Origin of the sequence: Paenibacillus sp. FSL R5-0345 (assembly GCF_000758585.1) — a bacterium.
Classification (GTDB): Bacteria; Bacillota; Bacilli; order Paenibacillales; family Paenibacillaceae; genus Paenibacillus_AQ.
On the sequence record NZ_CP009281.1, the window covers coordinates 519,045 to 749,730 of the forward strand.

The 230,686-nt window shown below is 45.3% G+C and carries 197 protein-coding genes, 3 rRNA genes, 1 pseudogene and 6 riboswitches (2 of these 207 only partly in view); of the genes and pseudogenes, 161 read left to right on the forward strand and 40 right to left on the reverse strand.

The window, feature by feature from the left end; translation table 11 throughout:
- The 3 genes from R50345_RS02345 to R50345_RS02355 form a co-directional block, all read left to right on the forward strand.
- On the forward strand, positions 1-1,176 hold the 3' portion of the coding sequence (locus tag R50345_RS02345; protein ID WP_042123762.1) for a peptidase U32 family protein. 750 nt of this gene lie to the left of the window's left edge; 1,176 of the gene's 1,926 nt are visible here — the last part of the coding sequence; the start codon falls outside the window, past its left edge; the stop codon is at positions 1,174-1,176.
- A gap of 99 nt (positions 1,177-1,275) precedes the next feature.
- Entirely contained in the window at positions 1,276-2,562 is a 1,287-nt protein-coding gene (locus tag R50345_RS02350; protein WP_042123764.1) for an aspartate aminotransferase family protein, read from the forward strand.
- Positions 2,563-2,601: 39 nt separating this feature from the next.
- Positions 2,602-3,486 (forward strand): UbiA-like polyprenyltransferase, encoded by an 885-nt coding sequence (locus R50345_RS02355; RefSeq protein WP_042123767.1) that lies wholly within the window; start codon positions 2,602-2,604, stop codon positions 3,484-3,486.
- A gap of 981 nt (positions 3,487-4,467) precedes the next feature.
- On the opposite strand, the gene R50345_RS02360 is transcribed toward R50345_RS02355, so the two are convergent.
- The 4 genes from R50345_RS02360 to R50345_RS02375 form a co-directional block, all read right to left on the reverse strand.
- Positions 4,468-5,448 carry a polyprenyl synthetase family protein gene (locus R50345_RS02360; RefSeq protein ID WP_042123769.1) on the reverse strand — a complete coding sequence of 327 codons (981 nt, stop codon included), beginning with the start codon at positions 5,446-5,448 and terminating at the stop codon, positions 4,468-4,470.
- An 18-nt stretch (positions 5,449-5,466) separates the two neighbouring features.
- Positions 5,467-5,916, reverse strand: a complete 450-nt coding sequence (locus R50345_RS02365) for a hypothetical protein (protein WP_042123771.1) — start codon at positions 5,914-5,916, stop codon at positions 5,467-5,469.
- A gap of 245 nt (positions 5,917-6,161) precedes the next feature.
- The gene (locus R50345_RS02370) at positions 6,162-8,042 is read right to left on the reverse strand and encodes an FAD-dependent oxidoreductase (RefSeq protein ID WP_042123773.1); all 1,881 of its coding nucleotides are present in this window, start codon (positions 8,040-8,042) and stop codon (positions 6,162-6,164) included.
- Positions 8,043-8,090: 48 nt separating this feature from the next.
- Positions 8,091-8,981 (reverse strand): hypothetical protein, encoded by an 891-nt coding sequence (locus R50345_RS02375; protein ID WP_042123775.1) that lies wholly within the window; start codon positions 8,979-8,981, stop codon positions 8,091-8,093.
- A 437-nt stretch (positions 8,982-9,418) separates the two neighbouring features.
- On the opposite strand from R50345_RS02375, the gene R50345_RS02380 reads away from it, so the two are divergent.
- The 5 genes from R50345_RS02380 to R50345_RS02400 all read left to right on the forward strand — a co-directional run bounded on the left by R50345_RS02380 (position 9,419) and on the right by R50345_RS02400 (position 13,735).
- Positions 9,419-9,622: a CsbD family protein gene (locus R50345_RS02380; protein WP_042123776.1), complete on the forward strand. Its 204-nt coding sequence runs from the start codon at positions 9,419-9,421 to the stop codon at positions 9,620-9,622.
- Between the two features lie 169 nt (positions 9,623-9,791).
- On the forward strand, positions 9,792-11,204 hold the full coding sequence (locus R50345_RS02385; protein ID WP_042123779.1) for an ATP-binding protein: 1,413 nt from the start codon (positions 9,792-9,794) through the stop codon (positions 11,202-11,204).
- 95 nt (positions 11,205-11,299) lie between these two features.
- A complete protein-coding gene (locus R50345_RS02390; protein ID WP_042123781.1) occupies positions 11,300-12,571 on the forward strand; it encodes an MFS transporter in 1,272 nt (423 codons plus the stop codon).
- 24 nt (positions 12,572-12,595) lie between these two features.
- Positions 12,596-13,261 carry an oxidoreductase gene (locus R50345_RS02395; protein WP_156114708.1) on the forward strand — a complete coding sequence of 222 codons (666 nt, stop codon included), beginning with the start codon at positions 12,596-12,598 and terminating at the stop codon, positions 13,259-13,261.
- Between the two features lie 93 nt (positions 13,262-13,354).
- Positions 13,355-13,735, forward strand: coding sequence for a RidA family protein (locus tag R50345_RS02400; protein WP_042123782.1), 381 nt, complete (start codon positions 13,355-13,357; stop codon positions 13,733-13,735).
- An 83-nt stretch (positions 13,736-13,818) separates the two neighbouring features.
- Here R50345_RS02400 and R50345_RS02405 read toward each other — a convergent pair whose 3' ends face one another.
- Positions 13,819-14,595, reverse strand: coding sequence for a TspO/MBR family protein (locus R50345_RS02405; RefSeq protein WP_042123784.1), 777 nt, complete (start codon positions 14,593-14,595; stop codon positions 13,819-13,821).
- 500 nt (positions 14,596-15,095) lie between these two features.
- Between R50345_RS02405 and R50345_RS02410 the strand changes: the two genes are divergently transcribed.
- Positions 15,096-18,182: a DEAD/DEAH box helicase gene (locus R50345_RS02410; protein WP_042123786.1), complete on the forward strand. Its 3,087-nt coding sequence runs from the start codon at positions 15,096-15,098 to the stop codon at positions 18,180-18,182.
- 32 nt (positions 18,183-18,214) lie between these two features.
- Positions 18,215-19,018 carry a hypothetical protein gene (locus R50345_RS30055; RefSeq protein WP_052414438.1) on the forward strand — a complete coding sequence of 268 codons (804 nt, stop codon included), beginning with the start codon at positions 18,215-18,217 and terminating at the stop codon, positions 19,016-19,018.
- Between the two features lie 50 nt (positions 19,019-19,068).
- Here R50345_RS30055 and R50345_RS02420 read toward each other — a convergent pair whose 3' ends face one another.
- The gene (locus R50345_RS02420; protein ID WP_042131811.1) at positions 19,069-19,743 is read right to left on the reverse strand and encodes a GTP pyrophosphokinase; all 675 of its coding nucleotides are present in this window, start codon (positions 19,741-19,743) and stop codon (positions 19,069-19,071) included.
- Positions 19,744-20,048: 305 nt separating this feature from the next.
- Between R50345_RS02420 and R50345_RS02425 the strand changes: the two genes are divergently transcribed.
- From R50345_RS02425 to R50345_RS02440, 4 genes are read left to right on the forward strand one after another with little or no spacing between them, the layout of a single operon-like run.
- Positions 20,049-20,831, forward strand: a complete 783-nt coding sequence (locus R50345_RS02425) for a zinc ribbon domain-containing protein (protein WP_042123788.1) — start codon at positions 20,049-20,051, stop codon at positions 20,829-20,831.
- Between the two features lie 33 nt (positions 20,832-20,864).
- Positions 20,865-21,683: a TrmB family transcriptional regulator gene (locus tag R50345_RS02430; protein ID WP_042123790.1), complete on the forward strand. Its 819-nt coding sequence runs from the start codon at positions 20,865-20,867 to the stop codon at positions 21,681-21,683.
- Between the two features lie 22 nt (positions 21,684-21,705).
- The gene (locus R50345_RS02435) at positions 21,706-22,008 is read left to right on the forward strand and encodes a hypothetical protein (protein WP_042123792.1); all 303 of its coding nucleotides are present in this window, start codon (positions 21,706-21,708) and stop codon (positions 22,006-22,008) included.
- A 41-nt stretch (positions 22,009-22,049) separates the two neighbouring features.
- A complete protein-coding gene (locus R50345_RS02440; protein ID WP_042123794.1) occupies positions 22,050-22,643 on the forward strand; it encodes a xanthine phosphoribosyltransferase in 594 nt (197 codons plus the stop codon).
- A gap of 104 nt (positions 22,644-22,747) precedes the next feature.
- Here the strand turns inward: R50345_RS02440 and R50345_RS02445 are convergent, their stop codons facing one another.
- The 3 genes from R50345_RS02445 to R50345_RS02455 form a co-directional block, all read right to left on the reverse strand.
- Positions 22,748-23,704: a diacylglycerol/lipid kinase family protein gene (locus tag R50345_RS02445; RefSeq protein WP_042123796.1), complete on the reverse strand. Its 957-nt coding sequence runs from the start codon at positions 23,702-23,704 to the stop codon at positions 22,748-22,750.
- Between the two features lie 111 nt (positions 23,705-23,815).
- Positions 23,816-24,154 carry a DUF4870 domain-containing protein gene (locus R50345_RS02450; RefSeq protein ID WP_042123799.1) on the reverse strand — a complete coding sequence of 113 codons (339 nt, stop codon included), beginning with the start codon at positions 24,152-24,154 and terminating at the stop codon, positions 23,816-23,818.
- Positions 24,155-24,249: 95 nt separating this feature from the next.
- Positions 24,250-25,266 (reverse strand): serine hydrolase domain-containing protein, encoded by a 1,017-nt coding sequence (locus R50345_RS02455; RefSeq protein WP_042123801.1) that lies wholly within the window; start codon positions 25,264-25,266, stop codon positions 24,250-24,252.
- 469 nt (positions 25,267-25,735) lie between these two features.
- Between R50345_RS02455 and R50345_RS02460 the strand changes: the two genes are divergently transcribed.
- From R50345_RS02460 to R50345_RS02530, 15 genes are all read left to right on the forward strand, one after another.
- A complete protein-coding gene (locus R50345_RS02460; protein ID WP_042123803.1) occupies positions 25,736-25,924 on the forward strand; it encodes a hypothetical protein in 189 nt (62 codons plus the stop codon).
- 401 nt (positions 25,925-26,325) lie between these two features.
- The gene (gene coxB, locus R50345_RS02465; RefSeq protein ID WP_042123804.1) at positions 26,326-27,372 is read left to right on the forward strand and encodes a cytochrome c oxidase subunit II; all 1,047 of its coding nucleotides are present in this window, start codon (positions 26,326-26,328) and stop codon (positions 27,370-27,372) included.
- Between the two features lie 127 nt (positions 27,373-27,499).
- Positions 27,500-29,347 carry a cytochrome c oxidase subunit I gene (gene ctaD, locus R50345_RS02470; protein WP_042131812.1) on the forward strand — a complete coding sequence of 616 codons (1,848 nt, stop codon included), beginning with the start codon at positions 27,500-27,502 and terminating at the stop codon, positions 29,345-29,347.
- Positions 29,344-29,970, forward strand: coding sequence for a cytochrome (ubi)quinol oxidase subunit III (locus tag R50345_RS02475; RefSeq protein ID WP_042123806.1), 627 nt, complete (start codon positions 29,344-29,346; stop codon positions 29,968-29,970). The genes ctaD and R50345_RS02475 overlap by 4 nt, the downstream gene beginning before the upstream one ends.
- 5 nt (positions 29,971-29,975) lie before the next feature.
- Positions 29,976-30,302, forward strand: a complete 327-nt coding sequence (locus R50345_RS02480; RefSeq protein ID WP_042123808.1) for a cytochrome C oxidase subunit IV family protein — start codon at positions 29,976-29,978, stop codon at positions 30,300-30,302.
- Positions 30,303-30,381: 79 nt separating this feature from the next.
- On the forward strand, positions 30,382-31,302 hold the full coding sequence (gene ctaG, locus R50345_RS02485) for a cytochrome c oxidase assembly factor CtaG (protein WP_042123810.1): 921 nt from the start codon (positions 30,382-30,384) through the stop codon (positions 31,300-31,302).
- A gap of 26 nt (positions 31,303-31,328) precedes the next feature.
- The gene (locus tag R50345_RS02490; protein ID WP_042123812.1) at positions 31,329-31,793 is read left to right on the forward strand and encodes a DUF420 domain-containing protein; all 465 of its coding nucleotides are present in this window, start codon (positions 31,329-31,331) and stop codon (positions 31,791-31,793) included.
- 204 nt (positions 31,794-31,997) lie between these two features.
- Entirely contained in the window at positions 31,998-32,246 is a 249-nt protein-coding gene (locus R50345_RS02495; RefSeq protein WP_042123813.1) for a hypothetical protein, read from the forward strand.
- Positions 32,247-32,993: 747 nt separating this feature from the next.
- Complete coding sequence (locus tag R50345_RS02500; RefSeq protein WP_042123814.1) at positions 32,994-33,722, forward strand: hypothetical protein; 729 nt, start codon at positions 32,994-32,996, stop codon at positions 33,720-33,722.
- 60 nt (positions 33,723-33,782) lie between these two features.
- The gene (locus R50345_RS02505) at positions 33,783-34,178 is read left to right on the forward strand and encodes a GntR family transcriptional regulator (protein ID WP_042123815.1); all 396 of its coding nucleotides are present in this window, start codon (positions 33,783-33,785) and stop codon (positions 34,176-34,178) included.
- A 28-nt stretch (positions 34,179-34,206) separates the two neighbouring features.
- Entirely contained in the window at positions 34,207-35,127 is a 921-nt protein-coding gene (locus R50345_RS02510; RefSeq protein ID WP_331281352.1) for an ABC transporter ATP-binding protein, read from the forward strand.
- Between the two features lie 4 nt (positions 35,128-35,131).
- A complete protein-coding gene (locus R50345_RS02515; RefSeq protein WP_042123817.1) occupies positions 35,132-36,034 on the forward strand; it encodes an ABC transporter ATP-binding protein in 903 nt (300 codons plus the stop codon).
- Positions 36,027-37,316, forward strand: a complete 1,290-nt coding sequence (locus R50345_RS02520; RefSeq protein WP_042123818.1) for an ABC transporter permease — start codon at positions 36,027-36,029, stop codon at positions 37,314-37,316. The genes R50345_RS02515 and R50345_RS02520 overlap by 8 nt, the downstream gene beginning before the upstream one ends.
- Before the next feature lie 34 nt (positions 37,317-37,350).
- The gene (locus R50345_RS02525; protein ID WP_042123819.1) at positions 37,351-37,542 is read left to right on the forward strand and encodes a hypothetical protein; all 192 of its coding nucleotides are present in this window, start codon (positions 37,351-37,353) and stop codon (positions 37,540-37,542) included.
- Between the two features lie 233 nt (positions 37,543-37,775).
- Entirely contained in the window at positions 37,776-38,522 is a 747-nt protein-coding gene (locus R50345_RS02530) for a CPBP family intramembrane glutamic endopeptidase (RefSeq protein WP_042123821.1), read from the forward strand.
- 81 nt (positions 38,523-38,603) lie between these two features.
- Here the strand turns inward: R50345_RS02530 and R50345_RS02535 are convergent, their stop codons facing one another.
- From R50345_RS02535 to R50345_RS02545, 3 genes are read right to left on the reverse strand one after another with little or no spacing between them, the layout of a single operon-like run.
- Positions 38,604-39,056, reverse strand: coding sequence for a hypothetical protein (locus tag R50345_RS02535; RefSeq protein WP_042123823.1), 453 nt, complete (start codon positions 39,054-39,056; stop codon positions 38,604-38,606).
- Positions 39,057-39,095: 39 nt separating this feature from the next.
- Positions 39,096-39,617, reverse strand: coding sequence for a hypothetical protein (locus R50345_RS30060; RefSeq protein WP_052414439.1), 522 nt, complete (start codon positions 39,615-39,617; stop codon positions 39,096-39,098).
- Positions 39,618-39,633: 16 nt separating this feature from the next.
- Positions 39,634-40,125 carry a hypothetical protein gene (locus R50345_RS02545; protein WP_042123824.1) on the reverse strand — a complete coding sequence of 164 codons (492 nt, stop codon included), beginning with the start codon at positions 40,123-40,125 and terminating at the stop codon, positions 39,634-39,636.
- A 132-nt stretch (positions 40,126-40,257) separates the two neighbouring features.
- A riboswitch (cyclic di-AMP (ydaO/yuaA leader) is annotated at positions 40,258-40,423 on the reverse strand.
- A gap of 420 nt (positions 40,424-40,843) precedes the next feature.
- A riboswitch (cyclic di-AMP (ydaO/yuaA leader) is annotated at positions 40,844-41,034 on the forward strand.
- Positions 41,035-41,224: 190 nt separating this feature from the next.
- Between R50345_RS02545 and R50345_RS02550 the strand changes: the two genes are divergently transcribed.
- The 6 genes from R50345_RS02550 to R50345_RS02570 all read left to right on the forward strand — a co-directional run bounded on the left by R50345_RS02550 (position 41,225) and on the right by R50345_RS02570 (position 48,775).
- Positions 41,225-41,641, forward strand: a complete 417-nt coding sequence (locus R50345_RS02550; protein ID WP_042123826.1) for a hypothetical protein — start codon at positions 41,225-41,227, stop codon at positions 41,639-41,641.
- Positions 41,642-41,767: 126 nt separating this feature from the next.
- Positions 41,768-41,845, forward strand: a complete 78-nt coding sequence (kdpF, locus tag R50345_RS32385; RefSeq protein WP_076116927.1) for a K(+)-transporting ATPase subunit F — start codon at positions 41,768-41,770, stop codon at positions 41,843-41,845.
- Between the two features lie 12 nt (positions 41,846-41,857).
- Positions 41,858-43,534: a potassium-transporting ATPase subunit KdpA gene (kdpA, locus tag R50345_RS02555; protein ID WP_042123828.1), complete on the forward strand. Its 1,677-nt coding sequence runs from the start codon at positions 41,858-41,860 to the stop codon at positions 43,532-43,534.
- A 16-nt stretch (positions 43,535-43,550) separates the two neighbouring features.
- Positions 43,551-45,584: a potassium-transporting ATPase subunit KdpB gene (kdpB, locus tag R50345_RS02560; RefSeq protein ID WP_042123830.1), complete on the forward strand. Its 2,034-nt coding sequence runs from the start codon at positions 43,551-43,553 to the stop codon at positions 45,582-45,584.
- Between the two features lie 54 nt (positions 45,585-45,638).
- Positions 45,639-46,247 carry a potassium-transporting ATPase subunit KdpC gene (gene kdpC / locus R50345_RS02565; protein ID WP_156114902.1) on the forward strand — a complete coding sequence of 203 codons (609 nt, stop codon included), beginning with the start codon at positions 45,639-45,641 and terminating at the stop codon, positions 46,245-46,247.
- 203 nt (positions 46,248-46,450) lie between these two features.
- The gene (locus R50345_RS02570) at positions 46,451-48,775 is read left to right on the forward strand and encodes a histidine kinase (RefSeq protein ID WP_042123833.1); all 2,325 of its coding nucleotides are present in this window, start codon (positions 46,451-46,453) and stop codon (positions 48,773-48,775) included.
- A gap of 104 nt (positions 48,776-48,879) precedes the next feature.
- On the opposite strand, the gene R50345_RS02575 is transcribed toward R50345_RS02570, so the two are convergent.
- Both R50345_RS02575 and ytxJ read right to left on the reverse strand, forming a co-directional pair.
- A complete protein-coding gene (locus R50345_RS02575; RefSeq protein WP_042123835.1) occupies positions 48,880-49,119 on the reverse strand; it encodes a glutaredoxin family protein in 240 nt (79 codons plus the stop codon).
- Entirely contained in the window at positions 49,116-49,442 is a 327-nt protein-coding gene (gene ytxJ, locus R50345_RS02580; RefSeq protein WP_042123836.1) for a bacillithiol system redox-active protein YtxJ, read from the reverse strand. Before ytxJ ends, R50345_RS02575 begins: the two co-directional genes overlap by 4 nt.
- Positions 49,443-49,670: 228 nt before the next feature.
- Between ytxJ and R50345_RS02585 the strand changes: the two genes are divergently transcribed.
- The 7 genes from R50345_RS02585 (at position 49,671) to R50345_RS02615 (ending at position 56,158) form a co-directional block, all read left to right on the forward strand.
- Positions 49,671-50,393, forward strand: coding sequence for an SDR family NAD(P)-dependent oxidoreductase (locus R50345_RS02585; protein ID WP_042123839.1), 723 nt, complete (start codon positions 49,671-49,673; stop codon positions 50,391-50,393).
- 43 nt (positions 50,394-50,436) lie between these two features.
- The gene (locus R50345_RS02590; RefSeq protein WP_042123841.1) at positions 50,437-51,072 is read left to right on the forward strand and encodes a ThuA domain-containing protein; all 636 of its coding nucleotides are present in this window, start codon (positions 50,437-50,439) and stop codon (positions 51,070-51,072) included.
- Positions 51,073-51,215: 143 nt separating this feature from the next.
- Positions 51,216-51,608, forward strand: a complete 393-nt coding sequence (locus tag R50345_RS02595) for a MerR family transcriptional regulator (RefSeq protein ID WP_042123843.1) — start codon at positions 51,216-51,218, stop codon at positions 51,606-51,608.
- 38 nt (positions 51,609-51,646) lie between these two features.
- Positions 51,647-51,973, forward strand: a complete 327-nt coding sequence (locus tag R50345_RS02600; protein WP_042123844.1) for a thioredoxin family protein — start codon at positions 51,647-51,649, stop codon at positions 51,971-51,973.
- Positions 51,974-52,091: 118 nt separating this feature from the next.
- A complete protein-coding gene (locus R50345_RS02605) occupies positions 52,092-53,837 on the forward strand; it encodes a spore germination protein (RefSeq protein ID WP_042123845.1) in 1,746 nt (581 codons plus the stop codon).
- 27 nt (positions 53,838-53,864) lie between these two features.
- Positions 53,865-54,956, forward strand: coding sequence for a GerAB/ArcD/ProY family transporter (locus R50345_RS02610; protein WP_042123847.1), 1,092 nt, complete (start codon positions 53,865-53,867; stop codon positions 54,954-54,956).
- Positions 54,953-56,158 (forward strand): Ger(x)C family spore germination protein, encoded by a 1,206-nt coding sequence (locus R50345_RS02615; RefSeq protein WP_042123849.1) that lies wholly within the window; start codon positions 54,953-54,955, stop codon positions 56,156-56,158. Before R50345_RS02610 ends, R50345_RS02615 begins: the two co-directional genes overlap by 4 nt.
- Before the next feature lie 22 nt (positions 56,159-56,180).
- On the opposite strand, the gene R50345_RS02620 is transcribed toward R50345_RS02615, so the two are convergent.
- Positions 56,181-57,065, reverse strand: a complete 885-nt coding sequence (locus R50345_RS02620) for a CHAD domain-containing protein (protein WP_042123851.1) — start codon at positions 57,063-57,065, stop codon at positions 56,181-56,183.
- A gap of 178 nt (positions 57,066-57,243) precedes the next feature.
- On the opposite strand from R50345_RS02620, the gene R50345_RS02625 reads away from it, so the two are divergent.
- A complete protein-coding gene (locus tag R50345_RS02625) occupies positions 57,244-58,173 on the forward strand; it encodes a lipoate--protein ligase family protein (protein WP_052414440.1) in 930 nt (309 codons plus the stop codon).
- A 69-nt stretch (positions 58,174-58,242) separates the two neighbouring features.
- Here the strand turns inward: R50345_RS02625 and R50345_RS02630 are convergent, their stop codons facing one another.
- Entirely contained in the window at positions 58,243-59,022 is a 780-nt protein-coding gene (locus R50345_RS02630; RefSeq protein WP_042123852.1) for a carbon-nitrogen family hydrolase, read from the reverse strand.
- A gap of 163 nt (positions 59,023-59,185) precedes the next feature.
- Between R50345_RS02630 and R50345_RS02635 the strand changes: the two genes are divergently transcribed.
- The 8 genes from R50345_RS02635 to R50345_RS02670 all read left to right on the forward strand — a co-directional run bounded on the left by R50345_RS02635 (position 59,186) and on the right by R50345_RS02670 (position 66,004).
- Positions 59,186-59,614, forward strand: coding sequence for a MarR family winged helix-turn-helix transcriptional regulator (locus R50345_RS02635; RefSeq protein WP_042123853.1), 429 nt, complete (start codon positions 59,186-59,188; stop codon positions 59,612-59,614).
- 36 nt (positions 59,615-59,650) lie between these two features.
- Positions 59,651-60,292 carry a nitroreductase family protein gene (locus R50345_RS02640; RefSeq protein ID WP_042123855.1) on the forward strand — a complete coding sequence of 214 codons (642 nt, stop codon included), beginning with the start codon at positions 59,651-59,653 and terminating at the stop codon, positions 60,290-60,292.
- Between the two features lie 27 nt (positions 60,293-60,319).
- Complete coding sequence (locus R50345_RS02645) at positions 60,320-60,613, forward strand: putative quinol monooxygenase (protein ID WP_042123857.1); 294 nt, start codon at positions 60,320-60,322, stop codon at positions 60,611-60,613.
- Positions 60,614-60,785: 172 nt separating this feature from the next.
- A complete protein-coding gene (locus tag R50345_RS02650) occupies positions 60,786-62,354 on the forward strand; it encodes a phospholipase D-like domain-containing protein (RefSeq protein ID WP_042123858.1) in 1,569 nt (522 codons plus the stop codon).
- Between the two features lie 61 nt (positions 62,355-62,415).
- The gene (locus R50345_RS02655) at positions 62,416-62,793 is read left to right on the forward strand and encodes a hypothetical protein (protein ID WP_042123859.1); all 378 of its coding nucleotides are present in this window, start codon (positions 62,416-62,418) and stop codon (positions 62,791-62,793) included.
- 73 nt (positions 62,794-62,866) lie between these two features.
- Positions 62,867-63,193 (forward strand): ArsR/SmtB family transcription factor, encoded by a 327-nt coding sequence (locus R50345_RS02660; RefSeq protein WP_042123860.1) that lies wholly within the window; start codon positions 62,867-62,869, stop codon positions 63,191-63,193.
- 99 nt (positions 63,194-63,292) lie between these two features.
- On the forward strand, positions 63,293-65,071 hold the full coding sequence (locus R50345_RS02665) for a SulP family inorganic anion transporter (RefSeq protein ID WP_042123861.1): 1,779 nt from the start codon (positions 63,293-63,295) through the stop codon (positions 65,069-65,071).
- A gap of 231 nt (positions 65,072-65,302) precedes the next feature.
- Positions 65,303-66,004: a DUF1361 domain-containing protein gene (locus R50345_RS02670; protein WP_042123862.1), complete on the forward strand. Its 702-nt coding sequence runs from the start codon at positions 65,303-65,305 to the stop codon at positions 66,002-66,004.
- Here R50345_RS02670 and R50345_RS02675 read toward each other — a convergent pair.
- Positions 66,001-66,318 carry an MGMT family protein gene (locus R50345_RS02675; protein ID WP_042123868.1) on the reverse strand — a complete coding sequence of 106 codons (318 nt, stop codon included), beginning with the start codon at positions 66,316-66,318 and terminating at the stop codon, positions 66,001-66,003. The genes R50345_RS02670 and R50345_RS02675 overlap by 4 nt on opposite strands.
- 223 nt (positions 66,319-66,541) lie before the next feature.
- Between R50345_RS02675 and R50345_RS02680 the strand changes: the two genes are divergently transcribed.
- The 11 genes from R50345_RS02680 to galU all read left to right on the forward strand — a co-directional run bounded on the left by R50345_RS02680 (position 66,542) and on the right by galU (position 77,385).
- Entirely contained in the window at positions 66,542-68,092 is a 1,551-nt protein-coding gene (locus R50345_RS02680) for a spore germination protein (RefSeq protein ID WP_156114710.1), read from the forward strand.
- A complete protein-coding gene (locus R50345_RS02685; RefSeq protein ID WP_042123870.1) occupies positions 68,089-69,243 on the forward strand; it encodes a Ger(x)C family spore germination protein in 1,155 nt (384 codons plus the stop codon). The genes R50345_RS02680 and R50345_RS02685 overlap by 4 nt, the downstream gene beginning before the upstream one ends.
- Positions 69,244-69,251: 8 nt before the next feature.
- Positions 69,252-69,455 carry a hypothetical protein gene (locus R50345_RS02690; protein ID WP_042123872.1) on the forward strand — a complete coding sequence of 68 codons (204 nt, stop codon included), beginning with the start codon at positions 69,252-69,254 and terminating at the stop codon, positions 69,453-69,455.
- Positions 69,456-69,480: 25 nt separating this feature from the next.
- On the forward strand, positions 69,481-70,587 hold the full coding sequence (locus R50345_RS02695; RefSeq protein ID WP_042123873.1) for a GerAB/ArcD/ProY family transporter: 1,107 nt from the start codon (positions 69,481-69,483) through the stop codon (positions 70,585-70,587).
- A gap of 124 nt (positions 70,588-70,711) precedes the next feature.
- Entirely contained in the window at positions 70,712-71,338 is a 627-nt protein-coding gene (locus R50345_RS02700; protein WP_042123874.1) for a hypothetical protein, read from the forward strand.
- A 19-nt stretch (positions 71,339-71,357) separates the two neighbouring features.
- Positions 71,358-71,654, forward strand: coding sequence for an antibiotic biosynthesis monooxygenase family protein (locus R50345_RS02705; RefSeq protein ID WP_042123875.1), 297 nt, complete (start codon positions 71,358-71,360; stop codon positions 71,652-71,654).
- A 14-nt stretch (positions 71,655-71,668) separates the two neighbouring features.
- Positions 71,669-72,487 (forward strand): phosphotransferase family protein, encoded by an 819-nt coding sequence (locus R50345_RS02710; protein ID WP_042123877.1) that lies wholly within the window; start codon positions 71,669-71,671, stop codon positions 72,485-72,487.
- 25 nt (positions 72,488-72,512) lie between these two features.
- Entirely contained in the window at positions 72,513-73,058 is a 546-nt protein-coding gene (locus tag R50345_RS02715) for a DUF1697 domain-containing protein (RefSeq protein WP_042123882.1), read from the forward strand.
- Positions 73,059-73,264: 206 nt separating this feature from the next.
- Complete coding sequence (locus tag R50345_RS02720; RefSeq protein ID WP_052414441.1) at positions 73,265-75,394, forward strand: glycosyltransferase family 39 protein; 2,130 nt, start codon at positions 73,265-73,267, stop codon at positions 75,392-75,394.
- 78 nt (positions 75,395-75,472) lie between these two features.
- Positions 75,473-76,450: a glycosyltransferase family 2 protein gene (locus tag R50345_RS02725; protein WP_042123886.1), complete on the forward strand. Its 978-nt coding sequence runs from the start codon at positions 75,473-75,475 to the stop codon at positions 76,448-76,450.
- A 23-nt stretch (positions 76,451-76,473) separates the two neighbouring features.
- Positions 76,474-77,385: a UTP--glucose-1-phosphate uridylyltransferase GalU gene (gene galU, locus R50345_RS02730; RefSeq protein WP_042123889.1), complete on the forward strand. Its 912-nt coding sequence runs from the start codon at positions 76,474-76,476 to the stop codon at positions 77,383-77,385.
- 364 nt (positions 77,386-77,749) lie between these two features.
- Here galU and R50345_RS02735 read toward each other — a convergent pair whose 3' ends face one another.
- The 3 genes from R50345_RS02735 to R50345_RS02745 all read right to left on the reverse strand — a co-directional run bounded on the left by R50345_RS02735 (position 77,750) and on the right by R50345_RS02745 (position 80,727).
- Positions 77,750-78,316: an FAD-dependent oxidoreductase gene (locus R50345_RS02735; protein ID WP_042123891.1), complete on the reverse strand. Its 567-nt coding sequence runs from the start codon at positions 78,314-78,316 to the stop codon at positions 77,750-77,752.
- Between the two features lie 147 nt (positions 78,317-78,463).
- On the reverse strand, positions 78,464-80,047 hold the full coding sequence (locus R50345_RS02740) for a sensor histidine kinase (RefSeq protein WP_042123894.1): 1,584 nt from the start codon (positions 80,045-80,047) through the stop codon (positions 78,464-78,466).
- The gene (locus R50345_RS02745) at positions 80,044-80,727 is read right to left on the reverse strand and encodes a response regulator transcription factor (protein WP_042123896.1); all 684 of its coding nucleotides are present in this window, start codon (positions 80,725-80,727) and stop codon (positions 80,044-80,046) included. The genes R50345_RS02740 and R50345_RS02745 overlap by 4 nt, the downstream gene beginning before the upstream one ends.
- Before the next feature lie 464 nt (positions 80,728-81,191).
- Between R50345_RS02745 and R50345_RS02750 the strand changes: the two genes are divergently transcribed.
- The 3 genes from R50345_RS02750 to R50345_RS02760 all read left to right on the forward strand — a co-directional run bounded on the left by R50345_RS02750 (position 81,192) and on the right by R50345_RS02760 (position 86,111).
- Positions 81,192-82,355, forward strand: a complete 1,164-nt coding sequence (locus tag R50345_RS02750) for a glucose-1-phosphate adenylyltransferase (protein ID WP_042123898.1) — start codon at positions 81,192-81,194, stop codon at positions 82,353-82,355.
- 122 nt (positions 82,356-82,477) lie between these two features.
- A complete protein-coding gene (glgD, locus tag R50345_RS02755) occupies positions 82,478-83,581 on the forward strand; it encodes a glucose-1-phosphate adenylyltransferase subunit GlgD (RefSeq protein ID WP_042123900.1) in 1,104 nt (367 codons plus the stop codon).
- A gap of 97 nt (positions 83,582-83,678) precedes the next feature.
- Positions 83,679-86,111 carry a glycogen/starch/alpha-glucan phosphorylase gene (locus R50345_RS02760; RefSeq protein ID WP_042123902.1) on the forward strand — a complete coding sequence of 811 codons (2,433 nt, stop codon included), beginning with the start codon at positions 83,679-83,681 and terminating at the stop codon, positions 86,109-86,111.
- Between the two features lie 200 nt (positions 86,112-86,311).
- Here R50345_RS02760 and R50345_RS02765 read toward each other — a convergent pair whose 3' ends face one another.
- Positions 86,312-86,791: a GAF domain-containing protein gene (locus tag R50345_RS02765; protein ID WP_042123904.1), complete on the reverse strand. Its 480-nt coding sequence runs from the start codon at positions 86,789-86,791 to the stop codon at positions 86,312-86,314.
- A gap of 227 nt (positions 86,792-87,018) precedes the next feature.
- On the opposite strand from R50345_RS02765, the gene R50345_RS02770 reads away from it, so the two are divergent.
- The 3 genes from R50345_RS02770 to R50345_RS02780 all read left to right on the forward strand — a co-directional run bounded on the left by R50345_RS02770 (position 87,019) and on the right by R50345_RS02780 (position 89,559).
- A complete protein-coding gene (locus tag R50345_RS02770; RefSeq protein WP_042123906.1) occupies positions 87,019-87,291 on the forward strand; it encodes a hypothetical protein in 273 nt (90 codons plus the stop codon).
- 174 nt (positions 87,292-87,465) lie between these two features.
- Positions 87,466-88,026: a GNAT family N-acetyltransferase gene (locus tag R50345_RS02775; protein ID WP_042123909.1), complete on the forward strand. Its 561-nt coding sequence runs from the start codon at positions 87,466-87,468 to the stop codon at positions 88,024-88,026.
- 24 nt (positions 88,027-88,050) lie between these two features.
- Positions 88,051-89,559, forward strand: a complete 1,509-nt coding sequence (locus R50345_RS02780) for an MDR family MFS transporter (RefSeq protein WP_042123910.1) — start codon at positions 88,051-88,053, stop codon at positions 89,557-89,559.
- Between the two features lie 114 nt (positions 89,560-89,673).
- On the opposite strand, the gene R50345_RS02785 is transcribed toward R50345_RS02780, so the two are convergent.
- Positions 89,674-90,141, reverse strand: a complete 468-nt coding sequence (locus tag R50345_RS02785; RefSeq protein WP_042123913.1) for a MarR family winged helix-turn-helix transcriptional regulator — start codon at positions 90,139-90,141, stop codon at positions 89,674-89,676.
- A gap of 344 nt (positions 90,142-90,485) precedes the next feature.
- Here R50345_RS02785 and R50345_RS02790 point away from each other — a divergent pair, with 344 nt between their 5' ends.
- From R50345_RS02790 to R50345_RS02800, 3 genes are all read left to right on the forward strand, one after another.
- Positions 90,486-91,829, forward strand: coding sequence for an MFS transporter (locus R50345_RS02790; RefSeq protein ID WP_042123915.1), 1,344 nt, complete (start codon positions 90,486-90,488; stop codon positions 91,827-91,829).
- A 193-nt stretch (positions 91,830-92,022) separates the two neighbouring features.
- Positions 92,023-92,772 carry an ABC transporter ATP-binding protein gene (locus R50345_RS02795; RefSeq protein ID WP_042123917.1) on the forward strand — a complete coding sequence of 250 codons (750 nt, stop codon included), beginning with the start codon at positions 92,023-92,025 and terminating at the stop codon, positions 92,770-92,772.
- Positions 92,769-94,031: an ABC transporter permease gene (locus R50345_RS02800; protein WP_042123919.1), complete on the forward strand. Its 1,263-nt coding sequence runs from the start codon at positions 92,769-92,771 to the stop codon at positions 94,029-94,031. Before R50345_RS02795 ends, R50345_RS02800 begins: the two co-directional genes overlap by 4 nt.
- Before the next feature lie 67 nt (positions 94,032-94,098).
- Here the strand turns inward: R50345_RS02800 and R50345_RS02805 are convergent, their stop codons facing one another.
- Entirely contained in the window at positions 94,099-95,367 is a 1,269-nt protein-coding gene (locus tag R50345_RS02805) for a BaiN/RdsA family NAD(P)/FAD-dependent oxidoreductase (RefSeq protein ID WP_042123921.1), read from the reverse strand.
- A gap of 178 nt (positions 95,368-95,545) precedes the next feature.
- Between R50345_RS02805 and R50345_RS02810 the strand changes: the two genes are divergently transcribed.
- The 3 genes from R50345_RS02810 (at position 95,546) to nadE (ending at position 98,797) form a co-directional block, all read left to right on the forward strand.
- Positions 95,546-97,267, forward strand: a complete 1,722-nt coding sequence (locus tag R50345_RS02810; RefSeq protein WP_052414442.1) for a two-component system sensor histidine kinase NtrB — start codon at positions 95,546-95,548, stop codon at positions 97,265-97,267.
- Positions 97,268-97,383: 116 nt separating this feature from the next.
- The gene (locus tag R50345_RS02815) at positions 97,384-97,818 is read left to right on the forward strand and encodes a BrxA/BrxB family bacilliredoxin (RefSeq protein WP_042123923.1); all 435 of its coding nucleotides are present in this window, start codon (positions 97,384-97,386) and stop codon (positions 97,816-97,818) included.
- A 169-nt stretch (positions 97,819-97,987) separates the two neighbouring features.
- Positions 97,988-98,797 carry an NAD(+) synthase gene (nadE, locus tag R50345_RS02820; protein ID WP_042123925.1) on the forward strand — a complete coding sequence of 270 codons (810 nt, stop codon included), beginning with the start codon at positions 97,988-97,990 and terminating at the stop codon, positions 98,795-98,797.
- A 120-nt stretch (positions 98,798-98,917) separates the two neighbouring features.
- Here the strand turns inward: nadE and R50345_RS02825 are convergent, their stop codons facing one another.
- Positions 98,918-99,739 carry an alpha/beta hydrolase gene (locus R50345_RS02825; protein ID WP_042123927.1) on the reverse strand — a complete coding sequence of 274 codons (822 nt, stop codon included), beginning with the start codon at positions 99,737-99,739 and terminating at the stop codon, positions 98,918-98,920.
- Between the two features lie 208 nt (positions 99,740-99,947).
- On the opposite strand from R50345_RS02825, the gene acpS reads away from it, so the two are divergent.
- Together acpS and mutY are read left to right on the forward strand one after the other, a co-directional pair.
- A complete protein-coding gene (gene acpS / locus R50345_RS02830; protein ID WP_042123929.1) occupies positions 99,948-100,346 on the forward strand; it encodes a holo-ACP synthase in 399 nt (132 codons plus the stop codon).
- Positions 100,347-100,491: 145 nt separating this feature from the next.
- Positions 100,492-101,775, forward strand: coding sequence for an A/G-specific adenine glycosylase (mutY, locus tag R50345_RS02835; protein WP_042131817.1), 1,284 nt, complete (start codon positions 100,492-100,494; stop codon positions 101,773-101,775).
- A gap of 419 nt (positions 101,776-102,194) precedes the next feature.
- On the opposite strand, the gene R50345_RS02840 is transcribed toward mutY, so the two are convergent.
- Positions 102,195-102,803 carry a superoxide dismutase gene (locus R50345_RS02840; protein WP_042123931.1) on the reverse strand — a complete coding sequence of 203 codons (609 nt, stop codon included), beginning with the start codon at positions 102,801-102,803 and terminating at the stop codon, positions 102,195-102,197.
- A gap of 480 nt (positions 102,804-103,283) precedes the next feature.
- On the opposite strand from R50345_RS02840, the gene R50345_RS02845 reads away from it, so the two are divergent.
- The 5 genes and pseudogenes from R50345_RS02845 to folE all read left to right on the forward strand — a co-directional run bounded on the left by R50345_RS02845 (position 103,284) and on the right by folE (position 106,755).
- Positions 103,284-103,703, forward strand: a complete 420-nt coding sequence (locus R50345_RS02845; protein WP_042123932.1) for a GNAT family N-acetyltransferase — start codon at positions 103,284-103,286, stop codon at positions 103,701-103,703.
- 190 nt (positions 103,704-103,893) lie between these two features.
- The gene (gene lepB, locus R50345_RS02850) at positions 103,894-104,502 is read left to right on the forward strand and encodes a signal peptidase I (protein WP_042123934.1); all 609 of its coding nucleotides are present in this window, start codon (positions 103,894-103,896) and stop codon (positions 104,500-104,502) included.
- 36 nt (positions 104,503-104,538) lie between these two features.
- A pseudogene (queG, locus tag R50345_RS02855) lies at positions 104,539-105,729 on the forward strand (tRNA epoxyqueuosine(34) reductase QueG); the annotation flags it as partial.
- A gap of 135 nt (positions 105,730-105,864) precedes the next feature.
- A complete protein-coding gene (locus R50345_RS02860) occupies positions 105,865-106,116 on the forward strand; it encodes a YneF family protein (RefSeq protein WP_042123938.1) in 252 nt (83 codons plus the stop codon).
- A gap of 45 nt (positions 106,117-106,161) precedes the next feature.
- Positions 106,162-106,755 carry a GTP cyclohydrolase I FolE gene (gene folE / locus R50345_RS02865; RefSeq protein ID WP_042123940.1) on the forward strand — a complete coding sequence of 198 codons (594 nt, stop codon included), beginning with the start codon at positions 106,162-106,164 and terminating at the stop codon, positions 106,753-106,755.
- A gap of 120 nt (positions 106,756-106,875) precedes the next feature.
- Here folE and R50345_RS02870 read toward each other — a convergent pair whose 3' ends face one another.
- Positions 106,876-108,054, reverse strand: a complete 1,179-nt coding sequence (locus R50345_RS02870) for a Fe-Mn family superoxide dismutase (protein WP_042123942.1) — start codon at positions 108,052-108,054, stop codon at positions 106,876-106,878.
- Positions 108,055-108,247: 193 nt separating this feature from the next.
- Entirely contained in the window at positions 108,248-109,288 is a 1,041-nt protein-coding gene (locus tag R50345_RS02875; RefSeq protein ID WP_042123943.1) for an alpha/beta hydrolase, read from the reverse strand.
- Between the two features lie 273 nt (positions 109,289-109,561).
- Between R50345_RS02875 and R50345_RS02880 the strand changes: the two genes are divergently transcribed.
- On the forward strand, positions 109,562-110,305 hold the full coding sequence (locus R50345_RS02880) for an IclR family transcriptional regulator (protein ID WP_042123945.1): 744 nt from the start codon (positions 109,562-109,564) through the stop codon (positions 110,303-110,305).
- 480 nt (positions 110,306-110,785) lie between these two features.
- Here the strand turns inward: R50345_RS02880 and acnA are convergent, their stop codons facing one another.
- Complete coding sequence (acnA, locus tag R50345_RS02885; protein ID WP_042123947.1) at positions 110,786-113,527, reverse strand: aconitate hydratase AcnA; 2,742 nt, start codon at positions 113,525-113,527, stop codon at positions 110,786-110,788.
- 270 nt (positions 113,528-113,797) lie between these two features.
- Here acnA and R50345_RS02890 point away from each other — a divergent pair, with 270 nt between their 5' ends.
- The 9 genes from R50345_RS02890 to R50345_RS02930 all read left to right on the forward strand — a co-directional run bounded on the left by R50345_RS02890 (position 113,798) and on the right by R50345_RS02930 (position 121,586).
- Positions 113,798-114,829, forward strand: a complete 1,032-nt coding sequence (locus R50345_RS02890) for an amidase domain-containing protein (protein ID WP_081953979.1) — start codon at positions 113,798-113,800, stop codon at positions 114,827-114,829.
- Between the two features lie 22 nt (positions 114,830-114,851).
- A complete protein-coding gene (locus R50345_RS02895) occupies positions 114,852-115,943 on the forward strand; it encodes a D-alanine--D-alanine ligase (RefSeq protein WP_042123951.1) in 1,092 nt (363 codons plus the stop codon).
- A 47-nt stretch (positions 115,944-115,990) separates the two neighbouring features.
- Positions 115,991-116,308 carry a hypothetical protein gene (locus R50345_RS02900; RefSeq protein ID WP_042123954.1) on the forward strand — a complete coding sequence of 106 codons (318 nt, stop codon included), beginning with the start codon at positions 115,991-115,993 and terminating at the stop codon, positions 116,306-116,308.
- Positions 116,305-117,312, forward strand: coding sequence for a UV DNA damage repair endonuclease UvsE (uvsE, locus tag R50345_RS02905; RefSeq protein ID WP_042123956.1), 1,008 nt, complete (start codon positions 116,305-116,307; stop codon positions 117,310-117,312). Before R50345_RS02900 ends, uvsE begins: the two co-directional genes overlap by 4 nt.
- 241 nt (positions 117,313-117,553) lie before the next feature.
- The gene (locus R50345_RS02910) at positions 117,554-118,438 is read left to right on the forward strand and encodes an inositol monophosphatase family protein (protein WP_042123958.1); all 885 of its coding nucleotides are present in this window, start codon (positions 117,554-117,556) and stop codon (positions 118,436-118,438) included.
- A 15-nt stretch (positions 118,439-118,453) separates the two neighbouring features.
- Positions 118,454-118,714 (forward strand): hypothetical protein, encoded by a 261-nt coding sequence (locus R50345_RS02915; protein WP_042123959.1) that lies wholly within the window; start codon positions 118,454-118,456, stop codon positions 118,712-118,714.
- Positions 118,715-118,841: 127 nt separating this feature from the next.
- Entirely contained in the window at positions 118,842-120,134 is a 1,293-nt protein-coding gene (locus R50345_RS02920; protein ID WP_042123961.1) for a stalk domain-containing protein, read from the forward strand.
- Positions 120,135-120,233: 99 nt separating this feature from the next.
- Positions 120,234-120,785, forward strand: a complete 552-nt coding sequence (gene def / locus R50345_RS02925) for a peptide deformylase (RefSeq protein ID WP_042131818.1) — start codon at positions 120,234-120,236, stop codon at positions 120,783-120,785.
- A gap of 180 nt (positions 120,786-120,965) precedes the next feature.
- Positions 120,966-121,586: a hypothetical protein gene (locus R50345_RS02930; RefSeq protein ID WP_042123963.1), complete on the forward strand. Its 621-nt coding sequence runs from the start codon at positions 120,966-120,968 to the stop codon at positions 121,584-121,586.
- Between the two features lie 72 nt (positions 121,587-121,658).
- Here the strand turns inward: R50345_RS02930 and R50345_RS02935 are convergent, their stop codons facing one another.
- Both R50345_RS02935 and R50345_RS02940 read right to left on the reverse strand, forming a co-directional pair.
- Positions 121,659-122,975 carry a glutamate-1-semialdehyde 2,1-aminomutase gene (locus R50345_RS02935; protein WP_042123965.1) on the reverse strand — a complete coding sequence of 439 codons (1,317 nt, stop codon included), beginning with the start codon at positions 122,973-122,975 and terminating at the stop codon, positions 121,659-121,661.
- A gap of 122 nt (positions 122,976-123,097) precedes the next feature.
- The gene (locus R50345_RS02940) at positions 123,098-124,150 is read right to left on the reverse strand and encodes an LCP family protein (RefSeq protein WP_042123967.1); all 1,053 of its coding nucleotides are present in this window, start codon (positions 124,148-124,150) and stop codon (positions 123,098-123,100) included.
- Positions 124,151-124,255: 105 nt separating this feature from the next.
- On the opposite strand from R50345_RS02940, the gene bcp reads away from it, so the two are divergent.
- The 4 genes from bcp (at position 124,256) to R50345_RS02960 (ending at position 131,326) form a co-directional block, all read left to right on the forward strand.
- Positions 124,256-124,723, forward strand: coding sequence for a thioredoxin-dependent thiol peroxidase (gene bcp, locus R50345_RS02945; RefSeq protein WP_042123969.1), 468 nt, complete (start codon positions 124,256-124,258; stop codon positions 124,721-124,723).
- A gap of 123 nt (positions 124,724-124,846) precedes the next feature.
- Complete coding sequence (locus R50345_RS02950; RefSeq protein ID WP_231574025.1) at positions 124,847-129,130, forward strand: 2-hydroxyacyl-CoA dehydratase; 4,284 nt, start codon at positions 124,847-124,849, stop codon at positions 129,128-129,130.
- A gap of 235 nt (positions 129,131-129,365) precedes the next feature.
- A complete protein-coding gene (locus R50345_RS02955) occupies positions 129,366-129,818 on the forward strand; it encodes a MarR family winged helix-turn-helix transcriptional regulator (protein ID WP_042123971.1) in 453 nt (150 codons plus the stop codon).
- A complete protein-coding gene (locus R50345_RS02960; protein ID WP_042123972.1) occupies positions 129,815-131,326 on the forward strand; it encodes a DHA2 family efflux MFS transporter permease subunit in 1,512 nt (503 codons plus the stop codon). Before R50345_RS02955 ends, R50345_RS02960 begins: the two co-directional genes overlap by 4 nt.
- A 75-nt stretch (positions 131,327-131,401) precedes the next feature.
- On the opposite strand, the gene R50345_RS02965 is transcribed toward R50345_RS02960, so the two are convergent.
- Together R50345_RS02965 and R50345_RS02970 are read right to left on the reverse strand one after the other, a co-directional pair.
- A complete protein-coding gene (locus R50345_RS02965) occupies positions 131,402-131,713 on the reverse strand; it encodes a zinc ribbon domain-containing protein (RefSeq protein WP_042123974.1) in 312 nt (103 codons plus the stop codon).
- Between the two features lie 90 nt (positions 131,714-131,803).
- A complete protein-coding gene (locus R50345_RS02970; protein ID WP_042123976.1) occupies positions 131,804-132,754 on the reverse strand; it encodes a helix-turn-helix transcriptional regulator in 951 nt (316 codons plus the stop codon).
- Positions 132,755-132,902: 148 nt separating this feature from the next.
- Here R50345_RS02970 and R50345_RS02975 point away from each other — a divergent pair, with 148 nt between their 5' ends.
- The gene (locus R50345_RS02975; protein WP_042123978.1) at positions 132,903-134,192 is read left to right on the forward strand and encodes an MFS transporter; all 1,290 of its coding nucleotides are present in this window, start codon (positions 132,903-132,905) and stop codon (positions 134,190-134,192) included.
- On the opposite strand, the gene R50345_RS02980 is transcribed toward R50345_RS02975, so the two are convergent.
- A complete protein-coding gene (locus tag R50345_RS02980; protein ID WP_042123981.1) occupies positions 134,167-134,835 on the reverse strand; it encodes a DedA family protein in 669 nt (222 codons plus the stop codon). The genes R50345_RS02975 and R50345_RS02980 overlap by 26 nt on opposite strands.
- 107 nt (positions 134,836-134,942) lie before the next feature.
- On the opposite strand from R50345_RS02980, the gene R50345_RS02985 reads away from it, so the two are divergent.
- From R50345_RS02985 to R50345_RS03095, 24 genes are all read left to right on the forward strand, one after another.
- Entirely contained in the window at positions 134,943-136,355 is a 1,413-nt protein-coding gene (locus R50345_RS02985; protein WP_042123983.1) for a polysaccharide deacetylase family protein, read from the forward strand.
- 58 nt (positions 136,356-136,413) lie between these two features.
- The gene (locus R50345_RS02990) at positions 136,414-137,844 is read left to right on the forward strand and encodes a DUF58 domain-containing protein (protein WP_081953981.1); all 1,431 of its coding nucleotides are present in this window, start codon (positions 136,414-136,416) and stop codon (positions 137,842-137,844) included.
- Positions 137,813-140,191: a transglutaminase TgpA family protein gene (locus tag R50345_RS30065; RefSeq protein WP_052414443.1), complete on the forward strand. Its 2,379-nt coding sequence runs from the start codon at positions 137,813-137,815 to the stop codon at positions 140,189-140,191. The genes R50345_RS02990 and R50345_RS30065 overlap by 32 nt, the downstream gene beginning before the upstream one ends.
- Positions 140,192-140,351: 160 nt before the next feature.
- Positions 140,352-141,890 carry a glutamine-hydrolyzing GMP synthase gene (gene guaA / locus R50345_RS03000; RefSeq protein WP_042123987.1) on the forward strand — a complete coding sequence of 513 codons (1,539 nt, stop codon included), beginning with the start codon at positions 140,352-140,354 and terminating at the stop codon, positions 141,888-141,890.
- Between the two features lie 246 nt (positions 141,891-142,136).
- Positions 142,137-142,853 (forward strand): purine-nucleoside phosphorylase, encoded by a 717-nt coding sequence (deoD, locus tag R50345_RS03005; protein WP_042123989.1) that lies wholly within the window; start codon positions 142,137-142,139, stop codon positions 142,851-142,853.
- A 158-nt stretch (positions 142,854-143,011) separates the two neighbouring features.
- Positions 143,012-144,409 carry an MFS transporter gene (locus R50345_RS03010; RefSeq protein WP_042123991.1) on the forward strand — a complete coding sequence of 466 codons (1,398 nt, stop codon included), beginning with the start codon at positions 143,012-143,014 and terminating at the stop codon, positions 144,407-144,409.
- Positions 144,410-144,423: 14 nt separating this feature from the next.
- Positions 144,424-145,602: a phosphopentomutase gene (deoB, locus tag R50345_RS03015; RefSeq protein ID WP_042123993.1), complete on the forward strand. Its 1,179-nt coding sequence runs from the start codon at positions 144,424-144,426 to the stop codon at positions 145,600-145,602.
- Between the two features lie 128 nt (positions 145,603-145,730).
- Positions 145,731-146,474, forward strand: coding sequence for a GntR family transcriptional regulator (locus R50345_RS03020; RefSeq protein WP_042123994.1), 744 nt, complete (start codon positions 145,731-145,733; stop codon positions 146,472-146,474).
- 282 nt (positions 146,475-146,756) lie between these two features.
- Entirely contained in the window at positions 146,757-146,909 is a 153-nt protein-coding gene (locus tag R50345_RS32390; RefSeq protein ID WP_375105339.1) for a CPBP family glutamic-type intramembrane protease, read from the forward strand.
- Positions 146,910-147,075: 166 nt separating this feature from the next.
- Positions 147,076-147,540 (forward strand): hypothetical protein, encoded by a 465-nt coding sequence (locus R50345_RS03025; RefSeq protein ID WP_042123997.1) that lies wholly within the window; start codon positions 147,076-147,078, stop codon positions 147,538-147,540.
- A gap of 187 nt (positions 147,541-147,727) precedes the next feature.
- Positions 147,728-147,827: riboswitch (purine riboswitch) on the forward strand.
- 122 nt (positions 147,828-147,949) lie between these two features.
- Positions 147,950-149,350 (forward strand): NCS2 family permease, encoded by a 1,401-nt coding sequence (locus tag R50345_RS03030; protein WP_042123999.1) that lies wholly within the window; start codon positions 147,950-147,952, stop codon positions 149,348-149,350.
- Between the two features lie 156 nt (positions 149,351-149,506).
- A complete protein-coding gene (locus R50345_RS03035) occupies positions 149,507-151,096 on the forward strand; it encodes an ArnT family glycosyltransferase (RefSeq protein WP_042124001.1) in 1,590 nt (529 codons plus the stop codon).
- A 48-nt stretch (positions 151,097-151,144) separates the two neighbouring features.
- Positions 151,145-153,199, forward strand: a complete 2,055-nt coding sequence (locus R50345_RS31785; protein ID WP_042124004.1) for a glycosyltransferase 87 family protein — start codon at positions 151,145-151,147, stop codon at positions 153,197-153,199.
- Complete coding sequence (locus tag R50345_RS31790; protein WP_052414444.1) at positions 153,189-154,967, forward strand: phospholipid carrier-dependent glycosyltransferase; 1,779 nt, start codon at positions 153,189-153,191, stop codon at positions 154,965-154,967. Before R50345_RS31785 ends, R50345_RS31790 begins: the two co-directional genes overlap by 11 nt.
- A gap of 98 nt (positions 154,968-155,065) precedes the next feature.
- Positions 155,066-156,046, forward strand: a complete 981-nt coding sequence (locus R50345_RS03050; RefSeq protein ID WP_076116865.1) for a glycosyltransferase family 2 protein — start codon at positions 155,066-155,068, stop codon at positions 156,044-156,046.
- Entirely contained in the window at positions 156,036-156,440 is a 405-nt protein-coding gene (locus R50345_RS03055) for a GtrA family protein (protein WP_042124006.1), read from the forward strand. Before R50345_RS03050 ends, R50345_RS03055 begins: the two co-directional genes overlap by 11 nt.
- A gap of 34 nt (positions 156,441-156,474) precedes the next feature.
- The gene (locus R50345_RS03060) at positions 156,475-157,125 is read left to right on the forward strand and encodes a class D sortase (RefSeq protein WP_042124008.1); all 651 of its coding nucleotides are present in this window, start codon (positions 156,475-156,477) and stop codon (positions 157,123-157,125) included.
- A gap of 124 nt (positions 157,126-157,249) precedes the next feature.
- Positions 157,250-157,330, forward strand: a riboswitch (cyclic di-GMP riboswitch).
- A 108-nt stretch (positions 157,331-157,438) separates the two neighbouring features.
- A riboswitch (cyclic di-GMP riboswitch) is annotated at positions 157,439-157,519 on the forward strand.
- A 13-nt stretch (positions 157,520-157,532) separates the two neighbouring features.
- Complete coding sequence (locus R50345_RS03065) at positions 157,533-158,342, forward strand: transglutaminase-like domain-containing protein (protein ID WP_081389696.1); 810 nt, start codon at positions 157,533-157,535, stop codon at positions 158,340-158,342.
- A gap of 370 nt (positions 158,343-158,712) precedes the next feature.
- Positions 158,713-160,270, forward strand: a 16S ribosomal RNA gene (locus tag R50345_RS03070).
- A 260-nt stretch (positions 160,271-160,530) separates the two neighbouring features.
- Positions 160,531-163,458 (forward strand): 23S ribosomal RNA (locus R50345_RS03075).
- A gap of 128 nt (positions 163,459-163,586) precedes the next feature.
- Positions 163,587-163,703: ribosomal RNA gene (gene rrf, locus R50345_RS03080) — 5S ribosomal RNA — on the forward strand.
- The 16S, 23S and 5S rRNA genes sit together here, the layout of an rRNA operon.
- Before the next feature lie 238 nt (positions 163,704-163,941).
- The gene (locus tag R50345_RS03085) at positions 163,942-164,694 is read left to right on the forward strand and encodes an acyl-[acyl-carrier-protein] thioesterase (RefSeq protein ID WP_042124010.1); all 753 of its coding nucleotides are present in this window, start codon (positions 163,942-163,944) and stop codon (positions 164,692-164,694) included.
- 182 nt (positions 164,695-164,876) lie between these two features.
- The gene (locus R50345_RS03090) at positions 164,877-165,464 is read left to right on the forward strand and encodes an RNA polymerase sigma factor (protein WP_042124012.1); all 588 of its coding nucleotides are present in this window, start codon (positions 164,877-164,879) and stop codon (positions 165,462-165,464) included.
- A complete protein-coding gene (locus tag R50345_RS03095; protein ID WP_042124014.1) occupies positions 165,439-166,590 on the forward strand; it encodes a DUF4179 domain-containing protein in 1,152 nt (383 codons plus the stop codon). The genes R50345_RS03090 and R50345_RS03095 overlap by 26 nt, the downstream gene beginning before the upstream one ends.
- A gap of 66 nt (positions 166,591-166,656) precedes the next feature.
- On the opposite strand, the gene R50345_RS03100 is transcribed toward R50345_RS03095, so the two are convergent.
- A complete protein-coding gene (locus R50345_RS03100; RefSeq protein ID WP_042124016.1) occupies positions 166,657-167,583 on the reverse strand; it encodes an AraC family transcriptional regulator in 927 nt (308 codons plus the stop codon).
- Between the two features lie 54 nt (positions 167,584-167,637).
- Entirely contained in the window at positions 167,638-168,081 is a 444-nt protein-coding gene (gene tsaA / locus R50345_RS03105; protein ID WP_042124018.1) for a tRNA (N6-threonylcarbamoyladenosine(37)-N6)-methyltransferase TrmO, read from the reverse strand.
- A 127-nt stretch (positions 168,082-168,208) separates the two neighbouring features.
- Between tsaA and R50345_RS03110 the strand changes: the two genes are divergently transcribed.
- From R50345_RS03110 to ilvA, 18 genes are all read left to right on the forward strand, one after another.
- On the forward strand, positions 168,209-170,344 hold the full coding sequence (locus R50345_RS03110) for a DNA topoisomerase III (RefSeq protein WP_042124020.1): 2,136 nt from the start codon (positions 168,209-168,211) through the stop codon (positions 170,342-170,344).
- A 139-nt stretch (positions 170,345-170,483) separates the two neighbouring features.
- On the forward strand, positions 170,484-171,722 hold the full coding sequence (locus R50345_RS03115) for an MFS transporter (protein WP_081953984.1): 1,239 nt from the start codon (positions 170,484-170,486) through the stop codon (positions 171,720-171,722).
- Positions 171,723-171,834: 112 nt separating this feature from the next.
- Positions 171,835-172,098 carry a DUF1294 domain-containing protein gene (locus R50345_RS03120; protein WP_042124022.1) on the forward strand — a complete coding sequence of 88 codons (264 nt, stop codon included), beginning with the start codon at positions 171,835-171,837 and terminating at the stop codon, positions 172,096-172,098.
- A gap of 40 nt (positions 172,099-172,138) precedes the next feature.
- On the forward strand, positions 172,139-172,573 hold the full coding sequence (locus tag R50345_RS03125) for a universal stress protein (RefSeq protein WP_042124024.1): 435 nt from the start codon (positions 172,139-172,141) through the stop codon (positions 172,571-172,573).
- Positions 172,574-172,801: 228 nt separating this feature from the next.
- Positions 172,802-172,903, forward strand: a riboswitch (purine riboswitch).
- Positions 172,904-173,113: 210 nt separating this feature from the next.
- The gene (purE, locus tag R50345_RS03130; protein ID WP_042124025.1) at positions 173,114-173,599 is read left to right on the forward strand and encodes a 5-(carboxyamino)imidazole ribonucleotide mutase; all 486 of its coding nucleotides are present in this window, start codon (positions 173,114-173,116) and stop codon (positions 173,597-173,599) included.
- Positions 173,596-174,831, forward strand: coding sequence for a 5-(carboxyamino)imidazole ribonucleotide synthase (purK, locus tag R50345_RS03135; protein ID WP_081390081.1), 1,236 nt, complete (start codon positions 173,596-173,598; stop codon positions 174,829-174,831). Before purE ends, purK begins: the two co-directional genes overlap by 4 nt.
- A 5-nt stretch (positions 174,832-174,836) precedes the next feature.
- Entirely contained in the window at positions 174,837-176,132 is a 1,296-nt protein-coding gene (purB, locus tag R50345_RS03140; RefSeq protein WP_042124027.1) for an adenylosuccinate lyase, read from the forward strand.
- A 250-nt stretch (positions 176,133-176,382) separates the two neighbouring features.
- Positions 176,383-177,273, forward strand: coding sequence for a phosphoribosylaminoimidazolesuccinocarboxamide synthase (locus R50345_RS03145; RefSeq protein ID WP_042124030.1), 891 nt, complete (start codon positions 176,383-176,385; stop codon positions 177,271-177,273).
- Between the two features lie 133 nt (positions 177,274-177,406).
- Entirely contained in the window at positions 177,407-177,652 is a 246-nt protein-coding gene (gene purS / locus R50345_RS03150) for a phosphoribosylformylglycinamidine synthase subunit PurS (RefSeq protein WP_036680912.1), read from the forward strand.
- A 5-nt stretch (positions 177,653-177,657) separates the two neighbouring features.
- A complete protein-coding gene (purQ, locus tag R50345_RS03155) occupies positions 177,658-178,347 on the forward strand; it encodes a phosphoribosylformylglycinamidine synthase subunit PurQ (protein WP_042124034.1) in 690 nt (229 codons plus the stop codon).
- Complete coding sequence (gene purL / locus R50345_RS03160) at positions 178,325-180,571, forward strand: phosphoribosylformylglycinamidine synthase subunit PurL (protein WP_042124036.1); 2,247 nt, start codon at positions 178,325-178,327, stop codon at positions 180,569-180,571. The genes purQ and purL overlap by 23 nt, the downstream gene beginning before the upstream one ends.
- Positions 180,556-182,052 (forward strand): amidophosphoribosyltransferase, encoded by a 1,497-nt coding sequence (purF, locus tag R50345_RS03165; protein WP_042124038.1) that lies wholly within the window; start codon positions 180,556-180,558, stop codon positions 182,050-182,052. Before purL ends, purF begins: the two co-directional genes overlap by 16 nt.
- Before the next feature lie 384 nt (positions 182,053-182,436).
- A complete protein-coding gene (gene purM, locus R50345_RS03170; RefSeq protein WP_042124040.1) occupies positions 182,437-183,477 on the forward strand; it encodes a phosphoribosylformylglycinamidine cyclo-ligase in 1,041 nt (346 codons plus the stop codon).
- Positions 183,477-184,094 (forward strand): phosphoribosylglycinamide formyltransferase, encoded by a 618-nt coding sequence (gene purN, locus R50345_RS03175; protein WP_042124042.1) that lies wholly within the window; start codon positions 183,477-183,479, stop codon positions 184,092-184,094. Before purM ends, purN begins: the two co-directional genes overlap by 1 nt.
- A 161-nt stretch (positions 184,095-184,255) precedes the next feature.
- Positions 184,256-185,803, forward strand: a complete 1,548-nt coding sequence (purH, locus tag R50345_RS03180; protein WP_042124044.1) for a bifunctional phosphoribosylaminoimidazolecarboxamide formyltransferase/IMP cyclohydrolase — start codon at positions 184,256-184,258, stop codon at positions 185,801-185,803.
- Positions 185,804-185,826: 23 nt separating this feature from the next.
- Positions 185,827-187,092, forward strand: coding sequence for a phosphoribosylamine--glycine ligase (gene purD / locus R50345_RS03185; RefSeq protein ID WP_042124046.1), 1,266 nt, complete (start codon positions 185,827-185,829; stop codon positions 187,090-187,092).
- Between the two features lie 286 nt (positions 187,093-187,378).
- Positions 187,379-188,674 (forward strand): SEC-C metal-binding domain-containing protein, encoded by a 1,296-nt coding sequence (locus R50345_RS03190; RefSeq protein WP_042124048.1) that lies wholly within the window; start codon positions 187,379-187,381, stop codon positions 188,672-188,674.
- Positions 188,675-188,868: 194 nt separating this feature from the next.
- Positions 188,869-190,131, forward strand: a complete 1,263-nt coding sequence (ilvA, locus tag R50345_RS03195; RefSeq protein WP_042124049.1) for a threonine ammonia-lyase IlvA — start codon at positions 188,869-188,871, stop codon at positions 190,129-190,131.
- A 102-nt stretch (positions 190,132-190,233) separates the two neighbouring features.
- Here the strand turns inward: ilvA and R50345_RS30070 are convergent, their stop codons facing one another.
- Together R50345_RS30070 and R50345_RS03205 are read right to left on the reverse strand one after the other, a co-directional pair.
- On the reverse strand, positions 190,234-191,175 hold the full coding sequence (locus R50345_RS30070; protein ID WP_052414445.1) for a hypothetical protein: 942 nt from the start codon (positions 191,173-191,175) through the stop codon (positions 190,234-190,236).
- A 47-nt stretch (positions 191,176-191,222) separates the two neighbouring features.
- Complete coding sequence (locus tag R50345_RS03205) at positions 191,223-191,885, reverse strand: DUF1129 family protein (protein ID WP_042124051.1); 663 nt, start codon at positions 191,883-191,885, stop codon at positions 191,223-191,225.
- 182 nt (positions 191,886-192,067) lie between these two features.
- Between R50345_RS03205 and R50345_RS03210 the strand changes: the two genes are divergently transcribed.
- Positions 192,068-192,271 carry a hypothetical protein gene (locus R50345_RS03210; RefSeq protein ID WP_042124052.1) on the forward strand — a complete coding sequence of 68 codons (204 nt, stop codon included), beginning with the start codon at positions 192,068-192,070 and terminating at the stop codon, positions 192,269-192,271.
- Between the two features lie 167 nt (positions 192,272-192,438).
- Here the strand turns inward: R50345_RS03210 and R50345_RS31565 are convergent, their stop codons facing one another.
- Positions 192,439-192,672 carry a hypothetical protein gene (locus R50345_RS31565; protein ID WP_197069739.1) on the reverse strand — a complete coding sequence of 78 codons (234 nt, stop codon included), beginning with the start codon at positions 192,670-192,672 and terminating at the stop codon, positions 192,439-192,441.
- A 258-nt stretch (positions 192,673-192,930) separates the two neighbouring features.
- On the opposite strand from R50345_RS31565, the gene R50345_RS03220 reads away from it, so the two are divergent.
- The 7 genes from R50345_RS03220 (at position 192,931) to corA (ending at position 199,893) form a co-directional block, all read left to right on the forward strand.
- Positions 192,931-193,761, forward strand: a complete 831-nt coding sequence (locus tag R50345_RS03220) for an alpha/beta hydrolase family protein (RefSeq protein ID WP_042124053.1) — start codon at positions 192,931-192,933, stop codon at positions 193,759-193,761.
- 85 nt (positions 193,762-193,846) lie between these two features.
- Positions 193,847-194,623, forward strand: coding sequence for a DODA-type extradiol aromatic ring-opening family dioxygenase (locus tag R50345_RS03225; protein WP_042124054.1), 777 nt, complete (start codon positions 193,847-193,849; stop codon positions 194,621-194,623).
- 144 nt (positions 194,624-194,767) lie between these two features.
- Positions 194,768-195,865, forward strand: coding sequence for a DUF3048 domain-containing protein (locus R50345_RS03230; RefSeq protein ID WP_042124055.1), 1,098 nt, complete (start codon positions 194,768-194,770; stop codon positions 195,863-195,865).
- A 202-nt stretch (positions 195,866-196,067) separates the two neighbouring features.
- Complete coding sequence (locus tag R50345_RS03235) at positions 196,068-196,685, forward strand: DUF47 domain-containing protein (RefSeq protein WP_042124056.1); 618 nt, start codon at positions 196,068-196,070, stop codon at positions 196,683-196,685.
- Between the two features lie 13 nt (positions 196,686-196,698).
- Complete coding sequence (locus R50345_RS03240; RefSeq protein ID WP_042124058.1) at positions 196,699-197,691, forward strand: inorganic phosphate transporter; 993 nt, start codon at positions 196,699-196,701, stop codon at positions 197,689-197,691.
- A 102-nt stretch (positions 197,692-197,793) separates the two neighbouring features.
- A complete protein-coding gene (locus R50345_RS03245; RefSeq protein ID WP_197069740.1) occupies positions 197,794-197,991 on the forward strand; it encodes a hypothetical protein in 198 nt (65 codons plus the stop codon).
- Between the two features lie 942 nt (positions 197,992-198,933).
- On the forward strand, positions 198,934-199,893 hold the full coding sequence (corA, locus tag R50345_RS03250; RefSeq protein WP_042124062.1) for a magnesium/cobalt transporter CorA: 960 nt from the start codon (positions 198,934-198,936) through the stop codon (positions 199,891-199,893).
- Between the two features lie 105 nt (positions 199,894-199,998).
- Here corA and R50345_RS03255 read toward each other — a convergent pair whose 3' ends face one another.
- A complete protein-coding gene (locus tag R50345_RS03255; protein ID WP_042124064.1) occupies positions 199,999-200,568 on the reverse strand; it encodes a hypothetical protein in 570 nt (189 codons plus the stop codon).
- A 360-nt stretch (positions 200,569-200,928) separates the two neighbouring features.
- Here R50345_RS03255 and R50345_RS03260 point away from each other — a divergent pair, with 360 nt between their 5' ends.
- From R50345_RS03260 to rlmD, 4 genes are all read left to right on the forward strand, one after another.
- Entirely contained in the window at positions 200,929-201,219 is a 291-nt protein-coding gene (locus R50345_RS03260) for a YerC/YecD family TrpR-related protein (protein ID WP_019913624.1), read from the forward strand.
- A gap of 3 nt (positions 201,220-201,222) precedes the next feature.
- On the forward strand, positions 201,223-201,990 hold the full coding sequence (locus R50345_RS03265; RefSeq protein ID WP_042124067.1) for a sirohydrochlorin chelatase: 768 nt from the start codon (positions 201,223-201,225) through the stop codon (positions 201,988-201,990).
- A gap of 232 nt (positions 201,991-202,222) precedes the next feature.
- On the forward strand, positions 202,223-203,113 hold the full coding sequence (locus tag R50345_RS03270) for a diacylglycerol kinase (RefSeq protein ID WP_042124069.1): 891 nt from the start codon (positions 202,223-202,225) through the stop codon (positions 203,111-203,113).
- Between the two features lie 180 nt (positions 203,114-203,293).
- Positions 203,294-204,793 (forward strand): 23S rRNA (uracil(1939)-C(5))-methyltransferase RlmD, encoded by a 1,500-nt coding sequence (gene rlmD / locus R50345_RS03275; protein WP_042124071.1) that lies wholly within the window; start codon positions 203,294-203,296, stop codon positions 204,791-204,793.
- A 284-nt stretch (positions 204,794-205,077) separates the two neighbouring features.
- Here rlmD and R50345_RS03280 read toward each other — a convergent pair whose 3' ends face one another.
- On the reverse strand, positions 205,078-206,907 hold the full coding sequence (locus R50345_RS03280; RefSeq protein ID WP_231574026.1) for a flavocytochrome c: 1,830 nt from the start codon (positions 206,905-206,907) through the stop codon (positions 205,078-205,080).
- Positions 206,908-207,092: 185 nt separating this feature from the next.
- On the opposite strand from R50345_RS03280, the gene R50345_RS30075 reads away from it, so the two are divergent.
- From R50345_RS30075 to R50345_RS31570, 11 genes are all read left to right on the forward strand, one after another.
- Entirely contained in the window at positions 207,093-208,727 is a 1,635-nt protein-coding gene (locus R50345_RS30075; RefSeq protein ID WP_197069741.1) for a sensor histidine kinase, read from the forward strand.
- Positions 208,702-209,484, forward strand: coding sequence for a response regulator transcription factor (locus tag R50345_RS03290; protein ID WP_042124076.1), 783 nt, complete (start codon positions 208,702-208,704; stop codon positions 209,482-209,484). Before R50345_RS30075 ends, R50345_RS03290 begins: the two co-directional genes overlap by 26 nt.
- Positions 209,485-209,824: 340 nt before the next feature.
- Complete coding sequence (locus tag R50345_RS30080; RefSeq protein WP_156114714.1) at positions 209,825-212,845, forward strand: DUF4855 domain-containing protein; 3,021 nt, start codon at positions 209,825-209,827, stop codon at positions 212,843-212,845.
- 304 nt (positions 212,846-213,149) lie between these two features.
- A complete protein-coding gene (locus R50345_RS03300; protein ID WP_042124078.1) occupies positions 213,150-213,719 on the forward strand; it encodes an SF0329 family protein in 570 nt (189 codons plus the stop codon).
- Positions 213,720-214,203: 484 nt separating this feature from the next.
- Positions 214,204-214,353, forward strand: coding sequence for a six-cysteine ranthipeptide SCIFF (gene scfA, locus R50345_RS30635; RefSeq protein WP_076098734.1), 150 nt, complete (start codon positions 214,204-214,206; stop codon positions 214,351-214,353).
- A gap of 122 nt (positions 214,354-214,475) precedes the next feature.
- Positions 214,476-215,870, forward strand: a complete 1,395-nt coding sequence (gene scfB, locus R50345_RS03305; RefSeq protein WP_042124081.1) for a thioether cross-link-forming SCIFF peptide maturase — start codon at positions 214,476-214,478, stop codon at positions 215,868-215,870.
- 394 nt (positions 215,871-216,264) lie between these two features.
- A complete protein-coding gene (locus R50345_RS03310) occupies positions 216,265-222,267 on the forward strand; it encodes an S-layer homology domain-containing protein (RefSeq protein ID WP_042124083.1) in 6,003 nt (2,000 codons plus the stop codon).
- Positions 222,268-222,488: 221 nt separating this feature from the next.
- Positions 222,489-223,958 (forward strand): type I restriction-modification system subunit M, encoded by a 1,470-nt coding sequence (locus tag R50345_RS03315; protein WP_042124085.1) that lies wholly within the window; start codon positions 222,489-222,491, stop codon positions 223,956-223,958.
- On the forward strand, positions 223,951-225,111 hold the full coding sequence (locus tag R50345_RS03320) for a restriction endonuclease subunit S (RefSeq protein ID WP_052414448.1): 1,161 nt from the start codon (positions 223,951-223,953) through the stop codon (positions 225,109-225,111). The genes R50345_RS03315 and R50345_RS03320 overlap by 8 nt, the downstream gene beginning before the upstream one ends.
- An 80-nt stretch (positions 225,112-225,191) precedes the next feature.
- Complete coding sequence (locus tag R50345_RS03325) at positions 225,192-228,539, forward strand: DEAD/DEAH box helicase family protein (RefSeq protein WP_042124086.1); 3,348 nt, start codon at positions 225,192-225,194, stop codon at positions 228,537-228,539.
- 311 nt (positions 228,540-228,850) lie between these two features.
- Positions 228,851-230,686 carry the 5' portion of a YecA family protein gene (locus R50345_RS31570; protein WP_042124088.1) on the forward strand. The gene runs 357 nt beyond the window's last position, so the window shows 1,836 of its 2,193 coding nt (coding positions 1-1,836); the start codon lies at positions 228,851-228,853; the stop codon falls past the right edge of the window.

The window sequence follows — 230,686 nt, forward strand, 5'->3', positions numbered from 1 at the left end:
ATGCGTGATAAGGAATTTATGGTGATGCTGGCGAATAGCTACGGCGAAGCCATTGACCGCTATATCGATGATCCGATAGGTTTTGATCGCACGGTCGATACGAAAGAGCTCTATAACAACCGTAAACGTGACTTTTCCACAGCTTATGCTTTTGGTAAACCAGGATTAGCTAACATTAACCGTCGTTATGAAGGTACGGGCAAATTCTATAGCACTGGAAAAGTATTTAGTACACCAACTGCAGAGCGTGATCTGTCAGAGAAACGTGTTGAGCAGTTGCGGGAGAGATTGGCTGAGGTCGAGCAGCCGCAGAAGACAAAAGCTAAGTTAGCTGTACGTGTGAATAATATGGAACAGGCACGGATGGTCTTAGAGCTTGGTGTGGATAACCTGTACTTGCCGGGGGACGTTTTTGAACCGGATAGACCTTTTACAAAGCGCGACATCAAGGAACTTGGTGATCTGAAGGGCGATAGCAAAATCTACTTGGGTTTGCCACGTATGATGACCGAGCTGCATTTTGACCAATATGATCAATTGCTGGGCGGAGAACGCTTGCCGATTGACGGTCTTATCGTTACAAATTTGGGAGCCATTCGTCGTTACAACTCCACAGGATATCCGCTAATTGGGGATAGTAATTTAAATGTATACAATCATCTTTCAGCGCAATTATATGCTAAATTAGGTTTGACTCAGCTTTCAGTTTCACCGGAAATGACGTTAGAGCATTTTGCTACCTTTGCCTCTCGTTGTGAAACACCTTTGGAGGTTGTTGTTCATGGCACACCTGCACTAATGTATATGGAGCATGATCTTTATGAGAATACGGAGTTAATGGAGCCTGTTGCTGAAGAGGATAATCAATATGTGCACAATAATGTTTTGGTTCTAAAGACAGACAAAGGTGAGAATCCGGTATATCGTGATCAGCACGGCCGTTGCCATCTTTTATTCGCAAAAGAACTTTGTTATTTACCTTTATTGAATGAGATGAGTGGACTAGGGATATCAAGCTTCCGTATTGAAGGAGCAACCTATAGCGTCGAACAGCTACGTGAAATTATTGTTTCTTATCAACAGGCTTTGAACGGATCTGATATGAAAGATGATATGCTGGGTGGCCTTAAGCCGGTCTATGCTGGTTATACTTTGGGCTCACTACAGTTCAATTAAGTGTATTTTTATGGGAACTAGCTATCGCCGCGTGATAGGGTGGTGCACAGGACTCTATGAATAAGTTACTATTTTCACAAAAAGGAGAGAGAAGCCTTCATGGAACAACAAGACTATATCGGAAGAGAAGCGGTAGCATCCAAACGCAAGCAATATTTCTATCCTTGTACACAGCATTTTTACCGTGATGCTCCTCAGCTTGTTCGTGGTTCAATGCAGTTTGTTTATGATGAGAAGGGTAAGTCTTATACCGATTTCTTTGCGGGAGTATCCGTAGTTGCTTGTGGACACTGTAATCCTGCTATAACGGAACGTACAATTGAACAACTGCAGCAGCTGCAGCATACGACAACGATCTATCTGACTCAACCGAGTGTAGATTTGGCAGAACGTTTGGAAGAGGTTATGCCGGGTGGGCTGCGTCGGACCTTCTTTGTTAACAGTGGCTCTGAGGCTAATGAGGGGGCTCTGCTGCTCGCTCGGATGTATACAGGACGTAAAGGGTTTATTGCGCTGGAGAGTGGCCTGCATGGCCGTACCAATCTAACTATGAGTGTGACCGGTCTGCCTATGTGGCGTACCGATAAATACTTGGATCATGACGTTGAGTTTATTCCTCGCCCTTATCATCCGGATTTATCGCTGGAGGAAGCGGCATCGTTATCCCTGGAATCACTAGAGCGGGTGCTTGAAGAGAAGGGGAATACGATTGCTGCCATGATCGTAGAGCCAATCCAAGGCAACGGCGGAATGATAATGCCAACCCGAACCTACTTCCGTGATGTAAAAGCATTGTTAGAGAGATACGGTGTACTCCTAATCGCTGATGAAATCCAAACTGGCTTTGGACGTACTGGCAAAATGTTTGCTATGGAGCATTTTGATGTTGTACCCGATATTATAAGTATGGCCAAAGCACTCGGTAACGGAATTCCAGTTGCAGCCTTCGCTACCACCGATGAGATTGCCCTTGCCCTGAACCGCCCTTCCGCTTCCACGTTTGGGGGGAATCCGGTATCAGCTGCAACAGCCTTGGCTGTGCTTGATTATATTCGAGAGGAACGGCTTCCTGAACGCTCGGTACAGCTAGGAGAACGATTGAAGGCAGGTCTGGAGGCTCTACAAGTCCTTTATCCTTCGTTGATTGTTGATGTACGGGGAACTGGCCTTATGTTGGGGGCAGAGCTAGCTGGTGCAGATGCTGAGGGTGCAGCGGCGCTTACAGATCAAGTGCTGGAGGCGATGAAGGACCGAGGTTATCTAATCGGCAAAAATGGTATAGGACGCAATGTGCTAGCCTTCCAACCACCGATGATTATTACGGAAGAGGATATTGACGGGATGCTTAACGTCCTAAATGAAGTCCTTGCAGACCATAATGATTAATGGACTTAAACACAGTAGTGAAGAAAGAGGAATGCACGAATGGCGATTCTAAACATATGTAAAACTGCAGGTCTAAAACTTAAAATGTTCAGCGAACTGGTAATGTTCTCTCATACGCTTTTTTCGCTACCATTTGCTATTATATCGATGGTATGGGCCGCAGGGGGCTGGCCATCGGGACATGTGATGATCTGGGGACTGATTGCATTAATAGGCGCCCGTAATGGCGCCAATGCATTCAATCGGCTGGCGGACCGTACGTTCGATGAACAGAATCCCCGTACCGCACATCGACATCTGCCTCAACGCTTACTGGCGGAAAAAGAAGTTGTTGTCTTTGTTATTGTTAACTATGCCATTTTCATTGTGGCTTCAGGCATGCTTAATTTGCTCTGCTTGATCTTATCGCCGGTGGCGATCGTATTGATATCAACCTATTCTTACACGAAGCGGTTTACCTTTCTCAGTCATTTATATTTAGGTTTTGTTATTGCTTCTGCACCGATTGGTGCATGGTTTGCTGTAACCGGAAATATCGCATTTACACCGTTTGTTATCGGAACAGTGGTTATGTTATGGATTGCCGGCTTTGATATTATTTACGGCACGCAGGATATCGAATTTGATCGGCGGCATGGACTATGGTCGATTCCTAGCTTCTTCGGACTGGAGAATGCCCTGCGTATTGCAAAAGGTCTACATTTCATCATGATTATGCTGCTATTGTTCCTATATCTATGGCGTGATCTCGGCTGGATGTATCTGGTGGGGATTGGCATTGCGACGCTGCTGCTGATGACCGAGCATAAGATTATTAAACCATCGAATCGTAAGCTAATGAAGGTGGCTTCTTATAATCTGAATCAGGTGATCAGCATGATGATATTATTGTGTACGCTGATTGATTTTTTTTATGTTAGCTAGGGAGCTGGCGTTGGTGAGTCGGCCGGTTAGGAAGCTGCACTGTGTGGAATGTTGGATTTTCGTGCGAGCGCTAAGCTTCTACAGTTCCGAAATTCCACGCAGTGAAGTCCTAACCATTGGCGCATTGCCTCCAAGCTAACAACAAAAGACAAAAGCCTACCCAACAGGGGGAGGCAAAGGGAATCGGAAAGCTGGCTTATGCTGGCTTTTCTTTTTTTTGTTTTTGTGGGTACTAGATCAATGCAAGGAGGTGAACTTAATCAAGGCAGAAGTTTAGGGAAAACCTCCCTGATTTTTCTCGGTTTATCGCTGTTAGGGGCTTATTTAGGGAATTTCTCCCTAAAATTTAGCTGATTAGTCCATAAACCATGCTAAATTAAGTTTATTAGGGAGTAATTCCCTAATAACGAGCATTTCAAGCGATTATTATCTAATTATAGGGAGGTTTTCCCTAATTAGTCCCTGAGAGACTAATCTCCAAGAACTGCTAAACACGCTCATGTCCCGATGCGCTGCGTTCGGGCTTGTTTTGTTAATATCAGAGCGACCATCCAGAGGTAAAGCACACTCACGTTTAGCTATGCTCCGTTCGGGCTTGTTTAGTGATACAACGTAGTGGGAATATTAGTAGTGAAAAAAGGTACAATCTTATATGGATAAAAATGGGTTAATGTGAAATGATAAAGATAGTTAGGGAATGGAGGGATCTGACTGAATAATAAGATTACTTTCTCAATTGCCGTAGGACTGTGTGTGGTTGGTTTAGGTACGAGTTTGATTTCAGGAGCTAAGCTAATAGAGCTTGTTCCGGGGTATGCTGCAGTATTTTCTTCAGTAATGCTTCTTAAGCAAAGAAATAATAGTCTGAAGTAAATATTATTACAAGAAACGCTTATTTAATCGAAAAAAACGGATACCTGCCCAAGTGAAAGGGAGATATCCGTTTTGGTATCCATTTTCGATTGCTTTAAGAGCATCTGCTTAGCGATCGCGCCCAGCAAAATATTGCAGCAGCGTATCCAGATCGGCATGCGCCGGATAGGAGGAGAGCTGCTGAACAATAGCTGCGGCTTGATCCAGATAGCTCTGGCTGACCTTTTCAGAGCGTGATAGGGCATCGCTACTGTTAATAAGGGCGAGCACATGAGCTACCTCTGCGTCTGAAGAGTCAGGGCCGATTGCACGGATCACAGGTGATAGCTCCGGGTCCCGCAATGCGAAGAGTACAGGTAAGGTTACCTGACCATGGCGAAGGTCGCTACCGGCTGGCTTACCGAGTACAGCCTCAGACTGTGTGAAATCGAGCAAGTCATCTTGGATTTGAAAAGACATCCCTAAGGCTTCTCCGAAGGTATAAAGGAGGTTGGCAACTTCCTCGGTGCTTTCAGTAGATAACGCACCAACACGTAAGCAGGTAGCCATAAGTAGGGCAGTTTTGTTTAAGGATTTCTCCAAGTACTGCTCCATGGTAATGTCATAATCAAAAGCATGTTCCATCTGCTGATATTCACCCAGACATAGCTGTGCGGTAGCTACCGAGGATAAGTCATGGACGTACTTATTTTTGTCACCGGTATATTTACTTAGAAGTTCAATGACTCGTGCAGACATATAATTGCCGATATGAACAGCTGGCAATGTCCCCGTCTTCATATGTAAGGCGGGACCGCCCCGCCGTAACTCAGAACCGTCAATGATATCATCATGAATTAATGAGGCAACATGAATAAATTCAGCGGCAGCAGCTAATTGAAGCGCTCTACGACCTGTATCCTTTAGGCCGAATCGGCTGCCAACAATGACCATAAGAGGGCGGAGGCGTTTACCACCTGAATTTATAAGTTCAAGAACACTCTGCGCGAGCTGAGATTTCTTAGGAACATCTTTATCACGTGCTACAAGGTTTACGATTTCGCGATTGATTTCATTTATGTCTATATTTAAGGCTTCATGAAGCTTCATTTTATGAAATCCCACCTGTCAAATGGCTTTACTAGTGCGACTGCGCTGTCTGCACTCTTGAATCAAGAACTGTTCGATTCCAGCCGCCGGATCTTGTTCCGCGAAGTCTCCATTTGACCGTCTAATCTGCATTTTTTTGATCGAAGGAGCCAGGTAAGCAACTAGGTCGAGCTCACGGCATTTCACCGCAAACTGCAGATAAAAGCTATACAAATAATCTCCATCCAAAATGTTGCGGGTAAGGTCGGGATGATGTGGGATACATTCCATATGGCGCTCTGCTGCCAAAGTGAGAATAGTGTAAATACCCAGCAAATTGACTTTGCGGTTGTATTCCAGATCATGGCGTTCCAGTACCGAGAGTAGCTGTTCACATGCCGCCGGAGAGGGTTGAAGCTGGATTCCGGCAATAGGTGACATTTCAGTATGCAACAACCGGAGGGTATCTTCTATGAGTTGTTTGTTCACAAGATTCTCTCCTTCTTGTCGGTTTTGCCGGAAGAAACCATACCCCTGATCATCCCTACAAAACCATTCATTAAAAAAGAAATAAACCATTTCCTGATATTAGGAGGATTATTTCCTTCTTGTAAATAAGGAGAGTAATGTGTCCTAGGGACACATTACTCTGAAGTACATCCATATTTAACTATACTGACATGTAATCTACATATTTGTTTTAAAATAAATTACACGAATTCAGGGCATTATAATCAGTCGGTGTATAGATACCATCGTCTGACGAGCGGAACTCTCTTCCAATGTTTCTTAAGCCAAGGAAGTACATAGTAATCTAGGCCAAATGTGCTGCCCGATCCGCCGATGCAGGCGATACCCGCACCAACATACCATAACATTTCTGTAGAAGCCATTTTGGTCGACCAGATCATGACGGACATGGCTATCGTCGCTATAGAAGCAATAGCTGTGAACAGACCCACGATGAGCATAATACCGAACACGATTTCTGCACATACCATACCGATTTGGAACCATTTCGCGAGGAAAGTATAACTTCCGTCGTTGTTGTAGAACATCAAGTCCATGAACCAGTTCGTAATATTATATACGAATCCAGGAACTGGTAATGCTTCAACCGCTTCTTTTGCAGTGGATACTGCTGAAGCTGCAGATTGTGCGTCTACTGTTGTTTTAACTGCATCCACCGCTACGCTGGCTGCTGATGAAGCATCCGTTGCAAAAGGAGCGGCTGGAATCAGGAATATCTTGTTCGGATCTACCCAAATTTTCCGTAGCTTATCTATACCTTCATATAACCACATTCCACCAAGCAGCATGCGAAGCGGAACGAGCCAGAAGTTAGGTGAACGCTTGGAGAAGTGTCCGCCCAAGAAGCTCTTACGGTTCTCAACATGGAAGAACTCATGCATCATGTAAGTCCAAACTTTATTGAAGCCTACAACCTGAGACAGGTAGAACATATTGATAAAGTGTTTGGATAGCATTGCCATAAATCCAGTAAGCATAAAGAACTTGCCTGGTAAACCAACGTTTGCTACACCGTAGCGGCTACCGATGGATACCATGGTACCGTGGAAACCTGGTTTGTATGCTTTTTTAGCAGTGTTCTGAATGTCAGCTGCAATGTTACCAGCAACGATCGGAGCTGCTTGTTCAGCATTCTCAACCATTTGTGGTACAGGACGAGTTTCACCTTCAGGAATGAAGAAAATGTTGTCCCCTACTACATATACGTTCTTATGATCTACACTTTCAAGGTTCTCATTCGTAACAATACGTTTGCGGCCTTGTTGTTGTACTTCAAGTCCACCTACGATTTCGGAACCTTCAACACCTGCAGTCCAAACAATAGTTTGTGAAGCAACGACGTTTTTCTCACCAAGGGCAACACTACCTTCGCCTACTTCAGTGATCTTAGCGCCTGTAACAATTTCCACGTTCAGCTTGCGTAGGTGAGCTTCGGCTTTTTGTATCAGCTTATCTGGAAGGATAGGCAGAATCTTCGGAGCCATATCAGCCACAATCAATCTTACTTCGGATGGGTCGATATAGAACTCCTTGCATAGTTCCTCGCGTTGCTCAGCCATTTCCCCAACTAGCTCGACACCAGTGAAGCCGGCACCAATGATAACAAAAGTTAGCATTGCACGGCGTACTTCTGGATTTTTCTCCATAGCTGCTTTGGTATACATGTCGCGGATTTGACGTTTCAATGCTACCGCATCATCGTAAGACCAGAAGGAGAAGGTATTCTCTTCTGCACCTGGAATACCGAAGAAAGTTGGTTTGCTACCTGTACCGATTACAAGGTAATCGTACGCATAGGTAGTTTTGTTAGATTTGAGTTTCTTACCCTTGAAATCAATATTGCTGATTTCGTCAAGAACAACATTCACTTTAAGACCAGCAAAGATTTTCTTAAGATCGATCTTGATTGAATCCTCTGGAGCACGGTTCGCGGCAACCTCATGCAGCTCAGTCAATAGAGTGTGATATGGATTCCGGTCGATCAGAGTAATTTCAACATCTTTGTTTTTCTTAAATTTCTTTGCCAGTTTCTTAGCCGTGAGTACGCCGCCGTAGCCGCCGCCCAAAATGACTATTTTTTTCAAAAGAAATTCACCTCATTCGTCTGATTAACTGCAGTAGGTTATGCGAAATTATTTCGCGCCTTCGAGTGCTTTTTCAGCAAGTGTAAAATATTCACCAACATGAATACTCACGCCGGAAATTGCATCAGTTTTACCTTCAGCTGTAAGTTCTGGAGCAGCGCCTTTTTCAAGGAAGTATTGCTCAACTTTAGCGATCTCTTCATGCCATTCAGCGGAAGCACCGCCAGCTTTCATACCGTATTTACCATCGACGGAGAATTGTTTCTTGTCGTCGCCAGCAGCATTTACACCACTGAATTTAACAGCAACAACGTTACCGTTAGCAACAGTCAAGTCAACAGTGGATTTCCAACCAGAGTCTTTATCCATTTCGCCTTCAGCATGGTAGCCTCCGTCTTTGTATTGACCAGGTTCAACAGGTCCAGCAGCCAAAGCAGCTTGAGCAGCCTTCACAAAGTCAGATACGTGTACAGATACGCCGGAGATAGCATCAGTTTTCCCCTCAGCGTCAAAAGTTATAGCTGCTGGATCTTGTTTTTCAATCAGGAAAGCTTCAGCTTTTGCTGCTTGCTCGTGCCATTCAGAAGAAGCACCACCAGCTTTCATGCCATATTTACCATCTTCGGAAAGTTTTTTCTTCATGTCGCCAGCAGTGTTTACGTTAAATGCATCCCAATCAGCTTTAGTGATCTTTCCACCTTCTACAGTTAAGAGTGCGAAATATTGCCAGCCAGTTTTAGCATCAACATCGGCAGTAGCATAGTAAGTTCCGTCTTTGTACTTAGCTGCTTCAGTTCCTGTGTTAGTGGAATTAGTAGCTGTACTGTTTTCTGTTGGAGCATTAGTAGCTGCCGGGGTGTTGTCTGTGTTGTTTCCACAACCTGCGAGCAAACTACCTAGGATAAGGGCAGTCGACAAGATTACTGATGTTTTTTTCATTTGTTATGACCTCCAAAAATATAGTTTAAAATATATATATTAAAATGTAAAACATTTTAATAGTAATGCGAAGTGATAAAAATCACTTTATAAATGATATTTGTCACTTTAATCATGGGGTGAAGTGCCAAACTCTAACAGTGTCATGACATATATCGGCATACAATAGAAAAAAATTTAACGATGTTGTTTCAGCTCCGAGGGCATTCTAGCACATAGAGCAGATAACTCATGTGAAAAAAATCACTTAAAAAATTAAATGTTTAATTTATATCTGGATTATATCAAATTTTAAAGGATTTGAATACCTTTTTTTAAACTATTATTTGACAGGATGTGACTTATTTTAGAACGGGTCAGATTCAGGGGGAATAGGACAGGGTAATGTAACGATAACACAGTACCCTAATTAATTCAGCTAAGGAGATGAGCATATAATGGATAACAACGTGTTTAAAGGAAAATGGAAACAGCTCAAAGGCGAGGCCAAGAAGCAATGGGGCAAGCTTACTGATGACGATCTTGATGTGATTGATGGTGAGAAGGATAAATTGGTAGGGAAACTGCAAGAGCGTTATGGTCATTCGAAAGATGAAGCGGAAAAAGAGTATCAAAGCTGGGGACGTTCCTATCGTGATTAAGTAAATTAGCTAATGCTATAAATACCTAAATATATAATGTTATAGGAAGAGCGCAAATCGTATACGATTTGCGCTCTTCCTATGCAACAATTAGACGAACGGAGGTTAAGCTATGGTATTATTATGAGATGAAATCTGTAATTTATCTTGTGCTACCGGGAGCGAATCTATGGGGTATCTTAAAATATTTTTCGGGAATACCGCAATTCTTATAGCCGTGGCCTATTTGGCTAATCTGATATATAAACATACAATTTCAAATGCAACGGTAGGAATAAAGAAGGTAAGCTGGGTGATCCTGGCGATTTTTGCCGGTTGGGTCAGTACTCTTTTTGGTTATAATCTGGACGACCATGTGATCTTTGATTTGCGCTTTGTACCTCTAATTATCTCGACGCTGGCGTATCCTAGGCCTATTACTCTTGTGTTGATTGGTATAGGAACGGGACTTACAAGGTTAACCTTTGGGGTGAACGAGGCAGCGGTGGCAGGGATGATTAATTTGTTTATTTTGGGATTTATTTGCGCCGCACTTAGTTACTGGGTTAGACGTTCAACCCTCAGTATAGTGAATCAGGGTTTGATCGTTATTCTGATCATAAATCTAATGAATGCAATAAACATTATGATATTAGGCGTTATCCCAGTGGAAGAGTACATAAAAGAGATTATGCCAATTACGTTCCCTGCGGGGTTAATTCTAAGCATTTTATTTTCATTAATTATCCGTGATTTTCAACTTGGTCTCCTAAGGAATGAGCAGATCCAGCGTGCTAACGAACAGCTGTCTGCTCAGACTGAAGAATTGCATAAGAATAAGCTTGTACTTGAAGAACGTGCTAATCAGTTAATGATGGCGTCTCAATTCAAATCGGAATTTCTCGCAAACATGTCGCATGAGCTTAGAACTCCACTGAATAGCATCATAAATTTATCGCAATTAATTGAAGAAAATGATGATTCACTTACTGAAGAAGAAATAAAGGAGTATGCGGCCATTATCCATCGTTCGGGGGATGAATTGTTGATGATCATCAGCGATATTCTGGATCTGTCCAAGGTGGAGGCGGGACGACTGGATATTATAAATGAAGAATTAAATGTTAGCGAGATTCCAGAGTTGCTGGCTATACAGTTCGCTGTGACGGCCAAGCAAAAAGGACTGGAATTTCATATCTCTATGGATGAGAATGTCCCTACAATGATTCATTCCGATCCACATCGAGTGCAGCAGATTCTGCGTAACTTGCTCTCTAATGCTATTAAATTTACAAAGACAGGTTACGTATCGCTGCAAATCCACAAGCAGGAAGGTGGGGAAGGGGATACCCTTCAGCGTTGGCTTGTATTTGATGTGGAGGATAGTGGTATAGGAATCCCGCCGGAGAAGCATGACATGATCTTTGAAGCCTTTCAACAGGCAGACAGAACTACTAACCGGAAATATGGTGGAACAGGACTAGGACTTTCTATTAGTAATGATTTGGCCAGATTGCTCGGCGGGTTCATTTCTATGGAGAGTGAGGAAGAGAAGGGAAGTACATTTTCACTTTATTTGCCCCTTGAAACGGATAGTGAGTAAAGCTCCAATATTATTTGGTGATTTGGCGTATTGACAGTAGATTGATGCGGAGTAGAATGAAGCCAATGCCGCATCAAAGGAGTGTTACCGCCTCTATGGACAACATGGAAAATAAACATCAGGTTACGGTTTCAAAACGTACTCGTAAACCCTCAGTACATCGCAGAAATCTGCGTATAGCAACATTGGAAGGTGTGCCTTCAACTATCTTTCAGGTACTGCTGCAAGGGCAGTTTCTAACAGGATTCCTTCTATATTTAGGAGCCTCCTCTAGTCAAATCGGATTTGTGCTAGCGCTTACTACATTAGTTAACGTGGCGCAGATCGGTGTAGCTTTTTTAATTCAGAAGTTGCCAAGTCGCAAATGGGCCATGGTTACTTTTATCGGTCTGCATAGGATACTTTGGGGTTCTACGGGACTGATCCCGTTTATTTTTCCTAAAGAATATTGGGTTATCGCATTTATTGCTTTATACACGACTGCTTTTATTGCCAATACCGCTGGTGGTGTGCTGTGGAGCTCAGTGATTAGCGATCTGGTTCCAGCGCGTGTACGTGGACGTTATTTTGGAATTCGCAACACGGTCCTGAATGCACTTGGAAGTTTGGTTATGTATGGCGGCGGTATTATTCTGGATCGTTATCCCGGTGGTCATGGTTTTCTGATTCTATATATTGTTGTCTGGATCTTCTCGTTATCTAATGTCGTAGTGTTCTTTTTTTATCCGGATGTGCCTTTCGAGAAATCGGAAGAGCATAAGTTTTTGCCTATGTTTAAGAAACCGCTTAAAGATACATTATTTATGAAATCAACCTTGTTTCTGGCTGCCTGGCTGTTGTTGCAGAACCTAACGGTTCCGCTATATTCTTATGTCATGTTGCAGTTGCTTCATATTAATTATGAAACGTTGTCATTGCTTAATGTGTCCCAGACTGTGTTTATGATGGCTAGCTTCTACGTTTGGGGTAATCTAAATGCGAAATACAGCAATAAGCGACTGCTGTTTTTTACTTTGCCTATTATTGCATTGTCTTCATTGATGTGGGGACTCTTATCGGTGATGCCGATGCTGCCGGTGTTATTTGCGGCTCATATTGTTTTTGGTGTTGGTGTAGGCGGTTTCAACCAGCTGGCCTTTAATTTTATTATTGGAGACACGCCGAAAAAAGAGCGTCCGATGTATATGGCTACATATGCGGCGCTTACGGGTTTATCATCCTTTTTTGGTCCGCTTATTGGGGGGCAACTATATGAAAGAATTGCGCACTGGCCGCAATGGACTCAAGTATACGGTATGCAGCTGGTGGTAGGGACGCTTATGATTGCGCTTGCGTTTCTGTTAGGTCGTCGTATTCTAAAGGACTGAATAAGAAGTAAAGGGGGTTATTCCTTGTTAAGGATAGCAATGGTATTAGGCGCCACCGGATTGGTAGGCAAAGCGGTTACGGAGGAATTGTTAAATCGCGATGGTTGGGAAGAAGTGAGGGTGCTTGTACGGACACCGTTGGCCATAGAACATCCCAAGCTTAAGCAAATCGTTGTAGATTGGGAAAACCTAAGGAACTATACAGAATCGTTCGACGGGGTACATTCTATCTTCTGTTGTTTAGGGACCACGATAAAGAAGGCGGGTTCACAAGAAAAATTTGAACGAGTCGATCTACATTATCCGCTTGATGCTGCAGCCATAGCGAGAGAACAGGGTATTAAACAGTTTTTGGTTGTCTCTTCGATAGGAGCAAATGCGAAATCGCGTAATTTCTACAGTCGGACTAAGGGAAGGGCGGAAGAAGGGTTAACCGCTATTGGATTTCAAGGCTTGCATATATTTCGTCCTTCCTTGTTATTGGGCCAACGTGAAGAATTCAGATTAGGAGAAAGAGTCGGAGCTGGATTGATGAAAGTGCTGGATCCCGTAATGGTGGGCAAAGCAGCTCAATATCGTGCCATACCTGGCACTACAGTAGCAAGAGCTATGGTGAACATTGCTTCTGCAGATACCCATGGATTACATATTTATATGAATGAAGTAATTCATGTGATTGGGAAACGCTAAGCTCTCAGGGGCTCTAATAAATTTGCATTAAGATGAGAACAGGACTTACAATGAACAATAAATGATCAGCGCATAATGGAAAGGGGTAGTAAAATGAGCAAAAAACAAGTAGCTACAACAAAAGCACCCGGAGCAATTGGTCCTTATAGTCAGGCCATCACCACGGGTAGCTGGGTATACACTTCTGGACAACTTGGTCTGAATCCGGAAACGGGAAATTTGGCGGAGGGCGTACAAGAACAAGCGCGTCAAGCGCTTAGCAATGTACAAGCCATTCTTGAAGAAGCTGGTGCAACGCTGGACCATGTAGTAAAGACAACTGTTTTCTTAAAGGATATGAATGATTTCGCGGCTGTTAATGAGGTGTATAGCACCTTCTTTAAAGAACCTTATCCTGCCCGCAGTGCCATTGAAGTTGCGCGTCTGCCTAAAGACGGACTTGTTGAGATTGAAGCGGTAGCTCGGAAGAAATAAGACGTTATCTTTTTGCACTTTTATTATTTTACAAAATGGCAGGCTAAGGTGGATAACCCTAGTCTGCCATTGTTATATTAGGATCAGTAACTTCTGTATCTGTTATACCTATTACGACGCGGTGTAAGCAGTAGCCAGATGCTGTAAAGCAGCAGGAGCCCTGCTGTAATCAGGCCAGTGATATAGACATTGCTGGCCTCTTTTTGTTCCAAGGCAATCGCGATGAAAGCCCATACGAATACGAGTGGATAGATGCTATCTCGGTAAGGATAGCTGACCACAACCGCAAGCAGAGTCCCCACGCAGAGCATGATAACGGCCCAAGTGCTACCGCTAAGGCCCCAACCTTCCCAATGATTCTTCTCCAGAACAACGCTGACGTTCACGATAGTGGCCACAGAGATCCAGCCAAGGTATATACTGAAGGGTAACTTCACCAGCCAATTCTCGCCTGAAGTAGGATTTGCGATCAGGCGTGTTTTTCGATAAATGACAATCAGTGTGATTAACATGAGCACCATAGCGACCAGAGAGAGCTCAATGTATAAATATTGCCAGAGGAAGAGCCAGCTCATATTAAAAATACAGCTCAGAACAAACCATATACCAATGGCTTGTATAGAATCCCGAGTGCTTGTATTTGGTCGGAATTGATAAATGACGAAGCCGGCTAAGAGTAGATAAATTAGTGACCAGATGGAGAAAGCGTAACCAGCAGGGGTCAAGTAGGTATGATATTTGTCGGAAATTTCACCGGTGCTGTTTCCGCCTAATGGCAAGGTCACTGAGAGTACATTGACAATGATCACACCTAGGAAGAACAGAAGATTCCACCATTTATAAGGATTATAACGTCTCAAAGAATTCACTCCCTAGCTTTTTTTTAATAGGGTAATACCTACTTAAAATATACCCGCTTTCAGCACAATTAAGACTATAAATAGAAAATAAATGACTTGTGAGTCACAATATTCATGGATAGCATGGTAGTGGTGCAGGGTATTTTACGATAGTGACTAGAACATTGATTGAAAATATGCTGAATTGAATCAAATTTATGGGTGTTTCTATGTACTTCAACTTTATTTGCATAAAAATCTGCAGAAAAAATGCAGAAACGTTTTTAAATCAGCGCTTTTTCGTATAAGATGAAGAGATGAAGATTCAAGAGCAGATTAGTTTTATCCTAGTTCTTTATCCTTATATTTCTTACAGGAGCGTATCTCATCTCTAAACGGATGGAGAAACTACTTCTACTTGTATAGCTTCAAAATTTATTTCTCGCGGAAAAGGTTGCAGTTACCACCAAATGGTGGCGACTGGTTCTTTTTTTGCTTGCTTAAAAGACAGGAGATCACCGATGACTAAGCACCTTTATGCAATATGGTTGGGGGATGTGTTATTTTGCTTCTCTGGCGAAACTTCGGAGCCTAAGGTTGACGCTTGGACCCGAGTGGTGAAGCGGCTGGAGCTGCAGGGAGGAGTGCGCCCCTTTGCGAGTGCTGCTCTGCGGTTGGCAGAAGTGAAATATCCGGCTCCTCCTGTAGAGGGAAAGCCAGCACGACGTGGATTGCCCGGGCGGACATTCGAAGGGCTTGCCTTAGTCCCTAGCGATGCATTTGAACTACTTCTGGCATGGGATGAGACGTTGTGCCGAGATCAGGGAGTGGAGCCTGGCGGCGAATTGCGCTATTGGGCAGCGGCAGCCCGCTTTGCGCTGGAGCTGATGGGTACTGGGGGAGTTACGCCAGGAGCCTTGCCACCGCGTCCGGTAGGTTCGCGTCGACGTGGTGGTGAACAGGCAGCAACAGTCTGCTGGTCTCCGGCTTTTCGAAAGCAGGAGGATAAGGAGATCTTTCTGCAGCTGGCAGCATCCATGCCGGTGTTGGCTCTAGGGACGCATATCGCTGAGGCGGGGGATTTATCCTCGCGGGAAGAGGCTGGCGCCTATGTGTTGTACTCCTTTATGCAGGCAGTAATGACTGCAGAGATAAAGAAAGTGATTGCGGGCATTGAAAGTGAACTTACACCTTACAAAGCCAACTATCGCCGCGGTTATTCCCCTTTAACGGAGTTATGGTGGAATAGCCTTCTTACAGGAAGCAGGGATATACCTGTTCAGGGAACTCAAGCAGAGGTGACAGATCTTCTGGCTACCGTGAATGAGACCGCTGGAAGTGATGTGCCGCAATCTGAACCTGAAGAAGCGCGGAGCGGTCAGCTGGGTCTTGGGCTACGTCTCGAGCCACCTGGAGATAATGACGAAATCTGGCGGTTAACCTTCTGGGCAGAGAACAAGGAAGAGGGCGAATTCTGGATTCCGGCGAAATCCATCTGGAGCAGTAAGGAGCGAGAGTTTACGTTATGGGGCAAACGCTATCGCAATATACAGCAGCAGCTTCTTATAGCGCTGGGGCGAGCAGCAAGAATCTCTCCTGATATTCAGCGCGCTCTTGATAAGCCTGCACCCACGGGAGCGGATTTGGAACCAGAGCGTCTTTATTTCTTTTTGAAGGAGACGGTGCAGCAGCTGCGTGAGCGGGGAATAACCGTGCAGATGCCATCGCGCTGGAGCCGTGAGGGACGCCGCCGGATTGGCATGAAGATGAAAATGCAGCCGAATGTTAGTGGAATTGATAGTCCTGCACCTGTGGCTCTTGGGATGGAAGAGTTGATTTCATTCCGCATTGAAGCTTCACTTGGGGAGAGTACAATCAGCGAAGAAGAATTGAACGCATTAGTGGAAGCTGGCGTACCTTTTGTACGTTTCCGCGGGGAATGGATTGAAGTAGACCCTAAAGAAATTCGCCAGGTTCTTAGATATATGAAACGCCACGAAAATGGGGAAATGACCGCAGCCGATTGGATGCGGCTAGAGGCTGAGGATGGCGATGAGCGACTCTGGAAAGGGATGTCGGTCACGGGGATGGAAACATCCGGGCTATTGTCATCGCTGATGCGGGGAGACATTTTGCGTAATCTTCCGGTCCGCCCGGTGCCTGAAGGTCTGCATGGAACGCTAAGACCTTATCAGGAGCGCGGTTATCAGTGGCTTTCAGTCCTTAGTGGTCTGGGCTTTGGAGTGTGTCTGGCTGATGACATGGGTCTCGGGAAGACGGTGCAGGTCATCACCTGCCTGCTGGATCGGGCATTAAGTGCTCCACCTGAAGAGAAGCAGGAGCCTGTGCTGATTCTATGTCCAACATCACTTCTGGGGAACTGGCAACGGGAATTACAGCGCTTTGCACCTTCGCTCAAGGTTCACATTCATCATGGTGGACGCCGTGTGCGGGGGGACAGCTTTTTAGAACTGGCTGCCAGTCATGATATCGTATTGACGACCTATCACTTAGCGGGCCGTGATAGTGAGGATTTAGCGAATGTTCACTGGTCCACTGTGGTGCTGGATGAAGCCCAGTATATTAAGAATCATCGGACGAAACAGGCACAAAGTGTGATGAAGCTATCAGCGCCGCATCGCATAGCTATGACAGGGACTCCGGTAGAGAACAGACTAGGGGAATTATGGTCTATTTTTCACTTTTTAAATCCGGGCTATTTAGGGACCTACCATTCCTTCCGGCAGCGTTATGTGTCTGGTGAGGGGGGAGAACGACTGCGGGAATTGCATCGTTTGGTGTCCCCATTCTTGTTACGGCGCTTAAAGAGTGATCCGGATATCTCTAAAGATTTACCGGAGAAGCTGGAGCTGAAGTCTTATTGTCCGCTGACGGAGACACAGGCAGCCCTGTATCAGGGTGTTGTGGATGAAATGCTTGGCGTAATTGGAGAGAGCAGTGGGATGGCTCGCAGAGGACTCGTATTGTCTTCTCTGACGAAGTTGAAGCAGATTTGTAATCATCCACAGCTCTTCCGCAAAGAAGAAGGGCGGGGTCCGCGAAATGAACATTCCGGTAAAATGGAGGTCATGTTCGAGATTCTGGACAGCATTGCGGAAGTCGGAGAATCTGCGTTGATTTTTACTCAATATGTAGCAATGGGTGAGCTCTTGGTTAGCAAGCTGACTAAACGTTATGGAACGGCACCATTGTTCTTGCACGGCGGAATTCCAAAACGAGAGCGCGACGAGATGGTCCATGATTTTCAAGAGGGGAAAGGTCCATCCTTCTTCGTACTTTCGCTTAAAGCGGGTGGCGTAGGGCTGAACCTTACAAGGGCTAACCATGTTATCCATTACGACCGTTGGTGGAATCCGGCAGTTGAGAATCAGGCGACAGACCGGGCGTTCCGGATTGGTCAGGATAAAAATGTTCAAGTGCATAAGCTGATTTGCCAAGGTACGTTGGAAGAACGCATTGATGAATTGATTGAACGTAAGAAAAATCTTTCCGAGCAAGTTGTAGGCTCTGGCGAAACATGGTTGACTGAGATGTCTAATCATGAGCTGAAGGAGCTTATTGAATTGCAGGATCAGGACTGGATGTAAGATAGATATGAGTTTTACGGAGGGATCAAACAATGAGTGAACGGTTAGAGATGCGGCTGGAAGTTGTGCCTGGATTAGTGAAAGCAGCATGGACGGTGCTACCTGGGAAAGTGACGGGAGGCTCACGGTCAAAAGGTGAATCGAATACCGGCGCTCCTGCTCAGGAACAACAAGCAAATCAACCTCTCTCTCTGAAGGTTCCGGTATGGCATGCTTCCCGAAGAAAAGAAATATTGCGAAGTCTGGCACTAAGTCCAGGAGAAGTATTTGCCTTGCTGCAAGGGCGTTTGACGGGTGAGCTGGCTGAACTTGAGCTTTTGCCTACAGATAGAGAGCTGGAGCAAGCCCTTTTTGAGGGTGAGGAAGTGGAGCATAAGGCGGAGACGCTGAGGCTTATTAAAGAACGTCTTGCTGAAGAGCCGTTACTGGCGCTTTCGCTGAGAGGGTTTACTAAAGGAGAGCTCTTGGACGGGATTTTTGCCCTTTGGGCTGAAGGGGATATTTCCAGCGACGAAGCTGAAACAGAGGAAGAAGAAGTCTCGGTTAGTGATCTTTCTACGGAATTGGCTCGGCTTGAACGTAAGGGGCCGGCTATTTCCTCTGGAGAATGGCTGGCAGAAGCGGCTGCTGAAGGTTCGCTACATCAGCCTGGGCCACAGTTCCATGAGATTGCAGCTAGACCGTTTCCTTCGCCGATAGTTGTAGCTGAAGTTACAGAAGACTGGGGAACGTTGCTACCGCAGACACCTAAAGCCATTGAGGGATTAACTTTGATTATGCAGCGGGTTGCAGAAGCGTCTGCACGACGGGCCAATAAGGGTCTGATTAAGAAGTAGCTGGACATACGAAAGCCGCATCTCTGATGAGAATGCGGCTTTTAATTATTCTAATGCTGTTCACTGGAGGGAGAATCACCCTCGGAAAGTTCTAGAATCTCACGGCGAAGACGCAGCATTTTCTGATCTAGTTCATCAGCGGCGCGCGCGGCTTCTTTTAGTTCCTCGGCAACATGGGAAGGAAGCTGTTTATCGAATTTATAATACAAAATATGCTCCATGCTTGCCCAGAAGTCCATAGCCAGGGTGCGCAGCTGTATCTCAGCCTTGACCCAGCGTGTTCCTTCCAGCAGGACGAGCGGGATTCCCACTATAAGATGAAGGCTTTGATATCCGTTTGGTTTAGGATGAGCTATATAATCTTTAATCTCAAGCACGCGGATGTCTTCGCGTGTACTAAGATGGTCTACTAAACGGTATATATCTTTAACAAAGGCACATACAATCCGCATTCCGGCAATATCGTGAATATATTGCTCCATATTTTCCAAGCTGAAACCGTAGCCTTTGCGCTCCATCTTTTGAAGAATACTCTTGGGTTCTTTGATTCGGCATTTGACATGTTCGATGGGACTGAAGCCGTCGCGGGATTGCCATTCCGTCTTAATTACATCGATTTTATTCTGAAGATCATTTAACGCGTGACGATAAAGGGCCGGCAAAGCTTCGAACTCGTTTATCAGTTTGGCGAAATCCTCGTTGCTGTTACCTTGCCACTGTTGCAGATCCTTAACGTGTACTTGTAGCTGACTAAGCGTAAGCTGTGTGCTCTCATGTTCTTCCACTGAAACTCTCCCGATTTCGTTATTTGTGATAATTCTATTTTAACCGATGTAGAACCTCTGACGCAAAATTACATTCAAAATCAGGAAATATAACCCATAAGTGTAAGGGGGAAGTGGCTTAAATCAATTAGTCTGGATTTTATAGGAACATTCTCCTCTAAATCGCGTATTAAAGCACATTAATGAATCTACTCGATACATTTGGTATGATAGAAACACGTATCGCTGGAGAGGGAGGAACTGTAATGAGTTTTATCAAAAAAATTAAAGATAGCGCGAGCCGGGTTACCGAAAAAGCCCAAAACTCAGTAGAGATCGGCAAGATGAACGGACTTATTTCCGATGTTGAACAAGAGATGGAAGTTGAATTTACGAAAATGGGCAAGCTTTTTTACGAAGGATATCGTTCAAAGGATATGTCGGTAGCTGAAGGTAAAATGGTGGAGCTATCCCGTAACTGTTCCAAGCTTCAGGAAAAAATTGAAGTTCTGCGGACGAGAATTGCTGAGCTGAAAAATGAGCGGCTATGTTCATGTGGTCATATTGTGGCGCTTGATGCTAACTTTTGTCCGAAATGCGGAAGTAAGCTGGAGCCGTTGTCCGCTTCAAGAAGGGTGCCTTCTACACCGGTATTTGTTCAATCTGTGAATGAAGATGATGAAGATCAATATTATGGTGCGGATGAGCTTACGGATGAAGAGAAGGAGATTGCGATGAAGCTGCACCCGCAGAGTGTGGTGTACGCTGAAGTTCAGCACCCGGATGATGAGCTGCCACTCGAAGAATATAAGGCGAGTGAACAAGATATTGAGCGGGAACGTAAACAAGCTGAGCAGCTGGAACGTGAAAGAAAAAGACAACTTGAGCTGGATCGCCGCTTTGGGGAATGGCACAAGAATGAGCATCAGGAGGAATCTGCAGTCACTGAAGATAACGGTGTGCGAGATATGATCCAGTGCCAAATTTGTCGAAATGAATTACCTAAGGGCTCCTTATGGTGTCCGAGATGTGGATCAGAGCAAATATAGTACGGATTTCAGTCAGCTTAGGGGGACAACAAGATGGAACAGCTGCTGCTGCATCTGCGCAATCTGGGCTTCACGGAGATGGAGTCCAAAATTATGGTAGAGCTTGCGACAAAAGGCCAGGCTTCTGGCTATGAGGTTGCCAAACAGCTCGGAGTTTCAAGATCGAATGTGTACGCGGCGCTACAACGCCTTACGCAGCAGGGATATGTACGATGTGGCGAAGGAGAACCTGCGCGGTACAGTGTTCTCAATCCAGAGGAGCTCGCGACCATGATCTCGGGACGGGTGCAAGCTTCACTGGCATATATGGAAAGTGAGATGCCTCGCGGTGGACCTGTTAGCCCTTCGTTTTATAATGTGGAAGGTGACCGCAATGTATTGGGCGCTCTTATTCGCCAACTTAATATGGCTGAGCAAGAGATCGTAGTGGATATGTGGCGTGAGGAAGCGTCACTTCTGCGGAGTGAACTTGAACAGGCGGAGTTGCGTGGCGTTAGACTCTTATGGGCGTTTGACGGAGGCAATGCTGCTCCGGCCTCTTATCCGGTATGGCCGCCTCTCGGAAGAGATTCGCAGCGACAGGATGGACGGAAGTTCTCATTCGTGATCGATCGGAGCTGGTGTATGCTCGGGATGCGCTATGAAGATGGATCAGCGCAAGCGGTTGTAACCGAGCACCCGGTGTTAGTGGATCTGCTATTGAATCATTTTTCACAGGAAATGGTATTGTTCGAGCTGGAGCAGGATATGGGCGCCGAATTAGAAGAACGTTATGGTGAACGTTACAGCAAAATTCACAGTAAATATGTAATGTATGATCCAGGCGATGATGGGGAAGAACAGGCGCAGTAGCTATTACAGGGAGGTGAAAAGCATGGAATGTATCGTACATTTTGAAGTGGTGCATGAGGATGGTCCTAAAAAATTGCGCGGACTGCTGTTTCTGGATAAAGGAGCAAGTCCCGGAGAAGCAGAGCTAGTTGAAATGTTCAAGGACATGAAATTTAACGTGAGACTGGAAGACCGCGAGAAATTGATCTTTAAGCCGGTAAATCCGGGCGATTTCGTGGAGATTCGAATTACGGGTTATGATAACGGGCAAGAAAAGAGCAAAGATGATCATAATTTAAAATCTATCGCCCGAAATTTATTGCCACAAAAACCGACAGGTCTTTAAAGTGGGGAGAAAGGATTCATTGATGGGAGAGGAGGAGCACTATGGAGCTGTTGAGACAAAAGGTGTTGAAAGAAGGTATTGTACTCGGGCAAGGCGTGCTCAAGGTAGATTCTTTTCTGAATCATCAGATGGACCCCTTTCTAATGCGTGAGGTTGGCCGTGAGTTTACCCGCCGTTTTTCCGGCGAAGAGATTACGAAGGTACTGACAATTGAATCTTCGGGGATTGCTCCGGGGATTATGACGGCATTAGAGCTGGAGGTTCCGCTGATTTTTGCCCGTAAGCAGAAATCGTTGACACTGACAGAGGACATTTATGTAGAAAAGGTTTACTCCTTCACGAAGAAAGAAACGAATGAAATTACCGTTTCCAAGAAGTTCATTGCTCCGGGTGAGCGGGTTCTGATTGTCGATGATTTCTTGGCGAATGGCGAAGCCGCCTTCGGGCTTGCTCGTATTGTTGAGCAGGCAGGGGGAAGCGTGGTTGGGATTGGTATTGTGATCGAAAAAGCATTCCAGCCGGGGAATCGGCTTCTGCAGGAAGCTGGCTACCGGGTAGAATCGCTCGTGCGAATCGCTTCGCTGGAGGATGGAAGAATTTCTTTCGTGGAAGAAGAGGAAGGGCTGCTTAGCTGAGATTCTTTAGTGTAAATTCGAAGGAAGTTAACATTAAAACAGCAAGAGACAGGTTTATAAGCCTGTCTCTTGCTGTTTTTTTTGTGTTATGCAACGGGTATGGTTTACCCGTTGCCACCGCATGCCGCTGCAGGATCGGCGTGGCGCTGCACGCTAACCGCCGCCAGCGGCGAGAGCACCCGCAGCGCCCCTGGCTCGCAGCGTGCGGCAAGCGGCCCGTTGCCGAAGCTCTCGCCATCGCCGATCGCCGGCCGGGCCTCTGCGAAGTTGACGGCTACGCTACGTCCACGCAGCATCGACACGAAGGGCAGCGCTATATGCTTGCCCTTCAGTACCGTTGGGAACAGCCGCAGCAGTTGCCCGCGGCTGCACCCATGTACGACGCAGACGTCGAGCTGGCCGTCATCGGCCTTCGCCTGCGGGCAGATCAAGAGCCCGCCGCCGTAGCTGGGCAGGTTGCAGACCGAGACCAGCCATGCCTTCTCAAAGACGTGCTCCGTCCCGTCGCACGCAACACTCACCCGGCATGGCTTAAACGTCATCAGCGTATGTAATATGCCGATGATATAAGCCAGTTGGCCTGCGCCAATGGCGTTGCACAGCCGTTTGTAACGGCTGGCATTCACATTCTCGGCCACCTGTGCATCAAAGCCGTTGGCAACGGCTGTTAAAGTCAGTCCATTTGCACCTGAGATCAGATCAGCTTCGATATATCGCTCGCTAAGTGCGGCTTCCAGTGCAGCTTCAGTCGAAAGCGGAATGCCGAAGCCGCGTGCGGAGTCGTTGCCGGAGCCGGCTGGAATGATCGCCATGGGAATATCTTTGCCGCGAAGGGCACCCAAAATGCTGTGCAGCGTGCCATCGCCGCCGATTATAATCGCGGCCTTCCAGTCCTCACGGTGTTTAAGTGTATTTAGAACGAGAGCTTCTGCACCCTCTGCGCTATGCGTAAACAAGGTCATATATGGCAGCATCCGCTCTTTCATGAGCGCCTCTACAGTATGCCAGGTCCGCCCGCCTGCGCCCCCGCCGGAACGTGGGTTTATGATGAATAGATACATTTAAATTCCTCCAGCCTGTAGAATTCCGTTGATGCCCGTCTTTCCATTGTAAGGAGTGGATGGGCAAAAGGGAATACTTTTCAGCGATAAGAGGTGTTAGTTCAGTGGTACTTATAGATGTCGAATCTGACTTTCCGCGATATCCCCCACCCAAGGAAGCTTATACCATCTGCTGCTCAAAGCCTGATAGATCATAAGTAGCCATATAGCAAAGCTGCAAAGAGAAAGGATTGCACTCATCAGGGAGCCGAGGAAAGGAATAAATCCGGTTAGAACATGGAGGATCATCAGCACGCCGAACGTAAGCAGGGATTGCAGAGCGTGGAACAGCACGAAACGGTTGCGTTTCTCCAGAGCGAGAAAGATCACACCGCCAATAAAAGGAAAAAAATAGCACAGCGCGCCTGCAATATTATCAGGCAGTCCGGTGGATGATTTGAAAGGGGACAAAGGGTTCACTCTCCTTCTACTTGGACAAGAAGGGATGGGGTTGGTTAGCCAACCCTTCTTCCTTAAAGCCTATGACTTGTCAGGAAAAAGTATGTTTAGCTCATTGAGGGTATAATATATTTTTCCAACAGTTTACGAGGGCTCTTCCAATTGTTTGTCTTGCTCTCTGCTGTAAAGACCACAACCGCATCTAACTTTGGCAGGAGAAGGATTTGCTGTCCGCCATGCCCATGCGCAAGCTTGTAGGGTTGACCGCTCATTGTACCCATCCAGAACTGATATCCATAATCTCCAAAAGCCGGATATCCCGTAGTCTGTGCGGTTAGCGCTTCTTGCAACCAATGATTTGGAATGATCTGCTGCTCTGCATATACACCGTCATTAAGTAAACAAATTCCGAATTTAGTCATATCTCTTGAGTTCAAGTATAGACCAATATGTCCCATACTGTGTCCCTCAGGACTTGGTAACCAAGCGGTGTGAGTCATTCGGAGAGGGCTAAATAAATGCTCAGCTGCATAGGTGAACGCATCGAGACCTGTACTTTCACTAAGAATCATCGAAATCAGATGGGAGTCAATACTACGGTATTGAAATTGACCGATATGTTCCGGAATTATGTTCATACTAAGGGCAAAGGAACCCCAGCGTCGACTACGATGGAGATTCCGGACGAAAGGCTCTCCTAGCTTTTTGCCCGTGATCCAGCTAAATCCGGAAGTCATGGTGAGCAGATGACGGAGAGTGATTTTGGATAAATGAGGGGAGTGAAGGTATGGAACATGTTTACGTAGTACCTTGGAAACCGAAATATCGATATCGGGGATATCTCCCCGATCGATAGCAATTCCGGTAATTGCGCTGATAAAGCTTTTGGTAGCAGATCTAAGATCATTTAATGTCCCGGCATGATGGTTGCCGTAGTATCGTTCGAAGATTAGCTTACCGTGGCGGGCAATAAGCATACTATGCATCTTTGGATATTCCTTTTGAATTACACAATGAGCCTGTTCAAGACCTTCCCGACGCGTTGCAGTTTCCTCTGGTAGCGCGATGGTCATCGCGGGAACTATGTTATAAGCTGAAGTCAGCAATGGTGTAGTTTGGCCCATAGAGTTCTCCTTTTCTTGCTGTGGTAAGTAATAGGTGTGGCCAGCTATAGAGCATATTGTATTTTAACCCGACACGACGAATATGACTTACGATGATCATTATAAAAAATAAAAATTTTCCAATTAGCACATTTTACAAGGAAAGGTGGAAGTTGGACCGGAATATGATACAATATAACGATAAGGCCCGAAAGGGGTGATTCAGTAAGTGGCTCTTCGGGTAATAAAAGTGTCAAGGAGCTATCGTTCATCAGGCGTCCTTACTCTCAGCCCAAATCACGACGAACCTGCTTCACCGGCGAACCAGTATCTCAAGGCTTTGAAGCTTTGAATTTTACGTTTTGGCGGATAATGCAAGCCACGTATGTGTAATGGTTACTTCACTTGCATTCGAGGTTACGGCGTACTTTTCATCATGCATTCTCTACAACGGAGCATTCATTTTCAATGTTTTGGGAGGGAACTGATCATGGCAAGTAAAGGTCATAACGAAGTCAAGGAAAGTTTACGGGAAATGACACGCATTTTCCGGCCCAAAGATCCCAAGAAATTCGTAAAGGAGTACGTCCGAAAATATCGGATTACCGGAGGCTATGAAGAAGAACTGACCATGGTCGTGGAGCATGAGCTGGTAAAGATGAATTCATCCGTCTCCTAGCTAACAGATACGAGTGTCACTTACTTACTTTTGACATCATTTTGAGTAATAACATCCACGAGGATTCTTATAAACCGTGCCCGAGCAACGTTTGTTGCAGGAATCGGTTTTTTTTGTATGTACATTTATGAATAAGAAATATTGTCTCTCATAAAATAGTCAAATGAATTAATAGACACATTTCACAATGAATGCGCTTTAACGATCATTTTTTATTTGATTGCGTTTTCAAAAAAACGCATAAATGCAGGCGGGACAAGGGATTATTATGTCGAAAATTACAATGTGAACTAGTTGTGAACGATTGACAAAACTTTCCCTTAAACTTATATTAATAGTGATTGTTATAATTGACAGAAAAAAACAGGAACCTACGAAATCGGGAAAAGCGGGGTAGATCAATGATGAAAACGTGGCAGGCTGTAAAGCGACTCCTTCCCATGACCGCTATGTTTGGTCTCTTTCTTGCCGGGTGCGGCCGTGAGGACTTGTCAGTGCTCAGACCACAGGGGCCTCAGGCGGAAATGTCTTATGGATTAATGGAGCTGTCGATCAGTATTATGATCGTCGTGTTGCTGATTGTCTTTACGATTGCAGCTTATGTACTGATCCGTTTCCGTCGAAAGCCGGGTCAGAATGAAATCCCTGAGCAGGTTGAGGGTAGCATCAAGCTTGAGATTCTCTGGACGGTCATTCCGCTTATCCTCGTAGTGGTACTGGCAGTTCCAACGGTGAAGGCAGTATTTGCCGCAGGAGATGATCATGCCAATGACAAGGATGCGATTAAGGTTAAAGTAACCGGCCACCAATATTGGTGGGAGTTTGAGTATACCGATTACAAGGTGACTACAGCGCAGGATCTAATTATTCCAGTAGGCAAGGACATTGCTTTTGAACTGGAAACTAAAGACGTGCTGCACTCCTTCTGGGTCCCTTCCCTTTCCGGTAAAATCGATACTAACCCAGCCGGAACGATTAACCGCTTCAGCTTCAGTGCACCTAATGAAGGCGTTTACCGCGGAAAATGTGCGGAGCTATGCGGACCGTCTCATGGATTCATGGAATTTAAGGTGAAATCGGTTAGTGAACAAGATTTTCAGAAGTGGATAGATTCCATGAAAGCACCTGTAGCTGTGCTGCCGGAGGATCCTGCTTTAGCTGAGAAATTCAAAGCAGCGTGTCTGACTTGCCATGCTGTAGGTGATCAAGGGATTAATAATGCGCCGAACTTGACCGGAATTGGTTCTCGGGAGTCGATAGCAGGGATCCTGCTAAACGATGATACGAGGGAAGATGGTGCGCCAATTGAGGAAAATCTCAAAACATGGCTGCATGATCCACAATCGGTAAAACCGGGCAATCTGATGCCTAACCCCAAAGATCTAGGCCTAAGTGATGCGGAGATTGACGGCATTGCTGAGTATCTGGCCAACTATAAGCTGGACTAATGCCTTAGCCTAAAGGCGGGCGGAACTTTCGAAAAAGGGGGTACGAACTTTGGCTCAAGCAGCGCATACCTTGAATTCATCCAAGCCTCTGGGGCATGGCCACAGTGTGAAGCGCCATACAGGACTTATGGATTGGCTAACAACCGTCGATCATAAAAAAATCGCAATTTTGTACCTATGGGCCGGAGGATTATTTTTTGGTATCGGCGGGATTGAAGCACTTCTGATTCGCTGGCAACTCATCAAACCAATGAATGACTTTTTGGACGCCCAAACGTTTAATGAACTCATTACTATGCATGGTACGACGATGATCTTCCTCGGCGTCATGCCAGTCATCTTCGCCTTAATGAATGCCGTCATACCGCTACAGATTGGTGCGCGTGACGTAGCCTTTCCTTTTCTAAATGCTCTTGGCTTCTGGACCTTCCTGTTCGGCGGAATTCTACTGAATCTCAGCTGGGTAATGGGTGGCGCTCCTGATGCCGGATGGACCTCCTACACCCCACTATCTACGAGTACATACAGCACTACACATGGTGTAGACTTTTATACGATCGGTCTTCAAATTGCCGGATTAGGTACCCTTATCGGGGGGATTAATTTTCTAGCCACGATCATTACGATGCGTGCGCCGGGAATGACCTACATGCGGATGCCGATGTTTGCTTGGACTACTTTTATTACTTCCGCAATTATTTTGTTTGCATTTCCAGCAGTTACAGTAGGTTTAGTACTGCTGACATTCGACCGGATTCTTGGAGCCAATTTCTTCGAGGTTGGAGCTGGGGGTAATCCGGTGCTATGGCAACATATCTTCTGGATATTTGGTCATCCGGAAGTATATATCCTCATTCTACCTGCCTTCGGAATTATATCGGAGGTCATCCCGACTTTTTCGCGTAAGCGACTGTTCGGGTATAGCTCGATGGTGTTCGCTACCATCCTGATTGCCTTCCTGGGCTTCATGGTTTGGGCTCACCATATGTTCACTACCGGACTTGGTCCTGTAGCCAACGCGTTGTTCTCTGTTTCGACGATGCTCATTGCAGTTCCGACCGGAATTAAGATTTTTAACTGGCTGTTCACGATGTGGGGCGGGCAAGTGCGTTTCACGACACCAAACCTGTTCGCGGCAGGATTTATTCCTACCTTTACAATGGGTGGTGTAACTGGTGTCATGCTGGCATCGGCGCCTGCTGACTTTCAGTTCCATGACACGTATTTTGTTGTAGCGCATTTCCACTATGTTATTGTCGGCGGCTTGGTGCTTGGCTTGTTTGCAGGTCTGCATTATTGGTGGCCGAAGATGTTCGGTAAGATGCTAAGTGAGAAGCTGGGCAAATGGACCTTCTGGACATTTATCATCGGATTCCATCTGACCTTCTTTGTACAGCATTTCCTTGGACTTATGGGGATGCAGCGCCGTGTATTCACTTATTTACCGAATCAGCAATTTGATTTGCTGAATTTAGTCAGTACAATCGGTGCTGGGCTGATGGGTGTCGGTACGATTATTTTCTTAGTGAATTGCTTCATAACTTCAAGAAAGCCAGCAGATGCAGCGGATGATCCGTGGGAGGATGGACGTACGTTGGAATGGACGATTCCTTCGCCACCGCCGGAATATAACTTCAAGCAAACGCCGCTTATCCGTGGTATTGATGCATTTTGGAAAGAAAAAATGGCAGGAAATAAAGGTATGACTCCGGCAGAACCGGTAGGCTCGATCCACATGCCGTCTGCAACCATATTGCCGTTTACTATGTCTGTTGGGATATTCATCGCTGGACTTGGCTTTATGTTTAGCCGGGATGACTTCGGTAATGCCTTTATGAGCTTTTTATTTAATAATTATATCGTTACTGCGATTGGTCTTATTATTACATTTGGATCTATGCTGATACGTTCACTGTATGATGATCACGGATGGCATATTGAACCCGAAGAGCTGGAAGGAAGTGAGCGGACATGACAACGGCACACGCAGAAGCTTCTAAGGACACCCTTCCGCACGAGCCGGAAAAAGCTACGCTCGAAGGCCGAAACAAGGTACTTGCCTTTTGGTTGTTTCTCGGCGGAGAAGCGGTGCTGTTCGGCACGTTGTTCGCTACGTTTCTTGCACTGCGCAACCAAACGAATGAGGGACCTTCAGCGAATGAGCTGTTTCACCTGCCGCTTGTAGCTGCTGCAACATTCCTTCTCCTGGCAAGCAGTCTGACCAGTGTATTCGCTATCCAGGCGATGCATAGAAACCGTCCGGCAGTGCTTCGTAACTGGCTTTTGGTGACTGTAGCCTTAGGGCTAAGCTTCCTAATTCTAGAGATCTATGAGTTTACTCAATATGTAAGACACGAAGAATTCGGAATGACTACAAGTGCATTTAGTTCGGCATTCTATACACTAGTAGGCTTTCACGGTGCGCACGTAGCCTTCGGGATTGCATGGATCTCCATCCTGATTGGGCAACTTATGCGTAAAGGATTAACCGTAGTTACTGCACCGAAGATATATGTGTCAGCTATGTACTGGCATTTTATTGATGTGGTATGGGTCTTCATCTTTACGGTTGTATACCTACTTGGAAAGGTGGGCTAGACACTATGACGACAGATCAGCATGTGCCAGAGAACGGCGGGTATAAGCATCGTCATCGGCATGAAGGACCACAGAGGCATATTGTTGTCTTTATATTGTCCATTGTCTTGACCTTAATTGCTTTCGCCGCTGTTGCGGCTGGAGGGGTGAATGCCACCTTTGCAGTTATTCTTCTACTGGTAATGGCAGTCATTCAGGTCATTGTACAGATGGGTTTCTGGATGCACCTGAAGGATAAAGGACATCTAATGCCGATTATCTTTATGCTGGGTGGTTTCTTTATCGCTGGTACCTGTATTATCATGTCGCTGTATTGGGTTTGGTGGAATTAACGGACAATAAAGAAGAGGTGGGCTGAGATGCCCCCTCTTTTTGATGTTCTAATAGATCCTGCGTTAGGGGGTTAGGGTTATGCTGGGATTACAATACTTTAGCTTTGCTGAACTATGGAGCCCGCTTTTTCTGGCGGTTATGCTGCTGCTGACGGCGGGATATTTCGTTTGGATTGGTCCGATTGCCGGACGTTATGCCGATGCAGCTCCGGTTCCATTCTGGCGGAGAGCGCTATTTGTGTGCGGAATGCTTGCGCTTTATCTGGCACAAGGGGGCCCCGTTAGTCTATTAGGGCATATAATGTTTTCCTTCCACATGGTTAGTATGGCCTTGTCATATCTGGTGGCGGTGCCGCTGATTATGCTGGGGATTCCAGATTTTATCTGGCGGAGGATACTGAAAGTAAACCCATTTCGTAGGCTGTCTTTTTTAGCTCGACCGGTGGTAGCTGCTCTAATGTTTAACGGACTATTTTCCTTGTACCATATTCCTGTTATCCATGATTATGTGATGCTGCATTTTACCGTTCACCGGATCTACTATATTGTTTTGTTCCTAACAGCCGCCTTAATGTGGTGGACGCTGATCAATCCGCTACCGGAGCGCCGAATGGCGAGTGGATTGGGCAAGATTGGGTTTATTTTTCTAAATATGGTATTGCTGACCCCGGCATGCGGACTGATTATTTTTGCAGATCAACCGCTCTATGCCACTTACAGTGATCCAGAGACTTGGGCACTTGCTATGGGCTATTGCATATCGGGTGATCCTTCTGCCTTACTACAGAATTTTGGAGGTCCTGCGTTCTTTGAGTTATTGTCACCAAAGGTGGATCAGCAGGTGGGAGGCATTGCGATGAAGTTCATTCAGGAATTTATTTTTGCCTCTATGCTTGCTTATGTGTTCTATCATTGGTATAAAAAAGAGAACGGACAAGACGACGATGAGTTTTCGACGCCCTCCTCTGCACTTGAGGAGAGTACCTTGACCCGTGCATAACTGGTAGACTGCCAAGGAGGAGAATCATGGATATTTTTACGGTGTTTCCAACTATTAGCACATCGTTCATCGTACTCAGTGCGGTGCTCGTAGCTATTGGCTGGTGGCTCATCATTAAGGGCAAACGCGAGGCGCACAAGAAGACGATGATTGCTGCCGCAATCGCCGCGCTCCTGTTTTTTATTGTTTACGTATCTAGAACGTTGTTCGTGGGAAACACCTCATGGGGCGGACCCGATGAACTGCAGACGATTTATCAAGTGTTTCTGATCTTCCATATCGTGCTGGCAACAGTAGCAGCGGTATTCGGACTTACTACGTTAACTCTTGGATTTAAGGCGAAGTACTCCAAGCACCGTAAGTGGGGCAGAGTGACATCTATCATTTGGTTCATTACTGCGATTACTGGCGTTATGGTGTATGTGCTGCTTTATGTTCTGTATCCAGGCGGACACACTAAGCCGGTGTGGGAAGTTATTTTAGGCGCGTAGGTTAGTTGCGTGAAAAGGTAAATTGGTAGTGTGAATAGAGCATGTGAATATGCGTGTGAATATGTCATGCGAATTGTATCTGATTTGTGTGAATAGGAATGAATAAGCCTGTGTATCTGCGTTTCCCTTAATAGGGATAGTGGATGACGGGCTTATTTTTGTTACTGGAATTGGGATACCTTTGTCTGGTCGTAAAATTGTATTGTGAAACCACTCGTGATTGGATTAGTGCTTGGAGCGGCACAGTGGGGAGAACAGAAAAGTGGAGGATGGCACCAGTTAAAAGAGTCGGTGGAGTGGAGTATGGAACTTGGTAGGAGATCCGAGCGAAATGGGGTCTGGAAGAAATGGAACTGGCCGAGTGGAAAGGAGTCTGGAAGAGTTGGGAAAGAAAAGCGAGAAGGGAAAGCGAGAAGAATAGTACTCAAAAGTAATCTATTTGCTTACTTTTAGGGAAAACCTCCCTGAAAAAGATGAGCTTTGTGTTCGGAAAATGATAATTAGGGAATTCCTCCCTGTTTTTTAACTATTTTAGCGCTAAAACGCAGAAATGGCTGATTTTTAGGGAGGATTTCCCTAAAAACGTTGATTTCAGGCTAAATCAAAGAAATTTGAGGGAGATTTTCCCTAATTGTTGATTCTACTTCATATGATGTCTTACCTCAGTAGTACCCACCGAGCATTCGCATTCCATCCAGCGGCATCCAATTGAGCATTCACACATCCACCGAGCATCAGCATCCATCCAGCAGTAGCACCCAACTGAGTATTCACACCCACCGAGCATTTGCATCCATCCAGTAGTAGCACCCAACTGAGTATTCACACCCACCGAGCATTCGCAACACATTGAGCGAAATACGCTCAGCCCCCCGCACCCTACACATACTGCTCTTTAGCGAAGCCGCAATGAAAATCGCCATTGTCCATATCCTTCGCTCTCATACTACCTCGGCATCCCCACCATTTAATCCTCTGATTAGTTAATCCCAATAATGATTCAGTAACTCACATGCAAAGCCACCTCCAAAGACTTGGAAAGTTACATCTCCTAATGCCCTTGGATATTTTCCATTTACAGGATTGACAATGGTAAATTAAGGACATATACTGTGTATATAGATATATACAGTAAGCACAGGGATATGAACACCTGCTTCTGCAAGACGCTGAAGACATTGTAAAGCGAGGTTAGCATTAATGAGAACAATAAAGGATTCGTGGTTTATTGTGTGCTCTGATTTTCGAGGAGACAAATTAAAAGTATTAGGAACGTTCCTAACTACAATTATATTTATGGGTTATCTGGCAGGGATGACTAGTTTGGTAACAAATGACGTATTAGCTGATCAAGATCGGACAATGATAGCGGATTTTTTACTTCTCTCATTAATGCCGTTACTCGGAGTCACATTCTCCCGTCGTTCTATGAAATATTGGAGTGAAGACTCCTACACGAGAATGCTGGCTTACTTACGATCTTTACCGATTCCTCTGAATGTGGTATTAACTCGTAGAAAGTTTCAGGCAATAGGCTCCTTTACTGTTAATGGTGTATTGTTCTTCGGAATTGTCTATATGCTCGGTGAGAATTACCGCAAGGAGATGGCATTACCCGCGTTTATTGCTTTTGCTATAACTTGGATCGGTGTCGGACTCATTGTTTCAGGACTGTATATTTTCATTGAATATTTATTTAGCGGTAAAGCTTATCTAGGGCTAACAGTGCTAATCGTAGTGATATCTTGGGGAATATCGTTCTTGGTTTTACTAGGGGGAGGAAACCTATTCTTGTATAGCATCTCCGTTTCCAAGGAGTGGGGGCTGCTATCTCCGATCATGTGGGGAACGCTTCTGCTAGGTACAATATCTGTGCAATTATTCTCTAAATGGACTATCCATCGACTGAAGAGTCGCGATCTCGTATGAACAATGTGAAATGGCAAGGACGGCGCTCTAGCAAGCTAGAGTGGAAGGCGAGGTGTAAACATGTGGATACCTGTACAAATCAACGAAAATAGTGCTGAACCCCTCTACCATCAGATAGAGACTCAGCTTAGATCATTAATCATTAGTGGGGTCATTACAGAAGGAACGCTGCTACCCTCCATTCGTGAATTCGCTGGAGATCTGAAATGTAGTGTGATTACGGTACGACGCGTGTATCAGGATCTAGAGAACGAAGGGTTGCTACGAACAAGACAAGGAACAGGTACCTTTGTATCCCATGTAGGTGCCTCTGCAATGGAGGAATATAAGCGGGAAGCGATCAGCAAAGCCCTCGAGAGCGCAGTCGACATCGGCAAATCGGTACATTGCAGCAAGGAAGAGCTTGAGGAGATTTTTCAGGAAATTGTAGAACTTAAATATAGGGAACAGGAATGAAAGGCGGGCGCTAACTCACATGGTACAGATGGCGATAGAATTGCGGAATGTACGCAAACAGCGGCGTAGCAAGACAATTGGACCGCTAAACCTGAATCTGCCTCAAGGTTATATTACAGCTTTGGTAGGTCAGAATGGATCTGGCAAAAGTACGCTACTGAATCTACTGCTCCAGCTGACGAACCCAGAGGAAGGCGATATTTATTGGTTTGAAAATAAGTACGATAGCGAGCTGCCACTAGAGCTTCGACAGTCTATTGCATACGTTCCTGAGAATTCGATTTCGGAAGAAAATCACTGGAATGCGGAACAAGCGGCCCGATTTCGAAAGCATTGGTATCCGAACTGGGATGAGTCGTTTTTTCAGGAGCTGATGGATCGATTTGAAGTCCCGTATCATATGAAACTTTCGAAGATGTCTAAGGGCGAGCGTCGAAAATTTGAAATTGCTGCAGCTCTTGCGTCACGTCCACGTCTGTTGTTACTGGATGAACCCTCTTCTGGGCTTGATCCTTTTGCCTGGAAGATTATGATGGAGACGCTTCGTAAGTATATGGAAGAGACTAATGCAACGATGATTATCTCTACACACATTGTGGAAGAGGTACGGCGGCTGGCAGATTATATCGTGCTTATGCATAGGGGTGAACTGCTGGGTATGGCCGAAAAAGACAGTCTATTCGGTGCTTGGACCGAGGTGTGGGTACATGTTGCAGATGAAGAGGAGCTTGCTGAGTTGTCAGCGGAATTACCGGGTGGCATAAACTTTACCATGGATACACCGGGTGTAGCTTCTTTTATCATAGAACAATTTTCTAAGAACGAGAAACGCATTCAGGACTTGGGCGTAAAGGTTATCAAGAGTCGCAGTTTGGAATTGGACGAAATATTAGGCTTATGGACACAGGGACACCGTCCTATCCTGATTGATCACAAGAGAGGGGACTAGAGAAATGGAAGCCTTAAAGCTGGAAAGTGTAATGAAGCAATATGGAGAAAAAACCGCTGTAAACGGAATTAACCTAACGGTAGGCAAGGGGGAAATTTACGGATTACTGGGGGCAAACGGTGCAGGAAAAACAACCACAATGCGCATGGTGCTTGGCCTAATTTACCCTGATGGCGGGAATATTTTGTATAATGGAAAGCCGTATAACAGCGAACTTCAGCAAATCATGGGCTATCTACCCGAAGAAAGAGGATTATATCCAAAGGTAAAGGTAAGCGATCAAATCGTCTACTTGGCACGTCTTCGCGGGATGTCGGCTAGTGATGCGGATAAGAGCCTTCGCTACTGGCTCGATCGGTTTGAGGTTCCGGATTATTACAATAAGAAGATTGAAGAGCTCTCCAAAGGGAATCAGCAGAAAATGGGCTTTATCGCCGCAGTTGTTCATAAGCCGCAAATTCTTATCCTTGATGAAGCCTTCAGTGGTTTGGACCCTGTTAACGTGGAACTACTGAAAGATACGGTAAAAGAATTGCGTGATCAAGGAACGAGTATCTTATTCTCAACGCACCGGATGGAGCATGTTGAAGAGCTTTGCCGTAATATTACGATTTTGGATCGTTCCAATACTGTCGTACAGGGCGATATTCGTACGATTAAGAGTGGGTATCCTCGTGAACAAGTATTGTTGCGTACGGATAACGAAGTGACCGGTCTAGAATCAATTGCAGGTGTAACAGCAGTACAGCGACAGGAGCGAGGTTATCTGTTGTCAATCAGTGAGATCGGCGCAGCACAACGTATCCTACAGCAGGCGATGGCGCAGGGTGAAGTGGAGCATTTTGAAATTAAGGAACCAACGTTAAATCAAATCTTTATCAGAGCGGTGGGTGAATCTCATGAATAAGATGGGGACAATTATTGGCTTTACCTTTAAAAATAAAGTAAGAACGAAATCATTCATGATTACTACGTTAATTCTAGTGTTGCTGCTCAGTATTGGGATGAATCTTCCGTACATCATCGATCAGTTTAAGGGTGATTCTACAACAAACGCAGAGACTCAAATTGCTGTGATCGCGGAAGAAGGAAATCAGGCGGCAGAGTTGTTGAAGGCCTATACTTCACCTGAGGGAATGCCGCAGGCAAAAGTTGTGCAGTATACTTCTGCCGATGATGCGGAGCTAAAGAAAGCTTTAGATGAAGGGACTGTAGAAGGGTATGTTACTTTTGCAGAACCGACTGGTGAAGGACTTCCACCCGTTACTTATTATAGTGAGAATGGTGAATTGAAGGGCGATGTACAAATCTATCTCCAAAATGCCCTTCAGCAGGCCAACACCCAGTTCGTCGTTGGCGACAAGCTGACGCAGGAGCAGATTGCTGCTATGTCAACACCGGTACAGATCGCTACTCAGCAGCTCAACCCTGATGGGACTGCGGGAGATAAGGATGCGTCGCAGGAATCCGCTCCAGCTATTAATTACGTCATTGTATACGCCATGCTTATGCTGTTCTTCATGTCTATCATGATGACCGGTAATATGATCGCGGCTGAGATTACTTCAGAGAAGAGCTCACGGATCATGGAGATTCTGATTACAAGTGCCTCACCTTTAGCGCAAATGTTCGGTAAAGTTATCGGTGTCTTCTTAGTAGGATTATTACAGATTGGCGTCATTATCGCAGCGGTAGTTGTCAATCTTAAGCTTCCGCATAATGCAACGATTTTGAAAGATTTAGATCTGGATTTAGGCCAGCTTAATATTAACTTGTTGCTTTATGGGATTGTTCTTTATGTACTAGGTTATTTCCTCTATGCCTTGATGTATGCGGCTGTAGGTTCGATTGTCAGCCGTACAGAGGATCTTGGCCAAGCGGTTATGCCGATTATGATGTTAGGCTTCGTAGCATTCTATGTTCCGCTGTTTAGTATCTCCAATGCGGATACTCTGCTGGTTAAGGTAGCGAGTTATGTGCCTTTCACCTCTCCATTGACCATGTTGCTCCGAATTGGTGTTGGTGAAGTAGCGATCTGGCAAGTTATTGTATCATTAGCCATCTTGCTTGTTACCACGTTCATCTTTGGATGGTTGGCTGCCAAGATCTATCGCACAGGCGTATTGATGTACGGCAAACGTCCAAGTATTAAAGAGATCAGAAAAGCGATGAAGGCTTACAAGATCTAAGTGGCTTCATATAAACTTTTAAGGAGTGGTAATCATGACTAAAAGTGAACAATACAATATGATGCTTTTAATGAGTTCGGTATCTCTGGCTACGGTTAGTAGAATGCTCTCGACCAATGGGTCCGCTTTGATGGATTTCACTCAGGGTGTATTGACTGGTATTGCCATGGTGGGGATGATTGCGGGATTGTGGATGTACGGTAAGGCACGTAAGAGTAAAGCGTAATAGTAGGAAATAAGGAAGCCACGGCAGATGCCGTGGCTTTTTTATATGCTCGAAAAGAGTGAAAAGCAAAATGATCGCGTTAGCAAAATTCAGTTCGGTATTTGTGTAATTTTAGTGAAAAAAAGTACAAAAAAGGAATTGATGATATAAGCTAAGATTAGTCTCTTAAAAAACTTCTTATTTAAATGAGCAATAACGTGATTATTAGAGAAAGCATATAGGGGAGAGGTTCAATGAGCAGGATGAGGTATTTCACTAAGGTGGAATTCTACAATTATAGGGCGGATAGCGGTGGTGAAAAAGCTGGTTATTATGCTTTGATCTTTTTTGTTTATAATGCCTTAATCATTTATTTATTTGGTCTATTGATGTATAAAACCGATTTTTTAGAACGAGCAAGGCTTTATTATTCAAATGAACATTTATTTAAATTAGCCATCTATAGTCCTATTTTCATTCTTGAATTAGCGCCATTGCTATTCTTATTGAGGTCAAAGAAGGAGAACCTGCAGAGCATTGGATTAACTACTTCTAATACTGCAATATCTATTCTTCTAGGTATTGTTGGGGCCATTCCTTTTACCTATCAAATTATTCTAGACTTCATTCTACATAAGAAAGAAATTCAATTGGAAGGAGCAAATCTGTGGGTAGAGTTCTTAATACTCTTCATTTTCACTGCACTGCCTGAAGAATTAATGTTCAGAGGTTATATCCAGACTCGAATTACAGGCTTGATTAAGAATAAATATCTTGCCATTGTAGTGGTTGGATTATTATTTGCGTTGATGCATATTCCTTTTCAAATGAGTATGGTTAATATGACCTTTATGGATTATTTAATTACTAATTGGGTGTATATGATTCAATTGATGGTTATGCATATATATTTTGTCTATCTTTATACTCGAAATAATAATATCCTTGTCCCAATCATTAGTCATACCCTCATAGATTATATTCAATTATATATAAAGTAACTCCCACGGGAGGGTTGAAATACTGAATGTCAGCCCTCCAACTACGCTAGTTAGCTTTTCGGCCAAAGTGAGCTCCGAGGGCTATACAACGGACAAATTACCGCTGGGCAGCAAATCCTCTTGAGCAGTCATTTGCTCCCGCACATGTCTAAGCTGATCTTTCAGTACAGGAACACTCTTTTGCAGGATAATGCTAATTTGAGGTAAAGATAGCTTTAGGCCATACCACATCACTTTTACGAGCTGTTCCTCCCAAGGCAGTGCCTTGGCAGACAGAAGAGACCGGCGTGCGTAATAATCGGCGCACTGACGGATACAAGAGCGGTAAGCTTCGATAGAGAATAGCTGGCTGTCGAAGCTTTTTTGACGGAATATTTTATGAAGCTCTTTAAAAGTTCGGATAGTAACTCTCTCGGCTTCTGCTGATTGTTGTAACAACATAGAACTGAGCGCATAGATATCATTCGTATTCTTTTGAACACACTCTGCAAATATAGTTCTACGGGGCGATCCGGCAGGTAAGGGGTCAGGCATGATAAACACGATCCTTTCAGAATGGGTTATGGGATGAACCTATAATATAGAAAAGTAAGAAATGGATTTGTTGATAAGCTCGGCGGTATCAGGTTCTGGATAACTATGCTTTTGAAGCGCAATACTGGATACGGACTTAGATGGTTTATAGTATAGCCGCCCCCCTCTGGAATCTCTTCCACCGGCAACAGCTCTGTACAGACGACCTTGCTGGATATGATCTGCCAATGATTTACCCTGCAGCTTGGCTTTTAAATCCTGTAAAGCATCTTGCACTAGCTCAAACTGAGTCTGATCCCACTCTGAACCATGGGTACGTACTTTATCTATCGCTTCCTCAAGCCGGCAGTGGTATATCATTCTGAGAAAAGAACTCCATTTAATAAGGTCGAAGGTTTTAGTATTGGCTGAGATAAGACATGCCCCCCAGCTGCTACCCCCTTTACAGGTAAGTTTCAGGATGCCATACCGGCTGCCTGGATCAGCCTCCATTCCATAGTGAATAGGCTCAGGTGAATCAAAGACGAATACTTCAATGCGAGATAGTCTTCGCTGGTCCATGACAAGTTTCTCCTCCCTAGGGTTCCAAAAGCTTAAGCTCAACATGGTGAGTAAGGTTAGCCTTCTCTATACAGGCGAGCATTTCAGCTTCGTTCTCACAGACTGCGGCATGCTCCAGCCATAGTCGGAATTTCTGTTTACGTATAATGGATAAATGTAAGGGGAAGGTGCTGCGGGATCTCATTACGTACCAACCAATAGCAACGTCCTTCCAAGGTTTCTTAAAGGGGGCGAGCCACGGAAAACATTGGTGTGCGGACCAATCCTGCAGCTGCTGCTTTTCTCTGATACTTTTATATATTTCGTATATAATTCTTCGGTCCATACAGTACTCACAAGTAGAAGGGCTGCTGAAATGGCGCAAGGATTCAATTTGGTTCTGACCAAATGCATAGCCGACAATAGTTCTGTGATGATCCTCTTCGAACCATAACGCTCCAAAGCAAACATAATTTAGACTTATCGGCTCAAGCAGCCCTTGCTGAATTCCCCAATAATAGTGTTTCATTCCTTTCACCCCGTCCAGCATGCTATTACCCGGGTAGGTTCAGGTAACGCAAAAACCGCAGCAAGAGGAGGACCTCTGCTGCGGTTTTGGAATACAGGCATACACACCTGTGCCAAAGCGTGGCGGATCAAGGGTCTCTCTCTTTACGCTTACGAGGTTAGCTGTCGGATTCGGACGGTGAGAGTCGCCCTACCTATGTGAGACTTGAACAGTCTCCTTCGGATTCACCCCAAGTAGGCCATGTGGCCCGATGGTTCCCCCGTTCCCTGCAAATACAGGAACTCAGCGTTGATTGTATTTCGTGAAATAGATTCAATCCGAATCATACTCTTTTCAAGGTGTTTCTGTAAAAGCAGAAAGTGTTCTTTTGAGCGCAATTTGAACCGTATCCTACCAACTGCGACGAAAAATCCTGCCAAATAGGTATTTATTGCGTGTTATCGAGCTTCTTCCTCGTTTAATCTCGACTTCTCGTTTCCTTTCCTATATAGGCGATTTTTGGTGATTTCTCCAGCTGTGGTGAATAAAATCACAGAGTCCGTCCGCTTTTCGCTAATTGATTCAAATTCGAGTAAACAAGAGATATAGAGAGATTGAATATCAAGTAAGCGCTATCCAATGCGAAAATAGTTTTTAATTTGCATTATTTTGGCATCAATCACGTTTTACAATACTTCCTGCATAAGGGTATGATTACTCCTGTTTCAACAACAATCGAATATTTGATCCGCTTAATTTCCGGTAAGGAAAGCGGGGGAACCAACAATCGGCAGACGATGTGAGAGTCGGAAGCCGGTTATGGGGTGAATCCTGTAGAGGATGCGAGTGAGCTCGCATCCTCTACAGGTAGGGCGACTCTCACCGCCCGAATCCGACAGCTAACCTCGTAAGCGTATGGAGAGAGGATGAGTGCAATGTGACCGCTAGCGAGCCACAGAGGAGAATCCTTTGTGGCTTTTTGCTGTGCTTTTTTAAGCAAAGCATTTATGGAAAACCTCAGGAAGAGGTCGTTATATTCATCATTAGCGGTAGCTTTTCTTTCAAGACCAGGGTGATCAAGCTCTGATCTTACAAGCAAAGCATTTGAGGAGAATAAGAGATGACAGATCAGAATGAATATGTACTGGTATGTGCGCCAACGAAGGCAGGAGAACATTTTATTAAGCTTCTAAAATTTAGAGGCATTAAGATGGCGGGATTGACCAACAACTTGCCTGAGAAGTCCCTACTTGAAGAGATGGGGATTGAGAAAGTCGTTCTAGTAGATACCCGCCATCAGAATACTTGGTTTCGCCCGCCGTTCCCGGTAGGCCGGGTATATCTGTTCGAGAGCAGCTTTACGTTATGCTGCCGCTACATTCAGATGTGCCGCACCTGGACGACGCAGCCGATTTTTGTGATCACAAGCTCAATAAATCCTAGATTGGTCTATAAAAGACTTGGTGCAAGTTATGTAATCTATTCCCACAGTGGAGATGCTGATTTTCTGATCGATAAATCACCTCATCAAGGATAAAAGAAGGAGTGCGGGAGATATGATGGATCTGTATATGGTGGCTTCGTTAGCTGTAATTTACGGGTTGTTTTATGGATTTATGCGCTGGTGCGCAGGTGTAGTTGAGGATACAGGGAGGGATAAGCTGTGATTCTAGTCATCGCTGTTACCCTACTGCTGTTTTTATATCTTGTTTACGCATTGATTCATCCGGAGAAATTTTAAGGAGGGGCATTCATGGGCATTTTGCAAATCGTAGCTGTAATCGTCATTCTCATCTTGCTGGTTAAGCCGATGGGCACGTATTTATATCATGTATTTTCTAATGAACCCAATCGTACGGATCGATGGTTTGGAGGCGTGGAAAAAGGGATTTATAAGCTGATCGGACTGAAAAAACGGGAAGGTATGTCCTGGAAAAAGTATGCGCTCAGCTTTGTTTTAACGAATATCGTACTGGTTACTTTCAGCTATATCTTTCTTCGATTGCAGCGGGGTTTACCGCTAAATCCGAATGGAATTGCGGATATGGAACAGACGCTTTCGTTCAATACGGTGATCAGCTTTATGACTAATACAAACCTGCAGCATTACAGCGGGGAGACGGGACTTTCGTATTTTTCACAAATGGCTGTCATCACGATGATGATGTTTACGTCTGCAGCGAGCGGATTTTCAGTTGCGGTTGCTTTTGTCAGAGGGATCACAGGACGCAAATCAGTCGGGAACTTCTTCGAGGATTTCGTCAAAGCACATATTCGTGTGTTCATTCCGCTGGCTCTGCTGGTTTCATTGGTACTGGTAGGATTACATGTGCCGCAAACCCTCAAGCCATCACTTGAAGTCACTACACTAGAGGGGCAAACGCAACAGATTGCTATCGGTCCAGTAGCTTCTCTGGAATCGATCAAGCATTTGGGCACGAACGGAGGCGGCTTCTTCGGGGCCAATTCATCGCATCCTTTTGAGAATCCTAATCCACTTACGAACGTGCTGGAGATTCTTTCTATGTGGATGCTGCCAGCTTCGCTCCCTTATATGTACGGACTGTTTGCTAAGAACAAACGTCAGGGCTGGGTTATTTTTACCGCAATGATGACCTTGTTCGTACTACTGCTGGGACTGAACTATTATGCTGAATCAAAGGGTAATCCGGCGATCAATGCACTAGGAATCGAATCTTCACAAGGCAGCATGGAGGGTAAAGAGGTACGCTTCGGCATTCCGCAGTCTTCCTTGTTTACTTCAGTAACAACCGCAGCTACGACAGGTAGTGTTAACAATATGCATGATACGCTGACACCACTGGGAGGTATTACGCCTCTGGCACTGATGATGCTGAACAATGTCTTTGGGGGTAAAGGTGTCGGACTGATCAATATGCTGATGTATGCGATTCTGGGTGTCTTCCTGTGCGGTCTGATGGTCGGCAGGACACCAGAGTTTCTCGGACGGAAGATAGAGGCCAAGGAGATGAAGCTGATTGCCATTGCGATCCTTGTTCATCCGTTCATTATCCTAGTACCAACCGCAGCTGCGTTCCTGACCGATTTGGGGCAAGGGGCGATTACGAACACTGGATTCCATGGGCTCAGCCAAGTGTTATATGAATATGTCTCTTCTGCCGCGAACAATGGCTCAGGATTTGAGGGGCTTGCGGACAACACAACCTTTTGGAATGTTACAACCGGGATTGTCATGCTGCTAGGCCGTTATGTCTCGATTATCGCAATGCTGGCAGTAGCAGGTTCTTTACTTCAGAAGAAGCCAGTTCCTGAGACCATTGGTACATTCCGCACAGACAATGGTCTGTTCACGGGGATTCTGATTGGTACCGTAGTGATTATCGGTGCGCTGACGTTCCTGCCGGTCATTGTACTCGGCCCCATTGCAGAATATCTAACCTTACGGTAGGAAGAGGGAGAATAAGATGAGTACTGTAAAAAGAAAAAAACTGCTAACGGGACCCATACTCCTTAGCGCTGTAAAGGATAGTTTTATAAAGCTTAACCCAGTAACGCTAATCAAAAATCCAGTCATGTTCGTGGTTGAGGTCGGTACGATCATTGTCCTCCTCATGGTGCTGGCTCCTGGATATTTTAATGCAGAGCAATCGATAGGCTTCAATATCACAGTGTTGTTCATTCTGCTATTTACAGTGCTGTTTGCGAACTTTGCTGAGGCACTGGCAGAAGGCCGCGGAAAAGCCCAAGCCGATTCACTCAAGAAAACAAAACAAGATATCACAGCAAACAAAATCGTTGGAGGGTCGGTGAAGACAGTATCCTCCTCCGAGCTGCGTAAAGGAGATATCGTCATCGTCAGCCAGGGAGAACTTATCCCTGGTGACGGTGAAGTGATAGAAGGGCTGGCTTCCGTAGATGAATCAGCGATTACAGGTGAATCTGCACCTGTAATCAAGGAAGCCGGTGGGGACTTTGGTTCCGTTACAGGCGGTACACGGGTCGTCAGTGATGAGATTAAAGTAAGAATTACAAGTGATCCTGGTGAGTCGTTTCTAGATCGAATGATCTCCCTTGTGGAAGGGGCGAAACGTCAGAAGACACCTAATGAAATCGCGCTAAATACACTCTTGATCAGTCTGACGCTGATTTTCCTGATTGTAGTAGTGACCTTGCGGCCGATTGCAACGTATCTAGGTGTTGATCTTGATATTCCCGTCATGATCGCCTTGTTGGTCTGTCTGATCCCGACAACAATCGGGGGACTGCTCTCCGCAATCGGAATAGCGGGTATGGACCGGGTGACCCAGTTTAATGTACTCGCGATGTCGGGGAAGGCAGTTGAGGCTGCCGGTGATATTAATACGATGATCTTAGATAAGACCGGTACGATTACCTTTGGAAACCGGATGGCGAGTGAATTTGTACCTGTCGGGAATGAATCGGAAGCGGAGCTCACAGCATGGGCGGCCATTAGTTCCTTGAAGGATGAGACACCTGAAGGACGATCTGTTATTGAGCTGGCCAAGAAGCTGGAACGCAGCTATGACAGTAAGCTTGCTGAAGGTGGGGCATTCGTAGAGTTTAAGGCAGAAACACGGATGAGTGGTATTGATCTGCAAGATGGACGCTGTGTACGTAAAGGTGCGGTGGACTCCGTGAAGAAGTGGGTACAGTCTAAAGGCGGAATCATTCCCGCCAACCTCGACAGTAATTCTGATGCCATCGCTCGGATGGGGGGAACTCCGTTAGCGGTTGCGGTAGATAATCGGATCTATGGACTTATTTACTTGAAGGATACGGTTAAACCGGGCATGAAAGAGCGGTTTGATGAGCTGCGGAAAATGGGGATCAAGACCATTATGTGTACGGGTGACAATCCGCTGACCGCAGCTACAATTGCTCGCGAAGCGGGTGTGGATGATTTTATCGCGGAAAGTACACCTGAGGATAAAATAGCAGTCATTCGCCGAGAACAGAACGAGGGCAAGCTGGTTGCCATGACAGGGGATGGTACAAATGATGCCCCTGCCCTTGCCCAAGCTGATGTGGGCTTAGCCATGAACAGCGGTACGACAGCCGCTAAGGAAGCGGCCAATATGGTCGACTTGGACTCCGACCCTTCGAAGATTATTGAGGTTGTTGCGATTGGTAAACAGCTGCTGATGACGCGGGGCGCATTGACAACCTTTAGTATCGCGAATGATATCGCGAAGTATTTCGCCATTATTCCGGCGATGTTCATGCTCGCCATACCGGAAATGGAAGCCCTGAATGTAATGGGACTAGGCTCACCAAGCTCAGCTATTATATCCGCTTTAATATTTAATGCGATTATTATTCCGCTGCTCATCCCTCTGGCTATGAAGGGTGTCTCGTATAAAGCTATGAGCTCTACGAAGCTGCTCGGACGCAATATTTTTATTTATGGGCTGGGCGGAGTGGTTGTTCCTTTTGCGGGCATCAAGCTCATTGATATGATCGTAAGTGTATGGATTTAAGACGAATTGACTAATCATTGAAAGGGTGAGAGCATCGTGAATAACGGAAACTCCATGGAGGATACTGATGAGCAGTTGTCATCATCGAAAAGTTCTTATTTCTTTATTATTGTACGATTAAGTCTAGTATTTATTGTTCTTTGTGGAGTGATCTATCCTCTGACGACTACAGCGCTTGCCCAGGTTCTGATGCCGTCGCAAGCGAACGGCAGCTTACTTAAGGACGATGCTGGAGTAGTTGTAGGCTCGGAACTTATCGGACAGAACTTTACGAACCCGGCTTTATTTCATGGACGTGTGTCGAGTATTGAGTATAAAGCAGAGGCTTCAGGCTCCAATAACTACGCTCCATCCAATCCGGATATGCTGCAGCGGACCAAGGATTTCATTGCGCAGTGGCAGCTCGATAACCCGGATGTGCCCGTGAACAAATTGCCAGTCGATTTGATCACCAACTCAGGTTCAGGTCTGGATCCGCATATCACACCTGGCTCGGCTATCGTGCAGATTCCTCGGATTAGCAATTTAACGGGTATTCCTGCTTCGCAGCTGGAAGAGCTAGTGAATAAGCATACTGAGGGCCGTGACTTGGGACTGTTCGGTGAAGAACGGGTTAATGTATTGAAGCTAAACATGGATCTATTGAAACTATCGAACAAATAAATATAACAAAAATCCCTGCCAGATTCCTTAGAATCGGGCAGGGATATCTTGCTTTCTAGAATATAAGAAAGTATAAGTTGCACATTATACATCATCCTTATATTTCTACGGGAAACGGCTGTCATCTTTGAAGGACGACAACGTCGTTTCTTCTTGGAACAGAAGAGTACATGCATGATCGGGGTTATTAAGGAGTGGTCTTGATGGGAACATACCGGAGGAAGACGCCGGAGGAGCTGCTGCTCTCGATCTATGAGCTGCATCGGGGACGTCTGAAAATCTATATCGGTCCGGTCAGCGGGTCGGGCAAAACGTATCAGATGCTGCGTGAGGGTCAAGCGCTTAAAGCGCAAGGAATTGACGCCGTGATCTGTGCGGTTTCGACGAACCAAAGTCCTGAAACAAGGGATCAGCTGGGCGATTTGGAACGGATACCAAGTATTCATTGGTTTCAGAAGGATATCGAAAAGAAGGATCTTGATGTAGAAGCTATTGTGGCACGTAATCCTGAAGTAGTGCTTACTGATGGCTTGGCTCACCAGAATCGCGAAGGTGCAGAGAGGTCAGGAAGGCTGGACGATATCAAATATTTATTGAGTAATGGGATCAGTGTCATCACAACTGTAAACGTATATGAACTAGAGGGTGCCGCGGATCTGGCGCGGAAATGGACCGGAATTGAGGTTGAGCATTCCCTTCCAGCTGAAGTGCTTACGCTTGCCGATGATATTGTTCTAATTGATGTGACACCGGAAAAGATACTTCAGCGCTTGTCCGACGGACATTTAGGTAAGCACCAGCAGATATCGCTTTTTAACAAGGGGAATTTAAGCAAGCTGCGGGAGCTGGCACTTCGGATGGTTGCTGAGGATGTTAATGATTCGCTGGAGAAACATCGGGAAGAGCAAGGGCTGCAGGGAGCGTCAGGGATTGCCGAGAAAGTCTTAGTCTCTGCACAGTATTATTGGAACGGCTCGATCCATATCCGCCGTGGACAGCAAATCGCCAAACGGTTAAATGGGGAACTTTCAGTTGTGTCATTTTGGAAGCAGGGTCTCACCTTTTCTAAGGAAGCAGCCACCTTTAAGCGATCTCTCTGGAAGCTGACCGAGAAGATTGATGCCTCTATGGAGGAGATCACCTATCGCTCGAAGCGGGAGATCCCTCGTCTGTTGGTAAAATACGCAACCCGGCACAATATAACCCGAATCGTTATGGGACATTCCAAGCAGACCGCTTGGCAGGAATTATGGAAGGGCTCGATTGCCAATTCGTTACTGAAGCAAATCCGAGGTGTGGATGTGTTCTTCGTGGCGGACCGTGCTGACCGAGAGGGAGAACGTGTACTTCCAACCCGGCAGAGTCGTAATGATCGGAAAGCGGATGTCTATCACAGGTTAAGCAGTCAGGAAGTACAGGATAAAATCGATGCGATTCGCGGAGGCACCTTTAAGGTATATATCGGGGCAGCGCCCGGTGTGGGCAAGACTTACAAAATGCTGCGTGAAGGGAATGATCTCTTGAAGAGAGGGATCGATGTCGTGATCGGACTTTTGGAAACGCATGGCCGTAAAGAAACCCTTGAACAAATCGGCGATTTGGAGATCCTTCCGCGTCTACGTATGGAGTATCGCGGGACCGTCCTGGAGGAAATGGATACGGCAGCTATTATTAAGCGTAATCCTGAAGTCGTGCTAGTGGATGAACTTGCTCATACCAATATGCCGGGCAGCAAACATAAGAAGCGGTATATGGATGTTATGGAGCTGCTGGATGCGGGAATATCTGTGATCTCTACCGTGAACGTTCAGCATTTAGAAAGTCTGAATGATGCCGTAGAGCAAATTACAGGCGTTAGAGTAAGAGAGACTTTTCCGGACAGCATTCTACAGCGGGCTAATGAGGTAGAGCTTATCGATGTATCACCCAAGATGCTTCAAGAGCGGATGAAGGACGGGAAAATCTATGCCATGGCCAAGGTGGATCAGGCGCTCGGAGCTTTTTTCAAAATCGGGAATTTGATCGCTCTTCGAGAGCTGGCACTGCGGGAAATTGCTGATGATGTGGATGAGCGGCTGGAAGCTTGGGAGCGTGTCGGTTCGCTACGGGGACCGTGGCGGCGTCAGGAAGTCATTTATGTATGTATCACCTTGGGGGATCATGCGGAGCGCTTAATTCGACGTGGTTTTCGGATTGCATATCGTCTAAAAGCCTGCTGGTATGTCACGTATGTGCAGGAAATTAAGCAGAATGGACCCATTTACGATAAACGTATAAATGATTTAAAAGAATTAACGGAACGACTGGGTGGAACGTTTAAGATGATTGAGAGCGGGCTTCCCGCACGAGTGGCGTCCTTGCTGCTAGAGAGATCTCAGGCTTTACAGAGCACTCAGATTATTATCGGCCAGTCTCAACGCTCATGGCTGCGTAAATGGCTACGCGGGGATGTTACTAAGCAGATTCTACGTTCTGCCAGAAACGTGGATGTACTGGTTGTGGCGGATCTCATTCGTGAGGAACCATAGATTATACCGAATGAAAAAGAGTATCCTCAAGCCGATCGGCTGTGAGGATACTCTTTTTTTGCAGCTATGAATTACATCAGATACTGAATAGTTTAATGGGTGAATTATTGGGCAGCTTCGATGAGTGCTTTGAGCGCAGGAAGATTAAATCCCTTGATCGCTTGATCCCCTGCTACGGTGACAGGAACGCCCATGAATCCAAGCTTCTCAACTTCCTCTTGATAGACTGTGCTGGTCATAACATCTCTTACTTCAAAAGGGACACCCTGCTCCGTAAGATAATTTTTAACCAAAGTACAGTCACTGCATCCTGCGGTTGAATAGACAATCACTGGCTCACTCATTGGTTCACAGCCTCTTTGATAGCATCTCTTGTGATCTTCCAGTGGGAAGTGTTCCAGCGAACCTCATTGTCCTCAAGCAGGAAGAGTTGTGGAGATTCATGTTTGATGCCGAAATCCTCAGCAATTTGATTGGAAACGGGACGATCCTCGATGACTAAGACCACTGCAGCGGCAGTATCCGCATCCTTCAGATAAGCCTGAAACTCTTCATTAGCTTTAGCACTAATCGGGCAGGTCGTGCTGTGTTTGAACAGCAGCTTCTTGCCAGGCTTAGCTACATATTGCTCAAGATCCTCCAGCGTATGGAGTTGTTGAATAGACATAGATATCACCCTCCTGGGATCGTTATTTTGCTAACAATTGTGTTGTTAACAACCTGTAATCATGATTGTAACATATATCAAAATTAAAACAAAAAGGATTCTGAAGGGCTTGCATAAGAGGGTGCTATACCTGAAACCAATCCCGTTGAAAAAAAGAGTACAGCATGCTAAGGTGAAAAGAAGCAACATGCCTAACTATATCGCTACGAGATAGGAGTGTTCAGAAGAATGAAGAGAGTTGCATGTGTAACTGGAGCTGATCGCGGGCTCGGACTGTCGCTTGTACGTTCGTTGCTGGCCAAACAGTTCTCAGTATTTGCAGGACAGTTTTTGAAAGAATCAGAAGATTTGAAAGCGCTTAAAGAACAATATCCTGAACAGTTAGAGCTTATCTCCCTAGATATCAGCAATAAAGACAGTGTAAAGCAGGCCGCAAGAGTAATAGCCAGTAAAACTGGGTATGTCGATATTATTATTAATAATGCAGGTATTATTCGTGGTGCTGATAATGCTACTGTGCTGGTGGAGCTGGATGATGAAGCCATGGCAGAAATATATAATGTAAATACGCTTGGCGCGTTAAGAGTCAGCAATGCACTGATGGGACTGCTGCTGCAAAGTAAGGATAAATTAATCGTCAATATTTCTTCGGAAGCGGGCAGTATTGCCCGAAATAAGCGTATCAACATGTACGGCTATTGTATGTCGAAGGCAGCACTGAATATGCAGTCCTCCTTGATGCATAATCATCTAACAACGCTTGGCGGTCAAGTGATGGTATTCCATCCTGGCTGGCTGCAGACTTATATGCATGGTAAGAAGGATGAACAAGCGCAAACGACTCCGGAAGTGTCGGCGGAACAGATTATAGCTCTTGTTCTCGATTATAAAAAATATCTGGGCGAGGAACCGGCCTATCTGGATATGGATGGCAGTGCGTGGCCTTGGTAGAAAGGGTATCTCAAAATAGGATTGGAAGAAAGGCGCTGATAATATGTCAACACTAAAGGCACTCGCACTCGGAAGCTACTCGGAGGTTAAATATCACCCCTTTGCTGGCGTGGACCGGGAGATCGAACAAATACTTGCTAATGACTTACAGGTTTTTTCCTCAGAGGATTATGCGCTGCTTCATAAAGAAACGTTGTCTGACTACAAGCTGGTAATCTCCTACACCGAATTTTCTGATGATAAAATCCCGGCGGAACAAAGCAGTGCTTTGCTGTCCTATGTGGCTGAGGGGGGCGGACTACTAGTGGTACATAACGGAATTTCCTTACAACGCAATCAGGAGTTAGGTGCTATGCTGGGCGCACACTTCACCCATCATCCAGAATACACTAAGCTACAGATGTCCATACCCGCACGGGAGCATCCCATTATGCAGGGAATTGAAGAATTTGTGATCGAGGATGAGCCGTATTATTTTGAGATGCATCCGTATTTCGAAACGACGGTGCTTGCAGAATATCCACATGAAGGAGCTATGCGACAAGCAGCTTGGTGTCACGAATTTGGTTTGGGTCGGGTGGTTTATTTAATGCCAGGGCATCATTTACCTTCATTTTCGGTAGAGCCATTCCGTGAAATGATTCGTAGAGGTGGGCTTTGGGCAGCAGGATTATTGTAGGTTATAAGTGGACAACTATATTATAGATGAAAAACGAGTCCAACTGTGGGATAACTACGGTTGGATTTTTTTGTTGACTCTTACATTGGTGTCAGGGTTTATACTGGTGTAGAACAATTCTCATGAACCCCGGGGAGAATGCTATGAAAATAGGTGAGCTTGCTAAACTAACGGGCGTAAGCGTCCGTTCACTTCGTTATTATGAGAGTCAGGGATTAATCTCACCGGTCCGTCAGGCCAACGGATATCGGGAGTACTCTTCACTCGCTGTGGAGACGGTAGAAACGATCAAATTATATTTGAACCTGGGTCTGTCAACAGAACAGATTGCAGGCTTTCTACATTGTGTCTTGATGAACAAAGAAGCTTTCTGCGCAGAAGTGATGCCACTATACCGCAGTAAGCTTGAAGATATTGAACGTCAGCTTGTAGAGCTGAATCAGATCAAACGGAATTTGGAAGAAAGAATGGCATCTATCTTGCAAGAGCAGAACGAAAGTAGGTTAGGGGCTTGTACACTGGAGAACTTGGAGTAAGTACTGCTGGTGTTGAAAACTATGAGGAGGAATGACAAATGGCTATCACAAATGCAGATAGTGCTGATTGGGTACGAGCAGAAATAGGCGGCGGTGGAACGGTATTGGTAGATTATGGTGCGCCATGGTGTCCTCCTTGCAAGGTGCTGCTGCCTCTTCTGGAGGATCTTCATCAGGAATATGGAGACGATGTTTCTATTGTAAAGGTGAATTGTGACGAATTTCCGGATCTGGCTGGGGAAGCCGGGGTTATGGGAATGCCTACAGTCATTGTATATAAAGATGGGCAGCCCTTGGAAAAGTTGGTTGGCTTACGTCCGATAGGAGCCTACCAAGGTGTATTGAACAAGGTTATTCAAGCATAGGGAAATAATTATAAAGATAATCTTAGGGAGACCCCATATTGTGGGGTCTTCTTTTGTATGCATGAATTATCCATCTTCGGTAAAAAATACGGTCACAGCTATAAAGGAGGGGTTAGGGGTGTGGAATGAGGTAATAGAATTAATTCCGAGTTGGGGTGTGATTTTCCAAGGGATTATGATTTTCTGTGTCCCTTTCTTCCTACTTCGTACAATAAGCTGGGCTAAAGCCAAAGAAGACAGGAAAACCACTAGAGCGGAAAAAGCTACTGGCAGTAAGGGTGGAGGGGTTCCTTACGGAGAAGCAGCATCTGGAAAAACAAGCCTATTAGAACGATCCCAGGAGCAGTCTAGCTCGGATGTAGTAACTAAGGATAAGGGAAAGAGAATCACTTATAGCGGCCACTTTGAGGATGATTTGCAGAAGTTTAAAGCGATCAGCGCCGATATGCATGATGTGAATGTAAGGGAGCTGCGAATCGGAAGCATAAAGACAAGAGCAGCGCTATTGTACGTAGACGGACTAACAGACAAAGACAAAATGGATCGGAATATATTGAAGCCGTTAATGAATGCGTATCAGCCATTTAAGGATATGAACTCGGTACCGGCAGCAAAGGATCTACAAGATATTCTCATCCATGAGATCCTGCTTATCTCGGAAGTGGGGCTTACGAATAATGCATACCTCTCTCTTCAGAAGGTGTTATTTGGATCTGCCGTGCTGCTTGTGGAGGGAATATCAGAGGCTTTTGTGCTCAGTAGTCCGAAGGGGGCTACAAGAGGGATAGAGGAGCCGGAATCTGAAGCAGTCCTGCGGGGCTCACGAAGTGGATTTAACGAGACCTTAAGCGACAACACGGCAATGCTGCGTAGACACGGGCAGAGTACAGAACTAGCTATGATTTCTTTTACTGTAGGAAAGAGAATGCAGAAGGAGCTCATCCTAACCTATATCAAGGATATTGCGAATGATGAACTTGTAGAAGAGGTCAAACGAAGAATTGAAACGATAGACTTAGATGATATTCAAGAATCTGGCTATGTTGAGCAATTAATCGAAGATAATAGCTACAGTCCTTTCCAGCAGATTCAAAATACAGAGAGACCGGACCGTGTAATGGCAGCACTCCTGGAAGGAAGAGTAGCCATTTTACTTGACGGTACACCCTTTGCATTGATTATGCCGGTAACCTTCGGGATGTTACTGCAATCGCCAGAGGATTATAATGATCGCTGGATGGTAGGCTCGCTGCTGCGCCTTTTACGTTTTTTTGCGGCAACGATATCACTGTTTGCCCCGGCACTATATATTTCCTTCCTCTCGTTCCAGCCGGGATTGATTCCCACTAAGCTAGCCATTTCTATTATTGCCTCTCGGCAAGGTGTTCCCTTCACTGTATTAATCGAAGCCTTGATTATGGAGACCTCGATTGAAATCTTACGGGAGGCTGGACTTCGCTTGCCTAAACCTATCGGTCCGGCAATGGGGATTGTCGGCGGTCTGATCATCGGTCAAGCTGCGGTGGAAGCTGGAATCGTGAGTCCAATCCTAGTCATTGTAGTATCAATTACGGCTGTTTCTTCCTTCTCTATGCCAATGTATAGTGCTGGGATGACGCTTCGTATGCTTCGATTTGCAGCTATGTTTTTTGTAGCAATCTTTGGATTATACGGAGTTGTACTGTTTTTTCTCTTGCTTAGTAGTCATTTAATTAAGCTGAAGAGTTTTGGTGTTCCTTATCTAGGTCTGGCAGTCCCAAATAAGATGGTGAATTGGAAGGATTTTATATTCCGTATGCCTTTTCAATTTCTAACAGGGCGACCTACGTTTTTGAAACCAAAGGACCCCTTGCGTAAAGGGTGAGAAGTTTAGGTAAAGGAGGAAGAGAACATGAGCGCCGAGGTAAAGGACCGAATTACTGCAGTTCAAGCGACGATCATTCTAGCCAATTATACGATTGCGGCAGGGGTACTTACGCTTCCTCGGACCATTGTAGAGGCCAGTGGTAGTCCAGATGTATGGATAAGTATTTTTTTAGGGGGAGCAATCTCTTTTCTGTTCGGATTGATCATCGTGAAACTTAGTCAAAGGTTCCCAGGCCAAACATTCTTTCAGTATATCGGGAAGATCATCGGCAAGCCACTCGGAATGGTTCTGTCAATAGGAGTCATTGGGTATTTTCTCAGTATCGCCGGCTTTGAGATACGTTCGGTGCAGGAGGTGACCTCTTTCTTTCTACTGGAAGGTACACCTCCGTGGGCTATTATGGCTGCTTTTATATGGATCGCCTTCTATTTATGCAGAGGAGGAATTAATGCGATCGGTAGCATGTGCAGACTCATTGTTCCGATTACCTGGACAGTGTTTCTAGGGGTTTGTCTGCTTAGTTTCGAAGTTTTCGACCTCAATAATCTACTTCCAGTACTTGGAGATGGTTTGGAACCCGTGTGGAAAGGGATCAAACCAACCATCCTAACCTTTACAGCTGGAGAAGCAATGTTGTTCGTTGTTGCTTTTATGGATAAGCCTCAAAAAGCAGTAAAGGTAATCATAGCTGGAACCTGTATATCGACGATATTTTATATCATGGCAGTTGTAGCGACCATAGGTGCCTTTTCTATAGATGGAGTTCTCACAAGAACCTGGCCGTTTCTCGATCTTGTACGAAGTTTTGAGGTGAACTATCTCATCTTTGAAAGATTTGAGTCGTTGTTGTTAGTGATATGGATTATGCAGATTTTTTGTACCTTTTGTATTGCAATTTATGCAGCGGCTTTAGGATTGTCCCAAGTGATCCATAAAAACTTCAAAAGTTGTTTGTTAGCTATTCTTCCGGTTATCTATGTAATTTCTAGAATTCCACCAAATGTGAATGCTCTGTTTGCTTTAGGAACAGGTATCGGTGATTCTATGCTTATTCTATTCGGATTGCTTCCGTTGCCATTGTTAATTATCACATACTTCCGGAGGGTTGCTTCATGAAAAAATGGAGGTTGTGGATCGTACTCACTGTACTATGTTCTCTGTTATCAGGCTGCTGGAGCAGCACACCGATTGAGGAATTAAACATGCAGATTGGTGTTGCACTGGACAGTGCGGAGGAGTCAGGAGGCGAGGAAGTAGCTAATCCGGAAGGTGGGAGCCATAAGAAGCCTGAAAAAATAATAAGTACCTATCAATTTACGATTCCACAAGGATCGGGAGGCGCCGTCATGAAGTCTTCTGCCAGTTCATCCTCCTTTAAGAATTACTATAATATGAGTGAAACTAGCGATTCTATCTTTGAAGCGCTACGGCAGCTTTCACTGCGTACTAGACGCACTCCGATAGGCCATCACCTAAAGGTCATTGTGATTAGTGAAAAACTCGCGCGTTCCAATAATCTTACTAAACTAATAGATTTCTTTACTCGGGATAATGATATCCGTCCGAGTGTTATGTTATTTGTCAGCAAGGGAATGGCCAAGGATGTATTGGAAAATGCACTGCCGGGTCAGACACCTGCATTTGTACTTGAAGGGATATTCAATAACAGAGACCGTAATATGGGGATATGGGAGCCGGTAACTTTGGCAAAAGTAGTTGGCCCGTTGCAAGCAAAGAAAAGCTTCTTATTGCAAAATGTTATTCCTATTCATAATGAGACAAAGCTATCAGGAGCAGGTGTAATCAACGGGGAAACGGGAAAGCTTGTTGGCTTTTTGGATCAGTCGGAGTTGGAGGGGATGGCCTGGCTGACCGGGAAGGGGCTGGGAGGAGTGCTTAAGACGTATAATCCGGATAACAATGACCTCTTAACCTATGAGGTGAAATCCATGCATAGCAAGATCAAAGCCAGTGTGAATAATGGTCAAATCTCTTTTACCGTGAAAATAAAATCTACAGGTAGATATGCTGAGGTCTTTGCCGAGAAACCGAAGAAATTACACGACGGAATTGTAAAGAAGGATAAAGCCTTGCTGCAGAATCGTGTTCTAGAATTGGTGCAAACTACTGTAACAAAAATGCAGAAGGAACTGCATACCGAAGCTGCCGGTTTCGGCACCAGTTTACATAATCAGCATCCGGCCGTATGGCGGAGCGTTAAGGATAACTGGGACGAAACCTTCAGCAAAATTCCAATTACTTATGAAATAAACCTGAATATTGAGGAATACGGCGCATCAGATACAACGGCTGAATAGTGAGCTTGTAAACGATTTAGAGTTATTTCGTTTGATGTGTGAGAGGTATGACATCATTTTGATGCAGCGCATCGAGTACATCGGTTTTTAATTGCTCAGTAAAGGTATTCCATGTTTTTTTGCCGACATTCAGCTCTTCTCGCCCAATAGCATGTAGTGTTTCCAGCCAAAGGCGTTTATCGTTTATCAGCCCGAGCTGATCTTGGATCTGCTTATATATTTCCTCATGGGCATGAAATTTTTGATTTAACGCAAAAGAGGCTGCACTAGCGGTATATCGCAGTTCCTTAGCAGCCATCCTCAGCTCATGCAGTGAGTCGAAGGCTGCTTCTGATTCGGCATCTTGTCCACGAAATATAGCCTTGCAAGCTTTTTTCTTCTGCTCGTAAGCTACCTCAAGTTCGCGCATGACAACGTTAGCATCTTTTTTCGCTACCAGGGCCTCAAGCTGTTCACTTAGGAAAGCTTTCCACTTATCATCCAGATCTTCATTGATTAGCTTAGGCAGCTCATCGGCCAGCTTCTTACGATAAGTTTTGCGCTTGTCCTTTTGGTGGTCGATCACAGCCTTCAACAGTTCTGCTGTCTTTGTATCGCCGTTTTCCTTGGCGTGTTTACGTTTAGTCTTGAACGATTCAATCAGAACATCTGCATCTCTGACCTTGCCTAATCTCTTTTGGGCTTTTTCAAATATGGGGTATAGCCCTAGAGTATGACCAGGGTCGAGAATGGAAAGCAGTGTTAACAGCTTACGGCAGTTCACTCTTGCTTGGTGAATGTCCTCGTCATCGAATTTGCTAATTGCATCATGGCAGTAATCCCAGAAATCAATATACAGCAGGTTAAGTGCCTGTTCCCATTGTCTTGTCTTGGTTAACTGTCGTTCCTTCATCACTTCCACTGTCATGCGGCATCACTCCTTAACGTTGTGTATAGCATGAACCTAAGGCTACCCCCTATTCGAGCTGGGGCATGTTCGTATACTATAAGGATAGCGTTATCATAACCTCATTTCAATTCTGATTTCGCACTAGCGAGGCAGATCGATTACAATATCACGGATAATACGGGAAAGAGGGGAATCGGTGGATACTCGGGAGTACGATGCAATGATCAATGGATCTATTAATAGAATTAAGGAAGCCATCGGACTTCCTGCAGAAATGGGACTCTTCCAGCATTTGATCTTAAAGGATAATAGTAAAAAGGTAGAAGAAGCGGGGGCCGGGGAGCTGTTGATCCCGTTCGCCTTTGAAGAGACCCTTTGCAGGGATGTTGGAGCGGGTCTCGTTCCTCCTAGCCTGCACCTATGGAGCCATTCTGGAGGTGTTGCGCTTGGACTACGGGACAGCAAGCTTCCGTACGCTGCCCAAGCGATGGCTAAGTTGGAGCAGCAAGGAATTCGTACAGCGGTAAGACATTCCGGTGGTGCTGCGGTGCCTCTGGATGATGGAATTGTTAATGTTTCGTTAGTGCTACCCAAAGGACGCGGAAAGCTGGATTTTCATGATGACTTTAGGCTTCTGGCTTCTCTGATCACTGAGGCAGTTGCTATGAGTCATCCACAGGCTGCGGCTCAAATAAAGGCTGGTGAGATTGTTGGTTCTTATTGCCCGGGGGACTTCGATTTGGCGATTAATGGGCGGAAATTTTGCGGCATTGCTCAGCGCAGACAAAATAATGCTTATTTCGTACATGCATTTGTAGTGGTTTCGGGTTCGGGACAGGAACGCGGTGAACTCATTCATAAATTCTATGAGCATGCCTCTGGAGGAGACTCGGCATTATCTTATCCGCGGGTTCGTCCAGAGACGATCGCTGGGCTTGGTGAACTAGGTGGGCCGAATACTACTGAAGTATTTGCCGAAGGGATTAGACAAGCATTAGCTGCCCGTGGAGTGTTGCTTAAATCCTCTGACAGGCTACAGCAGGAGACAGGATATTTCTTGGACTACGAGGATCCGCGTGTTCTGGATGCTGCGCGAGTCCTGCGTGAACGTTATGCCCAAGGATAAATGGATATTGAGCATCGTAAAAAAGGACGTAACAGAATCTGGCGAGAGGCCAGCTTCTGTTGCGTCCTTTTATTCATATAAATCCGGACGTCTGTCTGCAAAAATCGGGATTTGTGATCGGATTTCACGCACCTTATGTAATGCGATATCCCCCGTTAGGATTTCTTCCCCTTCAGAAGCCTCACCTAAAATATCTCCCCAAGGATCGATTATCATAGAATGCCCAGCAAAGGTATTGTTAGGATCGCTTCCAGCACGGTTGCAGGCTACTACATAACATTGGTTCTCGATCGCTCGGCTGATCAGTAACGCACGCCAATGGGATAACCTGGATAATGGCCACTCTGCACTAACAAACAAGATTTCTGCGCCTTGCGCGGTATGGGCACGAACCCATTCTGGAAATCGGATATCATAACAGATTAATCCGGCACATAAGGTGCCCTCCATAGAGAAGAGTCCTTTGGCTTCTCCCGGCTGCAAATACAGATGCTCATCCATTAGCTGGAACAAATGCAGCTTACTGTATTCACCAATGAGTTCCCCAGCTCGATTAAATATAAACATCCGATTAGTTACCCCGGAGGCATTTCTGCTAGCGACTGAACCAGCAACGATATTGATATTGTATTGTTTAGCTAAGCTGGAGATGAATTCTTTGGTTATTGCTCCGTTTAGATCACCAATTTCTTCTAGCCGGGTTAGATCATAGCCGGTGGTCCAAAGCTCAGGGAGAATAAGACAGTCGGGCGATGCAGCAGCAGCTTCACTAATTTTATTTGCTACAGTAGCATAATTCATAGCAGGATTGCCAAATGCTATATCCGTCTGAATCAGGGAGATTCTCATAGGATTCCTCCTTTTTGTTCAAGACTATAGCACCTTAAGGGGATAAGCAATGTTGATTTTTAAAAAATGATTTGATATATTAGTTGACGGGTCAATGATTATCAGTTAATATAATCTTATGCAAAACAATTGTATACAATTAAATTTATAAAGGAGGTATATTTTGACGGAGCACTTTCCTGAGGAAGACCGCATATTTGAACTGCTGCAGGCATTAAACAAGGGAATCTGTCCGAAATTCGAACGATGTGCTGGGATCAGTCCCACACGGCTTCGCCTCCTGCATGAACTGTTCCAGGTAGATGAAGTCAGCCAAATTACTCTGCAAAAGGGCATGGATATAGATGCGGCCGCCGTTACTCGGCACTTAAAAGGGATGGAAGAGAGCGGTACGATCACTCGCCGCAACAACCCAGCAGATAACAGGGTTACATTGGTCTCATTAACGGATCAAGGACGGGAAAGAATGATTCAATATAGTGAAGAGAAGAGACGATTTGTCGCTACTCTGCTTACTGGATTTAACGATCAGGAGCGAACAGTGCTCATAGATATGCTTAATCGTCTGCAATCTAATATCAATTTGTTGTAACAACACCAAATACAAACTCAAAGGAGATATACACATATGAACGCTACACAAACACAAACCAATGATTTTAAAGAAATTATTACGGGTCGCCGCTCTATCCGCAAATATGATCCATCCGTTAAGATCAGCAAAGAAGAGATGACACAAATTCTTACGGAAGCGACCCTTGCACCTTCTTCAGTAAATATGCAGCCTTGGCGGTTTCTTGTCATTGAAAGTGACGAAGCTAAAGCTACTTTAGCTCCTCTTGCTCGCTTTAATGGCGTACAAGTTGAAACCTCTGCAGCTATGATTGCCATCTTCGGTGATTTGAACAATTTCGATTATGCTGAGGAGATTTATGGTACAGCTGTTGAACGTGGACTAATGCCTGCTGAAGTAAAAGAAAACCAATTGACTAGATTGTCCGCTCACTTTGCTACCTTGCCACGTGAAGTTAACAAAGACACTGTGCTTATCGACGGCGCTCTTGTTGCGATGCAGTTGATGCTGGTTGCCCGTGCACATGGTTACGATACAAACCCAATTGGTGGTTACGAGAAAGATCAAATCGCAGAAGCGTTTGGCATGGAAAAAGATCGTTATGTTCCTGTAATGTTACTTTCCATTGGTAAGGCTGTTGATGCAGGTTATGCATCGGTCCGTTTGCCTATCGATAAGATTGCTGAGTGGAAATAATAGGGTACACCTTAGGAGGAAAATACAATGATCATTATTCATGCTGTGCTTAAAGTAAATCCGGAACGTCGCGAACAATTCTTGGCGGAGTCCAAAACACTACTCACTGCTACTCATGCTGAAGAGGGAAATCTCTCTTATGAACTGTATGAAAATGCCGGAGAAGCAAATTCATTTATTATGGTGGAGACATGGCGCGACGCTGAAGCCGTATCCAGCCACAATACAAGCCCACATTTTACCGCGTTCTCAGCTAAAGCAGCTGAATTCTTGGCTGCGCCGCTCGACGTTAAGGTATTTAGCGCAGAGCAAGTGAAATAAGTTATCTCGATTCTTAGTGAATCCTGGTTGATCTTAAACAGGGATGGTCCAAAGCCACATTGGCTGCGGGGCATCCCTGTTTTTTATGTTCCCCGTTTATAAGGAGGAGTTCAAGGGTATCTATCCTTACCTTGATACATGCCACTCACAATAAAGATAGGGGATCTTACATATGGAAATACAGAAAAATATGATCGATATCTTGAACTATTATTTATCAGGCGGTTCACTTGTCCGTATGTTGGGCAAAGCAGGAGAAGAGGTGGAGCGTTGGCTAAAGGAGATCGACTTGGAGGCAGCCAAAGCATACCGTCAGTCCATTGGCGGAGTCATCACGGAGAGTCAGCAGCTATTGCAGGTTCCTGGCGTTAGTCCAAGATTGCTGGGGCAACTTACTGAAGCATCAGGCAGATTAGATTCAGATAAGCTAAAAGTTCTGGCCCCACAAACCACATGGAATAATCGAGTAGATCCTTACGTGAACGGACCCGAATGCCTTGGAATGATATTGGAAGAAATGAAGAAGGCACAGCATTATATTCACCTGTCCATGATGCTCTTCTTTAATGACCGTTCAGGCAATCTGGTTGCAGATGAATTATTTCATGCTCTGAAACGGGGGGTGAAGGTACGGATCATGGTCAATTACACGCTGACAGCTTTAGGATATGAGAATAATCTGGCGGTTGGTCAATTCTCTAAAATTTCTGAAAGGCTCGAGAATGCAGGAGCTAAGCTGTTGAATACCTTCAATTCTTATTATACAGCCGTAGAATGGCGTGTGAAGCGGAAGGTTCTGGAGCAGCAAGGCGTACCGGAAAGTATCCTGTTCTTACAGGATAAAGTACAAGAGGATGTAGAGATCACAGGACTGAATGTCATTGATCATCGGAAGTTTATGGTCATTGATGGGGTGACCTCTATTATTGGAAGCCTGAATATTGGCGATCAGTACACATACGTGACACCTGTTCAGGTTTCATCTGCGGTCAGTATAGAAGGACATCTACAGGGGATTCCTAGTAAAAAAGAGGAGTGGCATGATGGATGCTTCCGGATTTGTGGCGCGGCGGCGCAGACTCTGAATGTTATGTTTCATTCCCGTTGGCTGCTATTGGGCGGCGATCCTTTTGACGTAGAGGATGCCTTCTACCATCCGGATGTGAATTATCATTTTGGAGAGGAAGAATGTACGCTGTTTGCAAGTTTTCCGGGCAACCCAGTTAACTTCATTCAGCAATATTACTTAGATTTAATTACCTATGCGACTGAGGAGACGGTGATTGTAAATCCTTATTTGATTGATCAAGAGTTTTGGGATCGGCTAGGGGAGCTAGGGCCAGACTGTTCCAGTCATCTGAGCATTTGCAATCCGCTGAAGGTTAATGATCATCCTACCAATTATGCGGCGGTACGAGGCAATATGTATAAGCCGTTTATCAATGGGGTTTCCTTTTATGATTACAGCTTCACAGGTCGGTTTTCACATTGGAAAATAACCTATGACCATAGATCACAGGCTGTATTTCATGGCTCCTATAACATCAATGAGAGAAGCGCCTGCCATGATTTCGAGCTGGGAATGCTGGTGAAAGGAGAGGCTTTCGCAGAGCGGATAAAGTCTATGATTGATTATGATCTAGGCGTTTCACGAAAGATTACAAAGAAAAGTGAGTTCTTTAAGCATCCTTGGCTGCATCCTAGTACTTATCTGAACAAGGTTACTCAGAATTACACTTGATAATATCGGTTCGTTGTCATGTATAATGATCGTTATAAATGATCAAGGTGGAATAAAAGCTATGAAAATCAAAATTACAAAGAGTGGCTTGAAAAAGGATGAGGTATTTTTTCGCACAGAGTTTGGTGAGGGTAGGGGGATCTGGTGCGGTGCTCCTATGGGGCCAGATACGGAAACGGATGTGGAATTCGAGCTTTCGGAGCTGCTCATGAGATGGGTGGATATTCTACCTGTACCTGCTACTGAATTCGACATCAGATTAGAGGGAGATAAAGTTGTTTTTACCGGTGTGCTGGAGAATATTGAAGAGGACGGAACTGGATTTTTGCGATTAGGTGAAAGTCTAGTAATGTTCGAGTGTCTCGGTGAGCCTATGGCGCTTGGTGTCTTTGTAGAAGTGCAGGTCCGTGATGTGCGCATCTACCCCTTGAGTATTTGACGCTTATCAGGGACTAAGATAACATACAAAGATAACACTAGATTTAGAAGTAAGTTATGAGGAGTAGAAGTCTATGAACACCGAAATTCAGCAATTTAAGACCGAATTCTTCAAGGCGCTGGCTCATCCGATGCGTATTCGTATCCTGGAACTGCTCAGCGAAGGTGAGAAGAATGTGAATGAGCTGCAAGCGATTCTAGGATCAGAAGGCTCTGCTGTATCTCAGCAGTTAGCTGTTTTACGCGCCAAGAATGTAGTAGCCAGTGTAAAAGAAGGCACCACAGTGATTTATTCGCTACGTGATCCACTGATTAAAGATCTTCTGGTCGTAGCTAAACAAATATTTGATAACCATCTGGTGAATACCATTTCATTGCTTGAGGGTATGCGCGGAGAATAAATGAATAACATTATTTTGGCGTTGACAACAGTCGCGTCCTAGAGTAATGTTTTTCTTATATTCAAATAATCAGATATTCAAAGAAAAGAAGGTTTGATCATGACAGGGTGGGGCCGGTATAAAGGCTACAACATGAATGCTTTTCGCAAGGATTTGATTTCGGGGACAATCGTCGGTGTTATTGCCATTCCTTTGGGGATGGCATTTGCTATTGCTTCCGGTGTTAAACCGGAGTATGGCATTTACACGACGATCGTTGCCGGCATATGTATTTCATTGTTCGGAGGATCAAAATTTCAAATTGGCGGGCCGACAGGTGCTTTCATCCCTATCTTATTTGCCATTGCGATGGAGTATGGCTATGAGAACCTGCTTATCGCAGGGATGATGGCAGGGGTTATATTAGTCCTCATGGGATTATTAAAGCTGGGAGTACTGATTAAGTTTATTCCGAGGCCAGTAACGATTGGTTTCACAGCGGGAATAGCGGTCATTATCTTTACCGGACAGATTGCTAATTTCCTTGGATTAAGGGATATAGAACGGCATGAGCGCTTTGTAGATAACATGAAAGAAATAGGGCTTCATCTATCGACGGTGAATGGGTATAGTATTCTGACCGCTGTGATTTGTCTTGCCGTGGTCATCCTAGCAATTCGATTCGCTCCAAAGGTGCCTGGATCATTGGTAGGTCTTCTGTGCGCGACTGTGATTGCTGCGTTATTCTTTAGCGGCAAAGTGACTACGATTGGCTCTGCTTACGGGGACATTCCGAATACCTTACCGAGCTTTCGATTTCCGGACATTACTTGGGAACGGATTACCCTGCTAATTCGTCCGGCATTTATCATTGCAATGTTAGGCGCTATAGAGTCATTGTTATCCGCTGTTGTAGCGGATGGAATGACAGGCAGCCGCCATAATAGCAACCGTGAGCTAATCGGTCAGGGGATCGCGAATATTGCTGCTCCATTGTTCGGAGGCATACCGGCAACAGGAGCAATTGCTAGAACAGCGACGAACATCAAGAGTGGCGCTGTTTCTCCGATCTCAGGGATCGTTCACGGTGTGGTAGTGTTTCTAATTCTCCTGTTGTTCGCACCCTATGCTTCGAGTATTCCTTTAGCTGCGATGGCACCTATCTTAATGGTAGTAGCTTGGAATATGAGTGAGCGCAAAGAGTTCCTTCATTTGCTTAAGATCAAGACCGGCGATTCCTTGGTATTATTCATCACTTTCTTGTTAACAATTTTTGCAGATTTAACGTTGGCTGTAGAGGTGGGATTAATTCTTGCAGTCATTCTGTTTGTGAAACGAATGGGAGAGGTTCATTTGGTGGCCAAAGTACTGCCTGATCCGAATTCCGTTAAGGTAGAAGCACATATGGTCACGGAGAGTCATGATTGTCCGCAAATTGGTATTTACACGGTGGAGGGTCCGCTATTTTTTGGCGCAGCCTATCGATTCGATGATACTATGCCAAGTTATGGCTCAGATCAACCCAGAATTATATTAATGCGTATGGGGAAAGTACCATTCATGGATACCACAGGAGAATCCAATTTGGCAGAACTGGTGCGGCATTTACAAGCTGTTGGAGGGAAACTAATGATCTCCGGCATACAGCCGCAGCCGCTTGAGTTGCTCAAGAGAACTGGACTGTATGACACTATAGGTGAGGCGCAGTTTCATCAGCACACTGGGGAAGCGATTAATGATGCACTTAGCAGTATCGATTACAATAAGTGTATTGGATGTAGCCATGCCGCTTTTAGGGAGTGTACAGCGTTCTCGTGTATGGAAGAGGCGGGAAACCTACGCGGTCTAAAGGGGCGTAAGAAACCTGTAATAGCACCTGAACTAAATGGTGGTCTCTGAGTTAAATAGACAAGAGTCAGCCCGGGCGTTTCTGTGTCCGGGTTTTTCTGTTCAAATATAAGAATTTAAGTTTCACATCATATATTATCCTTATATTTCTCGCTTAAACGCTTAGTGTCCTAATAAGGACGACAAAGGCGTTTATGCTTGAGATTGGACTTGAGAATGCCAAATTTGTACAATTGGGTATAAGTTAAATGTAAACTATCTCGATAAGGAGAATATAAGCTCATGAAGGAATTGAATTATCCGAAGGTGTTTATGCTCTTGGCAGGTCTGTCTGTGGCGACATTGGCCGTATATCGTGTAGTGTCACTACAGACGGATTCGTTTTATGCATTTTTAATCTGGAATTTGTTCCTGGCTTGGATTCCGTTCCTGTTCTCTATGGCTGCTTATGAACTGGATAAAAGGAAGATAGGTGGCTTGCTGCTTATTCCCCTAGGCGTCGCTTGGCTGCTGTTCTTTCCGAACGCGCCTTATCTCATGACGGATCTGGTGCATCTGACGATAAGAAAAAGTAGATATATCGTGGATGGCACCATTCAGAATCGGTATTGGTATGACTTGGTAACTCTCTTATTGTTCACTTGGAGCGGTTGGCTAACCGGGTTCTTCTCTTTATACCAGTTCCAGACGGTTGTTTATCGCAAGAGCAGCCTGCTGTTCTCTTGGATATTCGTACTCGCGGCATGTGTGCTTGGGGGATATGGAGTTCTGCTTGGCCGAGTCTACAGGCTGAATAGCTGGGATGTACTGACGGACCGGCATCAGTTGTACCAACTGGTTATGGACAGCTTGAATCGACAATCGGTATTTTTCAGCTTGTTTATTGCGTTTGTATTACTGGTTATCTACGCTACGATGTACTGTTTGCTGAATGGTCTTGGAACCAGTGAAAGAGGAAGGGGCGCTAAGAGCATTCGTGGTTAATCCATAAATTCGGGATCAAATTGGTATTGTTTCAGATCTACCACACCTTTTTCATTAAAAATAATCCCTTCCTCCTGCAAATAAAGCTTCTGGAGGGAGCTGGATTCATCTTCAGTCAAGGAGATCATTCCTTTGGCGTTGATGACCCGATGCCAGGGAAGCTTGTATTTTCTACTCATGGAATGAAGGATCCGAACGACCTGCCTCGCGCCTCTTGGGCTTCCTGCCGCACGTGCTATTCCTCCGTAAGTCATCACCTTACCTTCAGGTATGGATTGTATAATACGTATCACTTGTTCCGTAAATGGTGTCATAGGGAGCTCCTATTTCTTATTTTCATCAAATTATACCAGATGATCACTATAATCATAAACCATCAACAATGTCGCTGCTAAAGCGGCTTTTTTTATTTTCAAAGGATGAAGTTTTCTTTCCCTCGCGTAGGAGTTGATCCCTTTTCAGTATAATTTTGGCGGATAGTATTTAGTGAGACGGGGGATAATTTCTAGGAAACCTATTGTGACAGGAGTGGCTACTTTGGAGAAACAGACGACAGAGAATAACCGCAAAGATTCTCAGCAAAATAAGAAGTCTGGGCAGACTCTAAGTACGTCACTGGATGAAATGATGGACCTGTTTCGGCAAATATTTAAGGACGATGGAACCCTTAGAATCAGAGTGATAAATAATGAGGGCAGTGAAGCTCTTCGCTTCGGGTTAGTTTATGTTGACGGGATGGTTGACAGGGAAATGATCCAGTACGGAGTGATTAAGCCCCTAATGAAATTTGATTTTACGGCAATGGATAGCGGGAATACAGCTGAACTGATGGAAAAAATCCGGACGATGGTTATTAACATTAGCGATGTAGTCTGCTCTACGAGTTTGGATGAGATGGTTAGCGGGGTCGTAGCTGGAAAAACACTATTTCTGATGGATGGCTTTGCGGGTGCGCTAAACATTAGTGCACAGGGGTGGGAAACGAAGGCTATCGCGGAGCCTTTGACGGAAAAAAGCGTCAAGGGTCCAAGAGAAGGTTTTACAGAGTCGCTGCTTGTAAACTTGACTCTCATTCGCCGAAGGGTGCAAAGTCCGGACTTAAAGTTGATTTATGGCCAGGTCGGGGTTCGTTCCAAAACAGAAACATGTATTTGTTATATTGAAGGTTTGGCCTCACCGGATGTTGTGAAAGAGCTGCAGAACCGAATTCAGCAGGTGGACATAGATGTTGTATTGGATACGTCTATTCTTTCGGAGCTTATTCGAGATGAACCCTTTTCACCCTTTGAAATGACGGGAAGCACAGAACGTCCTGATTCTGTAGTGAGCAAAATGATGGAAGGTAGAGTTGCCTTATTAATGGAAGGCAGTCCTTATGCAATGACAGTGCCCTATTTGTTTGTGGAGAATTTTCAGGCTAGTGCTGATTATTATATTAACTATTACTTTGGTTCATTTAACCGAATGATAAGGGTACTTGGGGCCTTTTTGTCTATTAGTATTCCTGCTTTGTATGTAGCGTTGGTTACCTATAGTCAGGAAATGCTGCCTACTATGTTGTTGCTCAGTATTTCAACGTCGAGAGTAGCCGTTCCTTTTCCGACTGTGGTGGAGGTCTTGTTCATGCTAACGATATTTGAAATTCTGCGAGAGGCAGGAGAACGAATACCGACCTACATTGGTCAGGCGATTAGCATCGTAGGTGCGCTTGTACTGGGTCAGGCGGCTGTAGAAGCGAGAATCGTCAGCGCTCCTATGATTATTGTAGTAGGTCTAACGGGAATTATGGCTTTGCTCAACCCTAGATTGACGGGACCTCTAATCGTGGTAAGGTCACTTTTGCTGTTCGCAACCTTTTTTCTAGGATTGTACGGGTATTTTCTGGGTGTGATCGGACTAGTGATTCATTTGATGAGTTTACGTTCCTTTGGGGTCCAGTACATGCTTGGAATAGGCTCTATTCATCCGCAAGACATTAAGGATACAGCTATAAGGGCGCCGTGGTGGCATATGTATCTACGTCCGGCGATGATTGGGGCACGTAATCGAAAGAGAAAAGCGACAAATAAAGCAAGGAATCGGTCATGAGGAAAATGAAAAGAGGATTGCTAGCTTGTATATCGCTATTATTTCTGATCAGTATCTTAGGCTGTTGGGATTACACCGAGATTGAAGATAGGGCAGTTGTAGCAGGCATTGGCATCGATAAAGATTCTGACGGTAAGCTGTTAGCGACGGTCGAAATCGTGGATACGAAAGAGGGGATGAAATCTAGTCAAGCGGGTTATAAGATGGTTAGTCTTTCAGGTAAAACGATGTTTGATATTGTACGAAGCATGATTTCAATAACGGGAAAGAAACTATTTTGGAGCCATTCCAAGGCGATCATTCTCAGTGAGGAGGTAGCAAAGGAAGGGGCTGTAAAAGTGATTGATTGGTATAACAGAGATACAGAAACTCGGTCGGATGTTTACGTGTTTGTGTCTAAAGGGAAGAAGGCTCAGGAAGTAATCAATTTAAACAGCTCAACAGAGACTATTATGTCATATGGTCTTGCGCAGCAGATGGCGATTGAAAAAAATGTGAGTACGGCTCCGGTTGTGGAGATTTGGGACTTTATCGAAAAGCTGGAGACACCCGGGGATTGTGCTATAGCTCCTCTTGTATATATTCATGAAAAAAACGGTCAGAAGAATCCACGTGTTAGTGGAACAGCTATATTCAAAATGGACAAAATGATTGGCAAGCTAAGCGGTGATGAGACCAAGTACATGTTGTTTGTTAAAGATGATATTAAGGGAGGGGTGTTAACCGTGAATAATGAAGAGGGAACCCCCGACTTTACACTTGAGATTTTCTCTAATGAAACAAAGATAAAGCCTGTTTGGGTCAACGGTAAGCTCCAATTACAGATTCAAACGATCACACATACCGGGCTTGATGAGGTGATGACTACTGAAGGATTTACGAGTCTAAATAGTAAGAACGTTATAGAAAAGCGTGCTGCAAAGGAATTAGAGGAGAATATGCGCTCTGTAATTAAGAGGGTGCAGTCGGATTATCATACCGATATTTTTGGATTTGGGGAGAAAATCCATGAGAATATGCCTAAGACCTGGTCCGAGCTAGATAAAGATTGGGAACGGGAATTCTCTGATCTAGATGTGGTTGTAAATTCAACAATAATTATTGAGAGCAGTGCTCAAAACTCAAGATCTATCCAGATCCATCAAGAGTAGGTGATTAATTGGCTGTTATCGTTGTGCTGATCTACTTTTTTGTTGTACTGTTGGACCCTTACGGATTGTTAAAGCAAGGGATGAAACGTGATTTTTATGTGTGTAGTACACTGTGTCTGTTTTCATTCTGTATTGCTTTTGCATTGGCCATGAAATGGCAGCTTCCTAGTCCTTCGCCTTTAATTGTAAGCTGGATCAGCAAGTTATTCTAGTTACAAGCCAAGAGGAGATTTAAGCATGAAAAAAGAGATCATACCCACAGGGCATTCTATAAGTATTGTTGTTCTATTTATTATTGGGACCTCACTATTCATGGGACTGCCGGGAAAATCGGGCAACAGTAGCTGGATTGCTCTGCTTATGGCCATATCGCTAACGGTTCCCCTGCTGTTTATGTACGCCAGATTTCATGTGCTTTTTCCGGGTAAGGATCTATTTGATCTATTGATCACGGTATTTGGGTCTATCTTCGGGAGAGTAGTTTCCTGTGCGTATATATGGTATGCGCTGCATATGGGGGCGCTCGTCCTAAGGAATTTTGGGGAATTTAGTAAAACGGTTGCCTTGACAGAGACGCCTATGATTGCACCCATGTTATGCATGGCACTGTTATGTATTTGGGTGGTTAAGGCAGGAATTGAGGTGATTGGGAGATGTGCTAAGCTATTTCTACTGCTTCTTTTGGCTGAGGTTTTTTTTATTGAAATCTTAGCGATCCCCAAGCTCAAGTATCACTATTTGAAGCCTTTTCTTGATACTGGATGGTCACCGGTATTTGCAGATGCATGGGGAACATTTACCTTTCCATTTGCTGAAATTGTTCTTTTTATGGGAGTATTCAGTCATTTGCCGGCAAAAGAATCAGCCAAAAAGATTCTGCTAAGCGGATTGTTGATTTCTGGTGGGGTGATTTTGCTCGTTTCTCTGCGGAATTTACTGATTCTCAATCCTGAAATTGTTCAAAGCTTATACTTCCCCTCTTATGTAGCGGTTAGTCGGATTAATATAGGGGATTTTTTGACTCGAATGGAGGCATCCTCCGCAGTTGGATTTGTAATCACGATATTTATAAAGGCCAGCATATGTTTATATGTGGCTAGTGTTGGAGTTGCTAAGTTATTCAAATTGAAGAGTTACCGATCCGTTGTGCTTCAGCTGGGATTGATTGTGGTTTATTTCTCTCAATTTATCTTCAAGGATATTATGGAGATGCAACATTTTGCCTATACAATTTATCCTATATATGCACTTCCATTTCAGGTGATTATTCCACTGGTATTGTGGATTTGTGCTGAAATTATGGTTAATAGAAATAAACATAAGCAGGTAGCTACACAGCAATAGAACTACGTTCGACCATTCCTGATCTCTTGATGAGATTAGGAATTCTTTGATTTCTAAACTGTACCTAAGTTAGCTATAATGATAGATACATAGAATGGTTGTTTTAGAAGAGAGGGAAACAGGTATGAACGTCAGCAACATCATTATGTCCTCTTATTGGGGTAGAGAGGTTAGACATAAATATATCACGCAAGGCTCAAAGACATTGGCTGTTATTTTTCCAGGTAAAAATTACTCGACTGAACGCCCTCTGCTAGATTATGCGGCCAAAGCAGCTCGGGAACATCATTGCGATGTCTTGCTGCTTGAGTATGGCTACCAGAGTGCGAGAGTAGGATTTAAGCGCGATGAAATGATTATTCTCATTCAGGAGTGTAAGGCGGCCATTGCATCGCTTCCTGACTACAAGAACTTTCTATTTATCAGCAAAAGTGTGGGGGCGGTCATCGCAGGGAGAATTGCAGAAGAGCTGGAAATACAGAAAAAGACGTCCCATCTATTTATAACACCATTACCTGAGGCGATTCCTCTGATTCAGCAAAGTCGCGGGACTGTAATTTATGGCGGGGGCGATCCTTTATTCAGTGAGCAGCATTCCGGTGAAATTAGTAGACTTCATCATTTAAAAGTGTATAGAATCGATGATGCTAATCATAGTCTTGAGGTAGATCAGGTCAACGAGTCACTGGCCATTCTGCTTGTTATTATTAATTTTTATCATGAATTTTTCCGCGATGCATTAAGTACATAATCTTGGGAGGATGCTGAACATGATTTTGGAAGCTGCGATGCTACAAGTGAAGCCTGGTTTGACTTCTGATTTTGAAAAGAGCTTCAAGGAGGCATCAAGCTTAATTTCTTCAATAGAAGGCTACATGGGGCATGAACTGCAACAGTGCTTGGAGGATGATCATAAGTATTTGCTTCTTGTGAAGTGGAGAACGCTTGAAGATCACACCATAGGATTCAGAGAATCGAGCCAGTATCAGGAATGGAAGGCGCTACTTCACCATTACTACGATCCATTTCCGGTAGTTGAACACTTTACCCGTATTAATCTGGACTAAATGGAGGAACTCGAGTGAAGGCGAAGCTTGTCGGGAAAGGTAGAACAGCTGAGATCTGGCAGCATGAGGATCAGAAGATTCTAAAGTTGTACCTAGAGGATGTTTCAGAGCAGAATATTAGCCGAGAATATAAGATCAGCCAGTTTGTGCACTCGCAGGGCGTCCGGACACCACAGCCATTTGAACTCATTTCTGAACAATCAAGACAAGGTATTGTATTTCAACAAATTAAAGGTCCCTCCCTGCTAAAGGTGATGGGTGAGAAGCCTTGGAAAGTTAGTATGTATGCCAGAATGATGGCTAGGCTTCACTATGATTTGCATAAGCTTGAAATTACTGAGGAGATCGGACAGCAGAAGGATATGTTGAAGTGGAATATCATGGGGGCTCCAATGCTTAGTGAAGATGAGAAGTCAATCATTCTGAGCTATCTGGAGAAGCTACCACAAGGAACTCATTTATGCCATGGTGATTTCCATCCTGACAATGTGCTTATGGACGATCAGCTCTGGGTAATCGACTGGATGACAGGAGTGGTGGGAGAACCGGCGGCCGATGCTGCTCGATCCGTAGTGATGTTCAGTATGGGAGCTATGCCCCCTGGTGCCTCTGCCTTATCGAGAATGATGATAGGTTTTATTAGAAAGAAATTAACCAAGGGATACATTCGGGAGTATCTCCATTTATCAGGATGTACTTATGAGGACATAGACCGCTGGATTCTGCCTATCGCTGCCGCGCGTCTGGTGGAAGGACTTCCGCCACCGGAGAAGGAGCTAATAGTAAAAGAAGTTCGTAAACGTCTACAAGCCATAATCGAGGTCCCAAGCTGATCATGATAAGAAACGGAGTGTGCTCATGACTACCTATATTGCATTGCTGCGTGGCATTAATGTCGGCGGCAACAAAATCATTAAGATGCAGGATCTGAAGACAATGTTGCAATCCCTTAGCTTTCACAATGTACGGACGTATATTCAGAGCGGAAATGTAATATTTGAAAGTGATGAGGAATCGGAGAGCTTTCTTAGCGGAGTTATTGAACGTCAGATTCATGAGGTGTTTGGTTTTGAAGTCTCTGTTATAATTCGTACACTGGCTGAGATGGAGAAAGTACTCGCAAACAATCCTTTTCAGCTATCCGAGCCAGAGGCGTTCAAGAAATGGTATGTCTCCTTTTTACCGGCTGAGCCTTCAGTCGAGGCGCTTGATAAGCTGCGTATTTATGAGGATGGAGCAGATAAAGTGCGTTTTGTCGGCAGAGAGATGTACATGTTATATGAGGTCAGTGTGAGCCAATCGCCGCTTTTCAAGGTTCCTTTTGACAAAATATTGGGTATGACGCTTACAGCACGTAATTGGAATACGGTGAATAAGCTCATTACTATGGGCAGGATGGAATAGTCTATTTCTGATTGCGATTTGAACAGAAAGGCGCCACAGTTGTGGGGCTTTTTTTTGCGTTCCGGGAGCTTTATTTATTCAGCAAACATTCAGCGTGCACTCATTGAGAGTTAAGGTAAGGGTGAAATAATACACCTACGGAAAGATTGAGCCGGGAACACAGAACTGCCGGTATATAGATGATCAAAGGATAGGAGTGGATGGAGATGAGTGGGGTCAAAAAAATCAGTTCGGATCTTATACTGTGGCTCATTTTATTACTTGCTGCTTTTTTGTACGGTTATGGGGTTTGGAATGACCATTATGTGAATACATACTACACCACCGCGGTGGGAAGTATGCTGCAGAATTTTCATAATTTCTTCTTCGCTTCACTGGACTCTGCGGGTTCAGTAACGGTGGATAAACCACCGGTTACCTTTTGGATTCAGACGCTTAGCGCACTCATTTTCGGGCTGCATGGCTGGAGTGTGATTCTGCCTCAAGCCCTTGGGGGCGTTGGTTCTGTATTACTAGTATATCTGCTAGTAAAGCCTACCTTCGGTAGAGCGGCAGCACGTATAGCAGCATTAGTCATGGCGACTACTCCGGTAGCAGCAGCTGTCAGCCGGACAAACAATATTGATGCATTGCTAGTGTTTACACTGCTGCTCGCGGCATGGTTTCTATTCAAAGGAACGAAGAGCAACAAGATGGGCAGTCTTCTCACCGCATTTGCATTAATCGGTGTTGGGTTTAATGAGAAGATGCTGCAGGCATACATGGTTCTACCGGCTTTTTATCTCTTCTATGTCTTGGCTGCCAAAGTGAACTGGAAGAGGAAGACGGGGGTGTTGGCGGCCTCCACAGCAATATTGCTTGTAGTCTCCTTATCCTGGGCAGTGATTGTGGATTCGATTCCCGCCAGCAAACGGCCTTATATCGGCAGTAGCGGCACGAATTCAGTGTTGAATCTTGCCTTTGGTTATAATGGCGTTGCCCGATTGACGGGGGATCGCGGGACAGGCGGAGGCGGAGGCGGGATGCCTCCTATGAACGGTGGCGAGATGCCGAATATGAATGGTGAAATGCCAAACATGAATGGCGAGATGCCCGCCATGAATGGGGCAGGCGGTAATAATGGCACGGATGGTGGACGTGGAGCATTTTCGGGTCAGCAAGGCACAAATTCGCCTACGAATAGCCAGACTGGCGAGGATGATGGAGGCTCACCAGGTCAACCTCCTAGTGGATCAGACAATCAAGGTCGGCAATTCGGAGGCGACGACGGCGGCGGGCGAGGAGATCGCGGCGGCATGAGTGGCGGTGGAGGCGGGATGTTCAATACGGGTACAGCAGGCCCGCTGCGACTGTTCCAATCAGAGCTGTCAGGACAGGCTAGCTGGCTGCTACCTTTCGTATTGCTTGGTTGCATTGGATTATTTGCCAATCTGCGGAGAAGGAACTTTACCCAAGCTCATAAGGAAGTGATCTTCTGGTTAGCATGGCTGGTGCCCGTTATGGGATTTTTCAGTATCGCAGGTTTCTTCCATCAATATTATCTGGTGATGATGGCTCCGCCAATTGCTGCGCTAGTTGGTGCAGGATGGTCAAAGCTGTGGACGTTATATCGCGAGCACTCTGGTGGGCTGTCTTGGCTATTGCCCGCTGCAACACTGGTTACAGCAGGTTTCGAGTGGTACATTGTTCATCCTTATGACGATACAATTGGCAGTGGCTGGTCCATTGGTATTTTAGCTGCAGGCATAGTGGTTTCACTGGTGCTGTTAGTTCTTAAAGGCAAGAAGAAGTCCTTTATTTATGCGACAGGCATAACAGCCGTATTAGTATTGTTAATTGGGCCGCTCTACTGGGCAGCTACTCCAATTACCTATGGCTTGAACAGTCAAACCCCTGAGGCAGGCCCGAGCAGTAGTGAGGGTAAAGGGGGGATGGGCGGCAACTCAAGCAATTTTGGACGTAATAGCGCCACAAGTGCGAATGAGAGTCTGTTGTCCTATTTGGAGGAAAACAATACGGGTGAGCCTTATCTTTTTGCTACCTTAGATTATGGTACAGCAGCTCCGTATATCGTTGATAAGGGTGCTTCAGTCGTAATTCTGAATGGATTTTCTAACTCAGACACCGTATATACCCAAGATAGCCTAAAGGCTTTTGTAGAGAGTGGAAAGGTAAAATACTTCCTGATCAATAGCGGTGGTATGGGTGGTGGACGCGGAGGTAACTCCGAGTTGACGACTTGGATCACGGAGAATGGTACAGAAGTTCCAACAGCTGATTGGGCAGGTAACGATGCAGGAAACAGCGGAACATTATACAAAGTCACTTTAAATTAGGCGAATGTTCATAATATGAGGCGTGTTATGAGATGAATCTAACACGCTTCATTATTCAAATTTAAGGAGGAGCTGCTCATGAGTACCAACGTGCGCTATTCCATTGTTATACCGATGTTTAACGAAGAGGCGGTTATTCAGGAGACTTATCGCCGGATCAAAAAAGTAATGGGTTTGACGGGTGAAGTGTATGAGCTGATCTTTGTGAATGACGGCAGCACAGACAATTGTGCCCAGATGATTGAGGAATACAGTTACTGGGATGAAAGTGTGAAGCTGATCGATTTATCGCGTAACTTCGGGCATCAGATCGCGATTACAGCTGGGATGGATTATGCCCTAGGGGATGCAGTCGTCATTATTGATGCCGATTTGCAAGATCCGCCGGAACTGATTCTGGACATGATTGCGGAATGGAAGCAGGGTTATGAAGTTGTATATGCCAAAAGGATCAAGCGAAATGGAGAATCCTTGTTCAAAAAGTGGACGGCCAGCCTCTTTTATAGAGTGCTTCGTTATTCAACTGACATTTCTATCCCTGTGGATACGGGGGATTTTCGTCTCATAGATCGTAAAGTATGTGAAGAGCTCAAACGTCTGCCAGAGAAGAATCGATTCGTTCGCGGCCTGGTCAGCTGGGTCGGTTTCCGTCAAAAAGCTATTGAATATGAGCGTGATGAACGTCTGGCTGGAGAGACTAAATATCCATTGAAGCGCATGATCAAGCTCTCTATGGATGGAATTACTTCCTTCTCTTATAAGCCGCTGAAGCTGGCAGGATATCTTGGCGCATTGCTATCGGCTTCTGGTTTTCTATACCTGATGTACGTGCTTTATCTGGTGATTTTTACGGACTCAGCCGTTAAGGGCTGGGCATCCATGATTGGGATTACACTAACCTTTAATGGGTTTGTACTCATTATGTTAGGGATTCTGGGTGAGTATGTCGGCCGGATTTATGATGAGACCAAGGGACGTCCGCTCTATATTGTCCAACAGTTCTATGGGGGTAAGGAGCAGCAGAGCGTTCGCGAGCAGCAAGCCATTCATCGTTAATAACTGCAAGGGAGGGATTCATCGTGAAGATTAGAAAAGCGGTTATTCCCGCCGCGGGCTTAGGCACTCGATTCTTGCCTGCAACTAAGGCTCAGCCAAAGGAAATGCTGCCCATAGTGGATAAACCGGCGATACAATATATCGTAGAAGAAGCTGTTCGATCCGGCATTGAGAGCATCATTATCGTGACGGGCCGCAACAAAAAGTCGATTGAAGATCATTTCGATAAATCAGTGGAACTGGAACAGACGCTTTTGGAAAAAGGAAAAGAGGAGCTGCTTCGTGAAGTCCAAGCGATTAGCGAACTGGCCAGCATTCATTACATTCGGCAAAAAGAGCCGCTAGGACTAGGTCACGCTATCCTTTGTGCGGAACAGTTCGTTGGGGATGAGCCTTTCGCTGTTCTGCTCGGTGACGATATCATGGTCTCGGAGGACCCGGCGCTACTGCAAATGATGAGACTGTATGAACAAGATGAGAAGACCATCGTCGGTGTTCAGCAGGTGCCTCGGCAGGAGGTTCATAAATACGGGATTATTTCATCTAGCGGTTCTTTACAAGGCGTTCACGAAGTAAAAGGCTTAGTAGAAAAACCCTCCCCAGAAACTGCACCTTCAGAGAATGCGATTATGGGGCGATATATTTTGGAGCCTTCGATATTTTCGGTGCTGGCTAAGCTTGAGCGTGGGGCAGGCGGCGAATATCAGCTGACAGATGCTTTGCACGAGGTATGTCGTAATGAAGGTCTGCTGGCGTTGGATTTGATCGGACAACGTTATGATATCGGCGATAAATTTGGCTATATTCAGGCTACGCTGGAGGTCGGTTTGATGCGTGAGGAGCTGCGTCCATTGCTAGTTCCGTATTTGCAGAAGCTGGCGGCTAGTCTGAGGGAAGGTGAAGAAGTGGGGGCGTTACCTTGGGGTACACGCTAGGGATTGAAGGAAACTGTTCCAAACGACCAGAACATCGTTATTCGGCGGTGAGATTAGGTTGGTTTGGGGCAGTTTTTTTGCGTGTCGCGTAGAGAGAGTTAGCGGATAAGTGTACTGTATACAATTAAAAAGTGTATCATTCGGCTACGTATCGACTTAGTTGCACTTGATACACTTATTTCTTCGTAATCCAACGGAAATACATTTTTCGACTGTCTTTAGTTGCACAAACTACACTTAAAAAAGTCATAGGGGAGCTAAAGTATGAAATAGCTGCACCAAGTGCAGTTATATTTTGTTATATAAAAAATCCGGAGGACAGATTCCTAAGAATCGTCTCCGGATCTATGTTTTAAGTCATTGGTTAAGCCTTTAGCACATCATGATCCACGTAACGTGCACCGTTCAGCTCACTTATCACATTGATCGCTACCTTCGCGCCATCACCTGCTGTAATAATGGCATGTACACTTACTCCGGCAACGGTACCTGCAGCCCAAATGCCTGGGATATTTGTTTTGCCTTCTGCATCAACAGCGACTACAGTTTTGATTCTAGGCTCTGTACCATCTTTTGTCTCCACGCCAGCTTTAGCGGCTAGATCCGTAAGGGCACCCGTTGCAAGAATGACATGCTTCGCTTCATAAATGATTCCGTCTTCGGTTTCAATGACGAATCCGTTGCCGCTGGATGTGAGGTTGATAGCTTGTTCTGAAACCAGCTCAGCGCCAAATTTAACGGCTTGCTTATGTCCGGTTTCTACGAGATCAGGACCACCTACTTCGGAAATTCCATAAAAGTTCTCGAACCATCCTCTGCGGGTCATGCCCTTATCATTGTCGATCAGCAGCGTTTTTTTGCCCGCCTTGGCGGCGAACAGGGCTGCGCTTGCACCGGCGGGGCCGGCTCCAATTACGGCGATTTCGTACATTTTTTGACCTCCTAAAAGTTTTGCGGAGCGTGGCTCCTTAGAATGGACAACATAGCAAAACTACTTCGTAAGCATGGGCTTAAGTTTTGTGAAGCAAAACTCGCATCGTAGACATAGGCTTAAGTCTATCACCTATTATAACGGTTGTTACTCTCTCTTGGCTAATCCTTCCTCACAAGGAAGGGTCACCCTAAAGGTTGTTCCCTCACCGAGGGTGCTGCTTACACTAATCTTGCCGTGATGTGCCTCGACGATAGACTTGGTAATAGAAAGGCCGAGGCCGGATCCACCGTATTTACGTGTGCGAGAGGAATCGCTGCGGTAGAAGCGATCGAAGATATGCGGGATATGCTCCGCAGAGATCCCGCAGCCATTGTCCCGTACCGTTAGAACGGCCTCATGTTCTCTAGCATGTAAAGAGAGATGTATGGTGCCAGATTCGGCATCCGTATGCTGAACTGCATTGTGGAACAGATTCAGAATCACCTGCTTAATCTTATTGGGCTCGTATTTCCCACGGATGCCATAGGAGATATCAAAGGTAACCTTGCGCTGATCCGCCAACAAGAGCAGATGTGGCTTCATTTCGGAAATCACTTCTCCGAGGAGTAAGTCTGTCATCCGCAGTTGAGGGGCGCCATCCATTCGAGCGAGTAGAAGTAAATCCTCTACCAGCTTGTTAATTCGTTTCGATTCGCCATGCATGCTTCGCAATGAATTGTACAGCTGTTCTTTATTATCCGCGGCACCACGCAGTAAGACCTCCAGAAAGCCGTGGATCGAGGTCAGCGGCGTTCTCAGCTCGTGAGAAGCATCTGCAGCGAAGCGGCGCATCTGTTCCTTGGCTTCCCGTTCATTATGAAAGGATATTTCGAGACGCTCGAGCATACCATTGAATGAAAGAGCCAGCTTGTCGATTTCGGCCTGTCCTTGATTAATTGGAAACCGAATATCCAGATTGCCGGCATCAATGATCTGGGCGGACTCTCCCATGTTTGAAAGAGGGACCAGCGTCTTTCGAAGAGCAGGCAAGTATAGGAAGAAGCCGGCCATTAAAGCAATCACTGACAAGCCTGCGTAGATCAGCAGCTGCTGCATGATCACATCCGTCAATGGCCCCGTACTCACACTCATTTGTACCAGCAGTCTAGTATTTCCGGGTCTATAGAGATTCATGAATATCGCTAGATGCTCAGTGCCGTCTTCAGCTTGGATGAGCTTATAATTTCCTGTTGCGCTATCGGTGGTGTGAGTAAACAGAGCATCGTATTGTTCGTTTGTCAGTCTTGGTGCAGCTATATCCGAGAGGGTCATTTGCTGTAAATCCCGGAAGATACCCTCCGAGCTGTACATGGCGAGGGTCGTGTGGGCATCAAGCAGAAGCGGACGCCTATTCTCGCCAGTTCGAAGTTCGCTTGGCATTTTATTCATGCCTTCTCTTCCCAAAGGGAGATTGCTACTATGCTCGGTGTTTCCCTCATTCGGAGTTGTAACGTCCTCGTCATAGGAATTGAAAAAGTTGAAAAACATCTCACGAGGAACAGAACGTATTTGCGCTTCCATAGACTCCGCTCTATTGCTGTATATGAAATCTCTCATGAGTATATATTGTAGTACTCCGATTAGTAGCAGCAATCCTGATAGAATGAGCAGTGAAATGGCTAGCAGCTGCTTGCGCAGGGAACGTGGTGCAGGCAGCTTACGAAACCATTTAGAGATGCGCGTACTCATAGATCTACCCGGTAGCCTGCTCCCCGCAGGGTACGGATAATACGGTGCTCCTTATCCCCGAGCTTCTCGCGAAGCGAACGGATATAGACCTCAACGATATTTTCCTCACCGCCAAAATCATAGCCCCACACCTTATCAAGAATCATGGGCTTACTCAGTACAAGACCGTGATTAATAACGAGATACTGCAGTAACTCGTATTCCGTGGGGGAGAGTTCAAGCACTTCTTCCTTGAAACGAATTTCTTTTCGGCGGCTGTCAATGCGGAATGGACCGCAACGGACCTCCCCTAGCAGACCCGGAAACTGATTGCGAAGCCGCGCTTGAATTCGGGCAAGCAATTCATCGAAGCTAAAGGGCTTGACCATATAATCGTCAGCACCAATAGTGAGTCCCTTGACCCGATCGTCCACTTCATCCTTTGCAGTCAGCATAATGACGGCAATTTCCGTCTCTTCCGAGCGAAGGTAATGACATAACTCGAATCCATCCATACCGGGCATCATGACATCTAGGATGGCTACATGTGGCTTGAATTCAGCAGCGACAGAGATAGCTGTGATCCCGTCGGGTGCGGTTCTGACTTCAAACCCTTCGTTAAGGAGACCCAGCTCCAGAAATTGTAGTATATGAGGCTCATCATCTACGAGCAGTAGTCGAACGCCTTGGGCTGCTTTCATTATAGGTACCTCCAAATCAGTGATAGATAGCTACATTATGACATATTCGGTTGAATGTTTGCTGAAGATCCGTCCCTATGCATTACGATTAAATGAGTCGTTTTTTCTTTCGTGCTGATTCAAAGGGGTTAATTTAGTTATAAGTAATATTAATGTGTTTAATAACAAACAAGGTTAAAAAATTCGGATTTTCGAAAATGTGATAAAAGGGTTTTGACGGCGGATATAGAACACTTTACAATAAGGATAATCTCCTGATTTTGGCGAAAGATTCCCATTTTAGGTTAGATCATCCGATCGTGTTATATTTCCTTCCACGTTTTATTCAACTTTGTCCATCTTCCTATCAAGGCTCATTTCTTTCAAGTGTATTTCCTATGATTTCACTTCTTTCTGGAACTTCTGTTCATTCAACCTGTGCTTGCTGAACTTCATATCACCCATAAGTCAAGGGAGGCTTTTCCATGAAGAAAAAGGAAATGGTAGCCATGCTATTGGCTGGAGGCCAAGGCAAAAGATTGAAAGGTTTAACCAAATCGCTTGCCAAGCCCGCTGTCTATTTTGGAGGGACCTATCGGATCATCGACTTCCCTCTAAGTAACTGCTCCAATTCAGGTATTGATACAGTTGGTGTGCTGACTCAATATGAGCCGCTTATCCTGCATTCTTACATCGGAGTAGGCAGTGATTGGGATTTGAACCGTAAGAACGGTGGGGTATTCGTATTGCCACCGCATGAACGCGAGAATGGAAGCAGTTGGTATCGGGGAACAGCCGATGCGATTTATCGGAATCTTAAGTTTGTGGATCAGTTCGATCCAGAGCATGTTCTTATTTTGTCCGGTGATCACATTTATAAAATGGATTATCACGCTATGCTTCAATACCACAAGGAAAGAAACGCCGATTGCACGATTTCTGTAATTGACGTTCCGCTGGAGGAAGCCAGCCGATTTGGAATTTTGAATACGGAGGACGATCTGAAGATTTACGAATTTGAGGAGAAGCCCTCTCAGCCCAAAAGCACATTAGCTTCTATGGGAGTGTATATTTTCAAATGGGAGATTCTTCGTAAGCATCTACTGGAGGATGGGGAGAATGTAGGATCATCCCATGACTTCGGCAAGGATATCATTCCTTTAATGCTGGAGGACGGAAACTCCTTATTTGCCTACCCTTTTGAAGGATATTGGAGAGATGTAGGTACAGTAACCAGCTTATGGGAAGCGAATATGGATTTACTGAGCGATACCCCACCGCTTAATCTAAACGATCCCAGCTGGCGCATTTTTACACGTAATCCGAATCAACCTGCCCAATATGTCGCCCCTGGGGCGAAAGTGTCAGGCTGCATTATTAATGAAGGCTGCATTGTGCATGGCGAAGTGAATCACTCGGTCCTTTTTTATGGCGTAGAAGTGGGTGAGGGAAGTGTAATTACGGACTCTGTGATTATGCCTAAGGTTAAGATTGGCAAGAACGTACGCATTCATAAAGCGATTATAAGCGAGAATACGGTAATCGACGATTATATGGAAATAGGCATCGAACGGGAGAATGAGAATGAAATTCTTCTGATCGACAATAAAAGCAAGAAGCGAAAATCAGTTGTAGCCAAAACCATATAATCAAGCTAAAACGCCTTCGGCGTCCTTCTAAGGACGGTAAGCGTTTATGCGAGATTTATAAGGATAAAGTATATGGTGAAACTTATACTTTCTTATAAATTATAAGAGGACGGTGGATTCCGATGAAGCAACTCATGGGTGTAATTAATCTGGATCATGAACTCGATAAACTAAATGAACTCACTTATTTCCGCTGTGGCGCAGCCGTACCTTTTGCCAGTCGTTATCGGTTGATTGATTTCGTGCTTTCTAATATGATGCGTGCAGACTTAGAGAGCGTCGGTCTGTTCGTCCGCCGTAAATACCGTTCTCTAATGGACCATCTGGGTGATGGTAAATCCTGGGATATGAACCGCAAACATGGGGGCCTATTCATTTTGCCTCCGGACTGGAACGATCCAACGGATACTTCTCTCGGGGACTTACAGCATTATCATAACAATTTGGATCTTTTTAAACGGGGATCTGCTAAATATATCGTGTTTTCCGGCAGCCAGCATATCAATACGATCGACCTCCAAGACTTGTACAGCTACCATCTGGAGAAGGGCGCCGACGTTACAGTGGTGTATAAAAAGATTGAGGAACTGCAGCCAGAGCATGATCTATGCCAGCGTATTGAAGTAGACGAAGAAAATAAGGTAACCAATATCCATCATGAGAAGGACCATCCTAATTTATATCTGGATATCTTCATTATGGAGAAGAAACTGTTCTTGGAGCAGGTGGAGCATTGCATTGCGCATGGAGAGAGTTATTTTTTCCGTGATGTAATTCAGAAGAACCGACACAAATTTAATATTGCCGCATACGAATATCATGGCTATCATGCCGTAATTAATTCATTGGAGAGTTATTATAAGAACAGTTTGGAACTGCTCCAGCAGGAGAATTACTTCAGTTTGTTCAAAGAAAGTCCGGTACAGACGAAGATTAAATATGAGGCTCCAACCCGATACTTGGAGAGTGCTAATGTCAGCAATTCACTGGTGGCTAACGGCTGCATTATTGGTGGAACCGTGGAGAACAGCGTGATTTTCCGGGGGGTTCAAATACGTAAGGGCGCGAAAATCATCAACTCTGTAATTATGCAAAAGTGCGTCATTGAAGAGAATGCAGTCATTGAGAACGTGATTATGGATAAAGACGTACATTTGAGTAAGAATCGAATTCTTGTTGGAGATAGCAAACGTCCATTCGTCATCGCCAAGAGCAGCAAGATCTAACGACTGGATTAGATGAACTAAGCAGTATTAACCTATCTGATCTAATGGCACAGTCTACTGCACTTCTAAAAAAAGCATTTGTCAGGAGGACCTACTGTTGTTTAACGATAAAGAATCTTTCAAACAGGTATTCCGTGAGACCCTCATTGGTAAATTAGGTAAACCACTTGAGGAAGCCTCGAATGCCGATGTCTATAAAATACTAGGCAACATGATACGCGAGAACGCCGGGAAAAATTGGGCAGAAACCAACCAGAAATATAAGATCGATAAAGATAAGCAGGTTTACTATTTTTCAATGGAGTTCTTGATCGGTAGGCTTCTGGGGAACAATCTGCTGAATATGGGCGTACTGGAAGTAGTACGTGAAGGCTTAGCGGACCTTGGCTTCTGTTTGCAGGATATCGAGGAGGAGGAGGCGGATGCTGGGTTAGGGAATGGAGGTCTAGGTCGTCTGGCCGCTTGTTTCCTGGATTCACTCGCCTCTCTGCAATATGCAGGACATGGCTGCGGCATACGGTATAAATATGGCCTGTTCGAGCAGAAGATCGTCGATGGGTATCAGGTGGAACTGCCTGATTACTGGCTGCAGAATGATAATGTATGGGAAGTGCGCCGCGAAGACAAGCAGGTTGAAGTTAGGTTCTGGGGGGTTATTGAGACCCGCGAAGAGAACGGGCGGCTTATCTTTGAGCATAGTCAGTATGAGGCCGTTCGTGCAGTTCCATATGATGTTCCTATCATTGGGGCAGACCGCCGGCATGTGAATACACTGCGAAACTGGAGTGCGGAATCCATTACACAGCCTTCTAGAACCTTTGGTTCCTTTGCTGGGACGGATTATCATAAGTTTCTGGAGTATAAGCGTTCTGTAGAATCCATTTCGGAGTTCCTGTATCCAGATGACTCTCAATACGAAGGCAAGCTGCTTCGCCTGAAGCAGCAGTATTTCCTCTGCAGCGCGGGGCTGCAAAGTATTTTGCGAACTTATGCCAAGCTTGGGCTCCCTATTGAATCGCTGCCAGACAAGGTAGCTCTCCATATTAATGATACACATCCAACGCTGGTGATTCCTGAATTGATGAGGATTCTGATGGATGTACATGGCTTAGGGTGGGATGAGGCATGGAGTATCACGACGCGTATGGTCTCTTATACCAATCACACTATTCTGAGTGAAGCGCTTGAGAAATGGCCTATTCAAATGGTTAGGGAGCTACTGCCACGTATTTTTCTAATTATTGAAGAGATCAATGCCCGTTTCTGTGGCGAGCTTATGAGTCGTTATCCGGGGGATCAGGATCGAATTGCGCAGATGGCGATTATTCATGATGATCAGGTCCGGATGGCTCATCTGGCGATTGTAGCGAGCCATAGTGTCAATGGAGTAGCGGCGCTGCATACAGAAATATTAATGAAGCGCGAGATGCGACTTTTTAATGAAATGTATCCACACCGTTTCAATAATAAGACGAACGGAATTACCCATCGGCGATGGTTACTGCATGCCAATCCGGACCTGGCTAATTTGATCAATCAATCGATAGGGACCCGTTGGGTGAGCCATCCTCAAGAAATGATTGGCTTGATTAAATATTGTGAGGATGCTTCCTTCCAGGAACAAGTAGCCAGTATTAAGCGCCAGAATAAGCTGCGTCTTGCAGAGTACATCTATAGTAAGCATTCGGTACATGTAGACCCCGATTCTATCTTTGATGTACAGGTGAAACGTCTGCATGCCTACAAACGCCAGCTGCTTAATATTTTGCATATTCTGCATTTGTATAATCAGATCAAAGATAATCCTTTGATGGATATGGTCCCGCGCACGTTTATATTCGGAGCAAAGGCAGCACCAAGCTATCATCTGGCGAAGCGGATTATCAAATTAATTAATACAGTTGCAGAGGTAGTCAACAAAGATCCCGATGTTAAAGGAAAGATTCGCATCTTTTTCCTTGAAAATTATTCGGTATCCCTAGCAGAAAAGATCATTCCTGCGGCGGATATCAGTGAGCAGATTTCTACCGCCAGCAAAGAAGCGTCAGGCACCGGGAATATGAAGTTTATGATGAATGGTGCATTGACGGTAGGTACGATGGATGGCGCTAATGTGGAAATGCATGAGATGGTGGGGGACAACAATATGTTCCTGTTCGGACTTCGTGCGGAGCAGGTCATGGATTACTACCAACATGGCGGTTATCATGCGCGTGACATTTACAACGGGGATAGTCGTGTGAAAGAAGTACTGGATCAGTTAATCAAACCAGGACCTATATGTTGTCATGCTACGGAGTTTGAGAGCATCTTCCATTCTCTTCTGGATAATAACGATGAATTCTTTGTGCTTAAAGATTTCGCTAGTTACGTTGAGACACACGTTGAAATTGATCGGGCATATCGTAACCGACAGGAATGGCTAAAGAAGTCCATTATTAACATTGGTCATTCCGGTAAATTCTCCAGCGATAATACAATTAGTCGTTATGCGGCAGAGATTTGGAATATAAGCCCAGTTCGACTGTAGGCCATCGGAAAAAAGCTGTCTTATAAGTAGGTATCCCCTACAACTAAGACAGCTTTTTTTTGAAATATAAGACATAAAGTATAAGTTTCACACCATACTTTATGTCTTATATTTCTCGCTTAAACGCTTACCGTCCTTATGAGGACGACGAAGGCGTTTAAGCTTGACCTATCAGAAAGTATATATTTGTGAGAGGATTTTTAGATAGCTTCCGATACTAATGCTGCGAACCGCTCCAGAAACCGGCGTTCTTCATCATCAAAGCGATCCTTGAGCGGACTATCGATATCCAGTACGCCAAGCAAGCGGTCATCCTTTATTAAAGGCACAACAATCTCGCTGTTAGAGGCTGCATCACAGGCAATATGACCTGGGAATGCATGTACATCTCCTACTACAAGCGTGCGTCGCTCTGCTGCTGCCGTTCCGCACACCCCGCGGGATAGTGGAATTCGAATGCATGCAGGGAGGCCTTGAAAGGGTCCGAGTACTAGCTCCTTACCGTCAAATAAATAAAATCCAGCCCAATTCGTATCCGGCATAGCGTGTTTAAGCAGTGCCGAAGCATTAGCTAGATTGGCTGTAGCACTTGGTTCGTCCTTCATCAATGCTTCGAGTTGGGTTAGAACGGCTTCAAACTGCTCGCTGCGCGTTCCATCATATGGCATAGCTTGAAACATGAAGCATCACCTTCCTGTACTTTAAAGTCAATATGAAACCATAACTGTAACTAACAACATAGTACAGCTATGTGGGGTACGTCAAGACACAACATTGTTTTGTAATATTTTGTAGTACGCTATGATCTGTATAAAGTGTTGAGCCCTTACGATGATGTTTCCAATGAACTGTCATAGGGTAATGCAAGAGTAAATACCGAAGGCTTTGTAGCCAGAAGGAGTGGAATATGCGCGCCGATGTACAGAACTTGTTCATAGGAATTCACATGCTTTATTGTGCACATGATAAAGATGTGACGATCTCGGAGATGCTGCTCGGACTGGAAGACATGGGGTATCGTGTAGGAGAACGCGAAGTGAAACAGGAATTGGAAAAGCTGACGCTGGACAACTTTCTGACTGCACATAGTGAAGGGTACAGTATCACTGGCACGGGTATTGAAGAGTTCAAGGATATTCGAGCCAAACTTCAGGTGTTGTGTAGTGAAGTCGTGAATTGACGGAATGGAATCATTAATCGGTAAGGTTATTAAAAAGCGTTTGGATCAAGTGGTGAGTGTGCCGCCTGATCCGGGCGCTTTTTACAATATAAGATGTTAAAAAATTAGAACTTTTAGCTTAAGGATATACTCTTGAATGATGTATAATTGATAAGTTGAAGGGGGGGCGGAGAATTGTATCTATGCAATGGAGTGACACCTACACTGTTTGGTAGAAGATTAAAATTATGTGCTATGACTACTGAGCATGCTTCAGCATTATTTCAGGTATGGTCTCATCCGGACGTTTCTCTCTGGCTGGGTGCACCGGCGTTATCTTCTATAGAAGAAACGAAACAGCTTATTGAACTACTATCACAGATGGCTCAGGAAGATGAGAGCTTACGTTGGAGTATTATTGGACCTGGGGAGGAAGTCATAGGTAGCTGTGGTTATAACCATTGGCAGCTTCAGGGAGCTTACCGTGGTGAAATAGGCTGTGATCTGTCACCTGCCTTTTGGGGACTTGGATATATGAAAGAAGCGCTTGAGCTTGTACTCGATTTTGGCTTCAATATTATGGGCTTGAATCGAATAGAAGCACTTTGTCATCCTGATAATATCCGTGCGGAGAAGCTGGTAAATGCGCTTGGATTTCAGAAGGAAGGCGTATTGCGTCAATATCGGCAGATTGATTCCGGCTTTCAGGATGCTGCTCTTCATGCTCTGCTGCGCGAGGAGTGGCAATTCACATAATACATAAAGAGAGGGTTTGGAACATTGAAGTCAACAAGGGATTTAGAACGCAAACTAATATTAACAGGGGTACTACTGGCTACGTTTCTGGCCGCTATTGAGGGGACTGTAACGGGGCCAGCGGGGCCGGCGATTGTTGGCGATTTTCAGGGAATGCAGTGGCTGAGCTGGATATTTACTTCATATTTATTGGCAATGGCTATTACAACACCTATTTTCGGCAAAATCAGTGATCTATTCGGACGCAAGCCTGTATTCATGTGGGGAGCGGCTGTTTTTTTATTAGGCTCATTATTATGCGGCATATCGCAAAGTATGGAACAGCTGATCCTGTTTCGCGCGATACAGGGGATCGGTGCGGGTGCACTTATTCCAATGACCTTTACGATTATCGGTGATATTTACAGCATTGAAGAAAGAGCAAAGACGCAAGGGTTGCTAAGCTCTGTTTGGGGGATTTCCTCTTTGGTAGGGCCGCTGCTTGGGGGCTATGTTGTCGATTACTTAAGCTGGCGCTGGGTATTTGTATTTAATCTGCCATTTGGTGTGTTGGCAATGATATTTATTGCGCGCTACCTGAAGGAAGAGAAGGTGCGTCGGAAGACACAAATCGACGTGGCAGGCGTTCTTCTTTTTGCAGCAGGGATGGGGGCTCTACTCTTTGGACTTTCTACGGGAGGGCAGAACCTGGCATGGACCTCTCCATTACTACTCGCAACACTGGGTGCAGCGGTTATCCTGCTAATCCTGTTTCTGTTTGTGGAGCGCCGTGCACCAGAGCCTATGCTTCCGCTGAACCTATTCTCAAATCGTAACATCGCGGTATCAACGGGTGCTAATCTGCTGGTAAGTACATTAATTATTGGACTTTCTACGTATATTCCCTTATGGGTGCAGGGCGTATCAGGAAAAAGCGCTGCGATCTCAGGCTTGCTGCTTGCTCCAATGTCCGTAGGTTGGATGTTTGGGTCAATCGCAGGTGGACGAATGATTCTGCGGGCAGGTTCTCGCCGAACTGCAATGCTTGGATTGATGATGATTGCTGCCGGAGCTATTGGTCTGGTTTTCTTGACCGGAGAGTCTTCGCAGCTAATCCTCTTATGCTTGATGCTGGTCTGTGGAGTAGGGTTCGGATACTCCTCTACGGTCTTCACGATTATCGCGCAGTCCTCGGTTGCGTATGATCAACGTGGCGCATCCACAGCGCTTAATGCATTTACAAGGTCACTGGGTCAGACCATTGGGGTGGCTATATTTGGTTCCTGGCTGAACTTGAATATTGATCAGCTGCTGCGAAAACAACCAGATTCAAACGTTACAGGTGATGACATTAATAAGTTGCTTGGCTCGCATACAGGAACTAATCTGTCTGGTGAAGTATCAAACAGTTTGCGTGGTGCACTTGAAGGGGGACTTCATTCGTTATTTATCATGATGGCAGTTTTCGCGGTGTTGTCGTTAGTAATATCTTGGGGTTTGCGCAAGGGTGTACCTTCCGTTGAGGACGCTACTTCGTCTTTGAAAAAGGCATAATTCATTCTCTAAATCACATAAAGAAGCCCGACCAGGCATTTGCCGGTCGGGCTTCTTCGTGTGAAAACAGCTTGTCTAACAAATATGAAGTGAAAAGCAGCCTAGACGCTAGTTCTACTTACGGGGAAGAGGGGAAAGCTTCTCAGCTTGCAGGCCCATCTTCTTGAGCAGAGTGATCATTTGTTCCTTCTCTTCATCATTCAGTCCACTGAATGCAAGATGAAGACGCTCTGAGTATTTCGGATACATCTCATTCATGAGACGTTCGCCTTCCGCTGTCAGTTCTGCGAAAATCACACGACGATCACTTGGACAAGGCTTGCGTTGCAAATAGCCACGTTCTTCGAGCTTGTCGATCACGTAAGTCACGTTACCGCTTTGTAGCAGCAGTTTAGCACCAATTTGTTGAATGGGCTGTGGTCCCTTATAGTACAACACTTCCATGACGGCAAAGGCAGTAGGATTAAAACCTTCAATTTTGCTGCCGGTAACAGCATGCTCATTAATACTCTTGAATGATTTGGCAAATACCCGGTACAAATGTAGTGTTAATTGTGTATCACGTTCATAAGATTGTATCATGCTTCTCCACCCTCTATCGTTAATCATGTGAACTCGTCGCACGTCTGTAATCATATTAATTAGTGCACGGTTTACCTGTGCAACGAACTTTGAGATAACAATAGAATACGTGAAAGATTGAATGAAGAACATGTGATTTGTCACAATGAGCAACTTTTAATTATTAAAAATCAAACAATTTTTTGAAGATGTTGAAATTGAATGTTTTTTGACCTCAGTCTCTGATAGGATCTCAATTTCATCCCCCGGTTCAAGTACTATTTACGCCTCCAGACGGATGAATGACAATCTCCAATATTTTACTATTATTTCATTGAGAAATAGTAACGGGGAGTGAAGTGAAGATGGAGGAACATCGAATTCATGATTTAAAAGAAAGTAAGCTAACCGCAAATAAGCCGTTCATGCTGCTTATCGCCGCACAGCTTGTATCGAATGTAGGAGACTGGTTGCATATCCTTGCGCTACTGACAATGGTAGGGTTCAAATGGAATGCTACACCGTGGGAAATTACGGCTATATCTTTATGTATGGCTGTACCTCTGTTGTTAGGAGGCCCCTTTGCTGGTTATTTAAGTGATCGTTTCAACCGAAAGGCACTAATGATTGGTTCGGATATAGCACGTTCGGCGATTGTGATTTGCTTAGTATTTGCAGGCTCGCTGTGGCAAGTCTATGTGCTGCTACTGGCAAAAGGATGTATGGATGTGCTTTTCTCACCGGCCAAAAGCGGAAAGATTAAGGAACTTGTTCCCGCGGCCCAGATGGATAAAGCGATGGCGCTTAGTTCATCTATAGAACAGATAACCAAAATTGTGGGGCCCGCTCTCGGGGGATTGTTGGTGGCAGCCTTCGGAATAGCTGCTTGTTACATGATTGACTCTGCTACTTTCATTTTATCGGCGATCATTTTGGTTGGATTACCGCGAATAGCTGCGGTGAAGAAGGAGAATGCAGAAGCAAGCACAGGGGAAACTGAGGTGCGTAAATCCTTCCGCCAAGAAATGTCCGCGGGTCTGCAGGTGATCGCAGGAATGCCTGTGGTGCTCTGTGGAATTGTTACGTTGGTACTGGTACTGTTAATGCTGCAGATCGGTGACTCTCAGATTGTAACGTTATTCCGGGAAATTCCAGGTGTAAACGGTGATTTGCTGGGGTGGTGTGTAGCAGCCAGTGGCCTTGGAACCTTATTATCAGCGCTGTTTGTGAGCCGTGTAGGCAGTGGCAAGCATCCGCTCATCTTTATGGGATTAGGGGCTGTAATCATGGGAGCTGTCTTCTCGAGTGCAGGGATCGTAACTGCTCACGGTCAGGCAGGAATCTGGATGAACATTGCTTTGTTTGGGTCCTTCATGTTTGCCGGTGTGGGTGCAGGACTAGCGTTTATACCCTTTAATTCGATGCTCCAGCAACGGACACCTGCAGAATACACGGGACGTGTGTTTGGGACCATAGGCAGTCTGACAAGCGCGGCCGTCATTCTAGGACCTGTAGCCGGTGGAGCTTTAGTGACAGCATCAGGTCCAGTGTCTGCCTTTATTCTATCTGGTCTGCTTACAGGAGTGCTGGGGCTGGGGTTGTTAATGCTGCGTGGCAAAATTGAGCGCAGGGATGAGGCGGCTATCAAGCAGCTGGAGGGAGCAGCAGCGACGAATAACATGGATCTTGTAGGACAGACCTCCCTTTAATGGGAGGTTTCTTTTGTTCGCTATTGAGCAGGGCTTAAGTTATTATTGTGAAAAAAGCAGCTTGATTATTTTCAGGAAAAATATATAGTACGATTAGATAAGTTTCGATTGCCTCTGTTGACCATTCGAATATCATTCATATACGTTATAGAGAATGCAATCTATAATAGTATTTATTAGAAGTATCTAGGAGATGGAGAATATGGAAAAAGAAGAAACAATAGTGGATACCGAGAGCTATGACGACATTGTACTCGATGTTGAGATCGATGAAGCTGGCTATGAGGCGGGAGATCCTTGCATATTCGATATTTCTTTTCAGGTGAAGCGAGGGCAGTTGCTCGGACTGATCGGACCTAATGGTGCTGGAAAGAGTACAACCATTAAGACCCTGCTTGGTTTGCTGAAGAATACCAAGGCTAAGGTGTCTTTTAGCGGAGTTAATAAATCTTACGCTTATGTACCGGAACAGCCTGTGTTTTATGAGGATTTGACGTTGTGGGAGCATTTGGATTTAGCAGCCGCTGCTTATGGACTGAAGTATGAACAGTTCGAAGAAACTGCAGAAGGGTTGCTGAAGCAGTTTGGTATGGGCCATGTACGCAATGATCTTCCAGCCGGGTTCTCAAAGGGCATGAAACAAAAAATGATGCTAATGCTTGGTTTTTTGGTACAGCCAGATGTTTATATTGTGGACGAGCCGTTTATCGGTCTAGATCCTCGCGCCACTAAAGATTTCTTGCGACTTCTGGAAGCAGAGCGGAAGCGAGGGGCAGGTGTATTAATGTCTACGCATGTACTGGATACTGCAGAGAAGATATGCGATGATTTCGTACTGATCTCCGGGGGAAGGGTTGCCGCCTCGGGAACACTCGAAGATATACGTGATTATGCTGGACTGCCGGAGGCGTCGTTGTTTGATTGCTTCGACGAACTGACATGAGTAAGCAGGGACAGCGGACGTTTGCTTTTTCTAACTCCAAACAACTATTCAGACGGAGGCTATTCTCTCATTGGCGTGAGCAATCCGCTATTATTCGTACAGCGGCTGATTGGACCGTTCTCTTATATATTCTTATTCCCGGGGGATTGCTGGGAGGGCGTTTGTATTATGGTTTCTGGAATGAGGCGCTACCGGCTTGGAGTGTGAATCTGCCGTTTATGTTCATTCCTTCATTATTAGTGCTCCTGATCTGCAATGGGGGATTGGTGCTATTATTGCAGGAAGGGGACCTATTATTTCTTAGACAACGGCAGCGATGGATTAATACGATCGTATTTCGCGGATTGCTCTACAGCCTGTTTGTAACCTCGCTTAAATTCTGTGTTGCTTTTGCACTGCTATTGCCCTTTCTGATTCGGGGATTTGAAATGACTTCATTTGAGGTATGGTCGCTCTTCGCTCTGACCTTGGCGTGCAGCTGGTGTGTTAAGCTACTTGGGCATCTTGTAAAAGTACAGAAGCAAGGTTGGCGGCGCTGGTTGTGGCTATTCCTGGCAATCTCCGTCCCAAATGCTATTTATTTCAGAGTAGCTAGCCTTTGGAATGATCGCCCGCTCTTCATATTGCTGAGTGCGGTTGTATTTACAGTCGTTGCGATTATCGCTTTCCGTTGGCGCTTATTGATGCGCGGGACATTTATGAACGATGTGCGCGAAGACTACAAGCAGCGGATGAAGATTGCAGCCATTCTGCTCCGCAATGTTCTGGATAAACCTCGTCCGACTCGTCATAAGCCGTGGATTTTCCGGAAGTCACAGCCTTTGCTTAAATCAAAGACTGCCGAGAGCCGTTTCTCTGCGGCAGCGATTAAGGCACTCGTACGGAATCCGGCCCATTTGAAGCTCTACTTAGCTTTTACAGCCGTGTCCGCCGTAGCGATTCTTATTATTCCATCGGGTTTCAAATGGCTGGGATTTGTAGTGTTAACATCACTCATGACTTTTTGGCTGTTCTCGTTCTGGTCGTTGTTTGTTGGTGATGATTACATTGGGATACTACCGTTTACGAAAGAACAAAAGGCTGAAGCGGGGATGCATGCGGTCCCTATTCTATTGCTTCCCTTTACAATGGTTTCCTCCGCACTAATCTGTCTCTCTTTGTATGGATGGTGGGGGATCATCCTGTTTGTTCCGGTTGGATACATGGTAGGACTCTTTATTAGCAGAATATTTGGTACGTTCCGTTTAGGGAAAGAATGATAGATAGACATAAAAACAGCGTGAATTGAGAAGCCTCTCAAATCACGCTGTTTTTAGTTGCGTCGTTTTAGTTAAGTCTTAGATCTGCGGCATGTTTGCCTGCTGTATAACCGGTAGAGAAGGCAGCTGTTATATTGTAGCCACCGGTATAGCCATGGATATCAAGCACCTCACCGCAGAAGAATAGTCCTTGCATAAGCTTAGATTCCATTCTTTTGGGATCGATCTCCTTCAGATTTACCCCGCCTCCGGTAACAAAGGCCTCGGACAGGGAACGGGTACCGTGAACATAGACGGGCATCCGTTTCAAGATACCTGCTAGAGTAAGCAACCCATTCTTGGATACATGATGGCCCGTTATATCTCCATCTAGGTCAGCTTTAGCTAATAAGAGAGGGATGAGACGTTCTGGCAGCAGCCCCTTCAACGAGTTGCGGATCGCTTTCTTCGGTTCCTGCTCCAACTTGTCCTGCACCATAGCTTCCACTTCTTGTGCGTTCAGATCAGGGAAGAGGTCGATGGACATCTCGACAGTGTCTGTGCCGGATTTACGTTGGACTTGTCTCAGAAATTGACTGCACCGCAGAGCAATTGGTCCCGATAATCCAAAATGAGTGAAAATCATATCTCCACGATGAGAGATAACCTTCTTTCCTTTAGGATTCCAAACAGTAAGTGCCACATCGCGCAGCGACAATCCTTGCAGCTCACCGGATTTAATCCACTCTTCCCGTGAAATAATCGGTACCTCTGTCGGGAACAGCTCAGTAATGGTGTGGCCTGCGGCTTCCGCCCAAGGATACCCATCTCCAGTAGAGCCGGTCTGAGGCACGGACTTCCCGCCGGTGGCGATGATGACAGCAGCAGTGGAGATCGTTTTACCCGAGCTCAGCTGAACGCCCTTAACAGTCCCCTCTGCATATATTACATGTGAGACAGGACTGTCCGTCATTATCTGCACGCCAAGACTTCGTACTTTGTTAATTAAGGCGGAGACGACGCTGGAGGCCTTATCGGAAACTGGAAACATCCGTCCGTTGTCTTCTTCCTTTAATGCAATGCCTAAGCCTTCAAAAAAGGCAATGATATCTTGATTATTAAAATGGTCGAAGGCGCTATACAAGAAACGCCCGTTTCCGGGAATATGGGAGATCAACTCATCTCTCTCCTTGACGTTCGTTACATTGCAGCGTCCACCACCAGATATCCCAAGCTTTCTTCCTAGCTTAGCTCCTTTATCAATCAGTAGTACGGATGCCCCGTGTTCTGCTGCAGCCACGCTTGCCATTAATCCTGAAGGGCCGCCACCTATGACGATCACATCGTAGTTGCTCATGAAATTTTACTCCTTTACATGTTAAGACACGGGTATTGCTCCGTGTTTTCCTAACGGAATCATACCATTCTGACTCTCATGTAACCAGTCTTCTCCTTCTGCTTAGTGATTATCGTTGTCAGGAGAGTAAACCTGTGCTTTAATCTAGACATGTAGGGGAATTTGTCCATTTTGGGGTGTGATTGTAATTATTGGCGCAATCAAGGATATATTTTTGCAAATATCGGCAGCATGCTCCTTTCTTTTTCTAATTCAATGGTGGGTAGACCAAGGGCTTGTGGCTCGAAAAAAAGGTAGTTTCCCAGATAATCAAACTTTTTTGGTTATGGCTTGTACATTAAGCCTTATTCTGTGCACTCTACTTTCGACGACTTTATTCGGTATTGCTTATTTGAATTTAGGGATGATCCCTGCTTATATCGGTATTTTATATGGAACTGTACGTTCAGGTATTTTGCTGTCCATCTTTTTGCTCGTCTGTAATATATTCATCGCAGAGCCGACAGGAATAAGTAATATGATATTAAATTCAGGAATATTATTATATCCGTTGCTGTTTGGGCTAGCTAAGCCTTTTAAGAAAGGCACAGTGGTAGAGAAGATAGGGATGTTATGGATGGTTCTTTGTCCGAATATGTTATTCATTGCACTTGTACCTATTATAGGCGGTAAAAATATATATGAGTCTAATTCTAGCGAGTCACTTTTGATTACTTTGTATCTGTTTTTCACCATCGCACTTGGTGGTATTTTTGTTTATTTTGTTGAAATGGTCTGGAGTAGATGGCGGGCTAAGGTACATATGGAAACTAAAAGTGATAATTTTCAGTGGGAGTCTGAGAAGCTGCAGCAGATTACAAACGTAGTCCCTATTAGTATTATGTCTCTGGATGATTACGGAGTCGTGACCGAACTAAATGACTGTATGTTGGGTATGATAAGAACTCATTATCCTCATTTGAGAAGAGAGGATATCATTAACAAGCCAGTGAGGGCATTTTTTAATGGTTCGGTGGATGCTGAGGCATATAAGCGTGTAGGGGATAACATCCGCGAAAAACGACGTTCCCATGAGCGAATGATTCATGAGTCGCGAGTTTATCAAATTTATTCAGCACCGCTAGTGAATACCAACACAGCATTATCTGGTGGGGTTGTACTCATTGCGCAGGACATTACGGATGAAGTGAAACTCCGCTCAGAGCTGGATCATGTAGAACGTCTAAGCTTAGTAGGACAGATGGCTGCTGGAATTACCCATGAGATTCGTAATCCTATGGCGGTAGTTCGTGGATTTTTGCAGCTGATGAGAGAAAAGAGTTCGGATGATTTGGATTCTTATTATCAGATCGTGTTAGAGGAGCTGGATCGGGCGAATAGTATTATTAACGATTTCCTATCACTGGCCCAGAGCCGGATTTCAGATAAAGAGAAGGTGCTATTGCATCGTATTATAGAAGAAATCAGTCCGCTGCTGTGGGCGGATGCTAATCTTCGCGGTCAAAGTGTTGAGCTAAAGCTGAACGCATCCATTCATGAAATGGAATTAAATGTTCGGGAAATAAAACAGCTCATCCTTAATTTAGGACGAAACGGCATGGAAGCTATGGGACCCAAGGGAATTCTAACACTGGAAACACACAGTACTCAGGATAAAGTGGAGCTGATTGTAAGGGACAGGGGAATCGGCATGTCGGAAAGTCAACGAGAGAAGTTGTTTTCACCCTTTTTCACAACAAAAAGGGAGGGAACGGGTCTAGGTTTATCCTTGTGTCTCAGTATTGTGGAGCGACATAACGGAAAAATAAATGTAGAGTCTGTAGAAGGAGAGGGTACAGTGTTTACCATCTCATTCCCTTTAGTAAAGGAAGAATATAGCGGAGCCACGCTTACGGATTGAATCAGGTTACTGTAGCATCTCTTGCTTTCACAGAGTATGAATGTATAATAAAGTTAGTAAGTACTGCTGTAATGTTATCTGACAAAACAGTAATTAGTGAAGGAGAGTGCAGAGAAATGTCCATGTCTTTTAATCAATATATGAGAGATTCAATTCAGCCTATGCGTGATGACCTTACAAGCATTGGGTTTCAGGAGCTTATGACTCCAGAAGAGGTGGAAGCCACTCTTCCTACTGCAAAAGGTACGGCACTTGTAGTTGTGAATTCGGTCTGTGGTTGTGCCGCTGGACAATGTCGTCCTGGTGTAGCTGAGGCACTGCAAAATGAGATTACTCCGGATCACTTGTTCACAGTGTTTGCAGGTCAAGAGAAAGAAGCCACTGCTAAAGCACGTGAATATTTTGCTCCTTATCCGCCGTCTTCCCCTTCCATCGCATTGATGAAGGATGGAGAGCTCGTTCATTTTATTGAACGTCATAGTGTTGAGAATCGTTCGGCTGCTGAAATTTCTGCTGAATTGAAAGAAGTCTTTGAACGTTTTTGCCAGTAAAAAAAGTTATTCCATATAATCTCGCATCAGTCGGTAATTCGGCTGTTGCGGGATTTTTCAAAATATAAGAGCGATAATGGGATAGAATATACTTAGAAGCATAGTGCTTCACTTGGTATGGATATTTTGATGGATATGGAACCATTTCTGATGGAACGGGGTGTGGTTTGTGAGTTTACAGAAAGAAATTATTGCTGATCTTGGCGTGAAGCCAACGATTGATGTAGAAGCAGAGGTTCGTAAACGAGTTGATTTTTTAAAGTCGTACGTGCTCAAGGCAGGTGCCAAAGGATTATTGATCGCTATTAGCGGCGGGGTGGACAGCGCGGTAGCAGCAGGTCTATGTAAGCAGGCTACGGACGAGCTGTCAGCACAGGAAGGCACAGAGTATATTACGCTTGGCGTATTCCAGCCATATGGTGTTCAAGAGGATATCCAGCACAGTTACGATGTCGCTAAAGCTTTTAATCTGACCCATACAGTGGAGACTAATATTGAGGAAGCTGTAAATGAAATTGCGCTTGAGGTTGAACATGGTCTGAAGTCCTTGGGACAACATCGCCATATGACGCATCAAGGCAAGGGTAATGTTAAAGCAAGAACACGTATGGTTATGCAATATGCGCTCTCTTTTGAGAACAATCTGATTGTAGTTGGAACGGATCATGCTTCTGAGGCTATTACGGGTTTCTACACCAAGTGGGGGGATGGGGCAGTAGATATTACACCTCTATCCACGCTTAACAAACGTCAGGTTCGTCAATTAGCTGCTCATATCGGTGTACCTGCGGATATTGTCACTAAAGCACCTACGGCAGGCTTATGGCCGGGGCAGACGGATGAAACCGAGCTGGGGATTACTTATGATGATAATAGCGATTATCTGGAAGGCAAACAGGTTAACCCTGAGGTAGCGGAGAAACTCGAGAATTATTATCGGAGAACGGCGCATAAGCGCAATGTCATTCCTGGAATTTAAGAATAGGTTGAACTAGAAACCGTCACAGGGACTGCGTAGTTGCAGAACTTGTGGCGGTTTTTAACATATCAGAAATAGTATTTGGGGTCCCCTTGGGAGATTGGTAGACTATAAGAAGAATTAGTCGGCAAGCGTCTGAGTGATAAAATTAATGGTTGCAGCAATAGCAAGCTCCAATTGTGGAGTGGTTCCAGCAAAAGGATGCACAGTGCAGAAGGTATGATTTCCCTCAGGAATCTGCACCCAGTTAATATCCGGTCGAAGTATGGTGAGTAGTTCAGACCCTTGCCGGAGGTGTGCGCCATCCTGACTGCCTTGAATAAGGACTACCGGGAAGGAAGCTGTCTTCATGCGCTCAAGGATGTTATAGCGCTCTTTATGGTTCTCCATATCTTCTAAAATAACAGCATCCAGCGGCATTTGTTGGCCGGTACGTCCATTAAGGACATGGGTACGTCCGGTTTCCTTCATCTCCTGCTTTTGTTCTTCCGTCAACAAATCGAGCTTCGTAACCCCGTTCCAGGAGATGACTCCTCTAACTTCATCGGGATGGTCAAGCGTATAGACCAGACTTATTCCCCCTCCAAGACTATGCCCAAGAAGGAATAATGGCAGGCTGCCAAATTTCGGGTGCTGGCTAAGATAGGACAACAGTATTTCCATGTCCTTCAGCTCACGACGAAAAGTGTTGCGGGCGAATTTCTCAAGCTCAGTAAAATGCAGCAGATCCTCTCCAATTCCAGCATGAGAGAAATTGAAGGTGATCACTTCATGATCTTGGCTGAGAGCAGTGGCTATGTAAGGAAACATCCCCCAATCTTTGAAGCCCTTGTAACCGTGTGCAATAACGATAAGACTCTTAGGCACGCCTTGAGCAGGAAAATGCGAGCAGCGGATTACAGCGTCTTCACCAGCTGGTATTTCGAAATTACGATGCTGCATAGGGTAATCCCCTCTTTCTAATATATAAATGAAGTAAATCAGTAAGTCCATCACGAAGGCGCCTGAATGGACTTCCAAAGCATTTTCTTTTAAGATAGCAGAAAGAATCTTATAGGACTATAATTTAAAATTGAAATGAATGACCTGTATAATGATCATACCATTATTGAAGTAATATAGGATACACGTCCATAAGGAGCGTGAAATTTTGATTTACGGAATCGGACATGATGTGTTAGAAATTGAACGAATCTCAGAAGTAATGCGTAGGGGACAGGGGAAAAAATTTAATCAGCGCATCCTAACGGAGCAAGAGTACCAACTTGCCGAGCAACGAGGCGGGAGGTTGGCGGAGTTCGTAGCCGGGCGCTTTGCTGCCAAGGAAGCCGTTGTGAAGGCTTTAGGCTGCGGCATCGGCAATATAGTTGGTTTTCACGATATTGAGATATTACCTGACCCTAAAGGTAAGCCAGAAGTAATCTTATCATGTGAAGCCTGGGGTAGACTGGATCTACCTGAAGGGCAGAAGTATACCATTCATCTTACGATAACACATGGCCGTGATTTGGCTTCAGCTTTTGCAGTAGTAGAGGGGCTAGGTTCATGAATTGAACCATGATTATAGAAGGGCAAGGAGAATTACAATGAAACAACGAGAACGACAGGATTTACAGGAACGAGAAGAAGGACAAGAAGGACAAGAATTAAAAGAGAGACAAGAAAAACAAGACCAGTGTGAACGCAAAGATCAGATGGATTTAAAGGAAGAACAAGATAAACAAGATCAGGAGCTGCGGGAGGCCAAGCAATATTTCAGTTATCATTTGCTGAAGTGGTATCAAGGGCAGAAGCGGGATTTGCCATGGCGCAGGCATCGCAATCCTTATTATATTTGGATTTCCGAGATCATGCTGCAGCAGACAAGGGTAGATACGGTGATCCCTTATTTTAATCGTTTTATTGAACGCTTTCCGACGGTGGAGTCCCTCGCTGACGCCCCTGAGGAGGATGTACTTAAGTGCTGGGAAGGCTTGGGTTATTATTCTCGAGCACGTAATATACAGCATGCAGCCAAGCAGGTAAAAGAGCTATATGGTGGGCAGGTGCCGAACGATCGCGAGGCGGTATTCAGCTTAAAGGGAGTGGGACCTTACACTGCTGGGGCTATTCTCAGTATCGCGTTTAATCGGCCAGAGCCAGCGGTAGATGGTAATGTGATGCGGGTGCTGTCTCGATATTTCCTCATCGAGGATGATATCGCCAAGGGACCCACCCGCGTGAAGATGGAGCGCCTGGCGGCTGAGCTGATCCCGGAGGGAGAAGCTGCATCGTTTAATCAGGCGCTTATGGAGCTTGGGGCGCTCGTATGCACCCCGAAATCACCGAGCTGCTTAACCTGCCCGGTGATGGAGCATTGCGCTGCGCGCCTGGCGGGCTGCGAGACTTCGCTGCCCGTCAAGACCAAGGCCAAGCCGCCGCGCCCAGAGGAGCGGCTGGCGGCCTTAATCGAGGGCCGCGGTGCCCACGCGGGCCAAGTACTCATCCGGCAGCGGCCACAAAGCGGGCTGTTAGCCCGCATGTGGGAGCTGCCGCATTGGCAGGCGCCGCCAGCAGAAGGCGGCGCCAAGAGCGCGCGGCTGCCGGAGGCCGCGGCGCTGGACCGGCTGCGCCGGTCACTGCGGCAGGCCGGGATCTCCGCCCGGCCTGAGGAGCACTGGATGGCTGCTGAGCATATCTTCAGCCATATTGTGTGGACCCTGCAGGTGTATCGCTGCAGGGAGGAGGACGCCCTTCCGCTGCCGATGGCGGCAGAAGGACGAGCAGTGTATAACACGGATGCGGGGCTGTTCCCAGAGATGGACAGCAGCATACCCGTAGAGAGATTCGAGGACGGTAACGCTAGTCCTGAGGACGGCGGAGCTGTACGCTGGATTAGCCGTAAAGATATGGCTAATTATGCGTTCCCTAATGTCTTCTTGAAGCTGCTGAATCTTTATTTCGATGAGCAGGAAGAGCAGGCGAAAGCGGGGAAGTAGAGAGTGTTTTTGATGTAGAAGTATGGGAATAAGCAAAGTATGGAATGGACTATGCTAACATCTATTTGGTTCTGTTGTTTTATGAATTCAAGAGTGATCAAAATTTGTTTTTAGGGAATTCTTCCCTGAAATCATGCCCTTTTCGCCTGTTTTTAATCATTTTAGGGAAAACCTCCCTAAAATATCGGTGAATATCTTATTTATGCTCCAGAACCGCTGGTTTTTAGGGAGGTTTTCCCTTATTACTAATGTTTATGGAGCATATCGCTGAATTTTAGGGAGTTATTCCCCAATTATAGTAAGACAGGGACTCTGCCCAGTAGAGCAACATAAAAAAAGGTATTCCACAGCCTATTCGGCTAGGGAATACCTTTTTTAATTAGGCTATTAAGCTACAAGCTCAAGCCGAATTTAATTCCTTATTTCGCGCTTTCGTAACGTTTGCCAACTTCTTCCCAGTTTACTACGTTCCAGAACGCTTTGATGTAATCAGGGCGTTTGTTTTGGTAGTTCAGGTAGTAAGCGTGCTCCCATACATCGAGTCCGAGGATTGGAGTAGCACCTTCGCTGATTGGGTTGTCTTGGTTAGGTGTGCTTGTTACTGCCAGTTTGCCATCTTTAACAACTAGCCAAGCCCAGCCGCTGCCGAAACGAGTAGTTGCTGCTGCTGCGAAATCTTCTTTGAATTTTTCAAATCCGCCCAGCTCGCTATCAATAGCTGCTGCAAGAGCGCCAGTTGGTGCGCCACCGCCGTTTGGTCCGATAACTTCCCAGAAAAGGGTGTGGTTAGCGTGTCCGCCACCATTGTTACGAACAGCAGTACGGATAGCTTCTGGTACAGCGTTCAGATCTGTAAGAAGTTCTTCGATGCTTTTGCCTTGCAATTCAGGTGCCTTTTCCAAAGCTGCGTTCAGATTAGTCACATATGTGTTATGGTGTCTGTCATGGTGAATTTCCATCGTTAGTGCGTCGATGTGTGGTTCAAGTGCGTTGTTTGCGTAAGGAAGTGCTGGTAATTGAAATGCCATGGAAAAATCCCTCCTGAGTATATTAGAATTTTGTATAGATAAAGAACTTCGGCGGTTTATCGTCAAAATTCTTTATTGTTGATATGTACTATAGGGTATCGCCCAATAGGATACTTTAATTAAACAGTATCTGGATCAATAATGCAACACTAAACAAACATAAATGTTTATAAAGTATGATTGGAATGTAAACAGAAATGTCAATTGTATTTAAAATGTAAAAAGCAAGAGTCTTCACCCTATAGACATAACTCTTTATAATTACCCTTATAATGAAACAATGAATCTAACTCAAAATGTAAACGCTTGATATTAAGCGCTTTCAAAAGAAAAGTGATGATATCGCGAGAAAAGTGTGCTTTAATAGATTTAAAAGCAGGTATTCCTCGGTATTTGATGCTTTTTTTTATTTTCTCAATGTTAAGGGAACCCCTTCTTTTTGTTAAATTCATAAGCCATAGACAAGGGAGATTTTAAAGAATGCACGTTCGTTCCTTTCAATTAAGCGACGTTAGCCCTGTGACTGATTTGCTGCAAACTGCATTATCGGAAGAATGTTTCGAGAACACTATCGAGCCTTTCTCCAGGCAGCTTTCATGGGATTCCGATCTCATTGTAGTTGCGGAAGATGAAGAAGAGATTGTTGGAGCACTGATTGGTACGATTGAGAAAAACCACGGTTGTTATTTCCGGATTGCTGTACATCCTGATTATCGCCGCAGAGGAGTCGGAAGAAGTCTGGTATCGGCTATGGAATCCAGGTTTCAAGCTCGTAAAGTTAGTGGTATCTTTGTAGCCGTCGATGAGCATAATTCTTTTGCATTGCCATTGTACGAAGCTATGGGATATAACGAGAATCAAATTTTTAAATCTGTCCGGAAGCTGAGCATTGTTGGGTAATTTTGATCATCCATATGCGTAAGCGGAAACATTTACTAAATAAAGAACTATAGTTGATGATATAGTCTGTTTCATTCATACTCAAGCGTATTTTCCAGAAGTCCATTACTAATGGCTGGGAGATATGCTTTTTTATTGTTATAATATCTGCAAGTATAAACATCAATAATCGAGAATAAGAGGTGACATATTGAGCCAGGAGCCCCAAGTAGAGTTCATGCGTAATCGGAAGCAAAGACATAGATCCTCCAGATCAAAAAAAAGCTTTGGAGGTCGAGTGGTAGCGGAATTGAAGGATTGGTTGCTTACAGCGGTAATTGTTTTTGCGGTGATGTCGGTTCTTAATATTTTTGTATTTAATATATCAACGGTTAAAGGTCAGTCTATGCAGCCAACGCTTTTGGAAGGTGAGAGGCTTTTTATTAATAAGCTTTCATTGATATTTGTAAACCCGAAACACGGGGATGTCGTCATTCTTCATGATCCGAGCACGGGGCCCAGTCGTAAGGACTTTTTAGTGAAGCGAGTCATCGGTATACCTGGGGATATCATAGAAGTGAAGGATCACCAGTTATATGTGAATGGAAAAATAGTGAATGAGCCGTATATAGATACCGAAATTGAAGACCCTGATTTCGCGGCGTTAACTGTGGAGAGCGGAAGCTATTTTGTCATGGGAGATAACCGGCATGCTTCAGCAAGCAAGGACAGTCGTTATTTCGGATCTATCCCACAGGACATGATTGTAGGCAGAGCGGATTATATTTGGTGGCCGCTGTCTAAACTGAAAGGACTATAAGGAATTTATAGATTATTAGTAAAGGAGAAGGCGGAAATGAACGATACATCTCAGTCACCTTATGCTCCCCCGCCTTCCAAGTGGGCACAGCTTAAAGCGGAAATTCAGGAGGCTGCGTCATCACTCGGTATTGATGATATCGGGTTTACAACTGCGGAGCCTTTTTTATATTTAAAAAATATTCTGCAAGACCATCGTGACAAAGGTTACGAATCTGGTTTCGAGGAACCGGATTTGGATAAAAGGACGATCCCCGCACTGAGCTCTGGGGACAAGCCCTTGTCTATTATTTCGATTGCTGTGGCCTATCCCTCCAAAATGGTGGATCCTCCGAAATCTGAACCGGGTGCGCGTAGAGGCATTCTCGCCCGGGCATCATGGGGCAGGGATTATCATCATGTGCTCAGAGAGGCATTAAGTAAGTTAGAGGACTTTATTCATGAGCGTGTACCGGAGGCTGTGCTTGAAAGTATGGTGGATACCGGCGTACTAGTGGATAGAGCGGTCGCGGAAAGAGCGGGAATAGGCTTCAGCGGCAAAAACTGTTCTATCATCTCACCTAAATGGGGATCCTGGATTTATCTAGGGGAGATGGTTACGAATATTCCTTTTGCTCCGGACGAGCCTGTTGAAGAAGGCTGCGGGGAGTGTACCAAGTGTATTGATGCCTGCCCGACCGGCGCGCTGGTGGGTCCGGGTCAATTGAATGCGCAGGCCTGTATTTCTTTTTTGACGCAGACTAAAGGGTTTCTGAGCGACGAATACATGACCAAGATTGGGAACCGTCTATACGGCTGTGACACCTGCCAGATTGTATGTCCTAAGAATAGGGGGAAGAACTGGAATCATCGCCCTCAGATGCAACCTGATCCTGAGATCGTGAAGCCATTGTTAATGCCGATCCTGGATCTTAGCAATCGTGAATTCAAAGAGAGATTCGGCAATAGCTCGGCTGCCTGGAGAGGCAAAAAGCCGATGCAACGAAATGCGATCATCGCCCTCGGCAATTTTAAGGAAGTGGGGGCTGTGCCAAAGCTAACAGATATTGTTCTGAAAGAGCCGCGCCCAGAGATGCGAGGCACTGCTGCTTGGGCGCTGGGACGTATCGGTGGTGAGCAGGCTCTAGCTGCTGTTGAATCGGCTTTAGAACGCGAAGAGCATGACACAGTTAGGCAAATGCTGAGCAGGGCACAGGATGTACTCCTAACTGCGAAGCAGGCACGAGAGGACAGTGATGTTAATGAAGGAAAAAGATCATAGACAGGATGTATATTCCCAATTGCTGTACAGTTCTCGAAATGCTATGATAGATTCGCGCGCCATTTGGCGATGTAGACAATAGAGTGTAGAGGTGGGCTTTAGATGAATATCGCATTACCTATTATTACATTGGTCGTAGGTCTCATCGGTGGTTTTTTCATCGGTGTATATTATCTGCGCAGACAAATGACAACTATGCAGAATGATCCTGAAATGCTGCAAAAGGTTGCAAAACAAATGGGTTATAACCTGAATGGGAAACAAATGCAACGTGCCCAACAGATGATGAAGAATCAGAACCAGACAGGCGCCCGCCCAGGAGCAGCTAAAGGGAATAAACGTAGAAGTAAGTAACCGGGTCCGGATAGAATTTATACGGGTGCGGAAGGGGGAGACATCATGGGGAACATCAATGAATACGTGAACGGTAAAGTATCAGAGAACCGTGAGCAAATCGAGTATCACGTTGAGAAAATATTAGAATTAATCGGTGAAGATACCGGCCGCGAGGGACTGCTTGAAACACCAGCCCGCGTTACGCGGATGTACGAGGAGATATTCGGCGGTTATTCGATAGATCCCCGCGAGGCGCTCGGTGTTACTTTTGATGAGTCTCATGAAGAGCTAGTGATCGTGAAGGATATCGTCTATTACAGCCAATGTGAGCATCACATGGCTCCTTTCTTCGGTAAAGTGCATATTGGATACATTCCGAGCGGACGTATTGCTGGACTCAGCAAACTAGCTCGCCTTGTTGAAGCAGTGAGTCGGCGTTTGCAGGTGCAAGAACGTATTACGACTCAAATTGCGGATATTATGACGGAGGTATTAAGCCCTCATGGCGTTATGGTCGTTGTGGAAGGTGAACATCTTTGTATGTGTGCACGCGGAGTAAAGAAGCCGGGCAGCAAGACGGTAACCATGTCTACTAGAGGGGTCTTCCGGGAGGACGCCGCCGCTCGTGCGGAGTTTCTAAGCTTGATTAAAGAATAGTATATAGAGGTGTTTATACCTCGAATTAGAAGGACCCATCATTCACTTTTTGTGAACGATGGGTCCTTTTGGGTCAGTAAATGGGAATAAACTTTATCTTCTCTACAAAGTGGAATAAGATCAATAAGGCTTCCATGCCAGTTTACTAGCGGCAGCATAACGTTCTGATACATATGGCCAGTTGACGACCTTCCACCAATCGTTAATATAATCCGCACGATTATTCTGATGCTTCAAATAGTAGGCGTGTTCCCAAACATCCAAGGCTAAGAGTGGAACAACGTCCCATTGCGATAAATTCTGATGTTTTTCTGCAGTAAGAATCTCTAGTCTATGGCTGCGCGGGCTCCAGACGAGAATGGCCCATCCGCCACCTTCTACTTTATTCGCGGCCTCGGTGAACTGCTTCTTAAAGCTGTCATAACTTCCAAAGCTTTGATCTATAGCTTCTAGTAAAGCTCCTGTTGGGCGTCCGCCTCCTTGTGGAGACATCACGTTCCAAAAGATCGTGTGGAGATAATGGCCTGCACCATTAAAGGCTAACTCTCGCTCCCAATGCTTAACGAGATCGAAGTCCCCGTTCTTACGGGAATCCGCTAGTTTAACTTCTGCCTTGTTTAATCCGTCTACATAACTTTGATGGTGCTTATCGTGATGAATTCTCATCGTCTTTTCGTCAATATAAGGTTCTAGTGCATTATAGGTGTAAGGCAAGGGAGGTAGTGTATGGCCGCCAATGGGTACCGCGTCGTTTTTATCGCGGATATCAGGCACAGTGTCAGTAAAAGTAGTGAATCCATCATTCCGCAGGGTATTGTCTGTATCGATGTTTACGACATAATCCTCTGTGTAATCGCGCATGACTTGTGAAAGCTTTCCGGGCGAGCTGAGTGTCTGCAGTACGGCTAGGAAGTATTCTGATTCGCGAATAATATGCAGAATCACAGTAGTTGCAAGGGGGACGGCTTTGACCGCTGCGCTACTCTCCATGATGGCAAAGAGCTGCCGAACGAATTCTTGGGATTGAATGCAGGAGATATGTAGCAGTTTCTCAGTTTCTGCAGTGAGTTCCGCTTGTGGGGGTGGAGAAGCAGAGAGTGCGGCATTCAATAGCTGCTGTGCCGCCTGCTCAGTTGCACCGAAAACAACGGCCCATTCATCGAGGAGTTTCACATAAGGCTCCTCCAATTTAGGCACGATCGCTTTGATGACTTCAGTATGCTCTTTCTCTTGTGTCTTCCAAAATACGATTTCTTCCAAAATACGTACTGGCAGCATCGGCCCGTATACATATAGCATGCCAAGAAAACCTCCCGTGATATGTCTTCATCAGTCCATTATATGAACGGTCTTGGAAGGTTATGAAGAACATACATCTCGAGTGCTGTCGCTCCTCGGGCTTCTTCTATTCTGGAGACGAAAACAGCCTCTTCCTTGGGGACACTTCTTTCTGTCCCTGGAAGAGGCTGTTCGATTGGTTATTATCGTTTAGTTAATTACTTGCCATCGCTGGCTGATCACCCTTAGTACTTTTAGCTAGATGAACATTCCCTAAGAAAGCGGAGACCCGCCGTAAATACTCACGGGGATGCTCGCGGAACAATAGCTCGTGATGACTACCTTCAATGATCCAAGAATCAGAGAAAGGATTGTTCTGGTTCGCTGCCAGTTCTTCGGCAATAGGATAAGGAGCTTTATCGTCTTTGGTTCCATGCATGAACAGGATAGGGAAAGGATAGTCTTTGGATTTAACCTTTGCATAAGGAATTTGATCTAATCCTGTACCGTTCAGTACCGGGAACAGCATTTCCATGATCGCCAGAGAAGGCTGGCGCGGTAGGTCGATATTCTGCTTAATATTATGATACAGCGTGTCTGGTTCTAGCAAAAAGGTACTGTCCAGAATCATCGCGTCGATATCCTCAGATACTAATCCTGCTTGCAGTGCTGTGCCAGCACCCATAGAGAAGCCCCAAACAACGAGCTCTTGTGCCCCGCGTTCCTTAGCGAAATCAATGGCGCCTAGAAGCTGCTGGGATTCTTTTTTGCCACCGGTTGCAATATCCTTGTTCCCTTGGGCAGCAAAGCCGTAATCAAACATTACGACATTGAAATTCAGACTGTGTGCATAGTGAGCGAGATCGTACATGGGTACCCAAGACTCTTCGCGGTTGGCACCATAGCCATGACTGAATATGATAGTTTTAGTGGCGTCCTTGGCTGGGATATACCAACCGCTCATCATGCGACTCCCGTCCTTAGCCGGAAAGGTAACATCCTCGTAGGCGAGACCCTTGGCAATCATAGGATTGGAGTACAGAGGAGCTACCGTTGGATTGGATAGCACCCAGGCGATGTAGCCATGAAGTGAGACAAAACAAAATACTAAAAAGAAAAATATAGATAATAACAATGCAACGATAATATGCTTAACACGTATCATCCGCAGCGAAAGTCGTGATGAACTGCCCTGTTTAGGTAGTTTAGGACGACGGGAGACTGACGTGCCGGTTCGGCTGGTTGTCAGATCCATAAGGTCCCCTCCTAAGTATGATGTGAGTACTAGTGCCTAGGATAATTTGTCGAAAATGATTCTAAAGCATCAGTAATATATTAATATGTTTATCGTATGTTTAAGCCCTTACAAAGTCAATGAATTGGACCCTTTTGTAATATAACTGTAAAGTGCGGGTCAGTCTTTTCCGGCTCAGTGAATATACTGGACTTTCCGTAGAGTTTTGCACTAAGATAGAATTAATAATAATGTAACCGCGTTTCATTTGATGAAACACGAGGGGGGATTACTGTGGAGGACCGAAAGCTAACGGTACGCGCGGTAGAACGTGCGCTCGACATATTACTTTGTTTTACGCAGGATAGTGATTTAGGGTTGACGGAGATCGCATCAAAGATTGATTTACATAAGAGTACAGTCCACAGATTGCTAGCAACACTCGAGGAAAAGGGATTTCTCATTCGCAATCCGGCGACAGAAAAATATAGACTGGGTATACGAATTTGGGAGTTGTCCACACATCTGCCTGCTTTTGACGAGTCGGCAGCGGTATTACTGCCATCTATGGAACGGCTGAGAGATCGACTCGGTGAGACGGTCAGTCTTTACTTACGGGATGGTATTGAACGCGTGCGTATTCAGGCGGTACAGAGCCAGCAGGCAATTCGTCGAGTCGCACAGATCGGTGCGAGGCTGCCATTATCTGTAGGAGCGTCGAGTAAAGTGCTGGCAGCGTATGCACCACCTGAGGTGTTGAGAGAACTGCTGGAGAGCTCGGAGTGGCCGGATTACGTTGAGAAGGAAGTATATAAAGAGCAGCTTAATGAGATCATCCGGCTGGGGTATGCCACGAGTTTCGAAGAACGTGAGTCTGGTGCGGCCGCTGTGGCGGTACCTGTCACAGGCCGTAGTGGAAATGTGATTGCGGCGTTATCGCTGTCAGGGCCGGTCAGCCGTCTGTCTAGGGATACGTTAGTGGAGTATGCCGCCATCTTAAAGGAAGCAGCAAGTGAAATGGGTATGATGATTCCATAAGAAGAATATGCATGTATTATGAAGTAGAGCAGCGATCACTCCGTTACTGGAGGATCGCTGTTTGTTTTTTGGAAGGGCAGCTTGCTTTAGCTAATAACGGGTAAATGAAGACTAAGCGACTCAGTGCTACTTTTGGCAATCCTTGAGTAATTATGCTGGGATATATGGCAAAGCCTAACGTCACAATGCCAGAGCCGGAATGTCTGTGACCCGTGCGGTTATTCACCCCTCCGCCGCTAAGTCACTTTGAAAGCAAGCTTCCAGAGTGACTCCGCTCGACTTGCATTATTAAGCATGAAACCTGCAACGCCGGAGCCTTTCAGACTCAGAAGATCCTAATCACCCCCTTAGCCCACCAGACTCAGGAAAGGGCCTCACACAACAAAGAGGCCCCAGCAGCCAACAATCGGCTACTGGGGCACCCAAAAAAAAGGACTGTCTCATGGTCATTCCTGACCATGAGACAGTCCTTTATTAAATCTATTCTACCGACACAGCCGAAGAATCTGTGGCATCTGCCAGCATTTGACGAAGCACAGTTTGTAGAATACCACCATTGCGATAGTAATCAATATCAACCGTGCTGTCGAGACGTGCTGTGACAGGGAAATCGAACTGAGTACCGTCTTCGCGGGTTGCGGTGACAGTGAGTTCTTGTCCTGGCAGCACCTCGTTATCAAGTCCAGTAATATTGAAGGTCTCGCGTCCGGTCAGTCCCAAGCTGCTCCAGCCGTGTCCTTCCTGGAATTGCAGTGGAAGCACACCCATACCAACCAGATTGCTGCGGTGAATCCGCTCAAAGCTCTCAGCGATAACAGCTTTAACACCCAACAGAAGCGTGCCCTTGGCAGCCCAGTCACGTGAGCTTCCTGTGCCGTATTCTTTACCGGCGATAACGATGAGATTCTGTCCAGCGTCCTGATACAGCATGGAAGCGTCATAGATGGACATGACTTCATCGCTTGGCAGGAAGGTTGTAACTCCGCCTTCTGTACCTGGAGCTACTGCATTACGAATCCGAATATTAGCGAATGTACCACGCATCATGACTTCATGATTTCCGCGGCGTGAGCCGTAGGAGTTGAAGTCTGCACGTTCTACACCATGATCGCGTAAATATTCGCCGGCAGGACCAGAGGTAGAGATATTACCTGCAGGTGAGATATGGTCGGTCGTTACGGAATCAGCAAGCAACGCCAGAACGCGTGCATCCTTGATATCCTTGATGTCTCCCAGACCGTCTGCCAGATGCTCAAAGAATGGCGGGTTCTGAATATACGTGGAGTTGTCATCCCACTCATACAGCTCGCCTTGCGGAACAGGGATCGAATTCCAGCGTTCGTTAGCAGTGAATACATTCTCGTATTTACGGCGGAACATCTCTGGGCTAAGGGAAAGACCAATCGCTTCACGAATTTCAGCAGTCGTAGGCCAAATATCTTTCAGGAATACTGGCTCACCTTGTGGATCAAATCCGAGCGGTTCAGTCTGCAAATCGATATTTACAGTACCAGCCAGTGCATAAGCAACTACGAGCGGTGGTGAAGCCAAGTAGTTGGCTTTGACCTGAGCATGTACACGGCCTTCAAAGTTACGGTTACCGGAGATTACAGCAGCGACGGTCATATCGTTATCAGTAATGGCTTGGCTAACCTCTTCAGGCAGTGGACCGGAGTTACCGATACAAGTAGCACAGCCATATCCCGCCAAGTAGAAGCCCAGTGCTTCAAGTGGCTTCAGCAGGTCTGCTTTTTCCAAATATTCAGTAACTACCAATGATCCTGGAGTCAAGCTGCTCTTAACGTATGCTGGTTTGGTCAGTCCACGTTCCACCGCTTTTTTCGCCAAAAGACCTGCTCCAAGCATAACGCTAGGGTTAGAAGTATTTGTACAGCTTGTAATAGCTGCGATTACGACTGCGCCTGTACTGAGCTTGCTAGTGGTACCATTCTTATGCTCTATTTCTACAACTTGGGCGATTTTCTCATCGCTGAGGCCATAACCGCCTTTGTCTACAGGTGTACGGATAATACCTTCAAAATTTTCTTTCATGTGGGTAAGCTCAATCCGGTCTTGCGGACGTTTTGGTCCAGCCAAGCTTGGAACGACAGAAGCTAGGTCAAGTTCAATTACATCGCTGAACTCAGGATCTGGTGTATCCGAAGTGCGGAACATCCCTTGTGCTTTGTAATAAGATTCAACGAGCTCTACCAAATCATCCGGACGACCTGTGCTGCGCAAATAAGCAAGTGTCTCTTCATCTACAGGGAAGAAACCGATCGTTGCTCCGTATTCTGGCGCCATGTTAGCAACTGTTGCCCGGTCAGCAAGACTGATGTTAGCAAGACCAGGACCGTAGAATTCGACGAATTTGCCGACTACGCCTTTTTTACGCAACATTTCAGTTACTGTCAGTGCCAAGTCTGTTGCTGTAGCCCCTTCGATAAGGCTGCCTGTAAGCTTGAAGCCCACTACATCTGGTGTAACAAAATAGAGCGGTTGTCCGAGCATACCTGCTTCAGCTTCAATACCGCCAACACCCCAGCCTACAACACCAAGTCCGTTGATCATCGTAGTGTGGGAGTCCGTTCCAACAAGGGAATCTGGATAAACGACAGTTTCACCATCGATAGTTTTAGTAGTGGCTACGGAAGCCAAATACTCCAAATTCACCTGATGCACGATACCGGTAGCTGGAGGAACTGCACGGAAGTTATTGAAAGCGGTCTGTGCCCAGCGAAGGAAACGGTAGCGTTCCTCGTTACGCTCAAACTCCACGTTCATATTGTATTCCAAAGCATCTGCCGTACCGAAAGCATCAACCATAACAGAGTGGTCAATTACAAGGTCAACGGGAACGAGCGGGTTGATCTGTTTAGGATCTCCTCCGGCTTTCTTTACGGTATCACGCATAGCTGCCAGATCTACGACTACCGGTACACCGGTAAAGTCCTGAAGTACGATACGAGCAGGGATAAACGGAATTTCTTTATTGCGGTCAATGTCACCTGACCAATCAGCCAATTGTTTCACGTGTTCTTCTGTAATTGCCCGTCCGTCAAACTGACGAACAGCTGCTTCAAGTAATACTTTGATTGAAAAAGGAAGGGAAGAGATAGAGCCCAATCCTTGTTCCTCAAGGGAGTTAAGATCATAATAGCGATAAGATTTGCCACCTGATTCTAGGGTACGGGCCAACGAGAAATGATCCTTGCTTGGCATATGTGCGCCTCCTTGTTTCATCTATTGAAACTCAATTTCACATTGCATGTTATTTAATTATAACGGTTACAAAGAGGGGAGTAAAGTTTTTTTTCCTATATATAAAGCCCTAATATCGCATCTCTAAAACCATTTAGAGTTACCCCAAAAACGAGAGCTATAAGCAAAGCGTATGCCTTGCCATGTAAATTGAAGCGATCTGTATAGCGGCCTGTTTCCTTTCATATACATAGAGCAGCAGTTAAAAGGGAATGAAGGGGTGCGAGTATAATGGAGCAACAATGGAAGCAAAGTCTATATGTATATGTAGATCAAGTGAATAAGGCCAGGGTGGAACCTAAGTCCTCATCGCAAACCGTTTCCGTGTCCGTTAAGGATCCACGCTTTTTGGTGGAGCAAGGGGAACGTTCACGCCGAATCGCTGAATGGTATAACGCTCGTGGGATCACTCCGCTGCGAGGGGAAACAGGTGTAAAGACTTTACGGACCGTCCGGCAGACTCCGACTGAGGTGGTTGCAGAGGTTACACTGCATAGTGCACTTTATTATGAAAAAGGAGGCGTTAATCACCGCGAGGATAGGGTTGAGCTGGAGCGGTTGACCTTTGTGCGGGACGGAGGGGGCTGGGAAATCGCTGCTATAGAACGAACTATTCCCGAAAGAAATACGGTTCATAGAGCAGAGGTAGAGTTATCTGGCAGATTGTCCAAGTGGGGTGAAGCTTTACCAGCTCCGTTGCCATCACAGCCTCTTCTGAACCGGAATATTCTGGGGGAGATCCCGGGCTCAAGAGAGGTTCGCTACAACCGTGAAGAAGCGGTGGCTTATGCCGACCGTTGGTGGAAAGACGGTAATCCAGAGTTCGAAACATTTGAGGTGGATTGTACGAATTATGTCTCCCAATGCCTCTTTGCAGGGGGAGCACCTATCAACTATACTGGTAAAAGAGAAACGGGTTGGTGGTACAAAGGCTACCAAGGGAAACAAGAATGGTGGAGTTATAGCTGGGCTGTATCAGACAGTCTGCAGCGCTATTTGAGCGTTAGCCGGAGCAATGGCTTGCGTGCGGAAGTGATGGAGCGGCCGGAGCAATTGATGCTTGGCGATATCATTCAATATGACTGGGATGGCAACGGGCAATATCAGCACAGCACGATCGTCACAGCCTTTGATGCTGGTGGCATGCCGCTTGTGAATGCACGTACAGTTAGCAGCCGTCATCGCTTCTGGGACTATCGTGATTCCTACGCTTGGACGGATCAAACGAAATACCGTTTTTTTCATATTAACGACTATTTATAAGACAGAAAGAGGTAATAAAGGTATGGGGAATGCAAAACTAACCGTAGGGCTAGTGTACGGGGGCAAATCCGGAGAACATGAGGTATCGCTACAGACGGCTTTTGCCGTGATGAACTCATTTGATTACGATAAATATGAGATTATCCCTTTTTACATTTCAAAACAGGGTTTATGGAAAGTCGGAGAGACATTATCGGCACCTTATAGTGAGGTAGAGCAGCTCAAGCTTTCAGATGCAACTGAAGATATGGGCACAGCCCTGAATGTAGTATTTAGTGGACTGTCCGGTGCTGAAAAAACGGTGGACGTCATGTTCCCGCTGCTGCATGGCACGTATGGTGAGGACGGAACGATTCAAGGTTTGTTCGAAATGGCGAATATTCCTTACATCGGGGCTGGTGTTCTTGCCTCTTCGGCAGGTATGGATAAGGTTGTCATGAAGAAGCTGTTCGCTGATGCCGGTCTGGACCAGTGTGAATATTGTTATTTTAACATCAGCGCTTGGAAAAGAAAAAGTCATGAGTTGATTGTGGGTGTAGAGGATAAACTGGGGTATCCAGTATTCGTTAAGCCTGCAAATTTGGGCTCAAGTGTAGGTATTTCTAAGGCTTCTGATAAGGAGAGTCTTGTAAAAGCTATAGATTTTGCCTTCCGTTATGACACCAAAGTCATTATTGAGGAATTCGTGGATGCTCGTGAGGTAGAGGTCGGGGTGCTCGGAAATGATGAGCCAGAGGCCTCTGTCCCGGGTGAAATCGTTTCTTCTGGAGAATATTATGACTACGCAGCTAAGTATACGGACGGCAAATCGCAAATGATGATTCCTGCGCCAGTAGATTCTGAAGTTGCCGATCGTCTGCGGGAGTCCGCGATAACCGCTTTTAGAGCCATTGAGGGTAGTGGTATTACTCGGGCGGACTTCTTCCTGCGGAGATCGGATGGTAAAATTCTAATAAACGAAGTGAACACTATGCCTGGCTTCACACCTTACAGCATGTATCCGCTATTGTGGCGTGAGACAGGTGTATCTTATAGAGCTCTGTTAGACCGTATGATTGAGTTAGCTTTAGAGCGCTATAATTTCAAACAAGGTCTTAAGTATGACAACGAGTAATTGAAGCTGCTAGCGGGTTCATCCCGACTGGAAAGGGGCGAAGAAATATGGGTTTTCAAACTGAATTCAATTCCGTCTGTAAGTTCAAGAATGAACAAGAGCTCTATGAGTTGCTGGAGTACGGTCGTACCAAAATGGTGAAGCAGGGCTTTCGCGTGTATCCGACGGGTCAGAAGGTGATTGCCTACACACCTGAGAATGTAGCTGTAGCGATTGTCAAAATCTCTGCCTCGATTGCAGAGATTAATTTTCAGGGGCATGAGGTTACAGCGGTCGAAATGGAACTCGTGCGTAAATTGAATGAAGAAGAGTCCAAAGTGCAGACTGCACTAGCAGATGAAATGTTTTTTGGAGCGCAGGGATGATTGTCCGTTTTGGATATGTAGCGATGTCCACCGTTATCAAAGACTGCTCACCATCCAAGACTATGACGATGGCCTCCTTCAAGAAGCTGGATGACCGTGAAGCGGCACTTCGGCGTTTGGAGAACCTCGCTCGGATGAATCTGCACAATACGCTGAGACTAATGAAGCATAATGTGGGTTCGGACATTTTTGTGTACCGTCTCACTTCCAAATTAATTCCTCTGGCGACGCATCCTGATTTACAGGATTGGAATCCGTTTGCTGCGCTCGCAGAGGAATTCGCGGAAGTGGGGCAATATGTGAAAAAACATGGGATGCGGGTGTCCTTTCATCCAGATCACTTTACAGTGCTTAGTACACCCCGTCCTGAGGTGCTGATAAGTTCCATCCGGGATTTGCAGCACCATACGGACATGCTAAATGCCATGGGACTTCCTGCCATGGCGAAGAATAATATTCATATTGGCGGAGCCTATGGGGACAAGCCGGTGGCAGCCAAGCGGTTCGAGAAGCATTTCTGCGAGCTGCCAGCAGCGCTGCAGGAGCGTATTACGCTGGAGAATGATGATAAGACCTTCACAGCCCCGGAGACACTAGCGGTTTGTCAGAATGTAGGTCTGCCGATGGTGCTGGATATTCACCATCAATGGGTGAATAATGAAGGAGAGCTCCCTTGGGAGCTATGGCCTGACATTCAACAGACATGGCGGAGCGAGCTTTCACTGAAGGATGTTCCAGCGGGAGAGCTTTTGCCGCCTAAGATTCATGTCTCTAGTCCGCGCAGTCCGTCTGACCCACGCAGTCATGCAGACGGCGTAGAACCTGCGCCATTAGTAGCCTTTTTAAAGCGTATTGCCGCAGATACTCCTGCTGTCGATGTTATGATTGAGGCGAAACTAAAAGATGGTGCGTTATTTGGATTGATGGAAACAATGAAGGAGCTGGCTGATGCCGGTAACGGAATTTCCGTATTAAATGGGGCAAGTGTGAATATCGAACCTTAAACAATGAAAATAAGGCGATAGGTCCCGAATACGGGTCCTATCATGACTTGATATGTAACTTGAAATAGGGTACGTTGAATGAAACTTTATTACGAATAACATTCAAGGGATCATACAACCAATTGGGTATCCCTTATGGCGGAACTTTGAGAACGTTTTGGCGTATTGCACGGTATTGTGAATAGGATTGCTTTAAATTTCATGCCAATGGCGATTATGTTCAAGGAAGCGGAGTGAAGATATGAGTCCTTTAAAACCAGAGGGTAAGAACGAACGTGAACCCTATGTAGTATCGAGCAAGGGACATACGGCGGTAGCTATTAATGCTGCTGCCAAAGCAGGAGAATGGATAAAGAGCAGACAGGGCCTGGTGAAGGAACTTAATACGAAGACATCGGCACAGGATCTGGTTACGGAAGTAGATAAAGGCGTTGAACAGATGATCCGCAGGTTGATTCTGACGCATTTTCCAGATCATGCGATCCTCGGTGAAGAAGGTGTATCCCCGGGTGCAGCAGCAGCAACCGCTGCATTGGAAGAAGCCCGTGAGCATGAATATCTGTGGATTGTAGATCCTGTAGATGGTACGACTAATTTTGTACACGGATTTCCTTTTTACTGTGTTTCTATTGCTTTGGTGATTCGTGGAGAATTGACGGTTGGTGTAATTTACGATCCGATTCGTGATGAGATGTTCGTAGCTGAAAAAGGTAAGGGAGCCTATATGCATGGTGTTCCTACCGCAGTTTCTACGGAGAACGTTTTTGGAGACAGCTTGATTGCTATGGGCTTTCCACCGGACCGTGAATTTGCACAACCTGTGAATATGGCGGGACTGCAGAGCGTTCTTCCACAGATTCGTGGTATTCGTGCAGGAGGTTCGGCTGCTCTACATTTGGCTTATGTAGCAGCGGGCCGAGTAGATGGCTACTGGGAAGTAGGCTTAAGCCCTTGGGATTGTGCTGCAGGAGTGCTGCTAGTCCTTGAATCAGGGGGCAGAATCACGGATACGCTTGGTCGTCCATACGATATTGGCACTCGTCATTTAGTAGCAAGTAATGGTCATATTCACGAATATTTGGTTTCGTCACTGAAGAATGCTGAAGCAACAGGATATAAGCTTTAGGGAGGACGATGCATCATGAGCGAGAAGGATGATCTGGAACGCAAGCTAAGTGAAATGTTGGTAGATGGTGAGATGGAACAGGGTGACCGTACTGCTAAAGAAATCCGTGAAATCTCTCCGAAGTATGAAATTCGTATCCAGACCACAATGGATCCTATTGTGGAGGAGACGCTTCGTTATCGTAAGATTGGACATGAACTGGACGATCGTTATGATAAATATTTGGAGCGCGCCGGGAAGAATTTGAATTCACAAGAGAATTCAGATAAAGAATAATATAAAGGTTCCCAGTTGTGAATAGAATAGTGATTTGCAGGGCGGTTTCCCGAATATGGGAGGCCGCTCTTTTGCGTTGCTATCAGGGATGGTAGAATGAGAATTAGAACATTTTGGGAGGGATACGATGCTAAGCAAGTGGAGAAGAATTTTAGCAGCTGGCACAAGCGGTATGCTTTTGTTATCTGTGCTAATTGGTGTAGGTGCCGGATCGGCAAATGCGGCTGACACGTCTGCAACACAAAACGCAAGTCAGGATGTCTTTCGCATCGTAGCTCTTGGCGATTCGATTACTGCCGGATACGAGCCGGGAATGACGGATGTGAATACTAAGCCTTACGGCTATGCGGAGCGGCTACTGGAGCAGGGGTGGTATCATGGCAGAAGCGAGCTTACCAATTATGGTATTCTTGGACTGACCACTGCTGGACTACTTAATTACACAGGAGCCATCAAGGACGGCTCAGCGATTACCGCTGAAGGTATTCAGTCAGGTCTGCCAGATCCACGGATAGACCAGTTCGCCAAGTTAACCCCGCAGATCGCATCAGAGCTCAAGGAAGCCGATCTGATTACGATTACAATTGGGGGGAATGATGTAAGCCGTCTTTTCTTACAGGTTAAGGAACTGACAGATACAGATTTCGAATCTCAGCTGGAGCAGAAGCTAGCGGATTATAATACGAATGTGAAGGCGACTCTTGAGAATATTCGTGCGATAAATCCTCAAGCAACAATTATACTGGCTGACCAATATCAGCCTGCTCCTAAGATTGCTCTTGGTGCAATGTACACCAAATTGATGACCGCAGCAGCCCAATTTACGGATTCGGCAGATCGTGTGGCCGCAAGCGTAAATCAACCAGGAGCAAAGGTATTAGTAGCTCATGTGGCGGCAAAGTTTGCCGGCTCAGAAGGCTCACTCACACATATTATTGGGGCAGGACAAGCGGATTTTCACCCTACGCAGCTCGGATACGAGACCATTGCAAAAGTATTTGCTGAATTACAATGGGGGGAATACCGCATTCCTACTGTAGCAGCAATGGCTACGGATACTGTACCGATGTCGATTGTAGTAAAGGGTGTAGAGTTAAATACACCGAATAAACCTATCCTTAAGAATGGTCAGAACTTCTTGGCGCTTAAAGATATTCTGAATGCCGTAGGCGCTAACGGAAAGTGGGATAATAAGACCTCTAGCGCAACTATCGAATATGGTGGACGGACTGTCGTAATCACGATTGGCAGTAAATTCATTAAGGTGAATGGACAGAATGTAGCCATTGATACCCCTGCTTTTCTGCAAAAGGTAGGCAAAGAAGATAAAACTTATCTTCCCCTTGCCGCATTGGCGACCGGACTTGGATTCGATGTGAATTATAGTAGCAAACTGCGAACTGCTTTCATTAATCCATAAATCTGCATACTATATTATAAGTACTTAAATTAAGCCCGTAAGGCAAAGGTGGATGGAATATTGTCTAGTTCAAAATTCAGTGCTGAATATATCATCACTATGGATGATATTGTACGGGAAGGTCATTCCGTACTTCGTACCGTAGCTGGGCCAGTGGAGCTTCCTTTGCAGGAGGAGGATCGTGAGACTCTGCAGTGTATGCTTCAGTTTCTAAAGAACAGTCAGGACCCGGAAATTTCCGAAGAATACAATTTACGCTCTGGTGTAGGCCTGTCGGCGAATCAAATCGGACTTACGAAGCGTATGTTCGTGATGTATTCTACGGACGAGAGAGGAAAGATCGTAGAGCATGCTTGGGTTAACCCCAAGATCATCAGTCACTCACTAACCATGGTGTACTTACCGGAGAGTGAGGGATGTCTGTCCGTTGATCGACCAGTGCATGGATTTGTACCGAGATACGAATCTGTGAAGGTTAAGGGATATAATCTTGAGGGTAAGGAAGTGGTCCTTAAATTTAAGGGCTACCAAGCCATCATCATCCAGCATGAGATTGATCATCTCGATGGGATCATGTTCTATGATCGAATTAATAAGGAGAATCCATTCAAGCTTCCTCAGGGAGTGGAGATCCGTAACTTGTACGAGTAAGTAGGAGAATAATTTTGATTTAAAAAAGTGTGCGGTCTTACGGCTTATAGCTGAGGAACGCACGCTTTTTTGTCATCTGCAGGATTGTATGATTTCAATTATTTTACAAATTAATCCACGGAAGGTAACATTATAGCGAATAGATAAGAATTAAATTTAAGATCAGAAGGAGGTTATTGAATGGCTTGGGGGAGAATGCCAATAAGAGGCGTGGTCAACGAATATAATGATGAGGTTAAAAAGATTGATGAGCAGATTTTGACTCTGATTCAGGAACGTAAAGCTATAACAGGCAAAAAACGGTTTTCCCCAGAGAGTGAGCTTCTTGAGGAGTGGTCAACCAGATTCGAGATGGACACTTCTCAGATTGTACAGTATATACACAGTCTGAATGAGGCTGTACCCAGACGGAAATATTGGGAAGAGCCCGGCTTGCTACTTGGTGTACTTCCAATTGTGAAGCGGATAGTCTTCGAAGATTGCGAATATACACTTACACATGCTATGCAGTATGAAACGCTTAGTATAGTTACTGTGGAGATTAAGTATTTAAAAGAAACGGTGGAGCACATTCATCTTAGAGCCGCTTTAACATTGGAGATTATCAGTGAGGCAGTCTATGAAATCCAGCCGCATGGAGGTCACGGAGGGGGCGCTCATACACAAATGCAGTTTTTGGTCTCACCGCCGCTGCCAACAGATCTGGACACGGTCCAATTTTCCTTAATACCTGGAGTTGACCGAATGTTTGGACCTGCTTTGACGGAAATTATATTGGACAAGCAAGTCGATTTCGAATAGTACCTATGCAAAAAACCTACCACCAGAATTTGGTGGTAGGTTTCTGTATGTTTTGTGGCCGTAAATTATTTCTTATTTCTCAGACGCCATAGCGGCGAATGACGCTTCAGCTGCAATCAGTGTAGCATCGATATCCGCATCGGTATGTGCTGTCGTTAGGAACCAAGCTTCATATTTCGAAGGGGCAAGGTTAATCCCACGGTTCAACATGTGACGGAAGAAGCTGGCGAACAATTCGCCATCTGTATCTTGTGCCTCATCGTAATTCGTAACCGGATGCTTACAGAAATGAGTGGAGAATGAACCACGGATGCGGTTGATTGTCAGTGGAATGCCATGACGGTCAGCAGATTCCTGAAGTCCATCGACAAGACGGATCGCAAGCCGCTCCATCTCATCGTATACGCCTTCTGCGCTCAGCACCTCCAGACAGGCGATCCCTGCGGAGATTGAAGCAGGATTACCCGCCATTGTTCCCGCTTGGTATGCCGGTCCTAGCGGTGCTACTTGTTCCATCACATGCTTACGACCGCCGTACGCGCCGATTGGTAGGCCGCCGCCGATGATTTTGCCGAGTGCTGTCAGGTCAGGAGTAATGTCTTCATGGTTATCCAGTCCTGCATAGGTCTGAGTGGAACCATAGTGGAAGCGGAAGGCAGTAATAACTTCGTCATAAATAACGAGTGAGCCGTTATCATGAGCCAGCTTGCAGAGCCCTTCGAGGAATCCAGGCTTCGGCATAACCATACCGAAATTACCGACGATCGGTTCAACCATTACAGCGGCGACATCCTCGCCCCATTTCTCCAGTGCCTCTTGCAGGCTATCTAGATCATTAAAAGGAACAGTGATTACTTCCTGTGCAATACTGCTTGGAACGCCGGCACTATCTGGAATACCAAGCGTAGAAGGCCCGGATCCTGCTGCAACAAGCACTAGATCAGAGTGGCCGTGATAACAGCCAGCGAATTTTACGATTTTGCTGCGCTTTGTATAAGCACGAGCGACACGAATGGTAGTCATAACCGCTTCTGTGCCGGAATTGACAAACCGGACTTTATCCATAGATGGAATAGCTTCTTTAAGCATTTTAGCAAGCTTAATTTCGAGCTCTGTTGGGGTTCCGTAAAGAACACCATTCTCAGCTGCAGTGGTAATTGCCTTCGTTATATGTGGGTGAGCATGGCCGGTAATGATCGGTCCATAGGCTTGAAGATAGTCGATATATTCATTGCCATCTACATCCCAGAAGTGAGATCCACTGGCACGCTTCATAAATACAGGTGCTCCGCCTCCAACAGCTTTAAAAGAGCGGGAAGGGCTATTTACACCTCCAACGATATGTTGAAGGGCTTCGTGATAAAGTTGCTCAGATGTGGAACGATTCATAATGTGATCATCCTTTCGATTGTTGGTGCTCATGGCAACGGGCGAACAACGGTGTTTCCGCTGTCCGCCCGTATTATACCATTGCCTGTAGTGTCTACTTGTGAACGTTGCTTGTCAGATCTTTATTGGGTTCCGCTAGTGTTACTACTTGAAGTAGTCCCTGGTGAAGTTGAAGGTGTAGGCGTTGGCTCAGGGCCATTTAAGGTATCCTGAACAAATTCCTTTAATTTCTTCTCACTGCGAATGCCTATAACCTGCGATCCGTCACTTGTAGTTTCCTCTTTGAGCAGATCCATTGGCGGAATTTGCTCACTACCGCCCATGGTACTATCATACCCGACGGTTGCAAGCTTCCACATATCATTTACTGTCAAATTGGTTTCGATATAAGGCGTAACTTGAGACAGGATATTCGGTAGCTTGATTATGGATGTGGTCTTGATCAGCTTGTCAGCCACAACCTTGAGAAATGCACGCTGGCGCTCGGTCCGAGTGAAGTCGGAGGTAGCGTCATGTCGGAAACGTACATATTGCAGAGCTTTATTACCGTCGAGATGCTGATATCCTTTTTTAAGATCAATGTCATACTCGGGACCATCTGCAATGGTCTTGTACACCATATCTTTCTCGACTTCATAATCTACACCACCAACGGCATCTACTAGCTTGATGAATCCTTGGAAGTCCGTGTAGACATAATATTGAATCGGGATGCCGAGCAGATCGCTTACAGTCTGCATCGCCGTGTTAGGTCCATAAATGATAGCTGAATTAATTCGTTTTTCACCGTGATCTGGAATCGGAACGTAAGTGTCTCTAAGAATTGAGAATACGCTGATTTTCTTCTTCACGGGATCAAGTGAGGCGACGAGCATTGTATCGGAACGAGGAATTTCCCCCTTCTTGACACCGCGGGCATCCACGCCCATTAGTAGTATATTAACAGGCTCTGTACCTTCCCACTTTGGAGGTTCTGGAGTGTCAACATCAACGGTTTCAGCATTCTTGAATGGTGAATTCTCGGTGTTCGACATGCTGCCAAGCTCATTGACAATGGAAGTGAAGTAATAAATGGTTCCACCGATAATAAGTAGGAGTATAATGGCCAGGGTCCAAAGCAGCGGTTTCTTTTTTGACTTATTAGTCTTTGCGTGCCTTTTCTTTCTAGGTGGCATTTCTCGTTCTTCCTTTCGCATTCACATTCTCTACATTATAATTTCTTTTGGGGATACGCGCAATTCATGCTCAATCCTCCAATATTAAGAAGGAGTGGATATAACTTGAACGTAGTAGCTATTGGACAAAAAGTACCGAATTTCACCCTTCCGTCCTCCAGTGGGCAAGAGGTTAGTTTAAATGAGTACCTGGGCCGAAAGGTCATTTTATATTTTTATCCTAAAAATATGACACCAGCCTGTACGCAGGAGGCCTGCGAATTCCGTGACGCTCATGATCAGATTACTGCGCTTGGTGCGGTTGTTTTAGGCATCAGCCCAGATCCCTTGGCCTCGCATATAAGGTTTACGGAGAAGAATAGTCTACCCTTTCCACTGTTGTCTGATGAGGATCATAAGGTAAGTGAAATGTTCGGTGTATGGCAGCTTAAGAAGCTTTATGGAAGAGAATTCATGGGCATTGTACGTTCTACTTTTTTGATTGATGAGCAGGGGATCTTAGTCGAAGAATGGCGGAAAGTACGAGTGAAAGGGCATGTAGCATCTACCATAGCAGGGATTTCCAAATCATAAAGTTTGTTAATAACTTTTTGTAAAAGTCTGTTACATTTTTAACAGCTTTCATAAGGTGTTGTCATGATATAGTTTCCTCATAATTGCTTCAAATTTGGAGCAAGACGAGGTGGTGTAGTGATAATGCTGCGTATTGGCCTTGATATCGGATCAACTACTGCTAAATTGGTTGTCATAGAACGTAATACTGTTGTTTATCAGGACTATGTTAGACATTATAGCGATATAAAAAAAGCAGCTCTCTCTCTTCTGTCTGATGTACAGATCAGATTTCCGGAGAGAGAAGCAACCCTTACTGTAAGCGGTTCCTCTGGCTTATCTTTATCCAAGCTGGGAGGGGTTCCGTTCGTTCAGGAGGTGATTGCCTGTACGAAGGCGATTGGCGAGCTAATTCCAGAATGTGATACGGCGATTGAACTCGGTGGCGAAGATGCCAAGATCATTTACCTTCGAGGTGGCATTGAGCAGCGTATGAATACGGCTTGCGCGGGTGGTACGGGAGCCTTTATCGATCAGATGGCATCGCTGCTGCAGACTGACCCGGCGGGCTTAAACGCATTGGCGGAAAAGCATGAGCGAATCTATCCCATAGCTTCACGCTGCGGGGTCTTTGCCAAAAGCGATGTACAGCCGCTACTGAACGAAGGGGCTCGTCGAGAGGATGTTGCGGCCTCGATCTTTCAGAGTATCGTCAATCAGACGATCAGTGGCCTCGCCTGCGGACGCCCGATTCGTGGACGGGTGGCTTTCCTTGGCGGCCCGCTAACCTTCTTGCCAGCCCTGCGTCAGCGTTTCGCGGAGACCCTTGAGCTTGCGCAATCGGATATTTTATTCCCTGACCGGTCGCAGTATTTCGTAGCAATTGGCTCTGCTCTTTCCGAAGCGAATCGGACAGCTTTGCCGCTCTCAGGTTGGCTCGCGCGAATAGCTGCCGTGGATTTTTCAGCGGATCGGGCTATGGATGCAGAATTACCGCCGCTTTTTGAGAATCCTGATGAGCTTGCTGCGTTCCGTCTACGCCACGGTAAAGCCTCTGCTGCCCGATCAGACTTGGCGGTGTATCGCGGCCCTTGCTATTTGGGGATCGATGCTGGTTCAACAACAACCAAACTTGTATTGACCGGCTCCGCTGACGAAATTCTATATACCTTTTATGGAAGTAATAAAGGGAACCCCTTGTATTCTGTCAGTGAGGCACTGAAAGAAATGTATCGGATTCTGCCTAAAGGCTGTTATATTGCAGGCTCTTATGTGACAGGTTACGGAGAGGGTTTAATCAAAGCCGCTTTATGGACGGACGGTGGTGAAGTGGAGACGGTTGCTCATTACAAGGCCGCTTCTAAGTTCATGCCGGAGGTAGACTTTATTTTGGATATCGGCGGACAGGACATGAAATGCATCAAGATCCGCGGCGGCGCGATCGACAGTCTGATGCTCAATGAAGCCTGTTCGGCAGGCTGCGGCTCTTTTCTTGAGAGCTTTGCTTCTGCGCTAGGCTTAGGCATCGAGGCGTTCGCCAAGTCAGCTCTGGAAGCGACCAAACCGGTTAATTTGGGTTCGCGCTGTACAGTATTCATGAATTCTAAAGTGAAGCAGGTTCAGAAGGAAGGTGCTTCACTGGCGGATCTTTCGGCAGGTCTTGCCTATTCTGTGATTAAGAATGCATTGCAAAAAGTAATTAAAATTCGCAATCCTGAGGATCTCGGGCGAAATATTATTGTTCAGGGCGGCACCTTCTATAACGAAGCTGTATTGCGTGCTTTTGAGCGCCTAACGGGGAGAACCGTAGTTAGACCGGATATTGCTGGAGTGATGGGTGCGTACGGGTGTGCGCTGATTGCTCGTGAGCAAGCAGGGGCTGACGGAAAAAGTACGTTGCTTGGACCGGAGGAAATTGCAAACTTTAAGTACGAGGTATCTTCAGGCCGTTGTGGTCGCTGTGGGAATAACTGCGCTTTAACGATCAGTCGGTTCCCGGATAAGAGCTTCTACGTTACAGGTAATCGCTGCGAGCGTGGTGCAGGAGGCCGGAAAGAGAAGAATGTACTGCCAAATTTGATGCAATATAAGTATGAGCGCTTTTTCGACTATGAGGCATTACCGGAGGCAGACGCAGCACGGGGCACAGTCGGCATCCCACGTACGATGAATATGTTCGAGAATTACCCGTTCTGGCACACATTTTTCACCAAACTTGGCTATCGGGTGCTTCTCTCTCCTAAATCAAGCAAGAAGCTTTACGAAAGTGGGATGGATACGATTCCTTCAGAATCGATCTGTTATCCAGCAAAGATGGCGCACGGACATGTGCAGAGCTTGATTGGTAAAAATGTCGATTTTATCTTTTATCCTGCGGTGGTGTATGAGAAGAAGGAGGATGAAGCAGCGGATAATCATTTCAATTGTCCGGTGGTCGCCTCTTATCCTGAGGTTATTCGCAACAATATGGATGGGCTTAGGGAGAAGGGAATTACGCTGGTCAGCCCGTTTCTGACCTTCGATGATAGAACTGCACTGACCAAGGGACTCGTGAAGACATTTACTGGGATTCCGAAAGAAGAGATTACGTCTGCTGTACAGGCAGGACTTGCAGAAGCTGAACGCGCTAAAAGTGATGTGCGTACCAAGGGTGAGGAGACGCTTGCGTATCTCGCCAGCACTGGGAACAAGGGAATACTTCTCTGTGGTCATCCTTATCATGCGGATCCTGAAATTAATCACGGTATAGCGGATATGATTACCGGTATGGGACTCGCCGTGCTGACAGAAGATTCCGTCTGCCATTTGGACCGAAGTGAAGGGGATGTGGCGGTTGTTAATCAGTGGACCTATCATACTCGGATGTACCGCGCAGCCCGGCTTGCAGCAGTCCGAACCGATCTGGAGCTTGTTCAATTGACTTCCTTCGGTTGCGGGATTGATGCGATTACATGTGATGCCGTACAAGATATTATGGAAAGGCATAACAAAGTATATACGCTGATCAAAATCGATGAGATTAGCAATCTTGGCGCAGCTCGCATTCGACTACGTTCACTTCTGGCAGCGATGCGCGAGCGTGAAAAAGGCAAGGTGCTGCCACAGAAGGCACCTAAAGTACAGGCTAATGTAGCCTTTACGAAGGAAATGAAAGAAACGTATACGATCCTTGCGCCGCAAATGTCGCCCATTCATTTTGAATTGTTTGAGCAGGTTTTCCGGGATGCGGGATATCGTCTCAAGATCCTTGAGACTACTGGACCTGAAGAGACAGAAGAAGGTCTAAGATACGTCAACAATGATGCATGTTATCCCGCAATCGTAACAATAGGGCAAATTCTGTCAGCATTGAAGAGCGGGGACTATGATCCAAATCGTACCGCTGTAATCATGTCACAGACGGGCGGAGGCTGCCGCGCGACCAATTATATTTCTTTGCTCCGCAAAGCTTTAAAAGATTCAGACCTTGAACAAATTCCTGTGATTTCACTCAATGCTTCTGGAATGGAGAACCAGCCGGGATTCCGTATCAGTCTTAAGCTGGCAAATCGGTTGATAGCCGCAGCTTGCTATGGTGATCTTATGATGCGACTGCTAAATCACTTTAGACCGTATGAGGTTGTTCCAGGGAGTGCTGAATGTTTATTCCGCAAGGGGATGGAGCGCTGTAAGGTCAGCTTAGTCACCTTCTCGTTCCGAGAATACAAACGTCTGATTCGTGAAATCGTTGCAGACTTCTGTAAGCTGCCCGTTACAGGTGTTACTAAACCAAGAGTGGGTATTGTTGGTGAAATCCTGATTAAATTTCACCCGGATGCCAACAACCGCATCATTGAGATGATTGAGGCGGAGGGTGGAGAAGCGGTAATGCCGGACTTCTTGGACTTTATCTTTTACTGTGTGTACAATCCGATCTACAAAGCCGAGCAGTTCGGCAAAAGTAAACGGTTGGGATATATTAATCCGATGTTAATCTCCTATCTGGAGATTTATCGTAAGCCGATGAAGCTTGCGCTAGAGGATGCGGGACTTGCTAAAGGACGGGAGAATATTTATGGTCTCGCTGAGAAGGCCAGCCGACTGGTATCTGTAGGAAATCAGATGGGTGAGGGATGGTTCCTGACCGCGGAAATGATGGATTTGATGGATAATGGCGTGAATAATATTGCTTGTATTCAGCCGTTTGCCTGCTTGCCTAACCATATTACCGGGCGCGGGATGATTAAGGGGCTTAAAGAGTTATATCCAGGTGCAAATATCATTGCCATTGATTATGATGCTGGAGTTAGTGTAGTTAACCAAGCGAATCGGATCAAGCTGATGATGTCGATTGCCAGCAGTCAGGAGGGGAAGGCTGTATCGGATTTAGAACAATCACTTAAACCGTTGCAGCAGAACCTGCTTGAAGGTTCATACAGTTTGTCCTGAGTATAAAAAGTCAAGGGTATAGACGAACCGTATATAAAAAGCGGACCAAGAATTCACTTGGTCCGCTTTTTTTGTATTTTAACAGCTTGACCTTATCTTTGCGTTTTTTCTGCAATATGGTAATGGTTTTTCAGGAAGTTACAGTAAATCGTTGACTGAAATTTAGTTAAGGCGTAAAATAGTACGCATACGAACTATTTGATAATTTAACTAATTATTTTATGGAGGTGGAGATTTGGAGGACAAGGAGCAACAATTAGATGATATATTCTCCTCTTTTCGCCGCATTAGTCATGCTTTTCAGCAGTTGCTTTGGAAAGATGCCGAAGAGCTGAATATTACGCCTACCCAGTTAATGGTTCTACGCAAAATATCCGAACATCCTGATATTGGAATCACTGATCTTGCGGAGTTATTGCATTTAGGGAATAGTGCAGCAAGCGGAGTTGTGGACCGGATGGTGAAAGCTGAGTTGATTACAAGACATCGTTCCGAGGTGGATCGACGTATATACAAATTGGCGATTACTGAGAAAGGGAATGAGATCAGAGAGAGAAGTAAACAATCACTTAGAAAGTATTTGCTTCCACTGTCAAATGTGCCTGCTGAGGATGCAGGAGAGTTACTTAGGATTCATAGCGAAATCATTCAGATATTAGAGCAAGGGAGAGACAACAAGAATTTATGAGTACTACTACTGCTAACGCTGCAGCAGCAACAAAGCATATTCGTAGAGGCCCAATCATTGCGGCGCTATTAATAGGTGCATTTGTAGCGCTGTTGAACCAAACGCTTCTTAATGTTGCGCTGCCAAGCATAATGGACGATCTAAAAATCGCCACCACTACGGCACAGTGGCTAACAACTGGATTTATGCTCGTAAACGGGGTGCTTATTCCGATCAGTGCATTTCTGGTGGAAAAGTTTACGACCCGCCAATTATTCATTACTGCGATGTCACTTTTTTCTATAGGTACACTTGTGTGCGCTATTGGAACAGGCTTTGAAATGATCATGGTCGGCAGAGTCATTCAGGCTGTTGGTGCCGGGATTTTGATGCCGCTAATGAACATTGTGTTCCTCCGGATCTTCCCGATTGAAGAACGGGGCAAAGCGATGGGCCTGATGGCAGTCGCTATGATTTTTGCACCAGCTGTGGGTCCGACCTTATCGGGCTGGGTAGTTCAGAACTATTCCTGGCGTGTGCTGTTCTTTATTATTCTTCCACTTGCTGTATTATCGACCCTGCTGGGGATGAAGACGATGCAGAACGTAGGAGAAACAACCTCTCCAAAGCTGGATAAGCCGGGTGTCATACTATCTACGCTTGGTTTTGGAGGGTTGTTGTACGGCTTTAGTGATGCCGGAACCGACGGTTGGGGAAGCACGACGGTTATTGTCTGCCTCATTTTAGGTGTGGTTGCTTTGGCTTTATTCGTATGGAGAGAGCTTACTACAGATACTCCACTGCTTGAATTCCGGATTTTCAGATACAATATGTATTCACTAACCACATTAATCAATATCATTATTACAATGGCGTTATACGCAGGTATGATTCTGCTGCCGATTTATTTACAGACGATCCGTGGGTTTACGCCGATGGAGTCCGGACTTATGCTGCTGCCGGGGGCTATACTAATGGGAATTATGTCTCCGATCACAGGGATTATATTTGATAAAATAGGTGCGAAATGGCTGTCTGTAATAGGTCTTCTCATTACTGTCGTTACTACTTGGGAATTTAGTAGGCTTACGGACAGTACAACGTATACCCATATGATTATTAATTACACGGTACGGATGTTAGGAATGTCGATGTTATCTATGCCAATTGTAACTGCGGGACTTAACCAGCTTCCACAGCGTTTAAGCTCACATGGTACGGCCATGTCTAATACGTTGCGGACGGTTGGGGGGGCATTAGGGATGGCGTTGTTCGTCAGTCTAATGACTAATAAAACCAAGAGCACAATTACGGATACCCTAATGAGCGGAGCTGTCTCGCAAAGTGATAAAGCTGCGATGCTTAAGCTCACACAAGAGGCAACGATTAGCGGGGTTACACATGCCTTTGCCGTTGCTACATGGATCACTGTGATTGCTTTGGTATTAGCCTTCTTTATCAAGAAGACCTCACCTGAGCCCGACTTCCTGAAGACGGAAGAAGAGAAGATACAGCAGGTAAATCAATAAACACTGAGCCCAAAAGAAAAAGGAGTGTCCATGAACCGTAAAGGTTCCCTTGGATGCTCCTTTTTGTGCTGGTTATTAGTTCGTTGTAGGAGCGCTGGCTGCGCCTCTCCACCGTTTCAGATGAGGCAGCTGTTCGGAGAGTAATTTACGGGCAACAGCCTCGTCCATTCCTTCTTGAACCAAGTAGCCTGTACAAATATCAGACATTTCTTGCAGCGTAACGTCAGGCTGTTTGAATGCACCATCCTCGTAGCAGTAAACACAATAATCTTCGATTTTTTGACCATTCTTGTTCGTTCCAAGTAAATCCTCCGTAGGCATAGGCATCCCACAGCTTTGACAAAATTTCGGCTCATCTTGCACTTGCCCTGCTTGTTCTTGTTCCATATACAGCACTCCTTTAAAAGTTTGCGAAGCTTATGAGCACTCGCTTTAAGTACATTATAGAACTGTGAATCTGACCACATACCGTCAGGTTTAAAGTGAGGCTGTATATTTTTTTGCAACCCCAAGAGCCAACTCCCCGAGCTTATGACGAATATGCTTCGGCTCTAAAACTTCTAAAGACGTTCCGAAGCTGAGCAAGAAGGAATAGAGCCATCCGTCCTCGGGATAATGGATAGTTACGTTATATCCACCGTGTCCGTCCGGCTGAAGCTCTGTGGAGTCAAAGCGATCTTCCGCGAGATGTTTACCTTCAGCTGTAAAATGCAGAAGGATTGGCGACATTGCTGCTGCTGAAGTTACTCTCTGATAGTCAGTGCTCCAGGGTAGCTCACGCATATCCATATCTTTTCTTATGAATTCCTGATTCTCTTTAACAAGCCCCTTCATACGCAGGAGCTTAAATAATCTGAAATCCTGACGTTGCAGGCAATACCCATACAAGTACCACGCTTGTCCTTTTAAGACTAAAGTATAAGGCTCGACAGAACGCTGGCTGGCTTGCCCTTCGGCATTCACATAATCAAAGTCTACCGTCATGTTTTCTTCCAACGCTTCTTTCAGAATCGCAATTTTTTCTTCTAGGACAGACTGAAGTCCCCAAGGAGATAAATCGATGATAAGCTGGGTCGTCTTACTTCGGAAAGCGGCGGACTGTGAGGGCGGGATTACACTACTGATCTTCTCCATGAGCAGAGTATGTTCAGTTCCGCCATAAGAGGAGACGCTTTGCAGCGCCGTGAAAATATCAGCCAGCTCGCGGTCAGTCAATACATTGCGGTCTAACCGGTAGCCTTCCATAAGACCAATGCCACCACCTGCTCCCTGATAGGTAACGATAGGGATTCCAGCTCCATTAATACTTTCAATATCACGGTAAATGGTGCGCACGGACACTTCGAACATGTCGGCGAGCTCCTTTGCCTGAATAAGACGTCGGTTCATAAGCAGAATGACGATAGAGAGCAATCGATCGATTTTCAAAAGGTAGAGCCCTCCTTTTCGGATAATTTCGTTATGTAATGATGTACTACATCTTAGCAAATCCTTGGGAATAAAGCATTGTCATAATATAATAATTTGATTATCATCTAATTAGATATTTATTTAAATAGATAAAGTGAGGTTTACAATGAGGGGTAACCAATCAGCTATTGCGATTTTCAGAGGTCAGAAGGGATATTCGCGTCTATTCACAGCCGGATTAATCAATGGAATCGGTGATCGTTTTACTAGTGTTGCCGTGCTGGCGTTGGTTCTGCAGTTAACAGGATCAGGGATGGCGGTGGGGATATCGCTAGGTGTGCGGCTGCTTCCTTATTTGTTTCTGGCACCGCTTGGGGGTGTACTTGGCAGTAAATTTCCTCGTCAATACATCATGATCACTACAGACATATTAAGGGTTCCTGTTGCACTAGCTTTTTTGTGGGTGGATGGAGTGGATAAGCTATGGCTGCTATATTCGGCGAATTTTTTACTGGCGGCGGGAGAGGCGATCTACAGTCCTGTTCGTAAATCTACAATCCCTTTGATGGTGACCAAAGATTCTCTGCTGACGGTTAACGGACTGGAGCAGCTTATGAGCGGCTGTGTACTTATTTTGGGTGCATTTAGTGGGGGTGTGGTTTCGATGTGGTTCGGGCCAGAGGCAGCATTCGTGATGAATGCTTTATCTTTTCTGGTCGCAGCGATCTTAATTTACGGCATCCATTTTCCGCAGAATAGTAGTAGGGGAAATGATGATAAGAAAGAGCTGGATTATCCTAATGGATTTATAGCTAAAGCGGAGCACTCGCAGAAGATAGGTCGAATGCGTGCGCTCGGGATTGTAATCGGTGGGAGTATCACATTACAGGTTATTTTCGGGTATGAGTTGCTTGTTCCGATGCTGAATGGCCTAGATAATGTGCTGATTAGTATATATGCAGTTCAGGAATTTCAAGCCGGAGATATGGGTGTGGGGGCTTTTTATGCGGCGCTGGGTATCGGGCTTAGTCTCAGTTTTTTTGCCGGACGATATGTAAAAAGAGGGCTGCTGATTGTCGCGATTGGCGGGCTCATGATTGAAGGATTACTGCTGATGAGCATCAGTAGTAGCAATCATTTTATGATCGCGTTTATGTTATATATCCTGTTATCTTTTGCCGGAGGGACGGGGAATGCCTGCCTGGATACACTGGTTATGCGAGAAACGCCGTCCACTATGCAGCCTATAATGTTTGGACTGCTGTCAGCAGTAGGAAATACACTGATTGGATTATCTATGCTGCTCGCAGGGTGGTTATTAGAATGGGTGGAACCTCGGACGCTGGGCTTTGCTGGAGGAGCAGGGTTTTCTGGAATTGCTATATTGCTGGCAGGGTACGCATGGATACGCAGTAAAAAGAGCGGTGAATTCACCGCTCCTTGGAAGGTTTTTTAATCTGAGCTTGAATCCTAGTGGCAGCTTTGCTAGGGAAGAGGCGGGCATGAATGCTTTTACGGTAGCGATAAATAATCACAAGAGCTGCTATTATTGCACCACCAGATATAATCCAAAGCGCATAGGTCTCGAACAAATGGAAGATGCCCATCCACTGTGGACCAAACACCTTTCCGATACTAAGGAATATCAATACCCAGAATACGGCCCCACTATAAGCATATAGGGCGAATTTACGGAAGGGAAGCGCGATGATACCAGCAAAGTAGCCGGTAAAGTGACGTACGCCTGGAATGAAATAACCGATAAAAATAAGAAAGCTGCCGTATCTCTCAAACCATTTCTGTGTTTTCTCTAGCTTAGTAGGGGAGAATAGAAACCATTTGCCATATCGCTGGATAAAGGGCATACCGGCTTTTAATCCGACAAAATAGGTAAGGGTCATCCCAACAGTAGTGCCTGCAAAAGCAACGACAATTAGCGTAAAGAAATCAAGCCTTCCGGTATAGGAAAGGAAACCGGCAAACGCCATAGTGGTTTCTCCTGGAAAGGGTAAGGCAACGAATTCGAGAAGTAATCCAAAGAATAATACGCTATATCCATATTTGGTGAATAATTCTTGTATAAAGCTCAGCATTTCCATTAGATTGTCACTCTCCAAGAGGCAGTTGCCTTATTCTATTTTACAGCTTGTCTTCATACAATCTACCAAATGGCTTTTTAGCCAATAGAATGCTGGAGGTAGAGAAGATGAAAGGTAATAAAAGCACACACAGCCGCCGAAAGTTGAAAAGCGGATTGCTCGTTATGGTTGTAATATTCATCGTAATGCTTGGATGGAGCATAGGGAAAAACTTGAATTCATGGGAGCTCCGATCCTTGCAGCCCGCTAGCGCAGAGTCTATATCTGTTAAGAATAAGCTTACCGCAGCGGCGATGCAAGAACTGCCCTCGGCAACAGAACCACTCGCTTCTGCATCTCCGAAAGTTGATTCCTCTTCAAGTGCAGCTCTTACTGTGACTCCAAGCCCGCAACCAATTGGGGTAGTGAAAATATCCAAAGCTTCAACGACGAATTCTGCAATGACGGCTGTGAAAAAAGCTGAAAAGATGGTCTATATTACATTTGACGACGGACCTAGCGAGAACACCTTCAATGTTCTTGAAATTTTACGACAGGAAGATGTGAAGGCAACCTTTTTCGTGCTTGGTAATCAAGCGAAAAGTCATCCAGAACTTATCGATTCCATATGGGAACAAGGTCATGCTATTGGCAATCATACCTATAATCATAATTACCATGATTTATATAGTGGATTCACTGAATTTTGGAGTCAAATTAAACAGACTGAACAAATTGTTCAGGGGATTACAGGGGTTCGTCCGCAGCTCATTCGCGCCCCAGGAGGAACCTATGATCATTTTGATCATACCTACTTCAATTTATTGAAGCAAGCAGGTTATAGGGTGATGGATTGGACGGTGGATAGCGGCGATTCTAAACGAAAAGGTGTACCAGCCTCAGAAATTTTGAAGGAATCAACAATGGATATGAAGTCTTCGCAAGTTATTCTGCTGTTGCATGATGGGGGCGGTCACCAAGAGAGCGTCAAGGCGCTGCCTGACATTATTGCTCGTTATAAAGCGGCTGGATACGGCTTTGGCCTGTTGGATGATACGGTGGAGCCCGTACAATTCAGAGTCTCTTCAAAAGCCAGTAATTTGGGGAGATCAAAGCCCTCAGAAGCTTGGATCGCATCAAACATCACGCCGAATGCAGAGCTGTTTTCACCGGGAAAGCCACTGGTTCTGGAGGTTGGAAAGCTGGAGACGAAGCTGAAACCAGGAGAATATTCCGTGCGAAATGGACAGTATGAGGTTCCGCTTCGTGCTGTAATTGAGCGGCTTGGAGGAAAAGTTACCTGGGATGCGAACAGTCGAAGTGGAGAAATAGATTGGAACGGGAAAGAGATCATTGCCGATGTGAAGAACAAGCAGTTGATTCTAAACCTTCCAGATAACGTACAACAGACCATTAACGCGAGGGTGGAAATGATTGGTGGATCGATCTGGGTATCGCTACGAGACCTGCTGGAGATAGCAGGTCAACCTCCGATTAATATAAGTGTGACTGAATTGGAACGCCGAGTAAAAACACTCTGAAAGAAGCGTGGAGGCTGTCTAGTAAAAAGAAAAAACCAATGTCTGGGCACCCTTTTTCATGGGAAGAATAGATAGTAATAAGTTCCTGATCTGGGAACAAGTCTATGACCAAAGGATGGGTGTTCCATTGTCCTCTTCATCATTAATTGATCAACAGAAGAAAGATGCCGGAAGTGTCAAAAGCTTCTCTTATCCCCGTAGCCGTAGTGCTTTGGTTGAATGGTTAAGGATGCTAACTGTGGCTGGAATTATAGGTGCTTTATATGCTTGGCGCGGAGGATCGTCCTTGCTGTTTCTCCTGATTGTTATTGGAGTTATTATGCTGGGTGGACTTATGCTTCAGCTCTCCGGTCCGCGGGCTATAAAGATAATTCGTACGATTGCTCCTGCAAGGCCGATGGCCGGAAATACACTTCAAGTGAAAGTGGAGCTTAGTTTTTCTTCTCGTTTGCCTCTTCCTTGGATGACTATAGCTGATTATTGGGGCGACAGCCATCATCAAAAGCTGCTATTTCCTGGATTCAAACGTTCTTTTGTATACACATACACCATTGAAAATATATCCCGCGGTAATCATCATTTGCTGGGCTGTAGAGTAACTTGGGGGGACTTCCCAGGTTGGTTCACGGGGAGATCTGAACCGGGTGGAGGACAGAGCTTTAAGGTGCTGCCAGCCCCTTTATCCTTTGGTGGAACTGTGCCGGATAGCGGTTTTATGACAGGAGATACCATGTATTCCAGACGTGGAAGAAGCATCAGTGATGAAGCTTTGGAATCAAGAGATTATGAGCCCGGAGATCCGCTTAGCCGAATTCATTGGAAGAATAGCGCACGATTGGGAGCGCTGCAGAGCAAAGTTCCGGAGCGGGAAAAGGCAAAAATGACCTGTATCGTGTTGGCCAATGACCCGCTTAGCTATGAGGTTCCTACAGAGGCGCTTAAACCCCGTGGAAGCCGAGATGAATCGCCTCTGGCATTTGAGAAAGCGGTATCTACAGCGATGGGGCTGATGCTCTCCGCTGAGCGTTCGGGCGCTTATGTTCAGTTGTTCAGCGGCGGTTGGCCGGAAGGTATGGCTAGGCATGAGGGACTGGGTAAAATCCCAGGGAGAGTACTGGATGTTCTGACTGAAATTACTTCAGATGGAACTAGAAACCTGTCGAAGTTATTAGAGGATGCTTCCAAAGGTTGGATTCCGGGGATGAGTGTAGCCATCATTACAGGACGATTAGAAGAAGAATCGGCCAAGGTCATTGCCAAGTTCTTGATGCAGGGTGTGAAGGTTGAACTTTATTATGCCTGGGACCAGTCGGCACCGATGAATGGAGAAGCTAAAGGAGTGGAGATTAGACAGTCTGTGAGGGGGACTGTCGGGGATAGTTTGGCTCGTCTCGGAGCACGAATGTTTTGTCTGGATGATGCTTTGCCAGCATTCAGGTTCAGGGAGGTAGAGTTCCATGAATCATCCGGAAAACCAACGCTACGGTAACGGAATACCAGGTGATACGGAACTGTCTATAAATAGCTTTCATTTCAATGTGGGGCAAATGGAGAACAGTTATGCCGGTAAGCAGAGAAAGGTACCTCTGTACTATCGTTTGCTGTTCTCTTTGGCCATTATGGGGCTATTTATTGAATGGTTACTCCCTTTATATAGGTCTGCTTTATTAGAAGATACCTCGAAGATGCTGCAAGTTCTAATGGTATTAGCGGCAGTACTGCTGCTATGGGGAATACTTCAGATTCCTGGGTGGCTACTGCTTAGCATCCAATTTCTTATCATTGCTTCAGCGTGGCTTTACTTATGCAGTGGAGGCGAAGGCATAGGATGGCTAGGGATTTATGCGGACGAAATTCCGAATGATCTCATGCTGCTTCTCTCTGGACATGTCTCTCAGCTAAGTGAAATTAGCAGGCTTTTAATATTGATTGTAGGTTGGGGGCTTTTGGTATCCTCAGTACAGCAGCTTGCGCTCTTCCGAGGGAGTACGGCGCTATTCACAGCGGTTACAATTATTTACTTGCTGGTCTTGGATATCGGCTTTGATGTGAATACCACGATGGATATTGTGATCTCGATGGGTCTAATTTTTTGGATGCATGCGATGAGTGGTTTGCTGCGTCTTCGAGAGCGTGAGGGGCCAACTTCATTGCCTTATGCACGTTGGGGAGCACTGACTTTGGCGGTAGCAATCGTCGTGATGACAACAGCATGGTTCGGTGGGCAATTATTGGGGGCAAGACCAACCAGCGAGCTTACGCTGCAATCGACATTTCAGAAGCTGCAGAATTGGGCTTCAGGGCATTTGCCAGAGGATAAGGCGTCTAATACTTCAGGAACCACAGGGTATAGTACGAATGACGGTGAACTCGGGGCCCCGTTATCCCGCAGTACTGAACCTGTCTTTACGGCTATTACTAGCGAGCGTACTTACTGGAGAGGTGAAAGTATTGCTTACTATGATGGTCGTCGATGGATTAGGGGAGGCGAAGAGTTTATGCCGCTTAATCTGTCCGGCATTTCAAAGAAGCATTCATCGGAGCTAAGCATCGAAAAGAGGAAACGAACACTTCAACAGCGGATACAATTTGCCACCCCTTCTTCAGGAGGAATTCCTTTATTCAATGCGGGGATAATAACAGATGTTGAGTCGGTTGGACTCTTGGGCGGCAGTAAACTGGGATATATTCTGTCTAATATGGACAGAGATAGTTTTCGTCTGCCTGATTCGATAGGCTCTGCACGAATCACAGAATATACAGTGGATTCCTTACTTCCTGAGAGTGATCCAGTACTGCTTCGTAGTTTAAGCAGTGACGATCCACAGGAAATCAAGGGCAAGTATTTGCAATTGCCAGATTTGTTACCCGTACGCGTTAGAGATCTGGCGGAGAAGCTTACAGCTTCATCAGGTAACCGCTATGACTCCGTAACGGCCATTAAGGATTACTTACAACATGGATATTCCTATACGTTGAACACAACGGTTCCACCATCCGGATCTGATTTTGTCGATCACTTTTTATTTGAGACGAAACAAGGCTACTGTGTACATTTTGCAACAACAATGACCGTTTTGCTGCGCAGTGCTGGAATTCCTGCTCGTTATGTCCAAGGCTATGGACCAGGTACCTTGCAGGACGACACCATGCCGGCGAAGTATTTGGTCACCCAGGGCGATGCCCATGCTTGGGTGGAGGTCTATTTCGCCGGCGTCGGTTGGGTCCCGTTCGACCCAACGCCTGGCCCTGCACTTGCCGCCGGCTTTGCCGCGCCGGCGCTGCCTGCGGCAGCCTCGCTCGCGCCGCAAGTTGCGCGAAGCACGGGCCTGCCCGCCCTGCCGCTGGCGGGCGGGAACTCTCCAGCGCCGCTCGCTGCTGCGGCGCTGCTTCCCGTCGCCGCCGCTTGGCGCTGGCGGCGTAGCCTGGCTCTGCTGCTGGCAGCGCGCAGCGCCAGCAGCATGAGCCGCGAGAGGCAGCTGCGCGCTGCCTCTCTAGCTTGGCGCGGGCTGGCGGAGCGGTTTGGACCGCCGCCGCCCGGTGTTACTGGCAGGGAGTATGTGGACTCCCTGCAGATTTACGATGCCGGACTAAGCGAAGCCGTCCGGCAGTTCGTACGCCAGTGGGAGACCCTGGCGTACGCGCCCGCGCCTTCAGCGTTCGTCGCGGCCTATCCCGCGAACGAAATCTCTACAATCTCTGCAATGTCTCCAATGCCTGCAGTCTCTGTAACTTCTGCGGCTCCAGCATCTTCCGCAGAGAACAGCGGGTGTACTACTCCTGATGCATCCGCATTTATACGCGAATGCCTGATCATCACCTTTCGGTTAACTTAATCGTTCAAAACAGTTGGTGCTGCTATACAATTCCTTCCATGGAAAGGAATGTTCTTCATGAAGTTTAGCTTGCTCCTATTATGAGAAGTGTGTTCTCCTTTCCTTGACGATGAGAATTAACCATGAGTATAATGAATCCAATAATCAAGGGAGGCTCGTAATGAATAAGCCAAATGAAATTATCGTCGTTCTCGATTTCGGGGGACAATACAACCAACTTATCGCGCGCAGAATTCGGGATCTAGGAGTATACAGCGAACTTTTGCCGTACAATACGCCAGTAGACAAGATCAAAGCACTTGCACCTAAAGGGATTGTCTTCTCTGGCGGTCCTAGCAGTGTATATGCTGAAGATGCTCCACATGTGGACCCAGCAATCTATGATTTAGGAGTACCAATTTTCGGTATTTGCTATGGTATGCAACTAATGGCTCACCAGCTTGACGGTAAAGTGGAACGCTCCGCTAAACGTGAATATGGTAAAGCTGACATTGACTTTGAAGAAGGTACTGCATTAGTGGCTGGGCTAGAGAGCCGCCAAACGGTTTGGATGAGCCATGGTGACCATGTGGTTGAACTTCCAACAGGATTCAAGCTGGATGCAGGAACTGAAAGTGCTCCAATCGCGGCAATGAGTAATGATGAACGTAAATTGTTCGCCGTTCAATTCCATCCAGAAGTTCGCCACTCAGTTCATGGTAATGAGATGATTTCGAACTTCTTGTATCAAATTTGCGGTTGCGACGGCAAATGGACAATGGAATCGTTTATTGACGAAGCCATCCAAGATATCCGTAACCAAGTTGGAGACAAGAAAGTACTCTGCGCACTTAGCGGTGGCGTAGATTCTTCCGTAGTTGCAATGCTTATTCACCGTGCTATCGGTGACCAATTGACTTGTATGTTTATTGATCACGGTCTTTTGCGTAAAGGTGAAGCCGAAAGCGTTATGGAGACCTTCGTAGGCAAATTCGATATTCATGTCGTGAAAATCGATGCACGCGAACGCTTCATGAGCAAGCTTGCAGGTGTTGAAGATCCTGAACAGAAACGTAAAATCATCGGTAATGAGTTTATCTACTGCTTCGACGAAGAGTCTGCTAAGCTCGGAGATTTCGCATTCCTTGCACAAGGTACACTGTATACAGATATCGTTGAGAGCGGAACAGCTACGGCACAAACGATTAAATCCCACCACAATGTGGGCGGTTTGCCGGAAGACATGAAATTCAGCTTGATCGAGCCACTAAATACCTTGTTTAAGGATGAGGTTCGTAAACTAGGTGAAGAACTGGGAATGCCACGTGCTATCGTTTGGCGCCAACCTTTTCCTGGTCCAGGTCTTGCAATCCGTGTCTTGGGTGAAGTAACAGAGGACAAGCTTACTATCGTTCGCGACTCTGACTACATTCTGCAAGAGGAAATTGCTAAAGCGGGATTAGACCGTGAAATTTGGCAATACTTCACTGCCCTGCCTAACATGAAGAGCGTGGGTGTTATGGGGGATGCTCGTACTTATTCCTACACAGTAGGCGTGCGTGCAGTAACTTCCATCGATGGTATGACTGCTGACTGGGCACGTATTCCTTGGGATATTCTTGAGAAAATCTCCGTACGTATCGTCAACGAAGTGGAGAACGTAAACCGCGTAGTGTATGACATTACTTCGAAACCACCTGCAACAATTGAGTGGGAATAGGACCGGTTTAACCATAGATTTCAGAAAAGCTCTCTTTTATTTGCGTTATTTAGCAAATAAAGGAGAGCTTTTTTTGTTTATCAAGTAAAAGTTTGTTCTGGTGGCTCCATTTTTCACAAATCTGTAATGAATACGTTTTATTGAAAGGGCTTGCATCAGTCGAAAAGTTATGATAAATTGAACTTGTCTAAAAAATAGACAAGACAAAAAAAAACGTATATTTTTCTACTAAAGGAGCAAATGATAATGATGACTACTACCAAAGAGACACCTCATATTAAACCGAACGGAGTAGAGATTGCTGAATCGATTCTGTTACCTGGAGACCCTTTAAGAGCTAAGTTTATTGCAGAAACCTTTTTAGAAGATTACCAGTGCTTTAACGAAGTAAGAGGAATGTTAGGCTATACCGGTACTTACAAAGGCAAGAAGATCTCTGTAATGGGTACGGGGATGGGTCCAGCGAGCATGGGGATTTATTCTTGGGAATTAATTAATGTATTTGGAGTTAAGAATTTAATCAGAATTGGTACCTGTGGTGCAATGCAAGAAAACATTGAGCTATACGATGTTATTTTCGGTATGGGAGCTGCAACGGACTCCAATTACGGCCATCAATTTAATTTACCTGGACAATATCCGCTAACGGCTTCTTTTGAACTCTTGGAGAAAGCTAAGAAAATTGCAGATGATAAAGGCCAAAAAGTTCATATTGGTAATATTTTATCCAGTGAAATATTTTATAATGCGGATCAGACAGCTAATAAAAAGTGGCAAGATGTAGGGATTTTGGGCGTTGAAATGGAATCTGTAGCCCTCTATTGGAACGCTATCCAAGCACGTGTAAATGCGCTATGCATTCTAACAGTGAGTGATCATCTTATTACGGGAGCAAAGACCACTCCGGAGGAACGTCAAACTGCCTTTACTAAAATGATGGAGATCGCATTAGAATTAGCGTAAATGACCTCCTTCTATGTGAAAGTAAAGGACAGAAAAGCTTCCTTCACTCACCATAGTTGTGAAGTGAAGGAAGCTTTCCATAGCTACGCAGATTGCAACTAATGTAAACGATATCATTCAACCTTTGTTTTTACAGCATGAGATATTGGAGGTATATTATGAATCATTCAGTGGGAAATAAACCGATCGTTAATTTAAGTAAAGTTGTTCCGGTTATATTGCTTTTAATGATTTTTTCAATTGTAATCGATAACTCTTTTAAGATCATCTCTCCAGATTTGGTAGAATATTTTGGGGTTTCAGCAAGTACGGTAAGCTGGCAAGTAACGCTTGCGGGCTTAGTGATTGGAATTGGTGCAGTTGTTTATTCATCTTTATCAGACTCAATCAGTATACGTAATCTATTAACGGTGGGGATTTTATTAATCTGTGTAGGATCTTTACTTGGTTATATTACACATACGAATTATTGGTTAATCGTTTTTTCGAGAATTATCCAAGCTGCCGGTTTAGGGGCAACGGAAACCCTGTATTTAGTATTCATTACTAAGTATGCAACCGAAGCAGAGCAGAAAAAGTACATGGGATTTAGTACAAGTAGCTTTCAGATCGCAACAGTTATTGGAACATTGACGGGTGGGTTTGTTGCTACTTATCTAGCCTGGCAGAACTTGTTTCTGATTCCATTACTAAGTCTGTTGCTGTTACCGTTTATTCTTAAATATTTGCCAAAAGAAGAAACCAAGAAAAACAACGTAGATTTTCTAGGGCTCATCATCATCGCAGTGATAGCCACTTCAATCATGCTGTATATGTCTTCTTTCAATTGGATACTCTTTATACTCTTCGTGGTATCGGTCATTGTATTCTTACTCTACATCAGTAAAAATAAGAATGCTTTTATTACGATTGATTTCTTTAAAAACAAACAATTTCTATTTGCGTTAATGGTGGCCTTTATTCTTAACTCTCTATACGCTGCCTATGCACTGAACACATTGTCGTTCTTGTTAACCTCTGTCTATGATATCCATTTAGATACGGTTTCCTTACTGTTCATACCAGCATGTTTACTAGCGGCGTGTGTCGGGGCTTTATCAGGTAAAATAGGAAAATCGTTGACTTCTAAGCAATGTGTTTACTTAGCTATTAGTTTGATTATTGTCAGCTTATTACTAGGTGTCTTCTTTATCGAATTGTCCATTGCTGTATTTGTTGTATCTCTTATTATATTTTCTTGCAGCTTTGCACTTCTATATGCACCGCTTATCGATATTAGTCTTAGAGATGTGCCAACTGAAAAGTCGGGGACTGCATTAGGATTTTATAATCTGTGTATCAATATCGCGATGTCCGTGGGATTCACTTATTCAGCCTTATTAATCGACAAGAAGGATTTGCAATTCGGATTTTTACGTTTTGTAACAGAAGAACCAACAGCATTGAATTATAGTAGTATCGTCGTCATTCTTGCAGCCATTGCAGGAGTAGCAATCATTTTATTTGGGATTTTATTGGGTCGGAAATCAAAGGGGCATACTCAAATTACTAGATAAGGGATGAGAGTAAAATGAAGAAATTTAAACGTGTACATTTGATCGTCATGGATTCAGTAGGTATTGGAGAAGGAAAAGATGCGGATCAATTTAACGATGCTGGTTCCCATACTCTATTACACATTGCAGAACATATGAATGGATTAAATCTACCTAACCTAGCCAAATTGGGACTGTCCAATATTGAAGAAATCCTGGGTGTTCCGAAAGCAGAGAAACCACTTGCTTATTATACTAAATTACAAGAAAAGTCTGTCGGGAAAGATACAATGACAGGGCATTGGGAGATCATAGGTTTAAATATTGATCAACCCTTTAATGTGTATCCAAATGGATTCCCTGATGAACTGATTAAACAGATCGAGGACATAACTGGTCGAAAAGTAGTAGCGAATAAGCCTGCAAGTGGAACGGCTATTCTTGATGAATATGGCGAGCATCAAATGAAAACAGGGGATCTGATTGTCTATACCTCTGCTGACCCGGTTTTACAAATTGCTGCTCATGAAGAAATCATCCCATTAGAAGAGTTATATGATATCTGTGAAAAGGTTCGGGAAATAACGAAAGACCCTGCCTATTTAATTGGTCGTATCATCGCGAGACCTTATGTAGGTGAGCCTGGGAACTTTACGAGAACCTCCAATCGTCATGACTACGCCTTAAAACCATTTCAGAAAACCGTCATGAATAGCTTGCAAGACGGAGGCTATGATGTCATCGCTATTGGTAAAATCAATGATATTTTTGATGGTGAGGGAGTTACAGAATCCATTCGTACGAAAGATAATATGGATGGTATGGATAAACTGCTTGATGTCATTAAAAAAGATTTTACTGGAATGAGCTTCTTAAATTTAGTTGATTTCGATGCTTTATACGGTCATCGTCGTGACCCAGAAGGGTATGGAAGAGCATTAGAGGAATTCGATAAGCGACTAGACGAAGTACTAGATTCCATCCGTGAAGATGATTTGCTAATTATTACGGCTGATCATGGGAATGATCCAACCTTCCCTGGAACAGACCATACGCGTGAATTTATTCCTGTGCTAGTCTATTCCAAGCAGTTAAGCGACAGCGGTGCGCTACCTGAGCATGATACATTTGCTGATATTGGTGCGACGATAGCAGATAATTTTGATGTTCATATGCCAGACCACGGTGAGTCTTTCTTGCAATTTCTTAACTAATTGATATCACAGATAAACCTCCAAGAATCTTTTTTGGAGGTTTATACGTTGTTAATGAAGTAGAAGAGGGCATTCCTTGTCGCCTGAAAAATGATGTGTCATAATGAGGAGAAAAGGACACCTGATGAATGAATACACAAAAACTAGATAAGTTGAAACGGCCGCTTTATATCAATGTATATGATGAGCTTCTTCTTCAAATTTCGAAAGGAGAATACCTCGCAGGCAGCCAGCTTCCTTCAGAACCTGATTTAGCAAGAAAACTAGGGGTTAGTCGTGCGACTTTACGACAAGCTTTAGTTCTTTTACAAGATGATGGATTAGTAAGAAATGTACGCGGTAAGGGAAACTTTGTACTTGAATCCTCTTATAAACAAGAGGATATTCAATTAGAGAGACTAAGCAACCCTATGCATAAATGCCATATAAGTATTTTTGACCAAATCGATTTGCATTATCGGATAGACCCGCAAACGGAACATACCAAACATGTATTAAGAAGAGATTCATCTACCGTTGTAGCTTTAGAGCGTTTGTATAGAACGGAAGGCGAATTACTGGCTTATGCATTTACTTTTATACCTATGGAAACGGTAGAAAGTTTATCCTTGGATCTTGATAATAAAGAGAAAATGCTGAACTTTTTAGAGAACCAGGCCTATGTAGATGCTAACCATGGAAATATTGAAATAAAATTTACGCATACCGTTAATTTAGCGGATTCGAAGGAAAAATTAATAGGTCAGAACGAGTGCTTTTTACTACTAGAAACCCTTTACGACAAAACAGAACCAGATTATCCGTTAATGTATAATAAATTTTACATTCCGCAGCAGTTCTCGAATATTAAACTGAATATTACTAAGAGTTAATCAAGAAAAAAGTCGAAATCCTGTATTTCAGGATTTCGACTTTTTACGTAACTAGGCTGCAAAAACCAAATATCAACGAAATAATGATTGTGTAATTAATTCTATTTTTCATAACCTGGGAAAGGCTAGGTTTTTCTAAAAGTGCTCAAAATTCAGGTTGTCGATTGTAAGACCTGCGATAATATAGATTCCATAAATTTTGCTTGATGTGGTTGGTCGAATTGGTGTAGTACATCGATTGATGATTGAGCAAGTTTTGTTCCTTCTTCTTTTAATTGGAACATTGTTCAAGCTGTTATAGGTATCGGTATTGCTCGAATCGTGTTGTTATATCCGTACCTTAAGACTAAAAACATTTGGACATCGTTTATAGTGCATGTAATGAATGACTGGACACCCTTTGGTTTAGCATTTATTAGCTCAATGCATCATTAATTAGGACTAACAAAATCGCTTAAGATAAACCTCATAAATCACCTGCAACTCCTTATAACATAAGGGGTTGTAGTTTTTTTTATTTAAAATCATGTGATCGACACTATATAGCTGTTCTAAATGAATGTGATAAAATGGAAAAAATATATCATAGGGAGAAATTCGTATGGGATTCTCATTTCTCGGCACACTAATCGCATTAATCATACTTGCCCCTAGTTTTCTAATGATTAAGTTTCCGCCTGAAAATGTTCCAGCTGGTGTGCGAGATGCTGGACCAGTCTTTACCATTTTGGAGAGAGTAGGGCAATTGGGTTGTATCAGCATTCTTGTGATCTCAAAGGATAACTTTCAACAGGTAGACTTCGGCATTATAGCAGCTTTAATTGTTATGTTGATCGCTGCTTATTATGGTCTTTGGATTCGATATCTCGTTAAGGGGCGGCAGTTCAAAATATTATGGGACCCTTTAGGATTTATTCCGATCCCGATGGCAGTTCTCCCTGTATGTGCATTTGGATTAGCAGCGATTTGGGGGAGATCCATCTGGCTAAGTGTTGCAGTCGTTTGTTTAGCGATAGGACATTTAGCTAATTCTTGGCATAGTTATAAGCACACTGAAAATCAGTAACTAGAATTATAGGTAAATATAACCATATAAAACGTGATTGGATAGTTAATAAGCTGCACAACTAGAAGGGATTTGAGACTGGATAAAACCTTGGAAATGTATGATTTACGAACAATGGAAAAAATAAAGTCGAAAATGTTCGCTTTTTATCATTGACAACTTATATGATGTCCACCTAAAATGATAGAGCACAACAACATAATTCTTTCGTATATTTCCGGGAATTGGCCTGGAAGTTTCTACGAGGTCACCGTAATGACCTGGCTACGATTAAGAAGAGCAGAGCAATCCGCATCGTCCTGAATTTAGGACTATGGTCACGGGTGCTACTCTTTTTTTCGAGCCGGTGTCTATCAGATACCGGCTTTTTGTTGCTGTCAGACACAACATACCTTAGGGGGAGAACAATTTGAATCGGTTTTTCAAGTTGAAAGAGAACGGCACCACAGTTCGTACAGAAATCATGGCGGGCTTGACCACGTTCATGGCAATGGCTTACATCTTGTCGGTTAATCCGAGTACTTTAACAGCATTTGGCCGTATTGATATGGGCTGGTACTCTGTATTTCTAGCGACGGCGCTGGCAGCAGGTATTTTCACCATCGCAATGGGCGTGTTCATAAACTTTCCAGTGGCATTGGCACCGGGTATGGGACTTAACGCATATTTTGCTTCCGTAATTTTATCATCTGCCACATCAGAGCATCCATTCACTTGGCAAATGGGTCTGACAGCCGTATTTATTTCCGGTTTGATCTTTATCTTGCTAACGGTAACTCGAGTACGGCAGATCTTACTAACAGCAATTCCTGACAGCTTGAAGCACGCAATTACAGTAGGTATCGGGATGTTCATCACGATCCTTGGTCTAAAGAACAGTGGACTGATGACGATTGGTGTTGAAGCGGGTAAAGACATTCCTGCTAACACTTTCACCGACGTTCTTTCCTTTGAAACAATCATTCATATGGGTAGCCTAGAGAATTCCAATGTCCAATTGGTCATTATCGGACTTCTTCTAATCTCCATCTTGATGGTACTGAACGTTAAAGGTGCGATTTTGTTCGGTATCTTGGGAACAACTGTCGCTGGTATGTTGATGGGCGTAGTTGATTTCAGCGCATTGTCCAGTCCGGCAACACCTTGGGTTCCTGACTTCACACAATTGAACTTCTTCCAGTTTGACTGGGATGGTATCCTGCACACAGGTATCGTTTCGGCAATCGCAACTTTCACCTTTGTAGAGTTGTTTGATACATTTGGTACGCTTGTAGGTACGGCTCAACGCGCAGGTATTATGGATAACCCTGAAGAAGGTAATAGACGTGTAGGTAATGCAATGTTTGTTGATGCAGTTGCTGTAGCAGGTGGTGCCGCACTGGGTACTTCTACTACTACTGCATTTGTAGAAAGCGCAGCAGGTGTTGCTGAGGGTGGACGTACAGGTCTGACAGCCGTAACAACGGGTGTATGTTTCTTGCTTGCATTGTTCCTTGCACCAGTAGTTGCTCTTATCCCTGGATCTGCTACAGCTGCAGCACTGATCGTCGTAGGTGTGCTGATGGCACAATCCATCCGTCAAATTGATTTTCAAGATATGGTTGTTGCGATTCCAGCGTTCCTAACGCTTGTTATCATGCCATTCACTTATAATATTGCTAACGGTATTTCCTTTGGTATCGTAACTTATGTAATCCTTGCTTCTGTTGCTAACCTAGCAGGTAAGAAGAAATACGATATTCACTGGATGATGTGGGTGCTTGCGATCCTAATTATTCTCCGTTATGTATTCCTAGGTAGTGAAGGCTAACATATATATAGCATTTCTGATATTCATCTAGAGCTCCTTCATTATTGAAGGGGCTGTTTTTTTATTCTTTAATTGGTTTTTTAACGGAATAGGGTAGTCATTGTTCATGCCTTTTCATCATCTAAGATATAGATTATATTGTTGAAGAGGTGATGCATGTTGGCTAGTAGATTAAATGGAGCATATTTATATATTAAAAAAAATCCATGGCCACTCTTGTTATTCTTATTAGGAGCGGTAATTCGTATTCTTTACATAGGTTCTATACCTCCAGGTTTAAATCAGGATGAGGCTTCAATAGGGTATGACGCTTATTCAATTCTTCATTATGGGATAGACCGGAACGGTGTTCATCTGCCGGTCCATTTGATTGCTTGGGGAAGCGGGCAAAATGCGCTCTACGCCTACTTATCCATGCCTTTTATTTGGTTGTTTGGGTTAACACCTATGTCTGTGAGGGCTGTCAGTCTAATTATGGGACTGCTTGGCATGATTGTGTTCTATCTTGTGGCTAAACAGTTATTTACTTTCAGAGCAGCAGGTAATGCAGCGATGTTCTTTATCGCGATTAATCCATGGCATATTATGATGTCTAGATGGGCTCTAGAGTCCAATTTGTTTCCTACTCTGATCCTGTTTTCCGTTTATTTTTTATTGAAAACACTCAAAAACCCTAGATGGTCCTATGCCTATACTATTCTATTAGCTCTCTCTCTTTATGCTTATGGAACGGCGTATTTTTTTGTTCCTGTGTTTGCTATAGCCACTGCGATTCTTCTATTCTATATAAGAGCCCTGAAACTTCGGGCGATTCTATGGAACGGAATATTGTTTATAATTATAGCTCTGCCTATATTGCTATTTGTGATGATTAATCGCTTGAAGCTGCAGAGTATAGAAACTCCGTTGTTTACGATCCCTAGATTGACTACACCACGTATGGAACAGGTATCATCCGTATTCAGCGGAGACTTATTTCATACCGCAGCAGGTCATTTTCGAGAATTTATTAAGCTTATGATTAGTGGAAATGATGGTCTGCTATGGAATTCGATCTCACCTTACGGATATGCGTATCCCATTGCGCTTCCTTTTGTCCTTATTGGTCTTGTTGTAATGCTAAAAGCACTACCTAAGCGCGAACATGAAGGACGGGGACAGGCTATCATTCTGATCTGGTTATTAGTTTCTGTGCTAATGGCTTGCGTGACGAATGTGAATATTAACCGTATTAACGTTATTTTTTACCCAATCATTTTACTGCTTGTTGCAGGATTTATGTGGGTAAGACAGAAGATTAAAGGGCTTGGGGTTGTTTCTATAGCAGGGTTCTGCTTGTGCTTTGTGTTATTTTGCAGCGCATACTTTAATGATTTTCCGGACAGAGTCGGACCAGCCTTCTATAACTCAATCGGCGAGGCCATAGAGTATGCGTCGGAAGAGAGTGAAGGAAAGGTTTATGTTACAGATAAGGTTAATATGCCCTATATTTATGCACTTTTTTATGAGAAAATCAATCCGAATGATTTCTTGGCAACGGTCAAGTATACTAATCCGGGAGCAGCCTTTCAGAAAGTATATACTTTTGGAAGATATGTGTTCGTGTTAGGGAGTCCGATGATAGTTCCAGGAGAGAATGCTGCTTATATTTATTGGAACGGTGATACTATTCCTGCTCTGAGTGAGAACTACAAGATTAAGAGATTTGCTAATTATACGGTAGTGATCACGGGCGGCGATTTATAGAGCAGTAAAGTCTGGACTAAGAATATAGGACGAGGTGAGGTTGGAACGATGATCAAGAGTACACGTACGGCCGCAATGACTGTATTGATGCTGTTATTGTTTTTGCTTCCTGTAACAAGCATTTATGCAGAGGAGAATCTATTGCAGAACCCTGGATTTGAGGAGGGGGGAGAGGATGCTCCTTCTAACTGGACTAAGGATATGTGGATTTCAGGAGACAACTCTGGCATACTTTCCATCCAATCGGACGAGGTTCATTCCGGTAGTAAAGCAGCGGTCATTGAGAATATCGAACCCAATCATTTGAAATGGGTGCAGACGATTAAAACAACACCGGATAGTTATTATAAAATCTCTGGATGGATCAAAGTAGTAAGTACCGCAGGCGAGGGAATGGGTGCCAATATACTTGCCGTTGGAGTAGGTGGGGGTTATCCCAGCGTAACGGATACGGCAGGAGAGTGGCAGTATCTTGAATACATAGGTCAGACAGGACCTAAGCAGAAGGAATTCGGCATAGGTGCAAGTTTGGGAGGCTACTCTAGCTTAATTCAAGGTAAGGCTTATTTTGATGATTTGTCTGTAGAGAAATTAGACGCAGCTCCCGAAGGATCCAACGTCATTTCACTAGATAGTGCAGCTGTTAGCCAGGATGCTGGTGATAAAAAAGCAGACACCCCACATAAAGTATCTCCAACTAAGATGCTGCTGATTTCAGCGCTTTTCAGTGTGTTTTTTGCAGTGCTTTATACCAAGGTATTCCGCAGTGAGAAGCTTATGAAGCAACCTGAGAATGTCTATTCCAAATGGCTGAGCATTGCCATCGGGATTGCCTTTATACTAAGGATTTGGATCGGTCTTACTGCTCAAGGCTACCAGAATGATATGAATACCTTTATAGCTTGGGGCCAGCGTATGGTTGATTTAGGTCCAGGTAAGTTTTATGAAGAAGGGTATTTTGCGGATTATCCACCTGGTTATTTGTACATTTTGTCCCTGCTTAGTCTTATTCGCGGTGTATTTGGCTTTGCGCATGGCTCGGGCGGAGAGAATTTGCTGTTCAAACTACCGGCGATTATTTCTGATTTGGTGCTGGGTTACTTCATATATCAAATGTCTCGCAAAAAACTTGGCACGGGGATCGCTTTTGGCTTAACGCTATTATTCTTATTTAATCCGGCGGTACTTGTTAATTCAGCGGCGTGGGGACAAGCAGATTCGTTCTTTTTGATTTTCCTGTTGCTCAGTATTCATGGGGCTGCGAACAAAAAGTTTGTTCAATCCGCGATTATGTTTGCATTAGCAACTTTAATTAAACCACAAGCGTTAATCTTTACACCGGTATTGATGTTTGCTTTCTATCATCACCGCGCTTGGAAGCAGCTTGGATTTGGAGCTTTGTACGGATTAGGGATATTCGGATTGCTCGCGGCACCATTTTTCTGGAATAACGGTGGTTTAGTTGGCCTTATTAATCTGTATAAGAGTACTTTATCTTCCTATCCTTATTCTTCAGTGAATGCATTTAATCTATATGCACTGACTGACCCCATGTGGTCATCCCTTGACCTAACCTGGCTGGGCATGACTTACCGTGTATGGGGCTTCATATTTATTTTAGTGGCAGTGGCTGTAGCAGCGTTCTTCTCCTTTAAAAAGGATCGCTTAGATCTATCCAAATCCTATTTTATCGGTATGGCGCTCATTGTAGTGGTCTTTGTGCTTGGCACCAAAATGCATGAACGTTATATGTTCCCTGCTGTTATTCTCTGTATGTTCACTTATATAGCAAGTCGGGATCGCCGTTTTTTATCCTTATTCCTTGGGTTCAGCTTAACGCAGTATATCAATGTAGCTTATACGTTGACCCATCTAAATGCAGGTGTAAACCCAGGTGCAGATGGAATCGTACTGGTCACGTCTATTGCTAACCTAACCTTACTTCTATACATGCTCTACATCGGTTACGATGTGTATGTTCGCGGGGGAGTGCAACCTCTTCCAGCACCACCAACTCTTGAAGAAAAATACGAAGAAGATCTTAAAATCGTCAAGCAAATAAAACCGCAACAGAGAGGAGGGAGATTGAACGATGAAGTTTAAGCGTATAGATTGGATATGTATACTTGCTATTACTGCCGTTTACGCGGCGATTGCTTTATACAATCTTGGATCTACTAAATCTCCGGAAACATTGTGGGAGCCGGCTGCTAGCGGTGAAAGCTTCTATGTAGATCTAGGGCAGAGTAAACAATTGGAACGTGTGAATATATTCGGTGGCGTAGGTACCGGTAAGTTTAAGCTTGAGTTCAGTGAAACTCCTGATGTCTGGAGCAATCCTCTAGATGTAAATGAGGACGTTGGAAATGTCTTCATCTGGAAAAGCCAACCTCTGAACGTTGCAGCAAGATACGTGAAGTTTACCGTCACCTCTCCGGGCTTCACTTTAAATGAAATGGCCTTTTATGAGCAGGGGGGAGAAAGAGTCCCTCTTCCCATTGCTGGTGTAACACCGGATGCTAATGCAGTCGCTAAAAGAGGAGAGCCTGCCAATCTTTTTGATGAGCAGTCAATCATCCCAGAATATTCAAACTTTATGAACAGCACTTATTTTGACGAGATCTACCATGCACGGACAGCTTATGAATATACACATGGGATTGTGCCTTACGAAAACACGCATCCACCACTCGGCAAACTGTTGATCGCAGTAGGGATGGAATTGTTCGGAGTCAATCCATTCGGTTGGCGTATTATTGGAACATTGTTCGGGATTGCCATGCTGCCTCTCATTTATGTGATGGCACTGCGTCTGTTTAAAAAGAGTAAATACGCAGCACTTGCGGCAGGATTGTTCGCACTGGACTTCATGCATTTCACGCAAACAAGAATCTCTACGATCGATGTATACGGAGTATTCTTCATCATGCTGATGTTTTATTTCATGCAGCGGTATTACACTATGAATTTCTTCAGGCAACCTTTAAGAAAAACTTTGATTCCGTTATTCTGGTCAGGTTTATTCTTCGGAATTGGTGTCGCCTCCAAGTGGATTGTACTGTACGGAGGAGCCGGGCTGGCGATTATGCTAGCTATCTCTCTTTTCGAGCGTTACAGAGAATACCAAGCTTCGGGGAGGTTGCTCGCGGAAGGGAAGATCAAAGACAAGGAACTGTTAGGTACCTGTCGTGAAGCTGTAAATTCGTTCTGGAAGAATACCATCATTACTTTAGCTAGTTGTGTTGCGTTCTTTGTAATCATTCCGGTCATTATTTATAGTTTATCTTTTGTTCCGGGTTTATCTGCATCAGCAGAGGGCTTTACTATTAAAGGTTTGATTGATTCTCAAAAGAATATGTACAACTACCACAGTCAGCTTGTAGCTACACATCCTTTTGCATCCTCCTGGTGGCAATGGCCATTTATGAAGAGACCTGTCTGGTTCTTCAGTGGCAGTGAAGGATTGCCGGAAGGTCAGGTCAGCAGTATAGTGACTATGGGGAATCCGCTTATCTGGTGGACGGGTATTTTTGCAATGCTAGCAACGCTGTGGATTACGCTGAAACGCAAAGATAAAAACCTGTATATGATCTGGATCGCCTTTTTCTCACAATATGTTCCGTGGATGCTTGTCCCGAGAGAAACCTTTATCTACCATTATTTTGCTATGGTACCTTTTATGATTCTTGGTATTGTATATATAATGAAGTTACTAGATAGTAAATTTCCTGAGGCTCGTTACGTTCGTTATGCTTATGTGGCTGTTGCGTTACTGCTCTTTGTCGCGTTCTACCCAGTCCTATCAGGGATGCAGGTTAGCGGTGATTACGTGAAGAACATGCTGCGTTGGTTCCCTTCTTGGGTTTTCTAAGCTCTAAAAAGAATCTATAACAATAAGTTTATGCTTAAAGCGTTATTAGGAAGAATAGGAAGATGTAACGCTCCATAAAGCTTGTAGGAGGAATAAAGGTGAAAGCCAGATATAGTGTAATTGTACCCATGTTCAATGAGGAGCAAGTAATTAGCGTTACTTACGAACGTTTGAAAAAAGTAATGGACGAATGCGGCGATACTTATGAGCTAGTCTTCGTTAATGACGGAAGTCGTGATCGTTCGGCCCAGATGATTCGGGAGATCAGTGATCGAGATGAATGCGTCAAGCTAATTGACTTCTCGCGTAATTTCGGACATCAGGTAGCGATTACAGCTGGCATGGACTATGCTGAAGGTCAAGCGGTCGTTGTTATTGACGCTGACCTTCAAGATCCGCCTGAGGTCATTTTGCAAATGATCGAGAAGTGGAAAGAGGGCTATGATGTTGTGTATGCGAAGCGGCTGAAGCGCCGTGGGGAGACGATGTTCAAGAAGGTAACGGCGAAGCTGTTTTATCGGCTGCTCAGCAGCATGACAAGTGTGGACATTCCTACGGATACAGGCGATTTCCGTCTTATTGATCGTAAAGTATGTGATGTCTTACGGGGGCTCAAGGAAAAAAATCGGTATGTCAGAGGTTTGGTAAGCTGGGTCGGCTTTAAGCAGACGATGGTGGAGTATGAGCGGGAAGAGCGTTATGCAGGTGAAACCAAGTATCCGCTCAAGAAAATGATTCGTTTTGCGCTAGATGGTATCACTTCCTTTTCCCATAAACCACTTAAAATTGCTACGTATGTTGGATTTTTTCTATCCTTTTCTAGCTTTCTCTATTTATTCTTCGTCTTATTTCAAAGAATCTTCTTCACATCATGGACGGTTCCAGGTTGGGCTTCCATTGTAGGCGTCAATTTGCTCTTTAATGGTATCGTTCTGATGCTGTTAGGTGTAATTGGAGAATATATCGGACGGATTTATGACGAGTCTAAGGATAGACCGCTATATATTGTAAGTGAGACTAAAGGATATCCTAACGAGGAACAAGTGGATCGCCGGAAGGACTACAATAATGTCAGATAAGAACTTACGCGCTGCATTTATACAGTTTCTTAAATTTAATGCCGTAGGTTTGGTGAATACCCTAATTGATTTCGTAATCTTCACATTACTGAACTCACTTGGAATGGTATATGCGTTGGCACAGGTGATTTCTTATAGTGCAGGGACAGCGAACAGCTTTATTTTGAATAAAAAAGTTACCTTCAAGGATCACAATCGTGGCAGTAAAGAGGGCTTTGATAAGGCTCAGTTGCTGAAGTTTATCATACTGAATCTGGTAGTGCTCGGAATATCGCTGTTGCTAATGCATCTGTTGACTGACAAACTAGGCATTCAAGTGTTGATCTCTAAGGTATTAGTAACGTTTGTGACGGTGATCATTAACTTCTTCGGAAGTCGTAAATGGGTATTCTAAAGTGCAGTAGAACCAATCCACGGAGGTGAAAATCATGCGTAAATTCTCGTATGTGCTCATACTGGCTGGGATCCTTATCATGCTCTATCCAAAAGCTAACGAATGGTATAACGACTGGCAGCAGGAGAAGCTATTAGAAACGGCTGAACTGAGCACCATCGAAAGCACTCCACCACCTGATCTGAAGAGTAGATATGCCGAGGTCACTCAGCTACTAGCAGAGGAATCCGTTCTAGATGCACAGGCACAGCCTCAAGAAACAGAAAAGCCAGAACCGGAGATTGAAGTGGGCGGCAAAGTTATCGCATTAATAGAGATTGCTAAGATTGATCTGAAGCTGCCAGTATTAGAAGGAGCAACAAAAGCAAATATGAAGCATGCTGCGGCCCATATGAAAGAAACGGCCCCGCTTGGAGAAATCGGGAACGCCGCAATAGCTGCTCATAGAGCTAGAACTACGGGCAGATTGTTTAACAGATTGAATGAAGTTGTGGTTGGGGATGTAATCACGGTAAAAACGAGCGATCAGGTATATAATTACGAGGTTTATGATATTTCTGTTGTACTTCCCAGTGATGTGTCTGTTCTTGACGGGAATAACAAGGATAAGATTCTTACTCTAATTACGTGTGACCCACTAGTAGATCCTACACATCGTTTGATTGTTCATGCTAAGCTTACCTAATAGTTGATGAGAAATGACAAGAGAACTGAAATACAGAGAGATAACTATAAAATAATAGTAAAACTAGCAATTTTGTTCTTGTTTACGAGGATAAATATGGTAGTATAAGACTATAAAAGCTAAACACGATAAACGGCAAACCTATCGAAAGGTAGGGACGCAAAGCTAAAGGGCCTTCCCGTAAGGATGGCAGCCAGTTACCGAATGAAGAGGCTTTTTTTGTTTTTATAAAATATATAAGAATCTAAGATTCATATTTCTACTTGGACTGATTCTGTTAATTTGTCTAGCGAAATTAGAACAGATAGAGCTTATACGATAACGGCAAACCTATCGAAAGGTAGGGACGCAAAGCTAAAGGGCCTTCCCGAAAGGATGGCAGCCAGCTACCGAAAGGAGTTTTATCCGTGAAAAAGGTTTATTTTATGATGGTGGCGCTGTTCGTGCTGATTACTTCGGTTCCAGTAAGCACAGCTCAAGCTGCAAGCGCAGATTCAAACTGGTTGAATACATCCAAATTGGCTCAAGGTGTAATCGGTATTAACTACGATATTCCAAAAGATAAAAGAGTTAAGCTGATGATCACAAAAGATAACAGTAGCTATACATACAATTTATATGCTTCTGGACAAGCTGAGGACTTCCCTTTGCAACAAGGGAATGGGACTTATAAAGTTTCTGTTCTTGAGAATACAACGGGTAATAAATATAAGGCTCTCTATTCTGAAGTAGTAGATTTAACTATGAACGACTCAAATTCCGTATATTTGGGCTCCGTACAGAATGTGAAATGGAGTTCTTCTGATAAAGCAATCGTTAAGGCTAAAGAGCTTACAAAAGGTAAAACAACAGATGAAGAGAAAGTTAAAGCAATCTATAACTATGTAGTTGCTAATGTGCAATATGATTATTCTCTTGCTAATAATGTAACAACAGATTACATTCCGAACATTAACAACACTTTGAATACTAAAAAGGGAATCTGCTATGACTATGCTTCTCTTTTTGCCGCAATGCTGCGTAGTGTAGATGTGCCTGCTAAATTGGTGATGGGGAATACTAGCTACGTTACGCAATACCATGCATGGAATGAAGTATTGATGGATGGGAAATGGGTTACTATTGATACCACGGTAGATGCATCGGCAGCGAAGAGTAAGAAGAATACGGATTTTATTAAGGCTTCAAGTAAGTATACTGCAGCAAAATACTATTAATTTGAAACGCTAGAATCATAACTCTATTAAATAAACAACCAGCTTAATAATTAAGCTGGTTGTTTATTTTTCTATTAGGGGTTGCTTTTCTATGAGTAGATAGGTTATTATAGTTAAGCGTTGTTAGACAGCGTACAGGCAATGTTTGAGAGAGTTATATAAACGGCTTTCGAAAAATAAAGCTTGCATTACTGAGAACAACATGATATATTATAAGAGTTGCTGCTGAGACATTAAACGGCGCCAACGAGAACTTGATCTTTGAAAACTGAACAACGAGTGAGTAGGAAATCACGAAAGTGAAATCCAAATTAGAGAATTAATTTTCTCGTCAGATGTTTCAAAATGAGCATATCGCTCTTTTCAATACTAATTGGAGAGTTTGATCCTGGCTCAGGACGAACGCTGGCGGCGTGCCTAATACATGCAAGTCGAGCGGAGTTATTTTGAAAGCTTGCTTTCGAAATAACTTAGCGGCGGACGGGTGAGTAACACGTAGGCAACCTGCCCCTTAGACTGGGATAACTACCGGAAACGGTAGCTAATACCGGATAATTTCTTTTTTCTCCTGAAGAAAGAATGAAAGACGGAGCAATCTGTCACTGAGGGATGGGCCTGCGGCGCATTAGCTAGTTGGTGGGGTAACGGCCCACCAAGGCGACGATGCGTAGCCGACCTGAGAGGGTGAACGGCCACACTGGGACTGAGACACGGCCCAGACTCCTACGGGAGGCAGCAGTAGGGAATCTTCCGCAATGGGCGAAAGCCTGACGGAGCAACGCCGCGTGAGTGATGAAGGTTTTCGGATCGTAAAGCTCTGTTGCCAGGGAAGAACGTCCGGTAGAGTAACTGCTATCGGAGTGACGGTACCTGAGAAGAAAGCCCCGGCTAACTACGTGCCAGCAGCCGCGGTAATACGTAGGGGGCAAGCGTTGTCCGGAATTATTGGGCGTAAAGCGCGCGCAGGCGGTCATTTAAGTCTGGTGTTTAAACCTTGGGCTCAACCTAAGGTCGCACTGGAAACTGGGTGACTTGAGTACAGAAGAGGAAAGTGGAATTCCACGTGTAGCGGTGAAATGCGTAGATATGTGGAGGAACACCAGTGGCGAAGGCGACTTTCTGGGCTGTAACTGACGCTGAGGCGCGAAAGCGTGGGGAGCAAACAGGATTAGATACCCTGGTAGTCCACGCCGTAAACGATGAGTGCTAGGTGTTAGGGGTTTCGATACCCTTGGTGCCGAAGTTAACACAGTAAGCACTCCGCCTGGGGAGTACGGTCGCAAGACTGAAACTCAAAGGAATTGACGGGGACCCGCACAAGCAGTGGAGTATGTGGTTTAATTCGAAGCAACGCGAAGAACCTTACCAGGTCTTGACATCCCTCTGAATCCACTAGAGATAGTGGCGACCTTCGGGACAGAGGAGACAGGTGGTGCATGGTTGTCGTCAGCTCGTGTCGTGAGATGTTGGGTTAAGTCCCGCAACGAGCGCAACCCTTAACTTTAGTTGCCAGCAAGTAATGTTGGGCACTCTAGAGTGACTGCCGGTGACAAACCGGAGGAAGGTGGGGATGACGTCAAATCATCATGCCCCTTATGACCTGGGCTACACACGTACTACAATGGCCGGTACAACGGGAAGCGAAGCCGCGAGGCGGAGCCAATCCCATCAAAGCCGGTCTCAGTTCGGATTGCAGGCTGCAACTCGCCTGCATGAAGTCGGAATTGCTAGTAATCGCGGATCAGCATGCCGCGGTGAATACGTTCCCGGGTCTTGTACACACCGCCCGTCACACCACGAGAGTTTACAACACCCGAAGTCGGTGGGGTAACCCGCAAGGGAGCCAGCCGCCGAAGGTGGGGTAGATGATTGGGGTGAAGTCGTAACAAGGTAGCCGTATCGGAAGGTGCGGCTGGATCACCTCCTTTCTATGGAGAATCGTCTTCTGCAATGAAGACATTCAAATCGGAAGTTAAACTTCCACAATCTCAGGTTTAGGCCTGTTACTCACTCGTTGCTCAGTTTTGAGAGTTTAAGCTCTCAAGTAAGACTTGATCCTTGAAAACTGGATACCGAAACGAATTTGCGTTTTAGAACATCTTTTAGCAACTTGTGCAAACAAGTAAATGTTATTAGTGAGATGATTCCAAGAGAGATATCGTATGATATTTTCCTGCGGAGAAATCAAGGTTAAGCTAATAAGAGCACACGGAGGATGCCTAGGCGCCAGGAGCCGACGAAGGACGTGGCGAACAACGAAACTGCCTCGGGGAGCTGTAAGCAAGCTTTGATCCGGGGGTGTCCGAATGGGGAAACCCAGCTGTGGTAATTCGCAGTTACTCATACCTGAATACATAGGGTATGTAGAGGCAGACCAGGGGAACTGAAACATCTAAGTACCCTGAGGAAGAGAAAACAATAGTGATTCCGTCAGTAGCGGCGAGCGAACGCGGAACAGCCTAAACCTAAGAGCTTGCTCTTAGGGGTTGTGGGACGTCTCACATGGAGTTACAAAGGAATATGGTAGGCGAAGAGGTCTGGAAAGGCCCGCGATAGAGGTAAAAGCCCTGTAACCTAAACTGTGTTCTCTCCGAGACGGATCCCGAGTAGTGCGGGGCACGTGAAACCCCGTATGAATCCAGCAGGACCATCTGCTAAGGCTAAATACTACCTGGCGACCGATAGTGAAACAGTACCGTGAGGGAAAGGTGAAAAGCACCCCGGAAGGGGAGTGAAATAGAACCTGAAACCGTGTGCTTACAAAAAGTCAGAGCCCTATTAATGGGTGATGGCGTGCCTTTTGTAGAATGAACCGGCGAGTTACGTTTAACATGCAAGGTTAAGTCGAGAAGACGGAGCCGCAGCGAAAGCGAGTCTGAATAGGGCGATTTAGTATGTGGACGTAGACCCGAAACCGTGTGATCTACCCCTGTCCAGGGTGAAGGTGCGGTAACACGCACTGGAGGCCCGAACCCACGCACGTTGAAAAGTGCGGGGATGAGGTGGGGGTAGCGGAGAAATTCCAATCGAACTCGGAGATAGCTGGTTCTCCCCGAAATAGCTTTAGGGCTAGCCTCGGTATAAGAGTAGTGGAGGTAGAGCACTGATTGGGTGCGGGGTCCGCAAGGATTACCAAGCTCAGTCAAACTCCGAATGCCATATACTTATTGCCGGGAGTCAGACAGTGAGTGCTAAGATCCATTGTCAAAAGGGAAACAGCCCAGACCATCAGCTAAGGTCCCCAAGTGTGTGTTAAGTGGGAAAGGATGTGGAGTTGCACAGACAACCAGGATGTTGGCTTAGAAGCAGCCACCATTGAAAGAGTGCGTAATAGCTCACTGGTCGAGTGACTCTGCGCCGAAAATGTAACGGGGCTAAACACACCACCGAAGCTATGGCTAGATACTATGTATCTGGGGTAGGGGAGCGTTGTATGTGGGTTGAAGGTGTACCGTAAGGAGCGCTGGACAGCATACAAGTGAGAATGCCGGTATGAGTAACGAAAAGATCAGTGAGAATCTGATCCGCCGAAAGCCCAAGGTTTCCTGAGGAAGGCTCGTCCGCTCAGGGTAAGTCGGGACCTAAGGCGAGGCCGAAAGGCGTAGTCGAAGGACAACAGTTTGAAATTACTGTACCACCGTAATCCGCTATGAGCGATGGGGTGACGCAGGAGGGTAGTGACGCGGACTGATGGATATGTCCGTCTAAGCAGTGAGGCTGATGTGTAGGCAAATCCGCACATCATTAAGGCTGGGCTGTGATGGGGAGCGAAAATTGTAGTAGCGAAGGTCATGATCTCACACTGCCAAGAAAAGCCTCTAGCCAGGAGAAGGTGCCCGTACCGCAAACCGACACAGGTAGGCGAGAAGAGAATTCTAAGGCGCGCGGAAGAACTCTCGTTAAGGAACTCGGCAAAATGACCCCGTAACTTCGGGAGAAGGGGTGCCCCGGTAGTGTGAATAGCACGAGGGGGCCGCAGTGAAAAGGCCCAAGCGACTGTTTAGCAAAAACACAGGTCTGTGCGAAGCCGCAAGGCGAAGTATACGGGCTGACGCCTGCCCGGTGCTGGAAGGTTAAGGGGAGTGGTTAGGGGTAACCCGAAGCTATGAACCGAAGCCCCAGTAAACGGCGGCCGTAACTATAACGGTCCTAAGGTAGCGAAATTCCTTGTCAGGTAAATTCTGACCCGCACGAATGGCGTAACGACTTGGGCGCTGTCTCAACGAGAGATCCGGTGAAATTTTAATACCTGTGAAGATGCAGGTTACCCGCGACAAGACGGAAAGACCCCATGGAGCTTTACTGCAGCTTGATATTGAATTTGGGTACGATCTGTACAGGATAGGTGGGAGCCGTAGAAATCGGAGCGCAAGCTTCGGTGGAGGCGCCGTTGGGATACCACCCTGATCGTATCTAGGTTCTAACCTAGTGCCCTAATCGGGTACGGGGACCGTGTCAGGCGGGCAGTTTGACTGGGGCGGTCGCCTCCTAAAGAGTAACGGAGGCGTTCCAAGGTTCCCTCAGAATGGTTGGAAATCATTCGAAGAGTGCAAAGGCATAAGGGAGCTTGACTGCGAGACCTACAAGTCGAGCAGGGACGAAAGTCGGACTTAGTGATCCGGTGGTACCGCATGGAAGGGCCATCGCTCAACGGATAAAAGCTACCCTGGGGATAACAGGCTTATCTCCCCCAAGAGTCCACATCGACGGGGAGGTTTGGCACCTCGATGTCGGCTCATCGCATCCTGGGGCTGAAGTAGGTCCCAAGGGTTGGGCTGTTCGCCCATTAAAGCGGTACGCGAGCTGGGTTCAGAACGTCGTGAGACAGTTCGGTCCCTATCTGTCGTGGGCGCAGGAAATTTGAGAGGAGCTGTCCTTAGTACGAGAGGACCGGGATGGACGTACCGCTGGTGCACCAGTTGTTTCGCCAGAAGCATGGCTGGGTAGCTACGTACGGACGGGATAAGCGCTGAAAGCATCTAAGCGTGAAGCCCCCCTCAAGATGAGATTTCCCAATTAGTAAGACCCCTTGAAGACGACGAGGTAGATAGGTTGGAGGTGGAAGTGCAGTAATGCATGGAGCTGACCAATACTAATCGGTCGAGGGCTTATCCTATACTTAAAACGAAAATTCAATTCGGATTCAGTTTTCAGGCATCAAGCCTGTAACACGCTTAGAAATTTATTCTCACTTCTGGTGATGAAGCAAATTTCACGCGGCAGCGTCTGTTTCACAGACGCATGTTTGGTGGCGATAGCGGAGGGGTTCCACGCGTACCCATCCCGAACACGACCGTTAAGCCCTCCAGCGCCGATGGTACTTGGACCGAAGGGTCCTGGGAGAGTAGGACGTTGCCAAGCACACGAAGCCATTGTTGATTTATCAACAATGGCTTTTTTGTTCCCTTTATCGCTTAATTTAAATAATGTGGATAAGTCATGGGTAAATAACGAAAAAATAAAAGTTACTAACATGTGGATGAAATAATAAAATATATTCAAAAATGAAAGTAGTCCCCAATTTATGTGGATAGAGCAGTGGTATATGTGGATACTTCAAGTAAATGCAAGGATATTTTGCATGGTAGGAGGATAAACAATGGACAACAGTAGCAATCTTGTGTGGATAGAAGATTTTTCTGTACATGCGAGCGACACGGATTATCGTTCGCAGGGTAAGTTATCCTTTATTCTGGATATCATGCAATGTGCGGCAGACTTCGCGGTGGGTAATTTGGGGATAAGTGTGGAAGAAATTCTGAATGCAGGAATGGGCTGGATGATGATTACGTTAGATCTTGATTTTAAGCGTATTCCTCGCCCAAATGATGTGCTTAGCGTACATACCTGGAGTAAAGGCACTAAAGGGGCTTTATGGCAACGGGATTATCGTATTTTCGATGCAGATCATATAGAGATTGCCAGAGCGCGTTCTATATGGGCTTTAGTAGATATTGAGAAGAGAAAGATACTCAGACCGAACGCTCTTCCAGTTCAGGTTAAGCACTATAATGGCGATTCAGTAGGCGATATGCCTGTTAAGGTAACGATCCCTACTGATATTACTATGGAAGAAGCTTATCGGTATCAGGTAAGATATAGTGGGCTGGATAGCAACGGACATCTGAATAATGCCCGATACGGAGATTTATGTTGTGATGCACTCAGTTTAGCGGAATGGGATAATGCAGAGTTTACACGCTTCCGGATTACTTATCTACAAGAAGCAAAGTTTGGGGATGAACTGACTATTTTACGTTCGGCAGTAACCGATGATGGTATATATGTACGTGGTCAGAATAGTGATACTATATTTTTTGAAGCTTGTTTAGAGTTAAAAGATATTAAGTAAGTAAATAGTGAATTTGGAATATTATATAAAAGCGATTTCTCCGAGCATCAATCGGGGCAGTCGCTTTTTTATTTGTCTTTGGTTAATGCTTTTAACATATTTGGAATATTTTTTAGAGCCTGTCACAATTAAAGGGATCACATTCGTTATATAGTTGTAGTCAATAACAAGGAGGTGATTCTTTGGAACGTCGCAGCCCCGGGGTCCAAGTGAATCAAACAATAATTGAAGAGGCTATTGATCAGGTTCTTACGGGTAAGCGCGAAGCCTATAGAACTATAATACAAGCCTATGAAAGAAAGATTCATACTTATTGCTATTATATTTTGAGAAGTCATGAAGAAGCAGAGGATGCTGTGCAAGATATATTTGTAAAAGTGTATCAGGAACTCAGACGTTATGAGAAACGAGTCTCTTTTAATGCATGGCTGTATAAAGTGGCTTATCATCATTGCTTGGATCAGGTTCGCAAACGCAAGAGATGGAACAGACTGATTAAGCTTTATACAGCACTGCAAACAAAGACTTATTATGAACTTAACGATGAATCTCCGGTAGAGCAGCTATTTAGCAATCTCTCAACAGAAGAAAGTAACATGCTAATCCTTAAAGTGGTAGAGCAATATAGCTTTGAAGAAATGGGCCAGATCATGGGTTGTAGCCCGTCAATGCTGCGTAAGAGGTATGAACGGTTACGAAAGAAGCTTGTTTCAGAAAAAATCTACGAGGGAGGGATACAACTTGATGAAGTGGCAAAATCGAACGGATGAGCAGAGGTTGCAGCAGATTGCTGAGACTGTCCGAAGTCATGAAATGCCGATAACAAGCTATAGTGAACAAATAATGAATCGAATTGAGAAGATGGAAGTTCAGGGAAATCAACAAAAGAACACAAACGGCAAGTTGTTTAAGAAAACGTTGATTGCGGCCTGCACAGCTGCGGTAGTTGGAACGTTGATTATTGGAACTGGTTTAGTATCTCCCGCCTGGGCAGACAAGCTGAGCCAGGTTCCTATTCTAGGAAATATTTTTAGTGATTTAGATGATTCGGGACTGAAGAATGCTGTTGGAAAAGGACTTACAACTAATCCAGACGTTAGTATTACTCATGATGGAGTAACCTTGAAAATTAGTGATGTAATGTATGATGGTACACGTCTGGTTTTGGGGTTCGAAAGAGAAGGTATTCAAAATGATCTCGTAATGGCTAAGATAACGAACTTTTGGAATAATGATTTTGATCAATCTGAAAAAGGGTTGCTTGGAATGCCTGTAGTTAAACTCCCTAATGGGAAAGAAGTGATATTTGGTTCTTCAAGAACAGGTGATATCTACGGGCAATCGAACACACTTTTACTAGAGCTTAATGAGGTTCAAAACACCGAGGAATTTGGGGAAGAATTTGAGGTAAGTGTAAGTGTACCTGTAGCCCAAGTCGAAGAGCCATTTGTATTTCAAGTACCCGTGAAAAAAGTAACTGAGGAGGCTATAAGGCTTACTCCAGATCAAACGAAGAGCAGAGGAGCGTTTAGTTATACCGTTAAGAATCTAGATATTACGCCTGCAACGACTAGAATAGTTATTAATAGTACGGGGGAAGTTCCTGTATCACCAGAACAAACAGGGGAGTATAGTCCAACGGAGGTGTTCTATCAGATCGAAGATGATCAAGGGAACATCATTGAACCGTACAATCGGGGATACAATTTATATCCGGCTATACCACTTCTTATAGTAGATAAAATATATGCTGCATTCTCTGAAACACCGAAATACGTAACCATCAAGCCGTATACCTGTACGTTTGATAAGGATTTGAACCTTTTGAAAGATGCTGATGGACAAAGAATAAAAACGTTCTATGAAGAGCTTGAGCTAACAATTCAGATTCAATAAGGACTAGTAACTGTTAATCCGATAAACTAAGCAAAGTCCGTGTCTGCATATCAGATGCGGACTTTTTTATATAAATTCTAATGGAATGTAGATTTCGCTCACAGATTTTTCATTATCCGGACCTATGTACCCTTCTCCATAAAATTCCAATTCAAAAGGAATGGATATTCTGTATTCTGTTTTTGGGAGCCAGATTCCGTAAATATATTTATAAGTAGAAGGAATATCACAAGAACGGCCTCTGTGGATGAATTTCAAATATCGGGCGGGTGGTAATACATGAATGGGTAGTGCCCGATTGCTGTCTGTATAAATTTCTGATTTAGATGAAGTATCCGAATGGCTTATGTGATCCGGTGCTATGGAAGGTGAAGAATTAAGCTCGCAGGCACACATAATCGAAAATCCGTTATCCTCATAATCGTTTGGCCAGAAGCCAAGCTGATAATATTTTTCGGGAAGTATGCGCTTATGTATGGTAGTTACCTTGCTAAAAAGCAGCGACCAAGTATTAGAGATAACGGAGTAATTATCGGTTATCTTTACTAACGGTCCCTGAAGAATGATTTCTCCCAAATCAACGAGTTGGGGGGAGATAATATTATCCATAGGTGCTTGATGTAAATCATGTTCGTAGAGTCTAGGTAGTAAAGGGAGCTGTGATTTAGTACGCCTTTTACGGACGAGGGTAGGAGTCGTATGCAACATTCTTTTGAAAGCGCGGGTAAAGGTCTCATAATTATTGAAGTCATAATCTAGCGAGATGTCCTGAAGAGAGCGCTCTGGCATTCTTAAAATATCCAATGCTGCCTCAGTGATTCTGCGTCTTAATATATAGTCGCCAGGTGCTATCCCAGTGACCGCTTGAAATAGACGGGTGAAATGATAAAGAGAGTAACCCATTTCTTTGGAGAGGACAGCTACAGGAAGAAGCGTTGTTAAACGATCCTCGATGAGATCTAATGCTTGGATTATTAATTGACGATTGTTCAAGAGATGTCCTCCCATAACTTTTTATAGAGGTGGTGTTCAAAACTACCACTTCAATTATTCAGCCATCCAGTCCCCCCAATTAGCAGCCCAATCGGGAACGGTCACTTCCATTACGCGATCTGCACTAGGAAAATAGGCTTTGATATCGAGAATTGGTGTATCAGGATAGGCATCAAGCCCAGCCACCTCTACGATGCCAGAAGCTTCATCGACAGACAGGATTGCTGCTACACTAAGCCCAATTGGATTAGGTCGAATAGGGGAACGGGAAGCGAATACTCCAGTTAATGTTTCGTCATAAGGTGGTTGAATCTGTGTAGTCTGGCGGAATTGATCATCTGCAAACTCGTGCAGCCACCAAAGCACTTGGCAATGACTAAATTGAGATAAACCTTTAAGCGCCGGGCTAAATTCCGGTTTGATTTCCAGTCGCAAATTACGTGGCGTACCTGTAACCCAACCTATAGGTACTATATTATAGCTTTCTTGTTCATTCATTGACTATGACTCCTTTCGGGTATCAGATATTATTTAGTGTATAACGGAGTGACCCGGTAAAGCCTGACGATATTTGCTATCATTCATTTAATGCTATAATGAAATTTGATGTGGAAAGGGGAGCATTATGAAGACATTAGTTTTGGCGGAGAAGCCGTCTGTTGCACGCGAGATTGCACGAGTTATGGGATGTAATAATAAACAGAAGAGTTATATTGAAGGTCCAAAATATGTGGTTACCTGGGCGCTGGGACATTTGGTCGGCCTGGCAGAGCCTGAGGATTATAATAAAAAGTTTGCAACCTGGGCATTGGAGGATTTACCGATTTTACCGGAGAAGACCAAGTTGAAGGTGCTTCGGGAGACGAATCAGCAATACAAGGCTGTTCAGCATCTAATGAAAAGACAGGATATTGAGGAGCTTGTGGTGGCTACAGACGCTGCCCGTGAAGGTGAGCTGCTGGCTCGCTGGATTATGACTATGGCAGGGTGGAAAAAGCCATTCCGGCGGCTATGGATATCCTCGCAGACCGATAAGGCGATTAAAGAGGGATTCGCTAAGCTCCGCCCAGGTCGGGAATTTGATCGTCTATACGAATCAGCACGTTGCCGCGCAGAGGCGGACTGGATGATTGGTCTTAATGTCACGAGAGCTTTGACTTGCAAGTTCGGTTCACCGCTCTCGGCAGGACGGGTGCAAACACCGACATTAGGGATGATTATGGATCGTGAAAAGGAAATAACGGGTTTCCGTTCCGTTGATTTTGAGACGTTAACTGCAGATTTCGGGGATTTCCAAGCAGCTTGGCGCGCTAGTAACGGAGATGGGCGGATATTCGAAAAGGAAAAGACAGCAAGTCTGAAGGATAAGCTTACTGGACGTAGCGGTCGTATTATTAAGGTGCAGAAGAGTGAAAAGAGCGAGCCCCATCCTCTCGCTTATGATCTGACTGAATTGCAGCGTGATGCGAACCGGAAGTTCGGCTTCTCCGCGAAGCAGACTTCCAGTGTGCTCCAGCGTTTATATGAGCAGCACAAGCTAGTCACTTACCCACGTACGGACAGTCGTTACTTAACTGCAGATATGACGGGCACACTTAAGGAAAGACTGGAGAGTGTGGCTGTCGGACCATATGCGGCGCTGGCACGCCCACTGCTGCGCAAACCGCTGCCGATTACGAAGCGAATTGTGGATGATAGTAAAGTAAGTGATCACCATGCCATTATTCCGACAGAGCAGACTGTATTATTAAATGGACTGAGTACTGAGGAACGTAAGCTGTATGATCTGATTGTGCGGCGTTTTATCAGCTTGTTCTATCCCCCAGCGCGCTATGATGCGGTAGCTGTTACCGTCAATGTGGAAGGCGAGAGCTTTCATGTCAAAGGAACGACGGTAAAAGATGCCGGCTGGCGTGAAGTGTACGGTGGAGATATGAGTAATGATGATGACGAGGAATCATCGGACGAGCCAGCAGCTGGCAGTGTAAAGCTGCCTGAGCTTCGCGAAGGGGCAACTGTCACGATTAGCCGTTGTGTAGTGCGTCCTGGACGGACACAGCCACCGAAGCGTTACAATGAAGCTTCACTTTTGACGCAAATGGAGAAGCACGGACTGGGAACCCCGGCGACGCGCGCGGATATTATCGAGAAGCTGGTGAGCTCCGATACCATTGAACGTCAGGGCAATCTTCTGCATCCGACCGGAAAAGGCAAGCAGCTTATCGAACTGGTATCCACCCAGCTACGGACTCCGGATCTAACTGCGCGCTGGGAAGCTGAGCTGGAGAAAATTGCGCGTGGTCAAGGTAAACCGGAGCTCTTTTTGCAAGGTATACGCAGTATGGCACAAGAATTAGTGACTGGTGTAAAAACAAGCGGAGCAGAATACAAACCGCATAATGTCTCAAACAGTAATTGTCCGGAATGCGGTACAAGACTACTCGAGAAAAAGAGCAAACGGGGGAAGTTGCTTGTGTGTCCTGCGGATAACTGTGGTTATACCCGGGCCGGAGAGAAAAGATTATCGAATCGCCGCTGTCCGCAGTGCCATAAGAAAATGGAGCTTAAAGAGGGTAAAGCAGGTATGTTCGTTCAATGTCTGGGCTGTGGAATCACAGAAACTTTGGATAAGGACCACAAGCATGTGAATAAACGCGAACAGCAAAAGCTGGTACAGCAATACAGTAAGCAAGAAAGCATTGGCTCTAACCTTGGGGAACTGCTGAAAGCAGCGCTTGAAGGGCAAAAGAAGGATAAGTAGAGAGCTAGGTAAACCTGTTGTTGCTACTAACTTTTGTTCAGGGAAATTGGATAGTAATAATGAAGACTGCTGAGTTTGCTCAGTAGTCTTTTTTTATTCGCGTAAGTTTTTGTAGTCTACGGATAGGCTTTGAATTAGAATGTTAAGCAAATACATAGAGCAGGTGATTAGGGTGGCAGCGGAGCAGCAAGTGGATCCAGTGAAAGCGGCAGATAGCCCACAGGGTCAGGGTAACAGCAGGTTTTTCTTTCTTGTGATTGTATTTATGTTCTGGTTCTCTTCTTATATTTATGTCCCGGTGCTTTCACCGTATGTGGAGCATTTGGGAGCATCGTATTTTATGGTAGGCATGGTGCTTGGCGTATACGGGTTAATGCAGATCCTGTTCCGACTGCCGATTGGTATCGGTTCAGATTATTTGAATCGGCGGCGGCCGTTTATCTATCTGGGATTGATTGCGAGCGGAGCCAGCTGTTTTCTTTTTATGTGGGGAGCACAGCCTGTTTGGGCATTGGCAGCACGTGCGGTATCCGGTATAGCGGCTTCGGCATGGGTCGTGTACACTGTGATGTTCGCGGGCTATTTCCCGAAAGAGGAAGCTGGAAAAGCAATGGGCATGCTGCAATTTACTACAGTTATCGCCCAATTGACCAGTATGATGATCAGTGGCTATATGGTGGAGCATTGGGGCTGGAATACCCCGTTCTTGATGGGTGGAATTGTAGCGATTGCGGCGTTGCTGCTTGCTCTGCGATTGCCTGAACAAAAACAGGAGAAACGGCAAAGTGCGATCCAGATCAAGGATTTGGCGGGTGTTATGAAGGAGCCCCTTTTGGTAAGAGTCTCACTGTTGTCTGTATTGGCACACTGTGTGCTATTCATTACGATGTTCGGATATACTCCGAACCAAGCCCTGAATATCGGAGCAAGCAAAGAAAGCTTGGGCTGGCTGACGCTTGCTTTCATGATTCCGCATGCTGTCGCGACCCTCTACGGCTCACGGACATTCGGAAGACTCCTAGGGGACAGGGGGACGCTTATCATAGGCTTCGCGGGCAGTGCATTGTTTACACTTCTTATTCCTTCTATGCCGACGTTAGCGATGCTTTGTCTGACTCAGGTAGGAAACGGATTTATGCAGGGACTTATTTTTCCATTGTTGTTAGGCAAGTCGGTGTCAGAAGTGGATCCATATAAACGTGCAACAGCTATGGGCTTCTATCAGGCTGTCTATGCGGTAGGCATGTCGGCGGGACCGTTCGTGGCAGGCTGGATGAGTGCTCACTATGGTTTGACCGGGGGGTTTTGGCTGGGCGGAATTGCGGCGGCGCTGGCTGCGGTGTTGTCATGGATATGGATGAAGGATGCGAAGCAGTGAAACGAAAGAAGCAGACAGCGAAGTTATCAGAGCGTGTAAGGATGATTGGTTTTTTGTGAAAAAGAGGAATATAATAGAGATAGATAGGTAGCAAGGAGGAGAGCCCGGGAGAATGGTCAAGGTTATAATGTTGTGGTTTGTGGTAATTAATATAATCGGATATGTAGTGATGTCCGAAGACAAGATCAAAGCCCGTAAACGGCGAGAACGTGTACCTGAGAAGACACTTTTTCTGCTGGCAGCTATGGGCGGGGCACTAGGCGTGCTGATTGCCATGTATCGTAAGCGCCACAAGACACGACATATGTCCTTTAGGATCGGAATTCCGTTACTTCTGTTGCTGAATATCTTTTTGTACAGCTATTTTTTAAGGTGATAGTCTTTATGATTACAAACTAGAAAAAGAGGTGGCGTACATGTTATTCTCTAAAATTTTACTCGCCTATGATGGATCAAAGGCTTCTAATCAAGCATTGGAGCGCGCAATTGAACTCGCAAAAGTAACTCCGGGCTCTACGCTGCATGTTGTTCACGCATTTGAATTCCCAAGATTTTTTATCGGAGAAGCTTTAGCACCACTGCCAGCTTCAGTAAATAAAGAATATTATGATTTAGCAGTACAAACTACGGAAGAAGTGAAGGGACGCCTTGAGGCTGAAGGCTTGAATGCTGAGGTTGAGCTTTTACAAGGATCGCCTGCTGAAGTGATTTTGAAATATGCTAAAGAAAAGGCTGTGGACATCATTGTCATCGGCAGCCGCGGACTTGGCGGAATACGTGAATTTGTTCTGGGAAGTGTGAGTCACAATGTAGTACAAAGCGCCCGCATTCCTGTGCTGGTGGTCAAATAATATAGAGTTAAAAGGGACGCTTATGGCGTTCCTTTTTTCAAATATAAGAAAGTATAAGTTTTATGCTTAATATAACATCTGGTGTTAGAACTAAGAGTGTACGGAAAGAAGTCTTTATCATCAAAATAAGTGGCTGTTGAGAATTTAAATTCGCCTAAAAGCGAACGTTTAGTAATCCTAATTTACAAATGTTCGTGTTTGAGTTGACATCCTGTGTAGGGGATTGTTAAACTGATGTCATGAGCAACTCGTATAAAACCGGGGATATGGCCCGGAAGTTTCTACCCGGGAACCGTAAATTACCGGACTACGAGGAAATAGGATGATAGAATGCGGCAATGCGGTCCGGGTAACGGAATGATGCATTATGCCATTTTCCGCGCTTAATGCAGCCTAATGATAGGCACGCGGATTATTTTTTCCTAATTTCTTTACTAGTCCGATCCTCCCGCAGCAAAATGCGTCTGGTCATCGGGCTTTTTTTATTCGAATTTATAAGATAAAGATATCCATACTAGTGACTGGAAGGTAGGTCGAATCATGTCAGTACAGGTAGCTGTTATCATGGGCAGTAAATCGGATTGGGACACGATGGAGCACGCTTGTGCGGTGCTTGAAGAGCTGGGATTATCTTATGAGAAGAAGGTAGTATCCGCGCACCGGACGCCGGACTTGATGTTCAGCTATGCGGAGGAAGCCGCGGGCCGGGGTATTCGCGTCATTATTGCAGGAGCGGGCGGTGCCGCGCATTTGCCGGGTATGGTGGCAGCAAAGACGATTCTGCCTGTGATTGGAGTGCCAGTGCAGTCGAAGGCGCTTAATGGGCTGGATTCGCTTCTCTCCATCGTGCAGATGCCAGGAGGCATTCCAGTGGCAACGGTAGCCATTGGTAAGGCAGGAGCCATTAATGCAGGCCTCCTGGCCGCACAGATTATCGGAGCGTTCGATCCAGAAGTGCAGCAGCGTGCGCAGCTGCGGCGGGATGCGATCACGGGCGAAGTCCTTGAAAGCAGCGACAGCTTATGAGACCGGAGGAGCTGAAGCTGCAGGAGGCTGGCGGCGCTAATTCGCCAGCTGCTACTAATGCGTCCGGTACGGGCACCGTCCGGACGCTACTGCCCGGCGCGACCGTCGGCGTGCTCGGCGGCGGGCAGCTCGGGCGCATGATGGCGCTGGCTGGCAGCGCCATGGGCTACCGCTTCGTGGCGCTGGACCCTGCGCCGGATGCGCCTAGCGGTCAAGTTACGCCGCAGATTACAGCGGCGTATAACGACCGGGACGCGGCGCGGGAGCTAGCGCGCCGCTCGGACGTCATCACGTACGAGTTCGAGAACGTCGACGCGGGTGTTGCCGCGCTGCTGACGGAGGAATCGTACGTGCCGCAGGGCAGCGCGCTGCTGTATACGACACAGCATCGGCTGCGCGAAAAAGCCGCCATCGAGGCGGCGGGCGTACCCGTCGCCCCGTACCGGAAGGTGGATAGCCTTGCGGAGCTGAAAGTGGCGGCGGTTGAACTTGGACTTCCCTGTGTGCTGAAGACAGCCACAGGCGGTTATGACGGCAAAGGACAAGCCGTGATCCGGCAGGAGGAAGAGCTGGAAGAAGCCTTCCGGCAAGTAGCACCCGGAGCGGTTGTACCGGAGCTGGTGCTTGAGAAATTTGTCGCTTTTAAGTGTGAAATATCTGTTGTTGCTGCACGCAGTGCATCTGGAGAGGTTAAGAGCTTTCCGCCATCGGAGAATATTCATGTGAATAATATTTTGCATCTGTCTATTGTGCCTGCAAGAGTATCAGAGGAGATTCAGCGGAGAGCATGCGAATTGGCAGAGACATTAATCGCTGGACTTGATGCGGTTGGGCTGTTGGCTGTAGAAATGTTCGTCACAGAGGATGGGCAATTGTTCGTCAATGAGCTAGCACCAAGGCCGCATAACTCCGGGCATTATACCATGGACGCTTGCGCGACTTCACAGTTCGAGCAGCATGTCCGGGCGATTTGTAATCTGCCGCTGGGCGATACAACGCTTTTGACACCCGTAGTTATGGTAAATGTACTAGGTCAGCATTTGGATGGCGCCATTAAAGCGACCTGTACACAGGACGAAAAAGATAATAAGCTGGGTGTTGTACCTAAGCTTCATATATATGGCAAGACTGAGAGTAAGACCGGCCGCAAGATGGGCCATATCAATCTGCTCTGCAAGGATACCGGAGACGGCTTGTCCTGGGTGGAGCAATCTAAACTTTGGAGGAACTAAAGAATATGATCGAACGTTACAGCAGACCTGAGATGCGAGCTATTTGGACGGAGGAAAATAAATTCAAAGCGTGGCTGGAAGTTGAGATCTGCGCTTGTGAAGCATGGGCTGAGCTGGGAGTTATCCCGCACGAAGACGCAGCTAAACTGCGTAAAGACGCTAAATTCGACATCGCACGCATTGATGAAATAGAACAAGAGACACGTCATGACGTTATCGCATTTACACGTGCGGTTTCCGAAAGCCTTGGCGCAGAACGCAAATGGGTTCACTACGGTCTTACTTCTACTGACGTGGTAGATACTGCACTGGGTTACTTGCTTCGTCAAGCGAATGAGATTCTAGAGAAGGATATCATCAACTTTATTGAGATCCTTAAAGATAAGGCTATTGCCTACAAAGATACACCGATGATGGGCCGTACACATGGCGTTCATGCCGAGCCAACCACCTTCGGTCTGAAAATGGCGCTTTGGTACGAAGAAATGAAACGTAACCTGGAGCGTTTCCGCCATGCTGCGAACGGTGTGCAGTTCGGTAAAATCTCCGGTGCCGTTGGTACGTACGCGAACATCGATCCTTTCGTAGAAGAATTCGTTTGCCGCAAGCTCGGCACAAGCCCAGCTCCAATCTCTACACAAACGTTACAGCGTGACCGTCATGCTGAATACATGGCTGCTCTTGCTTTGGTAGCGACATCGTTAGACAAATTCGCTACTGAAATCCGCGCCCTGCAAAAGAGTGAGATTCGTGAAGTGGAAGAAGCTTTTGCTAAAGGTCAAAAAGGTTCATCCGCTATGCCACATAAACGTAATCCGATCGGCTGCGAGAACATTTCCGGTCTGTCCCGCGTCATTCGCGGACATATGGTTACAGCTTACGAGAATGTGCCACTTTGGCATGAACGCGATATTTCGCACTCCTCCGTGGAACGTATCATCCTTCCGGATGCAACAATGCTGCTCAACTACATGCTGAACCGTTTCGGTAACATTGTGAAGAACCTGACTGTATTCCCAGAGAACATGAAGCGTAACATGAACCGTACCTTCGGCGTTCCTTTCTCCGGTCGGATCTTGACTAAACTGATCGACAAAGGCCTTAGCCGTGAGCAAGCGTACGATACCGTTCAACCGCGTGCTATGCAAGCATGGGAAGAGCAAAAACAATTCCGCGATATCGTGGAAGCTACACCTGAAATCACTAACGTTCTTACCCCAGAAGAGATTGAAGATGCATTTAACCCTTCTTGGCACCTTAAGCATGTGGACACCATCTTCCGCAAGCTAGAGCTTATCTAAAAAAAAGATAAGTTAGTGGTGAACTAAGGAGTTAGATATAAAGGAAGTTGGTCGAATGGTGTAATGGAGAGGAAGTTTGGAACTGTAGAAGCGTTAGCGTTCGCCTTTATGGTTGGATTTCTACCGCGAAGAGCGGTTCAAATCAGGAAATCCAACCATAACAGCGATCGGAAGTCCAAACATTCCTCGGAATTACGCCTTTGAGACCAGTTGCAGAAATCAAGATCATTAGTTCAAGGGAGGAAAGGTCATGACATCGTCGGCCGTATCCACAGCCGTGGAACTCATCAATGCGCCGCTGCTCTATAAAGGGAAGGTTCGTGAGCTGTACGATTTAGGGGAGAATGTACTGATCGTCGTCACGGATCGGATATCTGCTTTTGACTATGTGCTGGACCCAGCGGTACCTGAAAAGGGCAATGTGCTTAACCGTCTGAGTGCGTTCTGGTTCGGAAAGACCAAAGAGCTAATGGAGAATCATGTCGTTCATATCGATGTGGATTTGCTCGGAGACATCGTTAAGGACAAAGAGGCACTCAGAAACCGTGTTATGGTGGTACGCAAAGCGGAACGCATCGATATCGAATGTGTGGTGCGTGGGTGCATTACCGGTGGGGGCTGGAGACAGTATCAAGAAACAGGCAAAGTCAATGGTATTGAGCTTCCTAAAGATTTGCGCAAAAATGCGCTGCTGGCACAGCCGATTTTTACCCCTGCGGCTAAAAATGATGTAGGTCATGATGAGGATATTCCTTTTGAAAAGATGCAGGAGTTAATCGGTGCTGATCTGGCACTCGAGCTGCAGGAGAAGAGCTTGCAGTTGTTCTCTTTTGCCAGAGAGTACTGTGCTGAGCGGGGAATTATTCTTGCAGATTGCAAATTCGAATTCGGCTTGCTGGACGGCAAGGTGATTCTGATTGATGAGATTTTTACGCCGGATGCTTCACGCTTCTGGGCCAAGGACAAATATGCTCTTGATATCGAAATTGATAGTATGGATAAAGAGCCTGTTCGTACGTATCTATCTGCATCCTCCTGGGATAAAAATAGTAAACCTGATCCACTTCCACAAGAAGTAGTTGAAGAAACTACACGCCGTTATCTGGACATTTATCATCGTCTTACTGGCAAGTCTTTATAGCTCAACATAGTGTGTTTACTCATGAGAATAAATTAAGTATATGTTTTTGTTTTTGAAGCTAGAGTTACTTTTAGTAGAGTTTCAGCTTTCAGAAAGTATATACACATAAAAATTTAGGAGGAACTACAAGCATATGTTAAAAGCGACGGTATATGTCACCATCAAGAAGAGCGTTCTCGATCCACAAGGGGTAGCAGTGCAAGGAGCACTTCATTCGGTAGGTTTTCAAGAGGTTGAAAGTTTGCGTATTGGGAAATATATGGAGCTGACTTTGGACACGGATAACCGTGCTGAAGCAGAAGTGCGTCTCAAGGAAATGTGCGAAAAGCTACTTGCCAACACGGTGATCGAGGATTACCGCTACGAATTGGAGGACTAAACGACATGAAATTTGCTGTACTTGTCTTCCCAGGCTCCAACTGTGATATTGATTGCTACAAGGCGGTAGAGGACAGTCTCGGCGAACCCGTCGACTATGTGTGGCATACAGCGACAGATTTGTCGGCGTATGATTGCATTTTGGTTCCAGGCGGATTCTCATATGGTGATTACCTGCGCTGCGGCGCGATTTCAAGATTTGCTCCTGTTATGGCTGAAGTTGCTAAAGCAGCAGAGCAAGGGAAATTCGTGCTAGGCATTTGCAATGGGTTCCAAATTCTTACTGAAGCTGGTTTGTTGCCGGGCGCGCTGCGTCGTAACATGTCCATGAAGTTCCGTTGTCATGATACAGTACTTAAGGTTGTTAATAACGAAACCCCATTTACTATTGACTATGCTAAGGATGAAGAAATCATCATCCCAATCGCTCACGGCGAAGGAAACTACTACTGTGATGAAGAGACTTTAGCAGAGCTGAAAGCTAACAATCAGATCGTGTTCACATATAGCGATAATCCAAACGGATCTGTAGCTGATATTGCGGGTGTTAGTAACGTACAGGGCAATGTAGTCGGCATGATGCCTCACCCTGAGCGTGCAGCTAACAGCTTGCTCGGATCAGAAGATGGCAAACGGATGTTCACATCTATACTGAAGACTTGGAGGGATCGTCATGACGCAGCAAGTATCCGTTAAGGAACCGACCGCAGAACAGATCGCAGAGCAGAAAATTTACAGCCAATTCGGTGTGTCGGACAGCGAATATGAGCTCATCAAGTCTTTTATGGGACGCTTGCCGAATTATACCGAAATCGGCGTATTCAGCGTAATGTGGTCCGAACACTGTGCATACAAGAACTCTAAGCCATTGTTGAAACGTTTCCCGGTTACTGGACCACGTGTCCTGATGGGACCCGGCGAAGGCGCAGGGATTGTAGATATCGGAGACAACCAAGCGGTTGTATTCAAAATTGAAAGTCATAACCACCCTTCTGCGGTAGAACCTTTTCAAGGCGCGGCAACAGGCGTAGGTGGCATCATTCGTGATATTTTTTCCATGGGCTCAAGACCTATCGCATTGCTGAATTCCTTGCGTTTCGGCAAACTGGAAAGCGATCGCGTGAAATATTTGTTCGAGCATGTCGTGTCTGGTATTGCTGGTTATGGTAACTGTATCGGGATTCCAACCGTGGGCGGCGAAATCATGTTCGATGATAGCTATGACGGTAACCCGCTTGTTAATGCAATGTGTGTCGGTCTGATCGATCATGATAAAATCCAACGCGGTGTCGCTAAAGGTGTAGGGAACCCGGTCTTCTACGTAGGACCTCCAACAGGACGTGATGGGATTCATGGGGCTACTTTTGCATCCGTTGAACTAAGTGAAGAGTCAGAAGCTAAACGTACAGCTGTACAAGTAGGCGATCCATTTATGGAGAAGCTCGTTATGGAATCTTGTTTAGAGTTAATCGACAGCGGTATCGTTATTGGGATTCAAGATATGGGTGCGGCTGGACTTACCTGCTCTAGTGCCGAGATGGCAAGTAAAGCGGGCAACGGTCTGGAGCTGTATCTGGATCAGGTGCCACAACGTGAAGACGGCATGACTCCTTATGAAATGATGCTTTCGGAATCGCAAGAACGGATGTTGTTCGTAGTAGAACCGAAGGATGAAGCTCAGGCGCAAGAGATTTTTGATCGCTGGGGTGTAATCTGCTGTAAGGTCGGTAAAGTTACGGATGACGGTCGCTTGAAGCTGTATCATCACGGTGAAGTTGTTGGAGACATGCCAGTAACAGCGCTCGTGGATGAGTGCCCAGTCTATAACAAACCATCTGAGGTTCCTGCTTATTATGTAGAAAATGAATCGGTGGACACGCTTCGTTACGAGGAAGTTACGGACTTAGGCGGTGCACTGCGTACTGTTCTTGGATCACCAACCGTAGCAAGCAAAGCATGGGTATACAACCAATATGATTATATGGTGCGTACTAGCACGGCTGTTCGACCTGGATCTGATGCGGCTGTAGTTACCATTCATGGTACACGTAAAGGGTTAGCGATGACTACGGACTGTAACGGTCGCTACGTTTATCTTGATCCTGAAGTGGGCGGACGTATTGCAGTCAGCGAAGCGGCACGTAACATCGTTTGTTCCGGTGCTGAACCATTGGCTATTACGGATAACCTAAACTTCGGAAACCCTGAGAAACCTGATGTGTTCTGGCAAATGGAACGTGCGGTTGATGGTATGGCTGAAGCTTGTCGTGTGCTGGATACTCCGGTTATCGGTGGTAATGTCAGTCTTTATAACGAAAATACTACGGGATCCATCTATCCAACGCCGGTTGTCGGCATGGTTGGTTTAGTAGCGGATACAGATCATATTACGACTCAAGGATTCAAACAAGAAGGAGACTCTATCCTTCTGCTAGGTGTAACAAAAGCTGAGCTTGGTGGTAGTGAATTTCAATATGCCGTTCATGGTGTAACCGAAGGCCGTCCTCCAGCTTTGGATTTGGCTACTGAGAAAAAACTGCTGAGCGCAGTGCTTCAATCGATTCGCGGCGGTCTGGTGCGTTCGGCACATGACTTGTCCGAAGGCGGCCTTGCTGTAGCACTTGCAGAGAGCTGTATCAGCGGTGGCATTGGTGCGAACGTTGAGCTTTCTGCTAATGGACTTAGATCCGATGTAGCATTGTTCAGTGAGAGCCAATCGCGTATCGTGCTGACAGCAGCGCCTGAACGTGCAGAAGAGCTAAAAGCAGCGATTGCTGCCAGCGGCGTACCCGTGGAAATCATCGGAACTGTAGGTGGAGACAGACTGCGCGTAAATCTGGACGGTGCATCCGTATTAGATGAAGCTGTAGCAGAATTGAAATTCGTGTGGGAGGATGCTATTCCATGTCTTATGAAATAAAGACCGGGAAAGAGCAGGAGACTCCTATCCTGTGGACTGGTGACTTTTACAATGAAGGAACGGGCTCGGGAGATATTTTTGACACATTAAAAGAAGAATGCGGCGTTTTCGGGGTCTTCGGACACCCGGAAGCGGCGTCCATGTCTTATTACGGCTTGCACGCCTTACAGCACCGAGGGGAAGAAAGTGCGGGCATCTGCGTAGCAGATGGTCGTGATTTCAACTATCACCGCGGGATGGGGTTAGTAAAAGAAGTATTCGACAAGGACAAAATTGCCTCACTGGTTGGAGACATGTCTATCGGGCATGTACGTTATTCCACCAGTGGGGACAGCCGCTTAACCAATGCACAGCCGCTCGTATTCAAATATCGTGACGGTGATTTGGCGATTGCTACAAACGGTAACATTGTTAATGAACCGTTGATTCGTAAGCAGCTAGAGCAAAGCGGATCGATCTTTCAAACCACAAGTGATACCGAAGTGCTGGCGCATCTGATTGCACGTTCGCCTAAGGATTTTGTTGAAGCGGCTAAGGATGCGCTGAAACAACTGGTTGGCGGGTTCGCTTTTCTGCTCATGACGAATGACAAATTAATTGTTGCTTCGGATTCTCACGGTTTGCGTCCGCTTGTAATGGGGCGGATCGGCGATGCATATATTTTTGCTTCCGAATCTTGCGCACTAGAAGTCATCGGAGCGCAGCTGATTCGCGATATCGAACCCGGCGAACTGCTCGTGCTCGATAAAAACGGCCTCTTAGAGGACCGTTTTACCGAGCCTAAACGTAAAGCGCTGTGCGCGATGGAGTATATTTACTTCTCTCGTCCAGACAGTGATATGAACGGCGCTAACCTGCACACCGCCCGGAAGCGGATGGGTAGCCGCATGGCATTAGAAGCTTTCGTAGATGCTGACCTCGTAACCGGTGTACCGGATTCGAGTATCTCGGCAGCGATCGGATATGCGGAGCAGACGGGCATTCCTTATGAGCTTGGGCTCATCAAGAATAAATACACAGGCCGGACCTTCATCCAGCCGAGCCAAGAATTGCGTGAGCAAGGTGTGAAAATGAAGCTAAGCGCGGTTCGCAGCGTGGTGGATGGTAAACGTGTCGTCATGATCGATGATTCCATCGTGCGGGGCACAACTTCGCGGCGGATCGTCAATCTGCTTCGTGAAGCGGGAGCTGTTGAAGTGCATGTGCGGATAACATCGCCGCCCTTCAAGAATCCTTGCTTCTATGGCATTGATACCCCAGACCGCCGCGATCTCATCGCGTCCTACAAGACCATTGCGGAAATGTGCGAAGAGATCAATGCCGATTCCCTGGCATTCCTGTCACCGGAAGGCCTAATCGCTTCCATTGGTGGTCACAACAAAGATGATTATAAAGGCGGGCTATGCCTTTCCTGCTTCGATAACGATTACCCGACGCAGGTTGATTTTGGCGGGGAAGAGAAAGATGGCTGCAGCTGCTAGCGTAGGGTTTTAGCCCTCCGTCTGCATGCTACCGCCGAGACTGGCTTGCCAAGCTCGGCGCTTCGCTTATTTCGCTTAAGGAGGTGCATGGCGCAGCTCATGCACCGAGGTCTTGAGGTCCGTGTGCAAGGCGCGCACTGCGGCTTGCAGTAGGGTGAAAGCGGTGGTTGGAGGGAGTTATGGAGAGGAAGTTTGGAACTGTAGAAGCGTTAGCGTTCGCCTTTATGCTCGAATTTCTACCGCTCAGCGGTAACAAATTCAAAGGAATTCGAGCATAACAGCGATCGGAAGTCCAAACATTCCTCGCAATAACTCCAATAACCACCACTGGTCCCGAATGCGCCCAAACGCGCTCTAAACTAATTTAAAGATGAGGTGTCCCAAGTGTCGGAAGCTTATAAAAACGCCGGAGTGGATATTGCGGCTGGTAATGAAGCGGTAGAACGCATGAAGAAACACGTAAAACGTACTTACCGTCCAGAAGTAATGACGGATCTCGGTGGGTTCGGAGCGCTGTTTGGCCTCAATAAAGATAAATATGAAGAGCCAGTCCTTGTGTCTGGTACTGATGGTGTAGGCACGAAGCTCAAAATCGCGTTCGCGGCAGATCGCCATGACACGATTGGGATCGACGCTGTGGCTATGTGCGTGAACGACATTGTAGTGCAAGGCGCAGAGCCGCTCTTTTTCCTCGACTATCTGGCTTGCGACAAAGTCGTGCCGGAGAAAATCGAAGCGATCGTAGCAGGGATCGCAGAGGGCTGTCACCAAGCAGGTTGCGCATTGATTGGCGGCGAAACAGCTGAAATGCCGGGCATGTATTCAGCGGGAGAGTATGATATCGCTGGATTCACGGTTGGTGTAGCTGACAAAGCGAAGCTGGTAACAGGCGCAACCATCGCTGCTGGAGACACAGTGATCGGTCTGGCATCTAGCGGCGTGCACAGCAACGGCTTCTCGCTGGTGCGTAAGCTTTTGCTTGAGGAAGATGGCTATGGTCTGAATGATGTGCTTCCGGAGCTTGGAGCTCCGCTTGTGGATGTACTTCTTGCACCAACTAAGATCTATGTAAAGCCTTTGCTGGCACTGTTAGAGCAGCTTCCGGTAAAAGGTATGGCACATATTACGGGTGGCGGATTCATTGAGAATATCCCGCGCGTATTGCCTGACGGTGTAGATGTGGAGATTAATTACGGATCGTGGCCGATTCTGCCGATCTTCGGATTGATGCAGAACAAAGGAAACGTAAGCAACCGTGATATGTTTACTACTTTTAATATGGGAATTGGACTTGTTCTGGTAGTTAGTGCTGCTGATGGAGAACGTGCTCTTGAACTGCTAAAAGCTAGCGGGGAAGAGGCATATATCATTGGTAAAGTGACAGAAGGGGAACACAAAGTAACCTTTACTGGAGCTGAAGTGTGATGCAATTGAGTCGAATCGCTGTTTTTGCTTCTGGGCAAGGCAGTAATTTTGCAGCACTAATCGATGCACAGAGAGCGGGCTTGCTTGGTGAGGGCAATATTGAGTTGCTTGTATCCGACAAGCCAGAGGCACCTGTAGCTAAGCGTGCGGAGGATGCGGGCATTCCCGCCCTCTTGCTGCGGCCAAAAGATTTCGCCAGCCGTGAAGACTACGAAGCAGAGATCGTAGCAGAGCTTCAGCGGCGGGAAATCGGGCTGGTTGTGCTGGCAGGGTATATGCGTCTCATTACACCTGTGCTGTTAACGCCGTATGCTGGACGAATTATTAACATTCATCCATCGCTGCTGCCTGCTTTTGCGGGAAAAGATGCTATCGGACAAGCGCTGGAATATGGCGTAAAGCTGACGGGTGTTACTGTGCATTTTGTCGATGGAGGTATGGATACCGGGCCTGTTATTGCTCAGCGTAGCATAGCCCTGCAGGATAACGACACGGCGGATTCATTGGCAGAACGTATTCATAAGGTTGAGTATGAGCTGTACCCCGAAGTGGTTGGCGCTTTTGCCAGCGGGAAAGTGGAACTGCGTGGAAGAAAGACGATTATCCGCGAAAAGTAAGCTGCACCGCAGCCATTCGAAGTTTTGGATCGACATTTGGTGACAGACCGAGATGTTTCAGGGTATTTCTCGGGAAATATTGCATAAGCGGCGTTATGTGTCGCGTTGTGGGTTTTCTTCATATTAAATCGCATGTACAACCTGAAGGAGGACTATTCAAAGTGAGTATCAAAAGAGCGCTAGTCAGCGTATCAGATAAACAAGGTATCGTGGATTTTTGCCGCGAGTTGTCTGCATTAGGCGTAGAAATTATCTCTACAGGTGGAACAAGCACGCTTTTGGCTAAAGAAGGTGTTCCAGTCATCGGGATTTCCGATGTGACAGGATTCCCGGAAATCATGGACGGACGTGTCAAAACGTTGCATCCTGCTGTACACAGCGGATTGCTTGCGGTTCGTGATAACGAGGAGCACACGCGTCAAATGAAGGAGCTTGGACTGGACTACATCGATCTGGTTGTTGTGAATCTGTATCCGTTCGCGGAAACGATCGCAAAACCTGACGTATCCTACGAGGAAGCCATCGAGAATATCGATATCGGCGGACCTACAATGCTGCGTTCTGCAGCGAAGAACCATGCTTTTGTAAGTGTAGTGGTGGATGCTAATGACTACGCTACAGTACTTGAAGAGGTTCGCGCAGGTGGAGATACAACGCTAGAAACACGCAAACGTCTTGCGGCAAAAGTGTTCCGTCATACGGCGGCTTACGATGCCTTAATTTCCGATTATTTGGCTAACGTTACTGGCGAGCCTCTTCCAGAGCGCTACACCGTGACTTATGAGAAAATTCAGGATCTGCGTTATGGTGAGAACCCGCATCAAAAAGCGGCGTTCTATCGCAAGCCATTGGCGGCACTGGATACACTCACTGCGGCTGAGCAATTGCACGGCAAAGAGTTGTCTTACAATAATATCAACGATGCTAACGCAGCACTGCAAATCGTGAAGGAATTTGAAGAGCCTGCTGTCGTAGCGGTTAAACATATGAACCCTTGTGGTGTAGGTGTGGGTGAAAGTGTATACGAAGCTTATCAAAAAGCTTACAACGCCGATCCAACTTCTATCTTTGGCGGAATTGTAGCAGCGAACCGCATAATTGATGCAGACACAGCGAACCTTCTGAAAGATATTTTCCTCGAAATCGTTTTGGCACCAGGCTTTACGGAAGAAGCACTGGAAATCCTTACAAAGAAAAAGAATCTCCGTTTACTCAAAATCGGTAATCTTAGTACAGCTAGTGCGCGTAAGAGCAACTTTGTAGTGACTTCGATCGATGGAGGAATGGTTGTACAGGAGAGCGATGTGCACTCTGTAAACCCAGATGATCTACAAGTTGTTACGGACCGTAAACCAACAGAAGAAGAATTGAAACAGCTGTTGTTCGGATGGAAAGTAGTTAAGCACGTGAAGTCTAATGCGATTGTACTCGCAGCTGATGATATGACTGTTGGCGTAGGTGCAGGACAAATGAACCGTGTGGGTGCAGCAAAAATTGCAATCGAACAAGCCGGTGAAAAATCCAAGGGAGCTGTACTTGCTTCCGACGCTTTCTTCCCAATGGGCGATACGCTAGAAATGGCAGCAAAAGCAGGTATCACTGCTGTGATTCAGCCAGGCGGCTCCATTAAAGACGAAGAATCAATTAAGGTCGCTAATGAGTATGGTATTGCTATGGTCTTCACAGGCGTCCGTCATTTCAAACACTAGAGCACTGGGAGGATCATATTCGGATGGATATTTTAGTGGTTGGCGGCGGCGGTCGGGAACATGCGATGATTTGGAGTCTATCCCAAAGCCCCAAGGCAGGTAAAATCTATTGCGCACCCGGCAACGCCGGGATTGCGCAGTTAGCCGAATGTGTGCCGATCGGAGTATTCGAGTTCGATCGCCTCACGGCTTTTGCAAAAGAGAAGGAAGTAGGTCTTGTTGTAATCGGACCGGATGATCCGCTCGCTGCTGGGATTGTGGATGCTTTTGAAGCACAGGATATTCCTGTGTTTGGTCCACGTAAGAATGCGGCGGAGATCGAAGGCAGCAAAACCTTTATGAAGGATCTTCTGCATAAATATAATATTCCGACAGCAGCCTATGAGAAGTTTGACGACTATGAAGCTGCACTAACTTACTTACGGGAGCAGCCGCTGCCGATCGTCATCAAGGCAGATGGTCTGGCCGCAGGAAAAGGTGTGACGGTCGCTTATTCTCGGGAAGAAGCAGAGCAAGCGCTCGCTGATATTATGGTCACTAAGGTATTCGGTGAGGCAGGCGCGCAGGTTGTTATTGAGGAGTTTCTAGCTGGACAGGAAATGTCGATTCTGGCTTTTGTCGATGGAGAGACGGTACGTCCTATGGCTGCTGCTCAGGATCATAAGCCCGTATTTGATGGGGATAAAGGTCCTAATACCGGCGGAATGGGTACCTATTCGCCTTTACCACATATTGATGAGGCTATTATCCAAGAAGCAATCGAGACCATCATTAAACCAACAGCAAAAGCCATGGTGGATGAAGGTCGTCCCTTCAGCGGTGTACTGTTTGCGGGACTAATGATTTCTCCAGAGGGAAAACCTAAGACGATTGAGTTTAATGCTCGTTTCGGTGATCCTGAGACACAGGTCGTGTTGCCTAGACTCAAGAGCGACTTGCTAGAAATCTTTTTAGCGGTTACCGAGGGTAGACTTGCAGATATCGACATAACATGGAGCGACGAAGCGGCTGTATGCGTAGTTCTCGCTTCAGGAGGATATCCAGGCCCTTATCCAAAGGGTGTACCGATTGAAGGCCTTGAAGACAGCCAAGGAGGGTTGATCTTCCATGCCGGTACGGCGCGTGGTGAAGACGGAAGCTGGGTGACAAATGGGGGTCGGGTACTAGGCGTGGTAGGCCTAGGTGCTACGATTGCTGAAGCTCGTGCTGCAGCTTACGCCAGGGCTGAAGGAATTACTTACTCCGGAAAACAAAGCCGCAGCGACATCGCTATGAAAGCTTTGCTATAAGGATAAAGAACTGTATCTAGCATTTTTTGCGCTAAAAGTCCTAAAAAAGGACTGACAAGTGATAGAAGAAGTGCTATAATACTACACGTACGGGGGAAAATGTGCGGATATATACAGATAAGGGTCTTTCCGATCATGGGAAGGCCCTTTTAAATCGGAGTCCTTCAGACTTTGTGAAGTAACCTTTTAAAGGATGCCTCGTGCCTGGAAATGATGATACTTATAGTGCATACTAGCGATACGCTTATGGCGAATGGCTACTCACAGATTTAAGGAGGAATTCGTTTTGAGTAAGATTGGAAGAAATGATATGTGTCCTTGCGGAAGCGGGAAAAAATATAAGAAATGCTGCCTTGGGAAAGAAACCTCTGCAGTAGAGTCCATCATGCAACTTGTAAACAAGGAAGAAGCGGCAGCTAGCGAGATTGTGGCTGAGAAGCAGGAACCCGTAGCACAACCTGAAGTAAAAATCACTCTTGCTACGCTCAGAAAAAAAGTGTCACGTGATCTGAAGTGGGAGCACCCAGCTCATGAACAATTGGCGCTGCACCTTATTGAGAGCATGAGAGAAAGCTATGATAGAGAGCTTATTTGGGAAGCTCTAGTTCTGTGGAATGGTTATTCCCGTAAGACTAAGCCTGCTGTGAAGAAAATGGGCTCTTTCTGCGCAGCAATTGAATTTATTTTGTCTGAGGAATATGGTTTCTCACTAACGCAAGCAGATCTTGCCACTAAACATGAGGTTACTACACCTACTATTTCTAGAAAAGTTAAAGAGATGCTTAATTACATTGAGGAATATGGCATGGGTGGAGCGGAGGAAGAACTACTTCTGCTGAATGTCTCAGGCAGTCCGAAGGATCAGGAGCAGGCTCTATTACAAAAGGCTATGCAAACCAATACATCCAACCGCCGGATTCAGTTAGCTGAAGCCGCGCTAGAGGTTTATCCGGACAGTCCGGATGCTTATCTCATTTTGGCTGAGGAAGCAGAGAACGAAACCGATGCCCGAGCTTTCCTGAAAGCAGGGATGGAAGCAGGTGCACGTGAGCTTGGGGAAACCTTTTTCGCTGAGAACAAAGGACATTTCTGGGACCTCCACGAGACGCGTCCATACATTCGAATCTGTAAAAGCTACGCTGACTCCTGCTGGTTTAGCGGAAATGCGGAAGAAGCCGCTAAGACGCTCGAACATATTTTAGCGCTTAACCCGGAAGATAACACAGGTGCACGTTACCTTCTGACTGCAGCATACCTCTACAGCAATAAGCTGGCAGAGACGGAATTAGTGCTGGAGAAATTCGGAAAAGATGCTGCAGCGACAGTAGCTTACGACCGTATGGTCTTAGAATATAAGAAGAACGGGATCACTTCCCAACTGAAAATGTTGTACCGCGTAGCGCGGAATGTGAACAAGCATGTGCCGGATTATTTATTAGGGATCAAGAGATTGCCGCATAACCTACCGGATTTTGTAGGAATGGGCGATGCAAACGAAGCGATCGAATATGTGATTGTACACTCACGCTTGTGGACAAGCCTACCTGATCTGCTGAAGTGGATGCTGAAGCAACAGGATTAGTAGTATTCAGATCTTGAACGTATATGAGCTTAAAGAGATTATGGGAGATTCCTATAGTCTCTTTTTTAGTATAAAAAAAGTGTGAGTTTTACTTCAATATTGTATTGCGTGCAGCGGACAATGCTTGAAAAAATGTCCTTGGGAGAGTATGTTACAAGAAGAGAATGATTAGATGATAGTGAGGCGAGAGGGTTATGAGAGAAGAGGAAGACCGAATCGTAGGAATGGAAGATATCGTACGGGCTCATCACGTACTGCGGGAGGTCATCATCCGGACTCCACTACAGCGTGACGCCGTACTATCGGCCAAGTATGATTGCGATGTATATTTGAAGCGCGAGGATTTACAGATTGTCCGTTCTTTTAAAATCCGTGGAGCTTATAATATGATTCGTAGTTTATCAGCAGAAGATAGAGCTAAAGGCATTGTCTGCGCGAGTGCAGGAAATCATGCACAAGGTGTAGCCTACTCCTGTAAGGCACTTGGAATTAAGGGCAAGGTCTATATGCCGAGCACCACACCTAACCAGAAGGTGAAGCAAGTTCGGCGGTTCGGCGGTGAGTTTGTTGAGGTCATTCTGAAGGGTGATACTTTCGATGACGCTTATGATGAAGCACTGCAAGCTTGTATAGATCATGGAATGACGTTGATCCATCCGTTTGATGAGCCGAGAATTATTGCAGGCAATGGAACAATAGCGATGGAAGTAATGGAGAATCTGGACCATCCTGCGGATTTTATGTTCGTAACGATAGGTGGGGGCGGCCTGGCAGCAGGAATAGCCACTTATGTGAAGACGGTCAGTCCATCCACTAAGTTGATTGGTGTGGAACCGCTCGGAGCCGCTTCAATGACTGAAGCAATCAAGCTTGGAGAAGTGGTAACGCTTAAAGAAATTAACAAGTTCGTGGACGGAGCGGCTGTTAAGCGCGTCGGCGGACTGACTTATGATATTTGTTCCCGGCATCTGGATGACATTGTGATGGTGCCTGAAGGTAAAGCTTGTACCACCATTCTGGAACTGTATAACGAGAATGCTATAGTGGTTGAGCCAGCGGGCTCCTTACCTATCGCAGCACTTGATCAATACCGTGATCAAATCCGCGGTAAGACGGTTGTCTGCATCATCAGCGGTGGTAACAATGATATTGACCGTATGCAGGAGATCAAAGAGCGGTCTCTGATCTACGAAGGCTTAAAGCACTACTTCATGGTGAACTTCCCGCAACGGGCAGGTGCCCTGCGTGAGTTCTTGGGCGAGATCCTTGGACCTCACGATGATATTACCCGATTCGAGTATATTAAGAAGCATGATAAAGAGAACGGCCCTGCGCTTGTAGGCATTGAACTATTATCTACAGATGCCTATGAACCTCTCATCGAACGGATGCAGCAGAAGGGCGTCGATTACGTAGAAATCAATAAGGATTCCAATCTCTTTAACATCCTTATTTAATTTCCTTCATCACTTTAAATATTTCGTTAATGAACATAGAAAGGCCCGTCCCAGAATAAATTGGGGCGGGCCTTTTGTATAATGTCTTATATTTCTAGCATATTAGAGTGGCATGGTAGTCTTACGGAACTGCTCGACTTCATCGTTTAATTTAAAACTATTATCCTTCATCAATTTCATGAAGCCATCTAGTTTCTGTAGGAATGAGCTACTATCGTTATTCTTGGCCAGAATGCTAGAGTAGGCTTTCTGTGCCTCCAAGTCCATTTCCAGATTGTCATAGTGGAAGAGGGGCGTGTTGTTCTGACCGTAGAACGTATTGTTAACGTAAATAGAGTATAAGGATTTTACAGCTGAAATTCGATTCGATTTCGGATAATTTTGAATGAATTGCTCTTGAGACAATGCACGTGCAGCTACATCGGTCCAACCAATGACCAGCCCGTTGTCCTTGGAGGAAGGAAGATCAGACTCCGTGGCCATAATGGAGATATATGCACTGATATCATTAGTGACATAAAGCTTATATTTGCGGTAAGCTGCATAATCTATCACAGGGAAAAAAGTACCCTCCGCCGTCTCCAGTTTATATCCGCTTTCGCTGGCACTTTTCAGTAGAGTGCGCAGTGCGGGATCTTCTGTAGCCTCAGCAAGGGTTTTCATACTAGCGCCAGCCTTATAGATGGCGGTGAGCTTCCGCTGGACATTGCTGGTATTGAATTTGCTCTCCCACGCAGGAAGAGCCGCCTTGTGTAAATTCTCAAGCTTCAGTGTCATTATCGTGGCACGATACGAACCTACCGCATACATATTGGCGTTCAAATATTTAATAGCTTCGGGTAACTTGTTAGAGGAAGACAACAGCGGTAATGCAGCTTTATAGATAGCTTCCGCATGATCATTGTTAGCAGTCAGAGGACTTGCCTTAGCGCCTCCCACAGGAGGGCTGACAGCGCCTTCAGCTTGAATCGTTCCTATAGGTATAGCACCTAGTCCCAATGTTACTGCTAGAACAGAATAGAGAATACCTTGCTTCTTATTCATAGAAGTTCCCCCTGTCTATCGGATGGAATACGGGTGGAGCACGATTTTTACTTTTTGAAAAATATAAACTTTAGTCCAATTGCGCCAATCAGGGAAACAATTAAGCTTACCCATGGAGATAATGTAATGATCGGAAACAAACGGTCAAGGTAGAGACCAATGAATACGGCAACCACGGCGATTCCGATATAGACGCCAAGGCCCTTGATATCGAAAGGTTTGGCTGTAGGCGCATCACTCTCAGACAAAGAGGTCATCCATTTCATAATAAGCTCGATCAAGATGATGGACCCTGCACCCACAGCGAAGAGCGTGAAGAGGCTAATCTGTCCGAACATCCCGGGTGATCCGTTGGTCCATTGCAGGATGAGTCCGCCTATAGCGAAGATTCCGAACAGACAGGTTAGAGCCGCGCAGGGAATCATCGAGTAATAGTTCCATTTGCTGCGTGCCGGGCGTGAGGGAATGCTGTCTATGATCTCTTTAAAATAATCATCCGGATTCTCACCAAACACCTGCTTAGCATTTTTCCCTTTCTTTTGTTCTTTCAGAAGTAGTTTTGCTGCATCCAGTAAAAGTTCTTCAGTGCGTAGAGCTTCTATCCGGCTAGCCCGCAACGTCAGGATCATATCTTCAAAATAGGATCGATTGAAAGGCGTCATCTGCTCGCGCAGGGCGTTATTTTCCTTAATCATATCTTTCACTTTCATAATTAGGATGTAAACCTCCAGTAGTGTAATCGGTATAGTCTTTAACCTAGAGTATACGTTTGCCTGACAGGTCAGCGCAAGGACAAGCATTTCTATTTTCCTATGCATAATCCTTTTATAAGAGTGAACACTGATAATGTTGTTGCTTGATCAATATAGCTTTGGGAAAGGTTGGGAGCTTTATGGAACATGAGAACAAGAAGGACCAGGAAAGAGTCATGGGCAACGGTTTCGAGCCTACGCCCAATCATTCAATGGGGGATTGGGGCGGCTCTGATGGATTCAGCATGTGGAATTCCACGGAAGAACCAGCAACCGAGGGCTTGCTTAAGGATTGGGAAGGCAGTCAAGAAACCCATGAGATGTTTAACGACAGCTATGATTGATTGACGACCCTAGAAGCTCATCACGCTAAAAAACAACACAACAGCGATCCTCCGTTTACTGGAGGATCGCTGTTGTGCGTTTTTGTGAGGGGACTTGGTTCAAATCTCGGAATGCTGGAATTACAAAAATGTGTAGCGTTGGGGCGTTGGAACACCGGAACCCGGAATTATACCAGCCGCGTACCCCAACCCCAACCCCAACCCCAACCCCAACCCCAACCCCAACCCCAACCCCAACCCCAACCCCAACCCCAACCCCAACCCCAACCCCAACCCCAACCCCAACCCCAACCCCAACCCCAACCCCAACCCCAACCCCAACCCCAACCCCAACCCCAACCCCAACCCCAACCCCAACCCTCAAACCTCAAACCTCCATGGTGTGGCTTATCCGCATACAAGATATCTAAATCAACGAAGATTAGTGTTTAGATCAAGAGGGGAAAAACTAAGCGTGTGTCCCGGAGTCATCATCATGACTTACGGAATACTCTGTTTGTCGTGCTGACCAATGTTCAATAAACGCCTCATTTGATTAGGAATTGTCCCGTTCCTGTTGACAATATGAGCGAAATCTTTATAATAAGGATATAATTCACACTAAGTTAATCGGAATTCTAACAAATTAAAATTAATTTCAAATATAGGAGGTTACGGCAATGGAACGGAATATTGTAATTCGGCATAACGGCGAAGAATTGACAGCGAGCATCCATTATCCGAGTAAAGAGAAGGGAACTTCCACACGTTGCAAGGACAGATTACCATTAGCCGTAATTTGCCATGGATTTGTAGGTAATCGGATTGGGGTGGATCGGATCTTTGTCAAAGCGGCTCGTGAGCTGGCGCAAGACGGATATATGGTCATTCGATTTGATTATGCGGGCTGCGGCGAGAGCAGCGGTAATTACGGCGGCGAGGATATGGAGTCGATGATCGCTCAGACTAGAGCGGTGCTCGATTACGGAATCAGCTCTGCCGATGTGGATCCACAGCGTGTGACGCTCATTGGCCACAGTCTGGGTGGGGCGGTTGCGCTTCTGACAAGTATTCGGGATCGCCGTGTGAAGAATCTCGTGCTGTGGGCCTCCGTAGGCTACCCCTTCAATGATATTGTGAAGATCGTAGGGCGAGAGGCGTATGATCGATCGGTGAAGAATGGATCAGCCGATTATGTGGGCTACTCGTTCACACCGGTATATTTTAATTCTTTGGCGGCTTTTCAGCCTTTCCAAGAGGCAAGTAAATTCAGCGGTGATGTACTCGTAATCCATGGTACTTCTGACGATGTCATCCCCGTGGATTATGCTTTCCTTTATCAGAAATTATTCTGGACGCGCCCTGAGGGGCGTTGCGATAAAGAGATCATTTTTCAAGGGGATCATACCTTTTCTTCCGGGCCAGCACAGCAACAACTGCTTAAGCGGACAAGAGAGTGGATGAACGAGCAGGAGCATGTGCAGACAGAGTGGCAAAATTGGATGATATAGGTGATGGACTTTACTCGCAATAACTTGAAATAAGCGGTAAAATAAAGATGCACACCATATACTGGGTTATGGAGGTTGGCATCCTATGAAATTACCGTCATTTTTTATCGCGCACGGTTCTCCGCTCCTCGCACTGGAGGATAACGAGTATACCCGTTTTCTGGAGCGGCTTGGTCAAGAACTAGAAGCACCACGGGGTATAGTAGTATTCTCAGCGCACTGGGATAGCCCGGAACAGCTACTCACCATTGATGAGAAGCACGAGACTCAACATGACTTCTACGGATTCCCTGAAGAAATGTACACACTGACCTATCCAGCCCCGGGTGATCCAGCTCTGACCAAGCGGATTTCCGAGCTCTTTAAGGGTAACAATCTTTCACATCAGCCCGTTCTGGGGCGAGGACTCGATCACGGAGTCTGGGTAATACTGAAAAAAATGTTTCCGAAAGCCGATATTCCGGTAGTCGCTTTATCCGTCGATTCACTACGTTCTCCGAAGGAACAGTACAATATCGGGCGGATGTTAGCCCCTCTGCGTGACGAAGGCATACTGCTGATAGGCAGCGGTGGACTTGTTCACAATTTGCGGATGCTAAATGAAAGTGATCAGCCTGAAGAGTGGGCGCTTGAATTCGATGCGTGGATTGCCAAGGGTTTAGAATCTTGGGATTTGCCTTCACTGTTTGCTTATGAGAAAAAAGCTCCACATGTTCGAGATGCGGTTCCATCTTACGGAAGAGAGCATTTTGCACCTCTCTTTTATGCGATGGGAACAGCGGATGGCAGCAGGAAGGCAGAGCGGATATTTCAAGCATATCAATATGGGACATTAAGCCTTAATTGCTGGAAGCTAGACTAAACAGATAAGATACATGCAGGGTGCAGCCGGAAATCGGCTGTGCCCTTTTTTAATGCAAGCGGATCAAGACAAATGGGACTGGCTGTGATTAAATGGAAGAAACCAGTTAAGATACATAAAATGTTTAGGAGGAACTACAAGCTTATGAAAGTAAACTGCTCTTCTTCCCGTCTGTTATCTGCCATTGTACTGAGTACCCTATTGCTCTCCGCTTGCGGAACAGAGAGTGCAAATAATGTAATTGCCCCGACACAGCAACCTACCTCAGATCCCGCACCTATTGAAACGATCCAGCCAACACCGACTGCGGATCTCTCTGCTGAACTCATATCCGGATTAACAGGTCTGCCGGTTTCTGAAGACAGTCTCCTACGCCCCTTGGCAGTTATGATAAATAATGCTCCAGCGGCCCGGCCGCAGTCGGGGGTGAGCGAAGCAGATATTTTATATGAGATCCTTGCTGAAGGTGGCATAACGCGGTTGATTGGTATTTTTCAAAGTCATACTGGAGTAGTGAAAATCGGGCCGATTCGCAGTATCCGTCCCTATCTGCTCGATATTGGCGAGAGCTACGGTGGTGTGACGGTGCATGCCGGAGGGAGTCCTGCGGCTTATGCCATTTTGCAAAAAGAGAAAAAGGCGGATATGGATGAGATCGGTCGTGCCGGAGCTTATTTCTGGCGGGACAAAACACGTAAGGCCCCTCATAATCTGTACAGTAACGCAGCGAAGCTGCGAGAAGGCGCCGAGAAGCTTGGTTATGAAACAAGTGTGAAGGTGCCGGGGTATCTTTTTAACAATCCAGATTACATACCGACAGGCGGAGAACAAGCTGCTGAGTTTAGCGTAAACTTCTTACTTAAAAGCTATAAAATTGACTATAAATATGATACTCAGCTTCAGACCTATCAGCGTTACGTGAATGGCAAACCGCATTTGGATTTGAATAACAATAAGCCGGTAGAAGCTGCAAATGTAATGGTGATGGGATCCGATCATAAAGTGCTTGATGATGTGGGAAGACTTCAAGTTGATGTGGAGTTAGGCGGGGAAGCGCTACTTTTTCAGAGGGGACAGGTTACGAAGGGCAGATGGTCACGTGAACCAGGTGATGTCATTCGGTTTGTGAAGGATGGTAAAGAGACGCTGATGTATCCTGGAATCACCCATATTTTGGTGGTCCCTAATGCGCCTACATTTAGCAGTCATGTGGTATACGGTGGAGCAGATAGTGCAACCTAAGAAAGTCGGAATATCCAGTGTTATACAGATTTGTGTTCGGAATTATGGGTAAGTGTTAATAGAGTGTAAAAAAGTTCATTTCTATAGCTTCTATACCTTCTACGGATATGTTAAGATAACAAGGGTTGTCATTCATTTTCATGCTTTTTACATATGGGTGACTCTGTACTCACGGTAATATTATGTAAAGGGGTTTAAAACAATGAAGTTGAGAAAAAAGGACATATTCTTTGAGACGCTGGAAAATATGGCGGATACCATTGTCCAAGCTGCAGATTATTTTGCTCAGAATATCACTGATCTCCGGAATAATGTCGATAGTTTCGCTGCAGAGATGAAGAAGTACGAATCCCAATGTGATACTTACACGCACACCGTAATTAAGGAATTGAACAAGACGTTCATTACGCCACTTGAGCGTGACGACATTATGGACTTGATTACAAGCATGGATGATGTCATTGATGGCTTGGAGGCATCTGCCTCACGTTTCTATATGTACAACCTTCTTGACCCGGATGAATACATTGTACAATTTGCCGAAATCCTTCGTCAGTGTGCTTATGAAATCCAAAAAGCGGTTCATTTGCTCTCCCAGAAGAAGCTGCTGGCTATTCGTGAATATACGATCCGTCTGAATGACCTTGAGAATCAAGGGGATGAAGTCCTTCGTATTTGTACCAAAGCTCTATTTGAAACCGTTAAGGACCCGATTGAGCTGATTAAGCGCAAGGAATTATATGAGCGACTCGAGACCACTACAGATAAATGTGAAGATGTAGCCAACATGTTGGAATCGATCATCATGCGCAACTCATAAGGGGTACTAGAATATGGAAACATCGATATGGATTCTTGGAATTGTTATATTTCTCGCGCTTGCGTTTGACTTTATTAATGGTTTCCATGATACGGCCAACGCAATTGCTACCTCTGTCTCTACACGTGCGTTAAAACCTCGAACAGCTATTATTATGGCGGCACTGATGAACTTTGTCGGAGCTTTGATGTTTACAGGTGTGGCCAAGAAAATTGGTGGAAGCATCACAGACCCCACGTTGCTGGAAAATGGTCTGGATATCATAATAGCCACATTGATTGCTGCGATAATTTGGAATTTGATTACCTGGTGGCTCGGAATTCCATCCTCTTCCTCTCATGCACTGATCGGCGCTTTGGCTGGTGCAGTATATGTTGGAGCAGGTTCGTCACATATTAACTGGGGCGGGTTTGTGGAAATTGTCGAGGGCTTGATCTTCTCGCCAATTATTGCATTTGTTATCGGTTATATTATCATGACGATTCTAAAATGGATTTTTGCAAAGCGTAGTCCGCATACGGTCAACAAGGGCTTTCGCTCCATGCAGGTTGTGACGGCAGCATTACAGTCGTTTACTCATGGTACGAATGATGCGCAGAAGGCGATGGGGATCATCACCTTTGCTCTCGTAACTTCGGGACGCCAAGAGACTATGGATGTAATCCCTCTATGGGTTAAGATTGCCGCGGCTACTGCTATGGCACTCGGTACCTCCATTGGTGGTTGGAAGATTATTAAGACCATGGGTACGAAGATTTTCAAAATCGAGCCGATCAACGGCTTCGCGGCTGATATTTCCGCGGCTTCTGTTATTTTCTCGGCAACACTGCTGCATTTGCCAGTCAGCTCGACACATGCGATCACTTCAGCCATCCTGGGTGTTGGCTCCGCAAAACGCTTCTCTGCCGTGAAATGGGGAGTAGCCGGACGTATTGTAGTCACTTGGTTTATCACGATTCCTATCAGTGCGGTATTAGCCGGTCTGATTTTCAAAATCATTTTTTAAATCCCTTTAATAAAAAGATGTCAGTTAGCCTTTGGCTGCGGACATCTTTTTTTGTTGTGTGGGGTGGTGGGAAGATGGAAGGAAGGAAGGAAGGAAGGAAGGATGGAACGAAGGAATGAAGGCTGGCTGGATGGATGGATGGGAAGAAAGAAAGAAAGAAAGAAAGAAAGAAAAAAAGAAAGAAAGACAGGCAGGCAGGCAGGCAGGCAGGTAGACAGACAGACAGACAGACAGGTAGACTCTCTAGCTCCAGCGCTCGACTTTTCCTCCTCCAAGAGGAGAAAGGTATTAATCCCGTAGATAATATGGGAATTGGCGAAATAGCGTCGAAGGAGCGGAAAGAGGTACATAAATACACCTGAATTGGCGAAATAGCGTCTAAGGAGCGGAAAGAGGTACATAAATGCACCTGAATTGGCGAAATAGCGTCGAATGAGCAGAAAGAGGTGTATAAATGCACCATAATTGACAGAATAGCGTCGAATGAGCGGAAAGAGGTGTATAAATACACCATAATTGGTGAAATAGCATCGAAGGAGCGGAAAGAGGTACATAAATGCACCAGAATTGGCGAAATAGCGTAGAACGAGCGAAAAGAGGTACATAAATGCACCAGAATTGGCGAAATAGCGTTGAATGAGCAGAAAGAGGTGTATAAATGCACCATAATTGGCGAAATAACGTCGAGGGAGCGGAAAGAGGTACATAAATGCACCGTAATTGGCGAAATAGCGTTGGAGGAGCGGAAAGAGGTGTATAAATACATCTGAATTGGCGAAATAACGTTGGAAGAGCGGAAAGAGGTGTATAAATGCACCTGAATTGGCGAAATACGTTGAAGGAGCGGAAAGAGGTACATAAATGCACCTGAATTGGCGGAATAGCGTCGAATGAGCAGAAAGAGGTGCATAAATGCACCTTAATTGGTGAAATAGCGTCGAATGAGCAGAAAGAGGGTGCATAAATGTCCCAGATTTACAGAGTCGAGCTTATCCAGATGAAAAGTGTATAAAAATGGGATAAGGTGCTTATGAGCGGATGTCTGGCGTAGCTTTTTATGCATCTGTCGAATCTAGTCGGAGGGTTAGAATTTAAACAAACTAATTATTAAACAAATCAATCGCTATGATTTGTTTAAGTTCGATGGCAACCCAACTTAATTTTGTTTTTCGATGTTTTTGGAAGACTCCACTTCTTGCGGTACAATAGATGCGTGGAAGAAGATGAAGCGGAGGAACATTTATGATACGTACACTTGCGGTGACGCATACAGGTGAGGTGCTGACAGACATACCTCTGCAGGATATACGGCGAGAGGATTACGCATGGATATGGGCAGACTTTGCTACACCTACGGTGGAGGAGACGCTGCTGCTGGATCACTATTTTCATTTTCACCCGTTGGCGATAGAGGATTGTATGCATGTGTTGCAACGGCCGAAGCTGGATCATTATGAGGAAGTCCAGTTTTTTGTGCTGCATGCACTGAACGAAGAGACGCTGGATGCTGAAGAGATTGACCTTTTTTTGAGCGCAAATTACCTCGTATCCTATCATCATCAGGAAAAAACAGAGATGAATGAAGCCTGGGAGCAGGTGAAGCGTGAAATACATAGTCGTAAAGGCTGGTCGGGCGGACCGATGGCGGCTGCATATACAGTCATGGACAAGCTGGTAGATAAGTATTTTCCATGCCTCTACAGTTTAGAGGACGAGCTTGCGGATCTGGAGAGCAATAGCGGCAGTGAGTCAGTGGAGGATTTAATGAGCCAAGTGTTTGGCTTGCGCGGAAGGCTGCTCAAAATGCGGCGGACGATTGTGCCGATGCGCGATTTGATGTACCGGATTGTGAATTCGCAGCATGTCCAGAGTAACGGCGAGGAACGGATTTATTTTGGCGATATCTACGATCACTTGTTAAAACTGTCCGATATGATTGAGGCTGATCGAGAAATGACCGCGGATTTACGTGATAGCTACATTTCCCTTAATTCTAACCGGATGAATTCGATCATGAAAACACTAACTGTAATCACCACCGTATTCATGCCGCTGACGCTGATTGCCGGAATCTATGGAATGAACTTTGTAGTGATGCCTGAACTTGAATGGAAGTATGGGTATTTTGGCGTTCTGCTGTTTATGCTGGTGGTGGGCGTTGGTATGTTTAGATGGTTCCGGCGAAGTGGATGGTTTAAGTAAAAATAAAAGAAACGATACAGCAAGTCTCTTCCCCTGAGAAATGCTGTTTGTCAGATTATAGTACCTATCCGGTAATGGCCGTAGGCACACCAGAAAACGTCACCGCTATTTGCGGCGACGTTTTCCAGTAGAGGGAGTTGAGCGCCGGCGTGTGGTTGTGGACGATTTGCGACGTTGAGAAGTAGAGCGTCTTTTTTTGCGTCGACTCGGGCTGAACAGTGCGGCATCCTCTTCGGCTGCCAGGGCGCCTGCTGCTCCTTTTCCTTTGCCGAAGCTACCCATGAAGAGTTTAACCATTGGAGCCATCTGCTGGAAGCCGGACATCACCTTCTGTACTTTACCCATGGAGTTTACGATCCCGTCAATGCCGCCCATTCGGTCGATGATGCCTTTAATTTGGTCCATATTCCCACCAATTCCGCCACCGCCGCCTAAACCGCCTAAGCCGCTTAGTAGTCCGGCAAGTCCGCCGCTAGCTTTCGTTGTGGCTTCAGCAGCAGGAAGCGCTAGCGCCGTTTCAGCGGCAGCTTCTGCTCCTAAAGAGGGAAGGATTCCGCTATCTGCTGGGAGGGATGAAGGTGCGTATGGACTGAGGCCGGGGTAGGCAGATGCATTATACGAATCGCTCAGCGAACGCTGATTCCGGCGGGAATGATTATAGTAATGATCAGGCATAATATCACATTCCTTTGTTAGTGGTTTGCTATACTGTATGTCATGGGCGAACATACGGTATAGACGAATGCCCGGGTTCTCGGGATAGGAGCGGAAAAGGGCGAATGCCTATAATCGCCCTAAAGAAGTGAAAAAAGCGTGTACATGCTTGATTTTCGGCGCTTATGTAGTACTATAGGGTAGGTGCTATTTCTTATGTAGGAAGAAATGAAAATAGTTTAGTACATAATTAGTGTGCGCCAGGGGTGGACGTTTGTCCATCGATTTCACTCTTTACAGCGTGAAATCGTTAATGCTTGAAAAATGCGCTCCAGTGCAATATAGTAGAGCAAGAAAGACACATTAGGGGATGATAATCTTATGCAGCTGAAGAAGCTAAACGATAAAAGTATCGACCAATTATTTGAAGCTATTTTAACATTGAAAAATATGGAAGAATGTTACGTATTCTTTGATGATCTGTGCACTGTGAACGAGATTCAATCGCTGTCGCAGCGACTGGAAGTAGCGCGTATGCTCGGCAAAGGCTCGACTTACAACCAGATCGAAGCAGAGACGGGTGCAAGCACAGCTACGATTTCCCGTGTGAAACGTTGCCTGAACTACGGCAATGATGGATATAAATTAACATTGGAACGTTTGGGACGCTAATTTATGGTACCGGGCGTACTTATTATCAGTCATGGCTCTCGCGACGAGGCTTGGGTGTCGATCGTGGAGGAAGCCGTAAGTGGATTATCGCTAGGTGAAAAGATTCCTGTGGTGGTCTCTTTTTTAGAGCTGGTAGAGGGCCGTCTGATTCAAGATGGAATAAATGAGCTGGAACACGCAGGGATCACAGATATTATTGTGATCCCATTGTTCGTTTCCTCGGGAAGCACACATGTCGATGAGATAGAATATGCACTAGGCGCCAAACCTGAGCCTGAACGTGAGACGGATTTAGCGCTGTTCTCAGTGAAGGCTAGAGTTCACTATGGTTATCCTATCGACGATGACCCGGACATCGCTGTAATGATCTGGGACAAGCTACGTGAGCTATCTACGGAACCAGCGTGTGAAACAATTCTACTGGTGGGTCATGGCAGCATCTATGATGGCTTCCGGCAACGCTGGCAGCAGGGGATATCTTCGCTGGCGGAGCGTGTACGTGAGGTGAGTGGTGTAGCGGCGGCCGACTATGGTCTGCTGAGTCCGGACAGTATACGAAGCAAAGTGGAGTATTGGCAGGAGCAGGGTCACGAGGTGCTGGTGGCGCCTCTTTTTTTGAGTGAAGGCTATTTCACTAAGCATGTGGTTCCGAATAGACTTAAAGGGTTAACCTATAAGTATTCTGGTCAAACGCTTCTTCCGCACCCTCTTCTTCCGCATTGGATTGAGAGACAGGTAGAGACACTCCTCGAACAGATTCGAAGTAAATGATAAAGCAACTCACCCTGAACACACTTAATCATGAAAAATAGTGCCCACATCCGTGGATAATACGGGATATGTTGCATATACATATAAATATATTTTTTTGTCAGATGAAGTGTCATGAATTGCTGTATAATGGAATATTTGCATGAAAGGGCCTTTAACATTGATTGTAGTGGTCCGAATTAGGTATAATCAATTAGGTTATTCTATTATAAAAACAGGTGGCGTTCCGGTAATGAAAACTGCGAGATTGATTTATAATCCCACTTCTGGACGGGAAGAGATGAAGAAGCGGCTCGCCGATATTTTGGACCGGCTGGATATGGGTGGCATTGAGGCCTCCTGCCATGCAACAACCGGAGAAGGCGATGCTATGTTAGCTGCTGCAGATGCAGTAGAACGCGGTTATGATTTGATCATAGCAGCCGGTGGCGATGGCACTTTAAATGAGGTTATTAATGGTATGGCGGAGAAGCCTAATCTTCCCCCACTCGGCGTTTTGCCGCTTGGTACTACCAATGATTTTGCACGTGCAATGGGGATCCCGAAGAACTGGGAAGATTCCTGTGATCTGATCATTCGCCAAGAGACACGTCCGATTGATATCGGTAAGGCAAATGACCGTTATTTTATTAATATAGCAGGCGGCGGTAGTCTAACCGAACTGACTTATGAAGTTCCTAGTAAGCTGAAGACCATGATAGGGCAGCTTGCGTATTATTTAAAAGGTATTGAAAAAATGGTCAGCCTCTCTCCTCAGGAACTAATCATTCGTGCTAATGGTCAAGAAGTCATTCATGATGAGTTCATGCTGTTCCTGATTGCTAATACGAATTCTGTTGGTGGCTTTGAAAAGCTTGCTCCCGGCGCTCGTATCGATGATGGTCTGTTAGATGTTATTGCGGTTAAAAAATGCAACCTAGCGGAGTTTGTCCGTTTGGTCAGATTAGCCCTTCGCGGCGAGCATTTGAACGATAAGAAGGTTATATACTTCCGTACGGATGCGATGGATGTAATCTCTCCAGGGCATGTCCAATTGAATTTGGACGGCGAGCTAGGCGGAGAACTGCCAGGGCGATTCCGGATTTTGCCACAGCATTTGCGGATTTTTGCTGAGAATAACTAAGGGTCAATGGACAGATATTGTAGGTATATATAGCGATGATCTTTGATCGAAGACACTGTGAGATTTACAGTGATGATAATGATTGAAGACATTTAATTGGGTTTATACAGCGATGATAATGATCGAAGACATTTAATTGGGTTTATACAGCGATGATAATGAAAGAAGGAACAATAAATAATGAGTAAACACCGCAGTGGACGCAGCACCAGCCGCCCAGTCGGCAAGGCGCCTGTCGCCGGACTGCCTGTGAATAAAAATGATGAGGTTATGCTCGATATCATCGGCATGACCCATGAAGGTGAAGGGGTAGGCCGCGTAGAAGGCTTTACCCTTTTTGTGCAGGGAGCGCTTCCCGGGGAGAAGGTCCGGGCAAAGGTGCTCAAGACAAAGAAGCAGTATGGCTACGCCAAGCTGCTGAATTTAATAGAGGCGAGCAGCGCCCGCATTGCGGCGCCTTGCGAGATCTATGACCAATGCGGCGGCTGCCAGCTGCAGCATATGGACTACGCCGCACAGCTGACGTGGAAACGGCAGCTGGTGGTGGACAACCTGGAGCGGATTGGGAAGCTCCGGGTGAGTGGTGGGGCTGCTGGCGGAGACGCTGAGGCGGCTCTGACAGAGGGTATTCTCGTCCGTCCAACACTGGGCATGGACGAGCCTTGGCGATATCGCAACAAGGCTCAGGTGCCGATCGGCGTAACAGAAGGCGGCCTTGTGGGCGGTTTCTACGCGCGCGGCAGTCACCGCATCATCGATATGGAAACATGCTTAATTCAGCATGAAGATAATGATGACGTTGTACGCAAGGTGAAAGATATCGGACGCAAGCTTGGCATTACTGCTTACGACGAAGAATCTGGCAAAGGCTTACTGCGTCATGTCGTAGTAAAGAAAGCCTTCCGTACTGGTGAGATGATGGTTGTCCTTGTTACTAACGGTGACCGTATTCCGAATGTTGACGAATGGATAGCAGAGATCCGCCGCGAAATCCCAGCCGTAACAAGCATCTGCCAGAACGTGAATACTAAGCAGACAAACGTAATCTTTGGAGATACAACCCGTACCCTTTGGGGGAACGATGTTATTTACGATTATATCGGCGATGTGAAATTCGCGATTTCTGCCCGTTCTTTTTATCAGGTTAACCCGGCACAAACCGAGGTCCTCTATGGTAAGACGGTGGAATATGCAGGGCTAACGGGTAACGAGACTGTTATAGATGCTTATTGTGGGATCGGTACGATTTCATTGTTCCTTGCACAGCATGCTAAGCAGGTCTACGGTGTAGAAATCGTACGCGAAGCGATTGAGGATGCACGGGCGAACGCCACTTTGAATGGTATGGATAATGTAGTGTTTGAGGTAGGTGCATCTGAGGATGTAATCCCTAACTGGAAAGAGCAGGGGATTACAGCAGATGTTATCGTGGTTGATCCTCCGCGTAAGGGCTGCGATCCACGACTTTTGGAGACGATTCTGGCGATGAAGCCGGAGCGTGTGGTGTATGTATCGTGTAATCCATCGACTCTGGCAAGAGACTTGCGGGTGCTCGAGGATGGCGGGTATAAGACAGTGGAGGTAACTCCGGTGGATATGTTCCCGCATACGGTGCATGTGGAGTCGGTGGCGGTGCTGGTGAGGGATGTACCAGTGATTCAACCCCCTTTACTTACTTGAGTTTTCCAGTGTCTAGGAAATTTGAAGGAACGCTTGTCAAGTAGACACTAAATAATTGGGCAATTTTAATTCCATTAATGGAGAATGATAAAAGAGCCACTAGTTAGACGAGCGTAGCCCCTAGGCTCCACCATAAAAAACCGCCCTGTTTGCAATGTTGCTTACAGGGCGGTTTGCTATGTCATAGAGGCAGCTTGAAAGTTAGCAGTCAACCTGCACTCAACAAACTATCTTGCACGTTTTTAAGGCTAACTTATTAATAGAGCAGTTACACAAACATAAGATTACTCTGCTACAACTTGTTTGCCTGCAATCCGGCCGAAGGTGAAGATATCAGCGATGGCATTACCGCCAAGACGGTTTGCACCATGAATGACCCCTGTTACTTCACCTGCAGCGAACAGCCCAGGGATGACTTCGCCTTTTTCATTCAATACGCGAGTCTTCTCGTCGATCACCAATCCGCCCATTGTATGGTGAACGGATGGTACAGCTTTTTCGATGTAGTAAGGGCCTTTTTCAAGAGATTTCAATCCACCGCGATGTTTGAAATCAAGGTCTTTACCTGTTTTCGCATAATCATTTACTTTATTAATTGTTTCTTTCAAATTGTTCACGTCAATTTTGAAGAAATCAGCCGCCTCTTCAATCGTATCGGCTTTAAAGAGCAAGCCTTGTTTAACGAGTTGATCGTATTCGTCTTGATGAACTTCGATCGTTTTACCGATATCCTCAATGCCTTGATTCCATAATTGATACGTATATCCGCCCGTTTGGGCAAGGATTGCTTTAGAAATAACGTCACGACGTTCTAATTCCTCAACGAAACGCTTGCCTTCTTGGTTAATCAGGATCGCACCATCGAAACGGGAATCTGCAACCAGGGAAATAACACCTGTCTCAGGATTACAGATTGGATACGTTTGAATATTCTCCATGTTTGTTAGCTTGGCGCCAATCGTTTCTGCCATAACGATACCGTCACCTGTAGATCCTGGTGTGTCGGTAGACATATATTTTTCATCCATTTTAGGATTATACTTTTTACGCATCTCTACATTGGATCCAAAACCACCGGTAGCGATGATGACGCCTTTGTTCGCATGGAATGTGATCTTGTCGCCAGTACCCGAAGTCGCAGTTACACCGGTTACTTTGCCACTTTCGTCCTTGAGCAAGGTTTCAGCTTTCATATTCGTTTTGATCGTGATTCGGTCAGCGTCTGTTTTGGCTTTTAACTTGGTAATTAATTCAGCACCTGTATGACCTACAGGAATCAACGCACGTTTTCTGGAATGGCCTCCAAATTGGAACAGATGATCAGGTAAGAACTCTACCTTGATATCATCGCGCAGCCATTCGGCAGATGCTAGTGCATTGTCGGCAAGAATACGAACCATCTTAGGATCCCCGAGGTTGTCTCCGCCTTTCATCGTATCATCATAGAACAAGTCAGCCGTGTCATCAGTGATGCCAAGAGCACGTTCAACCCAGTTGTCCGGTGCATTCATCTCACCACCGGAGATCAATGTGTTGCCGCCAACAGCTGGCATTTTCTCGAGCAGAACTACATTAGCTCCAGCGCTGTTCGCTTCGATAGCCGCACTAAAACCAGCACCCCCGGCACCGATGACGACAACATCATAGGTTTGCTCGGCTTCTTCTTTATCTTTGCTTCCACTGACTGCAGCGCCAGCGACAAGAGTAAGTCCAGACTTCGTAATTGCATCTTGAATGGCTTCGAGATATCCTTTGCTTGTAGCCGTAGATCCGCTAATGGCATCAACTTTTGCACTGTTAGTTGTCATGACATCTTGCTTGAGCTGCGTATAAACAGGCTCTGCAAGTACTTCATTTTCCTTGTGCTCTGTTACCTTAATGTCAGTGATCTTGTTATCTAATAAGGAAACTTGTACTTTAATATCGCCATGTTTACCTTGCCCGACTCCTTCAAAGACTTGAACTCCGTTTGCATCTGCAGCCGGTGCTGCCTCTTTACCGCCGCAGGCAGCAAGCGTGAACATAAGACTGAGGACTAGTAGAATAGATAACAGCTTTTTCGTGTGAGTTCGCATAATATCTCCTTCATTCTGTTGTGGATTGGTTACATACATTAGGGAGAGAAAGATTTGCTAGGCAAATCCTTTGTCTCTAGCCTAGACATGAATGTTATTTCATGTGAAAATATGCACAAGACCTATTATAGATTTAGTACAGCATTATGTATTTGCACAGATTAGCGTTTTTTTGTCTTTTTCGGGCATGTAAGAAACGGATATTGTGAAGGGCTATGATTACAATGAGATCAATTCACTTAAAAATTACGTTAATTGCAGGAAGCTGCTTCTTGCTGCTGTTCATTGCATTACTTGTAACAATATATTTGGAGATGAACCATACGGTTGTCCCTTTGAATAAGAACTTAACGCAGCAAGTGGTTAATGCACGCAGCGACCAGATCGATTATTGGTTTAATCAGCGCATCGGTGAGATAGACATGCTTGCTTCTCTAGCTTCGGACCATCATTGGACACGAGATGAATTGCTGCAAGAGATCGATAAGTTCGAGGCGAAGAAGCAAGTAGAGTACGAATCCATACGAGTGGTGGATATTCACGGAAATTCCTGGTCAGCAAAGGACAAGCCTTTTTCGATACTAAACCGACCCTACTATCGAAAACTGCTGAATTCAGATTCCAATTATGTGGTGAGCAATCCGATCGTATCCAAAGCGAATGCAGCCGAAATCGTCGTCATTCTCTATCGCTTGAATCCATCAGTGAATGATGAGGTAGCTTATATTGCCGCAGCCGTCTCCGTTAAGAAGATGAAGGAGATTGCTCAAGATGTAATGCTATATGACCAGTCAGGCCAGCTTATCATCGATTGCAGAGAGCTGGGGGAAGGAGATGGAGCGGAGGATGCAGCAGATAAGAAGAACATGAGTGTATTTGAGGCTCCAATTCAAAATGTGGAAGGCTGGAAGCTCGTACTCGAAGTACCGAATTCAAGTCTATCGCTAGCGGTGATCAAAACACAGCGGACCGCATTGCTGGTAGGCGTTCTTATCGGTAGTGCGTTTATTGTCTTTCTGATGCTGCTTGCTTCTTCCATTATTCGTCCAATTCAGTCGCTTCGCCAGGTAATGGAAAATGTGCAGAACGGCAACCAAACCATACGAGCAGATGTTACGCGCTCGGATGAGATCGGCGATCTTGGGCGAAGCTTCAATGACATGCTTGTTCAATTATACGCTGTGGAGCAGGACCGAAAGGAGATGGAACTCAGACTGATTCATGAGCAGATCAAGCCGCACTTTTTATATAACACATTGGATACGATCCAGTGGATGGCAATGGAACATGGAGCAGACAATGTGGTGGAGATGGTGGAAGCGCTTAGCGCGTATTTCCGATTAGGGCTTGGCACAGGCAGTCCCTACATTCTGCTTGATCAAGAGTTGTACCATGTCGAGAGTTATCTTCATATTCAAGGCGTGCGATATGAGGAGATTCTGGACTACGAGCTTCGATATGATGAAAAGCTTGCTCAGTGCCAAGTCGTTCGCTTCATGCTGCAGCCGTTGGTGGAAAATGCGATTTATCACGGGATTAAGCCACTTGGGGATCAAAAATGCAAAATTTCGATTACAGCATATAAACAGGTCGATTATTTGGTCATTAAGGTTGAAAATAATGGGGTTATGATTCCTGAAGAGAAGCTTGAACAGATGAATCAAGCCCTTCTTGATGATAAATATGATCGTTCTGCCACAGGCTTTGGGCTATACAGTGTAAACCATCGCATTCGACTAGCTTACGGGGTGCCATATGGCCTTGCAGTGAAGAGCGAAGATGGAATTACCGTTATGGTCATTCGAATACCTTTGGACGGGGAGTGGAATGAAGATGTGGAAGATTGTCATCGTCGATGATGAAACGATCATTCGCAAAGGCTTGCGACAATACATTGAGGAGAGTTCGTATCTTTTTGAAGTTGCAGGAGAAGCGAAAAGTGCAAACGAAGCATTGAATATGGTGGAGGAAGCCCCACCACATGTATGTCTTGTGGACATCAACATGCCGAATATGAATGGGCTCGATCTTATAAATATATTGCGCGAACGCTGCCCGTCGGTTCTGGTTGTCATCATCAGCGGCTACGATAACTTTGAATATGCGCGTCAAGCCGTGCAACTGCAAGCATTCGATTATGTATTAAAACCTGTGCCGAAGAGTGATCTGAACAAGCTGCTTCATCGGATCGATGAGCATCTTCAAGCAAAATATCCCTTGCATTCACATGAAAGCAGGGTGGATAAGGAGCTGGGGCTTCCCGGGTATACAGGGGATGGAACAGTGCTTATCCAAAAAGTGACCGAGTATATTGACAGTCATTATCAGGATCCGGAGCTGTCTATTACTCGAGTAGCAGCGCTATTTCATATCAACCAAACCTATCTTAGCAAGCGTATGAAGCAAGAAATCGGTGCTTCATTCCTTGACTATGTCACCGAGCTTCGGATATCGAAGGCGAAGGAGATTCTGGATGACGTAATGCCGAATATCAAAATCGGGGATCTGGCCGTGAAGGTAGGGTATAAGAGCCAGTACTATTTTAGTCGTGTGTTCAAAAATAGAGTCGGCTCAAGCCCCTTAGAGTACAAAAAGCATCCGTTCGGTTATGGATAGGGCATCAAGTTAGTAGAACGCCGCAGCAATTAGGCGCCACCATATATAAACACGACGCAACCTCGAGAGGGTTGCGTTTTTTATTTGGAGGATTGCTTAGAGGACAGTTGAAGGCCTTCATGTCAACAAGTGTATACCCGATGTCATTAATTATCTATTTGAAAGAAGGGCCACTTTTCATAATGTTACTATAAGGACATTGACATATGTTATAAGCTTCTATGGCGTGTCGGAATCTCGGAAGGGAGGAAAGAGCATCGAGGTAAGCTGAAATGGAAGCGCATACCATTTAGGAGATTGATGTTTCTTGACTCAAGAATCAGAAGGGAGTTCGTACGATATGAAGAGGAGTAGACAATGGGTAGCTCTCGTCATGGTTGCGATCATGATCGTAACGATGATGCCGATCGCGCAAGCGGAAGAGGCGCTGCCGCCTACACAGACAGAGGAACAGACACCAGTGAACCCGCCGGGCGAAGCCGATCCGGTCGAGGTGACGAATCCATCAGACCTACCGGGAGCGGGTACGGAGGGTGTTATTGCGTCAGTGTATGGGGCGGTTTATCACAATCTTGCAGCGGGCTTATCTTATGAGTGGTCGCAAGAGCCGGAAGCTTCAAATCCGGATGAAGGCAACAAACTTACGGATGGTATATATGGGGCAAGCAATAGATCCGACGTAGCATGGGCTGGACATCATTTGGGTAAGACACGCGAAGTTGTGTTTGATTTGGGGGCGAAGAAATCACTCACGGGTATTAAAGCCAATTTCCTCGAAGATTGGCCAACGAACAATGTACTCGTGCCACTCACGGTATCGATGTACGTCTCCGATGACAAGGTGAACTGGGGACTGCTCAAAGACAATGCCACGCAGAAGCTGTGGAATGATGGTAAATACACGGAGACCTATGTGTGGGATGGCAACAAGGACGGTATTAAAGCGATCGGCCCAGATGCGAAAATCGCGTATGCTCGGTACGTGAAAGTAACATTCACAATGCATACGCGTGCAATGACCTTCGTGGATGAGATTGAAATCCTCGGTGAAGAGGGCAAAGTTGCCGGAGCCGTAACTGTTCCAACGCATACGCCGAAATTCTTGGCGGCAGGCGAAGCGACAGCGGGTATAGAGCATCTTGGACTTTTGTATAACGGGCAATATGCGAATGACTTAGGCATCTGGACAAAAGAACGGATCATTCCGAACATTAGTTATGTCGATAAGGACGGCAAGATTAAGGATCGACTCTTCGACGGCGTCCTGTATCTTGGCATTAACTCTCCAAATCCAGGTCGTGATTTCGGCGGGCGGGCTTATCTGGAAGATTGGCAATGGTATCTGGATAAGACCTTTGCGGTAGGCGGTGATATGGATGCGTTAAACGCAGCGGCTAAGGAAGTATCCGATGCGCTGAACGAGTCTGGCGTGAAGGAAAAGGTTGTCCTCATGATTCCGGATCCAGGTGAATCGATCACTAATTTCGGAGCTATTGAACAAGGTGGAGAATCGCTGAACTTCAATGATTCCGTTGGCAAAGAGAAAGCCCTTGCGAACCGTGAAAAAGCAGTTCAATGGTGGCTGCAGCAAGTCAAATCGAGATGGGAAGCAAAAGGTTACGCTAACCTCGAGCTTGTAGGTATGTACTGGTTCGAAGAGCAAATCAGCACAAGCCAATCCGGACCGGATCTGATCCGTTCGGTGAGCAGCACCCTGCATGACATGCAAATTAGCGGCAAGGACCTGAAGTTCTTCTGGATTCCGCACTTCTTCGCTTATAAAGCGTTCATGTGGAAGGATGTCGGCTTCGATGCGGTGACGATCCAACCGAACTACTTCTTCGAGCCGACGGATATCGAACGCTTGGAGGATTCTGCGAATCTGGCGAAGCAGTATGGCATGTCCAATGAACTCGAGTTCGATGATCGGATGTTGACGGACGGCGTGTTCCGCGAGCGGTATATCGATTACTTGAACAGCGGTGCGAAGACAGGGCTTATGAAGGATGGCTTCAAATCGTATTACCAAGGCAACAATGCAGTCTATAACACCGCGGTAAGTAAAGATCCAGCGACACGCGTTCTTTACGACTGGCTATATCAATTTGTTAAAGGAACGTATCAGGTCAACGAGGCTCCGCCTTCCGAGGTAGACGTGCAGATAAACGGCAAGCCGTTCCAGAGCGGGATGAAGCTGCCCGATTCAGAATCCGTATCCTTTACATGGAAGCTTAGAACGGATGATGGTCTGACGAAAGTGACGGCTACGTATGACGGCAAGCCTTATACAGCGGGTACCGTTATTCCGCTTGCAGGCAAGCTTGGCAAGCATGAGCTTAACATTACCGTTACGGCGGGGCGTATGGTGACAAAGTCATATGTTATCGAAGCAACGACGAATGCATCTGGTATGAAAGCGTTAGTCGACCGCTTCGAACAAGCGAAGCAATTTACGAATTCTGCAACGGTGCGTTCTTTGAACAACTATTTGGAAATGATGAAGCGCTATGAAGGGAAAGATGAAGTGCAAGTCACCAAGTATCTCCAAGGCTTTAACGCAAAGCTGGATGAATTCAAGAAAGCGGGTACGATAAAAGATGAGGCGTACAATACGCTGAAGGAAAGCGTCTATTACCTAATAGGCAATTTGGCGCAGAATAAAACGGTAGAAGCTTCGTCGACCGAAGGCAATAATGCGAATTATGCACCGGCTAAAGCCGTCGATGGATTCCCTGCTTCAAGATGGGCGAGCGAATACGTGGACAATACTTGGTTCCTGGTCGATCTCGATGAAGTGAAGGAAATGGATACGGTTCGAATCGATTGGGAATATGCTCGTGCTGATAAATACAAACTTCTTGTGTCGAACGATAAGCAGAACTGGATCAATGTCATGCCAAATGACGGAATTATTACCGCACATGATGGCAAAGAAACGATTCAGTTCAACCCGGTCAAGGCAAGATACATGAAGTTACAAGGCATAAAAAGAGCAACCGATTACGGATATTCCATCTACGAGTTTGGTGTCTATAACCTCTCGAGCGCTGTAGACGTGAAGGGCATTGAGGGCATACAAGTAAAGGTTGACGAGGAAGCGAAAAAAGTAACGATTGATGGATTGCTGATGAATGGCGTCCTTACAAATGTGAAGTTGAAGGTGCTTGATCCAAAAGGCAAGGTTCATCTTGAAGATGAGACGAAGAGTACAGTCGCGGGAAGCTTCCAATTCACATTCAAACTTACAGGTAATTTAAAGGGAACCAATGAGGCGTATCTATCGACTGGCTATATGAGTGAGCCTGTAAAAGTGACCTTTGAATACTCAAAAGAAAACCCGGGTAAAGGTCACGATAAGTAATGGAGAAATAATCCATCCAAGTAGCAATACGACCCGCGCTGAAACTTCCTGTACCGGTTATCGAATTATCTGTCCGAGGAAGACTTATAACCGAAGTGAAAATGTTTGAGGCGTAACATAACAAGCCGATTAGGTGCCAGACCACGGGGTCTATACCTAATCGGCTTGTTTCTATGTAGACGTGACAAATAGAGGATTAGATTATATCAAGATATTATTCAGGTTTTAGTGGGATTGTATTATGTATTGTATAATAGAACGACTGCCTCAACAGGTATTTATAACATAAAACATAGGAGGATACATGTCCTGGAGCAAATTGAAGCAACAACTGGAGAGTTTTCTCTGTCCTGCGTTATACGGCAGGGTTGAATATCGCGCAAGTAGTTACCGTTATTTACCTGATAAATCAGGGAATTGTTATATTTCGGTAGATAAAAAGAACGTACTTAATATGAATGATAGAACTAGCTCAATTAGATGGTATCAGACGGAGCAGGAGATTAAGAATGATTCAGATCTTCAAATTCCTATCAACCATGAAGACATTGAAGCGGTTAGAAAAGATAGTAAGGGGATCATCCCGGAGGATCGGCTAATAGTCATTGCAAGAAGCAGAAAAATATCAGAAGTTGCAAAGGAGCTTTTGTCAGCACAGACATCATTAAGTAAATCGAACTTTATTGTTATAGCTACTAAGTATTTATCTATTTCCATAGAGGAGAGCTTAGAAAGCGACGATATCTTATTGAATATTCTAGCTTTAGTGGACAGACGAGTTGGGAAAAAGCGAATTTTAAACATGAGCGAGAAGATGAAGTTAAAGCATCCAATTGTGCAATATTTTTATGAACTAAGGCGTAGTATATTATAACAATAAATAACTTCATTGAATATTCAAGAAACACTCTCTACAAAAATCCCTAATTCTACGCGACTTCTTCCCACCATAACAATAGCCATGATAATGAGAGGGATGTTCGCATATGGTGCATATGGAATCGGAGAGTGTCGCTCTACTGGTAAGGAAGGATACAGTGTTATGAAATCCTTATATTTATTGGACTTTACGGACAAGTATGAGGAAAAATCGTTATTGAAGAGATGGCATCATTGCCGTCTCTTTTTTGTTTCTTTGGTCACTTTTTTAGCATTGCTCTGACTCTGGTTCCCGCTATGGGATCCTACGATCACGAGCATGAAAGACTGCACGAAAATTAACGTTGATGCTTATGTTTAAGCCCTCTCTGCTCTGCTAGGTGACGGGAATCATAGACGTATTTGCGTGAGGTTGCTACGATGTTCCATGGAAATTAAGTGAAAGTGATCACAAGAAATTACAGAAGGAGTTATTTATCGTGAAAAGAATCGTAACACTGAGCACCCGCAAACTGATGGATACCGCAAAACACGGCGGATGCGGCGCATGCCAGACATCTTGCCAATCCGCTTGTAAAACTTCCTGCGGCGTTGCAAACCAGAAGTGTGAAAATGCAATGAACAGATAGGATTCGGAATTTTACCGCCCATTGCTCTGCTGATGGGCGGCTATTTTTAAGAAATGGACGCTTCCGCTACAGGATGGCAAAGCCGTTTCTACTTGTGTGCAAAAGGAGCTTGATTAGTAAGTATGATTCATCAATATAAACTAAACGGATACAATATCGTGCTCGATACCTATAGTGGCTCGGTGCATGTTGTTGATGACCTAGCATATGAAATTATAGCGGATTATGAGAAAACTTCTGCCGAAAAAATCGTGGCAACGCTGTTGGATAAATATAAAGATGATTCCAGCATTTCTGAGAGCGACATTCGAGAAACCATCGCGGATATCGAGGAACTTAAAAATGATGGACAGCTCTTTACAAAAGATGAGTATGAGAACCTCTCGCTCGATTTAAAAAAACGGAAAACTTATGTTAAGGCACTCTGCCTCAATGTTGCGCATACCTGTAATTTGTCATGCGATTATTGCTTCGCTAGCCAAGGGAAATACAACGGAGATCGAGCAATCATGAGCTATGAGGTTGGACAAAAAGCTATCGATTACCTGCTTGAAAATTCGGGTCATCATCGAAACCTGGACATCGACTTTTTCGGCGGGGAACCGCTTTTGGCCTGGAAAGTGGTTAAACAGATCGTAGCTTATGCAAGAAGCAAAGAACAAGAATACAAAAAGAAGTTCCGCTTCACCTTCACGACGAACGGAATGCTGCTGAACGATGAGGTCACCGAGTTTTTAAATCAGGAAATGTACAATGTCGTATTAAGCCTGGATGGAAGAAAAGAGGTTCATGACCGACTTCGCCAAACGGTTAACGGAAAAGGCAGCTACGATCATATTGTTCCGAAGTTCAAGGAATTCGTTCGTAAGCGCGGGGACCAAGAGTACTATGTTCGAGGAACTTACACTCGTAACAATGTCGATTTCACCAACGATATATTTCATATCGCAGACCTTGGTTTTGACAAGATCTCTATGGAACCAGTCATCTGTGATCCAAAGGAGCCCTATGCACTTACCGAGGAGGACCTGCCGGAGATATACAACCAGTACGAAATTCTCGCCAAGGAAATGATCGGTCGCGGTGAACAAGGCAAGGGGTTTACCTTTTATCACTACATGCTTGACCTCTCAGAAGGGCCTTGCATCCAGAAGAGAATTACTGGCTGTGGTTCAGGAACCGAATATCTTGCCGTCACCCCTTGGGGAGAGCTTTTTCCTTGTCACCAGTTCGTCGGGGATGAAGAATACAGCATGGGAAACCTCTGGGATGGGATCACACAACCTGAGCTGCAATGTCAATTCCAAGAGAGCAACTGCTACTCGAAGCCGGAATGCAAGGACTGCTGGGCTAAACTCTACTGCAGCGGTGGTTGTCCTGCCAATGCACTGCACGCGACGGGTTCCCTCGTCGGAACCTATGACTTCAGCTGTGACGTCTTCCGCAAAAGAGTCGAATGTTCCATGATGGTAAAGGTTGATGAATCTATTAGAGCGATGGAAGGGCAATCTAGCTAGTTAACGTAACGGATGAAAAAACTCTAACCGAGAAATAGACACTTTTAAATAAAGTGCCTTTCTCGGTTTTTTTTGTATTAACTAGAACTATGATCATAGATCGTTTTTTCCATCGGCAATCAGGATGAGGAATTCAAAACGTGACGGCCTAATCTGTTTAATAGACAGAGAGGGCTTTTTTAATGTGCGAATCTATGGTTTTTTTCTTTGATCACAAATATATATATGACTAAAGTCATATTAAATTCGTGATTTAGCGTATTTTTTTGTCGAAAAATAAACTATTTTCTAAGAAATGTCGATATAATAGGATGGAAATCTGCTTTTCTGTATTAACTGTAATTACGGAAGCGTTAACAATTATATGAATCGTCATTCGACAAGGAGGAAAGCAATGTTAAAAAAGTTAGGCAAGATTGGATTGGCTTTTATATTAGTCATTGGACTGCTACCGATGATTTCACTCCGGGCATACGCGGCCATACCCTCATTCACCCAAACGGTGGACTTTCCCATTCAGCCTCCAGTTACAAACGCCTCGGGTAAGAATGTTTCTGATGTTGATGTTCTTCCTGACGGAAGTACCGCAGTAGTGTTGAACACATTCGCTTATCAAGGCAATTCCTACGTTTATACTTATTCTTTGAAGGTTTTTGACAGCACGGGAGCTCCTAAAGCGGATTTTCCTCTAAGCAACTTAATGGATACCTACTACCAGATGATTGATGTGAACATGCTTGCGCTAAGTAATGGCAATATTCTGATTACTTACAATAAAAGCGACAGCGGAGCAAACAATTTGCAATTGGGGACTGTTAGGGAGAATAACCCCAACGCCTATTTCATGGTGCTAGACCAGTCAGGACAAAAGGTAGTTGGCCAGACGCAGATTAATACATACTCTGCTGCCAGTACCCCGGCACTCACACGCTTTGTCTCTATAACGGAATTGTCTGACGGCAATATAGCTTTTTCCTGGCAACGAAACGACAATATTAGCACTGCTACACGTGTCTTTTCTGTTACGGGAGCCCCGGTCTCGAGTGAAACGCTATTGGTTAACCATAATGCGAGCATGTCTTATGTATCCGCTGGAGACGGCGTATATATGGTTGCTTACAATTCGGGAGTAGGACCCCAGACGGATACTATTAAGCTGAAAATATTCAGTAATAATGGGACTCTGTTGAACACGATTGATAAAGGATTAAGAACGGATGAAAAACAGCTGTTTCTGTCTACGTTGAACAACGGCAATTTTATGTTTAGCCAATATAACTATAGAAATGGCACATCAACGGTTTCTTTATATGATAAGAACGGTACGAGTAAGGGTGATTTTACAGTAAGCGGCTATCTAGGTGAATCTTCGGCTGCTATTTATAGGGATGGTGCAAATCCGGGATTCGTAACTGTAAGTACGGACCCTACTTCTACCAATGCCATCAATGATGCGTACAACAACTTTAAAGAATGGTCGGGAACGCAGTATGCTTACCTGAATTATTATGACAATGACGGTAAACTGGTCTTTACATCGGATCAGCCGGTGGATTCCGCTCCGGTGGCTATGCAGGGTTTCAATGAAGCCACTTGGATATACGCTGTGGAATATTATCCAAGCTTCCGATTGTATCCCACCTTTGGCGACAATCTTGTCTTGGTGACAACCGATAATACGGATGCTGATCATTATAGAATAACTGCAAAATTATTTGAGACAGGAGCTCCGGCACCGGCAGCCATCATTGACTATGCTGCTGAGCAACTGACCGGACTGACGCCAAACAGCGCGTACTCGGTTAACAACGGTACGGCGGTAACGGCGACAGCAGAGGGTAAGCTGGCTATAGACATCAGCTGGTTTGGAACGTCAGTGAGTATCGTGAAGAAAGGCGATGGCTCGACGACAACGGATAGCCCGGCACAAACGCTGATTATTCCAACCCGTCCAGGAGCGCCGACTAGTGTAACGGCGACGAATGAAACGGCGATAAGTACTAACGATGGTACATTGACTAACGTAACAACTGCGATGGAGTACAAGAAGGGTGTAGCGGGTACTTGGACGAATATTTCAAGTGCGACCGTAACGGGACTTGATCCGGACATGTACTATGTCCGGACAAAAGCGACGGTGACGGCGTTTGCGTCAGAAGCGAAGAGCGTGACGGTGGCTGCGTTCGTGGCAACACCGGAAGCGACACCAGCAGCCATCATTGATTATACAGCAGAGCAGTTAACTGGTCTGGCGCCAAGCGGCTCATACACGGTGAACGGTACGGCAGTAACAGCGACAACAGATGGTAAGCTGACCATTAACAGTGGTTGGTTGGGAACGTCGCTGAGCATCGTGAAAAAAGGCAATGCCTCGACGACATTGGATAGCGCGGCGCAGACGCTAAGCATTCCGTCACGTGCAGAGGCGCCGACTGGTGTGATAGCGACGGATGAAACGGCGATCAGTGCTAACAATGGTACATTGACGAAGGTGACAACCGCGATGGAATACAAGAAGGGTACAGCAGGTGCATGGACGAATGTAGGAGGTGTAACCGTAACGGAACTTGTTCCGGACACGTATTATGTGCGGACGAAAGCAACGGCGACGGCATTTGCTTCAGAAGCGCAGAATGTTACGGTGGCTACTTTTGTGCCAACGCCGGAAGCAACACCGATAGCGACCATTGATTATGCGGCAGAGCAGTTGTCAGGCTTGACGTCAAGTGGCTCGTACACAGTAAACGGGGCTTTGGTAACAGCGACAGCTGATGGCAAATTAGCTATTGATAGCAGTTGGCTGGGAACATCACTGAGCCTTGTGAAGAAGGGGAACAGTTCGACGACTACGGATAGCGCAGCGCAGACGCTGAGCATTCCGATCCGTCCAGTGGCGCCGATAGGTATTACGGCGACGGACGAAACGGCGATAAATGCTAACAATGGTACATTGACGAACGTGACAACCGCGATGGAATACAAGAAGGGTATGGCAGGTGCGTGGAAGGATGTGACGGGTGTAACCGTAACGGAACTAACTCCAGACACGTACCATGTGCGGACAAAAGCGACGGCAACGGCATTTGCGTCAGCTTCAGTGCAGATGGCGGTGGTTGCTTTTGTGGCAACACCGGAAGTGGTGCCCGCAGCCGTTATTGATTATTCGACTGAACAACTGACAGGCCTCACGCCGAATGGCTCGTACACAGTAAACGGGGATTTGGTAACAGCAACAACAGATGGCAAATTAGCAATTGGTGGCAGTTGGTTGGGAACGTCGCTGAGTATTGTGCAGAAAGGCAATGGCTCGACGACAACGGATAGTGCGGCGCAGACGTTAAGCATTCCGTCCCGTGCAGGGGTGCCGACTGGTGTAACGGTGACGGATGAAACGGCGATAAATGCCAACGATGGCAAATTGACGAACGTAACAACCGCGATGGAATACAAGAAGGGCACAGCAGGGGCATGGACGGATGTGTCAGGCACAACCGTAACAGGGCTTACTCCTGATACGTATTATGTCCGGACGAAAGCGACTTTGACAGCATTTGCTTCAGAAGCGAAGAGCGTGACGGTAGCTACGTTCGTGCCAACGCCGGAAGCAACACCGACAGCCATCATTGACTATGCGGCAGAGCAGTTGACAGGCTTGACGCCAAGTGGCTTGTACACGGTAAATGGTTCAGCGGTTACGGCGACAGCAGATGGTAAGCTGGACATTAATAGTAGTTGGATAGGGACATCGCTAAGCATCGTGAAGAAGGGCAACAGCTCGACGACAACGGATAGTGCGGCACAGACGCTAAGCATTCCGTCCCGTTTAGTGGCGCCGACTGGTGTGACAGCAACGGGTGAAACGGGAATGAACACAAACGATGGAACGCTCATCAATGTTACTAGTGCGATGGAATACAAAAAAGGCACCGCAGGTGCATGGACAGATGTACCGGGTACAAGCGTGACGGGACTTACTCCTGACACGTATTATGTGCGGACGAAAGCAACAGCGACTTCATTTACCTCGGCTTCGGTGCAAGTGACGGTATCGGCATTCACGAAAATGCCAGAAGCGACACCAGTAGCCGTCATCGACTATGCTACTGAACAGTTGGCAGGCCTGACGCCAAGTGGCTCATACATGGTAAACGATACAGCGATTACGGTGTCAGTAGATGGCAAGCTGGAAATAGATAGCAGTTGGTTGGGAACCTCACTGAGCATCCTTAAGAAAGGTGACGGTTCAACAACAACGGACAGTGCGGTACAGACGTTAAGCATTCCATCTCGTGCAGCGGCTCCGGTAGGAGTGACTGTTACGGATGTAACGTACAATGGAGCTAATAACGGCACCATTCAGAATCTGACAGTCCAAATGGAATACAAAATAGGCAGCACTGGTCTTTGGAGAGAAGTTACAGACACAATGATTACTGACCTTGCGCCGGACACGTATTATGTTCGGGAAAAGGCAACGGCAACAGCATTCGCTTCTATTGCCGCTCAGATTACTGTTCATGACTCGAATGCGGTCATCCCGTCCGCGCCTGAAGTCACGGCTGATGATCTGAACAATACGATTGTTGGTCTGGACACGAGTATGGAATTTTCAGTGGACGACGGACCATACGTACGGTACGACGGAACCAACTTACCGGACTTGAGTGGTGAGCACATTTTTAAGGTACGGGTGGTAGCTAGCGGGTCCGTTCCGGCGGGACCGGCAACCAGGTTGACCTTTACAATTAATATGCTTAACCCTGCCGGTGGCTTGAACGTGATCGCCATCGATCCAAGTGGCTCGGCAAATAACGGCTATACACAAATCACTGTTACGCCTACATTGGCTGATGGACATAAGCTCTTTTATAAGAACTTTGGCGCTGGTAGCGTCGTCGTACCAAATGTGGGAGATGTCCTGAATGGATACACGCTTGTAAGCAGTGATGGATTGGTTCCTGCGGCCAATGGGGATACGATTGGGATTGCAGAGGTAGATGCTGACGGCAAGGTGGTGAAATACGGTAGTGCAACAGCAGCTGTGGCGGCTGATCCCGTAACACCTGGTACTGATCCGGTCAGCCCAGGATCCGGAAGCAACTCGAATAGCGGAACAACCCCTGGTAATGCGAACACAGTTGTTACCGATGTGATCGTACTAGTTAACGGTAAGGAAGAGAACGCGGGCAAAGCAACAACAACTGCCTTAGGAAACGTGGCAACAACTATTATCGTCGTCGACCCAGCTAAACTCCAAGCGAAGCTGGACGCGGAAGGTAATGGGGCGGTGGTGACCGTTCCTGTGACGCTGGATTCCAACATCATCGTCGCTGAGTTAAACGGTCAAATAATTAAGAACATGGAGAACGCATCGGCTACCCTAGTGTTTCAGACAAGCAAAGGTACTTATACTTTGCCAGCCGACGAAATCAATATTGATGCGATAGCTAAAAAACTTGGAAGCGGCTTGAAGCTGGAAGATATCACACTGAAGATTACGATCAGCGAATCCTCACCATCCATGAACCAGGTAGTGGCGGGTGCTGCAAGTAGTGGTGGCTTCACACTCATTGCACCGTCACTAGATTTCACTGTTACCGCTACTTACGGTACATCGACAGTGGAAGTGAGTCAGTTCAATGCTTACGTAGAGCGGATAGTGGCACTTCCAGGTGGTATTGATCCGAATCGGATTACGACTGGAGTCGTTGTGGAGCCAGATGGCACAGTGCGCCATGTGCCGACCAGATTCGCTCTGAAGGACGGCAAATACTACGCAGTTATTAAGAGTGTGACGAACAGCTCGTATTCGGTGATCTGGCATCCGCTGACTTTTGCGGATGTGGAGAATCATTGGGCGAAGGACTCAGTGAACGATATGGGATCTCGTCTAGTAATTAATGGAGTGAACAAAACGACCTTTAACCCGAATGCAGATATCACCCGGGCAGAGTTCGCGGCGATCATCGTACGCGGTCTGGGACTGAAGCTTGGAGAAGGAAAGACTGCGTTTGCGGATGTGCCAGTGAATAGCTGGTATGCAGGAGCGGTTGAAACGGCATCTGAGTACGGTCTGATCACCGGTTTTGAGGATGGGACATTCCAGCCGAATGCTCCAATCACTCGCGAGCAGGCCATGAACATTATCGCTAAAGCGATGAAGTTAACCGGCCTTGGGGACCAGACTGGAACAGTGGATGCAACAAGTGTACTTGCTGCCTTTACAGATGCAGGCAACATAGGCATCTGGGCTAAGGACAGTCTGGCGCTTGCCGCCAAAGCTGGCTTAATCAGCGGCCGTGGCGACAATAAGCTGGAGGCAAAGGCTAATGTCACCCGTGCGGAAGTGGCAGTTCTTATTCAGCGGCTGTTGCAGAAGTCGGGGCTTATTGATTAGATTGAAATGAGTAATGGAAGAGTGGATTCGGCATAGGGCTGAATCCGCTTTTTTTTGTGGTTAGCTCGCCTATGTTCTGGTCTATCCTTGGACAACCGCTGTGTCTGAATAAGGGCAGTGTAAGTATGGGATTCTAGGTTCTTTGATTGAGGAGATAGGTGTATAATATAGGAAGTATAAACGAATAAAGAATGATTATGGAATAGAATGGAGCAATATGGATGCTAACAGGAGAAGTTCGCAATAAGGTTGATAAAATATGGTCTGATATATGGGCGGGTGGTATCAGTAATCCTTTAACGGTTATTGAACAGCTTACCTATTTAATGTTTATTCGTTCCCTCGATGAGAAGGAATTGGAGAATGAGAGTTTTGAAGCCTTAAGCGGTGAAGCCATGCCGAAGATTTTCCCCCCGGACGAAGAGGGGCAAGAACTGCGCTGGAGTAAATTCAAAACCAAAGATGCCCGGATCATTTATGATATTGTCGGCACAAAGGTATTCCCTTTTATCAAAGCAATGAATGGAACGAACATGACGGCCTTCTCGCGTTATATGCAGGATGCAATGTTCCTAGTTCCAACACCGCAAGTATTGCAAAAGATGATCACAGGTCTTGATGAGCTGTATGAACATGATATTAAGAACCTGGATATGCAGGGTGATCTTTACGAGTACATGCTAGGCAAGCTGGCTTCGGCAGGACAAAACGGTCAGTTCAGAACACCCAAGCATATTCGCGACTTGATGGTCCATCTGCTTGCGCCCACACCTAATGATAAGATCGTTGACCCGGCTTGCGGTACAGCGGGCTTTCTTGTCTCTTCTGCCGAATATATTCGTGAAAAATACGAGGCTGAGATGACCAGCGAGCAGTGGGAGCATTTCGCAGGTGAGATGTTCTCTGGGTTTGATACCGACAGAACGATGCTTCGCCTGTCTGCAATGAATCTGATGCTCCATTCCATTAGCCAGCCGAACATTGATTACGTGGACAGTGTTTCCAGACAAAATAATACGGCATCTGCCTATGATATTGTACTCGCCAATCCTCCGTTTACCGGAACCGTGGATGCTGAGAGTATTAACGATAACCTTAGAACAGTTACGGATACCAAAAAGACAGAGCTGTTATTCGTAGCTCTCTTCCTGCGAATTCTCCGTAAAGGTGGACGCTGCGCTTGTATCGTTCCGGACGGCGTTCTGTTTGGTTCGACCAAGGCGCATAAATCACTTCGTAAAGAGCTGGTAGTGAATCATCAGCTTCAAGCGGTGATCTCCATGCCAAGCGGAGTGTTCAAACCGTATGCAGGAGTTAGCACGGCGATTCTGTTGTTTACCAAGACAGGTGCTGGTGGTACGGATAAAGTCTGGTTTTATGATATGAAAGCAGATGGCTATTCTCTGGATGATAAACGCTCACCAGTCGAGGCTAACGATATCCCGGATATCATTGCCCGTTATCATAATCTTGAAGGAGAAGCAAACCGCCAGTCGACAGAGCCAAGCTTCCTAGTGGACAAGTCTGCAATTGAAGCAAATGACTATGATTTATCTATTAATAAATATAAAGAAGTTGTGTATGAAAAGGTAGAGTATGACAAGGCAGAAGTAATTATGGCTCGATTAGATGAGTTGAACCTTGATATTGTCTCCAAGATGGAGGAATTGAGGGGGCTGCTGGGTGAGTAAGTGGGAAATGATTAAGTTAGGTGAAGTGTGTGATGTCCGTGATGGAACTCATGACTCTCCGAAGTATGTTGATCATGGATACCCGTTAGTAACATCTAAGAATGTAGCTAATGGATACATTGATATTACAAATGTAAATTATATATCCAAAGAAGACTATAATAAAATAATAGTTCGATCAGGTGTGGATGATGGAGATATTATCATGCCTATGATTGGTACTATTGGCAATCCAGTAGTTGTTCGAAAGACATTTGATTTTGCAATTAAAAATGTGGCACTAGTAAAATTCATTAGAAATAATGTGCTAAACAAATATATATATTATGTTCTTTCCAGTGATATTTTCAGAAAGTATATTGAAAAAGAAAATAGAGGTGGGACTCAAAAGTTTATTTCATTAAGCAACATTCGAAACTTTTTTATACCACTCCCACCGCTCGAAATACAAAAGAAAATTGCAAAAACATTAGACACCGCCGCAGAACTGCTTGCCATGCGTAAACAGCAACTTGCTGAGCTGGACAATCTAATCAAATCTACCTTTTATGTTATGTTTGGGGATCCGGTAAGGAATAAAATGGGTTGGAATAAAATTAAAATATTGGATATTGCTAAAGTGGAAACTGGCTCAACCCCAAGCCGTAATAACATAGAATATTATATTGAAGGCTCTGTGCCCTGGGTCAAAACCAGTGAAATTTCTAAAGGCTACATTTTTAGTGCGCAAGAAAAGATTTCAGAAAAAGCTATAAAAGAAACAAATTGCAAATTGTTCCCTGAAAATACTATATTAGTAGCGATGTATGGCCAAGGTAAAACTCGTGGACAAGCTGGTATATTAAAAATTGAAGCGGCTACCAATCAAGCTTGTGCTGCCATTCTACCGAACCAGGGATACATTACTGAGTTTTTATTTCGCTTTCTACAAATGAAATATGAAGATTTGAGGGGATTAGGTCGGGGAGGAAATCAACAGAATCTTAATCTGTCGATAGTAAAAAACTTTGAAATAATATTTCCCCCCATTGAACTCCAAACTCAATTCGCTAACATCATCACCAAAATCGAAGAACAAAAATCCCTCGTTAAACAGGCGATAGACGAAACGCAGTACCTCTTCGATAGCCTAATGAGCGAGTATTTCGAATAACGAGCTTTAGCTTAGCCTAGTCTAGTCATTTTCTCTTACTCAATTAATCTCCACCACATTCTACCCGTGAGGTGAATCCAATGCCTGCTAACTTTGAATTCTTACAGGGACAAACGGAATATAAGTTATTTGCTACAGCTTCCATTGAGGCGGAGAGGGTGCTTGCCACCTCTCCGGCAATGGCGGCGGTAGGTAGCCGCAAGGCTTTTGAGCTTGCTGTGAAATGGGTTTACGCTGCTGATAACACCATTACCATGCCGTATAAGGACAATTTGCAGGCGTTGATTCATGAACCAACTTTTAAATTCGCAATGGACAACCAGACTTGGGGCAAGCTTTCCTATATTATCAAGCTGGGGAACCTTGCGGTACATACGGATAAGGCGATCAGTAGCAGTGATGCAGTGTTGTCACTAGCCGCTTTATTTGAATTCGTGCAGTGGATTGATTATTGCTATGGTACTAATTATGAAGAGCGCCATTTCGCAGAGAGTAATATCCCTGTAGAGAAGGTAATTCTGGATAAAGCCAGGATCAAAGAGAAAGACAGCTTAATCGAGCAAAAAGAATCTGAGATTGAAGCTCTACGTGCTCAGATCGCGGCGATGAGTGACAAGCTCACCGCAGATAAAGAGCAGCACCAAGAAGAGCGCCATTTTACCCCAGAGGATATTTCGGAGTTCCGCACGCGTAAAAAATACATAGATGTAGACCTGAAGCTACTTGGCTGGACAATCGGCGATGATGTAAGGGAAGAAGTAGAACTGTACGGGATGCCTAATAATGAAGGCAAAGGATATGCCGACTATGTTCTTTATGGCAAGGATGGCTTGCCTCTGGCAATCATTGAAGCTAAGCGCACCTCAAAAGACCCAAAGGTAGGAACTCATCAAGCCAAACTGTATGCAGATTGTCTGGAGCAAATGACTGGCAGACGACCTATGATATTCACGACCAACGGATTCGAGACCAATCTGTGGGATGACATTACTTCTCCACAGCGTAAGGTGAGCGGCGTATTCTCCAAGTCAGATCTGCAGAAGCTGATGAATCGGCGGAAGGAACGCAAGGTTTTGGATGAAGTGGTTATTGATGATAAGATCACAGACCGCTACTACCAGAAGGAAGCGATTCGTGCGGTATGCGAGAATATTGGGACAGGTCATAGACGATCTTTGCTGGTTATGGCGACTGGCACCGGGAAGACAAGAACAGCCTCCAGTTTAACTGATGTGTTATCCCGTGGAGGGTACGTGACCAACATCCTATTTCTGGCCGACAGAAAAGCCTTGGTCAAACAAGCGAAGGACGATTTTAAGAACTATCTGCCGGATATGTCTCTTTGTAATCTGCTTAGCAATAAGGATGACAAGACGGCTCGTATTGTTTTTTCCACTTATCCAACGATGCTGAATTCGATTGATAGGGCTAAGAGCGATGATGGCAAGCGTTTATTCACTCCCGCCCATTTCGATTTAATTATTGTGGATGAGGCACACCGGAGTATATTTAAGAAATTCCGTACCATTTTTGAATATTTTGATGGCATTATCGTGGGGCTGACAGCAACTCCCAAGACGGAAGTAGATCGTAATACGTATGATTTCTTCGAGATGGAGAGCGGTGTACCGACCTATGCTTATCCTTACGAGACGGCTGTTGAGGTAGACCACGTTCTGGTGCCATATCATAATATTGAAGTTACGACGAAGTTTCTGGAGCAGGGCATCACTTATGAGACTCTTTCCGAGGATGACAAGGCGCGATACGAAGAGGATTTCACAGATGATGATGGCGAGATGCCTGAATTTATTCCCTCTCCAGCAATCAACGAATTTATTTTTAATCAGGCAACCGTGGATCGAGTACTGGAGGATTTAATGACCCAGGGGATCAAAGTATCAGGTGGAGACCGACTGGGAAAAACGATTATTTTTGCGCAAACCAAACAACACGCACAGTACATCGTAGATCGATTTAATAAACTATACCCTCAGTATAAGGGTGATTTTTCCCAGCGAATTGTATCGGGGGATAATTACACGCAAAGCTTGATTGATGATTTCAAAATACCCAATAAAAGTCCTTATATCGCCGTAACGGTAGATATGCTGGATACAGGTATAGATGTGCCGGAAATCGTCAATCTGGTGTTCTTCAAACGGATTCGTTCCAAAACTAAGTTCTGGCAGATGATTGGCCGGGGGACAAGGCTTCGTAATGATCTGTTTGGAGAGGGAGAGGACAAGACACTTTTTGTTATTTTTGATTATTTGGGCAACTTTGAGTTCTTCCGTCAACATAAGGAGGGATTGCAGGGGAATGAAGCCTACAGCTTGTCCGAAGCTATTTTTGCCAAGCGGGTCCGATTAATTCATCATATGCAGCAGTCTGTTTTTATAGATGAACCCTATCAATTGATTCGTGCTGATTTGATAGAAATAGTAATTGGACAAATTCAAGCCCTTAATACGGAATTAGTATCTGTAAAAATGCAGCTGCAATACATAGAGAAGTATAAACATAATGCGGCTTTTGTCTGCTTGCTGGAGCAGGATCAATCTAATCTGATTAAATACCTTGCACCTATTGTCTATATGGATGATGTAGATGAGCATGCCAAACGTTTTGATAATTTGATATATGGTTTAATGCTTGCACAGGTTGAGGAATCGCCACAATACAAGAAGAGTAAGAAGCAACTGATAGAGGTAGCTAAAACCCTATTGCAGCGTGCAACCATACCGCAGGTTAGAGAAAAACTAACGCTTATTCAAACTATAGGGACGGACGAATTCTGGGATAGCGCTAATATATTGAATTTTGAAAAAGTACGTACGGAGCTACGCAGTCTCATTAAATTTATCGTGGATGAAGGCGGCAGGAATCCGATTTATACCAACCTCGCCGATGAGGTTCTTGAAGTCCACGAGGGAAAAGGGATGTATGAGGCCTATACCTTTGAGGATTATAAGCTAAAGGTCAATCGCTATATTGAGAAGAACCGGGATAATCTTGTGATCCACAAGCTCCGCAATAATATTCCGTTAACGGCGCTGGACTATGAAGCCTTGGAGAAAATCTTTACAGGTGAACTAGGCACAGCAGAGGATTATCAGCGAGAATTCAAGGACACCCCGTTTGGCTTGCTGGTGCGCAAAATTGCCAAGCTGGAATACGAGGCGGCAACGGCTGCTTTTTCGGAATTTATCAATGATCAGTCGCTAAGTCAGGGGCAAATTGTATTTGTTAAAAAGGTAATTGATTATATTGTCCAGAACGGCTATATCGATAATGTATCTGAACTGATTAAGCCGCCTTTTGACAAGCCGCAGAGCTTCATCAAGCTGTTTGACGGGACGAAGCAGCGAAGACTTGTAGAGATGGTTACACAGATTAAAGAGAATGCGGTTAGGATTATTGGGTAATGTTAAATTTCATATTACTCCGAAACTTAGAGTGGTTATAAAAATAAGTGCCAGACCGCAATTTTTGTAGTCTGGCTTTTCATTTGATGGGGTATATAGTATAAGATTTGTTTACACAGTACCCACGACACATGTGGAGTGCTGTTCACTACTTATAAGGAAGGAACAATTAAATACAAGTACATCGGTGATTAGAACCTTCCTAAAATGTGGGGGATTTTTATTTGATTGCTTAATAAAATAAGTTAAAATTATAAAATTTGGTTAAAAAACTATATTTTTAGATATATCCTTGAAAGGAATGCAATATAATGAGCGAATTCACTTATGAAGAATTAAAAAAATGTATTAGCGATCAAGATTTGGAATCGAGTGTAAAACAGATTATTGGTCTTTTTATTTTCGATAGTAAAAAGTTTTATAGGAACTTTATGCTTAGTGGATGTTTAACCGACCCCTTAAGTAGGAAGTTTAGAAAAGAAGAATTGGAGTTTTTCTTTAAGGCTTGCAGATTAGTAGAGAGAGGTTTTGAAAATGGAGATGGGGAATTTTCTACTGATTTCAAGAACACTTTTATTAAAATTGTAAGTACTATAAATGACATTCACAGGGCGGCAAAAAGTAATGAAGGCAGGTTATTTAAAAACGATTTTTTGAAATACCCCTTTACTAAACAAATTCAAATGCTGTGTACCTTTATTGAAAGCCAATCTATTTATGCTAATAAGAAAATGAGTAGTAAAATTAAAAGTCAAGGTTATTTAACAGGTATGGAACATGAATTACCTGAGACAGAAAAACAGGTTTCTGTTGCTGATGTTATGGAAGCGAATTTAGAAATTATGGATACATTGATAAGACTACTCCACTTCAAGGCTACTGGGAAAATTGAAAATCAGGATACTAAGTCTTATCAGGATATTTCTCCCTATGGTATACCGAGTCTTCAAGAAATAATGTATCTAGCCTTACACAGAGGCTATTTAGATGAATTGTGGTCTAAAGTAAAGTTTAGGGAGTGGAATTTTACACGATATGAAATTGATAAAGAAGTATATGCTCGTTATTACAGTGCACCAAATACTGATGACTATAAAAAAGAAAGAGTTGCTGTTCAAAGATATAAGTATAGGGATTATATTAATTATTCTAAAAGAAATGACTTTGAAAAAATGTCGCATAGTATTAAAAAAATTGAACAAAAATCTAACTTCTCCTTATCATCGCCTTCATCTGTTTTCAAATTAGAGAGGGAAGTTTTTCAACTTGGAGAGCAGGTGATTGAAGTTGCTCTGAATGTATCGAAGCGACAATTAAATGAAGATTTAGGCTCACTCGTTGATCACGTAATAATTGGACAAGATAGAAATATTAGTTTGAGTGAATTATACGAGGGTTTTAAATACTTAATGTCATTAGCGTTTGTATATCGAACAAACTCACATTCTCTTTTTGCAGATGATGACTTTACATACTTAACTCCAATATTTGAATTAAAGGAGTTAGAATCCCATTTTGCCGAATTATCCGGATTGAGTGAAGAAAAGGCAAAGAAGATAATTGAATTGTTCGTGTTTAGTCCAAAGCCTTTGTTAGATATTTTCTCACAGCCTTTGATATACATTGGGGATGAGCGAATTATCTTTACGCCCTACTTAATCATACAAATGAATATGAATCGGATTGTTGGAAGACATCTTTCACACTGGGATATTAATATTTCGGCTAAGGGTACTGAACTCGAAAAAGAAATAAAAGAAGTTTTAAGTCTAACGCCTCATTTTTCTGTCAACACCTCAAAAGTTAAGTTTGAGGCATACGATGGTAGAGAAGTGGAGTATGATTTGATAGCTACCTTTAAGAATAAGGTTGTATTGATTGAGTTAAAATGTTTGAATCATCCCTTTTCTTCAAAAGAGATTAAGCAAAGAGAAGATGACATTCTTTATGGTGTCACCCAAGTTAATCGAAGAGCTAACATACTAATCAAGCAATGGGACAAAGTTCAGGAGTATATGAATATTCCCTTACCTAAATCACCAATTGTAGCGGACGATGTAATAAAAATAGTTTGTACTAATATTTTTGATTTTACGGGAAGAATAGAATCAGGTGTATACATAACGGATGTTTCGTCATTTCTTAAG

Bases quoted from the DNA above. Each gene is read 5' to 3' on its own strand.
- R50345_RS02350 (WP_042123764.1), top strand. From the start codon at position 1,276: ATGGAACAACAAGACTATATCGGAAGAGAAGCGGTAGCATCCAAACGC.
- R50345_RS02355 (WP_042123767.1), top strand. From the start codon at position 2,602: ATGGCGATTCTAAACATATGTAAAACTGCAGGTCTAAAACTTAAAATG.
- R50345_RS02360 (WP_042123769.1), bottom strand. From the start codon at position 5,448: ATGAAGCTTCATGAAGCCTTAAATATAGACATAAATGAAATCAATCGC.
- R50345_RS02375 (WP_042123775.1), bottom strand. From the start codon at position 8,981: ATGAAAAAAACATCAGTAATCTTGTCGACTGCCCTTATCCTAGGTAGT.
- R50345_RS02380 (WP_042123776.1), top strand. From the start codon at position 9,419: ATGGATAACAACGTGTTTAAAGGAAAATGGAAACAGCTCAAAGGCGAG.
- R50345_RS02385 (WP_042123779.1), top strand. From the start codon at position 9,792: ATGGGGTATCTTAAAATATTTTTCGGGAATACCGCAATTCTTATAGCC.
- R50345_RS02390 (WP_042123781.1), top strand. From the start codon at position 11,300: ATGGACAACATGGAAAATAAACATCAGGTTACGGTTTCAAAACGTACT.
- R50345_RS02400 (WP_042123782.1), top strand. From the start codon at position 13,355: ATGAGCAAAAAACAAGTAGCTACAACAAAAGCACCCGGAGCAATTGGT.
- R50345_RS02410 (WP_042123786.1), top strand. From the start codon at position 15,096: ATGACTAAGCACCTTTATGCAATATGGTTGGGGGATGTGTTATTTTGC.
- R50345_RS30055 (WP_052414438.1), top strand. From the start codon at position 18,215: ATGAGTGAACGGTTAGAGATGCGGCTGGAAGTTGTGCCTGGATTAGTG.
- R50345_RS02425 (WP_042123788.1), top strand. From the start codon at position 20,049: ATGAGTTTTATCAAAAAAATTAAAGATAGCGCGAGCCGGGTTACCGAA.
- R50345_RS02430 (WP_042123790.1), top strand. From the start codon at position 20,865: ATGGAACAGCTGCTGCTGCATCTGCGCAATCTGGGCTTCACGGAGATG.
- R50345_RS02435 (WP_042123792.1), top strand. From the start codon at position 21,706: ATGGAATGTATCGTACATTTTGAAGTGGTGCATGAGGATGGTCCTAAA.
- R50345_RS02440 (WP_042123794.1), top strand. From the start codon at position 22,050: ATGGAGCTGTTGAGACAAAAGGTGTTGAAAGAAGGTATTGTACTCGGG.
- R50345_RS02445 (WP_042123796.1), bottom strand. From the start codon at position 23,704: ATGTATCTATTCATCATAAACCCACGTTCCGGCGGGGGCGCAGGCGGG.
- R50345_RS02455 (WP_042123801.1), bottom strand. From the start codon at position 25,266: ATGGGCCAAACTACACCATTGCTGACTTCAGCTTATAACATAGTTCCC.
- R50345_RS02460 (WP_042123803.1), top strand. From the start codon at position 25,736: ATGGCAAGTAAAGGTCATAACGAAGTCAAGGAAAGTTTACGGGAAATG.
- coxB (WP_042123804.1), top strand. From the start codon at position 26,326: ATGATGAAAACGTGGCAGGCTGTAAAGCGACTCCTTCCCATGACCGCT.
- ctaD (WP_042131812.1), top strand. From the start codon at position 27,500: ATGGATTGGCTAACAACCGTCGATCATAAAAAAATCGCAATTTTGTAC.
- R50345_RS02475 (WP_042123806.1), top strand. From the start codon at position 29,344: ATGACAACGGCACACGCAGAAGCTTCTAAGGACACCCTTCCGCACGAG.
- R50345_RS02480 (WP_042123808.1), top strand. From the start codon at position 29,976: ATGACGACAGATCAGCATGTGCCAGAGAACGGCGGGTATAAGCATCGT.
- ctaG (WP_042123810.1), top strand. From the start codon at position 30,382: ATGCTGGGATTACAATACTTTAGCTTTGCTGAACTATGGAGCCCGCTT.
- R50345_RS02490 (WP_042123812.1), top strand. From the start codon at position 31,329: ATGGATATTTTTACGGTGTTTCCAACTATTAGCACATCGTTCATCGTA.
- R50345_RS02500 (WP_042123814.1), top strand. From the start codon at position 32,994: ATGAGAACAATAAAGGATTCGTGGTTTATTGTGTGCTCTGATTTTCGA.
- R50345_RS02505 (WP_042123815.1), top strand. From the start codon at position 33,783: ATGTGGATACCTGTACAAATCAACGAAAATAGTGCTGAACCCCTCTAC.
- R50345_RS02510 (WP_331281352.1), top strand. From the start codon at position 34,207: ATGGCGATAGAATTGCGGAATGTACGCAAACAGCGGCGTAGCAAGACA.
- R50345_RS02515 (WP_042123817.1), top strand. From the start codon at position 35,132: ATGGAAGCCTTAAAGCTGGAAAGTGTAATGAAGCAATATGGAGAAAAA.
- R50345_RS02520 (WP_042123818.1), top strand. From the start codon at position 36,027: ATGAATAAGATGGGGACAATTATTGGCTTTACCTTTAAAAATAAAGTA.
- R50345_RS02525 (WP_042123819.1), top strand. From the start codon at position 37,351: ATGACTAAAAGTGAACAATACAATATGATGCTTTTAATGAGTTCGGTA.
- R50345_RS02530 (WP_042123821.1), top strand. From the start codon at position 37,776: ATGAGCAGGATGAGGTATTTCACTAAGGTGGAATTCTACAATTATAGG.
- R50345_RS02535 (WP_042123823.1), bottom strand. From the start codon at position 39,056: ATGCCTGACCCCTTACCTGCCGGATCGCCCCGTAGAACTATATTTGCA.
- R50345_RS30060 (WP_052414439.1), bottom strand. From the start codon at position 39,617: ATGGACCAGCGAAGACTATCTCGCATTGAAGTATTCGTCTTTGATTCA.
- R50345_RS02545 (WP_042123824.1), bottom strand. From the start codon at position 40,125: ATGAAACACTATTATTGGGGAATTCAGCAAGGGCTGCTTGAGCCGATA.
- R50345_RS02550 (WP_042123826.1), top strand. From the start codon at position 41,225: ATGACAGATCAGAATGAATATGTACTGGTATGTGCGCCAACGAAGGCA.
- kdpA (WP_042123828.1), top strand. From the start codon at position 41,858: ATGGGCATTTTGCAAATCGTAGCTGTAATCGTCATTCTCATCTTGCTG.
- kdpB (WP_042123830.1), top strand. From the start codon at position 43,551: ATGAGTACTGTAAAAAGAAAAAAACTGCTAACGGGACCCATACTCCTT.
- kdpC (WP_156114902.1), top strand. From the start codon at position 45,639: ATGGAGGATACTGATGAGCAGTTGTCATCATCGAAAAGTTCTTATTTC.
- R50345_RS02570 (WP_042123833.1), top strand. From the start codon at position 46,451: ATGGGAACATACCGGAGGAAGACGCCGGAGGAGCTGCTGCTCTCGATC.
- R50345_RS02575 (WP_042123835.1), bottom strand. From the start codon at position 49,119: ATGAGTGAGCCAGTGATTGTCTATTCAACCGCAGGATGCAGTGACTGT.
- ytxJ (WP_042123836.1), bottom strand. From the start codon at position 49,442: ATGTCTATTCAACAACTCCATACGCTGGAGGATCTTGAGCAATATGTA.
- R50345_RS02585 (WP_042123839.1), top strand. From the start codon at position 49,671: ATGAAGAGAGTTGCATGTGTAACTGGAGCTGATCGCGGGCTCGGACTG.
- R50345_RS02590 (WP_042123841.1), top strand. From the start codon at position 50,437: ATGTCAACACTAAAGGCACTCGCACTCGGAAGCTACTCGGAGGTTAAA.
- R50345_RS02595 (WP_042123843.1), top strand. From the start codon at position 51,216: ATGAAAATAGGTGAGCTTGCTAAACTAACGGGCGTAAGCGTCCGTTCA.
- R50345_RS02600 (WP_042123844.1), top strand. From the start codon at position 51,647: ATGGCTATCACAAATGCAGATAGTGCTGATTGGGTACGAGCAGAAATA.
- R50345_RS02610 (WP_042123847.1), top strand. From the start codon at position 53,865: ATGAGCGCCGAGGTAAAGGACCGAATTACTGCAGTTCAAGCGACGATC.
- R50345_RS02615 (WP_042123849.1), top strand. From the start codon at position 54,953: ATGAAAAAATGGAGGTTGTGGATCGTACTCACTGTACTATGTTCTCTG.
- R50345_RS02620 (WP_042123851.1), bottom strand. From the start codon at position 57,065: ATGACAGTGGAAGTGATGAAGGAACGACAGTTAACCAAGACAAGACAA.
- R50345_RS02630 (WP_042123852.1), bottom strand. From the start codon at position 59,022: ATGAGAATCTCCCTGATTCAGACGGATATAGCATTTGGCAATCCTGCT.
- R50345_RS02640 (WP_042123855.1), top strand. From the start codon at position 59,651: ATGAACGCTACACAAACACAAACCAATGATTTTAAAGAAATTATTACG.
- R50345_RS02645 (WP_042123857.1), top strand. From the start codon at position 60,320: ATGATCATTATTCATGCTGTGCTTAAAGTAAATCCGGAACGTCGCGAA.
- R50345_RS02650 (WP_042123858.1), top strand. From the start codon at position 60,786: ATGGAAATACAGAAAAATATGATCGATATCTTGAACTATTATTTATCA.
- R50345_RS02655 (WP_042123859.1), top strand. From the start codon at position 62,416: ATGAAAATCAAAATTACAAAGAGTGGCTTGAAAAAGGATGAGGTATTT.
- R50345_RS02660 (WP_042123860.1), top strand. From the start codon at position 62,867: ATGAACACCGAAATTCAGCAATTTAAGACCGAATTCTTCAAGGCGCTG.
- R50345_RS02665 (WP_042123861.1), top strand. From the start codon at position 63,293: ATGACAGGGTGGGGCCGGTATAAAGGCTACAACATGAATGCTTTTCGC.
- R50345_RS02670 (WP_042123862.1), top strand. From the start codon at position 65,303: ATGAAGGAATTGAATTATCCGAAGGTGTTTATGCTCTTGGCAGGTCTG.
- R50345_RS02675 (WP_042123868.1), bottom strand. From the start codon at position 66,318: ATGACACCATTTACGGAACAAGTGATACGTATTATACAATCCATACCT.
- R50345_RS02685 (WP_042123870.1), top strand. From the start codon at position 68,089: ATGAGGAAAATGAAAAGAGGATTGCTAGCTTGTATATCGCTATTATTT.
- R50345_RS02695 (WP_042123873.1), top strand. From the start codon at position 69,481: ATGAAAAAAGAGATCATACCCACAGGGCATTCTATAAGTATTGTTGTT.
- R50345_RS02700 (WP_042123874.1), top strand. From the start codon at position 70,712: ATGAACGTCAGCAACATCATTATGTCCTCTTATTGGGGTAGAGAGGTT.
- R50345_RS02705 (WP_042123875.1), top strand. From the start codon at position 71,358: ATGATTTTGGAAGCTGCGATGCTACAAGTGAAGCCTGGTTTGACTTCT.
- R50345_RS02715 (WP_042123882.1), top strand. From the start codon at position 72,513: ATGACTACCTATATTGCATTGCTGCGTGGCATTAATGTCGGCGGCAAC.
- R50345_RS02720 (WP_052414441.1), top strand. From the start codon at position 73,265: ATGAGTGGGGTCAAAAAAATCAGTTCGGATCTTATACTGTGGCTCATT.
- R50345_RS02725 (WP_042123886.1), top strand. From the start codon at position 75,473: ATGAGTACCAACGTGCGCTATTCCATTGTTATACCGATGTTTAACGAA.
- R50345_RS02735 (WP_042123891.1), bottom strand. From the start codon at position 78,316: ATGTACGAAATCGCCGTAATTGGAGCCGGCCCCGCCGGTGCAAGCGCA.
- R50345_RS02740 (WP_042123894.1), bottom strand. From the start codon at position 80,047: ATGAGTACGCGCATCTCTAAATGGTTTCGTAAGCTGCCTGCACCACGT.
- R50345_RS02745 (WP_042123896.1), bottom strand. From the start codon at position 80,727: ATGAAAGCAGCCCAAGGCGTTCGACTACTGCTCGTAGATGATGAGCCT.
- R50345_RS02750 (WP_042123898.1), top strand. From the start codon at position 81,192: ATGAAGAAAAAGGAAATGGTAGCCATGCTATTGGCTGGAGGCCAAGGC.
- glgD (WP_042123900.1), top strand. From the start codon at position 82,478: ATGAAGCAACTCATGGGTGTAATTAATCTGGATCATGAACTCGATAAA.
- R50345_RS02765 (WP_042123904.1), bottom strand. From the start codon at position 86,791: ATGTTTCAAGCTATGCCATATGATGGAACGCGCAGCGAGCAGTTTGAA.
- R50345_RS02770 (WP_042123906.1), top strand. From the start codon at position 87,019: ATGCGCGCCGATGTACAGAACTTGTTCATAGGAATTCACATGCTTTAT.
- R50345_RS02785 (WP_042123913.1), bottom strand. From the start codon at position 90,141: ATGATACAATCTTATGAACGTGATACACAATTAACACTACATTTGTAC.
- R50345_RS02790 (WP_042123915.1), top strand. From the start codon at position 90,486: ATGGAGGAACATCGAATTCATGATTTAAAAGAAAGTAAGCTAACCGCA.
- R50345_RS02795 (WP_042123917.1), top strand. From the start codon at position 92,023: ATGGAGAATATGGAAAAAGAAGAAACAATAGTGGATACCGAGAGCTAT.
- R50345_RS02800 (WP_042123919.1), top strand. From the start codon at position 92,769: ATGAGTAAGCAGGGACAGCGGACGTTTGCTTTTTCTAACTCCAAACAA.
- R50345_RS02805 (WP_042123921.1), bottom strand. From the start codon at position 95,367: ATGAGCAACTACGATGTGATCGTCATAGGTGGCGGCCCTTCAGGATTA.
- R50345_RS02815 (WP_042123923.1), top strand. From the start codon at position 97,384: ATGTCCATGTCTTTTAATCAATATATGAGAGATTCAATTCAGCCTATG.
- R50345_RS02825 (WP_042123927.1), bottom strand. From the start codon at position 99,739: ATGCAGCATCGTAATTTCGAAATACCAGCTGGTGAAGACGCTGTAATC.
- mutY (WP_042131817.1), top strand. From the start codon at position 100,492: ATGGATTTAAAGGAAGAACAAGATAAACAAGATCAGGAGCTGCGGGAG.
- R50345_RS02840 (WP_042123931.1), bottom strand. From the start codon at position 102,803: ATGGCATTTCAATTACCAGCACTTCCTTACGCAAACAACGCACTTGAA.
- R50345_RS02845 (WP_042123932.1), top strand. From the start codon at position 103,284: ATGCACGTTCGTTCCTTTCAATTAAGCGACGTTAGCCCTGTGACTGAT.
- R50345_RS02860 (WP_042123938.1), top strand. From the start codon at position 105,865: ATGAATATCGCATTACCTATTATTACATTGGTCGTAGGTCTCATCGGT.
- folE (WP_042123940.1), top strand. From the start codon at position 106,162: ATGGGGAACATCAATGAATACGTGAACGGTAAAGTATCAGAGAACCGT.
- R50345_RS02870 (WP_042123942.1), bottom strand. From the start codon at position 108,054: ATGCTATATGTATACGGGCCGATGCTGCCAGTACGTATTTTGGAAGAA.
- R50345_RS02875 (WP_042123943.1), bottom strand. From the start codon at position 109,288: ATGGATCTGACAACCAGCCGAACCGGCACGTCAGTCTCCCGTCGTCCT.
- acnA (WP_042123947.1), bottom strand. From the start codon at position 113,527: ATGCCAAGCAAGGATCATTTCTCGTTGGCCCGTACCCTAGAATCAGGT.
- R50345_RS02890 (WP_081953979.1), top strand. From the start codon at position 113,798: ATGGAGCAACAATGGAAGCAAAGTCTATATGTATATGTAGATCAAGTG.
- R50345_RS02895 (WP_042123951.1), top strand. From the start codon at position 114,852: ATGGGGAATGCAAAACTAACCGTAGGGCTAGTGTACGGGGGCAAATCC.
- R50345_RS02900 (WP_042123954.1), top strand. From the start codon at position 115,991: ATGGGTTTTCAAACTGAATTCAATTCCGTCTGTAAGTTCAAGAATGAA.
- uvsE (WP_042123956.1), top strand. From the start codon at position 116,305: ATGATTGTCCGTTTTGGATATGTAGCGATGTCCACCGTTATCAAAGAC.
- R50345_RS02910 (WP_042123958.1), top strand. From the start codon at position 117,554: ATGAGTCCTTTAAAACCAGAGGGTAAGAACGAACGTGAACCCTATGTA.
- R50345_RS02915 (WP_042123959.1), top strand. From the start codon at position 118,454: ATGAGCGAGAAGGATGATCTGGAACGCAAGCTAAGTGAAATGTTGGTA.
- R50345_RS02920 (WP_042123961.1), top strand. From the start codon at position 118,842: ATGCTAAGCAAGTGGAGAAGAATTTTAGCAGCTGGCACAAGCGGTATG.
- def (WP_042131818.1), top strand. From the start codon at position 120,234: ATGGATGATATTGTACGGGAAGGTCATTCCGTACTTCGTACCGTAGCT.
- R50345_RS02930 (WP_042123963.1), top strand. From the start codon at position 120,966: ATGGCTTGGGGGAGAATGCCAATAAGAGGCGTGGTCAACGAATATAAT.
- R50345_RS02935 (WP_042123965.1), bottom strand. From the start codon at position 122,975: ATGAATCGTTCCACATCTGAGCAACTTTATCACGAAGCCCTTCAACAT.
- R50345_RS02940 (WP_042123967.1), bottom strand. From the start codon at position 124,150: ATGCCACCTAGAAAGAAAAGGCACGCAAAGACTAATAAGTCAAAAAAG.
- R50345_RS02950 (WP_231574025.1), top strand. From the start codon at position 124,847: ATGCTGCGTATTGGCCTTGATATCGGATCAACTACTGCTAAATTGGTT.
- R50345_RS02960 (WP_042123972.1), top strand. From the start codon at position 129,815: ATGAGTACTACTACTGCTAACGCTGCAGCAGCAACAAAGCATATTCGT.
- R50345_RS02965 (WP_042123974.1), bottom strand. From the start codon at position 131,713: ATGGAACAAGAACAAGCAGGGCAAGTGCAAGATGAGCCGAAATTTTGT.
- R50345_RS02975 (WP_042123978.1), top strand. From the start codon at position 132,903: ATGAGGGGTAACCAATCAGCTATTGCGATTTTCAGAGGTCAGAAGGGA.
- R50345_RS02980 (WP_042123981.1), bottom strand. From the start codon at position 134,835: ATGGAAATGCTGAGCTTTATACAAGAATTATTCACCAAATATGGATAT.
- R50345_RS02985 (WP_042123983.1), top strand. From the start codon at position 134,943: ATGAAAGGTAATAAAAGCACACACAGCCGCCGAAAGTTGAAAAGCGGA.
- R50345_RS02990 (WP_081953981.1), top strand. From the start codon at position 136,414: ATGGGAAGAATAGATAGTAATAAGTTCCTGATCTGGGAACAAGTCTAT.
- R50345_RS30065 (WP_052414443.1), top strand. From the start codon at position 137,813: ATGAATCATCCGGAAAACCAACGCTACGGTAACGGAATACCAGGTGAT.
- guaA (WP_042123987.1), top strand. From the start codon at position 140,352: ATGAATAAGCCAAATGAAATTATCGTCGTTCTCGATTTCGGGGGACAA.
- deoD (WP_042123989.1), top strand. From the start codon at position 142,137: ATGATGACTACTACCAAAGAGACACCTCATATTAAACCGAACGGAGTA.
- R50345_RS03010 (WP_042123991.1), top strand. From the start codon at position 143,012: ATGAATCATTCAGTGGGAAATAAACCGATCGTTAATTTAAGTAAAGTT.
- deoB (WP_042123993.1), top strand. From the start codon at position 144,424: ATGAAGAAATTTAAACGTGTACATTTGATCGTCATGGATTCAGTAGGT.
- R50345_RS03020 (WP_042123994.1), top strand. From the start codon at position 145,731: ATGAATACACAAAAACTAGATAAGTTGAAACGGCCGCTTTATATCAAT.
- R50345_RS03025 (WP_042123997.1), top strand. From the start codon at position 147,076: ATGGGATTCTCATTTCTCGGCACACTAATCGCATTAATCATACTTGCC.
- R50345_RS03035 (WP_042124001.1), top strand. From the start codon at position 149,507: ATGTTGGCTAGTAGATTAAATGGAGCATATTTATATATTAAAAAAAAT.
- R50345_RS31785 (WP_042124004.1), top strand. From the start codon at position 151,145: ATGATCAAGAGTACACGTACGGCCGCAATGACTGTATTGATGCTGTTA.
- R50345_RS31790 (WP_052414444.1), top strand. From the start codon at position 153,189: ATGAAGTTTAAGCGTATAGATTGGATATGTATACTTGCTATTACTGCC.
- R50345_RS03055 (WP_042124006.1), top strand. From the start codon at position 156,036: ATGTCAGATAAGAACTTACGCGCTGCATTTATACAGTTTCTTAAATTT.
- R50345_RS03060 (WP_042124008.1), top strand. From the start codon at position 156,475: ATGCGTAAATTCTCGTATGTGCTCATACTGGCTGGGATCCTTATCATG.
- R50345_RS03085 (WP_042124010.1), top strand. From the start codon at position 163,942: ATGGACAACAGTAGCAATCTTGTGTGGATAGAAGATTTTTCTGTACAT.
- R50345_RS03095 (WP_042124014.1), top strand. From the start codon at position 165,439: ATGAAGTGGCAAAATCGAACGGATGAGCAGAGGTTGCAGCAGATTGCT.
- tsaA (WP_042124018.1), bottom strand. From the start codon at position 168,081: ATGAATGAACAAGAAAGCTATAATATAGTACCTATAGGTTGGGTTACA.
- R50345_RS03110 (WP_042124020.1), top strand. From the start codon at position 168,209: ATGAAGACATTAGTTTTGGCGGAGAAGCCGTCTGTTGCACGCGAGATT.
- R50345_RS03115 (WP_081953984.1), top strand. From the start codon at position 170,484: ATGTTAAGCAAATACATAGAGCAGGTGATTAGGGTGGCAGCGGAGCAG.
- R50345_RS03120 (WP_042124022.1), top strand. From the start codon at position 171,835: ATGGTCAAGGTTATAATGTTGTGGTTTGTGGTAATTAATATAATCGGA.
- R50345_RS03125 (WP_042124024.1), top strand. From the start codon at position 172,139: ATGTTATTCTCTAAAATTTTACTCGCCTATGATGGATCAAAGGCTTCT.
- purE (WP_042124025.1), top strand. From the start codon at position 173,114: ATGTCAGTACAGGTAGCTGTTATCATGGGCAGTAAATCGGATTGGGAC.
- purK (WP_081390081.1), top strand. From the start codon at position 173,596: ATGAGACCGGAGGAGCTGAAGCTGCAGGAGGCTGGCGGCGCTAATTCG.
- purB (WP_042124027.1), top strand. From the start codon at position 174,837: ATGATCGAACGTTACAGCAGACCTGAGATGCGAGCTATTTGGACGGAG.
- R50345_RS03145 (WP_042124030.1), top strand. From the start codon at position 176,383: ATGACATCGTCGGCCGTATCCACAGCCGTGGAACTCATCAATGCGCCG.
- purS (WP_036680912.1), top strand. From the start codon at position 177,407: ATGTTAAAAGCGACGGTATATGTCACCATCAAGAAGAGCGTTCTCGAT.
- purQ (WP_042124034.1), top strand. From the start codon at position 177,658: ATGAAATTTGCTGTACTTGTCTTCCCAGGCTCCAACTGTGATATTGAT.
- purL (WP_042124036.1), top strand. From the start codon at position 178,325: ATGACGCAGCAAGTATCCGTTAAGGAACCGACCGCAGAACAGATCGCA.
- purF (WP_042124038.1), top strand. From the start codon at position 180,556: ATGTCTTATGAAATAAAGACCGGGAAAGAGCAGGAGACTCCTATCCTG.
- purN (WP_042124042.1), top strand. From the start codon at position 183,477: ATGCAATTGAGTCGAATCGCTGTTTTTGCTTCTGGGCAAGGCAGTAAT.
- purD (WP_042124046.1), top strand. From the start codon at position 185,827: ATGGATATTTTAGTGGTTGGCGGCGGCGGTCGGGAACATGCGATGATT.
- ilvA (WP_042124049.1), top strand. From the start codon at position 188,869: ATGAGAGAAGAGGAAGACCGAATCGTAGGAATGGAAGATATCGTACGG.
- R50345_RS30070 (WP_052414445.1), bottom strand. From the start codon at position 191,175: ATGAATAAGAAGCAAGGTATTCTCTATTCTGTTCTAGCAGTAACATTG.
- R50345_RS03205 (WP_042124051.1), bottom strand. From the start codon at position 191,885: ATGAAAGTGAAAGATATGATTAAGGAAAATAACGCCCTGCGCGAGCAG.
- R50345_RS03210 (WP_042124052.1), top strand. From the start codon at position 192,068: ATGGAACATGAGAACAAGAAGGACCAGGAAAGAGTCATGGGCAACGGT.
- R50345_RS03220 (WP_042124053.1), top strand. From the start codon at position 192,931: ATGGAACGGAATATTGTAATTCGGCATAACGGCGAAGAATTGACAGCG.
- R50345_RS03225 (WP_042124054.1), top strand. From the start codon at position 193,847: ATGAAATTACCGTCATTTTTTATCGCGCACGGTTCTCCGCTCCTCGCA.
- R50345_RS03230 (WP_042124055.1), top strand. From the start codon at position 194,768: ATGAAAGTAAACTGCTCTTCTTCCCGTCTGTTATCTGCCATTGTACTG.
- R50345_RS03235 (WP_042124056.1), top strand. From the start codon at position 196,068: ATGAAGTTGAGAAAAAAGGACATATTCTTTGAGACGCTGGAAAATATG.
- R50345_RS03240 (WP_042124058.1), top strand. From the start codon at position 196,699: ATGGAAACATCGATATGGATTCTTGGAATTGTTATATTTCTCGCGCTT.
- R50345_RS03245 (WP_197069740.1), top strand. From the start codon at position 197,794: ATGGAACGAAGGAATGAAGGCTGGCTGGATGGATGGATGGGAAGAAAG.
- corA (WP_042124062.1), top strand. From the start codon at position 198,934: ATGATACGTACACTTGCGGTGACGCATACAGGTGAGGTGCTGACAGAC.
- R50345_RS03255 (WP_042124064.1), bottom strand. From the start codon at position 200,568: ATGCCTGATCATTACTATAATCATTCCCGCCGGAATCAGCGTTCGCTG.
- R50345_RS03260 (WP_019913624.1), top strand. From the start codon at position 200,929: ATGCAGCTGAAGAAGCTAAACGATAAAAGTATCGACCAATTATTTGAA.
- R50345_RS03265 (WP_042124067.1), top strand. From the start codon at position 201,223: ATGGTACCGGGCGTACTTATTATCAGTCATGGCTCTCGCGACGAGGCT.
- R50345_RS03270 (WP_042124069.1), top strand. From the start codon at position 202,223: ATGAAAACTGCGAGATTGATTTATAATCCCACTTCTGGACGGGAAGAG.
- rlmD (WP_042124071.1), top strand. From the start codon at position 203,294: ATGAGTAAACACCGCAGTGGACGCAGCACCAGCCGCCCAGTCGGCAAG.
- R50345_RS03280 (WP_231574026.1), bottom strand. From the start codon at position 206,907: ATGTATGTAACCAATCCACAACAGAATGAAGGAGATATTATGCGAACT.
- R50345_RS30075 (WP_197069741.1), top strand. From the start codon at position 207,093: ATGAGATCAATTCACTTAAAAATTACGTTAATTGCAGGAAGCTGCTTC.
- R50345_RS03290 (WP_042124076.1), top strand. From the start codon at position 208,702: ATGTGGAAGATTGTCATCGTCGATGATGAAACGATCATTCGCAAAGGC.
- R50345_RS30080 (WP_156114714.1), top strand. From the start codon at position 209,825: ATGAAGAGGAGTAGACAATGGGTAGCTCTCGTCATGGTTGCGATCATG.
- R50345_RS03300 (WP_042124078.1), top strand. From the start codon at position 213,150: ATGTCCTGGAGCAAATTGAAGCAACAACTGGAGAGTTTTCTCTGTCCT.
- scfB (WP_042124081.1), top strand. From the start codon at position 214,476: ATGATTCATCAATATAAACTAAACGGATACAATATCGTGCTCGATACC.
- R50345_RS03310 (WP_042124083.1), top strand. From the start codon at position 216,265: ATGTTAAAAAAGTTAGGCAAGATTGGATTGGCTTTTATATTAGTCATT.
- R50345_RS03315 (WP_042124085.1), top strand. From the start codon at position 222,489: ATGCTAACAGGAGAAGTTCGCAATAAGGTTGATAAAATATGGTCTGAT.
- R50345_RS03325 (WP_042124086.1), top strand. From the start codon at position 225,192: ATGCCTGCTAACTTTGAATTCTTACAGGGACAAACGGAATATAAGTTA.